General features: G+C 73.3%; 214 protein-coding genes, 2 tRNA genes and 2 pseudogenes (2 of these 218 only partly in view). 97 read left to right on the top strand and 121 right to left on the bottom strand.

Annotated features, from left to right (window positions below; genetic code table 11):
- Positions 1 to 441 carry the 5' portion of a hypothetical protein gene (locus tag ACPFP2_RS07515; protein WP_424087424.1) on the bottom strand. It extends 345 nt beyond the left edge of the window, so only the first 441 of its 786 coding nucleotides appear in the window; the start codon lies at positions 439 to 441; the stop codon falls past the left edge of the window.
- A 98-nt stretch (positions 442 to 539) separates the two neighbouring features.
- Positions 540 to 4,172, bottom strand: coding sequence for a transcription-repair coupling factor (gene mfd / locus ACPFP2_RS07510; protein WP_424087422.1), 3,633 nt, complete (start codon positions 4,170 to 4,172; stop codon positions 540 to 542).
- 219 nt (positions 4,173 to 4,391) lie between these two features.
- Between mfd and ACPFP2_RS07505 the strand changes: the two genes are divergently transcribed.
- Both ACPFP2_RS07505 and ACPFP2_RS07500 read left to right on the top strand, forming a co-directional pair.
- Positions 4,392 to 5,132 (top strand): hypothetical protein, encoded by a 741-nt coding sequence (locus ACPFP2_RS07505; protein WP_424087420.1) that lies wholly within the window; start codon positions 4,392 to 4,394, stop codon positions 5,130 to 5,132.
- A 167-nt stretch (positions 5,133 to 5,299) separates the two neighbouring features.
- Positions 5,300 to 6,220 carry a cyclase family protein gene (locus ACPFP2_RS07500; RefSeq protein WP_424087419.1) on the top strand — a complete coding sequence of 307 codons (921 nt, stop codon included), beginning with the start codon at positions 5,300 to 5,302 and terminating at the stop codon, positions 6,218 to 6,220.
- Between the two features lie 36 nt (positions 6,221 to 6,256).
- On the opposite strand, the gene ACPFP2_RS07495 is transcribed toward ACPFP2_RS07500, so the two are convergent.
- Complete coding sequence (locus ACPFP2_RS07495; protein WP_424087417.1) at positions 6,257 to 7,297, bottom strand: S66 family peptidase; 1,041 nt, start codon at positions 7,295 to 7,297, stop codon at positions 6,257 to 6,259.
- 105 nt (positions 7,298 to 7,402) lie between these two features.
- On the opposite strand from ACPFP2_RS07495, the gene ACPFP2_RS07490 reads away from it, so the two are divergent.
- A complete protein-coding gene (locus ACPFP2_RS07490) occupies positions 7,403 to 8,425 on the top strand; it encodes a hypothetical protein (RefSeq protein WP_424087415.1) in 1,023 nt (340 codons plus the stop codon).
- A 108-nt stretch (positions 8,426 to 8,533) separates the two neighbouring features.
- Positions 8,534 to 11,320: a phosphoenolpyruvate carboxylase gene (gene ppc / locus ACPFP2_RS07485; protein WP_424087413.1), complete on the top strand. Its 2,787-nt coding sequence runs from the start codon at positions 8,534 to 8,536 to the stop codon at positions 11,318 to 11,320.
- A 170-nt stretch (positions 11,321 to 11,490) separates the two neighbouring features.
- On the opposite strand, the gene ACPFP2_RS07480 is transcribed toward ppc, so the two are convergent.
- The gene (locus tag ACPFP2_RS07480) at positions 11,491 to 12,273 is read right to left on the bottom strand and encodes a hypothetical protein (protein WP_424087411.1); all 783 of its coding nucleotides are present in this window, start codon (positions 12,271 to 12,273) and stop codon (positions 11,491 to 11,493) included.
- A 54-nt stretch (positions 12,274 to 12,327) separates the two neighbouring features.
- Between ACPFP2_RS07480 and ACPFP2_RS07475 the strand changes: the two genes are divergently transcribed.
- Entirely contained in the window at positions 12,328 to 13,491 is a 1,164-nt protein-coding gene (locus tag ACPFP2_RS07475) for a DNA recombination protein RmuC (RefSeq protein ID WP_424087410.1), read from the top strand.
- A 148-nt stretch (positions 13,492 to 13,639) separates the two neighbouring features.
- Positions 13,640 to 16,942 carry a S8 family serine peptidase gene (locus tag ACPFP2_RS07470; RefSeq protein WP_424087409.1) on the top strand — a complete coding sequence of 1,101 codons (3,303 nt, stop codon included), beginning with the start codon at positions 13,640 to 13,642 and terminating at the stop codon, positions 16,940 to 16,942.
- 106 nt (positions 16,943 to 17,048) lie between these two features.
- On the opposite strand, the gene ACPFP2_RS07465 is transcribed toward ACPFP2_RS07470, so the two are convergent.
- Both ACPFP2_RS07465 and ACPFP2_RS07460 read right to left on the bottom strand, forming a co-directional pair.
- The gene (locus ACPFP2_RS07465) at positions 17,049 to 17,498 is read right to left on the bottom strand and encodes a hypothetical protein (protein ID WP_424087407.1); all 450 of its coding nucleotides are present in this window, start codon (positions 17,496 to 17,498) and stop codon (positions 17,049 to 17,051) included.
- A gap of 40 nt (positions 17,499 to 17,538) precedes the next feature.
- Positions 17,539 to 18,528 (bottom strand): 4-hydroxy-3-methylbut-2-enyl diphosphate reductase, encoded by a 990-nt coding sequence (locus ACPFP2_RS07460; protein ID WP_424087405.1) that lies wholly within the window; start codon positions 18,526 to 18,528, stop codon positions 17,539 to 17,541.
- Between the two features lie 95 nt (positions 18,529 to 18,623).
- On the opposite strand from ACPFP2_RS07460, the gene xseA reads away from it, so the two are divergent.
- Together xseA and ACPFP2_RS07450 are read left to right on the top strand one after the other, a co-directional pair.
- On the top strand, positions 18,624 to 19,850 hold the full coding sequence (gene xseA / locus ACPFP2_RS07455; RefSeq protein ID WP_424087403.1) for an exodeoxyribonuclease VII large subunit: 1,227 nt from the start codon (positions 18,624 to 18,626) through the stop codon (positions 19,848 to 19,850).
- Entirely contained in the window at positions 19,850 to 20,062 is a 213-nt protein-coding gene (locus ACPFP2_RS07450) for an exodeoxyribonuclease VII small subunit (protein ID WP_424087401.1), read from the top strand. Before xseA ends, ACPFP2_RS07450 begins: the two co-directional genes overlap by 1 nt.
- Before the next feature lie 47 nt (positions 20,063 to 20,109).
- Here ACPFP2_RS07450 and ACPFP2_RS07445 read toward each other — a convergent pair whose 3' ends face one another.
- Complete coding sequence (locus tag ACPFP2_RS07445; protein WP_424087400.1) at positions 20,110 to 20,955, bottom strand: hypothetical protein; 846 nt, start codon at positions 20,953 to 20,955, stop codon at positions 20,110 to 20,112.
- A 319-nt stretch (positions 20,956 to 21,274) separates the two neighbouring features.
- Positions 21,275 to 22,063 (bottom strand): DUF4245 family protein, encoded by a 789-nt coding sequence (locus ACPFP2_RS07440; protein ID WP_424087398.1) that lies wholly within the window; start codon positions 22,061 to 22,063, stop codon positions 21,275 to 21,277.
- 157 nt (positions 22,064 to 22,220) lie between these two features.
- Between ACPFP2_RS07440 and glpX the strand changes: the two genes are divergently transcribed.
- Together glpX and ACPFP2_RS07430 are read left to right on the top strand one after the other, a co-directional pair.
- Positions 22,221 to 23,252, top strand: coding sequence for a class II fructose-bisphosphatase (glpX, locus tag ACPFP2_RS07435; RefSeq protein WP_424087397.1), 1,032 nt, complete (start codon positions 22,221 to 22,223; stop codon positions 23,250 to 23,252).
- Complete coding sequence (locus ACPFP2_RS07430) at positions 23,249 to 24,220, top strand: DMT family transporter (protein WP_424087395.1); 972 nt, start codon at positions 23,249 to 23,251, stop codon at positions 24,218 to 24,220. The genes glpX and ACPFP2_RS07430 overlap by 4 nt, the downstream gene beginning before the upstream one ends.
- Before the next feature lie 12 nt (positions 24,221 to 24,232).
- Here the strand turns inward: ACPFP2_RS07430 and ACPFP2_RS07425 are convergent, their stop codons facing one another.
- Positions 24,233 to 25,150 (bottom strand): NAD-dependent epimerase/dehydratase family protein, encoded by a 918-nt coding sequence (locus tag ACPFP2_RS07425; RefSeq protein WP_424087393.1) that lies wholly within the window; start codon positions 25,148 to 25,150, stop codon positions 24,233 to 24,235.
- A gap of 142 nt (positions 25,151 to 25,292) precedes the next feature.
- Here ACPFP2_RS07425 and ACPFP2_RS07420 point away from each other — a divergent pair, with 142 nt between their 5' ends.
- Complete coding sequence (locus tag ACPFP2_RS07420) at positions 25,293 to 25,988, top strand: TetR/AcrR family transcriptional regulator (RefSeq protein WP_424087391.1); 696 nt, start codon at positions 25,293 to 25,295, stop codon at positions 25,986 to 25,988.
- A gap of 10 nt (positions 25,989 to 25,998) precedes the next feature.
- Here the strand turns inward: ACPFP2_RS07420 and ACPFP2_RS07415 are convergent, their stop codons facing one another.
- The 7 genes from ACPFP2_RS07415 to ACPFP2_RS07385 form a co-directional block, all read right to left on the bottom strand.
- Positions 25,999 to 27,603, bottom strand: coding sequence for a hypothetical protein (locus ACPFP2_RS07415; protein WP_424087390.1), 1,605 nt, complete (start codon positions 27,601 to 27,603; stop codon positions 25,999 to 26,001).
- Between the two features lie 59 nt (positions 27,604 to 27,662).
- Positions 27,663 to 28,631: an NAD(P)/FAD-dependent oxidoreductase gene (locus ACPFP2_RS07410; RefSeq protein ID WP_424087388.1), complete on the bottom strand. Its 969-nt coding sequence runs from the start codon at positions 28,629 to 28,631 to the stop codon at positions 27,663 to 27,665.
- A 118-nt stretch (positions 28,632 to 28,749) separates the two neighbouring features.
- Entirely contained in the window at positions 28,750 to 29,403 is a 654-nt protein-coding gene (locus ACPFP2_RS07405) for a rhomboid family intramembrane serine protease (protein WP_424087386.1), read from the bottom strand.
- A 115-nt stretch (positions 29,404 to 29,518) separates the two neighbouring features.
- The gene (locus ACPFP2_RS07400) at positions 29,519 to 30,211 is read right to left on the bottom strand and encodes a lytic transglycosylase domain-containing protein (RefSeq protein WP_424087384.1); all 693 of its coding nucleotides are present in this window, start codon (positions 30,209 to 30,211) and stop codon (positions 29,519 to 29,521) included.
- Positions 30,212 to 30,488: 277 nt separating this feature from the next.
- Positions 30,489 to 31,904: a PhoH family protein gene (locus ACPFP2_RS07395; RefSeq protein ID WP_424087382.1), complete on the bottom strand. Its 1,416-nt coding sequence runs from the start codon at positions 31,902 to 31,904 to the stop codon at positions 30,489 to 30,491.
- A 343-nt stretch (positions 31,905 to 32,247) separates the two neighbouring features.
- Positions 32,248 to 32,622 (bottom strand): hypothetical protein, encoded by a 375-nt coding sequence (locus ACPFP2_RS07390; protein WP_424087380.1) that lies wholly within the window; start codon positions 32,620 to 32,622, stop codon positions 32,248 to 32,250.
- 31 nt (positions 32,623 to 32,653) lie between these two features.
- A complete protein-coding gene (locus tag ACPFP2_RS07385; RefSeq protein ID WP_424087378.1) occupies positions 32,654 to 32,998 on the bottom strand; it encodes a hypothetical protein in 345 nt (114 codons plus the stop codon).
- Positions 32,999 to 33,262: 264 nt separating this feature from the next.
- Between ACPFP2_RS07385 and ACPFP2_RS07380 the strand changes: the two genes are divergently transcribed.
- The 3 genes from ACPFP2_RS07380 (at position 33,263) to otsB (ending at position 35,136) form a co-directional block, all read left to right on the top strand.
- Positions 33,263 to 33,703, top strand: coding sequence for a helix-turn-helix domain-containing protein (locus ACPFP2_RS07380; protein ID WP_424087377.1), 441 nt, complete (start codon positions 33,263 to 33,265; stop codon positions 33,701 to 33,703).
- A 162-nt stretch (positions 33,704 to 33,865) separates the two neighbouring features.
- A complete protein-coding gene (locus ACPFP2_RS07375) occupies positions 33,866 to 34,219 on the top strand; it encodes a hypothetical protein (protein ID WP_424087375.1) in 354 nt (117 codons plus the stop codon).
- A 92-nt stretch (positions 34,220 to 34,311) separates the two neighbouring features.
- Entirely contained in the window at positions 34,312 to 35,136 is an 825-nt protein-coding gene (gene otsB / locus ACPFP2_RS07370; RefSeq protein ID WP_424087373.1) for a trehalose-phosphatase, read from the top strand.
- 160 nt (positions 35,137 to 35,296) lie between these two features.
- Here otsB and ACPFP2_RS07365 read toward each other — a convergent pair whose 3' ends face one another.
- From ACPFP2_RS07365 to ACPFP2_RS07350, 4 genes are all read right to left on the bottom strand, one after another.
- Positions 35,297 to 36,067 (bottom strand): isoprenyl transferase, encoded by a 771-nt coding sequence (locus tag ACPFP2_RS07365; protein WP_424087371.1) that lies wholly within the window; start codon positions 36,065 to 36,067, stop codon positions 35,297 to 35,299.
- 46 nt (positions 36,068 to 36,113) lie between these two features.
- The gene (locus tag ACPFP2_RS07360; protein ID WP_424087369.1) at positions 36,114 to 37,241 is read right to left on the bottom strand and encodes a geranylgeranyl reductase family protein; all 1,128 of its coding nucleotides are present in this window, start codon (positions 37,239 to 37,241) and stop codon (positions 36,114 to 36,116) included.
- 315 nt (positions 37,242 to 37,556) lie between these two features.
- Entirely contained in the window at positions 37,557 to 38,420 is an 864-nt protein-coding gene (locus ACPFP2_RS07355) for a hypothetical protein (RefSeq protein WP_424087367.1), read from the bottom strand.
- 37 nt (positions 38,421 to 38,457) lie between these two features.
- Positions 38,458 to 40,302 (bottom strand): phosphoenolpyruvate carboxykinase (GTP), encoded by a 1,845-nt coding sequence (locus ACPFP2_RS07350; RefSeq protein ID WP_424087365.1) that lies wholly within the window; start codon positions 40,300 to 40,302, stop codon positions 38,458 to 38,460.
- 139 nt (positions 40,303 to 40,441) lie between these two features.
- Between ACPFP2_RS07350 and ACPFP2_RS07345 the strand changes: the two are divergent.
- The 3 genes and pseudogenes from ACPFP2_RS07345 to ACPFP2_RS07335 all read left to right on the top strand — a co-directional run.
- Positions 40,442 to 40,532 (top strand): annotated as a pseudogene (locus tag ACPFP2_RS07345) (GtrA family protein); the annotation flags it as partial.
- A gap of 223 nt (positions 40,533 to 40,755) precedes the next feature.
- Positions 40,756 to 41,295 (top strand): GtrA family protein, encoded by a 540-nt coding sequence (locus ACPFP2_RS07340; RefSeq protein ID WP_424087553.1) that lies wholly within the window; start codon positions 40,756 to 40,758, stop codon positions 41,293 to 41,295.
- Between the two features lie 62 nt (positions 41,296 to 41,357).
- The gene (locus ACPFP2_RS07335) at positions 41,358 to 42,068 is read left to right on the top strand and encodes a GtrA family protein (protein WP_424087363.1); all 711 of its coding nucleotides are present in this window, start codon (positions 41,358 to 41,360) and stop codon (positions 42,066 to 42,068) included.
- Between the two features lie 263 nt (positions 42,069 to 42,331).
- On the opposite strand, the gene ACPFP2_RS07330 is transcribed toward ACPFP2_RS07335, so the two are convergent.
- Positions 42,332 to 42,904: a PH domain-containing protein gene (locus ACPFP2_RS07330; protein WP_424087361.1), complete on the bottom strand. Its 573-nt coding sequence runs from the start codon at positions 42,902 to 42,904 to the stop codon at positions 42,332 to 42,334.
- Positions 42,905 to 43,092: 188 nt separating this feature from the next.
- Positions 43,093 to 43,974 carry a biotin--[acetyl-CoA-carboxylase] ligase gene (locus ACPFP2_RS07325; RefSeq protein WP_424087359.1) on the bottom strand — a complete coding sequence of 294 codons (882 nt, stop codon included), beginning with the start codon at positions 43,972 to 43,974 and terminating at the stop codon, positions 43,093 to 43,095.
- Positions 43,975 to 44,060: 86 nt separating this feature from the next.
- Here ACPFP2_RS07325 and ACPFP2_RS07320 point away from each other — a divergent pair, with 86 nt between their 5' ends.
- On the top strand, positions 44,061 to 45,644 hold the full coding sequence (locus tag ACPFP2_RS07320) for an acyl-CoA carboxylase subunit beta (protein ID WP_424087357.1): 1,584 nt from the start codon (positions 44,061 to 44,063) through the stop codon (positions 45,642 to 45,644).
- 53 nt (positions 45,645 to 45,697) lie between these two features.
- On the opposite strand, the gene ACPFP2_RS07315 is transcribed toward ACPFP2_RS07320, so the two are convergent.
- The 3 genes from ACPFP2_RS07315 to ACPFP2_RS07305 form a co-directional block, all read right to left on the bottom strand.
- The gene (locus tag ACPFP2_RS07315) at positions 45,698 to 46,591 is read right to left on the bottom strand and encodes a hypothetical protein (protein WP_424087355.1); all 894 of its coding nucleotides are present in this window, start codon (positions 46,589 to 46,591) and stop codon (positions 45,698 to 45,700) included.
- A complete protein-coding gene (locus ACPFP2_RS07310; protein ID WP_424087353.1) occupies positions 46,591 to 47,082 on the bottom strand; it encodes a SigE family RNA polymerase sigma factor in 492 nt (163 codons plus the stop codon). The genes ACPFP2_RS07315 and ACPFP2_RS07310 overlap by 1 nt, the downstream gene beginning before the upstream one ends.
- A 193-nt stretch (positions 47,083 to 47,275) precedes the next feature.
- The gene (locus ACPFP2_RS07305) at positions 47,276 to 48,019 is read right to left on the bottom strand and encodes a M50 family metallopeptidase (RefSeq protein ID WP_424087352.1); all 744 of its coding nucleotides are present in this window, start codon (positions 48,017 to 48,019) and stop codon (positions 47,276 to 47,278) included.
- 100 nt (positions 48,020 to 48,119) lie between these two features.
- On the opposite strand from ACPFP2_RS07305, the gene ACPFP2_RS07300 reads away from it, so the two are divergent.
- Together ACPFP2_RS07300 and ACPFP2_RS07295 are read left to right on the top strand one after the other, a co-directional pair.
- Complete coding sequence (locus tag ACPFP2_RS07300; RefSeq protein ID WP_424087350.1) at positions 48,120 to 48,671, top strand: Uma2 family endonuclease; 552 nt, start codon at positions 48,120 to 48,122, stop codon at positions 48,669 to 48,671.
- Between the two features lie 126 nt (positions 48,672 to 48,797).
- On the top strand, positions 48,798 to 49,550 hold the full coding sequence (locus tag ACPFP2_RS07295; RefSeq protein ID WP_424087348.1) for a GH25 family lysozyme: 753 nt from the start codon (positions 48,798 to 48,800) through the stop codon (positions 49,548 to 49,550).
- A gap of 91 nt (positions 49,551 to 49,641) precedes the next feature.
- Here ACPFP2_RS07295 and ACPFP2_RS07290 read toward each other — a convergent pair whose 3' ends face one another.
- Together ACPFP2_RS07290 and ACPFP2_RS07285 are read right to left on the bottom strand one after the other, a co-directional pair.
- On the bottom strand, positions 49,642 to 49,866 hold the full coding sequence (locus ACPFP2_RS07290) for a hypothetical protein (protein WP_424087346.1): 225 nt from the start codon (positions 49,864 to 49,866) through the stop codon (positions 49,642 to 49,644).
- Positions 49,867 to 49,955: 89 nt separating this feature from the next.
- Positions 49,956 to 51,839, bottom strand: coding sequence for a serine/threonine-protein kinase (locus ACPFP2_RS07285; protein WP_424087344.1), 1,884 nt, complete (start codon positions 51,837 to 51,839; stop codon positions 49,956 to 49,958).
- Between the two features lie 91 nt (positions 51,840 to 51,930).
- On the opposite strand from ACPFP2_RS07285, the gene ACPFP2_RS07280 reads away from it, so the two are divergent.
- Both ACPFP2_RS07280 and ACPFP2_RS07275 read left to right on the top strand, forming a co-directional pair.
- The gene (locus ACPFP2_RS07280) at positions 51,931 to 52,143 is read left to right on the top strand and encodes an acyl-CoA carboxylase subunit epsilon (RefSeq protein ID WP_424087342.1); all 213 of its coding nucleotides are present in this window, start codon (positions 51,931 to 51,933) and stop codon (positions 52,141 to 52,143) included.
- Between the two features lie 112 nt (positions 52,144 to 52,255).
- On the top strand, positions 52,256 to 52,711 hold the full coding sequence (locus ACPFP2_RS07275; protein ID WP_424087340.1) for a hypothetical protein: 456 nt from the start codon (positions 52,256 to 52,258) through the stop codon (positions 52,709 to 52,711).
- Positions 52,712 to 53,066: 355 nt separating this feature from the next.
- Here the strand turns inward: ACPFP2_RS07275 and ACPFP2_RS07270 are convergent, their stop codons facing one another.
- Positions 53,067 to 53,255, bottom strand: a complete 189-nt coding sequence (locus ACPFP2_RS07270) for a hypothetical protein (RefSeq protein WP_157745047.1) — start codon at positions 53,253 to 53,255, stop codon at positions 53,067 to 53,069.
- Positions 53,256 to 54,116: 861 nt separating this feature from the next.
- On the opposite strand from ACPFP2_RS07270, the gene mycP reads away from it, so the two are divergent.
- The 3 genes from mycP to ACPFP2_RS07255 are packed head-to-tail and all read left to right on the top strand — an operon-like array spanning position 54,117 to position 56,562.
- Entirely contained in the window at positions 54,117 to 55,232 is a 1,116-nt protein-coding gene (gene mycP, locus ACPFP2_RS07265; RefSeq protein ID WP_424087551.1) for a type VII secretion-associated serine protease mycosin, read from the top strand.
- Between the two features lie 10 nt (positions 55,233 to 55,242).
- Positions 55,243 to 55,899 carry a Maf family protein gene (locus ACPFP2_RS07260; protein ID WP_424087338.1) on the top strand — a complete coding sequence of 219 codons (657 nt, stop codon included), beginning with the start codon at positions 55,243 to 55,245 and terminating at the stop codon, positions 55,897 to 55,899.
- Between the two features lie 9 nt (positions 55,900 to 55,908).
- On the top strand, positions 55,909 to 56,562 hold the full coding sequence (locus ACPFP2_RS07255) for an O-methyltransferase (RefSeq protein ID WP_424087337.1): 654 nt from the start codon (positions 55,909 to 55,911) through the stop codon (positions 56,560 to 56,562).
- A 104-nt stretch (positions 56,563 to 56,666) separates the two neighbouring features.
- Here the strand turns inward: ACPFP2_RS07255 and ACPFP2_RS07250 are convergent, their stop codons facing one another.
- The 4 genes from ACPFP2_RS07250 to ACPFP2_RS07235 all read right to left on the bottom strand — a co-directional run bounded on the left by ACPFP2_RS07250 (position 56,667) and on the right by ACPFP2_RS07235 (position 60,479).
- Entirely contained in the window at positions 56,667 to 57,950 is a 1,284-nt protein-coding gene (locus ACPFP2_RS07250) for an MFS transporter (protein WP_424087336.1), read from the bottom strand.
- Positions 57,951 to 58,008: 58 nt separating this feature from the next.
- Positions 58,009 to 58,764 (bottom strand): ABC transporter permease, encoded by a 756-nt coding sequence (locus ACPFP2_RS07245; RefSeq protein ID WP_424087334.1) that lies wholly within the window; start codon positions 58,762 to 58,764, stop codon positions 58,009 to 58,011.
- A gap of 17 nt (positions 58,765 to 58,781) precedes the next feature.
- Complete coding sequence (locus tag ACPFP2_RS07240) at positions 58,782 to 59,741, bottom strand: ATP-binding cassette domain-containing protein (protein ID WP_424087332.1); 960 nt, start codon at positions 59,739 to 59,741, stop codon at positions 58,782 to 58,784.
- 126 nt (positions 59,742 to 59,867) lie between these two features.
- On the bottom strand, positions 59,868 to 60,479 hold the full coding sequence (locus tag ACPFP2_RS07235; protein ID WP_424087549.1) for a PadR family transcriptional regulator: 612 nt from the start codon (positions 60,477 to 60,479) through the stop codon (positions 59,868 to 59,870).
- A 148-nt stretch (positions 60,480 to 60,627) separates the two neighbouring features.
- On the opposite strand from ACPFP2_RS07235, the gene ACPFP2_RS07230 reads away from it, so the two are divergent.
- Positions 60,628 to 62,379, top strand: coding sequence for an acetyl/propionyl/methylcrotonyl-CoA carboxylase subunit alpha (locus ACPFP2_RS07230; RefSeq protein WP_424087330.1), 1,752 nt, complete (start codon positions 60,628 to 60,630; stop codon positions 62,377 to 62,379).
- Positions 62,380 to 62,574: 195 nt separating this feature from the next.
- Positions 62,575 to 64,014: a GuaB1 family IMP dehydrogenase-related protein gene (locus tag ACPFP2_RS07225; protein WP_424087328.1), complete on the top strand. Its 1,440-nt coding sequence runs from the start codon at positions 62,575 to 62,577 to the stop codon at positions 64,012 to 64,014.
- Between the two features lie 45 nt (positions 64,015 to 64,059).
- On the opposite strand, the gene ACPFP2_RS07220 is transcribed toward ACPFP2_RS07225, so the two are convergent.
- Complete coding sequence (locus tag ACPFP2_RS07220) at positions 64,060 to 65,709, bottom strand: DHA2 family efflux MFS transporter permease subunit (protein WP_424087326.1); 1,650 nt, start codon at positions 65,707 to 65,709, stop codon at positions 64,060 to 64,062.
- 56 nt (positions 65,710 to 65,765) lie between these two features.
- Between ACPFP2_RS07220 and ACPFP2_RS07215 the strand changes: the two genes are divergently transcribed.
- Positions 65,766 to 66,308: a MarR family winged helix-turn-helix transcriptional regulator gene (locus ACPFP2_RS07215; RefSeq protein ID WP_424087324.1), complete on the top strand. Its 543-nt coding sequence runs from the start codon at positions 65,766 to 65,768 to the stop codon at positions 66,306 to 66,308.
- 65 nt (positions 66,309 to 66,373) lie between these two features.
- Here the strand turns inward: ACPFP2_RS07215 and ACPFP2_RS07210 are convergent, their stop codons facing one another.
- A complete protein-coding gene (locus ACPFP2_RS07210) occupies positions 66,374 to 66,925 on the bottom strand; it encodes a TetR/AcrR family transcriptional regulator (RefSeq protein ID WP_424087322.1) in 552 nt (183 codons plus the stop codon).
- Between the two features lie 84 nt (positions 66,926 to 67,009).
- On the opposite strand from ACPFP2_RS07210, the gene ACPFP2_RS07205 reads away from it, so the two are divergent.
- The 4 genes from ACPFP2_RS07205 (at position 67,010) to ACPFP2_RS07190 (ending at position 71,769) form a co-directional block, all read left to right on the top strand.
- Positions 67,010 to 67,456: a DoxX family protein gene (locus tag ACPFP2_RS07205; RefSeq protein WP_424087320.1), complete on the top strand. Its 447-nt coding sequence runs from the start codon at positions 67,010 to 67,012 to the stop codon at positions 67,454 to 67,456.
- A gap of 25 nt (positions 67,457 to 67,481) precedes the next feature.
- The gene (locus ACPFP2_RS07200) at positions 67,482 to 68,009 is read left to right on the top strand and encodes a MarR family winged helix-turn-helix transcriptional regulator (protein WP_424087318.1); all 528 of its coding nucleotides are present in this window, start codon (positions 67,482 to 67,484) and stop codon (positions 68,007 to 68,009) included.
- Positions 68,003 to 69,736 carry an ABC transporter ATP-binding protein gene (locus ACPFP2_RS07195; protein ID WP_424087316.1) on the top strand — a complete coding sequence of 578 codons (1,734 nt, stop codon included), beginning with the start codon at positions 68,003 to 68,005 and terminating at the stop codon, positions 69,734 to 69,736. The genes ACPFP2_RS07200 and ACPFP2_RS07195 overlap by 7 nt, the downstream gene beginning before the upstream one ends.
- A 92-nt stretch (positions 69,737 to 69,828) precedes the next feature.
- Positions 69,829 to 71,769 (top strand): ABC transporter ATP-binding protein, encoded by a 1,941-nt coding sequence (locus ACPFP2_RS07190; RefSeq protein WP_424087547.1) that lies wholly within the window; start codon positions 69,829 to 69,831, stop codon positions 71,767 to 71,769.
- A 66-nt stretch (positions 71,770 to 71,835) separates the two neighbouring features.
- Here ACPFP2_RS07190 and thrS read toward each other — a convergent pair whose 3' ends face one another.
- A complete protein-coding gene (thrS, locus tag ACPFP2_RS07185; RefSeq protein ID WP_424087314.1) occupies positions 71,836 to 73,053 on the bottom strand; it encodes a threonine--tRNA ligase in 1,218 nt (405 codons plus the stop codon).
- A 645-nt stretch (positions 73,054 to 73,698) separates the two neighbouring features.
- Here thrS and ACPFP2_RS07180 point away from each other — a divergent pair.
- Both ACPFP2_RS07180 and ACPFP2_RS07175 read left to right on the top strand, forming a co-directional pair.
- Positions 73,699 to 74,304, top strand: coding sequence for a DedA family protein (locus tag ACPFP2_RS07180; protein WP_424087313.1), 606 nt, complete (start codon positions 73,699 to 73,701; stop codon positions 74,302 to 74,304).
- Positions 74,305 to 74,915: 611 nt separating this feature from the next.
- Positions 74,916 to 75,653, top strand: a complete 738-nt coding sequence (locus tag ACPFP2_RS07175; RefSeq protein WP_424087311.1) for a DUF998 domain-containing protein — start codon at positions 74,916 to 74,918, stop codon at positions 75,651 to 75,653.
- On the opposite strand, the gene ACPFP2_RS07170 is transcribed toward ACPFP2_RS07175, so the two are convergent.
- Positions 75,631 to 77,034, bottom strand: coding sequence for an NAD(P)H-quinone dehydrogenase (locus ACPFP2_RS07170; protein ID WP_424087309.1), 1,404 nt, complete (start codon positions 77,032 to 77,034; stop codon positions 75,631 to 75,633). The two genes, ACPFP2_RS07175 and ACPFP2_RS07170, sit on opposite strands and share 23 nt — an antisense overlap.
- Positions 77,035 to 77,140: 106 nt before the next feature.
- On the opposite strand from ACPFP2_RS07170, the gene ACPFP2_RS07165 reads away from it, so the two are divergent.
- On the top strand, positions 77,141 to 77,596 hold the full coding sequence (locus tag ACPFP2_RS07165; RefSeq protein WP_088977378.1) for a gamma-glutamylcyclotransferase: 456 nt from the start codon (positions 77,141 to 77,143) through the stop codon (positions 77,594 to 77,596).
- A gap of 168 nt (positions 77,597 to 77,764) precedes the next feature.
- Here the strand turns inward: ACPFP2_RS07165 and ACPFP2_RS07160 are convergent, their stop codons facing one another.
- Genes ACPFP2_RS07160 through ACPFP2_RS07145 form a run of 4 tightly spaced genes read right to left on the bottom strand, consistent with a single transcriptional unit; the run spans position 77,765 to position 81,128 of the window.
- A complete protein-coding gene (locus ACPFP2_RS07160; RefSeq protein ID WP_424087308.1) occupies positions 77,765 to 78,727 on the bottom strand; it encodes a GNAT family N-acetyltransferase in 963 nt (320 codons plus the stop codon).
- Between the two features lie 42 nt (positions 78,728 to 78,769).
- Positions 78,770 to 79,519 (bottom strand): SCO6745 family protein, encoded by a 750-nt coding sequence (locus tag ACPFP2_RS07155; RefSeq protein ID WP_424087306.1) that lies wholly within the window; start codon positions 79,517 to 79,519, stop codon positions 78,770 to 78,772.
- A gap of 31 nt (positions 79,520 to 79,550) precedes the next feature.
- Positions 79,551 to 80,492, bottom strand: coding sequence for a hypothetical protein (locus ACPFP2_RS07150; RefSeq protein ID WP_424087304.1), 942 nt, complete (start codon positions 80,490 to 80,492; stop codon positions 79,551 to 79,553).
- 3 nt (positions 80,493 to 80,495) lie between these two features.
- Positions 80,496 to 81,128, bottom strand: coding sequence for an MBL fold metallo-hydrolase (locus ACPFP2_RS07145; RefSeq protein WP_424087302.1), 633 nt, complete (start codon positions 81,126 to 81,128; stop codon positions 80,496 to 80,498).
- Between the two features lie 124 nt (positions 81,129 to 81,252).
- On the opposite strand from ACPFP2_RS07145, the gene ACPFP2_RS07140 reads away from it, so the two are divergent.
- Positions 81,253 to 82,263, top strand: coding sequence for a DUF4349 domain-containing protein (locus ACPFP2_RS07140; protein ID WP_424087301.1), 1,011 nt, complete (start codon positions 81,253 to 81,255; stop codon positions 82,261 to 82,263).
- Here the strand turns inward: ACPFP2_RS07140 and ACPFP2_RS07135 are convergent.
- Both ACPFP2_RS07135 and ACPFP2_RS07130 read right to left on the bottom strand, forming a co-directional pair.
- Entirely contained in the window at positions 82,217 to 83,479 is a 1,263-nt protein-coding gene (locus ACPFP2_RS07135) for an amidohydrolase (RefSeq protein ID WP_424087299.1), read from the bottom strand. The genes ACPFP2_RS07140 and ACPFP2_RS07135 overlap by 47 nt on opposite strands.
- A gap of 720 nt (positions 83,480 to 84,199) precedes the next feature.
- Positions 84,200 to 85,783, bottom strand: a complete 1,584-nt coding sequence (locus tag ACPFP2_RS07130; protein ID WP_424087297.1) for an acyl-CoA mutase large subunit family protein — start codon at positions 85,781 to 85,783, stop codon at positions 84,200 to 84,202.
- Positions 85,784 to 85,979: 196 nt separating this feature from the next.
- On the opposite strand from ACPFP2_RS07130, the gene ACPFP2_RS07125 reads away from it, so the two are divergent.
- Both ACPFP2_RS07125 and ACPFP2_RS07120 read left to right on the top strand, forming a co-directional pair.
- The gene (locus tag ACPFP2_RS07125) at positions 85,980 to 88,052 is read left to right on the top strand and encodes a protein kinase domain-containing protein (protein ID WP_424087295.1); all 2,073 of its coding nucleotides are present in this window, start codon (positions 85,980 to 85,982) and stop codon (positions 88,050 to 88,052) included.
- 49 nt (positions 88,053 to 88,101) lie between these two features.
- The gene (locus tag ACPFP2_RS07120) at positions 88,102 to 89,766 is read left to right on the top strand and encodes a phospho-sugar mutase (RefSeq protein ID WP_424087294.1); all 1,665 of its coding nucleotides are present in this window, start codon (positions 88,102 to 88,104) and stop codon (positions 89,764 to 89,766) included.
- 125 nt (positions 89,767 to 89,891) lie between these two features.
- Here ACPFP2_RS07120 and ACPFP2_RS07115 read toward each other — a convergent pair whose 3' ends face one another.
- Positions 89,892 to 90,569, bottom strand: a complete 678-nt coding sequence (locus ACPFP2_RS07115; protein ID WP_424087293.1) for a GOLPH3/VPS74 family protein — start codon at positions 90,567 to 90,569, stop codon at positions 89,892 to 89,894.
- An 87-nt stretch (positions 90,570 to 90,656) separates the two neighbouring features.
- On the bottom strand, positions 90,657 to 91,289 hold the full coding sequence (gene upp / locus ACPFP2_RS07110) for a uracil phosphoribosyltransferase (protein WP_424087292.1): 633 nt from the start codon (positions 91,287 to 91,289) through the stop codon (positions 90,657 to 90,659).
- A gap of 136 nt (positions 91,290 to 91,425) precedes the next feature.
- Between upp and deoC the strand changes: the two genes are divergently transcribed.
- The 10 genes and pseudogenes from deoC to ACPFP2_RS07060 all read left to right on the top strand — a co-directional run bounded on the left by deoC (position 91,426) and on the right by ACPFP2_RS07060 (position 102,840).
- A complete protein-coding gene (gene deoC / locus ACPFP2_RS07105; protein ID WP_424087291.1) occupies positions 91,426 to 92,385 on the top strand; it encodes a deoxyribose-phosphate aldolase in 960 nt (319 codons plus the stop codon).
- A 5-nt stretch (positions 92,386 to 92,390) separates the two neighbouring features.
- A complete protein-coding gene (locus ACPFP2_RS07100; protein WP_424087290.1) occupies positions 92,391 to 93,821 on the top strand; it encodes an aldehyde dehydrogenase family protein in 1,431 nt (476 codons plus the stop codon).
- Positions 93,814 to 94,638: an aldehyde dehydrogenase family protein gene (locus ACPFP2_RS07095; RefSeq protein ID WP_424087289.1), complete on the top strand. Its 825-nt coding sequence runs from the start codon at positions 93,814 to 93,816 to the stop codon at positions 94,636 to 94,638. Before ACPFP2_RS07100 ends, ACPFP2_RS07095 begins: the two co-directional genes overlap by 8 nt.
- Positions 94,639 to 94,847: 209 nt before the next feature.
- A complete protein-coding gene (locus ACPFP2_RS07090) occupies positions 94,848 to 95,279 on the top strand; it encodes a BlaI/MecI/CopY family transcriptional regulator (protein ID WP_424087288.1) in 432 nt (143 codons plus the stop codon).
- A gap of 11 nt (positions 95,280 to 95,290) precedes the next feature.
- Positions 95,291 to 96,196: a M56 family metallopeptidase gene (locus tag ACPFP2_RS07085; protein ID WP_424087287.1), complete on the top strand. Its 906-nt coding sequence runs from the start codon at positions 95,291 to 95,293 to the stop codon at positions 96,194 to 96,196.
- Between the two features lie 124 nt (positions 96,197 to 96,320).
- Positions 96,321 to 97,571, top strand: a complete 1,251-nt coding sequence (locus ACPFP2_RS07080; RefSeq protein WP_424087286.1) for a cytochrome ubiquinol oxidase subunit I — start codon at positions 96,321 to 96,323, stop codon at positions 97,569 to 97,571.
- A 10-nt stretch (positions 97,572 to 97,581) separates the two neighbouring features.
- Positions 97,582 to 98,586, top strand: a complete 1,005-nt coding sequence (locus tag ACPFP2_RS07075; protein ID WP_424087284.1) for a cytochrome d ubiquinol oxidase subunit II — start codon at positions 97,582 to 97,584, stop codon at positions 98,584 to 98,586.
- Entirely contained in the window at positions 98,583 to 100,262 is a 1,680-nt protein-coding gene (cydD, locus tag ACPFP2_RS07070) for a thiol reductant ABC exporter subunit CydD (RefSeq protein ID WP_424087279.1), read from the top strand. The genes ACPFP2_RS07075 and cydD overlap by 4 nt, the downstream gene beginning before the upstream one ends.
- A pseudogene (cydC, locus tag ACPFP2_RS07065) lies at positions 100,187 to 102,016 on the top strand (thiol reductant ABC exporter subunit CydC); the annotation flags it as partial. The gene cydD and the pseudogene cydC, both read left to right, overlap by 76 nt.
- A gap of 155 nt (positions 102,017 to 102,171) precedes the next feature.
- Positions 102,172 to 102,840: a permease prefix domain 1-containing protein gene (locus ACPFP2_RS07060; RefSeq protein ID WP_424087278.1), complete on the top strand. Its 669-nt coding sequence runs from the start codon at positions 102,172 to 102,174 to the stop codon at positions 102,838 to 102,840.
- A gap of 131 nt (positions 102,841 to 102,971) precedes the next feature.
- Here the strand turns inward: ACPFP2_RS07060 and ACPFP2_RS07055 are convergent, their stop codons facing one another.
- Positions 102,972 to 103,313, bottom strand: a complete 342-nt coding sequence (locus ACPFP2_RS07055) for a PadR family transcriptional regulator (RefSeq protein WP_424087276.1) — start codon at positions 103,311 to 103,313, stop codon at positions 102,972 to 102,974.
- A 118-nt stretch (positions 103,314 to 103,431) separates the two neighbouring features.
- Between ACPFP2_RS07055 and ACPFP2_RS07050 the strand changes: the two genes are divergently transcribed.
- The 3 genes from ACPFP2_RS07050 to ACPFP2_RS07040 all read left to right on the top strand — a co-directional run bounded on the left by ACPFP2_RS07050 (position 103,432) and on the right by ACPFP2_RS07040 (position 108,172).
- On the top strand, positions 103,432 to 104,397 hold the full coding sequence (locus ACPFP2_RS07050; RefSeq protein ID WP_424087274.1) for a DNA primase: 966 nt from the start codon (positions 103,432 to 103,434) through the stop codon (positions 104,395 to 104,397).
- A gap of 42 nt (positions 104,398 to 104,439) precedes the next feature.
- Entirely contained in the window at positions 104,440 to 106,824 is a 2,385-nt protein-coding gene (locus ACPFP2_RS07045) for a transposase (protein ID WP_424087272.1), read from the top strand.
- 121 nt (positions 106,825 to 106,945) lie between these two features.
- The gene (locus ACPFP2_RS07040) at positions 106,946 to 108,172 is read left to right on the top strand and encodes an ABC transporter substrate-binding protein (RefSeq protein ID WP_424087270.1); all 1,227 of its coding nucleotides are present in this window, start codon (positions 106,946 to 106,948) and stop codon (positions 108,170 to 108,172) included.
- Positions 108,173 to 108,321: 149 nt separating this feature from the next.
- Here ACPFP2_RS07040 and ACPFP2_RS07035 read toward each other — a convergent pair whose 3' ends face one another.
- The 4 genes from ACPFP2_RS07035 to ACPFP2_RS07020 form a co-directional block, all read right to left on the bottom strand.
- Entirely contained in the window at positions 108,322 to 108,915 is a 594-nt protein-coding gene (locus tag ACPFP2_RS07035; RefSeq protein ID WP_088977353.1) for a GTP-binding protein, read from the bottom strand.
- Between the two features lies 1 nt (position 108,916).
- Positions 108,917 to 109,294, bottom strand: coding sequence for a DUF742 domain-containing protein (locus tag ACPFP2_RS07030; RefSeq protein WP_334451903.1), 378 nt, complete (start codon positions 109,292 to 109,294; stop codon positions 108,917 to 108,919).
- Positions 109,295 to 109,396: 102 nt separating this feature from the next.
- On the bottom strand, positions 109,397 to 109,801 hold the full coding sequence (locus tag ACPFP2_RS07025; protein WP_013283992.1) for a roadblock/LC7 domain-containing protein: 405 nt from the start codon (positions 109,799 to 109,801) through the stop codon (positions 109,397 to 109,399).
- Positions 109,798 to 113,301 carry a nitrate- and nitrite sensing domain-containing protein gene (locus tag ACPFP2_RS07020; RefSeq protein ID WP_424087266.1) on the bottom strand — a complete coding sequence of 1,168 codons (3,504 nt, stop codon included), beginning with the start codon at positions 113,299 to 113,301 and terminating at the stop codon, positions 109,798 to 109,800. The genes ACPFP2_RS07025 and ACPFP2_RS07020 overlap by 4 nt, the downstream gene beginning before the upstream one ends.
- A gap of 460 nt (positions 113,302 to 113,761) precedes the next feature.
- On the opposite strand from ACPFP2_RS07020, the gene ACPFP2_RS07015 reads away from it, so the two are divergent.
- A complete protein-coding gene (locus tag ACPFP2_RS07015) occupies positions 113,762 to 114,097 on the top strand; it encodes a hypothetical protein (RefSeq protein WP_424087264.1) in 336 nt (111 codons plus the stop codon).
- On the opposite strand, the gene ACPFP2_RS07010 is transcribed toward ACPFP2_RS07015, so the two are convergent.
- Entirely contained in the window at positions 114,098 to 115,174 is a 1,077-nt protein-coding gene (locus ACPFP2_RS07010; protein ID WP_424087263.1) for an adenosine deaminase, read from the bottom strand. It abuts the gene before it with no gap.
- 194 nt (positions 115,175 to 115,368) lie between these two features.
- On the opposite strand from ACPFP2_RS07010, the gene ACPFP2_RS07005 reads away from it, so the two are divergent.
- Entirely contained in the window at positions 115,369 to 116,229 is an 861-nt protein-coding gene (locus ACPFP2_RS07005; RefSeq protein ID WP_424087544.1) for a putative RNA methyltransferase, read from the top strand.
- A gap of 1 nt (position 116,230) precedes the next feature.
- Here ACPFP2_RS07005 and ACPFP2_RS07000 read toward each other — a convergent pair whose 3' ends face one another.
- The 12 genes from ACPFP2_RS07000 to ACPFP2_RS06945 all read right to left on the bottom strand — a co-directional run bounded on the left by ACPFP2_RS07000 (position 116,231) and on the right by ACPFP2_RS06945 (position 131,466).
- Positions 116,231 to 116,920 (bottom strand): DUF4272 domain-containing protein, encoded by a 690-nt coding sequence (locus tag ACPFP2_RS07000; RefSeq protein ID WP_424087261.1) that lies wholly within the window; start codon positions 116,918 to 116,920, stop codon positions 116,231 to 116,233.
- A gap of 125 nt (positions 116,921 to 117,045) precedes the next feature.
- Complete coding sequence (locus tag ACPFP2_RS06995) at positions 117,046 to 118,326, bottom strand: thymidine phosphorylase (RefSeq protein WP_424087259.1); 1,281 nt, start codon at positions 118,324 to 118,326, stop codon at positions 117,046 to 117,048.
- 154 nt (positions 118,327 to 118,480) lie between these two features.
- Positions 118,481 to 119,188 carry a cytidine deaminase gene (locus ACPFP2_RS06990; protein WP_424087257.1) on the bottom strand — a complete coding sequence of 236 codons (708 nt, stop codon included), beginning with the start codon at positions 119,186 to 119,188 and terminating at the stop codon, positions 118,481 to 118,483.
- A 158-nt stretch (positions 119,189 to 119,346) separates the two neighbouring features.
- Positions 119,347 to 120,627 (bottom strand): ABC transporter permease, encoded by a 1,281-nt coding sequence (locus ACPFP2_RS06985; RefSeq protein WP_424087255.1) that lies wholly within the window; start codon positions 120,625 to 120,627, stop codon positions 119,347 to 119,349.
- 3 nt (positions 120,628 to 120,630) lie between these two features.
- Positions 120,631 to 121,953 (bottom strand): ABC transporter permease, encoded by a 1,323-nt coding sequence (locus ACPFP2_RS06980; RefSeq protein WP_424087253.1) that lies wholly within the window; start codon positions 121,951 to 121,953, stop codon positions 120,631 to 120,633.
- Positions 121,950 to 123,674, bottom strand: coding sequence for an ABC transporter ATP-binding protein (locus ACPFP2_RS06975; protein ID WP_424087251.1), 1,725 nt, complete (start codon positions 123,672 to 123,674; stop codon positions 121,950 to 121,952). Before ACPFP2_RS06975 ends, ACPFP2_RS06980 begins: the two co-directional genes overlap by 4 nt.
- An 83-nt stretch (positions 123,675 to 123,757) precedes the next feature.
- The gene (locus ACPFP2_RS06970; RefSeq protein ID WP_424087543.1) at positions 123,758 to 124,825 is read right to left on the bottom strand and encodes a BMP family lipoprotein; all 1,068 of its coding nucleotides are present in this window, start codon (positions 124,823 to 124,825) and stop codon (positions 123,758 to 123,760) included.
- Between the two features lie 275 nt (positions 124,826 to 125,100).
- On the bottom strand, positions 125,101 to 125,442 hold the full coding sequence (locus tag ACPFP2_RS06965) for a hypothetical protein (protein WP_424087249.1): 342 nt from the start codon (positions 125,440 to 125,442) through the stop codon (positions 125,101 to 125,103).
- 173 nt (positions 125,443 to 125,615) lie between these two features.
- Positions 125,616 to 127,427 carry a glycoside hydrolase family 13 protein gene (locus ACPFP2_RS06960; protein ID WP_424087248.1) on the bottom strand — a complete coding sequence of 604 codons (1,812 nt, stop codon included), beginning with the start codon at positions 127,425 to 127,427 and terminating at the stop codon, positions 125,616 to 125,618.
- Positions 127,428 to 127,679: 252 nt separating this feature from the next.
- Positions 127,680 to 128,579 (bottom strand): sugar ABC transporter permease, encoded by a 900-nt coding sequence (locus tag ACPFP2_RS06955; RefSeq protein WP_424087246.1) that lies wholly within the window; start codon positions 128,577 to 128,579, stop codon positions 127,680 to 127,682.
- Positions 128,576 to 130,216 carry an ABC transporter permease subunit gene (locus tag ACPFP2_RS06950; RefSeq protein ID WP_424087244.1) on the bottom strand — a complete coding sequence of 547 codons (1,641 nt, stop codon included), beginning with the start codon at positions 130,214 to 130,216 and terminating at the stop codon, positions 128,576 to 128,578. Before ACPFP2_RS06950 ends, ACPFP2_RS06955 begins: the two co-directional genes overlap by 4 nt.
- The gene (locus ACPFP2_RS06945; RefSeq protein ID WP_424087242.1) at positions 130,216 to 131,466 is read right to left on the bottom strand and encodes a sugar ABC transporter substrate-binding protein; all 1,251 of its coding nucleotides are present in this window, start codon (positions 131,464 to 131,466) and stop codon (positions 130,216 to 130,218) included. Before ACPFP2_RS06945 ends, ACPFP2_RS06950 begins: the two co-directional genes overlap by 1 nt.
- A gap of 199 nt (positions 131,467 to 131,665) precedes the next feature.
- Here ACPFP2_RS06945 and ACPFP2_RS06940 point away from each other — a divergent pair, with 199 nt between their 5' ends.
- From ACPFP2_RS06940 to ACPFP2_RS06930, 3 genes are all read left to right on the top strand, one after another.
- Complete coding sequence (locus tag ACPFP2_RS06940) at positions 131,666 to 132,754, top strand: LacI family DNA-binding transcriptional regulator (RefSeq protein WP_424087240.1); 1,089 nt, start codon at positions 131,666 to 131,668, stop codon at positions 132,752 to 132,754.
- A gap of 506 nt (positions 132,755 to 133,260) precedes the next feature.
- Positions 133,261 to 134,898 carry a glycoside hydrolase family 13 protein gene (locus ACPFP2_RS06935; protein ID WP_424087238.1) on the top strand — a complete coding sequence of 546 codons (1,638 nt, stop codon included), beginning with the start codon at positions 133,261 to 133,263 and terminating at the stop codon, positions 134,896 to 134,898.
- 377 nt (positions 134,899 to 135,275) lie between these two features.
- Positions 135,276 to 136,334, top strand: coding sequence for a hypothetical protein (locus ACPFP2_RS06930; RefSeq protein WP_424087237.1), 1,059 nt, complete (start codon positions 135,276 to 135,278; stop codon positions 136,332 to 136,334).
- An 82-nt stretch (positions 136,335 to 136,416) separates the two neighbouring features.
- Here the strand turns inward: ACPFP2_RS06930 and ACPFP2_RS06925 are convergent, their stop codons facing one another.
- From ACPFP2_RS06925 to ACPFP2_RS06895, 7 genes are all read right to left on the bottom strand, one after another.
- On the bottom strand, positions 136,417 to 136,863 hold the full coding sequence (locus ACPFP2_RS06925) for a hypothetical protein (protein ID WP_424087235.1): 447 nt from the start codon (positions 136,861 to 136,863) through the stop codon (positions 136,417 to 136,419).
- A gap of 87 nt (positions 136,864 to 136,950) precedes the next feature.
- Positions 136,951 to 137,577 (bottom strand): SRPBCC family protein, encoded by a 627-nt coding sequence (locus ACPFP2_RS06920; protein WP_424087233.1) that lies wholly within the window; start codon positions 137,575 to 137,577, stop codon positions 136,951 to 136,953.
- Positions 137,578 to 137,734: 157 nt separating this feature from the next.
- Positions 137,735 to 138,103, bottom strand: coding sequence for a GntR family transcriptional regulator (locus ACPFP2_RS06915; protein ID WP_424087231.1), 369 nt, complete (start codon positions 138,101 to 138,103; stop codon positions 137,735 to 137,737).
- A 1-nt stretch (position 138,104) separates the two neighbouring features.
- Entirely contained in the window at positions 138,105 to 139,010 is a 906-nt protein-coding gene (locus tag ACPFP2_RS06910) for a YihY/virulence factor BrkB family protein (RefSeq protein ID WP_424087541.1), read from the bottom strand.
- Between the two features lie 88 nt (positions 139,011 to 139,098).
- Entirely contained in the window at positions 139,099 to 139,677 is a 579-nt protein-coding gene (locus tag ACPFP2_RS06905) for a 2'-5' RNA ligase family protein (RefSeq protein ID WP_424087229.1), read from the bottom strand.
- A gap of 19 nt (positions 139,678 to 139,696) precedes the next feature.
- The gene (gene trpS / locus ACPFP2_RS06900; RefSeq protein ID WP_424087227.1) at positions 139,697 to 140,722 is read right to left on the bottom strand and encodes a tryptophan--tRNA ligase; all 1,026 of its coding nucleotides are present in this window, start codon (positions 140,720 to 140,722) and stop codon (positions 139,697 to 139,699) included.
- Between the two features lie 33 nt (positions 140,723 to 140,755).
- Positions 140,756 to 141,769, bottom strand: coding sequence for a hemolysin family protein (locus tag ACPFP2_RS06895; RefSeq protein WP_424087226.1), 1,014 nt, complete (start codon positions 141,767 to 141,769; stop codon positions 140,756 to 140,758).
- 230 nt (positions 141,770 to 141,999) lie between these two features.
- Here ACPFP2_RS06895 and galE point away from each other — a divergent pair, with 230 nt between their 5' ends.
- Both galE and galK read left to right on the top strand, forming a co-directional pair.
- Complete coding sequence (gene galE, locus ACPFP2_RS06890; RefSeq protein ID WP_424087539.1) at positions 142,000 to 142,929, top strand: UDP-glucose 4-epimerase GalE; 930 nt, start codon at positions 142,000 to 142,002, stop codon at positions 142,927 to 142,929.
- Entirely contained in the window at positions 142,926 to 144,083 is a 1,158-nt protein-coding gene (galK, locus tag ACPFP2_RS06885; RefSeq protein ID WP_424087224.1) for a galactokinase, read from the top strand. Before galE ends, galK begins: the two co-directional genes overlap by 4 nt.
- Before the next feature lie 192 nt (positions 144,084 to 144,275).
- Here galK and cysN read toward each other — a convergent pair whose 3' ends face one another.
- The 9 genes from cysN to ACPFP2_RS06840 form a co-directional block, all read right to left on the bottom strand.
- The gene (cysN, locus tag ACPFP2_RS06880) at positions 144,276 to 145,595 is read right to left on the bottom strand and encodes a sulfate adenylyltransferase subunit CysN (protein WP_424087222.1); all 1,320 of its coding nucleotides are present in this window, start codon (positions 145,593 to 145,595) and stop codon (positions 144,276 to 144,278) included.
- A complete protein-coding gene (gene cysD / locus ACPFP2_RS06875; RefSeq protein WP_424087220.1) occupies positions 145,595 to 146,509 on the bottom strand; it encodes a sulfate adenylyltransferase subunit CysD in 915 nt (304 codons plus the stop codon). Before cysD ends, cysN begins: the two co-directional genes overlap by 1 nt.
- 79 nt (positions 146,510 to 146,588) lie before the next feature.
- Positions 146,589 to 147,407, bottom strand: coding sequence for a 3'(2'),5'-bisphosphate nucleotidase CysQ (locus ACPFP2_RS06870; protein WP_424087218.1), 819 nt, complete (start codon positions 147,405 to 147,407; stop codon positions 146,589 to 146,591).
- Positions 147,408 to 147,526: 119 nt separating this feature from the next.
- Entirely contained in the window at positions 147,527 to 148,117 is a 591-nt protein-coding gene (pth, locus tag ACPFP2_RS06865) for an aminoacyl-tRNA hydrolase (protein WP_424087216.1), read from the bottom strand.
- A gap of 95 nt (positions 148,118 to 148,212) precedes the next feature.
- On the bottom strand, positions 148,213 to 148,920 hold the full coding sequence (locus tag ACPFP2_RS06860; protein ID WP_424087214.1) for a 50S ribosomal protein L25/general stress protein Ctc: 708 nt from the start codon (positions 148,918 to 148,920) through the stop codon (positions 148,213 to 148,215).
- A 285-nt stretch (positions 148,921 to 149,205) separates the two neighbouring features.
- Positions 149,206 to 150,186, bottom strand: a complete 981-nt coding sequence (locus ACPFP2_RS06855) for a ribose-phosphate diphosphokinase (protein ID WP_091292202.1) — start codon at positions 150,184 to 150,186, stop codon at positions 149,206 to 149,208.
- Positions 150,187 to 150,239: 53 nt separating this feature from the next.
- Entirely contained in the window at positions 150,240 to 151,763 is a 1,524-nt protein-coding gene (gene glmU / locus ACPFP2_RS06850; protein ID WP_424087211.1) for a bifunctional UDP-N-acetylglucosamine diphosphorylase/glucosamine-1-phosphate N-acetyltransferase GlmU, read from the bottom strand.
- Between the two features lie 71 nt (positions 151,764 to 151,834).
- Positions 151,835 to 151,905 (bottom strand) — tRNA-Gln (locus tag ACPFP2_RS06845).
- Between the two features lie 47 nt (positions 151,906 to 151,952).
- Positions 151,953 to 152,804 (bottom strand): helix-turn-helix domain-containing protein, encoded by an 852-nt coding sequence (locus ACPFP2_RS06840; protein WP_424087209.1) that lies wholly within the window; start codon positions 152,802 to 152,804, stop codon positions 151,953 to 151,955.
- Between the two features lie 154 nt (positions 152,805 to 152,958).
- Between ACPFP2_RS06840 and ACPFP2_RS06835 the strand changes: the two genes are divergently transcribed.
- A complete protein-coding gene (locus ACPFP2_RS06835) occupies positions 152,959 to 153,636 on the top strand; it encodes a TetR family transcriptional regulator (RefSeq protein ID WP_424087207.1) in 678 nt (225 codons plus the stop codon).
- Positions 153,637 to 153,645: 9 nt separating this feature from the next.
- Here the strand turns inward: ACPFP2_RS06835 and ACPFP2_RS06830 are convergent, their stop codons facing one another.
- The 6 genes from ACPFP2_RS06830 to ACPFP2_RS06805 form a co-directional block, all read right to left on the bottom strand.
- Positions 153,646 to 154,122: a DUF4383 domain-containing protein gene (locus tag ACPFP2_RS06830; protein ID WP_424087205.1), complete on the bottom strand. Its 477-nt coding sequence runs from the start codon at positions 154,120 to 154,122 to the stop codon at positions 153,646 to 153,648.
- A gap of 169 nt (positions 154,123 to 154,291) precedes the next feature.
- A complete protein-coding gene (locus tag ACPFP2_RS06825) occupies positions 154,292 to 154,747 on the bottom strand; it encodes a DUF4383 domain-containing protein (RefSeq protein WP_424087203.1) in 456 nt (151 codons plus the stop codon).
- A gap of 112 nt (positions 154,748 to 154,859) precedes the next feature.
- Complete coding sequence (locus ACPFP2_RS06820; protein ID WP_424087201.1) at positions 154,860 to 156,659, bottom strand: ABC-F family ATP-binding cassette domain-containing protein; 1,800 nt, start codon at positions 156,657 to 156,659, stop codon at positions 154,860 to 154,862.
- Between the two features lie 267 nt (positions 156,660 to 156,926).
- Positions 156,927 to 157,883, bottom strand: a complete 957-nt coding sequence (locus ACPFP2_RS06815; protein ID WP_424087199.1) for a 4-(cytidine 5'-diphospho)-2-C-methyl-D-erythritol kinase — start codon at positions 157,881 to 157,883, stop codon at positions 156,927 to 156,929.
- A 126-nt stretch (positions 157,884 to 158,009) separates the two neighbouring features.
- Positions 158,010 to 158,879: a 16S rRNA (adenine(1518)-N(6)/adenine(1519)-N(6))-dimethyltransferase RsmA gene (gene rsmA / locus ACPFP2_RS06810; protein WP_424087198.1), complete on the bottom strand. Its 870-nt coding sequence runs from the start codon at positions 158,877 to 158,879 to the stop codon at positions 158,010 to 158,012.
- 32 nt (positions 158,880 to 158,911) lie between these two features.
- Positions 158,912 to 159,844: a TatD family hydrolase gene (locus ACPFP2_RS06805; RefSeq protein ID WP_424087196.1), complete on the bottom strand. Its 933-nt coding sequence runs from the start codon at positions 159,842 to 159,844 to the stop codon at positions 158,912 to 158,914.
- A gap of 82 nt (positions 159,845 to 159,926) precedes the next feature.
- Here ACPFP2_RS06805 and ACPFP2_RS06800 point away from each other — a divergent pair, with 82 nt between their 5' ends.
- Together ACPFP2_RS06800 and ACPFP2_RS06795 are read left to right on the top strand one after the other, a co-directional pair.
- Positions 159,927 to 161,153, top strand: coding sequence for a hypothetical protein (locus ACPFP2_RS06800; RefSeq protein WP_424087195.1), 1,227 nt, complete (start codon positions 159,927 to 159,929; stop codon positions 161,151 to 161,153).
- Positions 161,154 to 161,208: 55 nt separating this feature from the next.
- On the top strand, positions 161,209 to 162,060 hold the full coding sequence (locus ACPFP2_RS06795) for an alpha/beta fold hydrolase (protein ID WP_424087193.1): 852 nt from the start codon (positions 161,209 to 161,211) through the stop codon (positions 162,058 to 162,060).
- A 52-nt stretch (positions 162,061 to 162,112) separates the two neighbouring features.
- Here the strand turns inward: ACPFP2_RS06795 and metG are convergent, their stop codons facing one another.
- Positions 162,113 to 163,915, bottom strand: a complete 1,803-nt coding sequence (gene metG, locus ACPFP2_RS06790; RefSeq protein WP_424087191.1) for a methionine--tRNA ligase — start codon at positions 163,913 to 163,915, stop codon at positions 162,113 to 162,115.
- 149 nt (positions 163,916 to 164,064) lie between these two features.
- Between metG and ACPFP2_RS06785 the strand changes: the two genes are divergently transcribed.
- A complete protein-coding gene (locus ACPFP2_RS06785) occupies positions 164,065 to 164,946 on the top strand; it encodes a hypothetical protein (protein ID WP_424087189.1) in 882 nt (293 codons plus the stop codon).
- 114 nt (positions 164,947 to 165,060) lie between these two features.
- On the opposite strand, the gene rsmI is transcribed toward ACPFP2_RS06785, so the two are convergent.
- Entirely contained in the window at positions 165,061 to 165,906 is an 846-nt protein-coding gene (gene rsmI, locus ACPFP2_RS06780) for a 16S rRNA (cytidine(1402)-2'-O)-methyltransferase (protein ID WP_424087538.1), read from the bottom strand.
- 92 nt (positions 165,907 to 165,998) lie between these two features.
- Here rsmI and ACPFP2_RS06775 point away from each other — a divergent pair, with 92 nt between their 5' ends.
- The 3 genes from ACPFP2_RS06775 (at position 165,999) to ACPFP2_RS06765 (ending at position 170,180) form a co-directional block, all read left to right on the top strand.
- Positions 165,999 to 167,672 carry a dolichyl-phosphate-mannose--protein mannosyltransferase gene (locus ACPFP2_RS06775; RefSeq protein WP_424087187.1) on the top strand — a complete coding sequence of 558 codons (1,674 nt, stop codon included), beginning with the start codon at positions 165,999 to 166,001 and terminating at the stop codon, positions 167,670 to 167,672.
- 442 nt (positions 167,673 to 168,114) lie between these two features.
- On the top strand, positions 168,115 to 169,401 hold the full coding sequence (locus ACPFP2_RS06770; protein WP_424087185.1) for a VWA domain-containing protein: 1,287 nt from the start codon (positions 168,115 to 168,117) through the stop codon (positions 169,399 to 169,401).
- A 2-nt stretch (positions 169,402 to 169,403) separates the two neighbouring features.
- A complete protein-coding gene (locus ACPFP2_RS06765; RefSeq protein WP_424087183.1) occupies positions 169,404 to 170,180 on the top strand; it encodes a peptidase in 777 nt (258 codons plus the stop codon).
- A gap of 111 nt (positions 170,181 to 170,291) precedes the next feature.
- Here the strand turns inward: ACPFP2_RS06765 and ACPFP2_RS06760 are convergent, their stop codons facing one another.
- Complete coding sequence (locus ACPFP2_RS06760; protein WP_424087181.1) at positions 170,292 to 170,561, bottom strand: hypothetical protein; 270 nt, start codon at positions 170,559 to 170,561, stop codon at positions 170,292 to 170,294.
- Positions 170,562 to 170,710: 149 nt separating this feature from the next.
- Here ACPFP2_RS06760 and ACPFP2_RS06755 point away from each other — a divergent pair, with 149 nt between their 5' ends.
- The 7 genes from ACPFP2_RS06755 (at position 170,711) to ACPFP2_RS06725 (ending at position 176,550) form a co-directional block, all read left to right on the top strand.
- Positions 170,711 to 171,823 (top strand): DNA glycosylase AlkZ-like family protein, encoded by a 1,113-nt coding sequence (locus tag ACPFP2_RS06755; RefSeq protein ID WP_424087179.1) that lies wholly within the window; start codon positions 170,711 to 170,713, stop codon positions 171,821 to 171,823.
- Entirely contained in the window at positions 171,816 to 172,469 is a 654-nt protein-coding gene (locus ACPFP2_RS06750; protein WP_424087177.1) for a 4'-phosphopantetheinyl transferase family protein, read from the top strand. The genes ACPFP2_RS06755 and ACPFP2_RS06750 overlap by 8 nt, the downstream gene beginning before the upstream one ends.
- Before the next feature lie 121 nt (positions 172,470 to 172,590).
- Positions 172,591 to 173,649, top strand: coding sequence for a DUF4352 domain-containing protein (locus ACPFP2_RS06745; RefSeq protein ID WP_424087176.1), 1,059 nt, complete (start codon positions 172,591 to 172,593; stop codon positions 173,647 to 173,649).
- Between the two features lie 270 nt (positions 173,650 to 173,919).
- A complete protein-coding gene (locus ACPFP2_RS06740) occupies positions 173,920 to 174,528 on the top strand; it encodes a dihydrofolate reductase family protein (RefSeq protein WP_424087174.1) in 609 nt (202 codons plus the stop codon).
- Positions 174,529 to 174,697: 169 nt separating this feature from the next.
- Complete coding sequence (locus ACPFP2_RS06735; protein ID WP_424087171.1) at positions 174,698 to 174,892, top strand: general stress protein CsbD; 195 nt, start codon at positions 174,698 to 174,700, stop codon at positions 174,890 to 174,892.
- Positions 174,893 to 174,930: 38 nt separating this feature from the next.
- A complete protein-coding gene (locus ACPFP2_RS06730; RefSeq protein WP_424087169.1) occupies positions 174,931 to 175,656 on the top strand; it encodes a GNAT family N-acetyltransferase in 726 nt (241 codons plus the stop codon).
- Between the two features lie 426 nt (positions 175,657 to 176,082).
- On the top strand, positions 176,083 to 176,550 hold the full coding sequence (locus ACPFP2_RS06725) for a hypothetical protein (RefSeq protein WP_424087168.1): 468 nt from the start codon (positions 176,083 to 176,085) through the stop codon (positions 176,548 to 176,550).
- A 232-nt stretch (positions 176,551 to 176,782) separates the two neighbouring features.
- On the opposite strand, the gene ACPFP2_RS06720 is transcribed toward ACPFP2_RS06725, so the two are convergent.
- Positions 176,783 to 176,956, bottom strand: a complete 174-nt coding sequence (locus ACPFP2_RS06720) for a hypothetical protein (protein ID WP_424087166.1) — start codon at positions 176,954 to 176,956, stop codon at positions 176,783 to 176,785.
- Positions 176,953 to 177,171 carry a flavin reductase gene (locus ACPFP2_RS06715; RefSeq protein WP_424087164.1) on the bottom strand — a complete coding sequence of 73 codons (219 nt, stop codon included), beginning with the start codon at positions 177,169 to 177,171 and terminating at the stop codon, positions 176,953 to 176,955. The genes ACPFP2_RS06720 and ACPFP2_RS06715 overlap by 4 nt, the downstream gene beginning before the upstream one ends.
- A 418-nt stretch (positions 177,172 to 177,589) precedes the next feature.
- Here ACPFP2_RS06715 and ACPFP2_RS06710 point away from each other — a divergent pair, with 418 nt between their 5' ends.
- Entirely contained in the window at positions 177,590 to 177,829 is a 240-nt protein-coding gene (locus tag ACPFP2_RS06710) for a winged helix-turn-helix domain-containing protein (RefSeq protein WP_067313483.1), read from the top strand.
- Positions 177,830 to 178,107: 278 nt separating this feature from the next.
- Here the strand turns inward: ACPFP2_RS06710 and ACPFP2_RS06705 are convergent, their stop codons facing one another.
- The 7 genes from ACPFP2_RS06705 to ACPFP2_RS06675 all read right to left on the bottom strand — a co-directional run bounded on the left by ACPFP2_RS06705 (position 178,108) and on the right by ACPFP2_RS06675 (position 185,073).
- Positions 178,108 to 178,644, bottom strand: a complete 537-nt coding sequence (locus tag ACPFP2_RS06705) for an SRPBCC family protein (RefSeq protein ID WP_424087162.1) — start codon at positions 178,642 to 178,644, stop codon at positions 178,108 to 178,110.
- Positions 178,645 to 178,756: 112 nt separating this feature from the next.
- Positions 178,757 to 178,830, bottom strand: a tRNA-Ala gene (locus ACPFP2_RS06700).
- 173 nt (positions 178,831 to 179,003) lie between these two features.
- On the bottom strand, positions 179,004 to 179,792 hold the full coding sequence (locus tag ACPFP2_RS06695) for a hypothetical protein (protein WP_424087160.1): 789 nt from the start codon (positions 179,790 to 179,792) through the stop codon (positions 179,004 to 179,006).
- 177 nt (positions 179,793 to 179,969) lie between these two features.
- Positions 179,970 to 180,578 (bottom strand): GNAT family N-acetyltransferase, encoded by a 609-nt coding sequence (locus tag ACPFP2_RS06690; protein ID WP_424087535.1) that lies wholly within the window; start codon positions 180,576 to 180,578, stop codon positions 179,970 to 179,972.
- A gap of 32 nt (positions 180,579 to 180,610) precedes the next feature.
- On the bottom strand, positions 180,611 to 181,906 hold the full coding sequence (glp, locus tag ACPFP2_RS06685; protein WP_088977302.1) for a gephyrin-like molybdotransferase Glp: 1,296 nt from the start codon (positions 181,904 to 181,906) through the stop codon (positions 180,611 to 180,613).
- On the bottom strand, positions 181,903 to 182,898 hold the full coding sequence (locus tag ACPFP2_RS06680; protein ID WP_424087157.1) for a UTP--glucose-1-phosphate uridylyltransferase: 996 nt from the start codon (positions 182,896 to 182,898) through the stop codon (positions 181,903 to 181,905). The genes glp and ACPFP2_RS06680 overlap by 4 nt, the downstream gene beginning before the upstream one ends.
- A gap of 9 nt (positions 182,899 to 182,907) precedes the next feature.
- Positions 182,908 to 185,073: a diguanylate cyclase gene (locus ACPFP2_RS06675; RefSeq protein ID WP_424087155.1), complete on the bottom strand. Its 2,166-nt coding sequence runs from the start codon at positions 185,071 to 185,073 to the stop codon at positions 182,908 to 182,910.
- An 84-nt stretch (positions 185,074 to 185,157) separates the two neighbouring features.
- Between ACPFP2_RS06675 and ACPFP2_RS06670 the strand changes: the two genes are divergently transcribed.
- The 3 genes from ACPFP2_RS06670 (at position 185,158) to ACPFP2_RS06660 (ending at position 187,115) form a co-directional block, all read left to right on the top strand.
- A complete protein-coding gene (locus ACPFP2_RS06670) occupies positions 185,158 to 185,820 on the top strand; it encodes a 5-formyltetrahydrofolate cyclo-ligase (RefSeq protein WP_424087153.1) in 663 nt (220 codons plus the stop codon).
- 43 nt (positions 185,821 to 185,863) lie between these two features.
- Positions 185,864 to 186,235 (top strand): FmdB family zinc ribbon protein, encoded by a 372-nt coding sequence (locus ACPFP2_RS06665; RefSeq protein WP_424087151.1) that lies wholly within the window; start codon positions 185,864 to 185,866, stop codon positions 186,233 to 186,235.
- A 292-nt stretch (positions 186,236 to 186,527) separates the two neighbouring features.
- Positions 186,528 to 187,115, top strand: a complete 588-nt coding sequence (locus ACPFP2_RS06660; protein WP_424087149.1) for a flagellar biosynthesis protein FlgA — start codon at positions 186,528 to 186,530, stop codon at positions 187,113 to 187,115.
- 54 nt (positions 187,116 to 187,169) lie between these two features.
- Here the strand turns inward: ACPFP2_RS06660 and ACPFP2_RS06655 are convergent, their stop codons facing one another.
- On the bottom strand, positions 187,170 to 187,340 hold the full coding sequence (locus ACPFP2_RS06655; RefSeq protein WP_424087147.1) for a hypothetical protein: 171 nt from the start codon (positions 187,338 to 187,340) through the stop codon (positions 187,170 to 187,172).
- Between the two features lie 145 nt (positions 187,341 to 187,485).
- On the opposite strand from ACPFP2_RS06655, the gene ACPFP2_RS06650 reads away from it, so the two are divergent.
- Positions 187,486 to 187,947, top strand: a complete 462-nt coding sequence (locus ACPFP2_RS06650) for a hypothetical protein (protein WP_424087145.1) — start codon at positions 187,486 to 187,488, stop codon at positions 187,945 to 187,947.
- Between the two features lie 21 nt (positions 187,948 to 187,968).
- On the opposite strand, the gene ACPFP2_RS06645 is transcribed toward ACPFP2_RS06650, so the two are convergent.
- Complete coding sequence (locus ACPFP2_RS06645; RefSeq protein ID WP_424087143.1) at positions 187,969 to 188,451, bottom strand: DUF2231 domain-containing protein; 483 nt, start codon at positions 188,449 to 188,451, stop codon at positions 187,969 to 187,971.
- A gap of 233 nt (positions 188,452 to 188,684) precedes the next feature.
- Between ACPFP2_RS06645 and ACPFP2_RS06640 the strand changes: the two genes are divergently transcribed.
- Together ACPFP2_RS06640 and ACPFP2_RS06635 are read left to right on the top strand one after the other, a co-directional pair.
- Positions 188,685 to 189,113, top strand: a complete 429-nt coding sequence (locus ACPFP2_RS06640; protein ID WP_424087142.1) for a Fur family transcriptional regulator — start codon at positions 188,685 to 188,687, stop codon at positions 189,111 to 189,113.
- Between the two features lie 123 nt (positions 189,114 to 189,236).
- Positions 189,237 to 190,094, top strand: a complete 858-nt coding sequence (locus ACPFP2_RS06635) for an oxygenase MpaB family protein (protein ID WP_424087140.1) — start codon at positions 189,237 to 189,239, stop codon at positions 190,092 to 190,094.
- Positions 190,095 to 190,156: 62 nt separating this feature from the next.
- Here ACPFP2_RS06635 and ACPFP2_RS06630 read toward each other — a convergent pair whose 3' ends face one another.
- The 11 genes from ACPFP2_RS06630 to ACPFP2_RS06580 all read right to left on the bottom strand — a co-directional run bounded on the left by ACPFP2_RS06630 (position 190,157) and on the right by ACPFP2_RS06580 (position 198,529).
- On the bottom strand, positions 190,157 to 190,993 hold the full coding sequence (locus ACPFP2_RS06630; protein WP_424087533.1) for a RecB family exonuclease: 837 nt from the start codon (positions 190,991 to 190,993) through the stop codon (positions 190,157 to 190,159).
- A gap of 100 nt (positions 190,994 to 191,093) precedes the next feature.
- Positions 191,094 to 191,708 carry a MarC family protein gene (locus ACPFP2_RS06625; RefSeq protein ID WP_424087138.1) on the bottom strand — a complete coding sequence of 205 codons (615 nt, stop codon included), beginning with the start codon at positions 191,706 to 191,708 and terminating at the stop codon, positions 191,094 to 191,096.
- A 40-nt stretch (positions 191,709 to 191,748) separates the two neighbouring features.
- Positions 191,749 to 192,609: a PHP domain-containing protein gene (locus ACPFP2_RS06620; RefSeq protein ID WP_424087136.1), complete on the bottom strand. Its 861-nt coding sequence runs from the start codon at positions 192,607 to 192,609 to the stop codon at positions 191,749 to 191,751.
- A 24-nt stretch (positions 192,610 to 192,633) separates the two neighbouring features.
- Positions 192,634 to 193,809, bottom strand: coding sequence for a hypothetical protein (locus ACPFP2_RS06615; protein ID WP_424087135.1), 1,176 nt, complete (start codon positions 193,807 to 193,809; stop codon positions 192,634 to 192,636).
- A 56-nt stretch (positions 193,810 to 193,865) separates the two neighbouring features.
- Positions 193,866 to 194,621 carry a SigE family RNA polymerase sigma factor gene (locus ACPFP2_RS06610; protein ID WP_424087133.1) on the bottom strand — a complete coding sequence of 252 codons (756 nt, stop codon included), beginning with the start codon at positions 194,619 to 194,621 and terminating at the stop codon, positions 193,866 to 193,868.
- Positions 194,622 to 194,725: 104 nt separating this feature from the next.
- Positions 194,726 to 195,592, bottom strand: coding sequence for a PH domain-containing protein (locus ACPFP2_RS06605; RefSeq protein ID WP_424087130.1), 867 nt, complete (start codon positions 195,590 to 195,592; stop codon positions 194,726 to 194,728).
- A gap of 6 nt (positions 195,593 to 195,598) precedes the next feature.
- Positions 195,599 to 195,757 (bottom strand): hypothetical protein, encoded by a 159-nt coding sequence (locus ACPFP2_RS06600; RefSeq protein ID WP_007455302.1) that lies wholly within the window; start codon positions 195,755 to 195,757, stop codon positions 195,599 to 195,601.
- A 114-nt stretch (positions 195,758 to 195,871) separates the two neighbouring features.
- On the bottom strand, positions 195,872 to 196,561 hold the full coding sequence (locus ACPFP2_RS06595; RefSeq protein WP_424087127.1) for a DUF6758 family protein: 690 nt from the start codon (positions 196,559 to 196,561) through the stop codon (positions 195,872 to 195,874).
- A gap of 188 nt (positions 196,562 to 196,749) precedes the next feature.
- Positions 196,750 to 197,373 (bottom strand): TrmH family RNA methyltransferase, encoded by a 624-nt coding sequence (locus ACPFP2_RS06590; RefSeq protein WP_424087125.1) that lies wholly within the window; start codon positions 197,371 to 197,373, stop codon positions 196,750 to 196,752.
- 50 nt (positions 197,374 to 197,423) lie between these two features.
- The gene (locus tag ACPFP2_RS06585; protein ID WP_424087123.1) at positions 197,424 to 197,912 is read right to left on the bottom strand and encodes a hypothetical protein; all 489 of its coding nucleotides are present in this window, start codon (positions 197,910 to 197,912) and stop codon (positions 197,424 to 197,426) included.
- 101 nt (positions 197,913 to 198,013) lie between these two features.
- Positions 198,014 to 198,529, bottom strand: coding sequence for a MaoC family dehydratase (locus ACPFP2_RS06580; protein ID WP_424087121.1), 516 nt, complete (start codon positions 198,527 to 198,529; stop codon positions 198,014 to 198,016).
- 547 nt (positions 198,530 to 199,076) lie between these two features.
- Here ACPFP2_RS06580 and trxA point away from each other — a divergent pair.
- The 4 genes from trxA (at position 199,077) to ACPFP2_RS06560 (ending at position 201,994) form a co-directional block, all read left to right on the top strand.
- On the top strand, positions 199,077 to 199,439 hold the full coding sequence (gene trxA, locus ACPFP2_RS06575; protein ID WP_088977286.1) for a thioredoxin: 363 nt from the start codon (positions 199,077 to 199,079) through the stop codon (positions 199,437 to 199,439).
- Positions 199,440 to 199,564: 125 nt separating this feature from the next.
- Positions 199,565 to 200,005: a hypothetical protein gene (locus ACPFP2_RS06570; RefSeq protein ID WP_424087118.1), complete on the top strand. Its 441-nt coding sequence runs from the start codon at positions 199,565 to 199,567 to the stop codon at positions 200,003 to 200,005.
- Entirely contained in the window at positions 200,002 to 200,913 is a 912-nt protein-coding gene (locus tag ACPFP2_RS06565) for an MFS transporter permease (protein WP_424087116.1), read from the top strand. Before ACPFP2_RS06570 ends, ACPFP2_RS06565 begins: the two co-directional genes overlap by 4 nt.
- 202 nt (positions 200,914 to 201,115) lie before the next feature.
- On the top strand, positions 201,116 to 201,994 hold the full coding sequence (locus ACPFP2_RS06560; protein WP_424087115.1) for a cellulose binding domain-containing protein: 879 nt from the start codon (positions 201,116 to 201,118) through the stop codon (positions 201,992 to 201,994).
- A gap of 157 nt (positions 201,995 to 202,151) precedes the next feature.
- On the opposite strand, the gene ACPFP2_RS06555 is transcribed toward ACPFP2_RS06560, so the two are convergent.
- Positions 202,152 to 202,532 (bottom strand): thiol-disulfide oxidoreductase DCC family protein, encoded by a 381-nt coding sequence (locus ACPFP2_RS06555; protein ID WP_424087113.1) that lies wholly within the window; start codon positions 202,530 to 202,532, stop codon positions 202,152 to 202,154.
- Between the two features lie 90 nt (positions 202,533 to 202,622).
- On the opposite strand from ACPFP2_RS06555, the gene ACPFP2_RS06550 reads away from it, so the two are divergent.
- Both ACPFP2_RS06550 and ACPFP2_RS06545 read left to right on the top strand, forming a co-directional pair.
- Positions 202,623 to 203,669 carry an Rv2578c family radical SAM protein gene (locus tag ACPFP2_RS06550; protein WP_424087111.1) on the top strand — a complete coding sequence of 349 codons (1,047 nt, stop codon included), beginning with the start codon at positions 202,623 to 202,625 and terminating at the stop codon, positions 203,667 to 203,669.
- Between the two features lie 71 nt (positions 203,670 to 203,740).
- Positions 203,741 to 204,148 carry a CoA-binding protein gene (locus ACPFP2_RS06545; protein ID WP_424087109.1) on the top strand — a complete coding sequence of 136 codons (408 nt, stop codon included), beginning with the start codon at positions 203,741 to 203,743 and terminating at the stop codon, positions 204,146 to 204,148.
- A 44-nt stretch (positions 204,149 to 204,192) separates the two neighbouring features.
- Here ACPFP2_RS06545 and ACPFP2_RS06540 read toward each other — a convergent pair whose 3' ends face one another.
- Positions 204,193 to 204,807, bottom strand: coding sequence for a TetR/AcrR family transcriptional regulator (locus ACPFP2_RS06540; RefSeq protein WP_424087107.1), 615 nt, complete (start codon positions 204,805 to 204,807; stop codon positions 204,193 to 204,195).
- Positions 204,808 to 204,905: 98 nt separating this feature from the next.
- Here ACPFP2_RS06540 and ACPFP2_RS06535 point away from each other — a divergent pair, with 98 nt between their 5' ends.
- A complete protein-coding gene (locus ACPFP2_RS06535; RefSeq protein WP_424087105.1) occupies positions 204,906 to 205,568 on the top strand; it encodes a hypothetical protein in 663 nt (220 codons plus the stop codon).
- 143 nt (positions 205,569 to 205,711) lie between these two features.
- Positions 205,712 to 206,488, top strand: a complete 777-nt coding sequence (locus ACPFP2_RS06530; protein ID WP_424087104.1) for a hypothetical protein — start codon at positions 205,712 to 205,714, stop codon at positions 206,486 to 206,488.
- 11 nt (positions 206,489 to 206,499) lie between these two features.
- Here ACPFP2_RS06530 and ACPFP2_RS06525 read toward each other — a convergent pair whose 3' ends face one another.
- Positions 206,500 to 207,696 (bottom strand): acyl-CoA dehydrogenase family protein, encoded by a 1,197-nt coding sequence (locus ACPFP2_RS06525; RefSeq protein WP_091292096.1) that lies wholly within the window; start codon positions 207,694 to 207,696, stop codon positions 206,500 to 206,502.
- 180 nt (positions 207,697 to 207,876) lie between these two features.
- On the opposite strand from ACPFP2_RS06525, the gene ACPFP2_RS06520 reads away from it, so the two are divergent.
- Positions 207,877 to 208,392, top strand: coding sequence for a DUF4190 domain-containing protein (locus ACPFP2_RS06520; protein WP_424087101.1), 516 nt, complete (start codon positions 207,877 to 207,879; stop codon positions 208,390 to 208,392).
- A 10-nt stretch (positions 208,393 to 208,402) separates the two neighbouring features.
- Here ACPFP2_RS06520 and ACPFP2_RS06515 read toward each other — a convergent pair whose 3' ends face one another.
- Complete coding sequence (locus ACPFP2_RS06515; protein ID WP_424087531.1) at positions 208,403 to 209,239, bottom strand: SDR family NAD(P)-dependent oxidoreductase; 837 nt, start codon at positions 209,237 to 209,239, stop codon at positions 208,403 to 208,405.
- 182 nt (positions 209,240 to 209,421) lie between these two features.
- Between ACPFP2_RS06515 and ACPFP2_RS06510 the strand changes: the two genes are divergently transcribed.
- Complete coding sequence (locus ACPFP2_RS06510; RefSeq protein ID WP_424087099.1) at positions 209,422 to 209,940, top strand: DUF4190 domain-containing protein; 519 nt, start codon at positions 209,422 to 209,424, stop codon at positions 209,938 to 209,940.
- A gap of 46 nt (positions 209,941 to 209,986) precedes the next feature.
- On the opposite strand, the gene ACPFP2_RS06505 is transcribed toward ACPFP2_RS06510, so the two are convergent.
- Positions 209,987 to 210,943: an HpcH/HpaI aldolase/citrate lyase family protein gene (locus ACPFP2_RS06505; RefSeq protein WP_424087097.1), complete on the bottom strand. Its 957-nt coding sequence runs from the start codon at positions 210,941 to 210,943 to the stop codon at positions 209,987 to 209,989.
- A gap of 127 nt (positions 210,944 to 211,070) precedes the next feature.
- On the opposite strand from ACPFP2_RS06505, the gene ACPFP2_RS06500 reads away from it, so the two are divergent.
- Together ACPFP2_RS06500 and ACPFP2_RS06495 are read left to right on the top strand one after the other, a co-directional pair.
- A complete protein-coding gene (locus tag ACPFP2_RS06500; RefSeq protein WP_424087095.1) occupies positions 211,071 to 211,895 on the top strand; it encodes an SDR family NAD(P)-dependent oxidoreductase in 825 nt (274 codons plus the stop codon).
- On the top strand, positions 211,892 to 212,173 hold the full coding sequence (locus tag ACPFP2_RS06495) for a hypothetical protein (protein WP_424087093.1): 282 nt from the start codon (positions 211,892 to 211,894) through the stop codon (positions 212,171 to 212,173). Before ACPFP2_RS06500 ends, ACPFP2_RS06495 begins: the two co-directional genes overlap by 4 nt.
- 63 nt (positions 212,174 to 212,236) lie before the next feature.
- Here the strand turns inward: ACPFP2_RS06495 and ACPFP2_RS06490 are convergent, their stop codons facing one another.
- Positions 212,237 to 213,193, bottom strand: coding sequence for a DMT family transporter (locus ACPFP2_RS06490; protein WP_424087091.1), 957 nt, complete (start codon positions 213,191 to 213,193; stop codon positions 212,237 to 212,239).
- 113 nt (positions 213,194 to 213,306) lie between these two features.
- Between ACPFP2_RS06490 and ACPFP2_RS06485 the strand changes: the two genes are divergently transcribed.
- Positions 213,307 to 214,005 carry an HAD family hydrolase gene (locus ACPFP2_RS06485; protein WP_424087089.1) on the top strand — a complete coding sequence of 233 codons (699 nt, stop codon included), beginning with the start codon at positions 213,307 to 213,309 and terminating at the stop codon, positions 214,003 to 214,005.
- A 14-nt stretch (positions 214,006 to 214,019) separates the two neighbouring features.
- Here the strand turns inward: ACPFP2_RS06485 and ACPFP2_RS06480 are convergent, their stop codons facing one another.
- Both ACPFP2_RS06480 and ACPFP2_RS06475 read right to left on the bottom strand, forming a co-directional pair.
- Positions 214,020 to 214,484: a hypothetical protein gene (locus tag ACPFP2_RS06480; protein WP_424087529.1), complete on the bottom strand. Its 465-nt coding sequence runs from the start codon at positions 214,482 to 214,484 to the stop codon at positions 214,020 to 214,022.
- Between the two features lie 648 nt (positions 214,485 to 215,132).
- Entirely contained in the window at positions 215,133 to 216,002 is an 870-nt protein-coding gene (locus ACPFP2_RS06475) for a PhzF family phenazine biosynthesis protein (protein ID WP_424087087.1), read from the bottom strand.
- Between the two features lie 33 nt (positions 216,003 to 216,035).
- Here ACPFP2_RS06475 and ACPFP2_RS06470 point away from each other — a divergent pair, with 33 nt between their 5' ends.
- From ACPFP2_RS06470 to ACPFP2_RS06460, 3 genes are all read left to right on the top strand, one after another.
- A complete protein-coding gene (locus ACPFP2_RS06470; protein WP_424087085.1) occupies positions 216,036 to 217,322 on the top strand; it encodes a magnesium transporter MgtE N-terminal domain-containing protein in 1,287 nt (428 codons plus the stop codon).
- A complete protein-coding gene (locus ACPFP2_RS06465) occupies positions 217,315 to 217,926 on the top strand; it encodes a DUF1003 domain-containing protein (protein WP_424087083.1) in 612 nt (203 codons plus the stop codon). The genes ACPFP2_RS06470 and ACPFP2_RS06465 overlap by 8 nt, the downstream gene beginning before the upstream one ends.
- Positions 217,927 to 218,028: 102 nt before the next feature.
- On the top strand, positions 218,029 to 219,177 hold the full coding sequence (locus ACPFP2_RS06460) for an Mrp/NBP35 family ATP-binding protein (protein WP_424087081.1): 1,149 nt from the start codon (positions 218,029 to 218,031) through the stop codon (positions 219,175 to 219,177).
- Between the two features lie 158 nt (positions 219,178 to 219,335).
- Here ACPFP2_RS06460 and ACPFP2_RS06455 read toward each other — a convergent pair whose 3' ends face one another.
- Both ACPFP2_RS06455 and ACPFP2_RS06450 read right to left on the bottom strand, forming a co-directional pair.
- Positions 219,336 to 219,755, bottom strand: a complete 420-nt coding sequence (locus tag ACPFP2_RS06455; RefSeq protein ID WP_424087079.1) for a preprotein translocase subunit TatB — start codon at positions 219,753 to 219,755, stop codon at positions 219,336 to 219,338.
- Between the two features lie 74 nt (positions 219,756 to 219,829).
- The gene (locus ACPFP2_RS06450; protein ID WP_424087077.1) at positions 219,830 to 221,164 is read right to left on the bottom strand and encodes a S1C family serine protease; all 1,335 of its coding nucleotides are present in this window, start codon (positions 221,162 to 221,164) and stop codon (positions 219,830 to 219,832) included.
- Positions 221,165 to 221,455: 291 nt separating this feature from the next.
- On the opposite strand from ACPFP2_RS06450, the gene ACPFP2_RS06445 reads away from it, so the two are divergent.
- Positions 221,456 to 222,028 carry an O-methyltransferase gene (locus ACPFP2_RS06445; RefSeq protein ID WP_088977263.1) on the top strand — a complete coding sequence of 191 codons (573 nt, stop codon included), beginning with the start codon at positions 221,456 to 221,458 and terminating at the stop codon, positions 222,026 to 222,028.
- Between the two features lie 48 nt (positions 222,029 to 222,076).
- Here the strand turns inward: ACPFP2_RS06445 and ACPFP2_RS06440 are convergent, their stop codons facing one another.
- Both ACPFP2_RS06440 and ACPFP2_RS06435 read right to left on the bottom strand, forming a co-directional pair.
- Positions 222,077 to 223,552, bottom strand: coding sequence for a leucyl aminopeptidase family protein (locus tag ACPFP2_RS06440; RefSeq protein ID WP_424087075.1), 1,476 nt, complete (start codon positions 223,550 to 223,552; stop codon positions 222,077 to 222,079).
- A 144-nt stretch (positions 223,553 to 223,696) separates the two neighbouring features.
- Positions 223,697 to 223,864: a DUF3117 domain-containing protein gene (locus tag ACPFP2_RS06435; RefSeq protein ID WP_007455245.1), complete on the bottom strand. Its 168-nt coding sequence runs from the start codon at positions 223,862 to 223,864 to the stop codon at positions 223,697 to 223,699.
- A 190-nt stretch (positions 223,865 to 224,054) separates the two neighbouring features.
- Here ACPFP2_RS06435 and ACPFP2_RS06430 point away from each other — a divergent pair, with 190 nt between their 5' ends.
- A protein-coding gene (locus ACPFP2_RS06430; RefSeq protein ID WP_424087071.1) for a PaaX family transcriptional regulator C-terminal domain-containing protein crosses the window boundary here: on the top strand, positions 224,055 to 224,344 show its beginning. Its footprint extends 529 nt past the window's final position; only the first 290 of its 819 coding nucleotides appear in the window; its start codon is at positions 224,055 to 224,057; its stop codon lies beyond the right edge, outside the window.

The following is a 224,344-nucleotide window of genomic DNA, read 5'->3' as shown; positions in this document are numbered from 1 at the left end:
GGCCGGGGGCAGCTTCTGGGTGAGCACGATCGAGATGTCGGCCCACTCGCCCCAGAGCTTGGCGTACTCGGCCTGCGGCGGCATCTGGAGCTGCTGGGCGAGCTGGTCCGGGGTGACCTGGTCCGGCACCGACAGACCCTGCTCGGCCACGATCCGCTTGCCCAGCTCGATGCTGACCAGCAGGTTCAGCACGTCCTGCCGGGTCACCGACGAGCGCAGCTGCTCGGCGGTGGGGGTGATGCCGGCCTGGGTCGCGCTCTGGCGCACCGCCTCCGCGAACCGCGCCTGGGCGTCGTCGTAGACCGCGTCCACCCGGTCGACCGAGTAGGTGCGGTCCCCGACGTACGCGGCCACGTCGGGCGACGTCCGGCCGCAGGCGGTCAGGGAGAGGACACCGAGAGCCGCGACGCTGGCGGCGGCGATGAGACGGCGTGCACGCATGACGGTCACTCTCTCATGCCCTCCGACCCGCTGTGACGCCGCCCACCAGGGCACGGCCGCCCGCCGGCCGGGGCCCGGCTCCGACTTGCGCCGCGGGGTCACGCCGTCGCCCCGGCCAGCGGCGCCGGCTCGCCCAGCACGTCGGAGAGGAGCTGGGCGCACCACTCCAGCAGCGCCTGGTCGCGCAGCGGCTCGCCGCCCACCCGCCGGGTGCTCGGCCGGGGCACGCTGACCTGGTCGAGCGCGGACTTGTAGACCGAGTCCGGGTGGTACCGCTTGAGCCGCAGCTGCTTCGAGTCGGGCAGCGGCAGCGGCCCGAACCGGATGTGCTTGCCCTGCATGCTCACGTCGGTGAGGCCGTACCGGCGGGCCAGCAGGCGGAACCGGGCCACCGCGACCAGGTTCTGCACCGGGGCGGGCGGCTCGCCGTACCGGTCGGTCATCTCGGCGACCACCTCGCGCAGCCGCTCGGAGTCGCGGGCCTCGGCGAGCTTGCGGTACATCTCCAGGCGCAGCCGCTCCACGCCGACGTAGTCGTGCGGCAGGTGGGCGTCGACCGGGAGATCCACCTTGACCTCGGTCTCCTCCTCGGGGCGCTCGCCCTTGAACGCGGAGACCGCCTCGCCGACCATCCGGACGTACAGGTCGAAACCGACGCCCTCGATGTGGCCGGACTGCTCACCGCCGAGCAGGTTGCCGGCGCCCCGGATCTCCAGGTCCTTCATCGCCACGTACATGCCGGCGCCCAGCTCGGTGTGCTGGGCGATGGTGGCCAGCCGCTCGTGGGCGTGCTCGGTCAGCGGCTTCTCCGGCGGGTAGAGGAAGTACGCGTACGCCCGCTCCCGGCCCCGGCCGACCCGGCCCCGGATCTGGTGCAGCTGGGCCAGGCCGAGCAGGTCGGCCCGCTCCACGATCAGGGTGTTGGCGTTCGGGATGTCGATGCCGGACTCGACGATGGTGGTGCAGACCAGGACGTCGAACTCCTTCTCCCAGAAGCCGACCATCACCTTCTCCAGCGCGTCCTCACCCAGCTGGCCGTGCGCCACCGCGACCCGGGCCTCGGGCACCAGCTCGCGGATCCGCCGCGCCGCCCGCTCGATCGACTCGACCCGGTTGTGCAGGTAGAAGACCTGCCCGTCGCGGAGCAGCTCACGGTGGATGGAGGCGGCCACCTGCCGGTCGTCGTACGCCCCGACGAAGGTGAGCACCGGGTGCCGCTCCTCCGGCGGGGTGGCGATGGTGGACATCTCCCGGATGCCGGTGATCGCCATCTCCAGCGTCCGCGGGATCGGGGTGGCCGACATGCTGAGCACGTCCACCGAGGCGCGCAGCGTCTTCAGGTGCTCCTTGTGCTCGACACCGAACCGCTGCTCCTCGTCGATGATCACCATGCCGAGCTGCTTGAACCGGGTCGCCGTCTGGAGCAGCCGGTGGGTGCCGATGACGATGTCGACGGTGCCGTCGGCGACCATCTCCAGGGTCCGCTCGGACTCCTTCGGGGTCTGGAAGCGGGAGAGCTGCCGGATGGTCACCGGGAACTGGCTCATCCGCTCGGCGAAGGTGTTGTAGTGCTGCTGGACCAGCAGCGTGGTGGGCACCAGCACCGCCACCTGCTTGCCGTCCTGCACCGCCTTGAACGCCGCCCGCACCGCGATCTCGGTCTTGCCGTAGCCGACGTCGCCGCAGATCAGCCGGTCCATCGGGACGGTCTGCTCCATGTCCCGCTTGACCTCTTCGATCGCGGCGAGCTGGTCCGGCGTCTCCTGCCACGGGAAGGCGTCCTCCAGCTCCCGCTGCCACGGCGTGTCCGGGCCGAACGGGTGCCCCTTGGACGCCTTGCGGGCGGCGTAGAGCTGGATCAACTGCGCGGCGATCTCCTTGACCGCCTTGCGGGCGCGGGCCTTGGACTTCTGCCAGTCCGAGCCGCCCATCTTGTGCAGGGTGGGCTGCTCGCCGCCGACGTAGCGGCTGAGCTGGTCGAGCTGGTCGGTGGGGACGAAGAGCCGGTCGCCGGGCTGGCCGCGCTTGCTCGGGGCGTACTCGATGACGAGGTACTCCCGGGACGCGCCGTTGACGGTGCGCTGTACCAGCTCCACGTACCGGCCGATGCCGTGCTGCTCGTGCACGACGTGGTCGCCGGCCTTCAGCTCCAGCGGGTCGATGGTGTTGCGCCGCCGGCTCGGCATCTTGCGCATGTCCCGGGTCGAGGTGCCCCGGCCGCCGGTGACGTCGTTACCGGTGAGCAGCACGAACCTCGACGCCTCGTCGACGAAGCCGGCGGTCAGGCAGCCGCAGGAGACCAGCAGCTCGCCGGGGGCGGGCGCGGCCGGTACCTGGTCGACCAGCCGGGCGCCGAGACCGGCGTCGCGCAGCACCTCGACGGCCCGCTGGGCGGGGCCGTGCCCCTCGAAGACCAGCGCGATGGACCAGCCCTCGCCGGCCCAGCGCTTGAGGTCGTCGACCACCCGGGCGGTCTCGCCGTGGTAGAGGGGTGCGGGCTGGGCGGCCAGGGTCACCGCGATCGCGTCGTCGGGGGTGACGTCGACCTCGGTCGGCGCGTCCTCCCACGGCTGCCGGGCCGGGGCGGTGGCGTCGACCAGGCCGAACGGGGCCAGGGTCCACCAGGGCTGGCGCAGCGCACGGGCGTGTGCGCGCACGTCGGCCAGGGTGCGGAAGGCGGCGGCGCCGACGTCGACCGGGGCCTGCCCACCAACGGCCGCCGCGGCCCAGCTGGCCTGGAGGAACTCGTCGGAGGTACGCACCAGGTCGTGTGCCCGGGTGCGGATCCGCTCCGGGTCGCAGAGCAGGACGTGGGCGCCGGCCGGCATGCAGTCCAGCAACAGTTCCATGGAGTCGGCGCCGATCAGCACCGGGGCCAGCGACTCCATGCCCTCGACCGGGATGCCCTCGGCGAGCTTGTCCAGGATCTCGGCCAGTTCCGGGTGTTCCTCGGCCAGCGCGGCGGCCCGCTTGCGCACGCCGGGGGTGAGCAGCAGCTCCCGGCACGGCGGGGCCCACAGCAGCGGCACGCCCTCGATGGTCCGCTGGTCGGCGACGGCGAAGGTGCGGATCTCCTCCACCTCGTCGCCCCAGAACTCGACCCGGGACGGGTGCTCGTCGGTGGGCGGGAAGACGTCCAGGATGCCGCCGCGCACGGCGAACTCGCCGCGCTTGGTCACCAGGTCGACCCGCGCGTACGCCATGTCGGTGAGCCGGCGGGCCACCTCCTCCAGGTCCGCCTCGTCGCCGGCGGCGAGCTGCACCGGCTCCAGGTCACCGAGCCCCTTGAGCTGCGGTTGCAGCAGCGAGCGGACCGGCGCGACGACGACCCGCAGCGGCCCGGTGCGCCCGTGCGCGTCGGTCGACTCCGGGTGCGCCAGGCGGCGCAGCACGGCGAGCCGCCGGCCCACCGTGTCGGAGCGCGGGGAGAGCCGCTCGTGCGGCAACGTCTCCCAGGAGGGGAAGACCGCCACCTGGTCCTGCGGGAGCAGGCTGCCCAGCGCGGCGGCCAGGTCGTCGGCCTCCCGGGTGGTCGCGGTCACGGCGAGCACGGGCCGGCCCGCCCCGCCGGCCGGTTCGTCGGCCGCGACCGCGGCGACGGCGAACGGGCGCAGGGCGGCCGGCGCGGTGAGGTCGAGGCCGTCGACCTGAGCGGCGCCGGAGCGCGCCAGGTCACGCGCCCGGGCCAGCCCGGGGTCGGCCAGGGCGGCGGAGAAGAGTCCGGCGAGCATGGGTGATCACTTCCAGGAGGTCGGCACACGACGACGGCCCCGCGTCCAGTCGGACGGGGGGTGCACCCGTCGAGACTATCTCGCTGCCCGGACATTCCGGGCTCCCGCCGCCCGCCCGTGGTGGGCCCCGGGCTCCGGGCCGGTGGATCCGGGGGCACCCGTCGTGGCCGCCGGCCCGTAGGCTGGCCCTCCTGTCCGCGCAGCAGTGGGAGCGCCCCGGTGACCACCCCGCCACCCTGGCCGCCGTCCGGCCAGCCCTCGCAGCATCCGTACGGCCCGCCCCCACAGCCGCCGTACGGCCCGCCCCCACAGCCGCCGTACGGCCAGCCCTCGCAGCATCCGTACGGCGCTCTGCCGCCGGGACACCGGCCCCCGCCCCCGCCCGCGCCGGTGACCAAGCGCATCCCGGAGGACCAGCCGTTCGTCGTCCGACCCAACGTAGCCCGGCGTGCCCTGGTCATGGGCGGGGTCGTGTCGGTGCTGCTCGTCCCGATCGTCTGTGTCCTCGGCGTCGGCGTCCTGGGCGGCACCGACGGGCAGGCCCGCGGCGGCGTCGTGGCCGGCCTGCTCGCCATGGTGGGCTGCGTGCTGGTCCTGGTCGCCGTGCCGCTGGCCGTCCAGCTCTGGCTGATCGGCTCCGGCGGCCCGGTGCTGGCGCTGGGCCCGGCGGGGCTCTGGATCCGCACCCGGCCGACCCGGGGGCAGGCGGTCTGGCTGCCCTGGGAGGCCGTCGCCCAGATCTCCCGCCGCCGGTGGAGCCTGGAGAAGATGCTGGTCGTCAAGCCCTACGACGAGCGCGCCCTGCAGAACCTCGGTACGTTCACCGCGCTGGACAGCGGGCTGCTGAGCGCCTTCTACGGCTCCGGGCTGGTCGCCACCCTGAACTTCGCGGACCGGCCGGAATCGGAGATCCTGGCGGCGGTCGCGCACTTCAGCGCCGGCCGCTGCCGGATCGTCTGACGCCGCGACCCCGGTCGTGGACGCTGCCGGCCGGCACGGGCCGGTCCCGCTACCTCGGGCACCGCGCACACCCCGCGTGATCCGCGCGGCGTCCCGAGCGCGGTGGGGTCACCGGGCGTACCGGGAAGGATCTTGACCGGGCGGGTCCGGCGTGGTCGGCTGGGCCCATGACGGGGCAGTACCGGGCGCAGTTCGACGCCGAGATCACGTTCGCCAACGGAGGCGGTCTGCGGACCGACGGATTCCGGCTCGACATCGCCGGACGGGAGATCAGCGACGACGACCTCGCCGCGTTGCTCGTCCGGCATCTCGGGCTGCTGATGGTCGGCGAGGTGCGGATCAGCAACAAGACGATCGTCGAGGAGCCGCACAAGGGCGGCCGGGGCGTCGCCGGGCCGGCCGCCGGCAGCGGGTCCGGGGCCCGACGGCTGGTCGAGCTGAGCCACGTCATCGCGGACGGGACGACCACCCTGCCCGGCTGGCCGACGCCGCGGATCACCGAGTGGTTGACCCGGGAGGCGTCCCGGGCGCACTACGCCCCGGGCACCGAGTTCCAGGTGGGCCGGATCGACATGATCGCCAACACCGGCACCTACCTGGACACCCCGGCGCACCGGTACGCCGACGGCGCGGACCTCACCGGAATCCCGCTGGACCGCCTCGCCGAGCTGCCCGGTGTCGTGGTCCGCGTACCGGCCGGGACGCGGGCGGTGGACCGGCTGCTGCTGGCGCCGTACGACGTGACCGGCCGGGCGGTGCTGCTGCACACCGGCTGGTCCGCGCACTTCGGCACCGACCGGTACGGCGCGCCGGAGGCGCCCTACCTGACCGGCGACGGGGCGCAGGCCCTGGCCGAGTCGGGCGCCACCCTGGTCGGCATCGACTCGATCAACATCGACGACATGGGCCCGGAGGCCCGGGGCGAGCGTCCGGCGCACAGCACGCTGCTGGCCGCCGGCATCCCGATCGTGGAGCACCTGACCGGCCTGGACGCCCTGCCGCCGGAGGGGTTCCGCTTCACCGCCGCCCCGCCGATGGTGGCCGGCATGGGCACCTTTCCCGTCCGCGCCTTCGCCGTGCTCGGCTGATCACCGCCGCCCGGCCCGGCCGGCGCGGCACCCCGGTCAGTACCGGACCGAGATGCGGCGCTCGACCGCGTCCACCACGATCTCCCCGCCGTACGGGATGATCAGCTGTGGGTCGGTGTGGCCGAGGTCGACGTCGAAGACCACCACCGCGTCCGGGTGGTAGGGGGCGAGCGCGCGGGTGATCGCCTCCCGCTGCGCCTCGCCCCAGGCCAGCCGCTCCGGCACGGAGAGCTGGTGATCGAAGTCCCACGCCTTCGGCCGGCCCACCACGACCGCCGGGAAGGCGGCGAGCAGCCCGCGCTCCCCCATGTTGCGCACGATCCGGAAGACCTCCTGCGCGTCGGGCAGCTCGTTGGAGGTCTCGACGACCAGCACCGACCCGGCCAGCTCCGCCGCGGTCGGGACCCGGTCGACGGCCATCAGCCAGTGCAGGATCTCCAGGCAGCCGCCCCAGGTCCGCCCCCGCACCACCCAGGCCGGCCCCTGCCAGCGCCAGCCGGTGCCCGGGAGCATCTCCGGCTCGTACGCCAGCGTCTCCGGCTCCGTCCAGGGGTTCGGCCGGTCGCCCCACTCCGGTGCGGGGGTGAGGTCGTACCAGCCGGTGTCGAAGAGGGCGGCGCGCAGCGAGTCGAAGGTCAGCGGGTGCGGCCTGCCGGGCCGGCCGAGGTGCACCAGCACCGATCCGCCGTGGTACGCCACGATGCCGAGCCGGTACAGGTGGTTGAGGACGTTGGTGTTGTCCGAGTACCCGAAGTACGGCTTCGGGTTGGCCCGCAGCACGTCGTCGTCCAGGTACGGGGTGACGGTGATCAGGTCGTCCCCGCCGACGGTGGCGAGCACGGCGGTGACCGTCGGGTCGGCGAAGGCGGCGGTGACGTCCCGGGCCCGCTCCCGTGGGTCGGCGCCCACCTGGCGGGTGGTCGGGTACTCGACCGGTTCCAGGCCGAACTCCTCGCGCAGCCGGCGCAGACCCAGCTCGTGAACGTGGGGGAAGACGCCCGGCAGGCCGGCCGAGGGTGAGACGACCGCGACCCGGTCGCCGGGCCGCGGCTTGGGGGGATAGCTCGGGAGCGTCATGCCGGGAGGCTACCGACGGCGACCGAGCCGGCCACCGGGGCCGGCCTGGCAGGCCGGGCGACCAAAACTCACATGATCCGTTATATCCGGCAATAGGCTGACGACGTGGATGAGGAGCAGCGGTACCGCGACTGGCTGCCCCGCACGGCGGTGCTGCTGGCCGGCACCCTGGCACTGGCCGTCGCCTTCATCGCGGCGTACGTGGGCGCCCTGCACAAGCCGGATCCCCGCGACGTCCCCGTCGGGGTGGTCCTCGGCGACCAGCGCGCGCAGGCGGTGCTGGCCGCGGTGCGCGGCCGCACCGACACGATCGAGCCGATCCAGTACGACACCCCGGGCGAGGCCGACGACGGCCTGACTGCCCGCGAGGTGTACGCCGTGCTCACCTCCACCCCCGACGGCGCGCTGCTCCTCAGCACCGCCAGCGCGTCCGCCCCGGCCGCCACCGGGGTCGTCGTCGACGTGCTGAACCGGGCCGCGCAGCAGGCGCAGATCCCGCTCGAGGTGACCGACCAGGTGCCCGTCTCCGCCGACGACCCGCGCGGGCTGGTGCCGTTCTACCTGGCCGTCGGCCTGGTGCTCGGCGGCTACCTGGCCTCCACCGCGCTCGGCATCTCGCTCGGCACCACCCCGCGCGACCTGCGCCGCGCCGGGCTGCGGATCGCCTCGCTGGCCGTGCACGCCGTGCTGCTCGGCGTCATCGGCGCGGTCCTGGTCGGGCCGGTGCTCGGCGTCTGGGACCACGACCTGCCGGCGGTCGCCGCGGTGGGCGTGCTCACCGTCCTCACCGCCGGGATGGTCGCCGCCGCCGTGCAGGGCTGGCTGGGGCTGCTCGGCACCGGCCTGGTCATCCTGCTGCTGGTCGTCCTCGGCAACCCCGGCTCGGGCGGCGTCTACGCGCCGGAGTTCCTGCCCGCCGTGCTGCGCGGGATGCACCGGTGGAACGTCCCCGGCCTCGCCACCGACCTGCTCAAGTCCGCGGTCTACTTCGACCTGCGGGCCGGACGCTGGCCGCTGGCGGGGCTGCTGGTCTGGACCGTCCTCGGGGTGGTCGGGCTGCTCACCGCCGCGTTGGTGCGGGGCCGGCGGGCCGGCGGACGCCCCGTCAAGGTCTCCGGCCGGCCGTGACCGTGGGGAAGGCGACATCCCGGACCCCCTCCTTGCCGGGGGGTCTGCACCGATACGATCCATGGAGTCGGACAGCGCTGTCCTTCGTACTCACGTAAGGAGCGCATGGTGACCGACCAGCACGACCACGACGGGCCCGACGCCGCTCTCCGGGCCGACATCCGCCGCCTCGGCACCCTGCTCGGCCAGACCCTGGCCCGGCAGGAGGGCCGGCCCCTGCTCGACCTGGTCGAGGAGATCCGCGCCCAGGTCCGCTCCGACGCCCCGGCCGCCGCGCAGCGCCTCGGCGGGCTGGACGTGACCACCGGCACGAAGCTGGCCCGCGCCTTCTCCACCTACTTCCACCTGGCCAACATCACCGAGCAGGTGCACCGGGCGCGGGACCTGCGCCGCCGACGGGCCATGCACGGCGGCTGGCTGGACCAGGCGGCCAAGATGATCGCCGAGCGCGGGGTGCCGGCCGAGGAGATCGCGGCGGCGGCCCGCCGGCTCGCGGTACGCCCGGTGTTCACCGCCCACCCCACCGAGGCGGCCCGCCGGTCCATCCTGTCCAAGCTGCGCGCCATCGCCGACGAACTGGACACCGAGACCAGCAACGCCATCCTCTACGGGGCCAGCGACGAGGGGCCCGCCAACCGTCGACTGGCCGAGCTGCTGGACCTGATGTGGCAGACCGACGAGCTGCGGCTGGACCGGCCCGACCCGACCGACGAGGCCCGCAACGCCATCTACTACCTGCGCGACCTGTACGCCGAGGCCGCCCCGCAGGTGCTCGACGACCTCGCCGACACGCTGCGCACCCTGGGTGTGGAGACCTCGCCGACGTCCCGCCCGCTGACCTTCGGCACCTGGATCGGCGGTGACCGCGACGGCAACCCGTTCGTCACCCCGACGGTCACCCGTGAGGTGCTGCGCATCCAGCACGAGCACGGCATCGCGGCCACCGAGAAGGCGATGGACCACCTCATCAACGAGGTCTCGGTGTCCCGTCGGCTGCGCGCGGTCTCCCTCGACCTCTCCGCCAGCCTCGCCGCCGACCTGGACGCGCTGCCCGAGGTGGCCCCCCGGTTCCGCCGGGTCAACGCCGAGGAGCCGTACCGGCTCAAGGCCCGCTGTGTGAAGGCGAAGCTGGCCAACACCCGGGAGCGGCTGCGCACCGGCACCGCGCACGTACCGGGGCGCGACTACCGCGGCTCGGCCGAGCTGATCGCCGACCTGGAGCTGCTGCGCGCCTCGCTGGCCCGCAACTCCGGGCAGCTCACCGCCGTCGGGCGGCTCGCCTCCACCATCCGTACGGTCTCCGCGTTCGGTCTGCACCTGGCGACGATGGACGTCCGGGAGCACGCCGAGAAGCACCACGAGGTGCTCGCCCAGCTCTACACGGCCGTCGGCGAGGTGTCGGACTATCCGTCGCTGACCCGGCTGGAGCGCACCAAGCTGCTCGCCGACGAGCTGACCGGCCGCCGGCCGCTCTCCACCCTGGACACCCCGCTGACCGAGAGCGCGCAGAAGACGTTCGACGTGTTCGCGACGATCCGGGAGGCGCAGGACCGGTTCGGCGCCGAGGTCATCGAGTCGTACATCATCTCGATGACCCTGGGCGTGGACGACGTGCTCGCCGCCGTGGTGCTGGCCCGCGAGGCCGGCCTGATCGACGTGCACAGCGGCCGGGCCCGGATCGGCATCGTGCCGCTGCTGGAGACCCCGGCCGAGCTGAACGCCGGCGGCGAGCTGCTGGACGAGCTGCTGTCCCTTCCCGCGTACCGGGCGCTGGTCGCGGCCCGGGGCGACGTGCAGGAGGTGATGCTGGGTTACTCCGACTCCAACAAGGAGGCCGGCATCACCACCAGCCAGTGGTCGATCCACCGGGCGCAGCGCGCGTTGCGTGACGTGGCCGCCCGGCACGGCGTACACCTGCGGCTCTTCCACGGCCGGGGCGGCACGGTGGGTCGCGGTGGCGGCCCCACCCACGAGGCGATCCTGGCCCAGCCGTACGGCACGCTGGACGGCGCGATCAAGGTGACCGAGCAGGGCGAGGTCATCTCCGACAAGTACACGCTGCCCGCCCTGGCCCGGGAGAACCTGGAGCTGACGGTGGCCGCGGTGCTCCAGGCGACGCTGCTGCACACCGCGCCGCGGCAGCCGGCCGAGATGCTGGAGCGCTGGGACGCGGCGATGGACGTGGTATCCGAGTCGGCGTACCGGTCGTACCGGTCGCTGGTGGAGGACCCGGACCTGCCTGCCTACTTCTGGGCGTCGACCCCGACGGAGCTGCTCGGCGCGCTGAACATCGGCTCCCGGCCGGCGAAGCGGCCGAACACCGGGGCCGGGCTGTCCGGCCTGCGGGCCATCCCGTGGGTGTTCGGCTGGACGCAGACCCGGCAGATCGTGCCCGGCTGGTTCGGGGTGGGCTCCGGGCTCGCGGCGGCCCGCGCGGCCGGCCTGGAGGACGTCCTCGCCGAGATGAACCGCAACTGGCACTTCTTCCGCACGTTCCTGTCGAACGTCGAGATGATGCTGACCAAGACCGACCTGGCCATCGCCCGCCGCTACGTGGAGACGCTGGTCCCGAAGAAGCTGCACCCGATCTTCGACAAGATCGAGCAGGAGTACGAGCTGACCAAGCAGGAGGTGCTGGCGGTGACCTCCGCGCCGGCCCTGCTGGAGAACTCCCCGGTGCTCCAGCGCACCCTCGCGGTGCGGGACACCTACCTGGAGCCGCTGCACCACCTCCAGGTGGCGCTGCTGCGGCAGTACCGGGACTCCGGCGCGGCCGGGCGGGCGGTGGCGACCGCGCCGGGCGGCCGGCGCGCCCCGAGCGACGGCACGGCCCTGGAGCGGGCGCTGCTCACCACGGTCAACGGCATCGCCGCCGGCATGCGCAACACCGGCTGATCCACCGGTACGACGAGGGCCCCGGTCCGTGTGACCGGGGCCCTTCGTCGCCGTGTCGGGTGGAGATCGGCGTCGCCGTGCGGGTGGGGCGGCGCGACATCGCCGTGCGGCGCGGCGCGGCGAGGCGCGGGCCGGACCAGGCGTCCCTCAGCGGGCCCGCCCGCAGCGGCTCACCAGTCGCCGCCACCGAAGTCGCCGCCGCCGAAGTCACCGCCACCGAAGTCCCCGGCGGTCCCGCCGAAGTCGGCCGCCTGGTCCCCGCCGACGTCGCCACCCTGATCGCCGGCGCCCTGGTCGGCGCCGTCGCCGAAGCCCTCCTGGTAGCCGGCCTCGGAGCCGTAGCCGGGATCGGCGAAGGCCGGGGAGAAGAGCGCGTCGGCGATCAGCATGCCGCCGATCACCCCGGCGCCGGCGCCGAGCGCCGTCTTCCACCACGGGGTGGAGTACCAGCCGGCCGGCACCGGCCGGCCCTGGAGCCGCCCGCCCGGGTAGTAGTACGGCGTGTCCCGGCCCGGCTGCGGTCCGGCCTTGAAGGTCTGCCCCTGCACCTGCACCTGGCGTTCCCTGGTCAACTCCCCGGTGCCCTGCGCGGCGGCCAGCGGCGGCAGCTCGGGACCCGGGTCCAGGCCGAGCGCCACCCGGGCCGCCCGCGCGTACGCCAGGCCCTCGAGGGCGGTCTCCCGGGCCAGCCGGTACTGGTGGACCGTCCGCGCCTGTTCCAGCTGGCTGCCGGCGGCGTTGTAGCGCTCGGCGGCGTCGACCAGCGCCTGTCGTACGGCCGGGGCGTCGCCGTGCAGGTTCATCACCTGGCCGCCGAGGCGCTCGTACCAGCGTTGGGCGTCGGCCCGGACGTCGGCGAGGCTGCGCGCCTCGCGGGCGGCCTGTTCCCGCCGCCACCAGACGAGCCCGCCGACCAGCAGGACGACGAGGATCGCCACGAGCAGAAGTTCCATGCCGCCGAACGTACCCGCCAGGCGCAGGTCGTACCCCTTTGGCATGCTCTGGGGATGGACCTGTCGACGCTGGCCGTGGTGGTCGTCTGTCTCGCCGTCGGCGGCGTCGGCGGCTGGCACCTGGCCCGGGCCCGGTCGGCGGCGGAGATCGCCCGGCTGGAGGCCACCCTGGCGGCCACCCGGGAGGGCGAGGGACGGCTGGAGCAGTCGATGCGGGCGCTCAGCTACGAGGCCACCGCCCAGTCCCAGGAGGCGGTGGCCCGCGCGGTCGCCCCGCTGCACGACACCCTCCGCCGGTACGAGCAGCGGGTGGGTGAGCTGGAGCGCGACCGGGTGGACGCCTACGCCGAGCTGCGCGAGCAGGTACGCGCCATGAGCACGGTCTCCGGCGAGCTGCGCACCGAGACCAAGCAGCTGGTGGCCGCGCTGCGTGCCCCGCAGGTGCGCGGTCGGTGGGGCGAGCACCAGCTCCGGCGGATCGTCGAGGCGGCCGGCATGTTGGAGCACTGCGACTTCAGCGAGCAGGTCACCGCCGCCACCGACCACCAGGGGGTACGCCCCGACCTGGTGGTCCGGCTGCACGGCGGCCGGACGGTGGTGGTGGACGCCAAGGCGCCCTTCGACGCGTACCTGACGGCGATGGAGGCGCGCGACGAGCGGGGGCGCGACACCCACCTGGACGCGCACGCGCGGCACCTGCGGGCACACGTGGACGCGCTGGCCGCGAAGTCGTACTGGGCCGCCTTCGACTCGACGCCGGAGTTCGTGGTGCTCTTCGTGCCCGCCGACCCGTTCCTGGACGTGGCGTTGCAGCGCGACCCGACCCTGCTGGAACACGCCTTTGCCCGCAACGTGGTGCTGGCGACCCCGGCGACCCTGGTGGCGATGCTGCGCACGGTGGCCTATTCGTGGCGGCAGGAGGCGCTGGCCCGCAACGCGGTCGCGGTGCACTCGCTGGCCCGCGAGCTGTACGGCCGACTGTCCACCCTGGGCGAGCACGTCGGCAAGTTGGGCGCGTCGCTGGGCGGGGCGGTGACCGCCTACAACCGGGCGGTCGGCTCGCTGGAGGCGCGGGTGCTGGTCAGCGCCCGCAAGCTGGCCGAGCTGGGCGTCTCCGACCAGGAGCTGACGACGCCGGCGCAGGTGGAGCTGACGCCCCGGCAGCCGCAGGCGCCCGAGCTGCTCGACGGTCCGTCCACCATGGAGCGGTCCATCTAGCAGTTCCCATGTGACAGTGCGCACCCGTGCATGTCACGATGGGGTCACAACTTACCAGTCGGTAGTGACACCGGAGCTACGCAGCACAAAGGATTCGCTCACGCGTGCCCTGTCATCTCAGGGCCCTGTTCTCTGGAGGAAAGAGAACGTGAGCAAACCCCGCAACCTGCGCCGGCGTACCTCCGCCGGCCTGTTCGCCTCGGTCGTGGCAGCCGGCGCCATGACCGGTGCGGGCGGCGCCGCCACCGCGAGCGCCGCCCCCGCGACCACCACCCCGGACGCCACCGCCAACGCCGTCGAGACGCTCGGCGCGCACGACGCCAAGCTGCTCGCCGAGGCCGAGGCGAAGCACGCCCCGACCGTCACGCTGATCGTCGCCACCGAGAAGGGTGAGGCGAAGGACGTCGCCGACGCGATGAAGAAGCTCGGCGGCTCGGTCAGCCAGCGCTTCGACTCCATCGGCTACGTCCTGGCGAAGGTCCCCACCGGCAAGGCCCTGAAGGCCGCCACGCTCCCCGGCGTCGCCGCGGTCGACCTCGACGAGACCATCCAGCTCCCCGACCCGGTCATCGAGGCCACGCCGGCCGGCGCCCGCACCGCCGCGCAGGGCGAGACCCTGGCCGGCCCGGGTGCCGGCACCGGCGCGGTCAACCCGTACATGCCGACCAACGAGACCGGTGCCGAGGCCTTCAAGGCCGCCCACCCGGAGTGGGACGGGCGCGGGGTGACCATCGGCATCATGGACTCCGGCGTGGACCTCGACCAGCCGGCGTTGCAGAAGACCACCACCGGCGAGCGCAAGATCGTCGACTGGGTCACCGCCACCGACCCGCTGGAGGACGCCACCTGGCGGGCGATGATCACCGAGGTGACCGGCCCGGCCTTCACCGTCGGCGGCGCCGCCTGGACGGCCCCCGCCGGCACCTACCGGTTCGCCACCTTCCGCGAGTCGATCACGGCCGGCAGCGACCCGGCGGGCGACGTCAACCGCGACGGCGACACCACCGACTCGTTCGGCATCCTCTACGACAGCACCACCCACGACATCCGGGTGGACGCCAACCAGAACCGTGACTTCACCGACGACGAGCCGATGCGCCCGTACAAGGAGAAGTTCCAGGTCGGCCACTTCGGCACGGACAACCCGGCAACCGCCGTCCGCGAGCAGATCCCGTTCGTGGTCGAGTACCGCGAGGACGTCGACACCGCCCCGGTGGGTGGCCCCGGCCTGGTCGACTACGTCAACATCGGCATCATCGAGTCGACCCACGGCACGCACGTCGCCGGCATCACCGCCGCCAACGACATGATGGGCAACGGCGCCTTCGACGGCGCGGCCCCCGGCGCCAAGCTGGTCTCCGCCCGCGCCTGCTCCTGGGGTGGCGGCTGCACCGCCGCCGCGCTCACCACCGGCATGGCCGACCTGGTGATCAACCGCAAGGTCGACGTGGTCAACATGTCGATCGGCGGCCTCCCGGCGCTCAACGACGGCTCCAACGCCCGCGCCCAGCTCTACAACGACCTGATCACCACGTACGGCGTGCAGATGTTCATCTCGGCCGGCAACTCCGGCCCGGGCCTGAACACGATCGGCGACCCGTCGGTGGCCTCCAACGTGGTCAGCGTCGCCGCCAGCATCAGCAAGGACACCTGGCTGGCCAACTACGGCTCGGTGGTGCGCAAGGAGAACGCGCTGTTCAACTTCTCCTCGCGCGGTCCGCGTGAGGACGGCGGCTTCAAGCCGAACATCGCCGCCCCCGGCTCGGCGATCGCCACCGCGCCGACCTGGCAGCCGGGCAACGTCCCGGTCGAGGCCGGCTACACGCTGCCGCCGGGCTACCAGATGCTCAACGGCACCTCGATGGCCTCGCCGCAGGCCGCCGGCGCCGCCGCGCTGCTGCTCTCCGCCGCCAAGGCGAACGACCAGGGCGTCACCCCGGCCGCGCTGCGCCGGGCCATCTACACCTCGGCGAAGCCGATCAAGGATGTCGCCACGTACGCCCAGGGCTACGGCATGTTCCACGTGCCGGGGGCCTGGAAGCTGCTCAGCAAGGGTGTCGAGACCCGCTCGTACACCTCGGACGCGCCGGTCTGCACCGAGCTGTCGGAGAACCTGACCCGCTACGACTCGGGCACCGGCAGGTTCGTGCCGAACCCGGACCGGGGCACCGGCGTCTACAACCGGTGCGCCTCCGGCCAGGGCGGCCAGAAGGTCAACCAGACCAAGACGTACAAGGTCAAGGTCACCCGGACCAGCGGCCCGGCCGGCAACGTCCGGCACTCGGTCGCGCTACGCGGCAACGACGGCACCTTCAGGGCGCCGAAGTCGGTGGTGCTGCCGCTGAACAAAGCCGTCACCGTCAACGTGGTCGCCAAGCCGCGTACCGCCGGCGCGCACGGCGCGCTGCTGACGATCGACGACCCGGCCACCTCGGTGATCGACTTCGAGGTCTCCACCGTGGTGGTCGCCGCCAACGACGTGAAGAAGCCGGCCTACTCCTTCTCCACCGAGGGCACGGTCGACCGGAACAGCTTCACCTCGTACTTCGTGACCGTGCCGGCCGGGGCGGGCGCGCTCCAGGTCAACCTCTCCGGCATCGCCACCGGCTCGCAGACCCGGTTCATCGCGATCAACCCGTACGGCGTCCCGGTGGAGAGCACCTCCAGCCTCGCCTGCTTCACCAACTTCTCCAACCCGGCGACCTGCAAGCCGCAGGAGCGGGACTACCAGAACCCGATCCCGGGTGTCTGGGAGATCGAGGTGGAGGCGCGGCGTACGTCCCCGTCGCTGAACAACCCGTTCCAGCTCCAGGCCCGGGTGCAGGGCGTCAAGGTCGAGCCGGCCGTCATCGAGCTGCCGTCGGTGACCGCCGGGACCCCGACCGAGGTGAGCTGGGACCTGACCAACACCTTCGGTCCGGTCGCGGTGACCGGCCAGGGCGGTCCGCTCGCCAGCGTGCACGCGGAGCGGCCGACGATCGCCGAGGGCGCGCAGCAGGAGTGGACCGTGGACGTGCCGGCCGGCGCGACCACCTTCACCGCCCGGATCGGCAACACCGCCAACCTCGGCGCCGACCTGGACCTGTCGGTCTTCCTGGGCGCCACCCGGGTGGGCATCTCGGCCGACGGTGACTCGGAGGAGGCGGTCACCCTGACCAACCCCACTCCGGGCACCTACCGGGTCGTGGTCGACGGGTACGCCGTGGACGGCCCGGGCACCAGCACCGCCTACGACTACCGGGACTCGTTCTCGGCCCCGTCGCTGGGCACGCTCTCCGCGCCGGCCACCCCGCTGGCGCTGCAGAACGGCGACACCGCCACCCTCACCGGTACGGTGACCGCCCAGTCCGCTCCGGCCGCCGGCCGGGCCCTCTACGGCGACCTGGCCGTGACCACCACCGAGGGTGCGGTCGTCGGCCGCGGCTCGGTCGCGATCGGCGCGGTGAACTGAACACCCGCTGACCGCGGTCACCCGATCGCCTCGGTTCCACCAGGAGCCCGTCCCCACCCGGGGACGGGCTCCTGCCCTTTCCCGCCGTCGTGGCGACGGGGCGGGCTCAGGACCGGCGGGCGGACTCCACGGTGAAGGGGATGCCCTGCTGGCAGGTGGTCAGCATGTCGGGCTGCGGCTTGCCGGTGACCGTCACCTTCGCGCCCGCGGTGAGCACGTCACGGGGGCCGCCGACGAGCTGGAAGCCGTCGAGCATGAGGCAGCCGGGCTCCACGCCGGCCTCGACGGTGCCGGAGATCGTGTGCGCTCCGGGGCCCGGCGGCAGGCTGGGCCCGGGGGTCGGGCGCTTCGTCGGCGGCAGCGCGGTCGCCGGGGCGCTCGGCGGCGGCGCGCTCGGACCGGTCGGGTCGGCCGGGTCGGTGCTGGGCATGCTGGTCACCGGAGATCCTTCCGAGGGGCTGGGGGAACCCGTCCCGTCGCCGGCGTCCTGGCCGCCGCAGGCGGTCAGCGCCGCGCAGGCGACCAGCGCGGCGAGGGCCATCCGAGGAGTCTTCATACCCACTCGGACGCGCCGCGCGGCCCATCCGTTCCGGATGTCAGCCCCGAACCGCCGCCGCGGCCTTCATGTCGCGCTTGAGTTCCTGCGGCAGCGAGAAGGTCAGCCGCTCGTTGGCGGTGACCACCTCGTCCACGTCGGTGAAGCCCCGCTCGGCCAGGTGCGTCAGCACCTGCTGCACCAGCTCGTCCGGCACGCTCGCGCCGGAGGTCAGGCCGACGGTGGTGGCCCCCGCCAGCCAGGCGTCGTCGATCTCGTGGGCGAAGTCCACCAGGTGGCCGGCGCGGGCGCCCGCGTCCAGGGCCACCTCGACCAGGCGCACCGAGTTGGAGGAGTTGCGCGAGCCGACGACGAGCACCACGTCGCACTCCGGGGCGATCTCCTTGACCACGTGCTGCCGGTTGGAGGTGGCATAGCAGATGTCGTCGCTGGGCGGCGACTGGAGCAGCGGCAGCCGGGACTTGAGCCGGGCCACGGTCTCCATCGTCTCGTCCACCGACAGGGTGGTCTGGGAGAGCCAGACGACCTTGTTCGGGTCGCGCACGGTGACCTTGTCGACGCCGTCCGGGCCGTCGACGAGCTGGATGTGCGCGGGAGCCTCACCGGCGGTGCCGACGACCTCCTCGTGCCCCTCGTGGCCGATGAGCAGGATGTCGTAGTCCTCCGCGGCGAACCGCTTGGCCTCCTGGTGCACCTTCGTCACCAGCGGGCAGGTGGCGTCGATCGCCTTCAGCGAGCGCGCCTTCGCCTGCTCGTAGACCTCGGGGGCGACGCCGTGCGCGGAGAAGATGACGGTGGCGCCCTCCGGCACCTCCTCGTTCTCCTCCACGAAGATCGCGCCCTGGGCCTCCAGGGTCTGCACGACGTGCTTGTTGTGCACGATCTGCTTGCGCACGTAGATCGGGGCGCCGTAGAGCTTGAGCGCCTCCTCGACGGTCTGCACCGCCCGGTCCACGCCCGCGCAGTAGCCGCGGGGCTTGGCCAGGAGCACGCGCTTGCCGGTCCGGGGAGTCGTCTCAGCCTGAGTCACCCGACCATCGTACGTGGCGGCGTCCGCGCCGGCAGAGGCCGCGACCCCGGTCGGGCCTGCCGCCGGTCGTCGGAGCCTGACCGTAGGGTGGGCGGGTGACCGACGCCCCGCGCAGCACCCCGGAGGAGCCCTGGCCGGTCCGGGTGGTCAGCCAGAAGGTCGGCGCCTGGATCGCCCGGCTCGGCTGGGTCTGGGTGGACGGGCAGGTCGCGCAGATCAGCCGCCGGCCCGGCGCCGGCACCGTCTTCCTCACCCTGCGCGACCCGTCCGCCGACCTCAGCCTCACCGTCACCACCAACCGGGACGTCCTCGACTCCGGCGCGCCGGAGCTGCGCGAGGGCGCCCGGGTGGTGCTGCACGCCAAGCCGGAGTTCTACGCCGCGCGGGGCACGCTCAGCCTGCGCGCCGACGAGATCCGCCAGGTGGGGCTCGGCGAGCTGCTGGCCCGGCTGGAGAAGCTCAAGAAGCTGCTCGCCGCCGAGGGGCTCTTCGACCGGGCGCGCAAGCGCCGGCCACCGTTCCTGCCGCAGCGGATCGGGCTGATCACCGGCCGGGCCTCGGCGGCCGAGCGGGACGTGCTCACCAATGCCCGGCGGCGCTGGCCGGCGGTCGAGTTCCGCACGGTCAACGTGGCGGTGCAGGGGCCGGGCGCGGTGCCGCAGATCGTGGACGCGCTCAAGGTGCTCGACGCCGACCCGACCATCGACGTGATCGTCATCGCCCGGGGCGGCGGCGGCATCGAGGACCTGCTGCCCTTCTCCGACGAGGCGCTCTGCCGGGCGGTCTTCGCCTGTCGTACGCCGGTGGTCAGCGCGATCGGCCACGAGACGGACACACCGCTGGTCGACTACGTCGCCGACGTGCGCGCGTCCACCCCCACCGACGCGGCCAAGCGGGTCGTCCCGGACCTCACCGAGGAGGTACGCCTCATCGGCCAGGCCCGGTCCCGGCTGGAACGCGCGGTCCGCAACCTGGTCGACCGGGAGCGGCACCGCCTCGACCTGCTGCGGTCCCGCCCGGTGCTGTCCCGCCCGCAGGTGATGGTGGACCAGCGTGCCGCCGAGGTGACCGCGCTGCGCGACCGGACGGGCCGCTGCCTGGACCACCGGCTCGGCGCCGCCGGCGAGGACCTGCGGCACACCCTGGCCCGGCTGCGCGCCCTCTCCCCCGCCGCCACCCTCGACCGCGGGTACGCGATCGTGCAGCGCGCGGACGGCCACGTGGTCCGCGCCGCGGGCGAGGTCGCCAAGGGGGATCCGCTGCGGGTACGCCTCGCCGAGGGCGAGTTGACCGCGACCGTCGACGAACCGAGGGAGCCGTGATGGCGGACGAGAAGCAGGACGAACGGCTCAGTTACGAGCAGGCCCGCGCCGAGCTGGCCCAGGTGGTCGAGAAGCTGGAGGCCGGCGGCACGTCGCTGGAGGAGTCGTTGGCGCTCTGGGAGCGCGGCGAGAAGCTGGCCGCGATCTGCCAGCGCTGGCTGGACGGGGCGCGGGCCCGGATCGACGCCGCCCGCCAGACCGCCGACTCCTGAGCACGGCGGCGGCGGGACGGCCGGGCCACCCCGCCGCCGTCGACGGATCAGTTGAACAGGTTGTAGAACTCCTGCGGCGCCTCGACCACCTGGTCGGCCGGCGGCTTCTGGGCTGCGGTGGCGTTGCCGTAGTCGGAGTAGGTGACCTTGATCTCCTGGGCGGCGTTCCGGCCGGCCGCCGGGATCTGGACGACCATCTCGCTGAGCCGGCCCTGCGGGTCGAGCTTCGCGGTGAACGGCACCGACTTCGCCTGCTGGCCGAGGGCGGTGATCACCGACTGGTCCACCGACCCGGCCTCGGCCGCCTTCGAGACGTCGAGCGTGCCGGCGTAGCTGCCCTCGCCGGTCTGCCGGACCTCGGTGATCCCCTGGGTCAGCACCTCGCTGCCGGCCGGGTCGATCTTCTCGAAGTCGAAGCCCAGCGCCTTGTTGCCCTTGATCCGGTTCTGGTCGAGGTGCTGGTACTTGCCGAGGTTGAGCTTCTGCACGCCGGGGACGCTGTTGGCGGAGCTGCCGCCGAGTTCCAGCTTGACCCAGCTGTCCGGCTTGTAGTGGATCAGGTCGAGCTTCATCATCAGGTCCGAGGACGCGTCGCCGATCATGACGCGCATCTCGGCGCTCTGGCTCGGCTCGTGCACCTGCCCCTCGGCGGTCGAGCCGGCGCCGGACATGCGGAACCGGAAGTTGCCGTTGCGGATCTCGTTCGTGGAGTTCAGCAGGGCCTGCTTGGCGTCCCCGCTCACCGCGCCGGTGGCGCCGGGCGAGGCGCTGCCGGAGACCGTGGGGGACGCGGAGGCCCCCGCCTCGCCGGTCCCGGTGCTGTTGCAGGCGGCCAGACCAGGGGTGAGGAGCGTCGCGGCGAAGACCGCCGCGCTGAATCGCCGAATGGTCACGTGAACCTCTCAAGGATCGTCCGGCCCACGCGGGCGCCGGAGGCGTGGCGTCGGGGCCCTGCTCCTGCCCCGGCGCACGAGTCCCGTCCGGCCGAGGCGAGCGGACCGGCGAGGTCGCGTACCTTCTGTTCCCTGACGCCGCGTTCGGCAATCCCTGTCCGGTGCACCGGCGGTCAGCCGGCGTCGGGGCCACCCGGGCGGCCCGGGGAAAGATGCCCGATGACCGCATCACCGCGCATGCTGGCCCCGAGCGAGGTCCCGGACGATCCGGGACCTCATGCGCGACGGCACGTGGTGGGACGACGCCGGCTGAGGGGTGTCAGCGCAGCGCCCCGGCGAGCTGACGCAGCTCGTTCTCCCGCGCGTCACCGACCACGATCACGGTGCGGTCCGGTTCGAGCAGCACCAGCGCCTGGTCGTTGCCCCGGCCGGTGTACCGCTGCCAGTTGCGCCCGCCGACGTCGGTGGGGCCCTGCGGTTGCCCCTGGGCGGTCAGCTCGTTGGGCAGCAGCTTCTCCGGCGGGACGTTGCTCTGTACGAGCTGGACCCCCCGCCCCTCCGGGGTGAGGTAGCCGACGCGCAGGTTGGCGCCGCCCTCGACGGTGCGGTAGCTGGCGCTGACCGTACGCCAGCCGGAGCCCAGTTCGACCGGCTCGCTGACCGGAAAGGCGTTCGCCGAGCGGGCCTGCTCGTAGGCGGGGGCGGTGTCGACGACGGTCGGCTGCTCGCCGCCGAGGAAGCCCCGGTAGAAGGCGAGCAGCAGGGCGATCGGCACGAGCAGCACCAGCAGCGACAGCGCCATGTCGCGGGGCGAGCGCTCGGAGCGGGGCTTCTCCCGGCCGGCCGGGCGGCCCACCGGGCGCGCGGGCGGCACGTCCGTGTCTGCCTGGTCCGGTTCGACCAGCGCCGGCTCCGAGGGGGCCGCGCCGGTCGGCGTCTCGACCAGCGCCGCCTCCGCCCCGGCCGGCTCGGCGTCCGACACCCCCGGGCCGGTCGGGGGCCGGGTCCCGGCCGCCGCATCGGTCGCCCCGGGCGGGGTCAGCGGCGGCTGGCCGTCCGGCGGGGTCGGATCGGCGGGTACGCGGTCGGCAGGCTGTGCGGGTTCCACCGGTTCATTCTCGCAGCCGTCCCGGCCGGGGAGATCCGGCCCACCTCCGCCCCGCTCCGGCAGCGGACCTGGCATCGTGTGAGGATCAGCGACACAGCCGGCAGCGGCGACGCCGACCCTGCCGGTCCACCCCGCAACGTCGCGAGGAGGAAGCCGTATGACCAACACCAGGACGCGGATCCCGCAGGATCTCGACCGCAACCTTGCCCTCGACCTGGTCCGGGTCACCGAGGCCGCGGCCATGGCCGCCGGCCGGTGGGTCGGCCGGGGTGACAAGGAGGGCGGCGACGGGGCAGCCGTCGACGCGATGCGCAAGCTGATCAACTCGATCCCGATGCGCGGGGTGGTGGTGATCGGCGAGGGCGAGAAGGACAACGCGCCGATGCTCTTCAACGGCGAAGAGGTGGGTGACGGCAGCGGTCCCGAGGTGGACGTCGCGGTGGACCCGGTCGACGGCACCACCCTGATGAGCAAGGGCATGCCGAACGCGCTGGCGGTGCTCGCCGTCTCCGAGCGGGGGGCGATGTTCGACCCGAGCGCGGTCTTCTACATGGAGAAGCTGGCCGTCGGGCCGATGTACGCCGACGTGGTAGACATCGACGCCGGGCCGGCGGAGAACATCCGCCGGATCGCCAAGGTGAAGGGCACCGACGTCTCCGAGGTCACGGTCTGCATCCTGGACCGGCCCCGCCACGACGACCTGGTGAACCAGATCCGGCGTACCGGGGCGGGGATCCGGTTCATCTCCGACGGCGACATCGCCGGCTCGATCGCCGCCGCCCGGGGCGAGTCCGACGTCGACGTGCTGATGGGCATCGGCGGCACCCCGGAGGGCATCATCTCCGCCTGCGCGCTGAAGTGCATGGGCGGGGCGATGCAGGCCAAGCTCTGGCCGCGCGACGCCGAGGAGCGGGAGAAGGCGCTGGCCGCCGGGCACGACCTGGACCGGGTGCTCGGCACCGACGACCTGGTCACCGGCGACAACTGCTTCTTCGTCGCCACCGGTGTCACCTCCGGCGACCTGCTGCGCGGCGTGCGGTACCGGGCCGGTGGGGCGTACACCCAGTCGATCGTGATGCGGTCCAAGAGCGGCACGATCCGGGTGATCGACTCGTACCACCGGCTGGAGAAGCTGGCCCTCTACTCGGCCATCGACTTCGACGGCCGGCCGCTGGCCGAACAGGAGTGACCGCGACCGGGACGGCGGTCCGTCCGACCGTCCCGGCGTCCCGGCGGATCAGCGGCGTCGGGCTGGCGACCGCGTCGGGTGTCGCCGTGGCCGTGCAGTCCCGGATCAACGGCGAGCTGGGGGTACGCCTGGCCGACGGGATCGCCGCCGCGGTGGTCTCGTTCGGGCTGGGCCTGCTGGTGCTGGTGGTGCTGGTACCCAACGTCCCGGGCGGACGGCGGGGGCTGCGCGAGCTGCGGGCGGCGCTGGGCGCGGGGTCGCTGCGCCCGTGGCAGTGCCTGGGCGGGGTGTGCGGCGCCTTCCTGGTCGCCACCCAGGGGCTCACCATCGGCACCCTGGGGGTGGCGGTCTTCACCGTGGCCGTGGTCGCGGGCCAGTCGGCCAGCAGCCTCGCCGTCGACCGGGCCGGGGTGGGCCCGGCGGGCCGCCAGCCGGTCACCACCGCCCGGCTGGCCGGCGCGGTGCTGACCGTGCTCGCCGTGCTGCTGGCGGTGGGTGACCGGCTCGGTGACCCGCGGACGCTGGCGCTGGCCGCGTTGCCGCTGCTGGCCGGGGTGGCCATCGCCTGGCAGCAGGCGGTCAACGGCCGGGTCCGGGCGGCCACCGGCAGCGCCCTGACCGCCACGCTGGTCAACTTCACCGTCGGCACGGTGGCCCTGCTCGCCACCTTCGCCGTCGAGGTGGCGGTACGCGGCCGCCCGGCCGGCGCCTTCCCGGGCGAGCCCTGGCTCTACCTGGGCGGCCCGATCGGCATCGTCTTCATCGCGATCGCGGCGGCGATCGTCCGCTTCACCGGGGTGCTGCTGCTCGGCCTGGCCACCATCGCCGGGCAGGTCGTCGGGGCCGTGCTGCTGGACCTGCTCCTGCCGACCGCGGCCTCGCGTCCGGGGCCGGCGACCCTGGCCGGCGCGGCGCTGACCCTGGTCGCGGTGCTGGTGGCGGCGCTCGGGCCGACGCCGCGCCGCTGACCCGCGCCCGGTTCAGCGGCGCAGGGCCTCGACGATCTCCTCGACCGCCCGGTCCAACGGGGTCGGCGCCACGCCGAGGGTGGTGGTGGCCGCCGTCGAGTCCATCAGGAACGGCCGGTCGAACTGGTAGGCGGTCTCGCGCAGTTCGCGCGCCATCGGGTCGACCAGGCCGCCGAGCCAGAGCACCGGGTAGGGCATCCGGGTCAGCTTCGGCGCGGGCGCGCCGACCAGGGCCGCCGCCCGGGTGGCCAGGTCGCGCATCGACACGGCGGGTGCGCTCGGCACGTGCCAGGCGCGTCCCCAGGCCCGCTCGTCGCCGGCGGCGGTGACGAGGGTACGGGCGACGTCGTCGATGTAGGTCCAGGTGTGCGGGGCGTCCCAGTTGACCGGCAGGAACACCCGCCGCCCGGCGAGGACCCGCGGCAGCACCATCATGGCCAGCGACGTGCCTCCGGCGCCGAGGTAGTCGGAGCCGCGCACCTCGGTGATCCGGGCCCGGCCGGCCCGGTGGGCGGCGAGCGCGTCGGCCCACATCCGGGTGCGGACCTGCCCCTTGGTGCCGGTGGAGGCGAGCGGGGTGGCCTCGGTCATCGGACCGTCGACCGGGCCGTACCCGTAGAGGTTGCCGACCGTGGCGAGCACCGCGCCGGTCCGCTCGGCGGCGGTGAGCAGCGACCCGGCCAGCGGCGGCCAGTCGGTGGGCCAGCGGTGGTAGGCGGGGTTCGCGCAGTTGTACAGCGCGGTCGCGCCCTCGGTGAGGGCGGTGAGCCGGCCGGGGTCGGCGGCGTCGGCGGCGACCCGCTCGACGGCCGGGTGCTCCGGCCCGGTGCCGCGCCGGGTGACGACCCGGACCTGCTCGCCCCGGCCGGCGAGGAGCCGGGCGGTGGCGGTGCCGACCGGGCCGGCTCCGACGATCACGTGCAGCGACATGGGAACACCTTCCGAAGCATGAGTACGAACCGAGAGCGGCGCTCTCGTTGTTGCCACCCCAGCATGCCCGCCGTCGACCCGTGCCGTCAAGAGCGGTGCTCTCTCTTTTGATTGCCGCTCCGATCCGTGGCAGAGTGGGCGCATGTCCGCTCCCTCCATCCGCGCCCGGGTCCGCGCCGAGATGATCGACGAGATCAAGGCGGTGGCCCGGCGTCACCTGGCCACCGACGGCGCCAACCTCTCGCTGCGCGCGGTCGCCCGGGACATGGGCATGGTCTCCTCGGCCCTCTACCGCTACTTCCCGAGCCGGGACGACCTGCTCACTGCCCTGATCCTGGAGGCGTACGACGCGCTCGGCGACGCCGTGGAGGCGGCCGACGCCGCCGTCGACCGGCGCGACCTGCGCGGCCGGTGGCACGCCGCCTGCCGCGCCGCCCGGGCCTGGGCGCTCGCCCACCCCGCCGAGTACGCCCTGCTCTACGGCAGCCCGGTCCCCGGGTACGCCGCCCCCGACGACACCGTCCTGCCGGCGCAGCGCCCCCCGACGATCCTGGTCGGCATCCTCGGTGACGGGTTCGCCGACGGCCGGCTCACCGTCGTCGACGACGACCTGCCCGAGCCGGTCCGCGCCGACCTGGCCGAGATCGCCACCGGGCTCTTCCCCGGCCTGCCGGAGTCGCTGCTGGCCCGGGGCATGGCGGGCTGGACACAGCTCTTCGGGCTGATCAGCTTCGAGCTGTTCGGCCGGCTGAACCGGGCCGTGCCGCACCGGGACGAGTACTTCGACCACCAGACGGCGCTGATGGCCGACCTCATCGGCCTGCCCCGGACGGGCTGAACCCGCCGCCTCAGCGGCCGGAGGCGGGCTCGCGCAGGAGCGGCCACGGCGGGTCCGTGGACTCGGCCCGCAGGTGCACCGGCTCCGTCAGCCGGCTCGCCCGACGGGCCAGGAGCAGGCCCGGGACCGTGGCGAGCAGAGCCAGCAACACGGTCATCCAGGTCCGGGGCGGCGCGCCGAAGAGCCAGCCGATGCCGGGCAGGCCGGCGAGGAGCACGGTGAGCAGGAACGCCCCGAACACCTCCCTCGACCACCGGTCCGGCGCCCCCCGACGCCACGCCACGACGAGCAGGCCGAAGGCGACCAGCGCGCCGAGCGGCACCACCTCCACGACCAGGACGGCCACCACCCCGAGGTCGTCGGTTCGTGGCCAGAGCAGCGCCAGCTGCAGGAAGACCAGCAGCATCGACAGGTGACCGGCCACCGCCCAGCCCACTCGGCCGGCACGCCCGCGCAGGGAGAGGTGGGCTGCCACCACGAACACCAGGAAGCCGAGGCTCAACGACAGGACGGCGGCGAGCACCGCGTCGGTCGTCCGGCTCCCCGGCGGCCCCTCGCCGAGGGCCGGTCGCCCGTCGGAGAACGGACCGTCGAAGCCGCGCTCACCGGGAAACCCGGCCCGCTCCCAGCGACCGTCGGGGTGACGCACCACGAACCCGTCCCGGCCGTTGGCGACCACGACCCCGTGACCGCCGTCGGTGAGGTGGACCGCGACCTCCCGGGACGAGAAGTGCCGCCGCACGTCGCCCGGGTCCGGGTAACGGCGGGCGAGCGGCTCGCGCCGGGTGTCGGAGACCTCCCACGCCGTCCGCCAGCTCCGGCCGCCGTCGTCACTCTCCTCGACCCGCAGGTGCCCGGTCACCACCCGGTAGCACCGGTCGGGGGAGGCGGGCACACACGCCTGCCGCCGTGGCTGGCCGGGGAGCCCACGCCACTGCCTCCGCTCCCCCTCCGACGCGGCTCGCCAGGTGGCGGCACCGTCCTCGCTGACCCACCAGTGCCCCTCCGAGGAGCCTTCCGGCCAGGTGTCCGACATGCCGGACCCGACGGAGACGGCGGGCCGCCCGTCGACGACGGCCGCGCCGAGCGCGTACGGATGGTGCACGGCACTCGTGGCGGCGACCGCGAGCGTCGCCGCCGGCAGCACCACGAGCAGCCGGACAAGGCGGGCGGCCCGGTACCGCACGGGGTGGCGGCGGGCCCGCGTCCAGCTCCACCAGGCCAAGGCCAGCGCCGGCAGGGCGAGCAGGTCGGTGACGTCGGCCCGGACCAGGGACGGGCCGGCGAGCGCGCTCCACGCGGCCGACGCCAGTTGTGCGGCGTACCCACTGGTCTTGACGATGGCGAAGCCCGCGCCGACGGTGACCAGCCCGACCACGACGGCCGCCCGGACGGGCAGTCGGGGCGCGGCCAGAGCGAGCAGCACCGCGACCAGCGGTGGGGCGAGGAGCAGTCCCGCGACGTCGCTCACCTTGCCGGTGACCGGGCCGGGGAACGCGGCCTTGAGCACGTGGTCGTTGACGACCAGGGCAGCCATGCCGAGCAGGGTGACCGGACGCGCGAGCCAGGCCAGTGCGGTGGGCGCGCCGTCGGGGGCCGAACCACTGTCGCTCATCGGCTCAGCGTGGCAGCGGCGGGTCTCGAACCGGCCACTCTCCGGTGTGGATCGAGCGGTCAGCCGGCGTCGGAGGAGTGGCCGGGGAACAGGTGGGCGGTGGGATCGATGGCGACGGCCGCGTTGTTGACCGCGGTCGCCGCCTCGCCGAAGCCGGTGGCGATGAGACGCACCTTGCCCGGGTACTCGGTGATGTCCCCGGCGGCGAAGACCCGGGGCAGGTTGGTCGCCATCGCGCTGTCGACGACGATGTGCCGGCGGTCCAACCGCAGCCCCCACTCGGCGAGCGGGCCCAGGTCGGCGGTGAAGCCGAGCGCGGCGACGACCGTGTCGACCGGCAGGGTCTCGGCGGCCCCGCCGCGTACGGTGATCTCGGCGGCGGTGACGGTGTCGTCCCCGTACAGCTTCGTCACCTCGGCGTTCACGATCACCCGGACCGGCGACGCCAGCACCCGGGAGACCGTGGCGGCGTGGGCCCGGAACCGCTCCCGGCGGTGCACCAGGGTCACCGATCGGGCCAACGGTTGCAGGGTCGCCGCCCAGTCGAAGGCCGAGTCGCCGCCGCCGACGATCAGCACGTCCCGCCCGGCCAGCACGGCCGGCTCCGGGACGAAGTAGACGATCCCGCCGCCGACGAAGCTCTCCGCCACCGGCAGCGGTCGCGGACTGAAGCTGCCCAGCCCGCCGGTGACCACCACCGCCCCGCAGCGCAGCTGCTCGCCGCCGGCCAGGCCGAGCACCGGCCGCCCGTCGACGTGGGAGAGCTTCTCGGCGCGGCAGCCGAGCAGGTACTCCGGGTGGAAGGGAGCGGCCTGGGCGACCAGGTTGGCCACCAGGTCCCGCCCCTTGACGGCGGGAAAGCCGGCGACGTCGAGGATCAGCTTCTCCGGGTACATCGCGGTGATCTGCCCGCCCGGCTCGGGCAGCGCGTCGACGACCGCCACGGACAGCCCCCGGAACCCGGCGTAGTACGCCGCGAAGAGGCCGGTCGGGCCGGCTCCGATCACCGCGACATCGACCTCGCGCATGGGCGTACCGTCGCTTTCCGCTTGGCGGATCAACGCGTGCTGATCCCGACGGTAGGCCCACCACCCCGGCCGGGCAAGCATGTCCCAGTCCCGCCGCGTGCCGGCGGGTCGGCGCGGCTCAGGGCAGGGTGAGCGGGGATTCCGGGTGGTCCGGCCCGTACGCCTGGGGCCGGCGACGCCGGAACAGGATCGCCGCGACGACCCCGCCGAGCAGCCCGAACAGGTGACCCTGCCAGGAGATGCGCTCGTCGGTGGGGAGGATGCCGAGCAGCTGCCAGCCGTAGAGCAGGCCGACCAGCAGCACCACGGCGAAGTTCCACCAGCTCCGCTCGACGATGCCCCGGGTGAGCAGGATGCCGAGGTAGCCGAAGATGACCCCGCTCGCGCCCACCACCACCGAGTTGGGCGCGCCGGTGAACCAGACCCCGAGCCCGCTGACCAGGACGATGATCAGGGTGGACCAGAGGAAGCGCCGGGTGCCGGCGGCCAGCACGAAGGTGCCGAGCAGGATCAGCGGGATGCTGTTGCTGTAGAGGTGGTCGAAGCCGTGGTGCAGGAACGGCGAGAAGAAGACCCCGTCGAGCCCCTGGATGCGCAGCGGGATGATGCCGGCCGCGACGTCGAGGCCGAAGCCGAGCCCCTGGTCGAGCGCCTCGATGAGGAAGAGGAAGGGCACCACCGCGCACATGGCGACGAAGGCCCGGCCGAGCGCGGCGTAGAACGCCTCGGTGCCGAACCGGGTCGGGTCGCCGCCCGTCGGGTGCAGGGTCACCTGAAAAGAGCTATCAGCAATCCCGGCCGACCGCCACCTGAGCGCCCCGCCGGGTCGTGGTACGACGACGGCGGGGTGTGTGGCTGCCCACACGCCCCGCCGTCACCGTTGCTCGTCAGTACCAGCCGACGCTCTGGCTGTGCGACCAGGCGCCGCACGGGTCGCCGTAGCGGCCCTTGATGTAGCCCAGGCCCCACTTGATCTGGGTGGCCGGGTTGGTGCGCCAGTCGTCCGCGACCGTGCCCATCTTGCTGCCGGGCAGCGCCTGCGGGATGCCGTACGCCCCGGACGACGGGTTCTGGGCCTTGTGGTTCCAGCCGCTCTCCTTGGTCCAGAGCTTGTCCAGGCACGGCATCTGGTCGATCTTGAAGCCGGCGTCGAGCAGCAGCGCGCAGCCGATCTCACGATTGCCGCTGAACTCGTTGCAGGAGGCGGGGATCGGGCCGGTGAACGGCTTGGTCCCGGTCTCCTTCGCCGCCTTCTCCGCCGCCTCGCGCGCCTTCTTGCGGGACGCGGCGGCAGCCTCGGCCTGGCGGGCCCGCTCGGCGGCCTCCTTGGCCGCCGCGGCGGCGCGCAGCTTCGCCTGGTACTCGGCGGCCCGCTGCTTGGCGGACTGCACCCGGTACTCGGCCTGCCGCTCGCGCTGGTAGTCGTACTCGGCCTCGTCGACCACCAGGCCAACCTGCGCGGTCAGGCCCTGTTGCTGGGTCTCCCGGTCTTCGCCCAGGTAGAAGCCGCCGGCAACGCCCACGGAGAGCAGCGCTACAGCAGCCGTACGGGCGCCGAACCGGCTCCACAGCCGACTCACGAAGTGGTCCCTTCGTCGGGGGCAAGGACGCGGCGCGGGCCGGCCCGGTACGGGCACGGTCGTTGCCGCGAGCGCCCCGACCGGAGCCGGTCGCCACCGACGCACCGACCCTCGCCGAGGCCCGTCCGGGGATGGGACGAACGATGCTCGACGATCTTGTCGGGGCATGGGCGCTCGTTGGACACCATCGCGCACAGTGAGGCTGATGGGAAACGCCCACGCCCCTTTGTTATCTGCGTCACAAAGTGAATGCGGACGAATCCCGCCATACTGTCAGTCAGTGCGGGATGTCCTCCAACAGATCCGTCACCATGGCCGCGATCGGGGACCGCTCGGAACGGCTCAGCGTGACGTGCGCGAAGAGCGGGTGCCCCTTCAACGCCTCGATCACCGCCGTCACGCCGTCGTGCCGGCCCACCCGGAGGTTGTCCCGCTGCGCGACGTCGTGGGTGAGCACCACGCGAGAGCCCTGACCGATCCGGGACAGGACGGTGAGCAGCACCCCGCGCTCCAACGACTGCGCCTCGTCGACGATGACGAAGGCGTCGTGCAGGCTGCGGCCCCGGATGTGGGTCAGCGGCAGGACCTCCAGGATGCCCCGGGAGGTGACCTCCTCCAGCACGTTCTCGTGCACCACCGCGCCGAGGGTGTCGAAGACCGCCTGCGCCCAGGGCGACATCTTCTCCGACTCCGAGCCGGGCAGGTACCCGAGTTCCTGGCCGCCGACGGCGTACAGCGGGCGGAAGACGATCACCTTCTTGTGCCGGCGCCGCTCCATCACCGCCTCCAGACCGGCGCAGAGCGCCAGCGCGGACTTGCCGGTGCCGGCCCGGCCCCCCATCGACACGATGCCGATCGACTCGTCCAGCAGCAGGTCCAGCGCGATCCGCTGCTCGGCGGAACGGCCGTGCAGCCCGAACGCCTCCCGGTCGCCACGGACCAGCCGCACGGTCTTGTCCGGCAGCACCCGGCCCAGGGCCGAGCCGTTGGCCGAGTGCAGCACCAGGCCGGTGTGGCAGGGCAGCCCGGCGGCGGCGTCCACGTCGAGCGTCTCGCCCGCGTACAGCCGGCTGATCTGGTCCTCGCCCAGCTCCAGCTCGGCCATGCCGGTCCAGGTCGGATCGCTGGCCTGGCCGTGCCGGTACTCGTCGGCCTTCAGGCCGACCGAGGCGGCCTTGACCCGCAACGGCATGTCCTTGCTGACCAGGGTGACGTCCCGCCCCTCGGCGGCGAGGTTCAAGGCCACGGAGAGGATCCGCGCGTCGTTCGACTCGTTGCGGAAGCCCGGCGGCAGCACGCCGTCGTCGGAGTGGTTCAGCTCGACCTTGAGCGTGCCGCCCACGTCGTTGGCGGGCACCGGGTGGTCCAGCCGCCCGTGCCGTACCCGCAGCTCGTCGAGCATGCGCAGGGACTGGCGGGCGAACCAGCCCAGCTCGGGGTGGTGACGCTTGCCCTCCAGCTCGGAGATGACCACGAGGGGCAGCACCACCTCGTGCTCGGCGAACCGGTGGAAGGCCGCCGGGTCGGAGAGGAGCACCGACGTGTCCAGGACGAAGACCTGGCCGGTTGGTCGGGGCTCCTCGGTGCCGGCCGGAGCGGCGGCCGTCGTCCGGCGGCTCCGGGTGGCTCGGCGGGTCGTGGCAGTCGCGGCCGGGATCTGGTCGGCACCGGCGGTCGTACGGCGAGTGGTCACAGGCCTGCTCCGACGGATGGGCACCCGCCACCCGCGTTCCGCCTCCTCCGGTGCCCGGGGACACGGGGTCGGATGCGGAACCCCGTGCGCGAGGTCGCAGTTCCGGGCGGACCGGCTGGCCCGGGAGAACCCCGTGCCATGACTAGACGCTAGCGGCGTGCAGCCCCGGCGGCTAGTGGTGCGGGTGGATCTCGCCCGTCCGGGAGATGAACGGGCGCGGCGGACCGGCCGGGATGCATGCCCCCTGCGCGCACCCCGGCCGGTGGGACCAACGCCACCGGTCTGACGTGGTCCCGACGGTGCGTGTCCGCCGCGGACGACGCACCGGCTCAGGTGGCGGCGGTCAGCCCGGCCGCCGGACGAGGGTCCCGGTCGGGTGCCGGCCGGCGACCGGGGCGGTGAAGGAGGAGCCCGTGTAGGTGGTGCCCTGGCGGACCACCGGCGCGGGGACCGTCCCGGCGCTGACGGTGGTGACCACCGGGGCGCCGCTCACCGGTACGACCGGTCCGGTGCCCACCGGCACCGCCAGGGCGGTGGCGATGGCGGCCTGGGCGTCGCGGCGGCGACGGTTCCACGCCCCCCGGTCGCCGTCGAAGTAGCCCTGCCGGTAGCCGAAGCGGTAGCCGATCCGGTAGCTGAGCTGCCCGTGCAGCCGGCCGGCCGCGTAACTGGTGGCCCCGAGGACGAGGACGAGGAAGACCGCGAGGAAGGGGCTCATCCGGCGGCTCCGATGCGCCGCGCCGGCCCGCTCACCGGTCCTCCGGCTCGATGGTGGTGGGATCGACTACCAGGAGCCGGTCGAGGTCGTCGGTGCTGATCTCCTCGACCAGTTCGACGCTGATCCGGCAGCCGTCCATGACCACCTCGGCGACCGAGGATCGGCGGATCTCGCCGCCGGCGTCGTAGACCCGGACGCTCAGCTCCGGGCAGCCGAGATGGGTACGCCAGGCGTTCCACTCGGCCCGGTCCCCGACGCTCAGTGACAGGTAACGGCATCCCCGGGCGAGGTAGAGGCGCCAGGGCGCGCTCAGTCCCGCGGCCACCCCCTCCGCGATCAGGCCGAAGGCCTGGGCACGGGTCGCGAGTTCGGTCACCGCACCCCCCTCGGGCGGGGGGCGTGACGCATGTGAGCACTGATCGTCTCATGCACGTGACACACCGTAGATTGTCCCATGAACGTGACAGTATCAGCTTTTCGTCCGGTTACCCCCGCACCTAAGGCCGCCTATTCTGCCCGGGTGACACCCCTCAAGAGCAGGTCCGGATCGTTTACCGGCGACCGGGAAACGCCGTCCCGCCCACGTGACACGAGAGTGCCCGCCCCCCGGCGTGGGAGCGATCCGCCGTACCGTCGGAACGTGAACGAGACCACCCCCGCACGGAAGATCGCCTTCGCCACCTTCGTCCGCCGCGCCCTCGACGACGCCCGCGCCATGCGCGCCTGGACCGGCACCGAGGTCTCCCGCCGCACCGGAGTCTCCCGCCAGACCATCAACCGCTGGGTACGCGGCGACTGGGCCAGCGACCCGGAGGTGGACCGGGTGGTCGCCTTCTGCGAGGGACTCGGCCTCAAGCCGACCGCCGCCTTCGCGGCACTGGGCTGGGACCGGGCCGCCACCTCCCGGGAGACCACCACGGCGCCCCCGATGGACCCCGACGTCGAGGCGCTGCTGCGCCGGCTGGTCGACCCCGACGTCTCGGACGTGGAGAAGTTCCACATCCGGGAAACCATCCGTTATCTCGCATACCGGCCGACTCTGCCAGTTGCTGACCGAAACCGACAGGAACAGGCCGGTTAGTTCCTCAGATGGCGAAAGAACGCCTGGTCAGACCCGATTGTTTCGCCCCGGGGTCGCAGCGGGCGCGCTAGCGTCCCTATTCGTACTGCTTGGGCTCGTCGTCGGCGGGGGGACGGGACAAGGCCGGACCAAGCCCTGCGGGACAGAAGGAGGGGTCTGTCCATGACCCTGAAATGGTGGGCAGTCGTGGTCGCGGCGGTGTCGGTGACATCGTGCGTGACCGCCAACGTGGTGATCGGCGCGGTCGAGGGCGAGCAGCTTCCCCTGGTCGTCAACCTCTTCGCGCTCACCACCGCCGGCACCGCGGTCGTGCTGGCCGTGGTCGCCGAGCTGCACGAGCGGCTCGACGACCGGGTCAGCGCGCTGACCGAGTTCCTGGTGGCCCGGCTCAACGAGATCGAGGCGCACACCGGCGACCGGAACACCGGTTTCGTGGAGGGTTACCTGCTCAGCCACGACCGGGAGGCGGCGGTGCTGCCGTTCGGACCACGTGGTCGGGGAGCCGCCGAACGCTGATCCGGCGGGGACAGGAGCGCGCACCGGGGCGGTGTCAAGGCGTCATCTCGCGGCCACGAATAGCCCGCCCGCCCCGGGGTACGCTGTCGCGCGTGCCGCCGTTGAATCTGGGCAACCAGCAACCGAAGACCCCGTTGGACGCCGACCACGCCTGGCGTGCCACCGCCGCACGCGCGGCCGACACCGTGCTCTTCTTCGACTTCGACGGCACACTCGCGCCGGTCGACGACGACCCCACCGCGGTGCAGCCCGCGCCGAAGGTGCTGGCCGCGCTGGAGGCCCTGGCTCCGGTGGTGCAGCGGGTGGCGATCGTCTCCGCCCGCCCGGTGGACTTCCTCCGCGACCACCTCGGTGGCCTCGTCGGCATCGACCTCTACGGCCTGTACGGCCTGGAGCACAGCCACTCCGGCGGCGAGACGGTGACCGAGCCGGCCGCCCTGCCCTGGGTGCCGACCATGGCCGAGCTGGCCGACCTGGCCCGCGCCGAGCTGCCCGCCGGCACGCTGGTGGAGTTCAAGCGGCTCAGCGTCGCGCTGCACTGGCGTACCGCGCCGCACCTCGGGGCGCAGGTCGAGCAGTGGGGCCGGGCGCAGGCCGAGCGGCTGGGGCTGAAGGTGCAGGCCGGCCGGATGGTGCTGGAGTTGAAGCCTCCCGTCGACCGGGACAAGGGCCTGGTCATCGGCGAGATCGTCCGCGACGCCGGCGGCGCCTGGTACTTCGGCGACGACGTCTCCGACATCAAGGCGTTCGCGGCGCTGCGCGCCCGGTCCGCCGCCGACCCGGACTTCCTCGGCGTCTGCGTGGCGGTGGCCAACCCGGAGACCGGTCACGAGGTCGCCGAGGCCGCCGACCTCACCATCGACTCCCCCGCCGCCCTCGGCGACTTCCTCACCGAAGCCGTCCACCACCTCACCTGACCCCCACCCCCGCCTCCCCGCCCCTGCCTCCCCGCCCCGCCTCCCCGCGTCGATCTTGCGGTTCGGGTGAGGGATATGGGCGCTCTGTGCCGGTTCGTCCCCACCGAAAGTGCAAGATCGACGCGGGCGGGTGCGGGGGGGGTGATGGACCGGGCGTGGGTCAGGCGCCGTAGCGGCGTTGGCGGGTGGCGTAGGAGCGCAGGGCGCGGAGGAAGTCGACGCGGCGGAAGTCGGGCCAGTTGAGTTCACAGAAGTAGAACTCCGAGTGCGCCGACTGCCAGAGCATGAAGCCCGACAGTCGCTGCTCGCCACTGGTCCTGATGATCAGATCCGGGTCGGGCAGGCCCTTGGTGTAGAGGTGCTCGGAGATGTGGTCGACGTCCAGCGAGCCGGCCAGTTCCTCGATCGTGCCACCCTTGGCCGCGTGCTCCAGCAGCAGCGAGCGCACCGCGTCCGCGATCTCGCGCCGGCCGCCGTACCCGACCGCGATGTTGACCTGGGCGCCGCCGTCACGGTCCCGGGTGCGCTCCTCGGCCGCCTTGAGGGCCTGGGCGTGGTGCGCCGGCAGCACGTCCAACGCGCCGACCATCCGCAGCCGCCAGGGGTTGCCCTCCTCGGCCAGCTCGGTGGTCAGGTCCTCGATGATCTGGAGCAGCGGATCCAGTTCCTCCGCGGGCCGGGAGAGGTTGTCGGTGGAGAGCAGCCAGAGCGTCACGTGGCCGACGCCCGCGGCGTCGCACCAGCGCAGCAGCTCCTTGATCCGCTCGGCGCCCATCCGGTGCCCGTCGTTCGGGTCGACGAAGCCCATCTCCCGCGCCCACCTGCGGTTGCCGTCGCACATCACGCCGACGTGCCGGGGCACCGGCCTGCCTGCGAGCTTCGCGGTCAGCCGGCGCTCGTAGACGGAGTAGAGAAGTTTCCGCAGAGTCATCACCTTGCAGGGTAGCGACCCCCACGAGCGATGGTGACCTCGGAGGTTAACTCCGGGCCGAGAGACCGGCGCCGATCATCGCGAGGGTGCGGGCGTCCAGCCGTCCGTCGCCGAGCCCCAGCTCGACGACCGTCGCGTAGACCCGGTCGTCCCGGCGGGCCGCGCGGACGGCGGCGTCGACCACGCGACGGCGGCGGGCCAGCCAGGCGGCCACCGAACTGTGCCGCAGGTGGGTGCCGAGCCGCGCCCGCAGCGCCGCCGCGTAACGGTCGGCCGCCCGGCCCGGCGAGCCGGCCGCCGCCGCGCCGGCCAGCGCGCCGGAGAGCAGGGCGTAGAAGATCCCCTCGCCGGTGAACGGGTTGATCAACGAGAGGGCGTCACCGGCCAGCACCACCCGGCCCCGACCGGGCGGCGGCCGGTGCGTGGACAGCGGCAGGTGGTGGGCCCGCAGCCCGGTGACCGTCGCCGGGTCGGTCGCCGGCAGCAGGGCCGCGAGCCGGTCCAGCAGGTGCGCACGGCTGAGCGGCTCGCCGCGCAGCACCTCCCCGTACCCGACGTTCGCCCGTCCGTCGCCGATCGGGAAGGACCAGGCGTACGCCGGCCAGCGCGGCCCCGAAGTGACGATGAGCTGTTCGGGCGGGCCGGGCAGCGCCGGGGCGTACCCCCGGATGGCCAGCGCCAGGTGGCGGTCCGGGTTGACCGGGTGGCCGAGCGCCCGGCGGACCACCGAGCCGGCGCCGTCCGCGCCGACGAGCGCCCGGGCGGACAGCGTGCGGTCGAGCACCACCCGGTCGTCACGGACCTCCACCCGGCGGACCGGGTGCCGGCGCAGCACCGCGCCGGCCCGCACCGCCGCGGCCACCAGGCGGGCGTCGAAGACCTCCCGGGGCACCGTGTACGCGGGCCGGGGCAGCGCCCGCGCCACCTCTCCGCCGCCCGGGCCGACCAGACGTAACGCCGGCAGCGGGGCGTACCCGGCCACCGCGTCGGTCACCCCCAGCTCGGTGAGGACGTCCAGCGCGTGCGCCGCGATGCCGTCTCCGCACGCCTTGTCCCGGGGGAAGTCGGCACGGTCCAGCAGCAGCACCCGGGTCCCGGCCCGGCGGGCGGCGAGCGCGGCGGCCGCGCCGGCCGGTCCCGCCCCGACCACGATCACGTCGAACTCGTCGCCCACGGAGCCCTCCCTCCGGCGCCGCCCGACCGGCAGCGCGGCGGCCCCGCGCCCATCCTGCCCCGCCCACCCCCACCAACCCCGGCTCCCACACCGCACCCACCCCAGCCTCTGCCCCCGCCGCCGCCGTCGTGGTCGTGGTCGTGGCCGTGGCCGTCGTGGCCGTCGACGGTGATCAAGAAGTTTTGGTCGGCGTCAGGGCCGAATTCGACCCAAAACTTCTTGATCACCGGAGAGCCGTGGGGCCCGAGGGGCCAGGCAGGGGTGGGTCAGTGAGGGTGGGTCCGTGGGGGTGGGTCAGGTGGGGACGGGGGCGGGTCAGGCCCGGGTGGGTGGGGGTTCGGCGCGGGCGGCGCGGCGGAGTCCGTACAGCGCCAGGACGGCGGCGGCGACCAGCGGGGCGCCGTCGCGGATCAGCCCGTCGACCCCGAGCAGCCACCAGCAGAGCGGCAGGTCGACGGTGAGCACGCCCAGGGTGACCACCACCAGCATGGTGCGGGCCCAGCGTCTGCCGCGCATCAGGAAGGCGGTGCACAGGAGCACCGCGTAGCTGGTGGCGATGCCGGCCAGGAACCAGAACAGCACCGCCGGCACGGCGGAGAGCCGGCCGTCCAGGATGGCGCCGCCGGCCACCAGCGCCGGCACGAGCATCAGCGGGCTGTACGTGAAGGCGGCGACCCGGCTGGTGAGCAGCCAGCCGGTGACCGGGGGCCGCTTCGGGGCGACCTCCCGCCAGGAGATCGTGCCGCCGGAGACGACCAGGCCCTTGCGGTGCCGGACCAGGTGCGCGCCGATCGCCTCGGAGCGGTAGAGCAGCCAGACCACGCTCACGCAGAGCCCGGTGAGCAGGGCGAAGCCGAGCAGCCCGGGCAGTGGCGGCACCCCCTGCCGGGGCACCACCAGCCGGGCGACCGCGAAGACGGTGGTGACCGCGAGGATCAGCCCGAGCGGCTTGGCGACCGTACGCCCCCGGTTGACGTGCCCGATGAGCAGGAGGAAGCCCAGCGCGCGCAGCATCGCCCAGCCGGTGCGTACGGCCAGCCCGAACTCCTGCTCCGGGGCGTACCACCAGTTGAGCAGGTCGACCACGACGGTGGCCGCGGCGGTGACGGCGAGCAGCGTGGTGAGCGCCCGGACGGCGGACGGCCGCCGGACCTCGGTGGTCGCGGCGGCCGTCCTCATGGGATCCGATGTTGCCCGGTGCGGGCAACCGTCACACCTACTTCTGCGGCTGCTCCGCGTCGAGCCGGGCGCGCAGCGCGTCCAGCTCGGCCCAGAGGACGCCCGGCAGCTTGTCGCCGAACTTCTCGAACCACTCGTTGACCAGCGGAAGCTCCCGGCGCCACTCCTCCGGGTCGACCTTCAGGGCGATCCGGACGTCCTCGGGGGTCATGTCCAGACCCTCGACGTCCAGGGCGTCCTGCGAGGGGACCATGCCGATCGGGGTCTCGACGGCGTCGGCGCGACCCTCGAGCCGCTCGATGACCCACTTGAGCACGCGCGAGTTCTCGCCGAAGCCCGGCCAGAGGAAGTTGCCCTCGGCGTCCTTGCGGAACCAGTTGACGTAGTAGATCTTGGGTAGCTTGGACTCGTCGCCGTCGACGCCCTTGCCCATCTCGATCCAGTGCCGGAAGTAGTCGCCGGCGTGGTAGCCGATGAACGGCAGCATCGCCATCGGGTCGCGGCGGACCACGCCGACCGCGCCGGAGGCGGCGGCGGTGGTCTCCGAGGAGAGCGTCGCGCCCATGTAGACGCCGTGCACCCAGTCGCGGGCCTCGGTGACCAGCGGGATGGTGTCCCGGCGGCGGCCACCGAAGAGGATGGCGTCGATCGGCACGCCGTTCGGGTCGTAGTAGTCCTCGGCGAGGATCGGGCACTGGGTGATCGGGGTGCAGAACCGGCTGTTCGCGTGCGAGGAGAGGCTGTCGCTCTCCGGCGTCCAGTCGTTGCCCTTCCAGTCGATCAGGTGCGCCGGCGGCTCACCCATGCCCTCCCACCAGATGTCACCGTCGTCGGTGAGGGCGACGTTGGTGAAGACGGAGTTGCCGCGGTCCAGCGTCCGCATGGCGTTGGCGTTGGTCTTCCAGTCGGTGCCCGGGGCGACGCCGAAGAGGCCGTACTCCGGGTTGACCGCGTAGAGGCGGCCGTCGGAGCCGAACCGCATCCAGGCGATGTCGTCGCCGATGGTCTCGACCTTCCAGCCCGGGATGGTCGGCTCCAGCATGGCCAGGTTGGTCTTGCCGCAGGCGGACGGGAACGCGCCGGCGATGTGGTAGACCTTGCCCTCCGGCGAGGTGATCTTGAGGATCAGCATGTGCTCGGCGAGCCAGCCCTCGTCGCGCCCCATCACGCTGGCGATACGCAGCGAGTAGCACTTCTTGCCGAGCAGCGAGTTGCCGCCGTACCCGGAGCCGAAGGACCAGATCTCCCGGGTCTCAGGGAAGTGCGAGATGTACTTGGTCTCGTTGCACGGCCAGGCGACGTCCTGCTGGCCGGGGGCGAGCGGCGCGCCGATGGAGTGCAGCGCGTGCACGAAGTCCGCGTCGTCGCCCATGGCCTCCAGGACCTTGGCGCCCATCCGGGTCATGATCCGCATCGAGGCGACGACGTACGGGCTGTCGGTGATCTCCACGCCGAACATCGGGTTCTCGGCCTCGACCGGGCCCATGCAGAACGGGATGACGTACATGGTGCGTCCGCGCATGCAGCCGCGGTACAGCTCGGTCATCGTCCGCTTCATCTCGGCCGGCGCCATCCAGTTGTTGGTGGGGCCGGCGTCCGCCTCGTCGACGGAGCAGATGAAGGTGCGCTCCTCGACCCGGGCGACGTCCGTCGGGTCCGTGCGCGCGTAGAACGAGTTGGGCTTCTTCTCGGGGTTCAGCCGAATCAGCGTGCCGTTCTCGACGAGTTCGTCGGTGAGGCGCCGCCACTCCTCATCGGACCCGTCGACCCAGACCACCCGGTCGGGGGTGGTCAGCTCAGCGACTTCTCTGACCCAGGCGAGCAGCTTGGGGTGGGTCGTCGGGGCCTGGTCGATACCCCGCACAACTGCCGGAGCAACCATGTCACATCTCCTTGTGGTCGACGCTGACCGATCTATGGGATGCACGAGTCACGGCGGACGCGGGCCGCGTCGCCTTCGTGGAAACCTGGGATTGCGCTCAGCGTAAACCGGGCGGACCCGCGAGTCAGTGGGACTGGTTGTGAAGAACTGCACAAGGTACGGCCCGGCTGCGGCATCACGAGCTAATACCCGCTTTCACGCGCAGTTTCACGCAAATCCTGCGGCGAACTGTCGACGGCTGCGGGACCGGACGATGAGGGACAGAGGAACCGGACTTCCGGTGAGGCCGTCGACGAATCGGTGAAGCGTGGAGCGAATGCGCCACCGGGAGTTACGCTCTGCTCACTGGAGACCACCGGTGGGCGTCCGGCCCGGCGAGCCCCTGTGGGCGGCTCGCCGTTGCTGCGCGTCCGGGGAGCGCCCAACCGGTACGCTCGGCGGGTGGCCGTGACGATGACCGGGGACCAACCACCGGGGCCCCCGCAGACCCGCCCGGGTCTGGTCCGCACACTGACGGACCGCTTCGGTCACCTCGTCCGCGAGATGAGCAAGTTCGCCACCGTGGGCGGGATCGCGTTCCTGGTCGACTTCGCGCTCTTCAACTACCTGTCCGCCGGCCGGGGCGTCCCGCCGGTCGTGGCGAAGACGATCTCCACCGTGGTGGCCGCCACCCTGGCCTTCCTCGGCAACCGGTTCTGGACGTGGCGCCACCGCGTGCGCTCGCACCCCGCCCGGGAGTACGGACTCTTCTTCTTCTTCAACACGGTGGGCCTGGGTATCGCGGTGGCCTGCCTCGTCATCAGCCGGTACGGCCTCGGGCGCATCTGGCCGGAGGTCTTCCAGACCGTGCTGGCCGACAACATCGCCAGTTTCGTCGTCGGCACCGGGCTGGGGACCCTGTTCCGGTTCTGGTCGTATCGACGGTTCGTCTTCGTGGAAGCGGGAACTCCCCCGGTTCCGGAGGCGGCGGACGACCGGCCGCCAGAGGCGTGACCTGCCGCCCATCCCGTCCGGCCGGAACCTGCCGGCCCCGCCCACTGTTTAAGGTGTTCCGCATGCGTCTTGTCCGTCTGCTGCCCGAGCGCTGGCAGAAGTTCATCCACGAGGCGCTCAAATTCGGCATCGTCGGGGGCGTCAACACCGTCATCAATTACGCGGTGTTCAACGCCCTGGCACTCACCGTTTTCGTCGACGGCCAACTGAAGGCGACCGTCATCGCCACCATCGTGGCGACAATCACGTCGTATCTGATGAATCGACACTGGACGTACCGTGATCGACCAAAAGCGGCCGTTCAGCGCGAATACGTCCTGTTTTTCCTGTTCAACGGCGCCGGGCTGCTCATCGAACTGGGTGTCCTCGCCGCCGCCAAGTACGGCCTGGGCGTGACCAGCCTGCTCGCGCTCAACGTGGCGAAGACCGGCGGTGTCCTGCTGGCCACCCTGTTCCGGTTCTGGTCCTACCGGACCTTCGTCTTCCAACCGGTCCCCAAGCACGCCGAGGAGACCTGGCACTCCATCCCGCGCGACGAGTGGGACACGATGGCCGAGATGGACCCGATCGCCGAGCTGGCCGAGTCGGTCAGCGAGCTGGAGGAGGCCCAGCAGCAGACGGGCCGACGCGAGCCGGCCACCGAGCCGGTCTTCCCACAGCCCAAGGTGCGGCCGGCACCGCTGGACGCCGGCCTGGGCAGCACGGTCGGCGCCGACCTGGACGCCGAACTCGCCGCCGAGCTGCGGGTCGGCAGCCGCCGCCCCCGCCGCTGACCCACCGCACGACGAGCGCCCCCGGGGAATCCCCCGGGGGCGTCTCCGTTCTCACTTACGGTCACCCGCACCCGCTGGGCGCGCAGCCCCCACGGCCCGCGGCGATCAAGAGGTCTGCGCACCGGGAAAGCGCTCCCCCGTCCCCAAACCCCTTGATCACCGTGCGGGGCGGATCACCGGCGCGAGCCGGATCACGTGTGCCGACCTGATCACCGGTGCGGGGCCGGGGAACCGGTGCGGGCCGGATCGCCGGTGTCGGCAGGTCAGGTGGTGGGGTCGCGGAGGGGCTTGCCGTCGCGCATGTCGGCGAGGATCTCGCGCATCTCGCCGTCGCCCAGCGAGTGCTTGTCGTGATGGGCCTCCACCAGCTCGTAGAGCTTGGTCTGGACCTTGCCCACCTGCGGCACGTCGGACAGCACGGACTGCCCGCGCTCCCCCGCCGACTCGATGGTGAGCGTCCCGCAGCCCAGCAGCCGCTCGACGAAGCGCTGACTCATCGCGTGGTCGTTGATCCGGGTCAGCGGGATGTCCCGCCGGTCCCGGGAGAGCACTCCCTGCTGGAGCAGCACCCGCTCGTCGGTGAACAGGTAGTGCGTGGTCCGCCAGACCAGGAACGGCCAGAGCGCCAACCACAGCGCCAACACCACCACCAGCCCGGCCAGGACGTACATCGCGATCGTGCCACCGTCACCCTCGGGCAGCAGGACCCAGGCCGCCACCAGCGCGGCGATGCCGAGCACCAGCACCAGGAGCGGCCGTAGCAGCGCCTTCCAGTGCGGGTGCAGATGCAGGACGACGTGCTCGTCCTCGGTGAGCACGTCTTCGGGGAACGCCACGGGAACCTCCTCGGCGGAATCAGACGCGCCGACCGTAACCGCTCCGACCGCCTCGACATATCACCCACACGACCCAGGTCGTCCCGCACGCCCTCCGGCCCCCACCCAAGGACCGTCCGATCACGGGGATCGGCTGGGCGCTCCGCCGCCGTCGGCCCGACGAGCGACGCGGCGGCGGCCGGGGTGGATCAGAGGGGGCGCAGGTGCAGGACGTCCCCGGCGGCCAGCGCCCGACGGCCGTCCGCCGTCTCGACCACCAACTGGCCGTCGGCGTCCACCCCGACGGCCCGGCCCGTCAGCTCGCCGCCGTCGGGCAGCAGCACCCGTACCTGACGGCCCACGGTGGCGCAGGAGTTCAGGTAGGCGTCGCGCAGGCCGCTGGTCACCGGGTCTCCCCCGGCTGCCCGCCAGCGGTCGTACCACTCGGCGAGGGAGCGGAGCAGCGCGCGCAGCAGCGGATCCCGGTCGGTCGCGGCGGCCCCGGCCAGTTGCAGCGAGGTGGCCGGCAGGCCGGTCGGGTTCTCCGGCAGCTCGTCGGCGCGCAACGTCACGTTGAGACCGATGCCCAGCACGATCGCGGGTGGCTGGGCCGGGGACGCCTCCGGCACCGCCTCGGCGAGGATGCCGCCGCACTTGGCGTCCCCGATCAACAGGTCGTTCGGCCACTTCAACCCGGCCTCCAGCTCGGCCAGCCGGGCCACCGCCTCGACCAGCGCGACCCCGGCGAGCAGCGGCAGCCAGCCGTACCCCGTCGCGGGAGCCGGCGGCCAGTCCCGCTCCGCGTCGGCCGCACCGGGCCGGAGCAGGACGCTGATCGCGATGCCGGCCCGGGCCGGCGACTGCCAGACCCGGCCGCGCCGGCCCCGCCCGGCGGTCTGCCGTTCGGCGACCACCACCAGGCCCTCCGGCTCGCCCGCCCGGGCCGCCTGCACCGCGTCCGCGTTGGTGGAGCCGGTCTCGGCCCGCAGGTCGATCCGGCGCCACGGCCCGTGCGGCGGGGTCAGCGCGCGGGCCAGCCGCGCCGCCGACAGCGGCGGTCGGTCCAGATCGGTGTACGGGGAGCCCGGCATCCCGCCAGCCTACGGCCGGCCGCGACGGAGGGTATTGAGGCGTACTGCACAGCGGCCCGGCCCTGAACCATCGTTATATTCCCTGGGTGACTACCGAGACCGGGATCAACATGCACAGCACCGCGGGCAAGCTGGCGGACCTGGAGCGACGGGTCGACGAGGCGGTGCACGCCGGGTCGGCGCGCGCGGTCGAGAAGCAGCACGCGAGGGGCAAGAAGACCGCCCGGGAGCGGATCGAGCTGCTGCTCGACGAGGGCTCCTTCGTCGAACTGGACGAGCTGGCCCGGCACCGGTCCACCAACTTCGGACTGGAGCGGACCCGCCCGTACGGTGACGGCGTCATCACCGGGTACGGCACCATCGACGGCCGCCAGGTCTGCGTCTTCGCCCAGGACTTCACGGTCTTCGGCGGCTCGCTCGGCGAGGTCTTCGGCGAGAAGATCGTCAAGGTGATGGACCTGGCCATGAAGATCGGCTGCCCGGTCATCGGGATCAACGACTCCGGCGGCGCGCGGATCCAGGAGGGTGTCGCCTCGCTCGGCCTCTACGGCGAGATCTTCTTCCGCAACGTGCGGGCCAGCGGCGTCATCCCGCAGATCTCGCTGATCATGGGCCCGTGCGCGGGCGGCGCGGTCTACTCCCCGGCGGTCACCGACTTCACCGTGATGGTCGACCAGACCTCGCACATGTTCATCACCGGCCCGGACGTCATCAAGACCGTCACCGGCGAGGACGTGGCGATGGAGGAGCTGGGCGGCGCGCGCACCCACAACTCGCGCAGCGGCAACGCGCACTACCTCGCCACCGACGAGTCCGACGCGATCGAGTACGTCAAGGCGCTGCTGTCGTACCTGCCGTCGAACAACCTCGACGAGCCGGTCGTGTACGACTCCCCCGCCGACCTCTCCGTGACGGATGAGGACCGGGAGCTGGACACCCTGATCCCGGACTCGGCCAACCAGCCGTACGACATGCACCGGGTGATCGAGCACGTCCTCGACGACGGCGAGTTCCTGGAGGTCCAGCCCCTCTACGCGCAGAACCTGATCGTCGGCTACGGCCGGGTCGAGGGACGCCCGGTGGGTGTGGTCGCCAACCAGCCGATGCACTTCGCCGGCACCCTGGACATCGCCGCCTCGGAGAAGGCGGCCCGGTTCGTGCGCACCTGCGACGCCTTCAACGTCCCGGTGCTGACCTTCGTGGACGTGCCCGGCTTCCTCCCCGGCACCGGCCAGGAGTGGGACGGCATCATCCGCCGCGGCGCGAAGCTCATCTACGCGTACGCCGAGGCCACCGTCCCGAAGGTCACCGTGATCACCCGCAAGGCGTACGGCGGGGCGTACGACGTGATGGGTTCCAAGCACCTCGGCGCGGACCTGAACTTCGCCTGGCCGACCGCGCAGATCGCGGTGATGGGCGCGCAGGGCGCGGTGAACATCCTCTACCGGCAGGAGCTGGCCGCCGCCGAGGACCCGGTCGCGGTGCGCGCCGAGAAGATCGCCGAGTACGAGGACACCCTGGCCAACCCGTACATCGCCGCCGAGCGCGGGTACGTCGACTCGGTGATCCCGCCGCACGAGACGCGGGCCCAGATCGTCCGGGCGCTGCGGGTGCTGCGTACCAAGCGGGAGACCCTGCCGCCGAAGAAGCACGGCAACATCCCGCTCTGACCTGACCTGATCTGGCCGGGCCGCGCGACAACGCCGTCGCGCGGCCCGTCCCGTCAGCAGCCCGGGTCGGCGGCGACGCAGAGCCGGCGGGCGGCGGTACGGCCGAGCGTCTCCAACTGGGCGTGGCTGAGGCCGGGCCCGGCACCGGTGCCGTCGCCCGTGTCCTCGGCGACGTCCGGACCGGTCGCGATCACGGTGACCAGGTCACCGACCCGCACCACCATGGTGACCTCGCCCGGCGGGGCCGTGGCGACCACCGCCCCGTCGGTCCGGCTGCGCGGCGGCAGTGACCTGTGGCGCAGCATCACGGACTCGTCACCGGCGAACCCGCTGATCGGCGCCTCCCACCGGTGCGTGCTCACGGTGGGCGCCGGCCCGCCCGCCAGCGGCATGGATTCGGTGGACTGCCACTCGGCACAGGCGTTCAACAGCACCGAGACGGTGCCGAAGAGCAACCGACCGTGTCCGGGATCGAGGCGGTAGACGTCCTGGGTGAGCACCGGCGCCGTCGGGCCGCCGGTCGCCGGGCGCATCAGGGTCTGCGACCGTGACGAGCGGGACGTGGGTCCGCTCGCCGGCACACCCCGTTGGCGGCCGCACGACTCCAGGAGCGGGTCGACCCGTACCGGTTCGGCGAGGCCGGACTCGCCGAGTCGCACACCGGTCCTCAGTGGCACGTCGCTCGGGGCGAGCAGGACCTCCGGCGGAATCTCGGCCGACACGACGGTCGACGCCGGGGTGGCCGCGACCGGAGGCGCCGGTGCCGGCGGTCGCCCGGCCGCCGCGTACGCGGTACCCGACACCACGGCGAGCACGGCGGTGGCCGCCAGCAGGGCGGTACGCCGGCTGCGTCGGCGGGCCAGGGCGCGGATCTCCCTCGGCTCGGCCCAGCGGACCGCGCCGAGGTCCCGGTGCAGCCGGTCGACGAAGTGCGAATCCTCACGCATCACGCCTCCTCCAGGTCGGTGACGGCGAGCAGCCCGGCCAGTGCGACCCGGCCCCGGGAGAGCCGGGCCTTCACCGTGCCGACCGGTGCCTCGGTCTCCCGGGCCACCTCGGCGACGGGCATGCCGAGCAGGTAGTACAGGGTCAGGGCGGTGCGCTGCTCCTCCGGCAGGCGGCGCAGCGCGGCCACCACGTCGACGGTGTCGGTGCCGGGGCCGGGGACGCTTTCCTGGACCCCGTGCCGCAGGTACGCCCGCGCCCGGCTGCGCAGGCTGCGCCAACGGCTCACCGCGATCCGGCTGGCCACCACTCGTACCCACGCCTCCGGGTCGTCGTACCCGCTCACCGTCGACCAGCGCTGCCAGGCCCGGACGTACGCCTCCTGGACGGCGTCCTGCGCCTCGGCCAGGTTGCCGGTCAGCACGTACACGAAGCCGAGCATCCGTTGTCGGCTGCTCCGGTAGAACTCGTCGAACCCGTCGACGTCCGACACCTGCTACCTCCCCGTGGCGGTCGCAGGGGACACGCACGGCGACCCGGTCGAGGTTGCCGGCTCAGCCGAGCTTTCGCGGCGATGATCGACTCTGTTTGCGGCGTGTCGCGGTATCCGAGGTCGGCGAAGGCGCGACACGCCGCAAACCGTGGGCGGGCGCGGGCCCGGCGGCGGCGACCCGCGACACCGGCCGTCAGAGGGTGAGGCCGGCGTCGGTCAGGATCGGGCCGGCGAGCAGCATCGCCCCGACCGCGAGCGCCGCCAGGTTCACCAGGCCGAACACGGCCACCCAGAACAGCGCCGGGAAGGGCGTCAGCCGGGCCAGCTGGTCGGCGTCGGACTCCGGCATCCGACCCCGGCCGCGCAGCCGTTGCAGCTCCACCACCGGGCGTACGCCGGCGAGCAGCAGGAACCAGACCGAGGTCCAGGCGAACGCGGCCTGGGTCTGCGGTGAGGCGTACCAGGAGACGACGAGCACCAGCCCGCCGGTGACCAGCAGGGAGAGCACCCCGTAGACGTTGCGGATCATCACGAGCATGGCGAGCAGCAGGGCCACCGTGAGCCAGAGCAGCAGGGTGATCCGGTTGCCGCCGAGCAGCCACGCCCCGGCGAGCCCGACCAGCGACGGGGCGACGTACCCGGCGAGCAGGGTGAGGATCATGCCGGGTCCGGTGGGGCGGCCGGCGGAGAGGGTGAGCCCGGAGGTGTCCGAGTGCAGCCGGATGCCGTGCAGCCGACGGCCGGTGAGCAGGGCCGCCAGGGCGTGCCCGCCCTCGTGGGCGATGGTCACCGCGTTGCGGGCGATCCGCCAGGGCAGCCTTGTGACGACCACCACCAGGGCGACCAGGGCGGTGACGAGCACGAGCAGGGGCGGGGGGTCGGGTTGGGCGCTGAAGAGCTTGTCCCAGAGGTCGCCCAGCCCGTCGATCGACACCATGGGCGGGGAGCCTACCGCCCGGCGCCGTGTCGTACGGCTACCCGTGACTCGTAGAGTGTGAGACTGATCAGGTGGCGAACGAAGCGGGAGGTGGACGCCGGTGAGCGCGGCTCCCCTGGAACACCACGTCGGCCTCTGGACCGAGGCCGACTACTTCGCCTTGGGCGAGACCCCGAACCGGATCGAGCTGCTCGACGGGAGCCTGATCGTGAGCCCTGCCCCGAGTCGCCGGCACCAGCGGGTGGCGCGGCGCCTGGCGAACAGCATCGAGGCAGCGGCAGAGCCGCGGGGACTCTCGGTGTTCGATGCGATCAACGTTCGCCTCGGTGTGGACCGGATCGTCATTCCGGACCTCGTGGTCACCGACGCCGACGACGAGGGAACGTTTCCCGACGCAGGCCAGGTGTTCTTCGTCGGTGAGATCGTCTCGCCGGGTAACGCCGCCGCAGACCGGTTGCTCAAGATGCAGCTCTACGCCATTGCCCGGATCCCCTGGTACCTGCTGGTGGAGCAGGACGGGGACACCCACTCGCTGCGGCTGTACCGGCTCGACGGCGCGCACTACGTCGAGGACCGGGTGGCCAAGGCGGGCGAGACGCTGACCCTGACCGAGCCGTTCCGCTGGCAGATCGACCCCGCCGCCTTGCGCTGACCGTTAGCGATCAGCCTTGCAAGGACATCGCAAGCCGTCGATGAAAATTTCCTTAAGCCCTCTTGCGCTCTTGGGCAACTAACTCCAAGGATTGTCGTCAATCGATCGGCGTCCCTGGAGGCATCCATGACCCGTACCAGATTCTCGCTGCGCCGGCTCCTCGCCGCCGGCCTCACCGTCGTCGCCACCGCGGCCGCGGCCCTGGTCGCCACCGCCGCACCGGCGGCCGCGGCCACCGTCCCCGGGATCGACGTCTCCCGCTGGCAGGGATCCATCAACTGGACCAGCGTCCGCAACTCGGGCATCCAGTTCGCCTTCATCAAGGCCACCGAGGGTACGAGCTACAAGGACCCGAACTTCAACAGCAACTACACCAACGCGTACTACGCCGGGGTGATCCGCGGGGCGTACCACTTCGCCCGGCCGAACATCTCCTCCGGCGCGACCCAGGCCAACTACCTGGCCAGCAACGGTGGCGCGTGGTCGGCCGACAGCCGGACCCTGCCCGCCGCGCTGGACGTCGAGGGCAACCCCTACAGCGGCGGCTACTGCTACGGCCTGTCCACCTCCGGCATGCGCAGCTGGATCCAGGACTTCCTCAACACCTACCGCGCCCGCACCGGCCGGTACGCGGTCATCTACACCACCACCAGCTGGTGGAACCAGTGCACCGGCAGCTGGACCGGTCCGTGGGCCAACCACCCGCTCTGGATCGCCCGCTGGTCGAGCAGCCCGGGCACGCTGCCGGCCGGCGCCCCGTTCTGGAGCTTCTGGCAGTACACCGACTCGGGCACCGTCTCCGGGATCAGCGGCAACGTCGACCGCAACTACTGGAACGGCGACCGAACCCGGCTGATCGCGCTGGCGAACAACACCTGAGCCAGCCCCGACACTCCGTCGGCGGCAGCGGGATCGATCATCACCGCACGGTCGATGACTGGTCCGGCTGCCGCCACCGTCGGGTCCGGGTTCAGGCCTCCTGCCGGGTGACCACCGGCACGGCGTCGTCACGGGTCAGGGCGGTGCGTCGGGTGAACCGCCAGGCGGCGATCGCGGCAGCGGTGACCGCCACGACGGCGAGCATCGCGACCAGCACCGACAGGCCGACACTGACCATCAGCAGGACGATGTCGCCGAGCGCGACCAGCATCCACAGTGCCAGCCGGGGCCGGGTGTCCTTGCGTCGGGAACCCATGTCGTACCTCCTTCCGTCGTCGGGGGTGGGATACCCCGTACGACGGAGAGTCATGCGAATCGAGTTCGCACCGGTACGAATCCCAGGTGTCAGTTCACCCGGTCGGGCTTGAACCCCTTGACGATCTGGTCGAAGGTGGCGAGCTGGGCCTGCCAGTCCTTCTCCGCGATCTCCCACCGGATGGCGTAGCCCCGGTTGCTGGCGGTGGCGAAGCCCCGGTTGCGGACGTGGATCCGGGTGCCGTCCCGGCTCTCCAGCCACTCCCAGTCCGCGCAGGTGCGGTACCAGTCGCACCGCTCGATGCCGAGATACTGGTAGTTGCTGACATACCGCTTGCGGCTCGGTTCCTGCGCCCGCCAGTCGGCGACCGCGTCCGGCTTGGGGTTGCTGCCCCACTGCACCAGCATCTCGCCCACTCCGTTGCGCTGGGAGAAGACGACGATGTCCCCTCCCGTACGGACGACCCGCCAGTCCGGCGGGAGCGGGACGGAGAAGGTCGGGCCCTTGTGCAGGGTCCAGCCCGCCGGCAGCGCATTCGGGTCGGTCGACGGGCTGGCCGAGGGCGTCGGGCTGGGCGGTGCAGCACTGGTCGGCGGCGGCGCGGCCGGAGCCGACGTCGGGGCGGGACCCGAAGTCGAGGTCGCGGCGCTGGACGGGCCGGCCTGCTGACCGTCGTCCTCCGGGTCGCCGCTACGGCCGAGCAGCGGGACGAGCACCGCGAGGCCGACCAGCAGCACCAGCACGACCGCACCGATCAGCAGGTTCCGCTTGCGCTGGTCGTGCTTCGTCCCGTCGTACACCGAGCCGGGAAGGCGCTCGGCGGGCGCGGCGGCCGGGCTGACCGGCGCGGGCATCACGGACGTGGGGTTGTTGCGCTTCGGCGCCTCGACCTTGGCGGTCGGCGCGGCGTCCGGCTTCGGCGGGTCGACCTTGGCGGTCGGCGCGGCGTCCGCGTTCGCGGGCACCTTGGCGGTCGCGTCGTCGGCGGCCGTCGCGCCGGCCGCCGCAGCGGCGGCCTTGGGTGGCGTGGTCGGCTTCGACGCGGCGGACTGCTCGGCCGCCCGCGGCGCCGGGACCAGCGGCGGGCGCGGCTCGCGCGGGCCGTTCGGCCCCGGCCGGCGTACGCCGTCGAGCAGCGGGATGCTCTTCGCCCGCTTGCCGCCGGCGCGGCGCAGCAGGCGCTCGGCCACCTCGGCGGTGATCCGCTCCTTCGGGTCCTTGCGGAGCAGCCCCTGCAGGACCGGCTTCAACGGGCCGGCGTTCTTCGGCGGCGGCAACGGCTCGGTGGCCAGCGCGGCCAGCGTGGCGATCGCCGACGGCCGCGCGTACGGCGACTTGCCCTCGACCGCCGCGTAGAGGGTGGCCCCCAGCGACCACAGGTCGGCCTCCGGACCGGCGGTGCCGTCCTTGGCCCGCTCCGGCGCGATGTACGCGGGCGAGCCGAGCACCATGCCGGTGCGGGTGACGTTCGGGTCGCCGGGGATGGTGGCCAGACCGAAATCGGTCAGCACCACCCGGCCGTCGGTGCCGAGCAGCACGTTGCCCGGCTTGATGTCGCGGTGCATCACGCCGGCCTTGTGCGCCGCCTTCAACGCCCCCAGCACACCGAGGCCGATCTCGACGGCGCGGGCCGGCGTCACCGGGCCGTCCTCGGCGAGGGTGTCCTGCAGCGACTTCGACGCGACGTACTCCATGACGATCCACGGATCGCCGTCGGTACGCAGCACGTCGAAGATGCGGACCACGTTGATGTGGTTCAGCCGGGCGATGGCCCGGGCCTCCCGCAACGACCGCTCCCGCATCTCGCGGCGCTCGTCGTCGGTGAGGCTGGGCGGTGGCACGAGTTCCTTGATCGCCACGTCCCGGTGCAGGACCTCGTCACGCGCCTTCCACACCCGACCCATGCCGCCCTGACCGAGCGGCGAGATGAGCCGGTACCGGTCGGCGACGAGTTGGGGAAGCGCTTCAGACATCGCTGAGACGGTACCCGGCGTCGCCGACGCTCACACCGCCGGCACGCCACTGTGCGGCGAAGGTCAAGTTCGCGACGCGTACGCTGACGGCATGTCTGCCGAAGAGCCGCTGTTCCGGGTCGTCCGGGGTGTCCCGACCGCCGAAGAACTGGCCGCGCTGGTCGGCGCGATCGTCGCCCGGTCCCGGCCGGTCGCCGCGCCCGCGCCGGTGGCCGTCTCCGCCTGGGCGCGCAGCAGCCGCCCGGCCGTCGCGACCCCCGTCGCCGGCCAGGGCGGGTGGCGCGCCTCCGGCCTGCCCCGCTGACCTGCCCCGGGTACGCGACCTGAGTCGTGCCTCCTCGTCGGGGCTGCCGAGATCGCGCGGGACCCATTAACCTCACTCAGGGGAACGGGGCCGTGACGGGTAGGGAGGATCGATGATCCCTGAGGAGGACCGCCCAGCTTCCTGGCTGCGCGACAACGACCGCATCGAAGCCGACATCCGCCAGATGCGCGAGTTCGCCGACCGGCTCCAGGCCGAGGTCGACCGCAACTACGCACCGCACCTGTCCTACATCGCGGACGACATGACCGCTGCTATTCCCGACCCGTGTGACGCGTTCATCGAACTGGTGCAGTTCCTGCGCGCCCACCACGAGACCCAGCAGGCCACCGCCAACACGGTGTGGGACCTGGGCGGGGCGACCGGCCACCTGGCGGGCGCCGCCGGAAAGATCGCCTCCGAGTACGAGGGCGTGGACGCCTTCGCCGCCGCCCGGATCGGCGACGTACGGGAGGCGCTCGCCCGCCCGTACGCCGTGATGCCGCACAGTCGAGCCACCCTCACCGATCCCACCGGCCCGGACAACCGGGGGCCGGTGGTGCTGCCGTGATCGAACGGGGCGGCGGCCGGACGTCCGGCCTCACCGACTGGCAGTTGATGGACGTGCAGAGCATGTGGGCCTGCCTCCAGGACCACGACACCAGCGGGCACTGGAAGCAGGTCGCCGGCTGGCGCAAGGTGTGCGACCTCGCGATGAACCACATGCGGCGGCTCCACGAGTACCGTCGCGGCCTGGCCGAGGCGTGGCCGCCGGAGACCAACGCCGCCGCCCGGGCGTACCTGGCCGAGCTGGACCAGCTCATCGAGAAGGTGCAGCGCACCCACGACACCGCCGCCGCCAACCACGACGCGCTCGCCGCCGCCACCCGCGCCATCGACAGCGCCCGACCCCAGGTGAAGACCCTCTACGAGCAGTACGCGACGAAGCTGGCGCAGAAACGCTCGTACGAGGAGATGATCACCGATCCGAAGGCGTTGGCCGGCAACCGTACGACGAAGCCGCCGGTGACGGACGCGGATCTGGAGCAGTTGAACTCGCAGGCCCGGGGGATCATGTTCGGGTTGAGCGGCGAACTACAGCAGGCCCAGGTCATGCTCCAAAAGCCGCCGCCGAGGCCCAGCCCAGGCAGGCAGATTGAGAACCCTGATGCCTACTCTGCCGGCCCAGTTCCACTCATCCCTCCCGTTATCCCCGTACCTCTCGCGGTGTCAACTGAGGCCCAGCCGAGTGGTGCGCGTAAAGCGACTACACCGGTTCCCATTCAAGGCGCGCCGAGCATTGGTCCCGTCCTCGGCGGAGCGAACACTGGCCTAGCCAACCCACCCACATCTGCCCAGCCGGGCAGCCCCGCAAGCTCTACGCACACTGCTGGGCCACCATCCAGCCTCGGTCTTCCGATAGGCCAAAGCGGTGGAACTAACGGCTTAAGGGGACCGGCCACCCGCTCGGGTCCAGGAAACACCAATCAGGCCTCTAACGCTGCACGCGCATTCCCCCCTCGACCGATGCATCCGGGGGGCTTGATCGGCGGCGTCCCCGGCGGGTCACTTGGACAGCCTGGCGGAAACCCCTCACCTCGCCGCGTTAACCCGGTCGGTGGGGTAATTGGCGGTGGTGGCGCCGGGACGGCACCCACAGGAGCTGCTGGATCTCGCCCAGGCGGAGGCCGCGGACAGTTCAGCGGCTTGCCCGGCCTGCATCCAATCGGAGGCAGCCCTGGAATAGGAGGCGGGGGTCAGGGAATCGGGAACACAGCGGGAAGAAAGCCGGGTCGCCACGAGCAGACAGGCGGCGAACCGCGTAGCTGGGATCCCGACAACCCTTGGGAGACAGACGAGGGAGTGAGCCCTGTAGTCCTCCCGCCAGACGAAGATGGGCCCATCGACCCAGGCCCAGCCATCGGTTTTAAGAGGTGATCACGCGTACAACTGGGCCTCTTATCGCGATTTCCGCCCTGTTGATAGCAGCCCCTCTCAGCTCCGTAGTTGCAGCGCAAGCTTCGCCACAACCCCCACCCGAGAAGCGAGTACGCAGTGACCAGTGGCACTTGCGTTTCCTTCGCGTGGCTGATGCACACCGCATCAGCCAAGGCGACGGAGTCACGGTAGCGATTCCCGACACTGGCGTGGCCCCCCACCCCGACCTGAGCAGCAATCTCCTTCCTGGAAGGGACCTAATCCCAGGCGGCAGCGGAGATGGCCGACAGGACACAGATAGCCATGGCACCTCCATGGCAGGCTTAATCGCTGCGCACGGAAGAGGGTCGGAAGCTGGCGCCCTAGGTATCGCCCCGAAGGCAAAGATCTTGCCCATACGAACCAAGCTAGTCAACAATCAAGGGGATACGGAAGATCTCGCTGCTGCTGTCGAGTGGGCGACATCGCAAGGTGCAGATGTCATAAGCATCTCGGCGGTCGCTGGAGCTAGCCCAAGACTGCAACGAGCAATACGAAGCGCACTCCAGGCAAATATAATCATTGTTGCAGCAGCTGGGAACAAACCGGAAGACCTTGGCGTGGGGTACCCAGCCTCGGAAGAAGGAGTAATCGGCGTAGGTGGGATCGACCAACTCGGGGAACACGCTGCAATATCGGTTACAGGCCCCGAAGTAGACGTCGCAGCTCCGGCGGTGAATATCTTCAGCACCAGCTATGACGTGAAATACTCCAAGGGCACAGGAACCTCTAGCGCTACTGCGATTGTTGCCGGAGCTGCCGCTCTCATACGTTCCAAGTATCCGCACCTGCCGGCCGCCGAGGTCGCGCATCGGCTCACCGCCACCGCTGTCGACAAGGGCCCACCCGGCCGTGACGACGAGTACGGTTACGGGGTCATCGACCTCGTAGCCGCCCTCACCGCTGACGTACCTCCCCTGGGCTTCGAGTCCTCCACGGTCACCCCACCACCCAATGGCGCCCCACCCACGACAGCCGCCGACGTCGACGGCGACGACGCAGCGACCGCTCGGGGTCTCGTCACCCTCGGCGTGATCGTTGCCGCCGGTGGCGGTTACCTGATCTGGCGTCGGCGTCGCCGTGCCGACGACCCGCCGCCCCGGATCAGCCGGTAGCGTCGGCGACGTGCCGAACTCCCTGCCGCTGCGTCTCGTCCTCGCATCCCAGAGTCCCGCCCGCCGCAAGCTCCTCCAGGCCGCCGGGATCGAACCCGACGTACTGGTCAGCGGGGTCGACGAGTCCCAGGTGGTCAGCGACCGGGCCGAGGATCTGTGCCTGGAGCTGGCCCGGTTGAAGGCGCTGGCGGTGCTGGACCGCCTGCGCGCCACCCCGGACGAGCGCATGCTGGTGCTGGGCTGCGACTCGGTGCTGGCGTTCGACGGGGAGATCCTGGGCAAGCCGGCGGACGCCGCCGACGCGACGGACCGCTGGCGGCGGATGCGGGGGCGCAGCGGGGTGCTGCACACCGGGCACTGTCTGGTGGACGTGACGCACGAAGCCCGAGCGGAGGCGGTGGCGTCGACGGTGGTGCACTTCGCCGACATCAGCGACGAGGAGATCGCCGCGTACGTGGCGACCGGGGAGCCGCTGGCGGTGGCGGGGGCGTTCACCATCGACGGTCTGGGCGGGGCGTTCCTGACCGGGATCGAGGGTGACCCGGGCACGGTGGTGGGGCTCTCGCTGCCGATGCTGCGCCGGCTCCTCGGTGAGCTGGAGCTCGACATCACGGACCTGTGGACGAAGGTCGCGCCAGGGGGCCAGGAGATCGCCCATCTCGGCTAGCGTCCGGGCATGACCTCCAAGCCGTTGCCGCTGACACCGGAACTGCACGCGTACCTCGTGGCCCACGGGTCGTCGCCGGACGAGATCGTCCGCGACCTGTACGAGGAGACGATCGCCGCCCTCCCCGACCAGGCGGTGATGCAGGTGGCCCCGGAGCAGGCCGCGTTCCTCACCTTCCTCACCCGGCTGCTCGGCGTACGGCAGGCGGTGGAGGTGGGCACGTTCACCGGGCTCTCCTCGCTGGCGATCGCCCGTGGCCTGCCCGAGGACGGCAGGTTGACCTGCTTCGACATCTCGGCGGAGTACACCGGCATCGCTCGGCGCTACTGGGAGCGGGCGGGTGTCGCCGACCGGATCGAGCTGCGGATCGGCCCGGCCGGGGACACGCTGCGCGAGCTGCCCGTGGAGCGTCACCTGGACTTCGCGTTCATCGACGCCGACAAGACCGGCTACCCGGTGTACTGGGACGAGTTGGTGCCCCGGATGCGTCCGGGCGGGGTGATCGCGGTGGACAACACGCTGCGCGGCGGCCGGGTGCTCGCCCCGCGCGACGCCGACGACCGGGCGATCGCTGCCTTCAACGACGAGGTGCTGGCCGATGTCCGCGTCGAGACGGTGATGCTCCCGATCGCCGACGGGGTCACCCTGGCCCGGGTGCGCTGACACCAGATCGACTCCGTGTCGCCGAAACGGTGGGGTCGCCCGCTTCCCGACCCCGCCACACCGGCGACATGGAGTCGATCATGGGGCTCGTGGGTCAAGGAGTGTCAGGCGGGAACGGGCTCGCGGTCGTCCGTCGGGGCCGCGATCCGTAGCGCGCGGGCCAGCCGCACGGTGAGCATCAGGGCTGCGGCGATGAAACCGGGCAGCAGCAGGAAGGCCAGGTGGGGTCCGACCCCGTCGGCCACCGCGCCGAGCGCCACCGGCGCGATCCCGAAGCCCACCCCCATCGAGTACGACGCCCAGCCGGCCGCCTTGTCGGCGGCGGGCCCGGCCACGGCCAGCGCGATGGAGATGGCCAGCGGGTAGTGCAGCGCGTTGCCCAATCCCAGCACGACCAGCCCGGTGACGGCGAGCCAGCCGACCGGGGCGAGCCAGAAGATCGCGAACCCGACGAACGAGACGGTCAGCGCGCCGAGCAGCAGTGGGGCGGGCGGCCAGCGCAGGGCGATCCGGCCGCCGGCCAGCCGGCCGAGGAACATGCCGCACACGATCGCGGCCACCGCGGCGGAGGCGCCGCCCGCGGACATCCCGGCGTGGGTACGCAGCACGTCGGCGGTCCAGAGCGACAGGCAGACCTCGATCGAGCCGGTGACCGACATCAACACCCAGGCGATCCAGTACGCCCGGGGCAGCCGCCCGGCACCCACCTTGCCCGTGCCGGCCGGCTCGGCGGGCAGGCGGCCCACCGACCGCGAACCGGGATCGACGGTCACCGGGGCGGCCGCCCCGGCCGGGCCGGCGGGAGCCGCGGCAGCGGGGTCGCCCTGCGGCGGGCGTACCCGCGAGAGGTGGGCGACGAGGGCGAGCGCCGCGATGAGCCCGGCCTCGACGGCCATCACCGGACGCCAGCCGAACCCGGCGCCGACGCTCACGCCGATGACCAGCGGGGCGAGGATGCCCATGCCGGCGCAGGCGGCGTTGGCCTCGGTGAGCGCGGCCGGCGCGGCGGGGCCGTGCCGGGCGGTGAGGACGACGGCGACACCGCTGATCACCATCATGCCGGCGGTGGCGATCACCGCGACGGCGGCGAGGGTGGCCGGCAGCGGGCGGAGTGTGCCGAACGCGCTGACGCCGACGGCGACCCCGGCGAGGCCGGACCAGATCGCCGCCGCGCGGCCGACGTGTCGGGCGAGCGGGGCGAAGATCGCGCCGCCGAGCATCGCGCCGACCGCGATGGCGGTGCTGTGCAGGCCGGCGACGGCGGCGCTGGTGCCCTGCTCGTCGCGGAGCAGCGGTACGACCGGGCCGAACCCGTAGAGGAAGAAGCCCCACAGGCCCAACTGGGCGTAGGTCAGCCAGGTGGTCCTGTCACGGGTGAGGCGAGGCACTGGCCTTACGCTACAAGCGCGCGGCCGGCACCCCGCCCCAGGTGAGAGTCAGGTCTCGTCAGCGGACGCTGCGGGCGAACTGCCGGGCGGCCCAGAAGACGCCGGCGGCGGCGAGCCCTGCGATGATGGTCAGCCCCTGCCAGACCTTGTCGTCGCCGAGGTCCCCGGCGAAGAGCGCCCGGGTGCCGTCGACCGCCCAGGAGAACGGGTTCCACTCGGCGACGCCCTGGAGCCAGCCCGGGGCGAAGGTGAGCGGCAGCAGGATGCCGGAGAGCAGCAGCACCGGCTGGGCGACGGTGTTCATCAGCGGGGCGAGCGCGTCCTCACTCTTGACCTTGAGCGCGACACCGTAGGAGACGGCCGAGGTCATCAGCGCGATCAGGGCGAGCATCAGGTACGCCAGCAGCAGGTCGCCGATGAAGACACGCAGGTCGAACGCCAGCGCCAGCAGGGTGATGATGACGGCCTGCACGATCAGCGAGACGACGTCGCGCAGGGAGCGGCCGAGCAGCAGGGCGAGCCGGCTGACCGGGGTGACCCGGGAGCGTTCGATCACCCCGGCGCGCAGTTCGGCGATCAGGCCGAAGCCCTGGAACAGGCCGCCGAAGATGGCCAGCAGCACCAGCAGGCCGGGGACGAAGATCTTGTACGCCGCCGCCTGGGTGGGGGCGTTCAGCGCGGGCTTGAGCAGCGGGGCGAAGAGCAGCAGGTACATCACCGGCTGGAAGACGCCGACGAAGACCCAGACCGGGTTGCGTAGCAGCAGCTGGAACTGGCGCTGGAAGATCAGCCAGGTGTCGCGGGCGAGTTTCATCGTGCGGTCTCCGGTTCTCAGGACTCGCGCAGCGAGCGGCCGGTCTTGGTGAGGAAGACGTCGTCGAGGCTGGGGCGGTGCAGCTCGATGGAGCTGAGCGCCAGCCCGGCGGAGTCGAGTCGGCGCAGGAGCTGCGGGATGGCGGTGGCGCCCTCCTCGACGTAGAGGCGTACGCCGCCCTCGTCGATGGTCTCCAGCTTGGTGACGTACTCCTCGCCGTCGAGCAGTTGGGCGGCCTGCGGGGTGGCGGCCAGGTCGAGGCCGACCAGCACCACGTCGCCGGAGATCTCCCGCTTAAGCTCGGCCGGGGTGCCCTCGGCGACCACCTCGCCGTGATCCATGATCGCGATCCGGTCGCAGAGCGCGTCGGCCTCGTCGAGGTAGTGCGTGGTGATGAAGACGGTCATGCCCTCGGTACGCAGCCGACGGATCTCGTCCCACATGTGCGCGCGGCTCTGCGGGTCCAGCCCGGTGGTGGGCTCGTCCAGGAAGACGATCTTCGGCTCGTGGATGATGCCGAGGGCGATCTCGACGCGCCGGCGCTGCCCGCCGGAGTAGGTCTTGCACTTGCGGTCGGCGTACTCGGTGAGCTGGAAGGCGTCCAGGGCGCGGGCGGCGCGGCGGTGCGCGTCGGCCTTGCCGATGCCGTACATCCGGGCGTGCAGCACCAACTCCTCGCGGGCGGTGGACTCGTCCCAGGTGCTGCCGCCCTGGGCGACGTAGCCGATCCGGCGGCGCACCTCGGCCGGGTCCTTGCGCAGGTCGGCCCCGGCGATGGTGGCCTCACCGCCGTCCGGCTCGATGAGCGTGGCGAGCATCCGCAGGGTGGTGGTCTTGCCGGCGCCGTTGGGGCCGAGGAAACCGAAGATCTCCCCCTCGGCGACCTGGAGGTTCACCCCCCGTACGGCGTCGACCGTCTTCGTCTGGCGACCGGCGCGGGAGCGGAACGACTTCCGCAACCCCCTGGTCTCGATCATGTCTGCTCCTGGTCGTCCGGCCGGCCGCACCGGCCACCCTCCCCCGGGAACGGCGCCGGGACGGCGCGTTCCCCCGTGTGTCCCGCGAGCAGGCTAACGCGATATAACGCTTTTGGTCAACGTTGATTATTCCGCGTCCTGGCCCTGTCGCGCCGCTCCGTCCGTCCACCCCGGCCAGTCCTCCGTCCCGACCAGCCCAGCAGGCAGGTACGACACTCCGGAGTCGATCCGCTCGGCGATCCGTCCACACCAGTCGATCTCCGCCTCGGCCCGGGCCAGCCACAGCTCGAACATCCAGCCCACGTGCACCGGCTTGGTGTCACGTACCCAGTCGGAGGCCAACGAGGCCCGCATCGACTCGACACCGGCGCGCAACAGGTTGGCCCGGTTGCGCAGGGCGGCCGCCGCCTCGTCGCGCGGCATCGCGGGCAGGAACGAGAAGGCGGCCACGAACGGGTCGGGCGTCTCGTGCACCTGCCACCACTGGGCGCGCAGCAGGCTCTCGAACTCGTCCTCGCCCTTGGGCGTCACCTCGTACGTGGTGCGGGCCGGACGGGCGCCCACCTGCTCGGTCGCCACCTCGCGCAGCAGCCCCTCCCCGGCGAGCTTGCGCAGTGCGTGGTAGATCGATCCGGGCTGCACGTTGGCCCACTTGTCGGCATTCCAACTGAGCAGTTCGCGGCGCACGTCGTAGCCGTGCACCGGCTGCATCCAGCGGACCAGGCCGAGAATCATCATGCGAGTCGCAGACACCGGCCAAGCGTAATAACCAAGTTTGACTAACGGCCGGCGGAACAGTGCCACATCCCACACTGAGCGATCGTTAGGGGGGTTCAGGGTGGCCGATACACTCCCGGTCAACGACCTTCCGGGAGGAGCCCTCAAGGTGCGCAAGGTACTCATCGCCAACCGTGGCGAGATCGCCGTCCGCGTCATCCGTGCCTGCCGCGACGCCGGTCTGGGCAGCGTCGCCGTCTACGCGGACTCCGACCGGGACGCCCTGCACGCCACCCTCGCCGACGAGGCGTACGCCCTCGGTGGCGACACCGCGGCCGACAGCTACCTGCGGATCGACAAGCTGATCGACGTCGCCGGGAAGTCGGGCGCGGACGCCGTCCACCCCGGCTACGGCTTCCTCTCCGAGAACGCCGACTTCGCCCAGGCCGTCATCGACGCCGGGCTCACCTGGATCGGCCCCACCCCGCAGGCGATCCGCGACCTGGGTGACAAGGTCACCGCCCGGCACATCGCCCAGCGGGCCGGCGCTCCCCTGGTCCCCGGCACCCCCGACCCGGTCGGCAACGCCGACGAGGTGATGGCCTTCGCCGTCGACCACGGCCTGCCGGTCGCCATCAAGGCGGCCTTCGGCGGCGGCGGGCGCGGGCTCAAGGTGGCCCGCACCATGGAGGAGATCCCGCACCTGTTCGAGTCGGCCACCCGCGAGGCGGTCGCCGCGTTCGGTCGGGGCGAGTGCTTCGTCGAGCGGTACCTGGACAAGCCCCGCCACGTCGAGGCGCAGGTCCTCGCCGACCAGCACGGCAACGTCATCGTCGTCGGCACCCGGGACTGCTCGTTGCAGCGCCGGCACCAGAAGCTGGTCGAGGAGGCCCCCGCGCCGTTCCTCACCGACGCCCAGCGCCGGCAGATCCACGACAGCGCCAAGGCGATCTGCCGGGAGGCCGGCTACCACGGCGCCGGCACCGTCGAGTACCTGGTCGGCGCCGACGGCACCATCTCCTTCCTGGAGGTCAACACCCGGCTCCAGGTGGAGCACCCGGTCACCGAGGAGACCGCCGGCGTCGACCTGGTCCGCGAGCAGTTCCGCATTGCCGACGGCGAGAAGCTGCGCTTCACCGAGGACCCGACCCCGCGCGGGCACGCCATCGAGTTCCGGATCAACGGCGAGGACCCGGGCCGCAACTTCCTGCCCGCCCCGGGCACCATCACCGCGCTGCGGCTGCCCACCGGCCCCGGCGTCCGGGTCGACACCGGCATCTCGGCCGGCGACGTGATCGGCGGCAACTTCGACTCGCTGCTCGCCAAGGTGATCATCACCGGCGAGACGCGTACCGAGGCGATCGAGCGGGCCCGCCGGGCGCTGGACGAGATGGTCGTCGAGGGCATGGCCACCGCGCTGCCCTTCCACCGCCTGGTCGTCCGGGACCCCGCATTCACCGCCGCGCCGTTCACCGTGCACACCCGGTGGATCGAGACCGAGTTCGACAACACCGTGCCGGCCTTCACCGCGCCCGCCGGCGCCGTCGAGGGCCCGGCCGAGCGCGAGACCGTCGTGGTAGAGGTGGGTGGCAAGCGGCTGGAGGTCAGCCTCCCCGCCGGCTTCGGCGGGGGTACGACCACCGCCTCGCCCGCCGCCCGCAAGCCGGCCCGCCGGGGCGGTGGCGCCAAGGCCGGCGCCACGGTCAGCGGCGACGCGCTCGCCTCGCCGATGCAGGGCACCATCGTCAAGATCGCTGTGGCGGAGGGGGACACCGTCGCCGAGGGTGACCTGGTCGTGGTGCTGGAGGCGATGAAGATGGAGCAGCCGCTGCACGCCCACAAGGCCGGTACGGTCAGCGGCCTCACCGCCGAGGTCGGCGCGGTGATCACCGCCGGCGCCGCCATCTGCACCATCGCCTGACCCTCCCCCTCCCCCGTCCCTCCCCCGCCCTCGACGTGCGCACTTACGGAGAAAGAGTGGCTATTCCCGGCCGGATAGCCACTCTTTCTCTGTAAGTGCGCTCTGGGCCTCGGGGGGCGGGGGGCGAGGGGGCGGGGTGGGTGGTTTGGGGCACCAGCGGGGGCGGGAGTGGGTGGGAGCAGGGATGATGGCCCGGTGCGGTTCCTTCATGGCGCGGTCCCCGCGCACGACCTGACCTACAACGACGTCTTCATGGCCCCGGCCCGCTCCGAGGTGGGCTCCCGGCTCGACGTCGACCTGGCCACCAGCGACGGGACGGGCACCACCATCCCGCTGGTGGTGTCGAACATGACCGCCGTGTCCGGCCGGCGGATGGCCGAGACCGTCGCCCGGCGCGGCGCGATCGCGGTGATCCCGCAGGACATCCCGATCGAGGTGGTCGCCAACGTGGTCGCGTGGGTGAAGCAGCGGCACCTGGTGCACGACACCCCGATCACGCTCGGCCCGACCGACACCGTCGGCGACGCGATCCACCTGCTGCCGAAGCGGTCGCACGGCGCGGTGATCGTGGTCGACGACGCGAACCGCCCGGTCGGCGTGGTCACCGAGGCGGACACCGTCGGCGTGGACCGCTTCGCCCAGTTGCGGCACGTGATGTCGACCGAGCTGCACACGGTGCCGGCGGACGCGGACCCGCGTACCGGCTTCGACCGGCTCTCCGCGGGCCGGCGCCGGTTGGCCCCGGTGGTGGACGCCGACGGCCGGCTGATCGGGGTGCTCACCCGGCAGGGCGCGCTGCGCGCCACCCTCTACCGGCCGGCCGTGGACGACCGGGGCCGGCTGCGGATCGCGGCGGCGGTGGGGATCAACGGCGACGTGACCGGCAAGGCCGAGGCGCTGCTGGCGGCCGGGGTGGACACCCTGGTCGTGGACACCGCGCACGGCCACCAGGAGCGGATGATCTCGGCGCTGCGGGCGGTCCGCCGGGTCGACCCGGCGGTCCCGGTCGCGGCCGGCAACGTGGTCACCGCCGAGGGCGTACGTGACCTGGTGGAGGCGGGCGCGGACATCGTCAAGGTCGGCGTCGGGCCGGGCGCGATGTGCACCACCCGGATGATGACCGGCGTGGGCCGGCCGCAGTTCTCCGCCGTGCTGGACTGCGCGGCGGCGGCCCGCGAACTGGGCCGGCACGTCTGGGCCGACGGCGGCGTGCGGCACCCGCGCGACGTGGCGCTGGCCCTCGCGGCCGGAGCGTCCAACGTCATGATCGGATCCTGGTTCGCCGGCACCTACGAGTCCCCCGGCGACCTCTACACCGAGCCGGACGGGCGGCGCTACAAGGAGAGCTTCGGCATGGCCTCGGCGCGGGCGGTGAGCGCGCGTACCGCCGAGGACAGCGCCTTCGACCGGGCCCGCAAGGCGATCTTCGAGGAGGGCATCTCCTCCGCGCGGATGTACCTGGACCCGACCCGTCCGGGGGTGGAGGACCTGATCGACGAGATCATCTCCGGCGTGCGCAGTGCCTTCACGTACGCGGGCGCCCGCAACCTGGACGAGTTCCACGAGCGTGCCCTGGTCGGCGTCCAGAGCACCGCCGGCTACACCGAAGGCATGCCCCTCCCCACCAGCTGGTGACCGCCCATTCCCTCCCACCCGTCCCGCGCTCCAGTGATCATGAAGTTAGCGGCGGAGTGACCGACCTCCAGTGCCGCTGACTTCATGATCATGTGGTGCGGGGCGGGGGGTTGGGGGGAGCAGGGGGTGGGGTCGGGGCAGGCGGGTGCAGGCGAGCAGGCCGACCAGGAGGAAACCGGCGGCGGCGAACGCGGCGTACCGGGTGGCGTCGGAGAACGCCTCCTTCGCCTCGTCGGCGATCGACGCCGTACGGGGGTCGGCGGCCAGCCCGGTGATGGCCGCGCCGGCACTGTCCTTGACCTCGGCGACCACCCGGTCGCGCTGCGCCGCGTCGAGTTCCGGCCGGTCGGCGAGGCGGTCGCCGAGCAGGCCGCCCAGGCTGGCGAAGAGCACCGTGCCGAGCACCGCGATGCCGAGCGCGGAGCCGACCTGCCGGGCGGTGCTCTGGATGCCCGAGCCCTGTCCGCTGCGTTGCACCGGCACGTCGGCGAGGGAGACGCCGGTGAGCTGCGCAGTCGCCAGGCCGACACCGACGCCGTACACGAAGAGAAACCCGAGCGGCGCCCACCACCGGGTGTCCGGCGCGACGACCAGGCCGATCCCGGCGACGCCGACCAGTTCGGCGGCGACGCCGAGCTGGACCATCCGGGCGGCGCCCCAGCGCCGGGTGAGCGGGGTGCCGAGCCCGCTGGCCAGGAAGCTGCCGACGGCGAGCGGCAGCAGCGCCGCGCCGGTACCGAAGGCGCTGTAGCCGAGGACGTTCTGGAACCACAGTGGCAGGGCGAAGAGCAGCCCGAACTCGCCGAGGCTGACGATGGCGGCGGCGAGGACGCCGTTGCGGAACGAGCGGATGCCGAACAGCGACAGGTCGAGCAGGGCGGGGCGGCCGGCCCGGTCACGGCGTAGCTGATGGGCCACGAAGACGACGAGGGCGGCGAGCCCGAGCAGCCCGGCGACCGGCACCGGGGAGATCGCGGCGGTCCAGTCCAGGCCGAAGAGGCGGAACGGCCGCTCCCGCTCCCACCAGCCGTAGGTACGGCCCTCGATGAGGGCGAAGACGACGCCGGTCATGCCGATCACCGAGAGCAGCGCACCGAGCAGGTCGACGCCGCGTTCGGCCCGGTCGTCGCGGGACTCGCGGACCAGGACGAGGGTGGCCGCGACGACGGCGACGCCGACCGGGACGTTGATGCCGAACGCCCACCGCCAGGAGTACTCGGTGGTGAGCCAGCCGCCGAGCAGCGGGCCGAGGGCGGCCGCGCCGCCGATGGTGGAGCCCCAGACGGCGAAGGCGACGCCCTTCTCCCGGCCGGTGAAGTTCGCGTTGAGCAGGGAGAGCGAGGTGGGCAGCATCATCGCGCCGCCGACTCCTTGCAGCACCCGGGAGGCGATCAGCGTCTCGCCGGTGCCGGCGACGGCGGCGAGCACGCTGGCCGCGACGAAGACCACCACGCCGGCGACGAACATCCGCCGCCGTCCGACCCGGTCGGCGAAGCGTCCGGCGACCAGCAACAGGGCCGCGAAGACCAGGGTGTACGCCTCTTGCACCCACTGCGCGTCGGCGGAGGTGATCCCCAGGTCCCGGATGATCTGCGGTACGGCGACGTTCACGATCGTCGCGTCCACGATGATCATCGCGACGCCGAGGCTGATGGCCAGCAGCCCCCACCAGCGGGCGCGTCCGTCGCTGCGCATCCGGGCCTCCTCGACTAGCTAGATTTTCTAGCTACCTGAGGTGCTAGCTTTTACCCGTGGAGGGGGCGGCGTCAACCGGCGAGCGTGGCACGGCCGGCGTGTCGCGCCGGGGGCCGTACAGCGAGGCGCCGACGACCAGCGACACCGCCCGCGCCCTGCGCGAGGTGCTGCGGGCCGCCGGTGACACCCGGGGCGCCCTGGCCCGCCGGCTCGGCATCGGGACCACCGACGCGGCCGCCATCGACCACCTGATCTCCTCCCCCGTGCCGCTCGGCCCGGTGGAGCTGGGCAACCGGCTCGGCATCCGCTCCGCCTCGGCCACCACCCTGGTCGACCGCCTGGTGCAGGCCGGCCACGTGGAACGGGGGCCGCACCCGAGCGACCGGCGACGCCTCTCGCTCCAGGTCACCGAGCGGGCCCACGACGAGGTGCTGGCGGCGTTGCGGCCGATGCTCGCCGGGGTCGAGCAGGCGGTCGCCCGACTCACCCCCGAACAGGCGGTCGCGACCACCACGTTCCTGCGCGAGGTCGCCGCGGTGATGCGCGAGTACGTGGCGACGGCGCCGGACGAGCCGCGCTCCGGCACGCGCCCGGACTGACCGCCCCGGCGCGGGCCGCGCGGGAGCCACGTCGAGCGGGAACACCTGCGGCCGAGGCCGGCGGGTCACTCGAAGAGGCGACGGATGACCTGGCGGGCGGTGGCCTCGGGGTCGTCCCCCGCGCCGGGCGGCAGGGCGCCGGCCAGCCAGAGGGTGGCGAAGCCGTGCACGATCGACCAGGCGGCGAGGGCGTCCCGGTCGGGGGTCGAGGCGGCCGGATGGGCGGCCACCCCGCCGTGCAGCGCCGCGCCGGACCGGGCCCGGGCGGCGACCAGGGCGGGATCGTCGGGCCGGTAGAGGTCGGGGCGGAACATCACCTCGAAGTGGGCCCGGTGCTCGACGGCGAACCGGACGTACGCCACGCCGGCCTCCAGCAGGTCGTCGCCGGCCCGACCCAGTTCCTCGGTGAGCAGGTCGTACCCCTCGACGGCGAACGCGGTGAGCAGGCCGGCCTTGTCGCCGAAGTGGTGCGCCGGCGCGGCGTGCGAGACGCCGGCCCGCCGGGCGAGGTCACGCAGGCTGAGCGCCGCCGGCCCGGACTCCCGGATCGCCTCCGCCGTCGTCGCGAGCAGGGCGCGGCGCAGGTCGCCGTGGTGGTACGGCCGGTTGCTCGTCATGCCGCGATCGTAACTTGCCATTGACAAGACCACCATGGTCAGGCATATCTTGTCGTCATCAAGATTTGCCCCTCGGAGGTTCGCATGGCCCCACTGATCGCTCTCGTCGTCGGCACCGCCCTGGCCCGACTGGCCGGCCTGGCCGGCGTCGACCCGCTCGACGGCTGGCACCCCGCGCTCCGGGTCGGCCTGGCGCTGATGTTCGCGTTGACCGGGTTCGCGCACTTCGCGGCACCCCGCCGCGCCGACCTGATCGCCATGGTCCCGCCCCGGCTCCCCCGGCCGGACCTGCTCGTCACCGTCACCGGCGCACTGGAACTGACCGGCGCCGTGGCGTTGCTGGCCCCGGCCACCGCACGGTGGGCCGCCGCCGCGCTCGCCCTGCTGATGGTGGCGATGTTCCCCGCGAACGTCTCGGCGGCCCGACGCCGGCTGACCCTGGGCGGCCGACCGGTCACCCCGCTGGCGACCCGCACCGCGCTGCAGATCCTGTTCGTCGGCGTCGCCGCGGTTATTTCGTTTGGCCCCTAACCGTCCGGGGGCTAACGTGTACGCCGTGCAGAGGGACCCACTGATCCGCTTCCCGGACGTGCTGCGCCAGGTGCCGATCGGGCGCCTGGTCTCGGTCGCCGGCCACCTCGTCGACCAGCACTGGGGGCGCTACCTGGCCGAGCACCACGGCCTCACCCCGGCCGGCGCGCGGGTGCTGTTCACCCTCGCCGGCATCCAGGACGCCACCCACCGGCAGGTCGCCGAGCAGTGCTTCGTCCGCCCGGCCACCCTCACCGGCATCGTCGACACCCTCGAACGCGACGGCTTCGTCGTCCGCCGCCGGGACACCACCGACCGCCGCTCGGTGCAGCTCGCCCTGACCGACCGGGGACGCGAACACCTGCGGCAGCTCGTCGACCTGATCCACCGCGACACCCCGCTCACCTCCGTCGACGCCGACCCGGCGAAGAAGGCGGTGATCCGGGAGTTCCTGACCGAATTGATCGTGAGCATGTCCGACGGGGAGGACAGCCGGTTGAACCCACGAATCCATGATCCCGACCAGCCGACGCCGGGGGGCCCGCCGTGCTGATCCGCCTGCTCCGCGGCCATCTGCGCCCGTACCACCGGCCACTGCTCGCGGTGGTGCTCTTCCAGTTCGTCGGCACGATGGCCTCGCTCTACCTGCCGAGCCTCAACGCCGACATCATCGACCTCGGCGTGGCCCGGGGCGACACCGACTACATCCTGCGCACCGGCGGCTGGATGCTGCTGGTCAGCCTGGTGCAGATCGTCTGCTCGGTGGCCGCCGTGTACCTGGGTGCCCGGACCGCCATGGCCTTCGGGCGGGACGTCCGCAGCGACGTCTTCGAGCAGGTGAACCGCTTCTCGGCGCGCGAGGTGGCCCGCTTCGGCGCGCCGTCGCTGATCACCCGCAACACCAACGACGTGCAACAGGTGCAGATGCTCGTGCTGATGAGCTGCACCATGCTGGTCGCCGCACCGATCATGAGTGTCGGCGGCGTGGTCATGGCGCTGCGCGAGGACGTGGGGCTCTCCTGGCTGATGCTGGTCAGCGTGCCGGTGCTGGCGGTGGCGCTCGGCCTGGTCATCCGGCGGATGGTGCCGGGCTTCCGGCTCATGCAGACCCGGATCGACACGGTCAACCGGGTGCTGCGCGAGCAGATCACCGGCATCCGGGTGGTCCGCGCGTTCGTCCGCGAGCCGTACGAGACGAACCGCTTCGCGACGGCCAACGCCGACCTCACCGACACCGCGCTGCGGGTCGGCCGGCTCCAGGCGCTGATCTTCCCGATCGTCATGCTGGTGCTCAACGTCTCCAGCGTCGCCGTGCTCTGGTTCGGCGCGCAGCGGGTCGACGCCGGTCAGATCCAGGTCGGCGCGCTCACCGCGTTCCTCCAGTACCTGATGCAGATCCTGATGGCCGTCATGATGGCGACCTTCATGCTGATGATGGTGCCCCGGGCCGCGGTCTGCGCCGAACGGATCGTCGAGGTGCTCGACACCGACTCGTCGGTGGTGCCGCCGGCCCGGCCGGTGACCCGGGTCGAGGGACGCGGTGAGCTGCAGCTGCGCGGCGTCTCCTTCCAGTACCCGGGGGCGAGCGCGCCAGTGCTGCGCGACGTCTCGTTCCGGGCCACCCCCGGACGGACCACCGCGATCATCGGCTCCACCGGGGCCGGCAAGACCACCCTGCTCACCCTGATCCCCCGCCTGGTCGACGCCACCGCCGGGGCGGTGCTGGTCGACGGGGTGGACGTGCGGGAGCTGGAGCCGGACGAGCTGTGGCGGCGGATCGGGCTGGTGCCGCAGCGGCCGTACCTGTTCACCGGCACGGTCGCCAGCAACCTGCGCTACGGCAACCCGGACGCCACCGACGAGGAGCTGTGGACGGCGCTGGAGATCGCCCAGGCCCGCGACTTCGTGGCCCAGATGCCCGGCGGGCTGGCCGCCCCGATCGCGCAGGGCGGCACGAACGTCTCCGGCGGCCAGCGGCAGCGGCTGGCCATCGCCCGTGCGCTGGTCCGCAAGCCGGAGATCTACCTCTTCGACGACTCGTTCTCCGCGCTCGACCTCGGCACCGACGCTCGACTGCGGGCGGCGCTGCGGCCGGTCACCGAGGACGCGGCGGTGGTGATCGTCGCCCAGCGGGTCTCCACGATCGTCGACGCCGACCAGATCGTCGTGCTGGAGGACGGGGGCGTCGTCGGCCTGGGACGACATGAGGACCTACTGGCCGACTGCCCGACGTACGCGGAGATCGTGGCGTCCCAGCAGACCACGGAGGTGGCGGCGTGACGACGCAGCGCGTACCCGATCAGAAGCCGGCCGCCGAGGCGGGGACGCCGAAGCGGCTGCCCCCGGGCAGGCAGGGCGGCGGGCCGCCGTGGATGGGCGCCGGGATGCCGGCGGAGAAGTCGCTGAACTTCGGGCCGTCGGCCCGGCGGCTGCTGGGCCGGCTCCGACCGCACCGGCTGCACCTCGCCTCGATCATCACCCTGGCGGTGACGAGCGTCGCGGCCAGCGTGGTCGGCCCGAAGATCCTCGGCCACGCCACCGACATCATCTTCACCGGGGTGATCGGCCGGCAGCTCCCCGCCGGCAGCAGCGCCGAACAGGCGGTGGCGGCGGCCCGGGCGGCCGGCAACGACAACTTCGCCGACATGCTGGCCCGGATGGACGTCGTCCCCGGGGTGGGCATCGACTTCGCCGCCCTGGGCCGTACCCTCGCCCTCGCCGTCGCCCTCTACCTGGGGGCCAGCCTGCTGATGTGGTGGCAGGGCTGGCTGCTCAACGGGGTGGTGCAGCGTACGGTGCTGCGGCTGCGCGCCGAGGTGGAGGAGAAGCTCAACCGGCTCCCGCTGCCCTACTTCGACCGGCAGCCCCGGGGTGAGCTGCTCAGCCGGGTCACCAACGACATCGACAACATCTCGCAGACCCTCTCGCAGACGTTGAGCCAACTGCTCACCTCGCTGCTCACCGTGGTCGGCGTGCTGGCCATGATGTTCTGGATCTCGCCGCTGCTGGCCCTGGTCGCCCTGGTGGCGGTGCCGCTGTCGGTGCTGGTCACCGGGCAGATCGCCAAGCGGTCGCAGCGCAAGTTCATCGCCCAGTGGACCCACACCGGCGAGCTGAACGGGCAGATCGAGGAGGCGTTCACCGGCCACGAGCTGGTCAAGGTCTTCGGCCGGCAGCGGGAGGTGCAGGCCGCCTTCCACGCCAAGAACGACGAGTTGTTCGCCGCCAGCTTCGGCGCCCAGTTCATCTCCGGGATCATCATGCCGGCGATGTTCTTCATCGGGAACCTCAGCTACGTCGCGATCGCCGTGGTCGGCGGGCTGCGGGTGGCGTCCGGGTCGATGAGCCTCGGCGACGTGCAGGCGTTCATCCAGTACTCGCGGCAGTTCACCCAGCCGCTGACCCAGGTGGCGTCGATGGCGAACCTGCTCCAGTCCGGGGTGGCCTCCGCGGAGCGGGTGTTCGCGGTGCTCGACGCCGAGGAGCAGAGCCCCGACCCGGAGCCGCCGGCCCGGGTCACCGATCCGCACGGCCGGGTCGAGTTCGCGCACGTCTCCTTCCGGTACGACCCGGACAAGCCGCTGATCGAGGACCTGTCCCTGGTCGCCGAGCCCGGCCACACCGTGGCGATCGTCGGCCCGACGGGCGCCGGCAAGACCACCCTGGTCAACCTGATCATGCGCTTCTACGAGCTGGACGCCGGGCGGATCACCCTCGACGGGGTGGACGTCACCACGCTGCGCCGGGACGACCTGCGCGGCCGGATCGGCATGGTGCTGCAGGACACCTGGCTCTTCGGCGGCACCATCCGCGACAACATCGCGTACGGGCGGCCGGACGCGAGCGAGGAGGAGATCCACGCTGCGGCCCGGGCCACCTTCGTGGACCGCTTCGTGCGCAGCCTCCCCGACGGGTACGACACCGTGATCGACGAGGAGGGGAGCAACGTCAGCGCCGGCGAGAAGCAGCTCATCACCATCGCCCGGGCGTTCCTGGCCGAGCCGTCGCTGCTGATCCTGGACGAGGCGACCAGCTCGGTGGACACCCGCACCGAGGTGCTGCTGCAACGGGCGATGGCGGCGCTGCGCTCGGACCGGACCAGCTTCGTGATCGCCCACCGGCTCTCCACCATCCGCGACGCCGACCTGATCCTGATGATGGAGAACGGCCGGATCGTCGAGCAGGGCACCCACGAGGAGCTGCTCGCGGCGCACGGCGCGTACCACCGGTTGTACCGGGCGCAGTTCGCCGGGGCGCTGGTGGACGACGACGAGGCCGGGGCGACCCCCGAGCCGGCGTCGGTGCGGGGCTGACCAGCCGTGTCGACACTGCCGGGGCGGTGGCCGGGGCGGGAGCGCCCCGGCCGTCGCCCCGTACCGTCAACCGGCCGGCAGCAGGTCGTGGGACCGGTCGGCGACGACCCGGCCGACCAGCCGCAGGGCGTCCGCGACCGGCACAGGGTCCAGGCCACGACCGTCGCGCAGGCGCAACGCCACCGACCCGTCGGCCGCCTCCCGGGCGCCGACCACCCCGACGTACGGGACCTTGCGGTGGGCCGCGTCGCGGACCCGGGCGCCCAGCGAACCGGCGTGGTCGACCTCGACCCGCAGCCCGGCGTCGAGCGCCCGACGGGCCAGCTCCTCCGCCGCGTCGGCCTGCCCGGCGTCGACCGGGAGCACCACCAGCTGCACCGGGGCGTACCACGCCGGGAAGGCGCCCTGGTGCACCTCGATCAGGTAGGCGAAGAGGCGTTCCATGCTGCCGACCAGGCTGCGGTGCACCATCACCGGCCGTCGCCGGGCGCCGTCGGAGTCGGTGTACGACAGGTCGAACCGCTCCGGCTTGTCGAAGTCGAGCTGGACGGTGGAGATGGTGGACTCCCGGCCGGCGGCGTCGAGGACCTGGATGTCGATCTTCGGGCCGTAGAACGCGGCCTCCCCCGGGGCCTCGGTGAACTCCACCCCGTCGAGCGCGGCGCGCAGCAGGTCCTCGGCCCGCGCCCACTGCGCGTCGTCGCCGACGTACTTCTGGCCCGGCCCGCGCAGCGACAGCCGGAACCCGGCCGGCCGGACGCCGAGCGCGGCGTGCGCCTGCCGGATCAGTCGCAGGATCTCCCGCACCTCGTCACCCACCTGTGCCGGGGCGCAGAAGTTGTGCGCGTCGTTGAGCGAGATGGCGCGCACCCGGGACAGCCCGCCGAGCACGCCGGAGCGTTCCGCCCGGTACATCCCGCCCAGCTCGGCGACGCGCAGCGGCAGTTCCCGGTAGGAGCGGCCCCGGGCCCGGTACACCAGCGCGTGGTGCGGGCAGAGCGCCGGCCGCAGCACGAACTCGTCGTCGGCGGAGAGCCGCAGCGGCGGGAACATGTCGTCGGCGAAGTAGCCGAGGTGGCCGGAGAGTGCGAAGAGTTCCCGTTTGCCCAGGGGCGGGGAGTAGATGTGCCGGTAGCCGGCCCGGCGCTCCAGTTCCCGGACGTACTCCTCGACCGCGTGCCGGGCGGCGGCGCCGGCCGGCAGCCAGATCGGCAGCCCGGCCCCGGCGAGCGGGTCGGAGACGAACAGGTCCAGTTCCCGGCCGAGCCTGCGGTGGTCGATCATGTCGCTCTCCTTGATCGGGTACGACCCGGGGGCGACCTGGTCCGGAACGCCGCGAGGCCCCGGGGCGGATCGCCCGGGGCCTCGTCGACGGGATACGTCAGTGCGGCGCGCCGGGATCTCCCGGCGTCGTGGTCACCACCGCGCTGCGCATGTGGCGACGGTACGACCGCCCCGCCTGCCGGGACCACCGGTTTTACGGACGGCCGAGGCCGGCACGGCGCCGGCGGGATCACCGGTACTCCGGGTGGCCGAGGCCGGCGCCTCGCTCGGCCGACAAGGGCCGACGAGGGCGGCCGTGCGGGCTGCGGGAACGGAGGCGGGGGCGCGGGCGGGGCGCGCAGAGGCAGGGTGGGCCGCCGGCACGGGACCTGCCGGCGGCCCGGCGCGGCCCGGTCGTCGGGAACGGGGGGCCCGACGCGCAGCGGGCCGCGTCCCGTCAACGGTACGCCGATGACCGCCGATGCGCCGTCCCGGGCCGGTACGGATTCCGGGCGACCGATCCGTCACATCGTGTCGAGCTGCGTCGTTGTATTCCGGTGGCCTGTCGTGTCCGTGGTCACCACCGACCGGGGCCGTCCGCGGTGACGCCGGGCACGCCGGCAGGCTCGGGGGACGTGATCGGCCTTGACCGGCGAGGTGGCAGTCGTGCCCGAACTTCTCACTGAGATGGCGTCGCCGCAGTGGGCGTACCTCGCGCTGCTGGGACTGCTGATCGCCGACGCCTTCGTGCCGGTCGTCCCCACCCAGGTCGTCATGATCACCGGTGGCGCGCTCACCGTCTACGGCGGGCTGAGCCTGCCGCTGACCATCGCCGTCGGCGCCCTCGGTGTCTTCACCGGTGACCTCGCCTGCTACCTGCTGGGGCGCAGCGCCCCCGGCCGCCGCGTGCCCCGACACTCCGAGCCGACCCGGGCCCGCCGGATGGCCGGACGGGTCACCCGGGGACTGCGTCGCCCCGGCCCGCTGGTCATCCTGCTCTGCCGCTTCGTGCCCGGCGGCCGGATGGCGGCCTGCTTCTCCGCCGGCCGCAGCCGCTACCCGTGGCGGCTCTTCGTCCTCTACGAGGCCCTGGCGGCGACGGGCTGGGCCGCGTACGGCGGGCTGGTCGGCCATCTCGGTGGCGCGGCGCTGACCGAGTCGGCCTGGCAGTTGGCGGTGATCGCGGTCGCGGCGGCGGTCGGGTTCGCGGCGGCGGGCTGGGCCATGACGGTGCTGGGCGACCGCGTCCGCCCCGAAGTTCCCGTCGACTGACGGCCCCGGCGCCCGCCACCGGCTCACCGCGCCCCACCGCCCGACCAGCCGAGCCGCCGCACGCCACGCGCCACCGACGATGACCGGCCACCACCGCAGCGGGCCCACCGCCTGCAGACCTTGCGCCCGGCCACGCACCGGGGCCGGTGTCCCGGACACGCTACGGACCTGATCGCACAGGTGGATCACCTGACGGGTGGCGGTCGACGCGATCCATCTGTGCGATCAGGTCCGTAGCGTCGGTCCGACCCCTCTCCCCTCAGGTCTTCTTCGGCCTTCGGCCCTGATGGCAGCGGAGGCTCCGGATGCCCACCACCGGGCTGCGAGGGACGACATGGGCAGTGCCAAGAGCGACGGCCGACCTGGGCGAGCGGGGCAACGAGGCGGAGCGACGACGTCCGACCGCGCGGGGGCAACGACGGCGGTGTCGGGCAAGGACGCCCGACCGCGTGGGGCGAGGACGCCCGGCGGTGGCGCGGGGTTTGGGGGCAGCAGCCCGTGGAGAGTCGCGCAGGGACATCGGCGCAGGATCCACCTAGGGGTGGTCTCCCGGATCGATGTCGGTGGGCGTCCCGGATCCGTTTCGGGCGGACGCGGCGACAGGCTGGGGCATGCGTGGAAACCGGGCCCACGGCCTGCTGGCCCTCGGCGGCATCGCCCTGGCGGCGCTGCTCGCCGTGATCGGTCACCTCGAGGTGAACGACGATCTGAACCCCTGGTCACTGACCGTCAGCGACTTCGCCGTCTCCGACCGGGGCGGCGTCGTCGACGCGGCCATGGTGGTGCTCGCCGTTGCGACGGCGGTGCTGATCCCGCCCCTGTGGCGCACCCGCCCCACGCCCGACCCCGGCAGGCAGCCGGCCGACGGGCACCGCGTCCGGCGGGGCGGCCGCCGAAGCGCAGCCACGGCGCTCCTGCTGGCCTGGTCCACCGGGCTGGTCATCGCCGCCGTGGTGCCCACCAACCAACCGGGGACGCCCATGGACACCACCGCGCAGCTGCACCGGTACGCCTCGGTGGTCGCCTTCCTCGCCCTGCCGGCCGCCGGCTGGTTGCTCGCCGGTCACCTGAGCGCCCGCACCGCGGGTCTGCTGCGCGCCCTGGCCATGACCAGCCTGCTGCTGGCGGGGGCGATGGTCTGGTCGGCATACCCGGGCGACCGGGTGCTGATCGGTCTCGCCGAGCGGCTGCTCATCCTCGCGGAGGTCGTGCTGCTCGCCGTGGTCGCGGCCGCCCTGGCCCGCCCGCCGGCGAGCACGCCGCCGACCTCCGCTGACCCGTGCGTCCGCCGGGCCGGACCACGCGGCCGGCCCGGCGGCGCGGCGGCTACTCCAGTTCGTGGAGCATGAGCTGGCGGGCCGCCTCGGTGATCGAGCCGGACAGCGACGGGTAGATCGTGATCGTCTGGGCCAGCTCGTTGACGGTGAGGTTGTTCTCCACCGCCATCGTGATCGGCAGGATCAGCTCGCTCGCCTTCGGCGCGACCACCACACCGCCGATCACCTGGCCGCTGGCCGGCCGGCAGAACAGCTTCACGAAGCCGTCGGCCAGGTCGTCCATCTTCGCCCGGGCGTTGCCCGACAGCGGCAGCATCACCTGGCGGGCGGGCACCTTGCCGGCGTCCACCTCGTCCTGGGAGACGCCGACCGTGGCCAACTCCGGGTCGGTGAAGACGTTCGCGGCGACGGTACGCAGCCGGAGCGGGCGGACCGCCTCGCCGAGCGCGTGCCACATGGCGATCCGGCCCTGCATGGCGGCGACACTGGCCAGCGGCAGCACCCCGGTGCAGTCGCCGGCGGCGTAGATGCCGGGGACGTTGGTGCGCGACACCCGGTCGACGGTGACGTAGCCGCCCTTGGCCAGCTCGACGCCGTACTCCGCCAGGCCCAGACCGGCGGTGTTCGGAATCGAGCCGACGGCGATCAGGGCGTGCGAGCCGTACACGACCCGGCCGTCGGAGAGCTGGACCTCGACACCGTCGTCGGTACGCCGGACCGCGTCCGCCCGGGAGTTGTTGAGGATGCTCATGCCCCGGTTGCGGAACACCCGCTCGATCGCCATCGCGGCGTCGGCGTCCTCGTGCGGCATCACCCGGTCGCGGCTGGAGACCAGGGTGACCTGGACGCCCATGGCCAGGTAGGCGCTGGCGAACTCGGCGCCGGTGACGCCGGAACCGACCACGATCAGGTGCGCGGGCAGCTCGGGCAGGTCGTACACCTGCCGCCAGGTGAGGATCCGCTCGCCGTCCGGGACGGCGGTGGGGAGCTGGCGCGGGGTGGCGCCGGTGGCGACCAGGACGGTCGAGGCGGCGATCGAGTACTCACCGCCACCGTCGGCCGGGGTGACGACCACCCGGTGGGTGTGACCGAGCGTGTCCTCACCCAGCCGGGCGGTGCCGGCGACGAAGGTGACCCCGGCCTTCACGAGCTTGGCGTGGATGTCGGCGGACTGGTGCAGCGCCAGCCGCTTCACCCGGTCGTGGACCGTACGGGCGTCGACCGTCACCGCCTCCAGCCCGTCGGAGTGCACCCCGAACTCCTCGGTGTCCCGGTAGCCGGTGACCACCTCCGAGCTGGCGATGAAGGTCTTCGACGGGACGCAGTCGGAGAGCACGCAGGCGCCGCCGGCCCCCTCGGCCTCCACCACGGTGACGTCGGCGTCCAGTTGCGCGGCGACCAGAGCCGCCTCGTAGCCGGCCGGCCCGCCGCCGATGATCACTATCCGGCTCACAGCGCTCGCCCTTCCGCAGTGCTCACAGTGACTTTCTTCTCCCGAACACGTCCGACACGCACCGTCGTATTCTCCCCCACCCGTCCGCCGGGCTATCGTCATCGCCGTGCGTCACTACGCCGCCTACGGCTCAAACCTGGACCCCGCCCGGATGCGCGCCTACTGTCCGCATTCGCCGATGGTGGGCATCGGCTGGCTGGAGGGCTGGCGGCTGACCTTCGCGGGCGAGGACGTGATCGGCTGGGAGGGCTCCGTCAGCACCGTCGTCGAGTCCCCGGGCGACCGGGTCTTCGTCGCGCTGTACGACATCCACCCGTACGACGCCGCGCAGCTCGACGAGATCGAGGGCGTGACCGCCGGCACGTACCGCAAGCTGCACGTGCGCGTCTCGACCCTGGACGGGGACGTGACCGCGTGGATCTACGTCTTCGACGGCTACGAGGGCGGCCTGCCGACCTCCTGGTACCTGTCGGAGATCGCGAACGCGGCCGAGAAGGCGGGTGCGCCGGACGACTACGTCAGCGAACTGCGGTCCCGCCCCACCGGCACCGCGTCGGCCTAGGGCGCGGGTCGGCCAGGGCGCGCAGCCGGGCCTCGGCGGCGGCGCCGACACCGTTCGGGCAGCCCCGGCACGCGCGGCTCCTCGACAGCCTCTCCGCGTGTGTCGCACGCGCCCAGTCTGCTCCCGGTGTCCCCGGCGCGTGTCGCCGACCCCGGCCGGCGTCGCGCATCACACACCGACGGCGGGGACGCTCCGCTCGTACATGTCGGCCCACCGCTCCTCGCGCAGCCCCACCGAGTGGTAGAGCGTGACCGGTGAGGTCGGGTTGGTGAGGTCCACGCCGAGGCCGGCGGCGGCCCGGCCCTTCGCCGCGTAGACGGTGAAGGCTCGCCGCAGCAGCGCCGCGCCCACCCCGCGCCGCCGGTACGCGGGCAGCACCGACAGGGTCTTCACCCAGCCCATGTCCTGATCCAGCGCCTGGTCGGAGGACTGGAGCGCGCCGGCCGGCTCGCCGTCGACCTCGGCGACGAACCACTCGTCCCAGACCTTGGTGTAGCCGGGGAGCTGGTCGCGCCAGCCGTCGAAGCCGACCGGCTCGTAGTCCGGGGTGTCCCGGAACGCGGTGTCGAAGATCCGGTGGAACAGGCGCAGGTCGGCCTCGTCGTCGGCGCGCAGCGGGCGGACGGTCACCCCGGGCGGGGACGGCGGCTCGGCGGGCAGCCCGGCCAGCGGCCGGCTCATCCGCACGTACCGCTTGACCCGGGTGAAACCGGCCTCGGCCAGCTCACCCGCCCAGCGGGTCTCCGGGGCGAAGACGGTGGTGCGGGCGGTCAGCGCCGGCAGGCCCCGCTCGGCGGCCCGCTCGGCGATCCGGTCGAGGACCCGGGCGAGCAGCGGCGCGCGTACCCCCACGCCCCGCTCGGGGTCGACGTAGACGTCGACGAACTCCCGACCCACACCGGTGGGGTTGTCGATCAGGGTGCAGCCGACGACCCGGCCCTCCGGATCGCTGATCAGCCACGAGTCGCGGGCCGGGTCGAAGAAGGGTGCGGTCAGCGCGGCCTCGACGTCCTCGGCGTCGAAGTCCGGGTGGCCGATGGTGAAGGTGTCGGCGGCGTGCACCACGGCGAGGATCGCCGGCACGTCGTCCAGGGTGGGGCGGCGGGCGGTCCAGCCGGCGGGAAGCGTCACGGCGCAGATGGTGGCAGGTACCCCGCCCCTCGCGCCGCCGAATTATCGGACGGCCCCGGTGCGCAGCCCGGCCCGGGTGGCGGTGAGCAGCGCGACCAGCTCGGTGCCCTCCCCGGGCCGGAGCACCCGGAACGCGGTCGAGGCCAGCCGGTCGGTCACCGCCTCGGCCCAGAGCCGCCGCCGCACCAGCGGCCCGACCGGCGGGTACGGCGGGGACCAGCCGCAGGCGGTCGCCCCGGCCTCCCCCTCCGGCCCGGCCAGCACCGCCTCCAGCGGGGTCATCCCGCCGGCCCGCACCGCCAGCAGGTACGCCCCGGTGAAGTGCTCGCGCAGCAGCAGCAACGCCACCGCCGCCCGGGCGCCGGCGGCGTGTTGCGGCACCGGCATCGCCCGCCAGGCGGCGAAGAGGGGCATGCCGGTGGCGTCCGCGGCGGCGACGACTCGTTCCAGCAGCACCGCCAGCCGGGGCGTGCCGGGCAGGTCGTCGAGGTGCTGGGCACCCCAGCGGCAGCACTCGGCGAGGTTCGCGGCGGCGACCTCCAGTGGCCGGACCACGCGGGCGGAGGCGTCCCAGCCGTCCGCGACCGCCTCGGGGGCGATGAAGCCGATCGCGGCGGCGACGGTCTCGGCGCGTACGTCGCCGAGCGCGCCGGCCCGCCCGGTGATGTAGAAGGCCCAGCCGGAGATGCCGAGCAGCCGGGCCCGGCGCAACGTGCCCGGGCAGCGACTGAACGCCTCCCCCAGTTCGAGTACGGCCGGTTTGCTGGCGGCCGCCACCTGCTCCGGGGTCATCGCCACCGCCTGTCGCGCGCATCCATCGCGCTCAGTCTGCCTCGCCCCCGCCGTCGGCGGCATCCTCCTCTTCGGCGTCCAACGCCTCGATCGCCGCCTCCACCTCACCCGTGCGGCGGCGGGCGGCGGTGAGCGCCCGTTCCGCGCCCCGTCGGGCCAGTTTCGACCGGCTCAGCTCCTGCTCGGCGGCGGCCCGCCGGCGTTCCAGTTCGGCCAGTTCGACCTCGATCCGGTCGAGGGCTGCGGCACCGTCCCGCTCGGCGGCCGCCGCGCCGTCCAGGTCCTTCTCGGCCCGCCGCTGTTCGCCGCGCGCCGCCGTCAGCTCCCGCTCCAGCGTCCGACGCCGGCCGGCCCGTTCGGCCCGGGCGGCCCGGGCCGCCGCCCGCTCGTCGCGGGCCCGGCGCGCGCCGTCGGAGTCGGCCTCCTTCCCGGGTACGCGGACAGCCTCCTCCCCGCCGCCGGTGACCAGGCGCAGTTGTGGCCGGGGCACCTCGCCGAAGCCGGCGTAGTGCGCCGCCTTGAGCAGCTGTCCACTGCGCACCTGCTCGGCGACCTCGGTGTCGGCGAGCGCGGCGTTGAGGGTGGACTCCACCTCGGCCAGCGGCAGGCGCGCGGCCGGGGGCGCGTCCGGGGTGCGGGCCGCGATCCGGCGTACCTCGGCGACCAGGGCGCCCACCACCGCCCGCCGCTGGGCGGAGAGTTCCCGCAGCTTCGGTCCCTTCAGGTCGCGCTGTGCGGTGCGCAGCGCCTCGGCCAGCTGCGCCAGGTCGGCGACCAGCTCGGGGCGTTCCAGGGCGAGCAGGTTGACCAGCCAGGCGGCCACGGTGGGGCGCTTGAGCCCGGCGATGCGGCGGGCGGCGGCGGCGTCACCGGCCCGGCGGGCCTCGGCGACGGCGGCGTCCCGGGCGGCGACGAACTTGTCCGGCGGCGTGCGGTAGAGCTGCTGGACCACGTCGGACGGGGGTGCGGCCACGGCTCAGACGTCGATCCGGGTGCCGGGCTCGACCCGCTGGTAGTCGGTGCGGGACAGGGCCGTGTACTGCCGGTCGAGGACGCCGAAGCCGTTGCCGTTGAGCAGCCCGTCGTGCAGGGCGTACGCGCGGCGCGGGGCGACCGCCCGGATGAAGTCGACCACCTCGGAGAACTTCGACCACGGCGCGTGGATCGGGGCGAAGAGCGTCTCCACCTCGACGCCCTCGGGGACGTGCAGCGCGTCGCCGGGGTGGTAGACGCGCCCGTCGAGCAGGTAGCCGACGTTCTCGACGACGGGGATGTCGGGGTGGATGACGGCGTGCCGGCCGCCGAGGGCGCGGACCGGGACACCGGCCGCGCTGAATTCCTCGCCGGGGGTGACCGGGGTGAACGCCTCGGCCGCGTCGCCGAGGACGGCGGCGAGCGAGGCGGGCCCGCGTACCGGGACGGGAGCCTTCTCCAGCCGGCGGGTGAGCGCTTCGACGTCCACGTGGTCCGGGTGCTCGTGGGTGATCAGCACCGCGTCCGCCCCGTCCAGCGCCGTCGCGGCGTCGCTGAACACGCCCGGGTCGACGACCAGCACCCCGCCGTCGTGCTCGACCCGGAGACAGGAGTGGGCGTACTTGGTGACCTGCATCGTGACTCCTCGATTATCGAATCGTGATGTCCTCGTCGCAGTCTGCCGGAACCGACGCGGTGTCGCGTCGCGTCCGAGCTATCGCCCAGGTGGAGAGCCGGGGACCGGAGAGGACGGAGCGGGGATGGCGGAACGAATGACGACGCGGCGCGGGGGTGTGGCCCTCACGGCGCTGGGGCTGGTGGCGATGCTGCTGGCCGGTTGCGGGGCGGCGGACCGCTCGGATTCGGCCGGAGACTCGGCGGCGCGGGCGCCGGCCGCGGAGGCCCCGGCGGGCGGCGCCGCGGAGCGTGGCGCGGCCCCGGAGCAGGGCAAGGCCGGGGCGGGTGCGCCGGACCTGCGGGTCGACCAGCGGTCGATCATCTACACCGGAACGATGCGGGTGCAGGTGGACGACGTGGAGGACGCGGCCCGCAGGGCGGTGACCGCGGTGACCACGGTCGGCGGCTTCGTCGGCGGGGACGACCGGCGCAGCGTGGCCGCCAGCGCGCAGGCACGGCTGGAGCTGCGGGTGCCGGCGGAGAAGTTCACCGCGCTCCTCGACGAGTTGGCCACGTACGGCCGGCAGCAGCGCCGGGAGGTGAAGGCCCAGGACGTCACCGAGGCGGTCGTCGACCTGGACGCCCGGATCGCGACCCAGCGGGCCCGGGTGGAGAGTGCCCGCAAGCTGCTGGCCCGGGCCACCTCGGTCTCCGAACTGGTGACGTTGGAGCGCGAGGTGGCCGAGCGGGAGGCCGACCTGGCCTCGCTGGAGGCGAAGAAGAAGCGGCTGGCCGACCTGACCGCGCTCTCCACGATCACGGTGACCTTCGTCGGCAAGGACGCCTCGACCGCCGAGGAGGAGGCCGAGACCGGTTTCATGGTGGGGCTGCGCGGCGGCTGGAAGGTCTTCGTCGCCTCGATGAGCATCCTGCTCACCGTGCTGGGGGCGGTGCTGCCCTGGCTGTTGACGTTCGGCGTACCCCTGGTGCTGGTCGTGGTGGTGTTGCGCCGGCGGCGTCGGCGGACCGCGCCACCGCCGCCGCCCACGACGCCGGTCGGTGGGCCGCACCCGCCGGCTCCCGGCGGGCCCCGCCCGCCGGCTACCGCTACTGCCGGGCCACCGCCAGTGCCTTCAGCGCGGTCTGCACCATGAGGCGTACCCCGGCGGGGATGGCCCGCTCGTCGACGTCGAACGACGCCCGGTGCAGGTCCACGTTGGGCCCGGACCGGCCGACGCCGAGACGGGCCAGCGCGCCGGGGACGTACTCCAGGTACCAGGAGAAGTCCTCACCGCCCATGCTCTGCGGCGTCTCGGCGATCCCCTCGGGGCCGAGCGCCGCGGCGGTGGCGGCGGTGAGGACCTGGATGGCCCGGGAGTCGTTGCTGACCGGCGGCCGCCCGCGCAGGTACTCCAGGTCGACGGTGGCACCGGTGGGCGCGATGACGTCCCGGACGACCTGAGCGACGATCTTGGGGGCCTGCTCCCAGGTGTCGCGGTCCATCACCCGCAGGGTGCCGGAGGCGCACGCCTCGGAGGGGATGACGTTGTACCGGGTGCCGGCCGAGGCGTGGCCGAACACCAGCAGCAGCCCGCTGTTGGCCGGCACCCGGCGGCTGACCAGGGCCGGCACCTCGGTGACCAGCCGGCCGAGCGCGTCGACCAGGTCGACGGTGAGGTGCGGGCGGGCGGTGTGCCCACCCGGGCCGGTGAGCCGGACGGTGACGTTGTCGGCCGCGGCGGTGATCGGGCCGACCCGCAGGCCGACCTTGCCCACCGGCAGGTTCGGGTCGCAGTGGACGGCGAAGATCTGGACCACGTCCTCCAGGCCGCCGGCCTCGATGACCTCCAGCGAGCCGCAGGGCAGGATCTCCTCGGCCGGCTGGAAGATCAGCCGGACCCGGCCGTCGAGCTGGCCGGCATCCTTGAGCTGTGCCAGCAGCATGCCGACGCCGAGCATCACCGTGGTGTGCACGTCGTGGCCGCAGGCGTGGCAGACGCCCTCCACGGTGGACCGGTACGTGACGTCCTTGACGTCGGTCAGCGGCAGCGCGTCGATGTCGGCGCGGAGCGCGACGACGGGCCCGTCCGGGCGGCCGTCGATGTCGCAGATGACCCCGTTGCCCTTGGGCAGCAGCCGTGGGTGCAGGCCGGCGAGGGAGAGCTCCCGGGCGACCAGCGCGGCCGTCTCGAACTCCTCCCCGGAGAGTTCCGGGTGGGAGTGGATGTGGCGCCGGGTGGCGATGAGCCCGGGCACCCGTAGGGCGAGCAGATGATCCAGATCAAAAGGCAGGGGTTGGGACCCGGACGGCGCCTCCGGCCAGGACGACGCCAGCTGGCTACCGTTCGGCAGCGTCAACGCACTCGTCACGTCGAATTCTCGATCACTAGGAATGGATGGATCATCGGGGAGGACAGCAGACAGCCTAGACCTCCGACGGTGACGCTGCGCAACCTCGTTACGGTAGTGATCGGACCGCACAGCGTCACGTAAGCCCTGGTGGGAGGGCTCGAATATTTGCGGGACAGCAGGTAGATCGCGGTCGAACGCCGTCATCTGCCCCCCACCTCCTACAACGCGTAACCGATTTGGGCGGTCGCGAAATCGGCTCCGAATCCGTGGCCGTTACCGAATTGTCGCATTAGTCGCAGCAATTCACGGCCGCTCCGACAATTAACCGACGACCCTCGGCGGTCGGGCGACTCCCGACGGTGACACGGCTGTCCCATTCACGACCGGACATGCTGTCCGTCGGAGTTCATCCGCTCGCTTTACCCCGGGATCCGCGGGGGCACACGCCCGCCCGGAGGCTCCCGCCGCCCCGTCGGCGATCCGGAGGCCACACCGTGACGTCGTCACCGAGGGTAGCTCCGCCCGTGCCGGAGCCACGACTCCACCCGTGCCCAGGTCGCGACGACGTCCCGCCCCACCGCCGTCCGCGCCGAGCCCCTCCCGGTCACCGTCCGTCGCGTCACGCCCCTCCCACCGCCGTCGGGCGCTGCCCGAACACGGCGACGGCGGCCCCACCGACGCGGTGAGCGCCGGCGGGACCGCCGTCGGGTCGTCCCGCCGGACGGCGGGGACCGTGGATCAGAAACGGTCGCTCGGGCGGTACGTCCCCCAGACCTGGCGCAGCGTCCCGCAGACCTCGCCGACGGTCGCCCTCGCCCGCAGCGCCTCCTTCATCGGGAAGAGCACGTTCGCGCTGCCCTCGGCGGCGGCGCGCAGCTCGGCCAGGGCCCGCTCGACCGCGCCGTTGTCGCGCTCCGCGCGCAGCCTGGCCAGCCGCTCGGCCTGCGCCGCCTCGATGGTCGGGTCCACCCGCAGCGGCTCGTACGGCTCGTCGGTGTCGATGGTGAAGCGGTTGAGCCCGACCACCACCCGCTCGCCCGAGTCGATCTCCTGGGCGATCCGGTACGCCGACTGCTCGATCTCCCGCTTCTGGAACCCGGCCTCGATGGCGTCCACCGCCGAGCCGTGGTCGAAGACCCGGTCCATCAGCTCGTTGGCCGCCGCCTCGATCTCGGCGGTCATCGCCTCCACCACGTACGACCCGGCGAACGGGTCGACGGTGGCGGTCAGGTCCGTCTCGTACGCCAGCACCTGCTGGGTACGCAGCGCCAGCCGGGCCGCCTTCTCGGTGGGCAGCGCGATCGCCTCGTCGAAGCTGTTGGTGTGCAGCGACTGGGTGCCGCCGAGCACCGCGCCGAGCCCCTGCACCGCCACCCGGACCAGGTTGACCTCGGGCTGCTGGGCGGTCAGCTGCACGCCCGCCGTCTGGGTGTGGAAGCGCAGCATCATCGACTTCGGGTCCTGCGCGCCGAAATCGTCACGCATCAACCGGGCCCAGATCCGCCGGGCGGCGCGGAACTTGGCGACCTCCTCCAGCAGGGTCGTCCGGGCGACGAAGAAGAACGACAGCCGGGGCGCGAAGTCGTCCACCGCCAGGCCGGCGGCGAGCGCGGCGCGGACGTACTCCACGCCGTTGGCCAGGGTGAACGCGATCTCCTGCGCGGGCGACGCGCCGGCCTCGGCCATGTGGTAGCCGGAGATGGAGATGGTGTTCCACTTCGGCACCTCCTTGCGGCAGTACGCGAAGGTGTCGGCCACCAGCCGCAGCGAGGGCTTCGGCGGGAAGATGTACGTCCCCCGGGCGATGTACTCCTTGAGGATGTCGTTCTGGATGGTGCCGTTCAGCGCGCCGCCGGCGACCCCGTTCTCCTCCGCCACGAGTTGGTAGAGCAGGAGCAGCACCGAGCCGGGCGCGTTGATCGTCATCGAGGTGGAGACCTTGTCCAGCGGGATGCCGTCGAAGAGCAGCCGCATGTCCTCGATGGAGTCGATCGCCACGCCGACCTTGCCGACCTCGCCGTGCGCGATCGGGTCGTCGGAGTCGTAGCCCATCTGGGTGGGCAGGTCGAACGCGACGGAGAGGCCCATCGTGCCGGCCCGCAACAACTGGTGGTAGCGCGCGTTGGACTCGGTGGCGGTGCCGAAGCCGGCGTACTGCCGCATGGTCCACGGGCGGGAGGTGTACATCGTCGGGTAGACGCCACGGGTGTACGGGTACTCGCCCGGGCCACCCAGCCGGGTCTCCAGGTCCCCGGGCAGGTCGGCCGCCGTGTAGACGCCCTTGATGGGGAAACCGGACTCGCTGGACCGCCGTTCGCTCATCACCGGATGGTAGGACGGCGGGACGTGCCGTTGGGTGAGGGATTGCGCACACCTGTCCGGTGGACGGGAGGTGAGGCCACGGGCACGTACCGTCCGGTAGGCAAACGACCGCCGCGTCGGGTTTCGCATCGGGCGTCGGAACCAGCAAGATAGAGAAGTTGTGTCCCAGCCCCCTCGACCTCCCGGTGGCTTTTCTGTGACTCAGATCCCGACGTGGAGCGGCGGACCAGTGAGTCCCCCCAACGGACGCGCGGCGCCCGGCGCCACCATCGGTGGCCGCTACTCGCTGCGTTCGGCGGTGGGCAACGGCGGCATGGGCACGGTCTGGCGCGCCACAGACACGCTGCTGAGGCGGGACGTGGCGGTCAAGGAGGTCGTCCTCCCGCCGGGGCTGGCCCCCAGCGACCGCGACGCGATGTACGAGCGCACCCTGCGCGAGGCCCGGGCCGCCGCGGCCATCCAGCACCCCGCCGTGGTCCAGGTGTACGACGTGGTCACCGAGGGTGGCCGGCCGTGGATCGTGATGGAGCTGCTGGACGCGCGCAGCCTCGCCGACATGGTCATCGAGGACGGGCCGGTCGCGCCCCGGGCGGTCGCCAAGATCGGCATCGCGCTGCTCGGCGCGCTGGAGGTGGCGCACGCCAACGGCGTGCTGCACCGCGACGTCAAGCCGGCCAACGTGCTGATCTGCACCGACGGTCGCTGCGTGCTGACCGACTTCGGGGTGGCCCGGATGCCCACCGACGTCCAGCTCACCACCCCCGGCATGGTGCTCGGCTCGCCGCACTTCATCTCCCCCGAGCGGGCCATGGGGCAGGACTTCGGCCCACCGAGCGACCTGTTCTCCCTCGGCGTGACGCTCTACACCGCGGTGGAGGGGCGACCCCCGTTCGACAAGGGCGACCCGATCGAGACCATGCACGCCGTGGTCGAGGACCCGCCGGCCACGCCGCAGCGCAGCGGGCCGCTGACCCGGGTGCTGATGGGCCTGCTGGAGAAGGACCCGGCCCGCCGACTCGACGTGCACACCGCCCGCGGCATGCTCCGCGAACTTCTCGCCGGGCCGCTGACCAGCACCGCGACCGCGGTCAACTCGGTCACCGACCCGTACGCGGTGGTGCCGGTGCAGCGCCCGTCGTCCCCGCCCCCGACGGCCCGGCCGGAGCCGAAGCCGAGCGGACAGATCGGCGGCCGGGCCATGCTCGGCCCGGGCGAGTCGCTGACCGACCGGCTGGCCGCGCTGCGCCGGGGCCAGCGCCCGGAGCCGGCGGCCGCCCCGGCGGCCGGGCTCGACGACACCAGCGCGGACGCGCTGGCCGGCCCGCTGCACACGCCGACCGGTGCGATGCCCGCGCCGGCCCGCCCGGCCGGCGCCACGTACGGCGGCGCCCCGGAGGCCACCCAGCACCTCGGCGCCCGGCAGTCGGACGCGACCCAGCGCATCGGCGGGCACCCCGACGCGACCCAGCGCCTGGGCACCGCCCACCCGGACGCCACCCAGCGGGTGTACGGCGGCGGCACGCCCGACGCCACCCAGCCGGTCTACGGCGGCGGCCAGTGGTCGGTGCCCGGCACCGGCCAGCCCTGGACCGCCGCGCCGGCGGACCCGGCGCCCGGCTCCGGTGGCGGCGCGTTCGACAAGGTCAAGGGCACCGGCGGGCAGCTGGTCACCACGGTCAAGGGCTGGCCCCGCAAGCTGCAGCTCGCGGCAGCCGGTGGGCTGGCCGTGGTGCTGCTGGTCGGCGTCATCGCGCTCTCCGGCGGTGACGACCCGGCGCCGCCCGCCCCGCAGCAGGCCCAGCCGACCGCGCCGGCCGGCGGCGCGGCGCCGGAGATGCAGGAGCACAGCGGCAAGGGCGTCCGGTTGATGGTGCCCAAGGGCTGGCAGCGCAAGAGCGCGGGCGACTGGGTGGACTACGTCGACCCGGCGGACGAGAGCCGCAAGGTCCGCATCCTGGTCGAGAAGGGCGGACGCACGTCCATGGGCTGGGCGGAGGTGGCCGAACAGAACCTCCAGAAGTTCAAGTCCTGCGCCAAGCCCTACAACCGGGTCGACCTGACCGAGCAGAAGCTGGCCGGCAAGGACGCCGCCGAGCTGGAGTACACCTGCGGCGACGGTGACACGATGCGGCACGGCGTGTGGCGCGGCCTGGTCGACGGCGGTCGGATCTACTCGTTCTACCTGACCTCCACCGACGCGAAGTTCGGCGAGAGCAGGCCGATCTTCGACGAGATGGTGCAGTCGTTCCAGCTCACGGCGGCCGGCTGAGTCGAGGCCACCGGGGCGTGGTGATCCGCCGCCGTGCTATCCATAGGCAATGGCGGCGGAAACCACTGACCTAGACGACCTTCGCGACCAGGCCCGGCGCTGGCTCGACGACGACCCCGATCCGGCCAGCCGGGACGAGCTGCGGGCGGTGCTCGACCGGCTGCCGGGCAGCGCGCCGGAGCTGGCCGACCGGTTCGCCGGGCCACTGACCTTCGGTACCGCCGGGCTGCGCGGCCCGCTGCGCGCCGGCCCCAACGGCATGAACCTCGCCGTGGTGACCCGGGCCGCCGCCGGCCTGGTCGCCTGGCTCGCCGCGGAGGGCGGCGAGGGCCCGCTGGTGATCGGGTACGACGCCCGGCACGGCTCGCGCGCGTTCGCCGAACGCACCGCCCAGGTGGCCACCGGGGCGGGCCGGCCCGCGCTGCTGCTCCCCCGACCGCTGCCCACCCCGGTGCTGGCGTACGCGGTGCGGCACCTCGGCGCGGTCGCCGGGGTGATGGTGACCGCCAGCCACAACCCGCCGCAGGACAACGGCTACAAGGTCTACCTGGGCGCCCAGGTCGGCGGGGTGCTCGGCGCGGGCGCGCAGATCGTGCCGCCGGCCGACGCGGGGATCGAGGCGGCCATTCGGGCGGTCGGCCCGCTGGCGCGGGTTCCCCTCGGCCCGGCCGGCCAGCTGCTCGGTGACGATCTGGTGGCCGCGTACGTGGAGCGGGCAGTCGCGGTGATCGACCCGGACGGCCCCCGCGACCTGAAGGTGGCGTACACGCCGCTGCACGGGGTGGGCGCGGCGGTGCTGACCGCCGCCTTCGCCCGGGCCGGCTTCCCGGTGCCGGGCGTGGTGCCGGACCAGGCCGAGCCGGACCCGGCCTTTCCGACGGTGAGCTTCCCGAATCCGGAGGAGCCGGGCGCGGTCGACCGGCTGGTGGCGCTCGCCGACGCGACGGGGGCCGACGTCGCCATCGCCAACGACCCGGACGCGGACCGTTGCGCGGTGGCCGTCCGCGAGGCGGGATCCTGGCGGATGCTGCGCGGGGACGAGGTGGGCGCGCTACTCGCCGACCATCTGATGCGGCGCGGGGTGAGCGGCCTGTACGCCACCACGATCGTGTCGTCGTCCCTGCTGCGGGCGATGTGCGCCGCCCGGGGCCTGCCGTACGACGAGACGCTGACCGGGTTCAAGTGGATCGTGCGGGCCGGTGGCGGAGCGCAGCCGCTGGTCTTCGGGTACGAGGAGGCGCTGGGCTACTGCGTCGCCCCGGAGCACGTCCGCGACAAGGACGGCATCACCGCAGCGTTGACCGTCGCGGAGCTGGCCGCCGGGCTGAAGGCGCAGGGCCGCACGCTCACCGACCGGCTGGACGAGCTGGCGGCCGAGTTCGGCGTGCACCACACCGACCAGCTCTCGGTCCGGGTGGACGACCTGCGGGTGATCGCCGACGCGATGGCCCGGATCCGGGCGGCCAGGCCGACCGCGCTGCTCGGGCAGCCGGTGACCGAGGCGCAGGACCTGCTCCCCGCCTCCGACGTGGTGATCCTGCGGACCGCCGCTGCCCGGGTGGTGATCCGGCCCTCCGGCACCGAGCCGAAGCTCAAGGCGTACCTGGAGGTGGTGGAGCCGGTCGCGGACGGCGACGTCCCCGCGGCCCGCACCCGTGCGCAGACCGCGGTCGCGGCCCTGCGCACCGAGATCGCCACCGCCCTCGCCCTCTAACCCACCCCCACCCCCACCCTCCCCTCCCTCCCTTGATCATGAAGTTATTGCCTCGGTAAGCGCTCTCCAGTGGCAATAACTTCATGATCAACGCGGGAGGGGTGGGGGTGGGGGGATTGGGTGGGTCAGGGGCGTTTGCCGAGGGCCTGGTCTACGGCTTGGGCGAGGGCGGCGACGACCAGGCCGATGGAGGGGCGGACGACGGAGTCGTCGAGGCTGACGTTGCCGGAGAAGCCGGCGCCGCCGGCGATCTCCTCCAGCCGGCGGCGGGCGTCGACGGCGTCGCCGCCGGTCAGGCCGAGCGCCGGTTCCATCCGCAGCACCGCCACCAGGGTGGCCAGCGCGGCGGTCCGCTCGTCGGGCAGGTGCCCGTCGGCGAGGGCCGCGCCGAGCCGCAGGCGGGTGTCCTCCTCCACCGAGGGATCCGCCGCCGGGTAGCGGTGCACGACGATGAAGTCCAGCTCGGTCTCCTCGACGTCGCGGACCACGCCCCGGTCCACCAGGTCGGCGAGGATCCGGTCGCGCAGGCCGTGCCGCAGCCGCTGCACCCAGGAGGACGGGCTGTGCGGGGTGTCCGCCGCGATCCGGCCCAGCACCCCGTCCAGGATCGGCTCGCCCAGCGGCGTCGGGTCGGTCGCCACCAGGGACCCGTCGGCGTACGCGATCCGGCCGGCCAGGGCCAGCTCCACCAGGACGGCCGCGGCCATCCCCAGGTCGAGGCTGATCCGGGGCATGGTCGCCCGGCCGGTCTCGTCGTCGTACGCCAGCAGCAGCAGCTCTTCGGCGAGCGCAACACCAGTCATGGCCCGAGACGGTAGCGGTTGCGCGCACCTCCCGCGCCACAACGCGCCCGGGCCCGCCGGGCGGGAGCCGGCGGACGGGCGCGTCGGTCAGAACCGGGGCATGCCGCCGAACTGCCGGTCACCGGCGTCGCCGAGACCCGGGACGATGAACATGTCGTCGTTCAGCCCCTCGTCGATCGCGGCGGTGACCAGGCGCAACGGCAGGCCGGACTGGGCCAGCCGCTCGATGCCGACCGGCGCGGCCAGCACGCAGAGCACGGTGATGTCGGTGCAGCCCCGGTCCGCGAGCAGCCGGCAGCAGTGCTCCAGCGAGCCGCCGGTGGCCAGCATCGGGTCGAGCACCAGCACCGGCAAACCGGTCAGGTCGCGGGGCAGCGACTCCATGTACGCGCGCGGCTCGTACGTCTGCTCGTCGCGGGCGAGCCCGACGAAGCCCATCGACGACTCCGGCAGCAGGCCGAGGGCGGCGTCGGCCATGCCCAGCCCGGCCCGCAGCACCGGCACCAGCAGCGGCGGGTTGGCCAGCCGGGTGCCCTCGGTCCCGGTGACCGGGGTCTGCACCGGGTACTTCTCCACCGGGAAGGAGCGCGCGGCCTCGTACACCAGCATGGTGGTGAGTTCGTGCAGCGCCGCCCGGAACGACGAGGAGTCCGAGCGGGCGTCGCGCATGGCGGTCAGCCGCGACTGGGCGAGCGGGTGGTCAATGACGTGTACGTCCACGATCGCTCAACCTACCGGTCCGCCCGGTCCGGCACTGCGGGTGCGGCCCCACCAGCGACGCCGCTCACGTGTGGCGCCGCCGGCGGAGTCGCCGTGACCAAGATCACTCGGCTCGCGGATGCGTAGTATTCGGGGCATGACGGCGACGACGACGTCGGCCCGGTCGGACCTCTCCGAGCTGGGACGATCCGAGACCGCTCTGCGGACCTTCCTGCACGGCCTGCCGGGCGTGGACCAGGTCGGCGCGGAGCAGCGGGCGGCACAACTCGGCACCCGCTCCATCAAGACCACGGCCAAGGCCCAGGCGATCGACCTGGCCATCCGGATGGTCGACCTGACCACCCTGGAAGGGGCCGACACCCCCGGCAAGGTGCGGGCGCTCGCGGCCAAGGCGCTGCGCCCCGACCCGGCCGACCCGTCCTGCCCGCACGTCGGCGCGGTCTGCGTCTACCCGGCGATGGTCCCGTACGTGGCCGAGGTGCTGCGGGGCTCCGGCGTGCACCTGGCCAGCGTGGCGACCGCCTTCCCGTCCGGCCAGGCGCCACTGGAGATCAAGCTGGCCGACACCCGGGCGGCCGTCGAGGCCGGCGCCGACGAGATCGACATGGTGATCAACCGGGGCGCGTTCCTGGCCGGCCGATACAAGGAGGTCTACGACGAGATCGTGGCCACCAAGTCCGCCTGCGGGGACGCCCACCTGAAGGTGATCCTGGAGACCGGCGAGCTGGCCACCTACGACAACGTGCGGCGGGCCTCCTGGCTGGCCATGCTGGCCGGCGGCGACTTCATCAAGACCTCCACCGGCAAGGTCCCGGTCGCCGCGACGCTGCCGGTGACCCTGGTGATGCTGGAGGCGGTCCGCGACTTCCGCGCCGCCACCGGGCGGCAGGTCGGCGTGAAGCCGGCCGGCGGCATCAAGACCACCAAGGACGCGATCAAGTACCTGGTGATGGTCAACGAGACCGTCGGCGCGGACTGGCTGGACCCGGACTGGTTCCGCTTCGGCGCGTCCAGCCTCCTGAACGACCTGCTGATGCAGCGCACCAAGCTGACGACCGGCGTCTACTCCGGTCCCGACTACTTCACCCTGGACTGAGAGTGATGTTCGAATACGCGCCCGCCCCCGAGTCGCGCTCGGTGGTGGACCTCAAGCCCTCCTACGGGCTGTTCATCGACGGACGGTTCGTCGACCCGGCCGACGGCGGCAGCTTCAAGTCGATCAACCCGGCCTCCGAGGAGGTGCTGGCCGAGATCGCCGAGGGCGGCAGCCAGGACGTCGAGCGCGCCGTCCGCGCCGCCCGCACGGCGTACGAGAAGGTCTGGGGCCCGATGCCGGGCCGGGACCGGGCCAAGTACCTGTTCCGGATCGCCCGGATCATCCAGGAGCGCTCCCGCGAGCTGGCCGTGCTGGAGTCGCTGGACAACGGCAAGCCGATCAAGGAGTCCCGCGACGTCGACCTGCCGCTGGTCGCCGCGCACTTCTTCTACTACGCCGGCTGGGCCGACAAGCTGGAGCACGCCGGGTTCGGCGCGAACCCCCGGCCGCTCGGCGTGGCCGCGCAGGTCATCCCGTGGAACTTCCCGCTGCTCATGCTGGCCTGGAAGATCGCCCCGGCGCTCGCGGCGGGCAACACGGTGGTGCTGAAGCCGGCCGAGACCACCCCGCTGACCGCGCTGCTCTTCGCCGAGATCTGCCAGCAGGCCGACCTGCCGGCCGGCGTGGTCAACATCGTCACCGGCGCCGGCGACACCGGCCGGGCGCTGGTCGAGCACCCGGGCGTGGACAAGGTCGCCTTCACCGGCTCCACCGAGGTCGGCCGGGCCATCGCCCGCGCGGTCGCCGGCACCCGCAAGAAGCTCACCCTGGAGCTGGGCGGCAAGGCCGCCAACATCGTCTTCGACGACGCCCCGGTCGACCAGGCCGTCGAGGGCATCGTCAACGGCATCTTCTTCAATCAGGGCCACGTCTGCTGCGCCGGCTCCCGGCTGCTCGTACAGGAGTCGGTCGCCGACCGGGTGCTGGAGTCGCTCAAGCGCCGGATGGCCCAGCTGCGCGTCGGCGACCCGCTGGACAAGAACACCGACATCGGCGCGATCAACTCGGCCGCCCAGCTGGCCCGGATCCGGGAGCTGTCCGACGCCGGTTCCGCCGAGGGCGCCGAGCGCTGGTCACCCGCGTGCGAGCTGCCCGAGCGGGGCTTCTGGTTCGCGCCGACCATCTTCACCGGGGTCACCCAGGCGCACCGGATCGCCCGCGAGGAGATCTTCGGCCCGGTGCTGTCCGTGCTGACCTTCCGGACCCCGGCCGAGGCCGTCGAGAAGGCCAACAACACGCCGTTCGGGCTGTCGGCGGGGATCTGGACCGACAAGGGCTCCCGGATCCTCTGGACGGCCGACCGGCTGCGTGCCGGCGTGGTCTGGGCCAACACGTTCAACAAGTTCGACCCCACCTCGCCGTTCGGCGGCTACAAGGAGTCGGGCTACGGTCGCGAGGGCGGCCGGCACGGGCTGGAGGGCTACCTCAATGTCTGAGCGGGTCGCGGTACGCAAGACGTACAAGCTCTTCATCGGCGGGAAGTTCCCGCGCAGCGAGTCGGGACGGTCGTATCTCGTGCAGGACGCGAACGTGTCATTGGCGTCGCGGAAGGACGCCCGGGACGCGGTGCTCGCCGCCCGCGCCGCCGTGAAGGGGTGGGCCGGGGCGACCGCGTACAACCGGGGTCAGATCCTCTACCGGGTCGCCGAGATGCTGGAGGGCCGGCGCGAGCAGTTCGTCGCCCTGGGCGTCCCGGCCGACGAGGTGGACGCGGCGATCGACCGGTGGGTCTGGTACGCCGGCTGGTCCGACAAGCTCCCCCAGGTGTACGGCGGCGCCAACCCGGTCGCCGGGCCGTACTTCAACCTGTCGGCGCCCGAGCCGACCGGCGTGGTGGCCGTGGTGGCCCCGGAGCAGCCGGCGCTGCTGGGCCTGGTCAGCGTGATCGCCCCGGCCATCGTCACCGGCAACACGGTCGTGGTGGCGGCCTCGCCGTCGGCGCCACTGGCGGCGGTCACCCTGGCCGAGGTGCTGGCCACCTCCGACCTGCCCGGCGGCGTGGTGAACATCCTCACCGGCCGGATCGCGGAGACCGCCCCGACCCTGGCGAGCCACATGGACGTCAACGCGATCGACCTGACCGGCGTCACCGACGCCGCGCTGGCGGCCGACCTGGAGGTCAGCGCGGCGCAGAACCTCAAGCGGGTGCTCCGGCCGGCCCCCGCCGACCACGACTGGAGCGGCGACCCGGGCATCACCCGGATGACCACCCTGCTGGAGACGAAGACGGTCTGGCACCCGAAGGGGGTGTGATCGCTGGTCACCGTTGGGGGTTTCCGGGGGAGCCCGCCCACTCCGGGCGGTCAGGCTTGATCCCTGCGTGGGCGGGCTCCCCCGGAAACCCTCTGGTGCAGCGTCCGCCCGCGGGGTTGGGCTCTGGTGGCTGATGCCCAGCGTGGGGTCCTCGATCAGCGGGGTGCCGGGCGTGCCGCCCGGTCTACTACGCGGGGTAGGATTGGCGGGTGACTCGGCTGGGCGATCTTGAGCGTGCGGTGATGGACGTGTTGTGGGACTCGGTCCCCGCCACGTCGGACGGAGTGACCGTGCGGGAGGTCGCCGACGCCCTCGACGGACGCGAGCTGGCCTACACGACGGTGATGACCGTGCTGGACCGGCTGGCCGGCAAGGGCATGGTGCAGCGCGAGCGGGAGGGGCGAGCCTGGCGCTACCGGGCCGCCGCCAGCCGGGAGGCGCACATCGCCCAGCTCATGCTCGACGCGCTCGACCTCGGCGGCAGCCGGGACGCGGCGCTGGTCCGCTTCGCCCGCTCGGTCACCGGCACCGAGGCCGACGTGCTCCGCGCGGCGCTCGGCGGGCAGGCGGGGCTGACCGACCGGATCGACGACCCGCGCGCCGGCCGGAGCAGGGCCGCCGACGAGGCGACGGACCGGTAGGGACGAGCGCCGTGGCCTTCGCCGTGCACTTCGCCGCGTCGATGCTGGCCTGCTACCTGACCGCGCAGGTCCTGGCCGCGTCCACCTGGACGTGGCGGGCCCCCCGGGTCGCGATCGTCTGCTGGCAGGCGGTCGGACTGGCGGTCGGCCTCTCCGCGATGGGCCTGCCGATGGCGCTCGGCCTGGCCGCGTACGACCTGCCGACCGGCAGCGCCCTGCTCGCCCTCGCCACCGACCTGAGCCACGGCACCCTCCCGGTCGGCGTGGGGGCCGTGCACCTCGGCCTGGTCGGGGTCGGCTTCGGCATCGGCGCGGTGCTGCTCACCACGACCGTGCGCAGCGTCCAGGCGACCGTACGCGCCCAGCGCCGGCACCGGGACCTGCTGACCCTGGTCGCCCGCCGGGACCCCACGGTGCCGGGCGCGCTGGTGCTGGACCACCCGAGCGCCGCGGCGTACTGCCTGCCCGGGGTGCGGCCCCGGGTGGTGGTCAGCGCCGGCACGCTCGACCTGCTGGACCGGGCCGAGTTGGCGGCGGTGCTCACCCACGAGCGGGCGCACGCGCAGGAGCGGCACGATCTGGTGCTGCTGCCGTTCACCGCGCTCCGCCGCGCGCTGCCCTGGTTCCGCTGGGTACGCGACGCGCACGAGCGGGTCGCCCTGCTGGTCGAGATGCGGGCCGACGACAAGGCCCGGGAGCTGCACGCCGAGGCCCCGCTGGCGGGGGCGCTGCGCCGCTTCGCGGCCTGCGACGACCGGATCACCCCGGCGGGCACGCTCGGCATGGGCGACCGCGACCTGGACGTGCGGGTGCAGCGGCTGATGGTCGCCGACCGGCCGCCCCGGGTCATCGGGGCCACCGCGCTGGCCGTCGCGGCCACCCTGGTCGCCCTGCCGGTCTCCCTCTTCCTGAGCTGACCGACCCGCTCGGGCGGGCCGCAGCGGAATTCGGGGTCACCCCTAGGGATCTTCGCCGAGGAATACGTAGCATCGCTACTTGTAGGCTCGCTACGACAAGAGAGCCAACTCCTGGAGAGCGGCCATGGACACCCTGCTCCTCGCGCGCCTGCAGTTCGCCACCACCACCTCGATCCACTTCCTCTTCGTGGTGGTCACCCTCGGCCTGGTGACCCTGCTGGTCGGCATGCAGACCGCCGGGTTCCTCACCGGCAACCCGAAGTGGGAGCGGCTCACCCGTTTCTGGGGGCAGCTCTACGTGATCAACTACGTGCTCGGCATCGCGACCGGCATCGTCATGGAGTTCCAGTTCGGGCTGAACTGGAGCGGGCTGTCGCGCTACGTCGGCAACGTCTTCGGCGCACCCCTGGCCATCGAGACGCTGGTGGCGTTCTTCCTGGAATCGACGTTCCTCGGCATGTGGATCTTCGGCTGGCACCGGCTGCGCCGGGGCGTGCACCTCGCGCTGCTCTGGGGCGTCGCGCTCACCGCGTACGCCTCGGCCTTCTGGATCATGGTGGCCAACGCCTGGCTGCAGAACCCGGTCGGGTACGAGGTGCGCGACGGGATCGCCCACCTCACCGACTTCGGCGCGCTGCTCACCAACCCCACCTTTGGCATGGCGTTCGGGCACGTCGTCGCCGCTGCGCTGCTCACCGGCGGGATCCTGATGGCCGCCGTCAGCGCCTGGCACCTGATCCGGCGTACCCCCGACTTCCTGCTGTTCCGCACCTCGCTGCGGATCGGGCTGGTCACCGCGGCCGGCGCGGTCACCCTGGTGCAGGGCTTCGGCTTCGCCCAGTTCGGCCCGATCGGGCAGGTGCAGCCCACCAAGTTCGGCGGCAGCCCGGCCGCGGACGCGCTGGTCGCCGACTGGACCACCCGGTTCGGCCCCGGCGACTACACCCCGCCGGTGCTCTCCAACGTCGGGCTCGGCTTCATGATCCTGATCGGCTTCACCCTCGGGGCCGTCTGGCTGCTGCTGCCGCTGCTCTGGCGGGACCGGATCATCCGGCTGCGCTTCCCGCTCTGGCTGGTCCTGCTCGCCGTGCCGCTGCCCTTCGTCGCGGTGATCCTCGGCTGGATCGCCCGCGAGGTCGGCCGCCAGCCCTGGGTGGCGTACGGGCTGCTCCCCACCGAACGGGCCGTCTCCACGGTCGACCCCGGGATCGTGCTCGCCTCGCTGATCGGGTTCAGCCTCCTGCTCGGCGCGCTCGCGGTCACCAACTGGGTGCTGCTCGCCCGGCACGCCGCCCGGGGCGCCGCCGACCCCGCGCTCGGCCGGCCGCCCGGCACACCCGACGACGAGCCCCGCCCCGCACCCGCCTTCGCCTGAGGGAGACCCCGTGGAACTCGCCTGGTACGCCCTGCTCGGCCTCTTCTTCGCCAGCTACCTCGTCCTCGGCGGCTACGACTACGGCGTCGGGCTGCTGCTCGCCCGGGGCGGCCCGGCCACCCGCCGCGCCGGCCTCACCGCGCTCGGCCCCTTCTTCCTCGGCAACGAGGTCTGGCTGGTGGCCTTCGTCGGCATCCTCTTCGGCGCCTTCCCCACCCTCGAAGGGGAACTGCTCTCCGGCTTCTACCCCGTCGTGGTCGGGGCGCTGGTCGGGGTGATCCTGGTGACCGTCGGCGTGCAGTTGCGCAGCCGGCCGAGCGGGCAGGCGGCCCGCACCGGGTGGGACCGGGTGGTGGTGGTCGGCAGCGCGCTCGCCGCGTTCGGCTGGGGCGCGCTGCTCGGCGGGCTGCTGCAGGGCGTACCCCTGCACGCCGACGGCCACATCGCCGGGGTGACCCACCTGGCCACCCCGTTCGTCGCCGCCACCGGGCTCGCGATGCTCGCCCTGGTCGCGGCGCACGGTGCGACGTTCCTCACGCTGCGACTGCCGGCCGCCGAGGCCGCCGCCGTCGGCCGACTCGCCGGACGGCTCATCCCGGTGGCGGTCGCCGCGATCGTCGCCGCCACCGCCCTGGGCCTGCTCTCCGACCGGGTACGCGCCACGGCGCAGCAGCCGCCGGCCGCCGTACTGCTGCCGTTGTCGCTGGTCACGGCGCTGCTGGTGGCGCGCGCGGCGCTCGCCCGGCGGCGGCCCGGGATGGCCTTCGCCGCCACCGGGGCGGCACTGGCGCTGCCCGTGGCGCTGGTCGGGGCGGTGCTCTGGCCCGCCGTGCTGGTCTCCACGGTCGACCCGTCGGCCACGCTGACCGTGGCCGAGGCGGCGGCGAGCGGACCGACGCTGCGGCTGCTGGGCTGGCTCACGATTCCGCTCCTGCCGGCCCTACTAGGCTTTCAGGCGATGTGCTGGTGGGTTTTCCGGGGACGGACCGACGGCAGGGCACCGGTGTACTGGTGAACCGCCGTCCCTTCGACCCGCGTCTGCTGCGCCGGGTCCCCGCGGCCCGGCGCGACCTCGCCGTGCTCGCGGTCCTCGGCGGGCTCACGGCGCTGCTGGTCGTGGGGCAGGCGACCGCCCTGGCCGCGGTGCTGGCCACCGCGATCGACGGCCGGCTCGACACCGTCGCGCTGGCCGGTTTCGTCGCCGCCGTCGGCGCCCGCGCGCTGGTCACCTGGGGACAGGGCACCGTGGCGGCACGGGCCGCGGCCACCGTGAAGGCGACCCTGCGGGCGGACCTGCTCGCCGCCGTCGGCCGGCACGGACCCGGCTGGGTCGCCGGCCAGCGGGCCGGGCAACTCGCCACCCTCACCGGGCGTGGCCTGGACGCGCTCGACGCCTACTTCACCGGCTACCTCCCCCAGCTCGTGCTGAGCGTGACCGTGCCGCTGGCCGTGCTGGCCCGGCTGGTCTTCGCCGACTGGGGCTCGGCGCTGATCGTCGCGCTGACCATCCCGCTGATCCCCGTCTTCGGCGCGCTGCTCGGCTGGCAGGCGCAGGCCGCCACCGAACGGCAGTGGCGGCGGCTGTCGCTGCTCGGCGGGCACTTCCTCGACATGGTCGCCGGGCTGCCCACGCTGCGCGCCTTCGGCCGGGCCCGGGCACAGACCGACGTGGTGCGCCGGATGGCCGACGGCCACCGGGTCGCCACCATGAAGACGCTGCGCATCGCCTTCCTCTCCGCGCTGGTGCTGGAACTGGTCGCCACCCTCTCGGTGGCGCTGGTCGCGGTGCCGGTCGGCATCCGGCTGCTCGGCGGCGGGATCACCCTCTCCACCGCGCTGCTGGTGCTGCTGCTCACGCCGGAGGCGTACCTGCCGCTGCGGGCGGCCGGCAGCCGGTTCCACGCCAGCATGGAGGGGCTGACCGCGCTGGACGAGGCGCTCACCGTCACCGCAGCCCCGGCCGACGCCGCCCCGGCCGACACGCCCGTCGTGGCCCCGAGCGGACACGGCGAGATCCGCTTCGAGAACGTCACCGTCGAGTACGAGCGGACGACCGCGCTGCGGGACGTCACGCTGACCGTCCGACCCGGCGAGCGGATCGCCGTGGTCGGCCCCAGCGGCGCCGGCAAGTCCACCCTGCTCAACCTGCTGCTCGGCTTCGTCCGCCCCACCGCCGGCCGGGTCACCGTGGACGGCGTCGACCTGGCCGACGTCGATCCCGACTCCTGGCGGCGGCAGGTCGCCTGGGTGCCGCAGCGGGCCCACCTCTTCGCCGCCTCCCTCGCCGACAACATCCGCCTCGGCGCCCCCGACACCCCCGCCACGGCGCTCGCCACGGCAGTCGCCGACGCGGCGCTGGACGACGTCGTCGCGGCCCTGCCCGACGCACTGGCCACCACGCTGGGCGAGCGCGGGCACGGACTGTCCAGCGGGCAGCGGCAGCGGGTCGCGCTGGCCCGGGCCTTCCTCCGCGACGCCCCGCTGGTGCTCCTCGACGAGCCCACCGCCCGGCTCGACACGGCCAGCGAGACGGTGGTCCTCGCGGCGACCCGGCGACTGGTCGCGGGGCGTACCGCGCTGCTGGTCGCGCACCGGCCCGCGCTGCTGGACGACGCCGACCGGATCCTGCGCGTGCAGGACGGGCGGGTCACCGAACTGACCCGGGTACCGGCCGGGGAGGCGACCCGATGAGCAGCGGTTCCCCCGAACGGACCGTCCTGCGGCTGGCCCGCCCGTACCTGGGCCGGCTGGTCGGCGCCGGACTGCTCGCCGCGGCCACCGAACTCGCCGGGCTGGCCCTGATGGCCACCGCCACCTGGCTGCTGATGAGCGCCGCCGGCCGGCCCCCGCTGGACCGGCTGACCGTCGCCATCGTCGCCGTCCGGGCCCTGGCGATCAGCCGGGGCGTGTTCCGCTACACCGAACGCCTCGCCGGTCACGACGCCGTGCTCCGCATGATCACCGACGTACGGGCCCGGGTCTTCGCCACCCTCGCCGCCCGCCGGGGGCCCGCCGGGCAGCGCACCGGGGACGCGCTGAGCCGGCTCGTCTCCGACGTCGAGGCCGTCCAGGACCTGCTGCTGCGGGTCCTCGTGCCGGGTGCCGCGGCCGCCCTGGTCGGCCTGCTGGCCGTCGGTGGGGCCGCACTGGTCTCGCCGCCCGCCGCCGGGGTGCTCGCGCTGGGCCTGCTCGTCGCCGGGGTGGCGCTGCCGGCGCTGGCCACCGCGCTGACCCGACACGCCGCCGACGAGGTGGCGCCGCTGCGCGGGGCGCTCGCCACCGACGCGGTGGACCTCACCCACGGCGCCGCCGACCTGGCCGCCTTCGGCGCCACCGGGCAGGCGCTGCGCGCCGCCACCGACCGGGCAGACCGGCTGGCCCGGCTGGAACGCCGGCTCGCCGCGACCGGCTTCGCGATCGACGCGGCCGGGGTCCTCGTCGCCGGGCTGACCGCCGCCGGGGTGGTGCTCGTCGCGCTGCGCGCCGAGGTGGGCGGGGTGCTGGTCGGCGTGCTGGCCGTCGGCGCCCTCGCCGCCGTGGAGATCGCGCTGGCCCTGGTCGGCGCGGCCCGGCAACGGACCCAGCTGCGGGCCGGCCTGGCCCGGGTGGCCGACCTGCTCGCCGCACCGGTCGAGCCCGGCCCGCCGGCCGCCGGCCGGTCCGTCGACCCCGCCGAGTCGCACCACGTCCGCTTCGAGGGGGTACGCGTCCGCTACCGCGACGGCGCCGCGCCCGCCCTGGACGGGCTCGACCTGGACCTGCCGGCCGGCCACCGGATCGCCGTGGTCGGGCCGAGCGGCGCCGGCAAGAGCACCCTCGCCGCCGTGCTCACCGGCGCGGTACGCCCCGACGCCGGCCGGGTCACCCTGGACGGCGAGGACCTGTCGGCGTACCTGGCCGAGGAGCTGCCCCGCGCGATCGGCGGGCTGTTCGCCGAGGCGTACGTCTTCCACGCCACGGTGCGGGAGAACCTGCTGCTCGGCTGCCCCGGCGCGGACGAGGAGGAGCTGAGCGCCGCGACCCGCGCCGCCGGCCTGCTCGACTGGGTACGCGACCAGCCCGACGGCTGGGACACCGTGGTCGGCGAGGAGGGTGGGCAGCTCTCCGGCGGGCAGCGGCAACGGCTCGCCCTGGCCCGGGCGCTGCTCGCCGCCCCGCCGGTGCTGGTGCTCGACGAGCCGACCGAGGGGCTGGACCCGTCCGCCGCCGACGCGGTGCTCGCCTCGGCGCTGGCCGCCACCCCGGCGGGGCACTCGGTGCTGCTGATCAGCCACCGGCTCAGCGGCCTCGACGGGCTGGACGAGGTCGTGGTGCTGGACGCGGGGCGGATCGTCCAACGCGGCCGGCACGCCGAGCTGGTGGCCGCCCCCGGCTGGTACCGGGACCAGTGGCGGCTCCAGGAGGCCGCCGAGCGGGGCTACCTGGCCCTGGGGCCTGTTTCCTAGGTGCCGGCCGGCCCGCGTCGGGCCCGGCGGCGTTGTCGGTCGGGGGCTGGACGCCGGCTCGGCGCGACGACACGTGGGAACGGCCCTGGCCACCGAGGCCGGTTCCGGGAATCTCCCCGACGCGCCAACCCGGCGAGGGTGGCAGGCTGGGGCGCATGCGGGGGTGCGACGGCGTCGTGGAGGAACAACTGCGCGAGCTGGCCGACCGGCTGCGCGGGCCGGCCCGGCTCAAGGCCGAACTGATCGTCGAGCTGCGGCACGCGCTGAGCGACGCCGCCGAGGCGTACCGGGAGGGCGGGCTGCCGGCGACGGAGGCGCAGCGCCGGGCGGTGGCCGAGTTCGGCACCCCGGCGCAGCTCGCGCCGGCCTACCAGGCGGAGCTGGCGGCGGGGGCGCTGCGCGGGCTGGCGGCGCGGGCGCTCGCGGTGGCCGTGGTCCTGGTCGCCGCGGGCGACCTCACCTGGCGGGGGTCGAGTTGGAGCGCCGGCCCACCGCCGCCCGAGGGCTACCTGCTCCTCTCCGCGTCGTTGAACGGGATCTGGCTGGCCGTCGCCGGTCTCGCCCTGGCCGGGTTGGTGCTCGGGACGCGGCGGGCCCGCCGGGGCCGGGCCGGTGTCCCCGCGTCGGGCCGGCTGCTCGGGCTGGGGCTCACCGGCGCGCTCACGCTCGGCTCGCTCGCCGGGGTCGCCCTGTTCGCCTGGTCGCTGGGGCTCTGGGAGGCCGCGCTGACCTGGCCGCCGATGATCGTCGGCGCGGTGCTGGTCGGCGGCGCCTACGTCTCGCTGGGCCGGGCCGCCCGCAGCTGGCTGGTCGCCGCCCGCTGACCCGTCCGCCCACCTGACCGTCGGGCCCTACCCGCAAGATCGACGCGGGATGCGGCGTGTCGCGGTATCCACGCGTCCGGACACCACGACACGCCGCATCCCGCGTCGGGGCACGGTGGCCGGCGGGCGGGTCAGGCGGGGGTGGCCGGCGGGGCGTCGGGGCCGAGGAAACGCCCGACGGTGGCGCTGAACTCGTGCCAGCCCTGCCGTTCCCCCGCCAACGCCCGGCGACCCGAGTCTGTGAGCTCGTACGTGCGCCGCTCCCGGCCGTTCACCGTGCTCCAGGAACTGGCCACGTGACCGGCCCGCTCCAGCCGCCGCAGGGCCGGGTAGATCGTGCCGGTGGGGAGGTCCAGGCTGCCGTCGCTGCGGGCGCGCAGCGCCTCGATGATGGCGTAACCGTGCAGCGCGCCCCGCTCCAGCACCGCCAACAGCAGCGCGTCGAGGTGTCCGTGCAGCGACTGGGCCTTCATACGTAGCTAGGCTACTTGTCGGCCGTACGGACCGCCAGCGGGGTGCGGGGTCGGCACCCGGCGGACGGACCACTAGGGTATGTGCCCAGAGTCACTGGCCGGCGCGAGACGCCGGCGAGTGCGCAACCCGACGCACACGGAGGTCAGCGTGGCCCGCCAGTCGCCCCAACGGCCCGACGCCGACGAGCCCGAGCTCGACGCCACCGACGGTCCGGTCGAGTCCGCGCCGGAGCGCGGCACGGTCGACCGCTCCCTCTGGGACGAGGTGCGCATCGACCCGGTGGAGATCGCGCTGCCCGCCGGCACCGGCTTCACGCTGCGGGCGTACCGGCCGGCACGGGAGCTGACCCTGACCGACGTCGCCGAGCGCGACTCCGACGACCCCTTCCTGGCCCGCCGTCAGGTCGTCGAGACCGAGGACGAGGACGAGGAGGTGGTGATCCTCGACGAGGAGTTCGCCGCGCTCACCGCCGAGGAGGACGAGGACGAGAAGAAGGCCGCGCGGCGCAAGCGCGCCGGCGACGCCACCGACTCGACCGACGACGAGGACGCCGAGGACGCCGACGAGGACGCCGACGAGCAGGACGAGGCGGGCGACGAGGAGGTGCCGCTCTTCCTGACCCACAAGGGCCGGCTGCTGCTCTTCAAGTCACCCGAGGCGCTGGTCAGTTTCGTCCGGTCCGGCGCGCCCCACGACATGTCCCAACTGGACAGCTGGAATGAACTGTCCGAACGGGTGGAACCGGCCGACGTCGTGCCCCTCGACGAGGACACGTACGAACTGGATCTGGTCGTGGAGAACCTGCGCGGCGGGCACGACACCTGGGACCCGGCGCTGCTGATCGAGGCCGGCGAGGTCGCCCGTGACGTGGCGTACGCGCTGCGGCTACCGGCGGTGCTGGACATGCTCTCCGCCGGGTCCAGCCTGGACGATCTGGACGAGGCGCTGCGCGCTTCTGTCAATGGTGGGATCGGTGGATTCTTCGGTCGGCGGCGGCTGAAGAAAATCGGGGCACAAACCGCGAGTTTGGGTTGGCGCACCATTGTCGGCAAGATCTCTGCCGTCGTGGACTGGCGCGACTGACCCCGAGCGGGGAGCATCAGTCTCTGGCAGATAACAAGCCCTGTGTCCCGGGAGGAGGACGACGCCGTGGCGCTCGTGCGCGTGTACTGCGGTCTGGCCTCGGCGGATCCGGCCGACCGACCGGCATCGACCGGTTCGGCGCTGACGTCCGCTGTGGTCGACGACGCAGGCCGTCTGCTGCATGTCTGCGAGATCGGTGACGACCCGGCGGGCTACGCCCGGCTGGTCGCGCTGCTCGTGGAGCGGTCGGGCGGGCCGAGCGGCGCGGCGATCGCGGCCGACAGCGACGACCACACGATCACCTCGCTGCTGAGCGCCGCCGGGCGTCCACTCGCGATCGCGGACGACGACTCGGTCGACGACTTCGCCGAGCGCTTCGCCGACGACGACTCCCTGGAGGAGATGCAGTCCCCGCCGGCCGAGCGACGGGCGGTGGGCCTGGCCCGCGCCCTCCAGGCCGGCGCGCTCTCCGCCGTCACCCTCCCCGCCCCCCGCGACCTGGCCGGCTACAAGCAGGTCCTGGCGGCGCACGCCGCCCTGTCCAGCGGTCGACACTCGGCCGCCGTGGCACTGCGCGAGGTGCTGCGCGAGCTCTACCCGGCCGCCCTGCGGGCGTACCCGGACCCGGCCGAGCCGGTGTCGCTGGCCGTCCTGGACGCCCTGCCGGAGCCCGGCATGCTGACCGGCACGACGGCCCAGGGCCGGGAGGTCTCCGTCGCCGCCGACGCGGTGGCGGCCCACCTGGCCGCCGACGGCGTGGCGGAGGCCGCGGAGATCGACGCCGCGGTGACCGCGCTGCGGGTGGCCATCTCCGAGACGCCCCGCCGCGCCACCGTCAACCGGGCGCTCACCTCGGCCGTCGCCGAGACCGTCCGGCAGGCCGTCGCCGCCGTGCGTGCCTGCGACGCCGGCTGTGAGGCCCTGGTCGGCGCGCTCGGCGCCCGGGTCACCCCCGCCCCGGCGCCCGGCCGCCGGGCCGCCGCCCGTCGCGGCGAGACGGTGGGCGAGCTGCCCACCGGCGGCAGCCCGTCCGGGCTGCGCCCCGTCCGGCCCGCCGAGCCCGCGCCACCCGTGCCCACCGGGCGGCGCAGCCGCCCCGAGCCGGTCTCCGGCGGCGCCATGCCGGCGTCGCCCCGGCCGCTGGGCCCGCCGCCGGTCGCCCCCAGCCCTGTCGCGCCGCCGCCGGTCGCCCCGCAGCCGGTCGCCCCGGCCGCGTCCGCGCGGCCCGCCTCCGCCCCGCCCGCGCGGACCGAGCCCGCCATGCCGGTGGTGCGCCGCGGCGTGGACGCCCCCACGAACCGTCCGGTCTCCGCGCCGCCCCCGCCGCCGCCCGGCATCACGCCGATCGCGCCCGCGCAGCGCGGCACCGTGCCACCCGCCGAGGCCGGTGAGCCGTTCCGACCGACCCTGACGACGGCGGCGATCAACAGCGCCCGCGCCGAGCGGCAGCGCACCGTGATCCCGCCCCGCCCGAAGACCAGCGGCGCGCTCTCGGCGCCCACCGGTGGCTTCAGCGCGACCGACCTGAACGTGCCGGTGCCGACCCCGCGCCCCGAGCCGGAGACCGCGCCGCCGGGCTCCCGGGCCAACTGGCCGCTGGTCAACAACCCGGACGAGCCGGCCGACGGTCCCGCCGACAAGCCGGCGCCCCCGTACGGCGAACGCGCCGGCCGCCCGGCGGACGCCCCGGCCGAGCCCGCCGCCCAGCGCCGGGTCACCCCGCCCTGGCTCGCCGACGACCTGCCGCAGGAGCCGCCGATGCTGCGGCTCGTGGAGCCGCCACCGCTGGCCGACCGGGCGCTGCGCAGCGGCGCCAACCCGCCCACCGATCCGGGCCTGGAGACTCCTCCGCTGCGCCTGGTCGACCGCGAGGAGGCGGGCCGGGGCGGCCGTGCCCCCCGCGCCGACCGGCCGGCGCCCGAGCGTCGTCCGGACCCGGTCGAGCGCCGGCCCGCGCCGATGGAGCACCGACCCCCGCCGATCTCGGACGAGGGCGACGGCGACCTGCTGATCTTCGCCCAGGCCCGGTCCGCCTGGTTCGTCGGGCACGGCGAAGAGGTGGAGTCGGAGCTGGACTGGTCGACCACCGCGGACACCGGCTGGCAGGCCGCCGAGCAGGCGGCCCGCCCGGCCGTCGGCGCGGAGACCACCGCCGGCCTGCCCAAGCGGGTCCCGCAGGCCAACCTGGTGCCCGGCTCACCGCTGCGCGACGAGCGTCCGCTGCGGATCGTCCGCGACGCGGCGAGCCTCGCCGAGAACACCACCGGCTACTTCCGCGGCTGGCGTCGCGGTCAGGAGATCGGCGGGTTCGCGGTGGGCGGCCGCCCGGGCCGGGAGTCGGCCGGCGGCTGGGACTTCAGCCGCGACCCGGCAGAGCGCGACGACGACCGGGAGTACGAGTTCCGCTCCGCCGGTTACCGCTCCTGAGCGCCTTCCACCTGCGTGTTCCTGCCCACACCCGGGTAATTTGACGCCGGGTCACGGCGGCCGGGAGCATACCGGCGGAACCGTCGGCGGCAGGTGACGCCGGGGTGGGAAGGCGACTCCAATGGCGACACCGATGACCGACTCCACCGTGCTCACCCGCCGGGGGGTGCTCGGCGCGGGGGCCGGGGCCCTGCTGCTCGGCGGCTGCGGGCGGACCACCGCGCAGGACGACACGGAGCCGGACGGCACCGCCTCCCCGGGCGGCCCCGAGCTGTTGATCGGGGTCAGCCTGGAGTTGACCGGCCGTGGCGCCGCCCTGGGCGTGCCCCAGGAACGGGCCCTGCAGATCAGCCTGGAGGACATCAACGTCGAGCGGGTCCAGGTGGGCAACCTGCGCCGCCGCGTACGGCTGCTGGTGCGGGACAACCGGGGTGACGCCCGGCTCGCCGCCCGGCAGGCCACCGACCTGATCCGCGACGACCACGTGCACGCCCTGCTCGGTACCACGCTGCCCGAGACCGCGATGGCAGTGGCGGGGGTGGCGCAGCGGCTGCGCACCCCGTTCGTCTCGCTCGCCCACGGCGACGGGATCGTGCTGCCGCTGGCCCAGCGGACCTTCATCTACAAGCTCACCCCCGACGCCGTCGACGTGGCCCGGCGGTTGGCCCAGCTCGCCCGGTCGCAGGGCCTGGAGCGGGTGGCGTTGCTGGCCGCCGACGGGCTGCACGGCGACTCCGGGGTCCGGGCCGTGCCGGCCGCCCTACGGGCCGTGGGGGTCGAACTGGACCGGACCGTACGGCTCCCCCGCGGCGGCGCCGACTTCGCCGACGCGGCCGAGGAGACGGTGGCCGACGAGCCGGACGGCGTGATCCTCTGGTCCGCGGCCCCGGACGCCGGCGGCGCTTCCCGGGCACTGCGCCGGGCCGGCTGGCGCGGGCCGCTGTTCCTCGACGCCGCAGCGGTGGCCGAGGAGACCCTCGGGGGCAGCAACGCCACCGCCGTGGAGGGCGCGTACGCGGTGCATCCGGCCTGCCTGGGCGGCTCCACCCTCACCAACACCACCACGGCGGCGCTGGCCCGGCGGGACTTCGTGTTCCGCTACATCCAGGAGCACGGCGGGTTCAGCGGCTTCGCCCCGTACGCCTCGGACGGCCTCCAGTTCATCGCGGACGCCGCCCGACTGTCCACCAGCGTCGACCGTGGCCGGATCCGGGCGTTCCTGCAGACGCTGGTCACCGACGGCATGGTGGGCCCGTACGCCTTCACGCCCATCCGGCACAGCGGGCTGGAGCGCGACTCGTTGGGCGTCTACACGGTGTCCCGGGGAAGCTGGGTCCGGATCTCCTGAGCGACACCGCCGGGCGGGTGGCCGGCGGCACCCCACTCCGACCTGGACCCGTGCCGGACGGGGGACGGCGGCCGCCCCCGGCGCCCGGCCGAGGACGCGAAGACGCGCCCGGTGACGGCCGGAGCCGCCAACGGGCGCGTCGGGAGCCGTCAGGCCGGCGCGACCGCGCGCGAGCGACGCATGGTCAGCACGTACTCGACCAGCGAGATCAGCACGTGCTTGGTCGACTCCCGGTTACGGGCGTCGCAGGCCACCACCGGCACGTCGTGCGAGATCGCCAGCGCGTCCCGGACGTCCTGCGGGTCGTGGTACTGCATCCCGTCGAAGCAGTTGATGGCCACCAGGTACGGCAGCCGCCGGTGCTCGAAGAAGTCGATCGCCGCGAAGCAGTCGGCCAACCGGCGGGTGTCGACCAGGACCACGGCGCCGATCGCGCCGCGCACCAGTTCGTCCCACATGAACCAGAACCGCGTCTGGCCAGGCGTACCGAACAGGTACAGGATCAGGTCCCGGTCGATCGAGATACGACCGAAGTCCATCGCCACGGTGGTCGTCGTCTTGCCCGGCACCTGCCGGGTGTCGTCGACGCCCACGCCGGCGGAGGTCATGATCGCCTCGGTGGTCAGCGGCGTGATCTCCGAGACCGAACCGACCAGCGTCGTCTTGCCGACGCCGAAACCACCGGCGATAACGATCTTCGCCGACGTCACGCGCCCGCTCGGGGCCGGCGGCCGGTGCGACATGTCAGAGCCTGCGAAGTCCACTCAGCACCCTCTCCAGCAGTTCAGTGCCCACCGCGTCGTCCGAGTCGTCCAAGATGGTCGGCTCGTGGACCGCGACCAGGCCATCCGTCGCCATGTCGGCGATGAGCACCCGGGCCACACCCAGTGGGAGCTGCATCCGCGCCGCGATCTCGGCCAGCGACTGCACGCGTCCGTCACACAGCGCGGCGATGTACTGGTGCTCACGGCCCTGGCCGCCGTTGCCACTGGCAGCGGCGCGACCGCGCACCGTCGTCTCGACGAGCGCCTCCATGGCGATGTCGAGCCGGGGACGGGTACGACCACGGGTCACGGCGTATGGACGGACCAACGCTCCGGTCGGTTCGTCACGATCGACCATGTCGCCGCTCACCTCCTTCGTACCCGGCACCGGCTCTCGCCCGGTGGCACCCGTCGTTGTTGTCGTGTCGTTGCCGCCGTGCCGACCACCTGGTCAGCTCGGTCAGCCCATCATCCCGACAGCCGTACGCGGCTGCGGCGTCAGCGCGTCGCCCACCCGGTCGACGAGGAGCGCCATCTCGTAGCCGACCTGGCCGACGTCGCAGCTACGGGCGGCCAGCACGGCGAACGAGGAGCCGTCCGAGATGGACATCAGGAACAGGAAGCCGTTGTCCATCTCGACCACGGTCTGCAGCACCGCGCCGCCCTCGAAGCAGCGGGCCGCGCCCTGGGTCAGGCTGACCAGACCGGAGGCGATGGCGGCCAACTGGTCGGCCCGGTCCCGCGGCAGGTCCCGTGACGACGCGAGGAGCAGGCCGTCCGCGGAGACGGCGACCGCGTGCGCGACACCGGGCACCCGGTCGGCGAAGTTGGCGAGCAGCCAACCGAGATCCTGCGTAGTTGTCATCCTTCTTGCTCCTTCTGCCCGCTCCCGGCCGCCGGGCCGGAGCCAGGCTGCGAGGAATGCTGCCCTCCCGGAGTCGCCTCCGGGTTGGTGGGGTTGCTGTCCGAGGGGTTGCTGCGGCCGCGCTGCACGCCTCGATGGTAGGCGGAGAGCAGGCCGCGCACGGCCTCCGGCGAACGCCGCTGCACCGACGTGGTCGGCTTCTCCACCGCACCGGGGACGAGCTGCGCCATCGGCGTCCGCTTCGGCAGGCCGGTCTGGGTGGTCGCCTCCACCGGCACCTCGGAGGCGGCCACGGCGGCACGCCAGCCGTCGTCGGCCGCGGTCTGCCAGCCCGGGGACTGCTGCGGGGCGGGCCGGCGGTTGGGCAGGCCGTCGGTGTGCCCGGGGCGGGCGCCCCCGTTCGCCGCCGAGCCGTTGTCGAACGGCGTCCCTCCGGCGGTCGGAGTGTTTGCCATCGGTGCGACACCTGCCGTCCGTGGTGCGGTGTTCTGGACGGGTCGACCGGCGGCGTCGACGGCGGGCATCTGCTGGGTCGCGGTGCCGTTGGACGCCTTCGCGCCGGCCGCCTCCTCGGGGCCCGGCTTGCGGGTGCGGAACCAGGCCGACTCCAGCTCCCGGAAGATCGGCAGCTCCATCGTCTCGTCCGCGTACCGCTGCCGGTTGGCCGTCTCCTGCGGGGTCGGCGGCCGGTTGACCGGCGCGGTCTGGCCGGCACGCGGCTGCGGCACCGCGGGCTGCGCGGTGGGCTGCCGCATCGCCGGGGCGGCCGGGGCCGGCGTCACCGGCGGGGCGGCCGGCGTCGACGGCTCGGGGCGGGCCACCCGGGGCAGCTCCGTGGTCATGTCGAGCGCGGCGGCGAGCCGCTCGGGCACCGGCGGGGCGGCCGCGTCCCGCTCGGGGTGGGCCACCGGCGGCCAGGCCGGCGGCGCTCCCGCGCCGGGCGGGGTCTGCCGGGGCGGCACGGAGACCGGCGCGGCCGACACCGGCTGACCGGAGACCGGCTGGCCGGAGACCGGGACGCCGGAGACCGGCGGCAGCGGCGGGGCGGAGACCGGCGGGACCACCGGGGGCGCGGAGACCGGCGGGAACGGCGGCGCGCTGTACGGGCGCGCCTCGGGGCTGCTCGGCAGCTGCCGCGGGATCACCGGCTGCTGGCCGGTGACCGCCGGGTCGCCGTCGGAGGAGCGCCGCTGCGGCAGCGGATCGATCGGCTGCCCGTTGGCGGTCCGCGGGGCGAAGCTGTCGTTGCCGTTGATCCCGCTGGCGCCGGTCAGGTCCGACCAGGCCGGCATGGCACGCCCACCGCCGGCGTTGGCCGGAGCGCCGTTGCGCTGCGTCGGGTCGAACGGCCGGCCGCCGAGGGTGACCTGGTTGCCGGACTCACCGGGGCGCGGGGCCTGCGGCGTCGGGCCGTTGCCGAGCGCGGGCAGCGCGCCGAAGACCGGCGTCGGCCCGGGCTGCTGCGGGGCGGGCGGGCCGGCGGGCAGCGCGGCGGCCTGCGGGCCCCGGCCGGAGAGCGCCCGGGGCACCAGCACGGAGGTGGGCAGGGTGACCTCGGCGACCGTGCCCCGGTCGGTGCCCGGACGCAGTTCGACCTTGACGCCGTGCCGGGAACCCAGCCGGGCGACCACGACCAGACCCATCATCCGGGAGACGGCGACGTCGACCTGGGGCGGCGTGGCCAGCCGCTCGTTGAGGTCGGCCAGCTGCTCGGCGCTGATGCCGATGCCGTGGTCCTCGACGTAGAGGGTGGCCCGGTCCCCGATCCGGCGCGCCTCGACCATGACCTGCGAGTCCGGCGGCGAGAAGGCGGTCGCGTTGTCGAAGAGCTCGGCGACCAGGTGCACCATGTCGTTGACCGCGTGGGCCGCGACCTCGATGTCCCGGTCGATGATCCCGAACTCGATGCGGGTGTAGTGCTCGACCTCGGACTGCGCGGCGCGCAGCACGTCGATCAGGGCAGCCGGCTCGCGCTGGACGCGGGTGGAGTCGGCGCCGGCGAGGACCAGGAGGTTCTCGTCGTTGCGGCGCATCCGGGTGGCCAGGTGGTCGAGCTGGAACAGCTCGGCGAGGCGGTCCGGGTCCTCCTCGCCGCGCTCCAGCCGGTCGAGGTGGCCGATCAGCCGGTCGACCAGGATCTGCGAGCGGCGGGCGAGGTTGACGAACATCGTCGCGACGGAGGAGCGCAGCGCGGCCTGCTCGGCGGCGGTGCGGACCGCTTCCAGGTGGACCGCGTTGAACGCCTCGGTCACCTGGCCGAACTCGTCCTTGCTGCGCACCGGCAGCGGCTCGGCGATCTGGTTGGCGAGCTGGACCGGGGAGAGCTGCCCGGTGACCTGCGGGTCGCGCAGCCGGGCCACCGCCTGGGGCAGTCCGTACTGGGCGATGGAGAGGGCGCCCTGGCGCAGGTCGCGCAGCGAACGCGCCATCGACCGGGCGACCAGGTACGCGAAGAGGATGGCCAGCAGCAGCATGCTCAGCAGCAGGCCGGTCTGCAGGAAGACGGTGCGCTGCACGTCGGAGCGCAGCTCGTCGGCCTGGCGGACCACGTTGCCGTCGAGCTTGACCTCCACGGTGCGGATCAGCGCGGCGTTGGAGACCATGGCCGCGTCCCACTGGTCCGGACCGAAGGGCACCCCGGCGATGCTCTCGGTGGAGCGGCTGTCCATCCATCCGCTGTAGTTGTCGGCCTGACGCCGGTCGGCGCCGGTGACGGTCTGTTCGAGGAACTCCCGCTCGGCCCGGGTCGCCACCGACTGGAAGGTCTGCAGGGCCAGGCCCTCACCGGCCTGGCTGGCGATGTAGTCCCGGCGCAGCGGCGAGATGTACGCCTTCTGGATGAGCACCTGGTGCACCGCGACGCGGCGCAGCGACAGGAACTCCTTGGAGCGGGCGACGGCGGTGGCGGCCCGCATCCGGTCGCTCAGGTCGTTGTCGCCGGCGAGCTGGGTGACCGAGTCCCGGATGCTGATGAGCTGGTCGATCAGCCCCTGGTACGACCCGACGGCGTTGCTGATGGTCAGCTTGCCGTTGTAGACCTGGCTGCGGGTGCCGGGCAGGTCGGTCAGCTCCTGGTCGATCCGGTCGAGCAGGGTCTCCAGGCTGCCCGGGAGGTCCTCCAGCTGGGCCCGCTGCTGCAGGTACGGCAGCTTGGCCTGGTCGACCCGGGAGTTGACCCGGTTGTACGCCTCCTGGTACTGCTCCCGCGCCTGCCCCTTCGGCGAGCCGAGCAGCAGGACCGCGGAGGTGCGTTCGTCCTGGAGGCTGTTGACCAGGTCACCGGAGCGCCCGACGAGGCTCGCCAGGTCACCGGCCCGGTTGGCGTTGTTGAGCGTCTGCAGGTTGTCGACCAGGCCACTGGTGCCCACCACGACCGTGGCGATGGTCGGCACGATCATGATGAGACCGAGCTTGGACCAGATCGGCATGTCGCGGAGTCGGCCGGCCGGCCGACGCAGACGCGACAGGAAGGAGCCCGCCGTCTTTGGCCGTTTGCTCACGTCACCGCCCTCGCGATTGCAGCGTCCCCGCGTTGCCCCGGGCAACGCCCAGCGACCGACCCGGCGGGTCGGACCCCCGAGATTCCATCACGCCGCCTCAGAAAGAGAAAGCCCAGGTTGGCGGTCGCTGAGGGTGTGATGAGATGTTGATGCAATTTGATAGCAATCCGTCTGGCCGGAGTTACCGAACGTAATGGAATACCGTCACCGCGTTGTCCTCCTCGCCGGCCCTTCCGGCTCCGGAAAGTCGTACATAGCGCAGCGAACCGGACTTCCGGTGCTGTGTCTGGACGACTTCTACAAGGACGGCGATGACCCTACGTTGCCGCGCCGCGACGGGCTGGTGGACTGGGACTCGCCGGAGTCCTGGGATGCCGGAACAGCCGTGGAAACAATTGCCCGACTGGCCCATGCGGGCAAGGCCGAAGTGCCGGTTTATGCGATCGGTGCCGACCGACGCGTGGCCACCCGGCCCTTCGAGGTGACCGGATCGCCACTCTTCATCGCCGAAGGGATCTTTGCCGCCGAGATCGTCGAGGAGTGCCGCCGCCGCGGGCTGCTGGCCGGGGCGTACGCGCTGCGCCGGCCGCGCGGGACCACCTTCGTCCGACGGCTGGCCCGGGACCTGGCGGAGCAGCGCAAGGCGCCGAAGGTGCTGATCCGGCGCGGGGTGGCGCTGCTGCGGGCGGAACCGGCCGTGCTGCGCCGGCAGACCGGCCTGGGTGCCGAGGCCGCCCGGGCCGGCGAGATCCTGTCCCGGGTGGCCGGCATGGTCGCCGGCCACCCACGACAGTGATCAGCCCAACAGCTTCGCGTACGCCGGCTTGATCACCTCGTCGATGATCTCCAGCCGCTCGTCGAACGGGATGAAGGCGCTCTTCATGGCGTTGATGGTGAACCACTGGAGCTCCTTCCAGCCGTAGCCGAAGGCATCCACCAGCAGCGCCATCTCCCGCGACATCGAGGTGCCGCTCATCAGCCGGTTGTCGGTGTTCACCGTCACCCGGAACCGCAGGTCACGCAGCAGGCCGATCGGGTGGTCGGAGATCGACGCGGCCGCGCCGGTCTGCACGTTCGACGACGGGCAGAGCTCCAGCGGGATGCGCTTGTCCCGGACGTACGCGGCCAGCCGCCCGAGCACCGGCCGCTGGCCGCGGGTGATGTCGTCCACGATCCGTACCCCGTGGCCCAGCCGGTCGGCGCCGCACCACTGGATGGCCTGCCAGATCGAGGGCAGCCCGAACGCCTCGCCGGCGTGGATGGTGAAGTGGAAGTTCTCCCGCTGGAGGTACTCGAAGGCGTCCAGGTGCCGGGTGGGCGGGAAGCCCGCCTCCGCGCCGGCGATGTCGAAGCCCACCACTCCGGCGTCCCGGTGCCGGACGGCCAGCTCGGCGATCTCCTGCGAGCGGGCGGCGTGCCGCATCGCGGTCAGCAGGGTGCCGATCCGGATCGGCGTGCCGGCCGCGGCGGCCTCGGCGGCGCCCTCGGTGAAGCCGGCCACCACCGCCTCCACCACCTCGTCCAGGGTGAGGTTCTGTTCGAGATGCTGCTCCGGGGCGAACCGGACCTCGGCGTAGACCACCCCGTCGGCGGCCAGGTCCAGCGCGCACTCGCGAGCCACCCGGCGCAGCGCCGGCGCGGTCTGCATGACGGCGACGGTGTGCGCGAACGTCTCCAGGTAGCGCTCCAGCGAGCCCGAGTTGGCGGCCTCGACGAACCAACGGCCGAGCGCCTCCGGATCGGTGGTGGGCAGCTCGTGGCCGACCTCGGCGGCGAGTTCGACGACCGTCGCCGGCCGCAGGCCGCCGTCGAGATGATCGTGCAGCAGCGCCTTCGGGACCTTGACGATGTCCTCGTATCGGATTGCGACCATGCTCAGACCCTAGTCAGCCCACGACCCGGCCCGGGACGCGACCGGCCGGGAGACGCGGCCCGGCCCTCGACGCCTCGCCGCCGGGCGCGTCCGGCCGGGTGGCAGGGACGAGGACCTACCCGGACGGCTGACCCGACCCGGGCACGTACGCTTCCCGGGTGACCGCGCCGCACCCGTCCGAGGAGCCGGTGGCCGTGACGCACCCGCAGGTCCTCGCGCGGCTGCGCTGCCCGGTCTGCGCCGAGCCACTGGCCGAGGCCGCCACCGGCGGCGCCGGCAGCCTGCGCTGCCCGCGCCGGCACAGCTTCGACGTGGCCCGCCAGGGGTACGTCAACCTGCTCACCGGCCGCGCCCCGCACGTCGGGGACACCGCGCAGATGGTCGCCGCCCGGGCCGACTTCCTGGCCGCCGGGCACTACGACGTCGTCTCTGCCGCCCTGGCCGAGGCGGCGCGGCCGGTGGCCGGGCGGGTCGCCGGGGCGTACCCGCTGGTGGTCGACGCCGGGGCGGGCACCGGCCGGCACCTCGCGGCGGTGCTGGCGGCGCTGCCCGACGCCGTCGGCCTGGCCCTGGACGTCTCCAAGCCGGCGCTGCGCCGCGCGGCCCGCGCCCACCCCCGGGCCGCCGCCGCGCTCGCCGACACCTGGCAGCGGCTGCCGCTGGCGGACGCCTCGACGGCCGTGCTGCTCGACGTCTTCGCCCCGCGCAACGGCGCGGAGTTCCACCGGGTGCTCGACCCCGCCGGGGCACTGCTGGTGGTCACCCCGACCGGGGCGCACCTCGCCGAGCTGGTGGACGCGCTCGACCTGCTCCGGGTCGACCCGGCCAAGGCCGACCGGGTCGCGGACAGCCTCGCCGGGCACTTCACCCCGGAGCGCGACGAGACGCACGCCGCCCGGCTCACGCTCACCGGCGACGAGGTGGCGACGCTGGTCGGGATGGGACCGAGCGCCTGGCACACCGACCCGCAGCGGCTGGCCGCCCGGATCGCGGCGCTCCCCCGGCCGGTCGAGGTCACCGCCGAGGTACGGCTCACCGTCTGGCGGCCCCGCTGACTCAGGTGGAGAGGTCGACCTCTTCCCAGCCCGGCGGCTCGTCGTGGTACGGCCCGCGCAGCACCACCGCCCACTCCAGCGCCCAGCGCCGCTGCCCGATGGCGTTGGCGTCGACCAGGCCCGGCAGCCGCCGACCGGCCCGCTCCGTCTCCAGGTACGCCCAGTCCAGGCAGTAGTGCAGGTCGAGCAGGGCGGCGGCGTCCGCCGGGTGCTGCGGCGCGGCGAGGATGCGGGCCCGCCACTGGCCGAACAGCTCACCGCCGGCGATGTGCGGCATCCGCTCCACCAGCCGCTCGTCCACCGGGATCGTCGGGTCGAGCTGCTTGCTCAGGCCGAGCACCCAGGCCAGCGAGAAGAGCGCGTCGTGGTGCAGCACGAAGGAGCGGTGGTCGCCCTTGCCGCCCATCACGAACTCCCACTCCGGCGGCGTGACCATGTCCACCAGGTGCGAGGCGAGCAGCCACTCCATCGCCGCTCGCGGCGGCATCCCGAAGCAGCGGGCCAGGATCAGGTGCAGGACGGCGATCCGCGCCTCGATCTCGCCGGTGGGGCGCAACTCGATCTCGTCACCCGGCTCCCATACCAGCGGGAACTGCTCGGGCGGCAACGGCAGGCGCAGCCGGGACAGCTCGTCCAGGCTCGCCTCACGGACTTCCCGGGGATCGGGGGCGGGTACGCGCACAGCTTGCATCCCTGTCTGCTCACATCCGGCGTGACGCCGGTCCATCCCCCCTGGCCAGGGAGGATAGCCGTCCGGGCGGGCCGACACCATGGCCCGGCAGGGCCGTCGGCCGACCGGCCCCGGGGGCCGACCGTTCAGCTGATCCGCTCGATGACCAGCGGCGACGCGATGGACGGGGCCGGCGCGATGCGGACCGCCCGCTCGGCCTCGGCCCGGGCCGCCGGGATCCGGGTGGCCTGGTCGGCGCGGAGTTCGTAGAGCGGGTCGCCGGCCCGCACCGGGTCACCGGGACGCCTGTGCAGCACCACGCCGGCGGCGGCGCTGACCGGGTCCTCCTTGCGGGCCCGCCCGGCGCCGAGCCGCCAGGCGGCCACCCCGATCGCGTACGCGTCGACCGACTCGACGAAGCCGTCGGCCTCGGCGCGGACCACCTCGACCTCGTTGGCGGTCGGCATCGGGGCGTCCGGGTCGCCGCCCTGGGCGCGGATCATCGTGCGCCAGGAGTCCATTGCCCGCCCGTCGCGCAGCGCGGCGGCCGGATCGGCGTCCGGCAGGCCGGCCGCGTCCAGCATCTCCCGGGCCAGCGCCAGGGTCAGCTCCACCACGTCGGCGGGCCCACCCCCGGCCAGCACCTCCACCGACTCGGTCACCTCGACCGCGTTGCCGACGGTCAGGCCGAGCGGGGTGGACATGTCGGTGAGCAGGGCGACCGTCCGTACGCCGTGCGCGCCGCCCAGCTCGACCATGGTGCGGGCCAGCTCGCGGGCGTCGTCGACGGACTTCATGAACGCGCCGGAGCCGACCTTCACGTCGAGCACCAGCGCGCCGGTCCCCTCGGCGATCTTCTTGCTCATGATCGAGCTGGCGATCAGCGGGATCGCCTCGACGGTGCCGGTGACGTCGCGCAGCGCGTACAGCTTGCGGTCGGCCGGGGCGAGCCCCTCGCCGGCCGCGCAGATCACCGCGCCGACGTCGCGCAGCTGGGCGATGAACTCGTCGTTGCTCAGCGCCGCCCGCCAGCCGGGGATCGACTCCAGCTTGTCCAGGGTGCCACCGGTGTGCCCCAGGCCGCGCCCGGACAGCTGCGGCACCGCGCCGCCGCAGGCGGCGACGAGCGGGGTGAGCGGCAGCGTGATCTTGTCACCGACACCACCGGTGGAGTGCTTGTCCACGGTCGGCCGGGCCACCGGCGAGAGGTCGAGTCGCTCGCCGCTGGCGATCATCGCGGCGGTCCACCGGGCGATCTCCGGCGCGGACATGCCGCGCAGCAGGATCGCCATGGCCAGCGCCGACATCTGCTCGTCGGCGACCAGCCCCTTGGTGTACGCGTCGACCACCCAGTCGATCTGGGCGTCGCTCAGCGCACCCCCGTCCCGCTTGGTCCGGATGACGTCAACCGCCGTGAACGCACTCACCTTTGAGTCCCATCAGATAGATCGAAAGTCGCGTCGGGCATCCGGCCGCACCGCCGCACGAGCCGGAACCACCGGGGATCGGGCCGACGGTGACCGGCGGAGGGATCAAGCCTGACCGCCCGGAGCCGGTCGCCGTCGGCCCGATCCCCCGAGCTCAAGAAGCAGACCAGCGGAGCGGAACCTCCATCGGCGGCTCCCCCTCACCGGCCCAGAAGATGGTGCCCGACGCGTCCACCACCACGACCCGGGGCGTACGGGCCAGCCCCCAGGTGATCGCCTCGGCCGAGTCGTCCCAGCTCGGCCCCTCCTCCAACACGCCGGTCTCGGCGCCCTCGTCACCTGCGGACCGCTCCCAGTAGGCCGTCCAGACCTGCTGACCGGCGGACAGGTCGGGGTGCACGAAGACGGTGCCCCGGCCCCGCCAGGCGGCCAGCCGGTCGGGCACCACCGGTACGGGGTGTTCCCCGGTGACCGCCTCGATGTCGGCCACGTCGAAGGCGTGCGGCAGCAGCTCGGCCATCCGCAGCGGCCGGTCCTTCGTCTCCACCAGGCACTCCGGGCCGCCGTTCTCCCAGAGCAGTTGCCGGCACCGGCCGCAGGGCATCAGCGGTTCGCCGGTGGCGTCGACGCAGGACATGGCGACCAGCCGGCCGCCGCCCGTGGCGTGCAGGGACGACACGACGCCGCACTCGGCGCAGAGGGTGACCCCGTACCCGGCGTTCTCCACGTTGCAGCCGACCACGATCCGCCCGTCGTCGACCAGGGCGGCCGCGCCGACCGGAAACTTGGAGTACGGCACGTACGCGTGCCGCATCACCTCGGTGGCGGCGGCCCGCAGCCGCTCCCAGTCGATGTCGGTCATCCCACCATTCTGCCGAAGTCACCCTGGTCGGACACGGGAAGGGTCCCCTCCGGTGGGCGTCGACACCCGGCCTGCGGCGGGCCTGGGCAGGTACGGGGCGGCCGGAAACGACCGTGCCCGGCGGGGAACTCCCCACCGGGCACGGACCACCAACGCGCTCAGCCCTTGATGTACGGCTTGCCGTCCGCCGCGGGCGCCCGGACCCGGCCGACCAGGCCGGCCACGGCCAGGATCGTCGCCAGGTAGGGCAGCATCGCCAGGAACTGGCTGGGGATGCTGCTGCCGATCGCGCCGAGGTAGGTGGCGAGCTGGTCGGCGAAGCCGAAGAAGAGCGCCGCGAGCAGCGCGCCGGTCGGGCTCCACCGGCCGAAGATCAGCGCGGCGAGGGCGATGAAGCCCTTACCGCCGATCATGTTCTTGGTGAAGCTGTACAGCGCCAGCGTGTACGAGGCGCCACCGATGCCGGCGACGACCCCGGCGAGCAGCACGTTGCGGTAGCGCAGCCCCAGCACCTTGACGCCGAGGGTGTCCGCCGCGGTCGGGTGCTCGCCCACCGAGCGGGTCCGCAGGCCCCACCGGGTGCGGAACAGCGCGAGGTGGATGACCAGCACCAGCAGCAGGCCGAGGTAGAGGAAGAGGTTGCCGCGGAACAGCGCCGGCCCGAGCACCGGGATGTCCCTCAGCAGCGGGATCTCCCAGTTGGTGAAGCGGGGCGCGCTGTTGTACTTCTCCGCGTTGGTCTGCATCAGCCGCTCGTAGAGGAAGCCGGTGATGCCGACCGCCAGCAGGTTGAGCACGACGCCCATGACCACCTGATCGACCAGGTAACGGATCGCGAAGACGGCCAGCAGCAGCGAGATGAACGCGCCACCGATCGCCGCGGCGACCAGACCCACCCACACGCTGTTGAACAGGCTGCCGAAGAGCGCGCCGCTGAAGGCGCCCATCAGCAACTGGCCCTCGATCGCCACGTTCACCACGCCGGAGCGCTCGCAGAGCACGCCGGCCAGCGCACCGAAGATCAGTGGCAGGGCCAGGACGAACGTGCCCCGCACGATGTTGACCATCGGCATGAAGTTGCGGCCCTCGGGGGCGGCGGAGACCTGCCAGCAGAGGAAGCTCAGCACGAAGGCGACCAGCCCGACGCCGAGCACCAGGGTGAACCAGCGCTTCGGCACCCCGGCCAACAGCGCGCCGCCGGCCGCGGCGGCGATCACGCCGAACAGGATCGCGCCGATCGTGCCGTTGATCTCCAGCGCCGCGCCGCCCTCGGTCTCGCTGAGGGTGAAGCGGGCCTGTTGGTCGGTGGCGAGCGCCCCGAAGAGCACCGCGGCCAGCACGCCCAGCGCCAGCAGGGCCGCGCCCACCTTGCGGTTGCGCGTCCAGAAGCCCTCGTCGACCGTGGCGGTGGCGACGTCGGGAACAGCCATGGTGGACATGCCTCACCAGCCCTTCGCGAGGCTCGTCTGCAGCCGGGCCGCGCGGGCGGCCCGGAGCTGGAAGATCGCCTTCACCAGGGCCGGCGCGGCGATGAAGATGACGATCAGCGCCTGGAGGACGGTGACCAGCTCCAGCGAGATCCCGGAGTACGACTGCATCCGGTTGCCGCCGGCCTGGAGCGCGCCGAAGAGCAGCGCCGCCAGCAGCACGCCCCACGGCTTCACCCGGCCGAGCAGCGCCACCAGGATGCCGTCGAAGCCGATCTGCGCGACGACCAGCGGGGTCAGGGCGTTCGCGGTCGAACCGAGCACCATCTGGCTGCCGCCGAGGCCGGCGAGCAGGCCGGCGACCGCCATCACCAGCACGTACGTCTTGGTGACGCTGATGCCGGCGGTCCGGGCGGCGTCCGGGTTGGCGCCGACCGCGCGCAGCTCGAAGCCGAGCGTCGAGCGGTTGAGCAACCACGCGACGAACCAGGTGGCCAGCACCGCGAGCAGGATGCCGGCGTGCACCCGCAGGTCGTCGCCGAGCAGCCGGGGCAGCTGGGCGGAGGAGTCGACCGGCTTGCTGATCGCGTCGGACCGCTCCGGGTTCTGCACGCCGTTCTGGATGATGACCCAGGAGAGGAAGTAGACCGCGACGTAGTTGAGCATGATCGTGTTGATCACCTCGTGCGCGCCGGTCCGCGCCTTGAGGATGCCCGGGATGAAGCCCCAGACGGCGCCACCGATCGCGCCGGCGATCAGCGCGACGATCAGGTGCACCACCGGCGGCAGCGGCAGCGCGAAGCCGGCGACGGCGGCCAGGATGACGCCCATCGTCGCCTGCCCCTGGGCGCCGATGTTGAACAGGCCGCCGCGGAAGGCGAGCGCGACCGACAGGCCGGTGAAGACCAGCGGGGCGGTGTAGGTGAGCGTCTCGGAGATCGGACCCATCGCCGCGGAGAAACCGCTGGCGTCCGGGTCGAAGACCGCGCCCTTGAACAGGTTCGCGTACGCCTCGCTGACCACCGTCCAGCTGGCGTTGAGCGCGTCACCCGGACGGGCGGTGATGTAGCCGTAGGTGGCCAGCACCTCCGGGTCCGACACGATGATCAGGACCGCGCCGAACAGCATCGCCAGCAGCAGCGCGAGCACGGTCACGGTGACCGTGTTGGCGGCCCAGAGGTTCTCCAGGAAGAGCCGGCCCAGCGAGGGGCGGGGCTCGTCGGGTCGCTTCGGGGCGGTCATGGTCGCGGCGCGGTTCGCGCCGGCGGCCTCGGCCTGCGCCGCCTCGGTCGCCGGCTCCTTGTCCGGGGAGCCCGAGACCGGGTTGGAGTTGGTCATGCCTTGTCCTCGTTGCCAGGGCTCTCGGGGGTCGGGGCCGGGGTGGCGTCGTCCGTCCCGCCGGGAGCGCCGCCGGGCGGGGTCGGGCCGGCGGTGTCCGGGGTGATGCCGGCCATCAGCAGGCCGATCTCCTCGCGGGGGGTGTTCGGGCCGACGAGGCCGATGATCCGGCCGCGGTACATCACCGCGATCCGGTCGGCCAGCCCGATCACCTCGTCCAGCTCGCTGGAGACGACCATGACGGCCGTGCCGGCGTCCCGCTCGCGGATCACCCGGCTGTGGATGAACTCGATGGAGCCGACGTCGACGCCCCGGGTCGGCTGGGCGGCGATGAAGAGCTTCAGCGGCCGGGACAGCTCCCGGGCCACGATCACCTTCTGCTGGTTGCCGCCGGAGAGGGTGCCCACGGCGGCGTCGGCCGACGGGGTACGGACGTCGAACTGCTCGATCCGCTCCTTCGCCGACTTGGCGATGGCGTCCGGCTTGAGGGCCAGGCCCCTGCCGAAAGGCGGCCGGTCGTACATGTCGAGGACCAGGTTCTCCGCCACGGAGAACTCCTTGACCAACCCGTCGACGCTGCGGTCCTCGGGGACGTAGCCGACCCCGGCGTGCAGGACCTTCTTGGTGGACCAGCCGTGGATCGGCTGGCCGTCGAGGGTGACCGAGCCGGCGAGCGTCGGGCGCAGCCCCATGATCGCCTCGATCAGCTCGGTCTGGCCGTTGCCCTGTACGCCCGCGACACCCAGCACCTCACCGGCGTGCACGGTCAGGTCGACGCCGTCGACCGCGCGCACCCGCCGGTCGTCGTCCACGACCAGGCCGTTGACCTCCAGGATCGGCTTGCCCGGGGTGGCCGGTTGCTTCTCCACGGTGAGCTTGACGCTGCGGCCGACCATCAGCGCGGCCAACTCGTCCCGGCTCGCCTGCGGGGAGGCGGTGCCGACGGTCTTGCCGCGCCGGATCACGGTGATCCGGTCGGCGATGGCCTTGACCTCGCCCAGCTTGTGGGTGATGAAGACGATCGACTTGCCGGCGGCCTTGAGCGACCGCATGACCGCGAGCAGTTCCTCGGTCTCCTGCGGGGTGAGCACGGCGGTCGGCTCGTCGAGGATGAGCAGGTCGACGTCGCGGGTGAGCGCCTTGACGATCTCCACCCGCTGCTGGATGCCGACCGGCAGGTCCTCGATCACCGCGTCCGGGTCGACGCGCAGGTTGTACCGCTCGGAGACCTCGGCGACCTCGCGCCGGGCCCGCCGCCGGTCGAGGAAGCCGACGATGCCGCCTCTGACCTGCTCGGCGCCGAGCATGATGTTCTCCGCGACGGTGAAGACCGGCACGAGCATGAAGTGCTGGTGCACCATGCCGATCCCGGCCGCGATCGCGTCCGACGGGCCCCTCAGCTTCAGCGGCTCGCCATCGACCAGGATCTCGCCCTCGTCGGGCTGGTAGAGCCCGTACAGGACGTTCATCAGGGTCGACTTGCCGGCGCCGTTCTCACCGAGCAGGGCGTGGATCTCTCCAGGCTCCACCGTCAGGTCGATGTGGTCGTTGGCGACCAGATCACCGAACCGTTTGGTGATGCCGCGCAGTTCGAGTCTCAGCGCAACCTCCTGGAGTGCGAGCGATGGTGCAGCGTAGCTGCCGGTCGGCCGGCCGACCGACGGGGTCGGCCGGCCGGTGGAGCGGATCGGCCGCCCCGGCGTCCGTGGGGTCTTCCCCACGTGGGCCGAGGCGGCCGATCGTCATGCCTGGTGCCCGCCGGCCTCCGCTGCCGATGATCCCATCGCGGCGGCCGGGGAGGCGGTCACTTGGTCGGCTGGGCCTTCGAGGTGACCGTGATGGTGCCGGCGGCGATGTCCGCCTTGATCTTCTCGACCTCGGCCTTCAGCTCGGCCGGGACCTTGCTGTCGAACTCGTGGTACGGGGCGATCGAGACGCCGTTGTTCGCCAGGTTGCCGACGAAGCCCGGGGTCGCCTGGAGCTTCTCGCCACCGGCGGCCTTGAGCACGGCCTCCTTGACGGCGTCCGGGATGTTCTTCACGACGGTGGTCAGCAGCACCGCGCAGTCCGGGGTGCTCTCGCAGCCGTCGACGTCGACCCAGATGACCGAGTACTTGCCACCGGAGGCCTTGGCCGCGGAGGTGGTGCCGAGGCCGGCGCCGCCGGCGACCGGCATGATGATGTCCGCGCCCTGGGCGACCAGCGCGTCGGAGACCTTCTTGCCCTCGTCCTGCTTCTGGAAGTCGTTGGTGAAGGAACCCTTCTGGGCCGCCTTGTCCCAACCGAGGACCTGGACGTTCTTGCCCTTGGCCTTGTTGTAGTACGCCACACCGTCGGCGAAGCCGTCCATGAAGATGGTCACCGGCGGGATCGGCAGGCCACCGTAGGTGCCGACCTTGCCGGACTTGCTCATCCCGGCGGCCAGGTAGCCGGCCTGGAAGGCGGCCTGGGCGGTGTCGAACTGCATCGGGTAGATGTTGCCGACGCCCGGGTTCGAGTCGACGATGCCGAACTGCTGGTTCGGGTTCGCCTCCGCGATCTTCTTGGTGGCGTCCGTCATCAGGCCACCGACGGCCAGGATGAAGTCGCACTTCTGGTTGACGTACCCGGTCAGGTTGACCTCGTAGTCCGCCTCGGCCTTGGACGCGACGTACTTGATGTCGATGTTGTCGTTCTCCTTCTTCGCCTCCTGAAGGCCCTTCCAGGCGGAGGTGTTGAAGGACTTGTCGTCGATGCCACCGACGTCGGTCACCATGCAGGCGCTGTACTTCTTGCCGCCGGTGCCGGCGTTGTTGTCGTCCTCGGGAGCCTCACCACACGCAGCGGCGCCCAGCACGAGCCCACCCGCCACGAAGGCGGAGGCGATCCGCATCCCACGCACAGAGCGCAAGACGTCTCCTTCCATTGCTCACCGCGGTTGATGCGGTGGCAGCCTTTGACCGACGAGCGCTGTGCTGCCGGCATCCCACGTTACGGACGGGAGCGTACGCCCGCGCCCGACCACCGGCCGCCAATCGTGCACGACTGTTGAGCGCCTGTTATCCGGGTGTGACCGTGGCGTGGGGCAGATCACTCACCGTACTGGCGAGTGACCCTCCGGGTGTCCCGTACGTCCCATTCCCGCGACCCTCGGACAGCTCCGGCGGACTACCGCCAGAAGACCGCCACGGCGGCGGTGACCAGGGTCAATCCGATGATCGCGAGGAAGTGGCCGCGGGCCACCTGCTCCCGCTTACGGGAGAAGAAGACCATGACAAAGATCAGCAGTGCCAGCACCAACTTGGTAACAAGTTTGGCGGGGGCCGGCTCGTCACCGTCGCGCAGCGGCGCGGAGAGGCCGATGCCGGTGAGCAGCTGGATCACCGCGCCCCAGAGCATGGCCGTGTTGACCAGCAGCCGGCCGCTGAGGTACTGGACGGCGGCGCCGCCGAGCAGCAGCGCGAACCCGATCAGATGGACGTAGAGGAGTACGAGTCGAAGAGCTTCCACGCCGGCCATCCTCCCCCATCAACGACAATTCGTAGTAGCGCCCCCGCCCCGCTGACCTCAATCCGTGACCTCCACCCGCCCCACCCCGGCGATCTTGCACTTTGGGTCTCCACAGATCAGAACAAACGCCCCAGATCTCCGGCCAAAACTGCAAGATCGCGCGGTGGGGACAGTCAGGACAGGCGCCAGACCTGGAAGGTGGGGCCGTCAGCCGGGAGGGTGACCGTGCCGTCGGTGTCCGGGCGCAGCGCCGGAGCGCCGCCGTAGGCGTTCTCCCCGGCCGACAGGCCGGCCAACCGGACCGGTGCGCCGGCGGCGCGGCGGGCCAGCACCAGCACCGAGCCGGTGGGAGCCTCGCGGAGGAAGACCAGCGTGTCGGCGTCGGCGTGCACCCAGCGCAGGCCGCCGTGGCGCAGCGCCGGCTCGTCGCGGCGCAGCGCCAGCAGCCCCCGGTACGCGGCGAAGGTCGCCTGGTCCCAGCTCTGCGGCCGGTGCCACGGCATCGGGGTACGCGAGCCCTCGCCGTTGGTGCCGGTCAGCCCCAGCTCGTCACCGGCGAAGATCACCGGGGTGCCCGGCATGGTGGCGAGCAGGCCGGCGGCCACCTCCTGCCGGGCCGCGTCGCCGACCACGGTGCGGATCCGGGCCGAGTCGTGCGAGCCGAGCAGCTGCCAGGAGTGCGTGTACGACCGCCAGGAGATCAGCGACCGGTAGGTGTTCATGGTGGCCAGCACCGCGTCGGCGTCCCGCCGGCGCACCCCGCCGGGGGTGCCGAGGAAGTTCGGCACCGGGTCTTCGCCGTGGCGCAGCCAGGACCAGACGGGGTCGGTGAAGCCGACGTAGTTCATCGTGCCGTGCCAGCCGTTCCGGTCCAGGTCACCGGTGTGGTCGTGGCCGTGCTCGGCGAGCAGCAGCCCGTCGGGGCGGGTGTCGGCCACCACCTCGCGCAGCAGCCGGGCCACCTCGTGGGTGTACGCGTCCGCGCCGCGCCGGCCGGTCATGTTCGCCACGTCGACCCGCCAGCCGTCGAGGCCGTACGGCGGGCGCAGCCAGCGGCGCAGCAGCGAGTCCTCGGCGGTGGCGAAGCGGCGGCGCAGCTCGGCGCTGCCCCAGTTCAGCTTCGGCAGCGACTTGACCCCGTTCCAGGACTCGTAGTCACCGCCGGCCAGGTCGAAGTAGTACAGCTCCCGCTCGGGGGCGTCGACGTCGGAGACGGCCGCGGTGAACCACTCGTGCGCGTCGCCGGTGTGGTTGCTGGTGATGTCGCCGAGCAGCCGCCAGCCCCGGGCGCGCACCGCGTCGGCGAGGCGGGCCAGCGCGGCGTCGCCGCCGAGCAACGGGTCGACGGTGTCGAAGCTGGCGGCGTCGTACCGGTGGTTGGAGCGGGCCGGGAAGATCGGGGTGAGGTAGAGGGTGTTGACGCCGAGCCGGTCGAGGTGGTCCAGGTGCTCGGTGATGCCGTCCAGGTCACCGCCGTAGAACTGCCGCGGCGTCTCCGGTCCGCGGCCGATCACCGGGGTGTCCCAGTCACACGGGATCGCCCAGTCCGGTGAGGTACGGGAGTCGGCGGCGGCGGAGCGGGCGAACCGGTCGGGGAAGATCTGGTAGATCACCGCGTCGCGCGCCCAGGCCGGCGGCGGGGCGTAGCTGACCAGCTTGAAGTCACCGTTGTCGGGCACGTCGTGGGCGACCGGGCCGGCGGCGTTGAGCCAGCGGTTCCCCTCCGCGCCGGAGAGCATGAAGCGGTAGTTGCTGACCGGATTGCGGACCTCGACGTCGGCCCGCCACCAGACGTCACCGCCGTCGGTGCGGTCGACGACGGCCTCGGCGAAGCGGGGCTCGCCGTCCCCGGTGGTCCGGACGTGCACCTGGCGGACGTCGGCGCCGGCCGGGACGCGGACGAAGACCGGCACGGTCTGCCCGAGCGCGGGCTCCTGCTCGGGCACGTAGGTGGCGGATCCGTCGTGGTGCGGCTGCAGGGACATGGCAGAACCTTTCGGGTACGAGGTACGAGGAGGAGAGGGGACGACCTCCCGGTCGCCCCGGAACTGCTCCGGTGTACGTCGTCGACGCCGACGCCCTTGCCGCAGCGTTGCTCGTCGGGGTGGGGGCCGGGCCCGCACGGACCCGGCCCACTGGACGGCGGCCCATTCGGACCCGACCCGCTGGTCAGCGGCCCGGTCGAACCCGGACCGCTGACCTCGCCCTCCGCGGAGAGCGACCACCCCTCCGATTCATCAGCCCTTGACCGCTCCGGCGGTGAGGCCGGAGACGATGTAGCGCTGGAGGAGCTGGAACACCAGCACCGTCGGGATGGCGGTGAGCAGGGTGCCCGCCGCGAAGATCCCGAAGTTGTTGTTGCGCTCACCGGCCACCAGGCCGAACATGCCGACCGCGAGGGTCTTCGAGTTGGTGTTGGTGAGGAACACGTTGGCGATCAGGAACTCGTTGATCGAGCCGATGAAGGCGAGCAGGCCCGTCACCGCCAGGATCGGCGCCACCAGCGGCAGCATGATCCGGAAGAAGACCTGGGCGTGCGAGGCGCCGTCCATGGTGGCGGATTCGTCCAGTTCCTTCGGCAGGGTGTCGAAGAAGCCCTTCATCAGCCAGGTGTTCGCCCCGAGGGCGGCGCCCATGTAGAGCAGGAACAGGCCCCACGGGGTGTTGAAGCCGATCGACGGCCACAGGTCGGTGACCGTGGTGAAGATCAGGAAGATCGCCACGATCGCCAGGAACTGCGGGAACATCTGGATCAGCAGCAGCGAGAGCAGCCCGACCCGGCGCCCGGCGAAGCGCATCCGGGAGAAGGCGTACGCCGCCAGCGCCGACAGGAAGATCGACGCGAAGCTGGCCACCCCGGCGAGCAGCAGCGAGTTGAGGAACCAGTGCCCGAAGGCCGTCCGCTCGAACAGGTTGGTGAAGTTCTCCAACGAGGCGCCGGTCGGCACCAGCTCGGTGGAGGAGAGGGTACCGAGCGGGTTGAGCGCCGCCGAGAGGACGAACAGGATCGGGAAGAGGCTGAACGCCACCGCCAGCACCCCGACCAGGTGCCGCCACCCCACCTGGCTGAACCAGCGGTTCTTGGACCTGCCCTTGCCGTTGCGGTTGGCCACCGGGGCGTCCGCGTACGTGCTCACGAGTACACCTCCTCCTGCTTGCGGGTGCGCGAGAAGCTGATCGCCGACACCGTCGCCACGATCGTGAAGATGAAGATCGAGACGGCGGCGGCCAGGCCGTACTCGGCGCCCTGTGCGCCGAAGGCCAGCCGGTAGGTGTACGTGATCAGCAGGTCGGTGGCGCCGGCCGTCGGGTTGTCCGCCGGGAAGGGCCCACCCTCGGTGGTCAGGTAGATCGCGTTGAAGTTGTTGAAGTTGTACGCGAACGACGCGATCAGCAGCGGCGAGATCGCCACCAGCAGCAGCGGCAGGGTGACCGCCTTGAACGACTGGAAGGGCGACGCCCCGTCGACCGAGGTGGCCTCGGTCAGCTCCTTCGGGATGGCCTGGAGCGCACCGGTGGCCACCAGGAACATGTACGGGTAGCCGAGCCAGAGCTGGACCAGCAGCACCGCGATCCGGGCCGACCAGGTCTCGCCGAACCAGTCCACCCCGAGCCCGAACAGGTTGTTGATCAGGCCGAAGTCGGTGTTGAACATGTCCCGCCAGACCAGCAGCATCGCGAACGACGGCATGGCGTACGGCAGGATCAGCAGCACCCGGTAGAAGTTGGTGCCGCGCATCCGGGGCGAGTGCAGCGCCAGCGCGATGCCCATGCCGAGCAGGAACGTGAAGCCGGTCGAGCCGATCGCGAAGGCGAAGTTCCACAGCAGGGTGCCGAAGAACGGGCCGGAGATGGCCGGGTCGGTGATCACCCGGGAGAAGTTCTCGAGCCCGACGTTGACCCGCCAGCCCTGGGCCAGCGCCTCGCCGTCGGCGGAGACGAAGGAGCCGACCGACTCGTCGGCGCTCCAGATCTTGCCGCTCTCGCTGTCCTTGATGCAGTCGCAGCCCGCGTCGTACGCCCGGACCGCCTTGCCCTCGTACGCCCGGGACAGGCCGGAGGAACGCAGCGCACCGCCGGAGGTCGGCACCACCAGGTCGGTGATGTCCTGGCTGCGAGCGCTAGCCTGGCCGAAGTTGAGGATGGTGTAGCCGTCGGCGGCGGTGACCTTGCCGCCCGGCGCGACGGTGACGTCGGCGGCGTCGAGTTGGCGCAGTCCCTCGGTGTCGCCGACGGAGACGGTGTCGGTCTTCGGGTCGGTGACCAGGAAGACCAGTGCGCCGGTGGCCGGGTCGCCCTTGGTGGCGACGGTCAGCGGGAACTGGGTGGACCCCGGGACCTGCTTCACCGAGCCGCTCTGGATGGCGACGATCGCCTCGTCCTTGCTGCCGCGGTGGCCGTCGCCGAAGTTCGTGAAGGCGGTACTCGCGGTGTAGAGCACCGGGAAGACCTGGAACGCCACCAGGAAGAGCGTGCCCGGGATCAGGTACTTGCCCGGGATGTGCCGGGGCGTCAGGTAGAGGTAGAACAGGCCGGCGGTGGTCGCCAGCAGGACGGCCAGGCCGGCCCAGAGCTTCGCCTCGATGAGCGGGAAGGCCGCCCAGATCGCGATCCCGGCCACCAGGCCGAGCAGGACCACCTTGACGACGAGGCCGGTCAGGGTGATCGGCGCGTGGTTCCGCGCGGTACGGGACTTGCGCGGGGACCCGGAGCGGACGGGCCCCCGGCCCGGGGTCTGCTGGGCAGACCCCGGGCCGGACAGCGACGTGCTCATTACTTGATCTGACCGGCGATCGTGTTACCGGCCGAGGTGATCGTCTTGGCCGGGTCGGCGCCGCCGATGATGGCGGCCTCCGCCTTGCCGAACGGGTCCCAGATCGCGGCCATGGCAGGGATCGCCGGGAGCACCTGGCCGTTCTTGCCGGCCTCCTGGAACTTGGCCAGGTCCGGGTCGCTGCCCTTGACCTGGTCCAGGGCGGCGGTCAGCGCCGGCGGACGCGGCTCGGCGTTGTACAGGGCGACGGCCAGCTCGGGGGTGGTCACGTAGTTCGCGACGAACTCCTGGGCCAGGGCCTTGTTCTTGCCCTTCGAGGCGACGTAGAACGACTGGACGCCCACGAACGGCTGGGCCTCCTTGCCACCGGCGAAGCCGGGGACCGGGGAGATGTCGTACTTGATGCCGGCCTTCTTGGCGTCGGCGATCGCCCACGGGCCGGAGACCAGGTAGGCGCACTTCTTGCCGGTGAAGGTGGCGATCGAGTTCTCGCCGGTGATGGAGCGCTTCAGCGCGCCGTCGCCCTTCTCACCCAGCTTGGCGATCTTCTTGAACGCCTCGATCGACTCCGGCTTGCCGACGCCGAGGTCCTTCGGGTCGTAGTCGCCGTTGGCGGCGGTCCCGAAGAGGTAGCCGCCGCCCGAGGTGTACAGCGGGTAGATGTGGTACGCGTCGCCGTTCTGGCCGGACTGGAGGCAGAGGATCTCGCTGGCCTTCTTCTCCGCCTTGAGCTTCTTACCGGCGGCGACCAGGTCCTCGATCGTCTTCGGGGCCTCGGGGGCCAGCTCGGTGTTGCGGATCAGCGCCACGTTCTCCATGGCGTAGGGGACGCCGTACAGCTGGCCGTTGAAGGTCACGGCCTTGAGGGCGGTCTCGTTGAAGCCGCTCTTCTGCTCGGCGGCGAGCTGCACCGGGTCGATGGCGCCGTTCTGGACCAGGTTGCCGATCCAGTCGTGCGCGCCGACCACGACGTCCGGGCCGCTGCCCTGCTGGGAGGCGGTGACGAAGTTGGTCTGCAGGTCCTTGGAGACGGCCTGGACCTCGACGGTGACGCCGTTCTCCTGGCCGAACTTGTCGCCGAACGGCTTGAGGGCGGCGGCCCGCTTGTCGTCGGCCCAGATCACGAGCTTGCCGCTCGCGGCCTTGGGGGATTCCTTCGCGGCCGGCTCGTCCTTGCTGTTGTCGCCGCAGCCGGACGCAGCGAGCGCCAGACCGAGAACGGCGACCACACCCGCGGTACGGATGCGCATCGGTACTCCTGTCGTTGTGGCGTACCGCCGGGGGAAGGGCGGCCCGCCAGTGGAAACCTCTGTAAGTTCTTGCCTAACCGGCGCCGGGGTGCTGCGCCGCTGCTCTCGCGTGTTGCGGGGACGTTAGCAAGAGGTTGCAGAGAATGGAAGGGCTTGCAGAAGTGTACGCAAGAACTTGCCCGTGAGCTAAAGTGCCGCCATGCGCGCTCGACTGTCCGACATCGCCCAGCAGGCCGAAGTCAGCGAGGCCACGGTGTCGCGGGTGCTCAACGACCGCCCCGGAGTGGCCCCCGAGACCCGGCAGGCCGTCCTGACCGCCCTCGATGTGCTCGGTTACGAGCGCCCCGCCCGGCTGCGCAAGCGCAGCGCCGGGCTCGTCGGGCTGGTCGTACCGGAGCTGGACAACCCGATCTTCCCCGCGTTCGCCCAGGTCATCGAGTCGACCCTGGCGCAGAGCGGGTTCACCCCGGTGCTCTGCACCCAGACCCCCGGCGGGGTCACCGAGGACGAGTACGTCGAGATGCTGCTGGACCGGCAGGTCTCCGGGATCGTCTTCGTCTCCGGCCTGCACGCCGACACGGCCGCCAACCACGACCGCTACCGGGCGCTGATCGCCCGCCCGCTGCCGATCGTGATGATCAACGGGTACGCGCCGGGCATTGCCGCCCCCTTCGTCTCCTGCGACGACGGGGAGGCCACCGAACTGGCCGTCGCCCACCTCGTCGCACTCGGCCACCGCCGGATCGGCCTGATCACCGGCCCGGACCGGTTCGTGCCGGTACAGCGCCGGGTGGCCGGTTTCCGGGCCGCGATGATGCGACTGGCCGGAGCCACCGAGGCGGACCTGACCGAGCTGGCCGAACTCTCGCTCTTCGGCGTCGAGGGCGGCGAGGCCGCCGCCGGACGGCTGATCGAGCGCGGGGTCACCGGCATCGTCTGCGGCTCCGACCTGATGGCCCTCGGCGCGATCCGGGCGGCCCGGCAGCGCGGCATGTCGGTCCCCGGCGACCTCTCGGTGGTCGGGTACGACGACTCACCGCTGATGGCCTTCACCGACCCGCCGCTGACCACCATGCGGCAGCCGGTGGCGGCGATGGCGGTCGCCGCGGTCCGCGCCCTGGTCGACGAGATCAACGGGCACGCCGCCCCGCACTCGGAGTACCTGTTCCGCCCCGAACTGGTGGTGCGCGGCTCCACCGCCGTGGTCCGTCAGGCCGGCGCCACCCAGGCGCCCGGGGGCCCGAAGCGGCAGCGGCCGGTGCCGCCCGCGCTCGCCGTCCCCGCCTGACGGCCCACCCCCGCCCCGCCCCGCCCCGGCCCGGCCCCGCCGGCGCTCCGGCTGGTGCCGTCTCGCCATGTCGGCGAGGTGGCGGCATCCGGGCCCCCGTGACCCCGCCACCTCGCCGACATGGAGTCGATCTCGCCACCGCGGCGCGGGTCGAGCGAGGCCGCGGGCCGCGTCACGACACCGTCGGCAATCCCGCGCCCGCAGCCCGCGGCACGCCGCCAGGGGCGATCCGTGCTCGATCAGGGCGGCGGTCGGAGACCGCCTCGTGGACGCGCTCCCACCGAGCGACCGTCCGCGCGTCCCGCCCCGGCCCGACGCGTCCCACTTCTTGGGACATGCCGGAAGGTGACGTTACCCTGGCCGGAGGGTGACGGCCGTCATTTCTTGCGCAAGGAATGCTTGACTCTTGCAGCGCTGGGCCGGCATTCTGCTCTGACACCCGCGCCCATCACCCACCCCCGCGCGGGCTCACGCCGTCCCGCGCCACAGAACGGGGATCGTCACCGATGACCGACGCCACCAACCCGGCCCCGCTGACCGCCGACGACGACTGGTGGCGTTCCGCGGTCGTCTACCAGGTCTACGTCCGCAGCTTCGCCGACGCCAACGGCGACGGCGTGGGTGACCTCCAGGGCATCCGCGAGCGCCTGCCGTACCTGCGCGACCTCGGGGTCGACGCGCTCTGGCTCACCCCCTTCTACACCTCGCCGCAGATCGACGCCGGCTACGACGTCGCCGACTACCGCGACGTCGACCCGCTGTTCGGCTCGCTCACCGACTTCGACGCGATGATCACCGACGCGCACGCCCTCGGCCTGCGGATCATCGTCGACCTGGTCCCGAACCACACCTCCAGCCAGCACCCCTGGTTCCAGGCCGCGCTCGCCGCCGCCCCCGGCTCCCCGGAGCGGGAGTTCTACCTCTTCGCCGACGGCAAGGGCGAGAACGGCGAGCTGCCACCGAACGACTGGGAGAGCATCTTCGGCGGCCCGGCCTGGACCCGGGTGCCGGACGGCCAGTGGTACCTGCACCTGTTCGACCCGGCCCAGCCCGACCTGAACTGGCGGCACCCGCAGGTCCGCGCCGAGTTCGAGGACGTGCTCCGCTTCTGGCTGGACCGCGGCGTCGACGGGTTCCGCATCGACGTGGCGCACGGAATGATCAAGGCCGAGGGGCTGCCGGACGTCGGCTTCAACTCGATGACCACCGGCCAGCGCCAGTCCGAACTGCTCGGCAAGGGCCGCCTGCCCTACTTCGACCAGGACGAGGTGCACGACATCTACCGCGCCTGGCGACCGATCCTGGACAGCTACCCGGGCGGCCGGATGGCGGTGGCCGAGGCGTGGGCGGAGACCCCGCAGCGGCTGGCCCGCTACATCGGGCCGGACGAGCTGCACCAGGCGTTCAGCTTCGACTTCCTCGACGCCACCTGGTCGGCCGACTCGTTCCGCAAGGTCATCGACACCGCGCTGGCCGAGTCGACCATCGTCGGCGCCCCGACCACCTGGGTGCTCTCCAACCACGACCGCCAGCGGCACGTCACCCGGTACGGCGACGGCGAGGTCGGCCTGCGCCGCGCCCGCGCCGCCGCCCTGCTGATGCTGGCCCTGCCCGGCTGCGCCTACGTCTACCAGGGCGAGGAGCTGGGCCTGCCCGAGGTGCTGGACATCCCCGACGAGCTGCGCCAGGACCCGGCGTTCCTGCGCACCGGGGAGAGCCGGGACGGCTGCCGGGTGCCGATCCCGTGGAGCGGCGAGCTGGCCCCGTACGGCTTCGGCCCGCAGGGTTGCGAGCTGAGCTGGCTGCCGGCCCCGGCGACCTGGCGTGCCCTCTCGGTGGCCGCCCAGGCGGGCGTGCCCGGCTCGACGCTGGAGCTCTACCGCGCGGCGCTGCGGATCCGGCGCGAGCACCCGGCCCTGGCCGGCACGACCGGCGGCGTGACCTGGCTGGAGACCGAACCGGGCGTGCTGGCCTTCCACCGCACCGACGGTGCCATCACCCTGACCTGCGTGGTCAACATCAGCGGCGCCGCGGTCGTGGTCGAGGGGTACGGCCGGCCGATCGTCGCCAGCGAGGAACTCACCGAGCAGGGACCGGGTCACGTCCTGCCGGTCGACGCAGCTGCGTGGTTCGAACGGCGCTGAGCCGGGTAACCCGCCATCGACCTGGTCGTCCGTTGTGCTCCGCGCCGACGGGCGACTGGGCAGCCGACCCCTTGTGGTGGGGGGTGAGGTGATGCCGGCGCTCCGGGGAGTCCGCTCCCCGGAGCGCCGGTGTCCGTTTCGGACCGTCCACTTCCGCGGCCCTGCCCGCGACCGCCCGGCTTCGGCGTGTAACACCCTCGGTCCCGAGGGCGCTTCGCAAGAAGCGTGATCGCCGGTTCCGGGTGGCAGGGGAAGGCTTCATGACGGACGAGAACCCCCAGCAAGAGCCACGGGTCGGCGGCCTGCCGCCCGACCGGCCGACGAGGGAGACGCGGACCGCCCGGGATGTCACCCGCAGCACGGATCCGGATTTCCCCGTGGTGAATCCCCGGCAGCTCCGCGCGATCGTGGACGGGGCCGCCACGGTCGACCGCTCCGGGTCGCGCGGCGGCGGCGCGACCGTGGACCGGGGCACAATCCCGGCCGGCGAGAGGCCGCGGACGCTCCCGGCCGGCGAGAGGCCACCGGCGCTCCCGGCGGCGCGTCGACCCGCCCCGATCGGGGGGAGCCCCGGCTCCGGGCGGCTGATCGGCTCCCGCCCCCGCCGGCACCGGGTGGTCTCGGCGCTGACCGTCCTGGCCTGCCTGATGGGCCTGGGGGCGTACCTCGGAACGGGCCGCACCGCCGACGACCCCCGACCCGGCCGCGCACCCCACCCGGTCGGTCTGCCCACCACCGACTTCACCAGCGTGCCCGCCGACCCGCGGACCGACAGGCCGTCACCCGGATTCCGGCAGCGGGAGCGGTCCCCGGTCGCACGGCCGGCGGCGACCACGACCGCCCGGCCGGCGGCGTCGCCGTCCACGACGGTGGCGAAGCCACCACCCGCGTCGCCGTACCTCACCGTGACGCGGCACGACGTACCGGACGTGGTGGACCTGACCTCGGGCGGCAGCCGCGACTGGGCGCACTGGGGCCTGCGTGGTGGGGACTCCGTGGTGCGCAAGCGCAACGGCACGGGCGAGATCGTCGACCAGGGTGGACCGGGTGTCCGGGGCAGCTACGACAGCAATCCGGAGTCGTTCAGCTGGTCCGACGGCGCACCGGTCGCGTCGGCCCACGCGACCCCCACCGGCGTGTACACCTGCGGCAGGGGCAACGGCTTCGCGCTCGCCGTCGCCGGCTCGGGTGAGCTGCGTACGGTGCAGCTCTACGCCGGCCTGTGGATCGCCCGTGGCCGGCTGGACGTCCGCCTCTCCAACGGCGGCCCGACCACCACGCTGCGGATGGAGGACCGGAGCACCAACCGTACCGCCCGGTTCGAGATCCGGTTCCGGGCAGCCCGGGACGCGCACCTCGCGATCACCTGGACCACCGAGATCGACTACCACGGCGGGTGCGGCAACGTGGACCTGCAGGCCATGACGGTGAGCTGACCGCCGCTCGTCCGGCCGTGGTGGTTCCCTCGGCCCACAGCGCCCGGGCCGCTGCCCCGCCGCCCGACAGGCCGGGGCCCGGTCAACGCCCCTTGCGTCGCAGCTGCTCGGCGATCCGCTCGAAGCCGGCGCGCAGCTCCGCCTCGGTCGGCGCGGGCAACGGCTCCGGCGGGTGCTCCTCCTGCGCGGCCGCCCGCTCCAACTCCTCGTCGAGGACGTCGGAGAAGTCGCCGTAGAGGTCGGACTCCTCGATCCGGGACTCGTCGTCGCGCGCGGCGATCTGCGCGGCGGCGATCTCGCCCCGGACCTCGTCGGCCGAGAGCGCCGGCACCAGCGGCTCGACCACCGCCATCAACTGCTCCTCGGCCACCACCGCCTCGGCCAGGGCGAGCGCGTGCGGTCGCTCGTACGGGCCGCAGACCACCGGCTCCCACTCCGCCGGGTCGCCGAGCGGGCCGAACGTGATGATCCACGGCAGGCCGAGCATCGGCGAGTCGTCCGGCAGGTCCAACGTCACGAGTGCGCCCACCGGCTCATCATGGTCGGTCGGCTCACCGGGCCGTGCGGCATTTGCCCTATTCATCTTTCCTTCGACTGTCGGTGTCCCGCCTGCGGTTCACTCCACCACCGGATCGTCGCCCACGGTGGCCCGCCAGCGCTCGACCCAGCCGGCCCGCACTTCGGCGAGGTCCCGACCGTACCCGCTGACCACGAGGGCGGCCGGGGCCGGCCCCTCGTCGGTCAGCGGCCGCTCGGCGGTCGCCGCGACGAGCAGCCCGTCGGCGTCCACCACCATGTGCAGGTACCGGCTACGGTGCCAGTCCTCCTTCACCCCGGCCGAGTCGAGGGCGGCGAGCAGTCGGGAGCCGCCGGTGACACCGCTGAGGCGCACCGTGCGCCGGTCCCCGGCGGGAGCCTGCTCCAGCCGGAACCTCAGCTGGGCGAAGAAGAGCCGCCAGCCCTCCGCCAGCGCGTCGTACGCCTCGTCGCTCTCCCCCGGCATGACCACCCGGACGACCGTGCGCCCGCCGTCGTCCACGACCTGGATCTCCTGGCCGCCGGCGAGCGCGATCCGGTCCGGCGGGACCGCCTGGGCGTGGTCGACGAAGATGTACCGGATCTCCTCGTCCAGGCCGGGATGGTCCCAGCCGAACCACTGCCGGACCTCCGCCGGCTCCGTCAACGCCGACCAGACCCGCTCGCGTGGCGCCGCCACGACCGTCCGCACCTCGAACCCCGTCATCGCCCCACCCTCCCGGCCCCACCGCACCGGGTCAAGCACCCACGGTGAGCCGACGACGACGCGGCCCGGTACGGCGACGGGCCGGGCATCCGTTCCGTCGGTGGCGCGGGCGCGGCGGTGGTGAGCGGGAGCGCCGGTGGCGCGGGCGCGGCGGTGGTCAGCCGGGCGTGGCGGCGTCGAGGGCCGCGCGCACCAGCGCCAGCGCCGTCTCCGGCGGCACGCCGAGCCGGGCCGCCTCCTCGGCGTAGCGCAGCGCCGAGCGCTGCAACCGGTCGGTCGCGTCGTCCCGCCCCGGCGCGACGTACGTGCCGTGCCGGCCCCGGGTCTCCACCAGCCCGGCGCCCTCCAGCTCCCGGTACGCCCGGGCCACGGTGTTCACCGCCAGTCCCAGCTCCCCGGCGAACTGCCGGACCGGGGGCAGCCGGGTGCCGACCGGCAGCCGCCCGTCGCCGATCATGGCGGCCAACTGCCCGCGCACCTGCTCGTACGGCGGCGCCGTCGCGCCCGGGTCGATCTCGATCAGCATGTCAGCCCGCCCCTCCCGGCGTACCCGGATCGGTGTCCGCGTCCACCTCGACGTCGAGGTCCGCCGGGGCGGGCCCCTCGGCCAGGTCGACCACCCGGCCGTGCCGGCTGGTCGCGGCCAGCGCGGCGCCGAAGAGCACCAGCTGGTTGAGCACGTAGAGGTAGAGCAGCACGGCCACCGCGCCGGCCACCACCGTGTACGCCGGGTTCCGCTCGGTCCGCACGATGTAGTAGCGCCCGACGGTGTTCAACAGCGTGATCCCCACCGCGACGAACAGCACCACGGGCCGCAGCCGGCGCCGGCTCATCCGCAGCCGGGGCACCGCCACCAGCAGCGCCGCCGCGAGCACCGCGTTGATCACGACGCTGAGCACCGCGCTGATCGTGGTGAGGCCGACCGAGCCGGTGGCCCGGAGCAGGAAGCGCAGCAGCGACTCCAGGGCGTCCACGGCCGCCACCGAGAGCCCGAGCATGACGAAGACCAGCACCAGCACGCCCAGGTCGACCAGGCGGCGCACCACCAGGTTGCCGGGCTGCTGGTTGAACCCGTACATCAGCCGCTGCGACGAGCGGATCGCCTCCACCCAGCCGATCCCGGTGAAGACCAGGATGACCAGGCCGACCACGCCGACGGTGTTGCTGCTCTGCGCGATCTGCTGCGGGTCGAGGAAGGGCAGGTTCTGCCGCAGGAAGTCGGCCGCCGCGTCGCTGACCTCGTCGTTGTCCTCCAGGATCGCCCCGAAGATCGAGTACGCGACCAATGCGAGCGCGAAGACGGCGAAGAACCCGTAGTAGGCGATGGCCGCCGCGAGCCGGCCGCCGAGCACGTTGCCGTACAGGTCGACCGCCCGCCACAGGTGGTCGAACCGGGGCCACCTCCGCCGGGCCGTGGTGAACCGGCGGTCCATGCCGGTCGTCAGCCGACCCCACGCGTCCACCACGTCATCCTCGCCGATCTCCCGCCGGCCGGGGCGGGCAAGTGCTCACCGGGCCCGGTCAGCCACCGAGCCGGAAGTCCCGGCGCGGCTGCCACCGGGTTTCGCCGCTGTGCGAGAAGAGGGTGAACGAGTCGACCTCGAACATCGCCGAGAAGTCGGCCAGGTCCTCGTACGCCCGGTCCAGCGCCTCCGGCGCGACGTCCTGCGCGACGGTGACGTGCGGGTGGTACGGGAAGCGGGCCTCCCGGTGCAGCTCGGGCGCGGCGTTGATGGCGGCGGCGAGCAGTTCGCACTCGCTGATCCCGGCCGCCACCGCCACGAAGACCACCTGGGTCACCGGCCGGAAGGTGCCGGTGCCGCGCAGGTGCAGGGTGAAGGGCAGGTGCACGGCGGCGACCCGGACCAGGTGCTCCTCGACCGCCGGCAGCGCGGCCACCGGGATCTCGGTCGGCCCGAGCAGGGTCACGTGCGCCGGCACCACCTGCGGGTCGCCCGCCTCGACCCGACGCCGGGTGAGCATGCCGCCCCACGGCTCCGGGATGTCCACCGCGATCCCGATCTGGATGGTGTCACCGGCCCTCGGCGCCCCGTCCCTGCGATCCACGCTCCGCGCCACCCCTCCGGCCACCGACTCCACCCCTGACGACCCGGGGCCGCTACTCGAAGCGGACCGGCGGGAAGAAGCCGACCCGGTCGTACGCCGTGCGCAACGTCGCCGAGGCCACCGCGCGCGCCTTCTCCGCACCGGCGGCGAGGAGCTTGTCGAGCTGGGCGGGGTCGTCCAGATAACCGCGGGTGCGCTCCTGGATCGGGGTGACGAACTCCCGGACCACCTCGCCGAGGTCCTTCTTCAGGTCGCCGTAGCCCTTGCCGTCGTACGCGGCGACCAGGTCGTCGATGCCCCGGCCGGAGAGCGCCGAGTAGATCGTCAGCAGGTTGGAGATGCCCGGCTTGGTCTCGGTGTCGAAGACGATCTCACGCCCGGTGTCGGTGACCGCCGAACGGATCTTCTTGGCCGAGCGGGCCGGGTCCTCCAGCAGGTCGATGATGCCGGCCGGCGAGGAGGACGACTTCGACATCTTCGCCGTCGGGTCCTGCAGGTCGGTGATCTTCGCGGTGTCCTTGACGATGTGCGGCGCGGGCACCGTGAAGGTCTGCCCGAACAGCGAGTTGAACCGCTGCGCCAGGTCGCGGGAGAGCTCCAGGTGCTGGCGCTGGTCCTCGCCGACCGGCACCGCGTTCGCCTGGTAGAGCAGGATGTCGGCGGCCTGCAGGATCGGGTACGTGAACAGCCCGACGCTGGCCCGCTCGCTGCCCTGCTTCTGCGACTTGTCCTTGAACTGGGTCATCCGGCTGGCCTCGCCGAAGCCGGTGATGCAGCCGAGCACCCAGGCCAGCTGCGAGTGCTCGGGCACCTGCGACTGGACGAAGAGGGTGCTGCGCTCCGGGTCGAGCCCGACCGCGAAGAGCTGGGCGGCGGCCACCCGGCTGCGCTGCCTGAGCACCTTCGGGTCGTGCCCGGCGGTGATCGCGTGCAGGTCGACCACGCAGTAGAACGCGTCGTGGCTCTCCTGCAGCGCCACCCAGTGTCGTACCGCGCCCAGGTAGTTGCCGAGGTGGAACGAGTCGGCCGTCGGCTGGATGCCGGAGAAGACGCGCGGGCGGGCGGGTACGTCGGACATGCCGGCAATTCTGTCAGCAACCCCCGGCGTACGTCATGACGGGCCGGCGGGTCGACTCACCGCCGGCCCGCCCGGGGCCGTGACCTCGCGTCGCTGCTCGGGCAGGCGCGCGGCGGAGACCGCTATGCGGGACACCCGGCGTCCCTCCAGGGCCAGCACCCGCACCAGCCAGCCGCCGCCCGGCGTCTCCGGGTCGTCGGCGTCGGGCGGGACCACCGGCACCTCGTCGCCGGCGACCGGCAGCCGTCCCAGCGCGGCCATCACGAACCCGCCGACCGTCTCGTACGGCCCGGTCGGCAGCGCGACGCCGGTCCGCTCGGCGAAGTCGGCGAGGTTGAGCCGGCCGTCGACCACGGCGGGCAGCCCGGCGTGGGGCGGCTCGGGCGCGCCGTCGTACTCGTCGTGGATCTCCCCGACCAGCTCCTCGATCAGGTCTTCGAGGGTGACGATGCCGGCGGTCCCGCCGTACTCGTCGATCACCACCGCCAGGTGGTGGCCCTCCCGGCGCATCTCGGTCAGCGCGGCGAGCACCCGCTTGCTGCCGGGCAGCTGCTTCACCTCGCGGACCAGCTCGCCGATCGTGGCGTGCGGGTCGAGGTCGGGGCGGAGCAGCACGTCACGCAGGTGCACGAAGCCGACGACGTCGTCGTGGGTGCCGTTGACCACCGGGTAGCGGGTGTGCGTGTCGGCCCGGACCACCCGGCCGGCCTCGGCGAGGCTCATCCCGGCGGAGAGGAAGACCACCTCGGTGCGGGGCATCATCACCTCGCGCACCAGGCTCGCCCCGGCGACCAGCACCTCGTCGATGATCCGGCGCTCGTCGGGGTCGAGCACCGTGTTGGCGGCGACCAGGTCGCGCAGCTCGTCCTCGCTGATCCGTTCCCGCCCGGCGGCCGGGCTCGCGCCGAGCAGGGCGGTGACGAGCCGGGTGGCGCCGTCGGCGGCCCGGACGACGAGCCGGGCCACGCTGCGCGCCACCGGCCCGGGTGCCCGCCGTGGTCGTCCGGTTGCGCGCCTCCGGGACCCGGGACCTGCCACTTCCCGCATGCAGGTGATGGTAGGGCCGTCCGTGTCGCCCGACGCCCCGTGTTCGTATCTGTTCATTCCTGAAGGTTTATGATGGAATGACGGCCCAGGTCGACGCCGGGCGCGGGCCCCCCGTACGGCCGTAGGGTGATCACGAACGGCCGTGGCGGGACACGGCCAGGCAGGGAGGACCCCACGTGAAACTGCTCGTCACCGGCGGCGCCGGCTTCATCGGCAGCGTGGTGACCCGGATGCTGCTGGACAACGGCCACGACGTGACGGTCCTGGACGACCTGCGCACCGGGCACCGCGCGGCGCTCGCCCCCGACGCCACCCACGTCGACCTGCCGGTCCACGAGGCGGCCCGGGTGCTCACCCCCGAGGCCGGCTTCGACGGGGTGCTGCACTTCGCCGCGCTGATCGCCGCCGGCGAGTCGATGGTGAAGCCGGAGCTGTACTGGCACGCCAACACGGTCAGCTCGATCGCCCTGATCGACGCGGTCCGCGCGGCCGGCGTGCCCCGGCTGGTCTTCTCCTCCACCGCAGCCGTCTACGGCAACCCGGCCGAACTGCCCATCCCCGAGACCGCGGTCAAGGCCCCCACCAACACGTACGGGGCCACCAAGCTCGCCGTCGACATGGCGCTCACCTCCGAGGCGGTCGCGCACGACCTGGCCGCCGTCTCGCTGCGCTACTTCAACGTCGCCGGGGCGTACCTGCGCGGCGACCTCGCGATCGGCGAACGGCACGACCCGGAGACGCACCTGATCCCGATCGCGCTGGAGGTCGCCGCCGGCCGGCGGGAGAAGCTCCAACTCTTCGGCGACGACTACCCGACCGTCGACGGCACCTGCGTGCGCGACTACATCCACGTCGAGGACCTGGCCCGCGCCCACCTGCTGGCGCTGACCGCCGCCGTCGCCGGCCGGCACCGGATCTACAACCTCGGCAACGGCAACGGCTTCACCAACCGGCAGGTGGTGGACGTGGTCCGCGAGGTCACCGGCCGGCCGCTGCCGGTCGAGATGGCGCCGCGCCGCGAGGGCGACCCCGCCGAACTGGTCGCCTCCTCCGCGCTGGCCCGCGAGGAGCTGGGCTGGACGCCGGAGAAGCCGACCCTGCAAGACATGGTCGGCGACGCCTGGGCCTTCTACCGCACCCACATCCTGGAGCAGCGATGACCGACGTCGCGGCCCGCGCCACCGCCGGCTTCCGGTCCGCGTACGGGCAGCAGCCGGCGGGCCGCTGGGCGGCTCCCGGCCGGGCCAACCTGATCGGCGAGCACACCGACTACAACGACGGCTTCGTGCTCCCGTTCGCCCTGTCGCTGCGGACCGTCGTCGCCGCGTCCGGGCAGCCGGGTGAGCGCTGGACGGTCTGGTCGGAGACGACGGACCAGCCGGTCGAGTTCGGCGCGGCCGAGGCCGACGAGCCCGGTCGGGTCACCGGCTGGGGCGGGTACGTCGCCGGGGTCGTCTGGGCGCTGCGCGAGGCCGGGTACGCCGTGCCCGGCGCACGCCTGGCGATCGCCTCGGACGTGCCGCTCGGCTCCGGGCTCTCCTCGTCGGCCGCGCTGGAGGCGGCGGTGCTCGCCGCCCTGGTCGACCTCGGCGGGCTGGACCTGCCCGCCGAGCGCCGGCCCCGGCTGGCCCAGCGCGCCGAGAACTCCTACGTCGGCGCGCCGACCGGGATCATGGACCAGTCCGCGGTGATCCGCTGCCGGGAGGGGCACGCCCTCTTCCTGGACTGCCGCACCGAGGCCGTCGAGCACATCCCCTTCGACCTGGACGCCGCCGGCCTGGCCGTGCTGGTCGTGGACAGCCGGGCCCCGCACCGGCACGCCGACGGCGAGTACGCCTCCCGCCGCAGGTCCTGCGAGGCGGCGGCGTCCGCGCTGGGCGTGCCGGCGCTGCGCGACGTGGCCGTCGCCGACCTGGACACGGCGCTCGGCCGGCTGTCCGACGACGAGACGCGCCGTCGGGTCCGGCACGTGGTCACCGAGGACCAGCGGGTCCTCGACACCGTCGAGCTGCTGCGCGCCGGTCGGGTACGCGAGATCGGCCCGCTGCTCACCGCCTCGCACGCGTCGATGCGGGACGACTTCGAGATCACCGTGCCGGAGATCGACACCGCTGTCGAGGCGGCGCTGGCGGCCGGGGCGCTCGGCGCCCGGATGACCGGCGGCGGCTTCGGCGGCTGCGTCCTCGCCCTGGTCGAGGCGGCCTCCGCCGGGGCGGTCGCCGACGCCGTCACCCACGCGTACGCCGAGCGCGGCTTCGCCGCCCCCCACCACGTCACCGTCCTCCCCGCCCCCGGCGCCACCCGCCTCCCCTGACACCACCCGCCCCGACCGCCGCCGTGGCCCACGCCACCGCGCCGGCCACGCCGCCCGCCAGCCCGTGAGGCCGCCAGCCCGCCGGGCGCAAATACAGAGAAAGAGTGGCTATTCCTCGGCGGATAGCCACTCTTTCTCTGTATTTGCGTCTCCGGCCCCGGCGGGGCGCGGTGGAGGGCGGGTGGGGGTAGGTCAGGTGGCGTCGACGATCATGGCGGCGCCGACGGTGCGGTTGGTGGTCTCGTCGATGATGACGAAACCGCCCGTGGTGCGGTTGCGGCGGTACTCGTCGGCCAGCAGCGGCACCGTGGTGCGCAGCCGGACCCGGCCGATCTCGTTGAGCTTCAGCTCGCCGGCCGCCTCGTCCCGGTGCAGCGTGTTGATGTCCAGCCGGTAGTGCAGCGCCCGCACGATCGCCCGCGCGGACCGGGTGGTGTGCTTGATCGCGTACTTGCCGCCGATCTGGAGCGGACGGGTCTCGTCCATCCAGCAGACCATCGCCTCGATGTCCTGCGACACCGCCGGGGCGTTGTTCGGCCGGCAGATCAGGTCGCCGCGCGAGATGTCGATCTCGTCTTCCAGCCGTACGGTCACCGACATCGGCGGGAACGCCTCGGCCACCGGGCCGTCCGCCGTCTCCACCGAGGAGATCCGGCTGGTGAAGCCGGACGGCAGCACCATCACCTCGTCGCCGGGCTTGAGCACGCCCGAGGCGACCTGACCGGCGTAGCCCCGGTAGTCGGTGACGGTGGTGGACTGTGGGCGGATCACGTACTGCACCGGGAAGCGGACGTCGACCAGGTTGCGGTCGCTGGCGATGTGCACCCGCTCCAGGTGGTGCAGCAGCGACGGCCCCTCGTACCAGGGCATGCTCTCCGACCGGGAGACGATGTTGTCGCCCTTGAGCGCGGAGATCGGCACCACGGTCAGGTCCGGCACGTCCAGCTTCGCGGCGAACGCGGTGAACTCGTCGGCGATCCGCTCGAAGACCTCCTGCGAGTAGTCGACCAGGTCCATCTTGTTGACGCAGAGGACCAGGTGCGGCACCCGAAGCAGCGAGCAGAGGAAGGCGTGCCGGCGGGACTGCTCCACCAGGCCCTTGCGGGCGTCCACCAGGATCAGCGCCAGGTCGGCGGTGGAGGCGCCGGTGACCATGTTCCGGGTGTACTGGATGTGCCCCGGGGTGTCGGCGATGATGAACTTCCGCCGCGGCGTGGCGAAGTAGCGGTACGCCACGTCGATGGTGATGCCCTGCTCCCGCTCGGCGCGCAGGCCGTCGGTGAGCAGCGCCAGGTTGGTGTACTCGTCGCCGCGGGCCGCGCTGACCGCCTCCACGGCGGCGAGCTGGTCGGTGAAGAGCGACTTGGTGTCGTACAGCAGCCGGCCGATCAGGGTCGACTTGCCGTCGTCCACGCTGCCGGCGGTGGCGAAGCGGAGCAGGTCCATCGGCCGGGCCTCCGGCCCTGCAGCGCGGCTCTCCGCCGCGCCCGCGGCGATCGTCTCGGCGCTCATCAGAAGTAGCCCTCCCGCTTGCGGTCCTCCATGGCGGCCTCGCTGACCCGGTCGTCGCCACGGGTCGCGCCGCGCTCGGTGATCCGCGTGGCGGCCACCTCCTCGATCACCTTCTCCACCGTGTCGGCGTCCGAGCGGACGGCCGCCGTGCAGGAGGCGTCGCCCACGGTGCGGTACCGCACCCGGGCCTTGAACCGCTCCTCGCCCGCTCGGGGGCGGAAGAACTCGTTGACCGCGTAGAGCATGTCGTCCCGCTCGACGACCTCGCGCTCGTGCGCGTAGTAGATCGACGGCAGCGGGATGCGCTCCCGGGCGATGTAGTGCCAGACGTCCAGCTCGGTCCAGTTGGACAGCGGGAAGACCCGGATCGACTCGCCCGGGTGGTGCCGGCCGTTGTAGAGCGACCACAGCTCCGGCCGCTGGTTCTTCGGGTCCCACTGGCCGAACTCGTCGCGGAAGCTGAACACCCGCTCCTTGGCCCGGGCCTTCTCCTCGTCGCGCCGGGCGCCGCCGAAGAGCGCGTCGAAGCGGTGCTTCTCCACCGCGTCCAGCAGCACCGGGGTCTGGATCCGGTTGCGCGTCCCGTCGGCCGGCTCGCGCACCGTCCCGCCGGCCAGGGCCTCGGGCACGCTCGCCACGATCAGCTGCAGGCCCAGCTCGGCGACCCGCTGGTCGCGGTACTCCAGCACCTCGGGGAAGTTGTGCCCGGTGTCCACGTGCATGACGGGGAACGGGATGTTGGCCGGCGCGAACGCCTTCTGGGCCAACCGGAGCATGACGATGGAGTCCTTGCCGCCGGAGAAGAGCAGCACGGGGCGCTCCATCTCCGCGACCACCTCGCGCATCACGAAGATGCTCTCCGCCTCGAGCGCGTCGAGGTGGGACACCTGGTAGAAGCGGGCGGGGGCGGTCATGACTCGGTCTCGCTCGGCGTGGATCCGCTCATCGGTTCCAGACCTTTCCGGTCGGATATATCAAGAACAGGCGCTCAGGCTACCCGGAATGTCTCTGCAGCGCTGCAAGCAACCGAGTGGCGAGATCCTTGCGACAGACCAGCAGGTCCGGCAGACGCGGATCCGCCTCGTTGTATTTCAGCGCAGAACCGTCGATCCGGGAAGCGTGCAGCCCGGTGGCCGTCGCCACAGCCACCGGCGCGGCCGAGTCCCACTCGTACTGGCCGCCCGCGTGGATGTAGGCGTCCACCTCACCGGTGACCACCGCGGCGATCTTCGCGCCGGCCGAACCCATCGGCACCAGGTGCGCGCCCACGTCCTCGGCCAGATCGGTCAGGAAGACCGGCGGCCGGCTCCGACTCGCCGCCAGCCGCAGCGTCCGCCCACCACCCGCCGTCGCCGCCTCCACCGTCAACGGCGGGTACGCCGGCGGCTGGTCCGTGCCCAGCACCCGGTGCTGCGCCGGCAGCCCCACCGCGCCGGCCACCAGACCGTGCGCCGTCGGCGCGTTGCGTGCCCAGAGCGCCACGTGCACCGCCCAGTCCGAGCGCCCCTGTTCGGAGAACTCCCGGGTGCCGTCCAGCGGGTCGACGATCCACACCCGGTCCGCGCCCAGCCGGGACACCGCCCCGGCGCTCACCTGCGCCGCCCAGGCCAGCCGCGAACCCTCGTCCTCCTCGGAGAGCACCGCGTCACCCGGCCGCCACCTCGCCAACTCGGTGCGGATCAGGTCGTGCGAGACCTTGTCCCCCGCCGACTTCAACGCGCCCGGATCCTCGAACCCCATCTCGGAGCGCAACGCCAGCAGCGCCTGCCCGGCCCGCGCCGCCAACCACCGGGCGAACGCACCGTCGATCATCGGAGGACTGCCCACACCACGCTCCCGTCGCCTCGCGCGGCCCACGTCGCCGGTCGCGCCACGTCAGAAGGCGCAGACTACCGGCCCCGCACGCGCCCCTGTCGAGTACGCCCCGCGCGTCACACCCCGTGGTACGCGTTCTGGGTCGGCTCCACACCCTTGCTGACCACCGACTCCACCACGTCGGCCGCCCGGTCCACCAGGAACTCCAGCTCCTTGCGCTCCGCGGCGCCGAAATCCGACAGCACGTAGTCCGCCGGGTCCTGCCGTCCCGGGGGCCGGCCGATGCCGAACCGGACCCGGACGTAGTCCTTCGTCCCCAGCGACTTCGACATCGAGCGCAGGCCGTTGTGCCCGCCCTCCCCGCCGCCCAGCTTGATCCGCAGCTGGCCGTACGGGATGTCCAGCTCGTCGTGCACGGCGATCACCCGGTCGGCGGGGATCTTGTGGAACTGGGCCAGCGCCACCACCGGCCCACCGGAGAGGTTCATGTACGTCAACGGCTTGACCAGCACCAGCTTCGGCCCGCCGAACCCCAGCCGCCCCTCGGCGACCTCCGCCACCGCCCGCTTGTGCCGGCCGAACCTCGCGCCCACCCGACCCGCCAGCAGGTCGGCCACCATGAAACCGACGTTGTGCCGGTTGCCGGCGTACTCCCGACCGGGGTTGCCCAGGCCGACCACCAGCCACGGCCCCGCCTCGTCCGTCACGTCCCGTCCCTCCCGGGGTCAAACGTCCGTGTCCCGATACGCCGACAGGCGCCCCCGACGGTGCGGGGACGCCTGTCGCAACGATGCGGGACCGATCAGGCCTCGGTCTTCGCCTCGGCGGTCTCCTCGCCACCCGCGGCGGCCGGCTCGCCGGCCTCGGCGCCCTCGGACGACTCGGCGGTCTCCTCACCGACGCCGGCCTCGACCTCCTCGTCGGCGGTCTCGACCTCGGGCAGGGTCGCCTCGAGCTGCTCGGCGGTCGGCGCGGCGGTCACCGAGGCGACCGTCTGCTCCGCGTCGGCGGCCAGCTCGACGCCGGCCGGCAGCTCCACGTCGGCGGCGGTGACCTGGGTGCCGGCCTCCAGGCCCTCGATCGAGGCCTCCAGGTGGTCCGGAACCTTGGTGGCGTCCGCGGTCACCGACAGGGTGTCGTGGTCGTGCACGATCAGGGTGTCCTTGGCGGCCTCGCCGGTCAGCTGGACCGGGACCTCGACGGTGACCTTCTCGCCCCGGCGGACCAGCAGCAGGTCGACGTGCTCGAAGGTGTCCCGGATCGGGTCACGCTGGATCGCCTTCGGCAGCGCCAGCACCTGGGTGCCGTCGCTGACCTCGATCGCGAAGAGCTGGTTGGCCCCGCCCTTGCGGATCGCGGCGGCGAACTCACGGGCCGGAAGCGCGATGTGCTTCGGCTTCTCGCCGTGGCCGTACAGCACGGCGGGCACCTTGCCGGCCCGGCGGGTACGACGGGCACCACCCTTGCCGAACTCGGTACGGGGCTCGGCGCTGATCTTTACCTCGGACACGGGGAAACTCCTGATGCTTTCGCTGCGGCGGCTTGTCGACTGGCGGTGCTGGGCGAGGGGCTCGCTGGGGCTCGTGCGTCATGACTGCCCGGAGCACCGCGTCGATGACGGTGCCTCCGGACGGTGCCGCTCAGCGGCCCGCCGGGCACCCTCGCCGTGGCAACCGTGCCAGTCTACCCGAGCCGATTCCGAGGGTGCCGGCAGTCCCCACTATCACCCTCCGGCCCCGCGCGCAGCGCGAAAACGCCAACGGCCGGGGCGCCCGCGGCGCCCCGGCCGGCGGGGTCAGCTCAGGCCACCGAAGAGGGTGGTCACCGAACCGTCGTCGAAGACCTCCCGGATCGCCCGCGCCAGCAGCGGCGCGATCGACAGCACGGTGATCTTGTCGAGCTGCTTCTCCGGCGGCAGCGGCAGCGTGTTGGTCACCACGACCTCGCTGATCGGGCTGTTCTTCAGCCGCTCGGTCGCCGGGTCGGACAACAGGGCGTGGGTGGAGGCCACCACGATCTCCGCCGCGCCCGACTGCTTGAGGATGTCGGCGGCCTTGCTGATCGTCCCACCGGTGTCGATCATGTCGTCGACGATCAGGCAGACCCGGCCCTCGACCTCACCGACCACCCGGTTCGCCACCACCTGGTTCGGCTTGAGCGGGTCCCGGGTCTTGTGGATGAACGCCAGCGGGCAGCCGCCCAGCCGGTCCGTCCACCGCTCGGCCACCCGTACCCGGCCCGAGTCCGGGGCCACCACCGTCATCGGCCGGCCGTCGAACTTGTGCTGCACGTACTCGGCCAGCACGTCCATCGCGAAGAGGTGGTCCACCGGGCCGTCGAAGAAGCCCTGGATCTGCGCGGTGTGCAGGTCGACCGTGAGGATCCGGTTCGCGCCCGCCGTCTTCAGCAGGTCCGCGATCAGCCGGGCCGAGATCGGCTCCCGGCCGCGGTGCTTCTTGTCCTGCCGCGAGTACGGGTAGAACGGCAGCACCACGGTGATCCGCTTGGCCGAACCGCGCTTCAACGCGTCGATCATGATCAGGGTCTCCATGACCCAGGTGTTGACGCCGTGCGTGACGGACTGCACCACGAAGGCGTCCGACCCACGCACCGAGTCCTTGAACCGTACGAAGATCTCACCGTTGGCGAACTCGTAGGCGTCGGAAGGCGTCGGCGCGACGCCGAGCACCTCACCGATCTCCTTCGCCAGCTCCGGAAAGCCACGTCCGGAGAAGAGCATCAGGCTCTTGCGGTTTTCGGCGACGATGCTGCCCATGGGCCCGTCTGCTCCCGTTGGTCGGTGGTGCCCGGCGGCGGTGTGGCCGGGGACTATTCGGTTGCAGTATCCCCCGCCGACGACGGCCCACCCACGGTCTCCGCGCCCTCGTGGATTGCCTCACCTTCCCTTGCGGCCGGCGTGTCCGCCGACGCACTCTGCGCCCGCTCTGCTGCGGCCGCCGAGGCCGTGCCGGGCCGCTTGCGCGCCACCCAGCCCTCGATGCTGCGCTGCGGCGCCCGGGTCACCCCGAGCGCACCCGCCGGCACGTCCTGCGAGATCGCGCTGCCCGCCGCCACGTACGCCCCCGGACCCACCTCGACCGGGGCGATCAGGCTGGTGTCGCAGCCGATGAAGGCCGCCTCACCGACCGTCGTGCGGTGCTTGTTCACCCCGTCGTAGTTCACGAAGATCGTCGCCGCGCCGATGTTCGCCTTCGCGCCGATCGTCGCGTCACCCACGTACGACAGGTGCGGCACCTTCGCGCCCGCGCCCACCTCGGAGTTCTTCACCTCGACGAACGTGCCGATCTTTGCCTTCTCGGCCAACTTCGCCGCCGGCCGCAGGTACGCGTACGGCCCGACGCTCGCGCCCGGCCCCACCTCGGCGCCGACCGCGTGGCTGCGCAGCACCGTCGCCGCCGCGCCCACCACCGTGTCCACCAGCGTCACGTCCGGCCCGACGACCGCCTCCGCGCCGACCACCGTCGTCCCGCGCAGCTGCGTGTTCTGGTCGATCACCGCGTCCCGCTCGACGGTGGCGGTGACGTCGATCCAGGTGGTCTCCGGGTCCAGGATGCTCACGCCGGTCCGCATCCACGCCTCGTTGACCCGGTCGCGCAGCAGCCGGCGCAGGCCCGCCAGCTCCACCCGGTCGTTGCAGCCCAGCGTCTCGACGTGGTCCGCCGCGACGTGCACCCCCACCGGCTCACCCGCCGAGACGAGCAGCCCGAAGACGTCGGTGAGGTACTCCTCGCCCTGGTCGTTGTCCGTGGAGAGCTTGCCCAACGCGTCGCGCAGCCGGGCCACGTCGAAGGCGTAGATGCCGGCGTTGATCTCCCGCAGCGCGCGCTGGGCGGGGCCGGCGTCGCGCTCCTCGACGATCTGCTCCAACCGGCCGTCGGCGTCCCGCACGATCCGGCCCAGGCCGGTCGGGTCGGGCACCTCGGCCGCGAGCACGGTCGCCGCCGCGCCCTCGCCCTCGTGCGCCTCGACCAGCGCCGCGACCGTCTCGGGGCGCAGCAGCGGGACGTCCCCGTTGATCACGACCACCGTGCCGGAGACCTCGGGCACCGCGTCCAGCGCGATCCGCACCGCGTGACCGGTGCCGAGCTGCTCGGCCTGGAGGACCGCGGTGGCGTCCGGGGCGATCTCGCCCAGGTGCGCCCGGACCTGCTCGGCGCCGTGTCCGACCACGACCACCGTGCGGTCCGCGGCCAGCGGCGCCGCCGCGGCCAGCACGTGGCCGAGCAGGGTACGGCCGAGCAGCGGGTGCAGCACCTTGGGCAGCGCCGACTTCATCCGCTTGCCCTCACCGGCGGCGAGCACGACGACGGTACGGAGGTGGGGCTGGGGCACGACGTGGCTCCCGTCGAAGGCGACAGTCTCGCGGCCATGCTAACCAGACATCACCTGGCGATCAGCAGAAGCTCCCGGGAGAGGACTCGAACCCCTACAATCAGGACCAAAACCTGACGTCCTGCCATTAGACGACCCGGGACGGTCTAAAACGCTCGAAACACTGTCGCGCCTGGACTCCACTACACCTTAGCGCCCCGCCCAGCCCGCGCCATCACTCATTCCCTTCATGATCCCTTCGATGGTCCAGTACATCCGGCGGGAGTCGGGCACCGAGACGACCAGGCAGCCGTGGTAGTCATCGCCGATGTTGTGCCGGACCGTGGCGGGCCGGTGTCTCTTGAGGGAGGTGCGCTGGAACGCCTCCACGGCGACGCCGACCTGCCGAGCCCACCAGCGAACCGCCGCGTCCGCGTCGGCCGTCTCGTGGATGCACACCCGGAACCGCAGACCCTCGCGCGGCACGCCCAACTCCTCGACGAAGCGTACGAAGAGGTCGATGAGCGCCGGATCGCTGTTGGTGAACCGGACCCGGCAGTCGTGGGGTCGCCAGGGCTTCGCCTTGACCCCTTCGGCCCAGTAGAGGGCGGCCCCGACCAGGAGCAATTCCCGACCGTCCAGCCGGGACACCCAGGCGGCGCCGAACTCGGCCAGCTCCGCCCGCGCGGCGTCCCGGGTCTCGCGGTGTGCGGCCCACTGCGCGTCCGTCATCACCTTCGAGTGCGCGCGGCGCCGCTCCCGTTCGGCCGCACCGTCGCGATCCAGCGGCAGGTGCCGCACCCACAGGTAGGCGGTCGACTTCGCCACGCCGAGCCGGTCGGCGATCGTACCCACCGACAGCCCCTCGCCGCGCAGCGCCACCGCCGCCACCCGCAACTCGTCCTTGGCCCTCGGACGCCGCGTCCACGCGGGCGGGGGCACCCCGCGCAGCAGTTCCTGCACCCGGTTGCGCCCCAGCCCCGTCCGAGCCCGGATCTGGGCCACGGAGAGCCTCTCCTCCACGCGCAGCCGCCGCACCTCACCCGCCGTGGCGTCCTCCATGACCGAACGTTAGAACGGAGGTACGACACCGGCGGGAAACCCGACGGTGGATTCGCAGCGGGCCTGGCAGGATGGCCGGGTGACCGAGGAAGACGGGCACGGCGGCAGGAACTTCCCACGACAGGGCGTCACCGAGCGCCGGCGAGGTGACGACATGACGGACGGGACCACGGGCGGGCGGCGGCGAGCGGTGCCGGCGGCGGGCGCGAAGCCGGCGTCCCGGGTGCGGATGTCCGCGGCCCAGCGGCGCGAGCAGTTGATCTCGATCGGCCGGCAGGTCTTCGCCGAGAAGGGTTTCGACGCCACCTCGATCGAGGAGGTGGCGTCCCGGGCCAAGGTCTCCAAGCCGGTGGTCTACGAGCACTTCGGCGGCAAGGAAGGGCTGTACGCGGTGGTGGTGGACCGCGAGGTGCGGGCCCTGCTGGACCGGATCACCACCGCGCTGACCGCCGGGCACCCGCACGAGTTGCTGGAGCAGGCGGCGTTGGCGCTGCTGACGTACATCGAGGAGGAGACGCCCGGGTTCCGGGTGCTGGTCCGCGAGTCGCCGCTGATGTCGGCGACGGGGAACTTCAGCAGCGTGATGAACGACGTCGGGCACCAGGTGGAGCACATCCTGGGCGCGGAGTTCTCCAGCCGGGGGTACGACCCGAAGCTGGCCGAGCTCTACTCGCAGGCGCTGGTGGGGATGGTGGCGTTGACCGGCCGCTGGTGGCTGGAGGTGCGCAAGCCGCGCAAGGAGACGGTGGCCGCGCATCTGGTCAACCTGGCCTGGAACGGGCTGTCGCACCTGGAGGCGAAGCCGGGCCTGATCACCCGCAAGCGGGCCTGACCGGCCCGGTCAGCGGGCGCCGGCCTCGGAGACGGGATGGTGCCGCTTGCGCCGCTCCTCCTCGGCGTGCTCGTCGGTGCCGACCTTGTCGTAGAGGCCGGTGCCGAGCAGGAGCAGGCCGAAGAGCATCGACACGATGACGGTCGACATCGAGAAGTTGAGGAAGTTCACCGAGGTCTGCAGCACCGCCATCATCAGGATGCTGGTGACCAGGAAGATCGCCCCGGCGGTCAGGTTCATGTAGTGGCCGAGGTTGCCGCGTCGGGACGCGCCGACGATCAGCACGATTCCGAAGGCCACGGAGGCCAACGAGAACGCCAGGTTGGTGCGGAGCCCGAGGACCCAGTTGCCGCCCCGGTCGAAGAGGGGGTCGCCCCAGGTCTGGAAGACACCCCAGACCCCGAAGACGAGGATGTAGAGGCCCACGAGCCCGGCGAGGACCCGGTAGAGCGGGCGCGCCGGATGGTTCACCGGAAAGTGCACCATGACTCCTTCTGCATCCAGGTATGACCGGTCCAGGAGGATTGTCCCTCGTCCGGGGGCCGCTGTCCGCCGAACCGCCGCCCCCGTCGGACGCGAAATCCCGCCCCGCCGGGCAGCAGGTGCCACGGGCGGAGCGGGATCACGACGGTCGTCGCCGGAACGCGACCGGAGATCAGAGGACCAGGCGGGCCTTCTGCCAGGCTTCCTTCTCCTCGTCGCTGCCGACCTTGCTGTACATGCCGACCATCAGCAGGACGAGGCTGAGGGTCAGCACCACGATGTCGGTGAGGATGGTGAAGTTGAGGATGTTGGCGTCGGTCTGGAGGAACGCCAGCTCCGCCAGGCCGAGCACCATCAGGGCGTACGCCAGGAACTGGTTGATCGCCACGTCGAGGTTGCGGCCGATCGCGGTGCCGGCCAGGACGGCGATGCCGATCACGATGCTGAGCAGCGAGAACCCGAGGTTCGTGCCCTGCCCGAGGACCTTGGTGTCGTCCTGGGCGAAGATGTCGTTGCCGGCGCTCGCGATGAGGCCGAGCACACCGAAGACCACGAAGTACAGACCAACGAGCCCGCCGATCGCCCGGTAGATCGGCCGCGCGGGGTGGTTGACGGGGGTATGGGCCATGTCTGAGTCTCCAACGCGTTCGGATGAGAGGTCGCCGACGATTGTCCCGCACGCCGGAATGTGACGCCGCACACGGCCCCCGCCTGTCGCGGGCGGGGGCGTGCAGCAGGGGTCAGACCGGCGGGATCTCGTCGGCCAGGGTGAGCCAGGTCTCCTCGGTCCGTTCCCGCTCGGCGCGTACCTCCTTGAGCTGCGCGTCGAGTTCGGCGACCTTGCCGTAGTCGGTGGCGTGGGCGGCGAGCTGGTCGAGCAGCGTCGCCTCCTTCTGCTCCAGCTTGCCGATCTGCCGTTCCAGCCGGGTCAGCTCCTTGCGGGCCTGCCGGGCCTCGGCGGCGGACATCCCGGTGGTGGCCGCCGGGGCCGGGGCCGGCCCGGTGTCGGCCTTCGGCGGGGGGTTCGCGCCGTCGGCCCGGGCGAGGTACTCGTCGATGCCGCCGGGCAGGTGCACCAGCCGGCCGTCGCCGAACATCCCGTACGCGACGTCGGTGACCCGTTCGATCAGGTAGCGGTCGTGGCTGGCGACGACGATGGTGCCGGGCCAGGAGTCGAGCAGGTCCTCCAGCGAGGCGAGGGTGTCCGTGTCCAGGTCGTTGGTGGGCTCGTCGAAGAGGAGCACGTTGGGCTCGCCGGCGAGCAGCCGCAGCATCTGCAGGCGGCGGCGTTCACCGCCGGAGAGGTCGCTGACCGGGGTCCAGAGCCGTCGGTCGTCGAAGCCGAAGACCTCGGCGAGCTGGGCTGCGGAGATCTCCCGGTCCCCGAGCTGCACCCGGCGGGCGACCTCCTCGACGGCTTCGAGGACCCGCAGGTGGCCGGGGAGTTCGGCCAGTTCCTGGGAGAGGAACGCGGGCCGGACGGTCGAGCCGGTGCGCAGGCTCCCGCCGTCGGGGCGGGTGATCCCGGCCAGCATGCGCAGCAGGGTGGTCTTGCCGGCGCCGTTGCGGCCGAGGATCGCGATCCGGTCGCCGGGGCCGACCTGCCAGGTGACGTCGTGCAGGATCTCCTTGGGGCCGGCGTGCAGGGTGACCTGCTCCAGGTCGTACACCTGCTTGCCGAGCCGGGCGGTGGCCATCCGTTGCAGCGACATGGTGTCGCGCGGCGGCGGGACGTCGGCGATGAGCGCGTTGGCCGCGTCGATCCGGAACCGCGGCTTGGAGGTGCGGGCGGGCGGGCCGCGGCGCAGCCAGGCGATCTCCTTGCGGAGCAGGTTCTGCCGGCGGGCCTCGGTGGCGGCGGCGACCCGTTCCCGCTCGACGCGGGCCAGGGTCCAGGCGGCGAAGCCGCCCTCGTAGGCCCGGACGGTCTGGTCGGCGACCTCCCAGGTGGTGGTGCAGACGGCGTCGAGGAACCACCGGTCGTGGGTGACCACGACCAGGGCGCCCTTGCGGCCGACCAGGTGCCTGGCCAGCCAGTCGACGCCGCCGACGTCGAGGTGGTTGGTGGGCTCGTCGAGGATCAGCAGGTCGGCCTCGCGGACCAGCAGCGCGGCCAGCGCGACACGGCGGCGCTCGCCACCGGACATCGGGCCGACCGGCTGGTCGAGGCCGAGGTGGGGCATGCCGAGGCCGTCGAGGATGGCCCGCACGCCTGCGTCGCCGGCCCACTCGTGCTCGGCGCCCATGCTCTGGCCGAGCCACGCGGTGCCGAGGACGACGTCGCGGACGGTGGCCTCGGGGGCGAGTTGGAGGGACTGCGGCAGCCAGGCGACGCGCAGGTCGCGGCGGTGGGTGACCCGGCCGTCGTCCGGCTCCTCCTGCTTGGTGAGCAGCCGCAGCAGGGTGGACTTGCCGGCGCCGTTGAGGCCGACCACGCCGATCCGGTCGGCGTCGTCGAGGCCGAGCGAGACGTCGGTGAGCAGCGGCCCGGCGGCGCCGTACCCCTTGGACACCCGGTCCAGGTTGACGATGTTGGCCACGACCTCACCTCCCATGATCAAGGCGTCCCGGTGCCGGCTGGCACCTCGGGACGCCTGGCCTCCCAGGGTACGCGGGCACGCCCGGCGGTCGCGCGGCACGCTCACCGACGCCCCCGCCCCGTCTTGATCGACTCCGTTTGCGGCGTGTTGCGGTATCCCTGGCGGGCGAAGGCGCGACACACCGCAAACCGAGTCGATCTCGCATCCGGTCCTCGGGGGTGGACCGGGTCGGCGGCGGGTCGGCGGCGGGTCGGGGGGTGCGGCGGGTCAGACGACGCGGGCCCCGGCCACCGGGCCGTGGGCCACCCGCGCCTCCCGGCACACCCCGGCCGCCTCCACCTCACGGGCGATCCGCTCCGCGTCGGCGACGCCGGCGGCGAGGAAGACGCAGGTCGGGCCGGAGCCGGAGACGATGCCGGCGAGCGCGCCGGCCGCCTCGCCGGCCTTGAGGGTGTCGGCGAGCGACGGGCGCATGGCCAGCGCGGCGTCCTGGAGGTCGTTGCCGAGGGCGGCGGCGAGCACCCGGGGGTCGCGCTGGCGCAGCGCCGCGAGCAGCCCGTCGGTGCTGCCGAGCGGCTCACCGGCGGTGCCGGCGTCCCGCAGCCGGTCCAGCTCCCGGTAGGCGGCGGGGGTGGACAGGCCGCCGTCGGCGACGGCCACCACCCAGTGCCAGGAGGTGGGACGGGCCAGCACCGGGCTGACCGCCTCGCCCCGGCCGGTGCCGAGCGCGGTGCCGCCGTGGATCAGGAAGGGCACGTCGGAGCCGAGGTCGGCGGCGATGCCGGCCAGCTCGTCCCGGGACAGCCCGGTGCCCCAGAGGGCGTCGCAGGCGACCAGGGCGGCGGCCGCGTCGGCGCTGCCGCCGGCCAGCCCGCCGGCCAGCGGGATCTGCTTGCGCAGGTGCAGCCGGGCGTGCGGCATGACCCCGGCGTACCCGGCGAGGGCGTGGGCCGCCCGGATGACCAGGTTGGAGTCGTCCAGGGCCAGCTCGCCGGTGCCCTCGCCCTCCATGGTCAGGGTGAGCGTGTCACCCCGCCGGGCGGTCAGCTCGTCGTGGATGGAGATCGCGTGGTAGACGGTGTTCAGCTCGTGGTAGCCGTCGCGGCGCAGCGGCCCCACCCCGAGGTGCAGGTTGACCTTGGCGGGCACCCGGACCTTGACCGGGCCGGTGGCCCCGCGCCGCCGCTGCTCGTCCTCGTCGTCCGGTCGCCAGGCCTCGGTCACGGAGCGACGTCCCGCAGGCGGATGTCGAACGGCTTGCTCACGATCAGCTCCTCGGCAGGGTCGGCGTCGTCGTCGACCGGGTCGTAGGCGTACAACGGTGGGCCCTGCGCGGGCAACGGCGCCAGCCTAACCGGCGGTGGGGGCGGCGGTCGGGGCCGACGCGGCGATGGCGGCGAACTGCTCCACGGTGAGTGACTCCCCGCGTGCGCCGGGGTCCACACCGGCGGCGGTGAGCGCGGCGGCGGCCCGGTCCGGGCCGCCGGCCCAGCCCGCCAGGGCGGCGCGCAAGGTCTTGCGACGCTGGGCGAACGCGGCGTCCACCACGGCGAAGACGGCCTGCCGGGCGACGTCGTCGCGGGGCGGCTCACGCCGGGTGAAGGCGACCAGGCCGGAGTCGACGTTCGGCACCGGCCAGAACACGTTCGGTGGCACCCGGCCGGCGGCGCGGGCCCGGGAGTACCAGGCGAGCTTGACCGACGGGATGCCGTACACCTTGGAGCCGGGACCGGCGACGAGCCGGTCGGCGACCTCCTTCTGCACCATCACCAGGCCGTGGCGCAGCGTGGGCAGCTCGGCGAGCAGGTGCAGCACCACCGGCACCGCGACGTTGTACGGCAGGTTCGCCACCAGCGCGGTCGGCGCGGGACCGGCCAGCTCGGCGGCGGTGACCCGCAGCGCGTCGGCGTGGTGCACGGTGAGCCGGGCGGCGTCCGCGCCGGCATGCCGGGCGGCGGTCTCCGGCAGCGCCCCGGCCAGCGTCGGGTCGATCTCCACGGCGTGCACGTGCGCGGCCACCGGAAGCAGGGCCAGGGTGAGCGAGCCGAGGCCGGGGCCGACCTCCAGCGCCACGTCGTCGGGGGCCAGCCCGGCGGCGGTGACGATCCGGCGGACCGTGTTCGGGTCGTGCACGAAGTTCTGGCCGAGCTTCTTGGTGGGGGCGACGCCCAGGCGGGCGGCGAGTTCCCGGATCTCCGCCGGGCCGAGGAGACCGGTCACGCCCCGTAGCGTAGCGGCGGGCTCCGGCCCGCTCACCACGGGCCGAAGACCCGGTCGCCGGTGGCGGAGACGGCCGCGCAGAGTTCGTCCACGTCGGCCCCGGTGGTCGCGGCCAGGGACCGGACCGTCAGCGGGATCAGGTACGACGCGTTAGGCCGTCCCCGGTGCGGCATCGGGGTCAGGTACGGCGCGTCGGTCTCCACCAGGAGCTGGTCGATCGGGGTGAGCGCGGCGGCCTCCCGCAGCGCGCCGGCGCTGCCGAAGGTGACCGTGCCGGCGAAGCTGAGCAGGTAGCCGCGGCGCACGCACTCGGCGGCGAACTCGGCGTCGCCGGAGAAGCAGTGCAGCACCACGGTGTCCGGCGCGCCCTCGTCGTCGAGGATCCGCAGCACGTCGGCGTGCGCGTCGCGGTCGTGGATCACCAGCGCCTTGCCGTACCGCTTGGCGATGGCGACGTGCGCGCGGAAGCTCTCCTCCTGCGCGGCCCGCCCCTCGTCCCCGGTACGGAAGAAGTCCATCCCGGTCTCGCCGACGCCGCGTACCCGGTCGTGGGCGGCGAGCGTCTCGATCTCGCGCAGCGCCTCGTCCAGGTCGGCCAGGCGGGGCGCCTCGTTCGGGTGCAGCGCGACGGTGGCCAGCACGGCCGGGTACCGCTCGGCGACCTCGGCGCCCCAGCGCGACGACTCGACGTCGACGCCGACCTGCACCAGCCGGTCCACACCGACGGCGGCGGCCACCTCGATCGCGGCGGCGACCGGGTCGGCGACGGCGCCGCCCGAGCCGTCTTCCGCCGGCGACTGCGGGGCTCGCAGGGGCACCCCGTATTCGCTGACCGTGATGTCCAGGTGGGTGTGGCTGTCGAGCACGGGACGGGGCAGCGGCTCCGGGGCGGGCGGGAACTCCCCGGCCCGCCGGGCGGCGCGCTGCTTGCGGGTTTCGGTGCGCTCACTCATCGCGGCCAGCATCACACACCGACACGCCGTCGCGTCTCCGGGACGCCATCGACTGTTCACCGGTCCGGCATCAGCCGCGCTTACCGTCTGCAGGATGACCGTCACCCCTCAGGCAAGCGGCACCGGACTGCGCGTGACGTACGAGGGCACGGCGTACCCGGCGGAGGAGATCGCCCGCGGTGCGGCGTACGAGTTGCTCAGCGCCGAGGAGGCGGCCGGCTTCGAGTGGGCGCCCCGCCCCGGGTCGGCGTTGCCCTGGCGCAGGTTCGTGCACGTGACCGAGGTGGACGCGGTGCACGGGACGAGCGAGCCGGCCGAGGAGCCGGAGGCGCCGCTGCTGGTGCCGCTGCACCGGGAGCGGGGCTGGTCGTACGTGCAGCAGCTCAGCCAGCAGCCGGCGGCGGCCGGGGATCCGACGCTGCGCACGGTGCGCGCCTCGGCGGTGGTGCGGCGGGGCACCCGGATGGTGAAGGTGCTCTCCGCCGAGCAGCTCGCCGGGGTGGTGCGGGGTCGGCTGCCGCACGGGTTCTGCTTCCGCGAGCACGACGTGGCGCACCTGCGTACCCCGGCCGGGCTGGCGGTGCTGGGCGGCGACGGCGGCGCGGCGGGCGACGTGGCGTACGCGCTGCGCTGGCGGGCCGCCGACCCGGGCGACTACGACGTGCCGGTCGGCCCGGCGCACCGCGGGTTGCTGGCGATGCCGCCGCGCGACCGGCTCGGCCCGCCGGTGCTGGGCACCGGTTTCGTGCCGAGCAGCGGGCAGCTGATCCCCGAGTTCGTCACCCGGGACTTCGCCGACCTGCCGCTGCCGGCGAACGCGACCCTGCTGGCGTACACCGCCGAGGGGGTGGAGGTGGTGCTCTACAGCTACCAGGCGGAGCAGCGGGGCTGGTTGCGCATGGCCGGCCCGCAGTGGCGGCACCTGCTGGCCGCCGTGCCGGAGCTCTCCCCCGACCAGGAGTACGTGCCCACCGGGGACGCGCCCCGCTCCACGCAGCTGGTCGGCGGCTACGCCGGCAGCGAGTACGAAGCGGTGGCGGACCTGCCCGGCGGGTTCCGGGTGCTGGCGATGACCCGGGCGGCCCGGTACCCGGTGGAGTCGGTGGGCCGCCGGCTGCGCTTCGCCCACTGGCGGGGCGCCCCCTGCCAGGTGCTGCGGGAGGAGCCGGGCTGGCTGCGGCTGCGGCTGTGCCGGCCGGACCCGGACGCGGTGCTCGCGACCGGGGCGCAGTGCCAGGAACGGGGCGTGTACGAGGTGTGGGCGCCGGGGGCGGAGGTCACCGACGACCGGGTGGTGGATGTGCCGTATCCGCTGGCATAAGCACCGGCGGGTCGGGAAAGCGCGCTCGTCCGAGACGCGACGACCGGGAGACCCGATGCCCTTCATCACTGTCGGCGCGGAGAACTCCGCGCCCATCGACCTGTACTACGAGGACCACGGCTCCGGGCAGCCGGTGGTGCTCATCCACGGCTTCCCGTTCAACGGGGCGACCTGGGAGAAGCAGTCCGGCCCGCTGCTGGCGGCCGGCTACCGGGTGATCACGTACGACCGGCGGGGCTTCGGCGCGTCCAGCCAGCCGGCCACGGGGTACGACTACGACACCTTCACCGCCGACCTCGACGTGATCATGACCGAGCTGGACCTGCGCAACGCGATCCTGATCGGGCACTCGATGGGCACCGGTGAGGTGACCCGCTACCTGGGCACCTACGGGTCGAACCGGGTGGACCGGGCAGTGCTGCTCGCCCCGCTGGCGCCGTTCCTGCTGAAGACGGCGGACAATCCCGAAGGCGTGGAGCAGAGCCTCTTCGACGGGTTCAAGCAGGCCATCCGGGACGACCGGTTCGCCTACCTCACCCAGTTCTGCCAGAACTTCTTCAACTTCGACGCCAACAAGGGCAAGCTGGTCAGCGAGGAAGCCTTCCGGGCGCACTGGAACATCGGCGCGCAGGCGTCGGCGAAGGGGACGCTGGACTGCGTGGACGCCTGGCTGACGGACTTCCGCGGCGACCTGCCCCGGATCGACGTGCCGGTGCTGATCGTGCAGGGCGACCAGGACATGGTGCTGCCGTACCCGGTGACCGGTCAGCGGTTGCAGCCGATGCTGCCGACGGCGACGTTGGTGACGTTGCAGGGCGCGCCGCACGGCATTCCGTGGACCAACGCGGCCGAGGTGAACCAGGCGATCATGGATTTCGTCAGCGCCCCGGCGATGGCTCGGCGCTGAGACGCGCGACGGGGACGGGCGCGTCGACGCCCGTCCCCGTCGTACTGCCGGGTCAGCCCGCCAGGCGGGCCAGTTCCTCGTCGACGATCGACGGGTCGAGCTTGCGGAAGACCGGCTTCGGCGCGGCGAGCGGCCGGCCCGCCTGCACCGGTACGGACTCCCAGCGCGCCCCGACCGTGTAGTCACCGGTCAGCACCGGGTACGCCGGCCCGCCGTCGAGGTCCTCGACCTCCTCGATCACCGGCATCGGCGCGTGCACGCCGGTGCCGCCGAGCAGCTCGTGCACCTGCTGCGCGGAGTGCGGCAGGAAGGGCGTGAGCAGCGTGTTGGCGTCGCTGACCACCTGAAGGGCGACGTGCAGGATGGTGCCCATCCGGGGCTTGTCGTCCTCACCCTTGAGCTTCCACGGGGCCTGCTCGGACAGGTACCGGTTGGCCTCGGCGACGACCTTCATCGCCTCGCCGATGGCCTGCTTCTGCCGGTGCTTGGCGATCAGGTCGCCGACGGTGGTGAAGCCGGCGCGGGCCACCGCGAGCAGCGCCTCGTCGGCCTCGGTGAGCCCGGCCGGGTCGACCGGGGGGATCGCGCCGAAGTTCTTCGCCGCCATCGAGACGGAGCGGTTGACCAGGTTGCCCCAGCCGGCGACCAGCTCGTCGTTGTTGCGGCGCAGGAACTCGGCCCAGGTGAAGTCGGTGTCGTTGCTCTCCGGGCCGGCGACGGCGATGAAGTAGCGCAGCGCGTCGGCGTCGTAGCGCTCCAGGAAGTCGCGGACGTAGATGACGACCTTGCGGGAGGAGGAGAACTTGCGTCCCTCCATGGTCAGGTACTCGCTGGAGACGACCTCGGTGGGGAGGTTCAGCCGGCCCAGCTCGCCCGGCTGGCCGTCGCGCGCGCCCTCGCCGGAGTAGCCGCCGAGCAGCGCCGGCCAGATCACCGAGTGGAAGACGATGTTGTCCTTGCCCATGAAGTAGTAGCCCCGGGCGTCCTTGCCCTCGCCGTCGGCGGACCACCACTTGCGCCAGGCCTCCGGGTCGCCGGTGCGGCGGGCCCATTCGATGGACGCGGACAGGTAGCCGATGACCGCGTCGAACCAGACGTAGATCCGCTTGTCGGGGCGGTCCTGCCAGCCGTCGAGCGGGATCGGCACGCCCCACTCCAGGTCCCGGGTGATGGCCCGGGGCTGGAGGTCGTCGAGCAGGTTGCGGGAGAACCGCAGCACGTTGGGGCGCCACCCCTCCCGGTTGTCCAGCCACTGGCGCAGCGCGTCGGCGAGGGCCGGCAGGTCGAGGAAGAAGTGCTCGGTCTCGACGAACTCCGGCGTCTCGCCGTTGATCTTGGACTTCGGGTTGATCAGGTCGATCGGGTCGAGCTGGTTGCCGCAGTTGTCGCACTGGTCGCCGCGGGCGCTGTCGTAGCCGCAGATCGGGCAGGTGCCCTCGATGTAGCGGTCGGGCAGGGTCCGGCCGGTGGACGGGGAGATCGCGCCGGTGGTGACCTTCGGGACGATGTACCCGTTGCGGTGCAGCCCCTGGAAGAGCTCCTGCACCACGGCGTAGTGGTTGCGGGTGGTGGTGCGGGTGAACAGGTCGTAGGAGAGGCCCAGCGCCTTGAGGTCCTCGGCGATCACCCGGTTGTACCGGTCGGCCAGCTCGCGCGGCGTGACCCCCTCGGCGTCGGCCTGCACCTGGATCGGGGTGCCGTGCTCGTCGGTGCCGGAGACCATGAGCACGTCGTGGCCGGCCATCCGCATGTACCGGGCGAAGACGTCGGAGGGAACCCCGAATCCGGATACGTGGCCGATGTGGCGCGGGCCGTTGGCGTAGGGCCAGGCGACCGCGGCGAGAACGTGACTCATGACCAGCAAGCCTAGTGACCGGCTCCCGGTGCCCGCGAACCAATAGGGCACCCGCCACGCGCAGCGGCCCGCGACGCCCCCGGCGTTGGTCCGATTTGTCGCCGACACGCGGCCTGAGCTGCCCTGCCGTCGCGCCTCTGCGGTGTCCAATGAACGCCGTGACGGCGAGACGAGCGGGACACGACGAACCCTCCCCCGGCGCCCGGAGCGCACCGGCGCCCGGCCGGCCCGCGCCGTCGCGCGGCGGCGCGGTCGCCCCCCAGCCCCGGGTGGTGCCCGGCCCGGACGACTCGCCCGTCGAGGTCGAGCCGACCACCGGCGCCCCGGTCGACGCCGTGCCGAGCCGGGTCCCGGTCCGCCAGCCGCGCGGCCTGCGCGCGGGGCCCGACCCCGATGCGGGTACGGCGGAGGAAGGCGAGCTCTTCTGGCCCCCGATCGAGCAGGTGCACTGGGACGGCACGCCGCTGCGTGAGGAGCAGAAGCGTGCCGAGCGGGCTTCCGCCGCGCCGGCCCGGACCCGCGCGCCTCGCGCCGCCCACCCGCCGGACCCGGTGCGGGGCCTGGCGGCACTGCTGGCGTTGAGCCTGCTCGCCGCCTTCTTCGCCTGGGTCAGCGCCGGCCCGTTCTGGCTGGCCGTCGGCCACGCCAGCGCCGGGACGGTGGTGATCACGGACTGCGCCGGGGGCGGGTTGACCCAGCGCTGTCGGGGCATCTTCACCGCCGACGGGGGCCGGTTCCTCGCCCACGGCGTCCGGGTCAGCGGGGTGCCGGGCGAGCGCAGCGCCCCCGGTACGGCGTTGCCGGCCCGGATGACCGGGGCGGGCGACGACACCGCGTACGTCGACACCGGGGTGGGCGGGCACCTGCGCTGGCTGCTCGGCCTGCTGGTGGTGGCCGGCTGCGGCGCCGGGATCGCCCGGTGGACCGGCGCCACCCGGCTGACCGACCCCCGGCACCGCCGCTGGGCCACCCTCGCCGCCCACGCCGGCCCCACCCTGATCACCCTCGGCTTTCTGACCGCCGCCTGGTGAGCCCGCCCGCCTCGGCCCGCCGATCATGAAGTTGTTGTCACGACACGCCGTCGCGGCGCGCAACAACTTCATGATCGGCACTGACGGGCGGGCGGGCGGGGCGGGGCGGGCGGGTCAGGGCTGGGTGTGGACGACGGTGTAGACGTCGCGGCGGCGGAGGGCGTACTCCGTCGCGACCTCGGTGATGGCGTCGCGGCGGGAGAGACCGGCGGCCTCCCGCCCGGCGACGGCGGCGCGCAGGGTGTCGTCGTCGGGACGTTCCGCCGGCCGCTGCGGCGCGCCGGCCACCACGAGGGTGATCTCGCCGCGCGGTTCGCCCTCGGCCGCCCAGTCGGCCAGCTCGCCCAGGGGCCGGCGGACAACCTCCTCGTACGTCTTGGTCAGTTCCCGGCAGAGCGCGGCCGGGCGGTCGGCGCCGAACGTTGCGGCCAGGTCGGCCAGCGCGCCGGCGATCCGGTGCGGGGCCTCGAAGAGGACCAGGGTCCGCTCCTCGGCGGCGAGGGCCCGCAGCCGGGACCGGCGCGCGCCGGGCGTGCGGGGCAGGAACCCCTCGAAGCAGAACCGGTCGCAGGGCAGGCCGGACAGGGCCAGCGCGGTGGTGACCGCGCTCGGGCCGGGCGCGGCGGTGACCGGCACCCCGGCGTCCAGCGCGCCCCGGACCAGGCGGTACCCGGGGTCGGAGACGCTGGGCATGCCGCCGTCGGTGACCAGGGCGACCGTGTACCCGGCGGTCAGCACCTCGACCAGTTCGGGGGTACGCCGCTCCTCGTTGCCCTCGAAGTAGGAGACGATCCGGCCCGGGATGGCGACGTCGAGGTCCCGGGCCAGCCGGGTGAGGCGGCGGGTGTCCTCGGCGGCGACCACGTCGGCGGTGGCGAGCACCTCGCGGAACCGGGCCGAGGCGTCGGCCGGGTTGCCCAACGGCGCGCCGAGCAGGACCAGGCGTCCGAGCTCGGACATTTCACCCACGAGTAGCGCTCCTTCATCGACGAGCGTGCCAGTATCGGGGACGATGGGCGCCACCGGGCACCTTCAGAGCCTACGATCGCCGGGTGACGAGTGCGTCGACAGCGCAGAGCGCGAACGAAGCCGGTTCCGAGCAGGGGAGTTCCCCCACCGGCGGCGGTGGCGGCATCCCGGCCGTCGTACGCCGCCGGCTCGCCACCGTCGAGGCCCGGCTGGACGTGAACTCGTGGCTGGCCACCGCCGTGGTGGTGGTCATCGCGGCGGTCCTGCGCCTGCTCGACCTCAGCCGCCCGGCGGGCAAGATCTTCGACGAGATCTACTACGCCCGCGACGGCTACGGGCTGATCGACAAGGGCGTCGAGTGGAACTACAAGGACAACGGCCCGTCGTACGTGGTGCACCCGCCGCTGGGCAAGTGGCTCATCGGGCTCGGTGAGTGGGCCTTCGGCTACGCCGACGCCGAGCACAACATCACGGTGCCGGGTCACCTGATGACCACCGCCCCGGAGTTCGGCTGGCGGATCTCGGCGGCGGTCGCCGGCATCCTGTCGGTGCTGATGCTGACCCGGATCGCGCGCCGGATGTTCCGCTCCACCACGCTCGGCTGCGCGGCCGGCCTGCTGCTGGCCCTGGACGGCTTCCACCTGGTGCTCTCCCGCACCGCGCTGCTCGACATCTTCCTGCTGCTGTTCGTGCTGGCCGCCTTCGGCGCGCTGGTGCTGGACCGGGACTCCCGGCGGCGGCGCTGGGCCCGGGCGCTGGAGGACGGGCTGGACCCGACCGCCGCCGGCCCGGCCGGGCGTCCGGCCGGCGGCTGGCGCACCTGGCCCTGGTGGCGGCTCGCCGTCGGGGTGCTGCTCGGCTGCGCCGTCGCGGTGAAGTGGAGCGCCCTGTACTTCGTGCCGGCGTTCGGCCTGCTGGCGCTGCTGTGGGAGGTCGGCGTCCGCCGCTCGGCCGGGGTACGCCGCCCGTGGCGGGACGCACTGCTGGACGAACTGCCCTGGCTGGTGCTGGCAGGGGTGATCATGGTGGTGACGTACGTGGCGACGTGGTCGGGCTGGCTGCTCGGCGACGACGGCTACTACCGGCTGGCCGAGCGGTACCCGAACACGCCCGGCCTGAGCGACACCCCGGTCGTCGGGGCGCTGAACAACCTGTTCCAGTACCACAAGGCGGCCTTCGACTTCCACACCGGCCTGGAAACGCCGCACAAGTACCAGTCCTGGCCCTGGCAGTGGCTGCTGCTCGGGCGGCCGGTGGCGTTCTACTGGTCGAACGCGGCCGGGTGCGGGGCGGCGAGCTGCGCCTCGGAGATCCTGCTGCTCGGCACGCCGCTGCTCTGGTGGTCGTTCCTGCCCGCGCTGGCGGCGCTGGCCTGGCTCGGCATCGCCCGGCGGGACTGGCGGGCCGGGGCGATCCTGCTGAGCCTCGCCGCCGGCCTGCTGCCCTGGTTCTGGTTCGCCCTCGACGGCCGGACGATGTTCTCCTTCTACGCCGCCCCGGCGCTGCCGTTCCTGGTGCTGGCGGTGGTCTACGTGCTGGGCGCGATCGCCACGCCGAGCACCCCGGAGGGCACGCCGGAGGCCCCGGCCGATCCCGGGCGCAGCGCCGACCGGCGGCTGGTGGGTGGAGTCATCGTCGGCGCGTACGTGCTGCTGGTGGCGCTCTGCTTCGCGTACTTTTACCCGATCTTCGTGGGCAACTCGCTGCCGTACGAGGACTGGTCGGGCCGGATGTGGCTGGACGGCCGCTGGATCTGATCCCACCGGGCGGCGAAGGGACGCCGCCGGACGTCATCGTGGTCGCGCCCGGTTTCCGGACATCTCCCGGACCGGGCGCGATCGCGTGGGCAACCGGGGCGGAGTTCGGATCGGCCGGGCCGGTCGGGCGGGATCGCCACGCACCGGGGCCTGGGCAGACATAGAGCGCGCCCCGATCGCCTGCCACGGGGGAAGCGGGCGATTGGGGCGCGCAACACAGAGCTTAACCACCCTTGGGCACCGGCACAACGGGTCGACTTCAGTCAGATTTCTGACGGATGCATGGTCGAGCAAAAGGTTTACATCGGGCATCTAACGGACCGTCATCGGGCATCCACGGTCCGCCCGGTCCGCGCGGCCTCCGAGGACCCCACCGACGCGATCCCCCGCCGACGGGTCACCCAAATGTCCATCCGATGTGGACGCCACTACACTCCGCCCGGTGATCAACAAGAGACGATCGACGGCCGTCCTGATCGGGCTGCTGGCGGCGACCGCGCTGACCGGTCCGGCGCCGGCCCTGGCCGACGAGGAGGAGACACCCGCCGAGCCGCCGAAGGTCGAGCTGGTGCTCGACGTCAGCGGCTCGATGCGGGCCCGGGACATCGACGGGCGCAGCCGGATAGCCGTCGCCCAGCAGGCGTTCAACGAGGTCGTCGACGCGCTGCCCGAGGAGACCCAGCTCGGCATCCGGGTGCTCGGCGCGACCTACCGGGGCAAGGACAAGAAACAGGGCTGCCTGGACACCCAGCAGATCGTCCCGGTCGGGCCGGTGGACCGGGTCCAGGCCAAGGCCGCCGTGGCCACGCTGCGGCCGACCGGCTTCACCCCGGTCGGGCTGGCCCTGCGGGAGGCCGCCCGGGACCTGGGCACCGGCGCCACCGCCCGGCGGATCGTACTGATCACCGACGGCGAGGACACCTGCGCCCCGCCGGACCCGTGCGAGGTGGCCCGGGAGCTGGCCGCCCAGGGTACGAAGCTGGTGGTGGACACCCTCGGCCTGGCCCCCGACGAGAAGGTCCGCAAGCAGTTGCTCTGCATCGCCGGGGCGACCGGCGGCACGTACACCGCGGCGCAGAGCGCCGAGGAGCTCACCGGCCGGATCAAGCAACTCGTCGACCGGGCCCGGGACACCTACACCGCCACGCCCACCATGGTCGGCGGCTCGGCGGAGTGCGCCGACGCGCCGCTGCTCGCGCCCGGCGTCTACAGCGACCGGGAAGCGGTCTCCGAGCACCGCTGGTACCGGGTGCCGGTACGCCCCGGGCAGGAGCTGCGCGCCTCGGTCAGCGTGGCGCTGGACCGCCCGGTGAACCCCGACCACGGCGTCCTGCTGCGCGCCACCGCCACCGACGGCCGGGAACTGGTCCGCGGGGTGGACGCCGGCAGCGGCCGTACCGACGTGGTCTCCGCCGGCCTGCGCTGGGCGGCCACCGAGGATCCCGCCGACGGCGCGAGCCCGACGCCGGAGGCGACCGCCACCGTCCCGGCCACCACGGTCTGCCTGGTGGTGAGCAACTCGTTCGCGCTGCGCCCGGGTACGCGGGCCACGCCCGGCATGCCGGTCGAGCTGATGATCGACGTGGTCGCCTCCTCCCCCGCGCCGGCCGCGCCCGACCTCGGCCGGGGCTGGGTGCTGCTGGTGCTGCTGACCCTGGCCGGCCTGCTCACCGGTCTGGTCGCCGGCCTGCTCACCCGCTGGTGGGTGGCCACGTGGAGGGAGAACTGAGCATGCGTACCCCGATGATCCGCACCGGCGCGGCGCTGGCCGCCGCCGGCCTGGCTCTGCTGGCCGCACCCGCGCCGGCCCGAGCCGCGCCCACCCCCTCGCCCGGCGCCACCCCGGTCACCCGGGCCGGGACGTCCTTCCTGACCGCCACCGCCGTCGCCGCCGGCCAGCCGGTCCGGGTGGACGCCTCCATCGGCGACCACCTCTACTGGTCGTTCCCCGCCTCGGCCGGGGAACGGCACGAGATCACCGCGACGGTGTCGTTCCCGAAGGCCCGCACCGGCGCCTCCACCTGGACGGTGGAGGTCTTCGACGGGCTCCGACGGCGGCAGTCCTGCACGGCCGGGGCGCAGGCCCCGACCGTCGACGCCACCGCCGGCAGCGTGGCCCTGGGCTGCACGCTGCGCCAGGTGCGGTCCTGGGCGGAACCCTGGTCGGCGGACCCGCTGCCCGGCACCTACCACGTCCGGCTGTCGGTGCCCAGGCTGGCGGAGGCCGACCTCGGGCTGCCGGTCGACGTGGACCTGCTGGTCGGCGCCGACAGCGCGGGCTCCCGGGACGACGGGGAGCTGAAGGCGCCGCTGGTGCCGAACACGAAGGCCGGCACGGTGCTGAACGCCGAACCGACGGCGGCTCCGGCCGAGGAGGAGTCGACCGGGTTCGCCGGTTGGCTGCCCGACCCGGGTTCGCGCTGGATCTGGAGCACGATGGGCGGCGTCCTCGCCGCCGTGGCCGGCGTGATCGGGTTCGCCCTCACCCGCCGACCCCGCCGCCCCTGACCACCGCCACGGTGGCCGCGCCGGCACCGGCGGCGCGGCCACCGTGGCCGGCGGCGACCGCCAGGTCGGCTGCGACGGTGGCCGCGCCCTCCGGATGCGGCCACCGCAGGATCAGGACGTGACCGGTCCCCGGGGCAGCCAGCCGATGAACCGCTCGCGCAGTGGCCGTACCGGGGTCGCGGTGAGGTCGGCGGTCGCCACGGCCAGGCACGATCCCAGGTAGACGCTGAGCGACGCGCGGTCCACCTGGTACTCCGAGAGCAGCAGGTCCCGCTTGGCCGCGCAGGGCCACTCGTCGCCGCACGTGCCGCAGGTCCACGCGGGGGTCACCGGGACGTGCTCGTCGGGCAGGCATCCCGACGCAGCCGTGGCACCGGTCATCGGTCACTTCCTCTCACGTACGTCGACGTCGGCCGTGCCGCCGGTCACCACCCGTCGGCACGGAGAGAGACCGGTCGACTCCCCCCGTGTCGCCCCAACAGCGCTCCGGAACCCTCCGGCGTTACGCGGTTGCGGTACGTTGACCATCCATGGCCGCCACGAACCTTCCTGTCGAGCGGGTGCTGGCCTGGCGGGCCCACCGTCAGCTGCTGCACCGGCCGTCGGGCCTCGACGCGGTCGCCGTGGTCGGCCGGCTGGCCGGCGTGCAGGCACAGGTGGCCTCCGCCGCCGAGCAGGCCGTCGCCGCGCGACAGCCGGCCCCCCGTCCGGGTACGGCGGCTGCCGCGCTCGCCGCCGGCGACCTGGTGAAGACCTGGGCGATGCGCGGCACCCTGCACCTGCTGCCCACCGCCGAGGCGTCGGCCTGCCTGGCGCTGCTGGCCGCCGGCCGGTTCTGGGAGAAGGGCTCCTGGCAGCGCAGCTTCGTCACGGTCGGGCAGCTCGACGCGCTCGCCGAGGCGACCTGGTCCGCACTGGACGGCCGGGTGCTCAGCCGGGAGGCGCTGACCGCCGAGATCGTCGAGCGCACCGGCGACGCCTCGCTCGCCGCGCACCTCGGCTCCGGCTGGGGCGCGGTGCTCAAGCCGCTGGCCTGGCAGGGGCTGCTGGTGCACGGGCCGGCCGACGGCAACCGGGTCACCTTCACCCGTCCCGACACGTACCTGCCGGGCTGGTCGGGGCTGCCCGAGCCGGAGGAGGCCGCCGCGCGGGTGGTGCCGGCGTACCTCGGGGCGTACGGGCCGGCGGATCCGGAGACCTTCGACCAGTGGCTCAGCCGGGGCGGCTCGAAGCGACCGATGCTGCGCGGCTGGTTCCGGGCGCTGGTCGAGGCGGGTGAACTGGTCCCGGTGACGGTCGACGGGCGGCCCGGGTACGCCCGGGCGGGCGACGTGCCGGAGATCGTCGCCGCCGAGCCCACCGACGACGTACGCCTGCTGCCCGCCTTCGACCAGTGGGTGCTCGGGCCGGGCACCAGGGACACCACGGTGGTGCCGGCGGCACGCCGGGCGGACGTGAGCCGGGCGGCCGGCTGGATCGCCCCGGTCGTGGTGCACCGGGGCCGGGTGGTCGGCACCTGGGAGGCCCGCCACGGCGAGCCCGAGGTGACCCTCTGGCCCGAGTCGCCGCCGGTGCCGGCCGACCGGCTCGACGAGGAGCGGTCGCGACTGCGGTCGTACCTGAAAGGGGTGGAGGATGCGTGACCTGCTGCCACCGGCCGTGTCGGTCGTGGTGGCCGGGCCGGCGGACTGGGCGGGCGAGCTGCTCCCCGCCGAGCGGACCGGCCTGGGCGAACGCGCGGTGGAGAGCCGGCGGCGGGACTTCACCGCCGGGCGGGTCTGCGCCCGGCGGGCGATGACCGACCTGGGGCTGCCGCCGGTCCCGGTGCTCGCGGCGGCCGACCGCTCCCCGGTCTGGCCGCCGGGCGTGGTCGGCACCATCACCCACACCCGCGACTACTGCGCCGCCGCGGTCGCCCGCGCCGACGACGTGCGCTCCGTCGGCATGGACGCCGAGCGGCAGCGCGAACTCAACCCGGGGGTACGCCGGCTGATCTGCCGCCCCGAGGAGGAGGACCGCTGCGCCCGGCTGCCCGCCGGCACCGCGTGGCCGGTGGTGCTGTTCAGCGCCAAGGAGACCGTCTACAAGATCTGGCATCCGGTCGTCGGGTCCTGGTTGGACTTCCAGGACGCCACCGTCGAGCTGGACCCGGACGCGGGGACGTTCACCGCGCGGATCGACCCGGTGCGGGTGGCGGCGGCGACGGCGGTCGATCCGCCCACGGTGGTCCACGGCCGCTTCGCGGTCGAGGACGACCTGGTCCGCACGGCCGCCGTGCTGCTGCGCTGACCGTTCGGCCCCTGCCCGGCGAGCCGAACGGCGGGGCCGGACCCGAGACAATTCCGGATTGACCGCACCGACTAGCGTCGAGGAGTTTCATCAGACCTGATTCGAAGCGCCGAGGAGTACGGTGAGCCAGCCCCAGCCCCCCTACGGGCCGCAGGACCCCAACCAGCCGCCCGTGGACCCGTTCCCCACGGCGCCGGTGCCCCACTACCCCGCCGACCCGACCGCCGCCCCGCCGCCGGTCTCCGGCCCGCCGCAGAACCCGTACGCGCCGGTCGACCCGACCACCCCGCAGCCGCCGGTCTCCGGCTCGCCGTACGCCCCGCCGCCGGTCTCCGGCTCGCCGTACGCCCAGCCGCCGGTGTCGGGTTCGCCGTACCCGGCCTACGACCCGAACGCGTCGATGCCGCCGGTGTCCGGTGCTCCGTACCCGCCGGTCTCCGGGGGCGGCTACCCGCCGGTGTCCGGGGGCGGCTACCCGCCGGTGTCCGGGGGCGGCTACCCGCCGGTGTCCGGTCCCGGCTACCCGCCGGCGCCGGGCCAGCCGCTCGGGCCGCCGGTCACCTCCGGCTCGAAGAAGAAGCCCTGGCTCATCATCGGCATCGTGGTCGCGGTGCTGCTCGTGCTCTGCTGCGGTGGCGGCATCGTGGCGCTGGCCGTCGGGGGCAAGAAGGCCGCCGACAAGGCGGAGGAGATCGAGCGCTCGCTGCCGACGCCGGGCACGACCTCGCTGCCGGACCTCCCCGGCACCAAGCCGTCGGCGTCCAGCAAGGACGACGGTGAGACCTTCAACATGAAGGCCGGCGACACCCTGGTCATCGAGGACGACGAGGGCACCCTCGAAATCACCGTCCGGAAGTTCTCCACCTCCACCAAGGGCTGCCGCTCGTTCGCCCCGGCGCCGTCCAAGGGCATGTACCTGATCGCCGACGTGACCGCGACGGTGACCAAGGGCAAGGCGTCGATCAACCCGTTCTACTTCCAGTGGGTGGCCGAGGACGGCACCACCAGCAACGGGCTGGCCGCCGCCCTCTCCGGCTGCGGCGGCGACATGCTGGACTCCGGCAGCGGCATCCGGGCCGGCAGCAAGCGCTCCGGCGCGGTGGTCTTCGACGTCAAGGACAAGAACGGCGTCGTCGAGTACGAGCACCGGTTCGAGGCCGCCGGCTCCTGGAAGCCGTGACCTCCGCGCTCGTGTGACGGGCCGGCCCCCTGTTCGGGGGCCGGCCCGTTCCCGTCGGTCGACCCGTCCACCGTCACCGGGTTCCACTGTGGAGAGCACAATGGCGGGTCGTCGTGGACCGCCGATCGTCGGCTCGGTCGCCTAGCCTGGGATCGCCACGGAGGCCGCCGCCCGACGCACCGGGAGCCGGCGCTCCCGCACGGATCCACCGCACCGGCCCGTCTCCCGTCCCGGCCCCCGTGAGGACGGGACCGACCGAGAGGACCCGCCATGAGAAAGCTGATCGTGCAGAGCTACCTGACCCTCGACGGGGTCATGCAGGCCCCCGGGACCCCGCGGGAGGACACCGACGGTGGCTTCGCGTACGGCGGCTGGTCGGTGAACTACTGGGACGACCGGATGGGCGAGGTCATGGGACAGGCGTTGAGCCGGCCCTTCGACCTCGTCCTCGGCCGCCGCACGTACGACCTCTTCGCCGCCCACTGGCCCCGGGTCACGGACGAGAGCGCCAAGCCGTTGAACGACGCGACGAAGTACGTCGCCTCGCGCGGCCGTCCCAGCCTCCCGTGGCACAGGTCCGTGCTCATCGAGGGCGACGCCGCCGGGGGCGTCGCGGCGCTCAAGCAGGGCGACGGCCCGGACCTGCAGGTGCACGGCAGCGCCGACCTGGCCCAGACCCTGATGCGGGCCGGCCTCGTCGACGAGTACCGGCTGTGGTTCTTCCCGCTCGTCGTCGGGTCGGGCAAACGGCTGTTCGCCGACGGCACCGTCCCGGCCGGGCTGAAACTGGTCGACAGCCACGTCTTCGGCACCGGAGTGGTGATGGGCACCTACGTACCCGCCGGGGAGATCCCCCTCGGCTCGCTCGCGCTGGAGTGACCGTACGTAGCCGGAGCCGGTGCCCATCCGGGCCGGCCCGGCGACTCGGTCCGGTCACTCCCGTCCGGCGAGGCCCGCGACCAGGGCAGGTTTCCTCCGTACGGGGACGGGGACGCGGGCAGCAGAGGCGGGCCGCCGTGCTGCCCGCCCGAACCGGCAGGGAGGCGACATGAGCTCCATCGAACGGCCGAGCGAACAGGTCGAACAGGTTGCCGGGCCCGCCCGCGCCCGGATGGGCGACCTGACCCGGGACGAGCGGGCGGAGGCGGAACAGGTGATGCGGCGGGACGAGATCCGGGGCAAGCAGCCCGGGGAGCACGTCCAGGAGGACGCGCGGGACGCGAGGGACGACTTCACGAGCTGACTCCGGGTGACGGCATGCGATTCCCGAACAGGAGGACCATGAGCGGACCCGACGCCGGTGTCGCCGCGTCGTCGCCGAGCCCGGATCCGGGCGGCCCCGTCCTGCGGGCGGCGACGCACGCGGACCTTCCCGTCATGTCCCGCGCCCACGTCGATCTCCTACCGGTGGGGCTGTTCCCGTCCCTGGGCGCACGCTTCGTCCGCCGCTGGCACCGCACGTACCTCGACTCGCCCCACGGCCTCGGCTACGTCGTCGTCGACCCCGCCACACCGGGAGAGATCGTCGGCTTCCTGGTGGGCACCACCGACCATGCCGCCCACACCACGGCACTGGCGGCGGACCGGCGCACGATGGCGTCCCTCGCCGTCACCGGGTTCACCGCCCTGTGCGTCCGGCCCCGGGTCGCCGCCCGCCTGCTGCGCTCGCGGCTGGGGCCGTGGACCCGCCGACTGTCCTCGCAGCGGCAGCGAGCCGTCTCACCCCGCCCGGCGGCACCGGAGGCCGCTCCCTCGCAGGTGGCCGTCATGAGCGCGCTGGCAGTGCATCCGGACTGGCGTGGGAGCGGGATCGGGGTACGGCTGGCCAGGCGCTTCGTCGAGCACGCCCGGGACGCCGGCGCGACGCGGGCGGAGTTGCAGACCTCCACCGGCCCGCTGGGGGCGGCCGGGTTCTACGAACGGTTGGGCTGGGAGGCCGGACCTCAGCAGCGCTCGCCGGACGGGGAGGACGCGCTGCGCACGTACCACCTGGCCCTGCGCGACTAGCGGTACGCCGATCCGGCGATGGCGCCGTCGTCACCGAGCAGGTCGACCACCACGTGGTCCAGGAATTGTCGGTGTCGCCGCTCGTCCGACATCCCTACCTGCCGTTCTCGCTGACCTGGGGCGCGCAGGGTCAACCTCGACAGTGCTGGCTCGCGCGGGTGCAGTTGTCGCACCGCAGTGGACGGTGCTCCCCGCCACTCCTATCGCGAAACTCGCGAATTGTCCCGTTTTAGCCACTTCGACAGCCCGAAAGTGGTGTGGTGGTCGGCAGGCCGTTTTGCGCCATATATAACGCTTCGGGCGGGACGCGACTTACGGACGCGTCCTGCGAGCAGTACCCACGGAGGATGTTCTGTAAAAGTAAAACCCATTCATCGCCTTCGGCGGGCAGCCCTGCCGGCGCTCGCGGCTGCCGCGGCTGCCGCCGTGACCGCCACCCTGCTGGCGCTCAACGCGACCGCCGCCCACGCCCAGGAAGCGCCGGTCGGCCTGGGAACGGCCGGCAACTTCTCCGTACTCGCCGGAGCCGAGCCCACCAACACCGGCCCGAGCTTCCTGGGCCAGAGCCTCGGACGGTACCCGGGGAACACTGCGTCGGGCTTCGAGACGGCAACCATCGGCGGCGAGGTCCACCTCGGCGACGCGGTGGCTCTCCAGGCCCAGAGCGACCTGACCACGGCCTTCAACGACGCCGCCGGCCGGACCCCGTTCATTGGCGACCTGCCTGGCGTCGACCCTCCCTCTGGGAGCGGCTACCGCCCGGCCCGCCACGTCAATCGGACCTTGACACAGGTTCGGACGTCGGCGGGTCGGGCGGTGGCCTGCGGGCTTGCTCGGTCGATGGCAGGCGGGACGGCCGATCTCAACCACCCGCGGACCGCCACCGGCCGGTAAGTGGCCGCCCTGGAGTCCACTACTGCAAGAAATCGAAAAGGCCGTCTCCCACCACGGGAGACGGCCTTTCAGTGGGTGGAGTTGAGGGGATTCGAACCCCTGACCCCCTCGATGCGAACTGGCTGCATCGTGGTCGGGTCGGGCTGCTCCCAAGGTCACGGGCTCTGCTGACGCTCGGCACGGCGTCGTTCGGCTGGCACGGTTGCTGTACTTCGCTGCTGTACTGCTGGCGTCAGACGAGGCACTGGATGCGGACCTTCGGGCGCTCGTTTCTCAGGTGGCCCTGCTTGTGCTGGCGGACCTGCTCGTCCCAGACCTTCTGGTCGTAATCGGGGTCCGGCGGGATCCACTTGTGGGAGCCGTCGCTGTAGTGGAACTTCTCGTCGCCGGGTCGCAGGATGCTCATCGGGTCCAGCCGAGAAATCGGTGGTGCAGGTGGCCGGCGGGGACGTGAGCCAGGTCCTGGGCGGCGTCGACGAGCTGCGCGGCCAGGTAGAGGGCCAGTGACACCGGGGCCGGGTCGTACTCCGCTCGCAGCTCCTGCCGCCGGGTCCGGCAGGGCCAGTCCCCCGCACAGTCGCCGCACGTCCAGGCCGGCTTGATCGGGCGATGAGTGGTCATCGCCGGCCGTCTTTGCTGGGCCAACGGCCGCGGTTGATCGGGATTCGGTGACGGTTTCTGCACGGCAGGTTCGCGCCACAGCGGCAGATGCGCCGCCAGTGTCGCCACGACCAGACGGACCGGTGGCGACGGGCGAGGGTGAGCGCTGCCGCCAGGACGTACTCGTCGTACGAAACCTGTCTCATTGGTTCGCCACAGCCGCCGGGGCGACGTACACCCGGGTAAGCGAATTGGAAGGGATCACTACCGCCTCCTGGTGCCGCAGGTGTCCGGAGGCGTGGATGCCCGATCGCGGAGGATGCGCCGGACATCCACGCCGGCGAGGACGACCCACAGCGCCAACCGGGGGAATCGACCTCCTCGGCAACCTCCCATAGGTACCATTGGGTAGTTAAGGGCTGACGTAGGTGGTCTACTCGTGTTGCCAACCGAGGGGAACACCGTGCCACCGCGTTACCGCTATGAGCAGATCGCCGATGACCTTGCCGAACGCATCGCGACCGGCGAGTTCCCGCCGGGCTCCAAGCTGCCCAGCCGCCGAGAGTTGATCGAGCACTACGGCGTTACAGAGCCCGTGATCGACCGAGCGATGCAGGTGCTACGGATCAAGGGAATGACCGAGACCCTGCCAGGCGTGGGCGTCTTCGTCGCCGAGTAGACCCCTCCCTACAGTCAGACAACGCGGCTTGGACCCCTCGCTTGCAAGTTCTGGGCGCTCCGTCCGGGAGGGTCCGTGCAGGGCGTGGTCATCCGGAGCCACCACGCCTTGGGCGAGGACAGCCGAATTCAACCAAGCGGCGTGCTCGGATGGCGACGCTCAACTCAGACGTTGAAGCGGAACTCAGAGCCGCTGCCTTGCCACCAGCAGGAACGGCGCTTGACGCCTGCTCACACGGCGTCTTGGGTTGCCATCGCTGATGGCTACTTCACGACGTTTCACGCTTTGTTGTGCCCCATCTGTGCCCCACCGTCACCGGGCATTTTTGTTGCCCCATCCTCATGGGCTGAGCGAGGAAGCCTTGCCAGGGTGGCAGCAAGATAGGCGTTGCGGCGCGCGATGAGCCGTTGCAGGTACGGCCGCAGGATGAGGCTGGCCACGAGGCCACCAACGGGTCCCATCGGCGCAGTGAAGTCGATGACATCGCGCATGAGCGTTGCCGAGGGGTCAGCCGGGTTCGGCGTGAAGCTGTGCTCATGGCGCCATCGACCGAATGGGCCGCGGATCTGCTCGTCCGTGAAGCCGTACGGCTGCCGGTAGTCAGTGATCCGAACGGTCATCCGCCAGGGAAGGCCGAAGTGCCTGGCCTCCCACGTAACCGCATCGCCGGACTTCAACCGGCCGGTCGTTACGCCGCCGACCGCCCGTTCGGCGCTACCTTCCATGGACTCGGCGTGCATATCAACATCGAGGCAGGCGTCGAAGACGGTCTCCGGGGCTGCCTGAACATCCGTAGTCAACTCGATGCGCGGCACACAACCACCGTAGGCCCCTGGTCGCGCCGCGAGCAGAGGCTCCCGGGGCTCACTGCTGCACAAGATCGAAAAAGGCCGTCTCCGACTGGCGGAAACGGCCTTTGACCTTGGGTGGAGTTGAGGGGATTCGAACCCCTGACCCCCTCGATGCGAACGAGGTGCGCTACCGGACTGCGCCACAACCCCTCCGCCGGCGAACCGGCTTCGGTCCCCCTGGCTTGCACCAGGCGGGCCGGCGACAAGGCTAACAGGTCCACCGCCCGCCCGGCGAATCACCCCCCGGCGCGGTGCGATCTTGGCAGGCGGCGGCCCCTGAAGTGGGGCCGCGCGACGATCACACCGCCGACACCCGGCCGGGATCAGCGCGGGCGGCCGGAGGAGTAGGGACGGCCGCGCAGGCCGCCGGAGCGCCGGTACATCACCGAGCCGCCGCCGCTGGCCGCCGCCGGCAGGTCGCCGGAGCGGTCCAGGCCCATGGCGGTCCGTCGTACCGCCTCGCGCTGGGCCGCCAGGCGGCGCTGCGCCTCCCGGCGGGCCGCCGCCCGGCGGGCCTGCTCCCGCCGCACCTCGGCCTGCCGGGCGGCCAGCCAGGCGGCCTCCCGGGCCCGCAGCCGCCGTCGGCGGCGCTCGGCCACCGCCCGCGCCCGCAGGTGTACGACGTACGCCACGAGCAGCATGCCGGTGACCGAGACGCTGATCCAGAAGCCGGGGCCGACCACGATCACGCCGACCAGTTCGACGACGTTGAGCAGCACCAGCGCGGCGAGCACCCGGCGTCGCCGGTAGACGGCGGGGGTGTGGTGCCGGCGGGGCGGCGGCCGGCGGCGGGCCCGCTTCGGCGGGGGCGGCACGGCGCGCAGCCGCCCCCTGCGGCGGCCCGGGGCGGGCGGCGCGGAGACCGGCGCGGTCAGGCCGCCCGTATTCGCATCTTCACTGAGAGTGACGACGAGGGCGCGGGACGGGTTGACCGGTCGCCGCCCGGGGACAGTACGACGCCGCCGGCGGCGCTGGAGCACCCGCGCCGTCGACTGCGCCCGCTCCGCCACCAGCCGCTCCGTGGCGTCGTACCGGCGAACCAGCGCCGGCGCGAGGGCGAGCAGGCCGGCGGCGGCGAGGACGGCGAGGAGCACCGAGGTCGGCACCCTCACCCCTCCCGTCACCGAATTCGGGGCAACCACCGGGCCACCGCAGGATCTTCCAAGGATGGTCGTCCACGGCGCAGATCGTACGGGCGGGCAGTGCTTGCCACAGCTTGCAGTTACTTGAGGTTACGGGCTGTCAACGGTCCTGCCGGCGCGCCGCGCCGATCCCGGCCGTGGGACGGCTCACCCCGCGGTGGCGCGGATCCGGTGCCACCGCGCCAACAGTCCACCTTCGGCGGCCACTTCCTCACTGGTCATCGCGTATCCGATGTGGTCGCGCCACGCACCGTCGATGTGCATGTAGCGCACGTGGTACGCCTCCTCGCGGAAGCCGAGCTTCTCCACCACCCGCCGGGAGGGCCTGTTCTCCGGCCGGATGTTCACCTCGACCCGGTGCAGCCCACCGGGGCCGAAGGCGTGGTCCACCGCGAGCGCCATCGCGGTGGGGATGATCCCGCGACCGGCCACCCGGGCGTCCACCCAGTATCCGACGTACCCGGAGCAGAACGCGCGCCGCACGATGTTGCCCACGTTGAGGTGCCCGACCAGTCGGTCCCGGCCGTCCTCGCGCAGGCAGACCGCGAACGGCATCCCCTCGCCGGTACGGGCCGACCGCCGCTGGTCGGCGTGGACGTAGCGGAACGCGGCCGGCGAGTTGGTCTCGTCCCAGCCGCCGGGCAGGTGCGACTCCCAGGGCGCCAGCCAGGCCCGGTTGGCGCGGCGCATCTCGGACCAGGCCGCGGCGTCCGAGCGCCGGTACGGCCGCAGCACCACCGGCCCGTCGACCAGCACCGCGGGCCAGCCGGGCGCCCGTGCGAACCAGTTCACCGGCGCCGGTCCAGCAGGAGCACGTCCACGGTGGAGCCGGCCGCCGCGCTGGTGACCCGCTCGCCGAGCACCATCAGCCCGTTCGCCTCGGCCAGGCCGGAGAGGGTGAACGGCCCGCCCGGCAGCGGCTGGACGGTGTAGCCGCCGCCGCGCCGCTCGGCGACGTGCGCGGGGCGGAACTCGCGCAGCCCGCCGGGCGAGGTGATCGTCTCCAGCAGGTGCGCCCGGACACTCGGCCGGAACACCGGCTCCGCCCCGGCCAGCAGGTTGATCGCCGGACGGGCCAGCACCTCGAAGCCGATCAGCGCCGCGCCGGGCTCACCGGGCAGACAGACCACCGGCACCTCCTCGGCGCCGACCGTACCGAATCCGAGGGCGGTGCCGGGATAGAGCGCCACCTCGGTGAAGGTGACCGGCCCGGCACGGCCACCCTCCCTCCTGGACAGGATCCGGCGGACCATGTCGCCCGGGCCGGTGCCGGTGCCGCCGGTGGTGATGATCAGGTCGGCCCGCAGGGTCTGGTCCTCCAGCAGGCCGCGCAGCCCCTCCGGGTCGTCGTCGCAGATGCCCACCCGGTACGCCAGCGCGCCCACCTCCGCCGCGGCGGCGGTCAACGCGTGCGAGTTGGCGTCCACCACCTGACCGGGCTGGCTGCCCCGGCCGACGTCCACCAGCTCGTCGCCGGTGGCCACGATGACCACCCGAGGGCTGGGCCGGACCACCACGTGCCCGATCCCCGTGGCGGCGAGGACGGCGACCAGCGCCGGTGAGACGTACGTGCCGGCGCGGGCGAGCAGGGTGCCGGCGGGCAGCTCCTCACCGGCGCGGCGGACGCCGTACCCCCGCTTGGGGGTGCGGAAGATCTCCACCGCCGCCATGCCCTGGTCGGTCCACTCCACCGGGACGACCACGTCCGCGGCGACGGGCAGCGGAGCCCCGGCGGCCACGGAGAAGCACGAGCCCGGGGTGAGCCGGACCGGCCGCCAGCTCGCCGCTCCCAGGTCGCCGACCACGTTCAACCGCACGGTACGGCCGCCCGGCCCCCCGGAGGGGACCGGGCCGTAGCCGACGAGGTCCTCCCAGCGTGCCGCGTACCCGTCCACCGCCGCCTGGTCGAAGGCGGGGAAGGAGTGCGGCGCCACGACGTCCTCGGCGAGGACGTTGCCGTACGCCTGGGTGAGGTCGAGGTCGAGCGGAGGCAGCGCGCGTAACCTGCGCAGCACGCTGCCCAGGTAGTCGGCGAGCGGCGTCAACTCGTTCGCGGCCGCCTCGGCGTCGGCCGTCGCGGTCATGTACTAGGACCGCCCGACGCGTCGCGCATCCCGTTGAGGATCGCCGCGGTGACTGTCTCGTCGCCCTTGTTGACGAACTCCGCCAGCCACTTGCGGAACTCGGCGCCGAGGTCCTCGCGCTCGGCGGCGATCTGCACGACCGTCTGGAGGTAGCCCAGCGGCATGCCGGTGTCGTAGCGGGTGCCCCGGTAGACGATCGCGTGCACCGGCACCCCCTCGTGGCGCAGCAGTTCCATGGCGTCGGTCAGCTGGATCTCGCCGCCGCTGCCCGGCTCGGTACGCCGGATCGCGTCGAAGATCCGCCCCGGCAGCACGTACCGGCCGAGCACGGCGAGGTTGCTCGGCGCCGCCTCCGGATCGGGCTTCTCCACCATGCCGGTGACCTTGACGACCTCGCCGATGTCGGTCAGCTCGGACTCGGCGGGCTCGACGGAGGCGATGCCGTACCGGCTGGTCTCGGCCGGGTCGACCTCGAAGAAGGCCAGCACCACGCCGCCGGTGCGGGCCTGCAGCTCCAGCATGGCCGGCAGCAGCGGCTCGGACGGCTTGACGAACTCGTCGCCGAGCAGCACCGCGAAGGGCGCGTCGCCGACGTGCGACTCGGCGTACCCGACGGCGTGGCCGAGACCGAGCTGCTCCGGCTGGCGGCAGGTGTGGATCGCGGCCAGTTCCTCGGTCCGCTTGACGGCGGCCAGCAGTTCGGGCTTCTTCGCGAGCCGCTCCTCCAGGTCGGGACGGCGGTCGAAGTGGTCCACCATGGCTGTCTTGCCGCGCCCGGTGATCAGCAGCACGTCGGTGATCCCGGCCTGGGTGGCCTCCTCGACGATGTACTGGAGCACCGGCCGGTCGACGACCGGTAGCAGCTCCTTGGGGACCGCCTTCGTGGCCGGCAGGAACCGGGTGGCCAGGCCGGCGGCCGGGATGACGGCCTTGGCGGCGCGGGGACGACCGGTTGCGGCGGCCGCTGAGGGGTTCGCTGAGTGCTCCGACATGTCGCGAGACTATCGGCCACGGCTCTGTCTCGGCGGTTGAGGACCGGAAGACGCGCCGCCCGTAGCCGGCTGCGTCACACCCTGGGCGGGCCGGGGCGTACCGGCGGCGTGCCGGCCGCCGGCCTCCACCGGGGCCGCGCCGGGCCCGGCGCGGGGCAGCCCGTCCTCCGGGCTGACCGCCCCGGCCGGGACGGTGATCTCCTCCGTCGGCGCGTCGGCGCGCTGCCCGGTGACCCGGTAGCCGTCGCGCCCGGCGGCCTTGGCCGCGTAGAGCGCCTCGTCGGCGGCGTCGAGCACCTCCTGGCCGGTGCTGGCGTGGTCCGGGTAGACGGCGATGCCGATGGAGACGGTCACCGGGATGGAGAGGTGCTCGTCCACGGTCATCGGGATGTCCCGGACGGCCGAGCCGAGCCGCTCGGCGACGATCGCCGCGCCCCGGGCGTCGGTCTCGGGCAGCAGCAGCACGAACTCCTCGCCGCCCTGCCGGAACGCCAGGTCGACCTCGCGGATCTCGCCGCGTACCCGCCGGGCGAACTCGGCCAGCACGGCGTCGCCGGCCGCGTGGCCGTACGTGTCGTTGACCCGCTTGAACCGGTCCAGGTCGAGGGCGAGGATGCTCAGCATCCGGCCGAACCGGTTGGCGCGTTCCACCTCTCGACGCAGCGACTCCCGCAGGTAGCGGTAGTTCCACAACCCGGTCAGCGGGTCGGTGAGGGAGAGCCGTTGCGCCTCCTCGTGCACCCGGACGTTCTCCACCGCCACCGCCGCGTGCCCGGCGAAGGTGCGCAGGGTGGCAAGGTCGTCGTCGTCGAACTCCGCGCCGCCGAGGCGGTCGTAGAGGGCCAGCACCCCGACCGCCGGGTCGCGGCCGGTCGCATCACCGGCGGCGGGCGCGGCGAAGGGCACCGCCACGTACGTCTCGCAGTGCGGCTCCCCCACCGGCGCGGTCGCCGGTTCCACCCGTCCCCGCCGCGCCTCCCCGGTGGCCGCCACCGACCCGATCACCCCGGCCCCGACCGGCACCCGCAGCTGCCCGTCCGGCAGCCGGCCCTCCAGCCCCTCGGCGCACCGCCCCACCAGCACGTCGCCGCCGTCGAGCAGCAGCACCGCGCCGGCCCGCGCCCCGGTGGCCGCGACGGCGCTGTGCAGGATCACCCGCAGGATGCGTTGCAGGTCGTGGGTGCTGGCCAGGGTGTCACCGAGCACCGCCAGGTGCCCGCGCAGCTGGTCACGACTGCTGGTGAGGGCGGTCACGTAGCCGGCGGTCTCGCGGGTCATCCGGTTGAACGCGCCGGCCAGCCGCCCGATCTCGTCCCGGCTGCGCACCGGCACCCGGGCGGTCAGGTCGCCGTGGGCGACCCGGTCCACCGCGCCGGCCAGTTCCACCAGCGGCCGGGTGGTCACCCGGGCCAGCCGCCAGGCTGCCAGCACCGCCAGCACCACGGCGAGCAGCACCGCGCCGAGCAGCACGGCGGGCAGCCCGGCCGGCTGCTCGCCGGAGACGGAGAGCACCAGCGGCAGCGGCTGCCCGGGGGACGGGCCGAGCCGCCGCGCGTACCGGCCGTCGGGGGTTTCGGTGACCTGCTCGCCGGTGGCGGCGAGCACCGTCTCGCGTACCCCGTCGGTCTCGGTGGTGAAGGTGACCCGGTCGGCGTCGCCGTCGAGCAGGGTGACCGCGACGCCGGTCGCGGCGGCCAGCCGGGCCACGAACGCCGGGTCGACGACCTGGGCGGCGGCGACCGTGCCGAGCGCCGCGCCGGCCGGGTCGCGCAGGTCCACCCGGGCGCTGAGCGCCCGCACCGGACCGGGCACGGCCCGGCTGCCGGAGCAGTCCTGCCAGGGCGTCGGGGGCGCGCCCGGAGTGACGTAGGTGGTGGTGCCGGCGACGTCGGTGACCAGTACGGCGGCGGCGAGTCCCCGGCTGACCACCTGCCCGGCGGCCCCGGCCCGGGCGGCCGGGTCGACGCGCAGCGCCACCGCGTCGGCGGCGGCGCGCAACTGCTGGCAGAGGGCGTCGACCGAGGCGCGGACGGTGGACGCGGCGAGCCCGAGGCGGTCGGCGGAGCGGCTGCGGTCGACGGCCGTCAGGGTGGTGCCGACGAAGACCGCGCCGACCAGCACCGGGCCGAGCACCACCGCGAGGAAGGCCGCCGTCAACCGCCCGCGTAGCGTCAACGCTTCCCCCCGGATGTCCCCGGCCCGTTCCTGCGATGCTGACACAGAGCGACCGGTGGACAAGCGTTGCGTCAGGAGTGTTGCGTGACGGATTTTTCTGATGAGGCGGATTCGGCACACGAGGCGAAGCGGACGACCCGCGTCGCGCTGCTCGCCGCCCGCCGGGCGCTCACCGCCGACCAGCGCGCCGGGGCTGCGGCGTCCGTCCTGGCCGAGCTGGTCGATCTGGTACGCCGGCTACGGCCGCGCCGGATGACCGGGTACGTGCCGGTGGGCTCCGAGCCGGGTGGGCCGGACCTGCCGGAGGCGCTGCGCGGCGCGCTGCCCGCCGGGGGTGAGCTGCTGCTGCCGGTGCTCCGCGACGACCTGGACCTGGACTGGGCCGGGTACGCCGGGCCGGGCTCGCTGGTGGCCGCCGGACGCGGCATGCGCGAGCCCGACGGCCCCCGGCTGGGGCGTACGGCGGTCGGCGGGGCGGAGCTGGTGGTGGTGCCGGCGCTGGCGGTGGACCGGCGGGGCCTGCGGCTGGGCCGGGGCGGCGGCTCGTACGACCGGGCGCTGGCCCGGGTGCCGGCCTCGACCCTGACGGTGGCGCTGCTGCACGACGGGGAGCTTCTCGACGTGCTGCCCGCCCAGCCCCACGACCGTCCGGTCCGCGCCGTGATCACCCCGTCGGGCGGCCTGCGTACGCTGGGTGACGCGCCCGGTGTCGATCGCCACACGTCCGCTGGACGAACCTGGGTGTGATGACGCACCATTGGCACTCGAAGACGTCGAGTGCCAACCGGCCGTGCCAGATCCGGAGGAGAACGTGCCCACGTACCAGTACGCCTGCACCGCGTGCGGCCACCAGCTCGAGGCGGTGCAGTCCTTCTCTGACGAGCCGCTGACCGAGTGCCCCACGTGCGAGGGGCGGCTGCGCAAGCTCTTCAACTCGGTCGGCATCGTGTTCAAGGGCTCCGGCTTCTACCGCACCGACTCCCGCTCCTCCGGCTCGGAGACCACGAGCGGCAGCACCGCCACCAAGCCGGCGAAGACCGAGGGCAGCACCTCGTCGGACTCCTCGACGTCGTCGTCGAGCACGTCGTCGACCAGCGCCTCGGGCTCCTCGAACGGCGGGGCGGCCAAGGCCCCGGCCGCCAGCGCCGCCAGCTCCTCCTGACCGTCGCTCCGCCGAAAAGCCCCTGCCGCCCTCGGGCCGCAGGGGCTTTTCGGCGTACCCCGCCGGGCCCCGGTCCCCGGTCCCGGCACGGTGCGCCGAACCGGACAGTGTGTAGCACATCTCCCGCGCCGAGAGGCGTCGTCCACAGGCCCGCCGGTTGTCCACAGGCCCGGTGTCCGGGTGTCCGCCGACCCCCGCCGTCCGCCTAACGTCCGGGACGGACATCCGTGGACGGCGACGGCCGGCACGGTCGCAGTGGGCGTCGCCGACGGGCGGGGGCGGAGGTGGGGCCGTGGCCGGCAGTGCGACGGGCGGCTCGCTCGGGCCGGTGCGCCGGCCGCGCCTGCCCACCGGCGGGACACTGCTGCGGACCGGGCTGGTCGCCGCCCTGCTCGGGCTCGCCGTGCTCGTGCTGGACAGCGGGGAGAGCTGCCCCGGTCCGGGGCCGGCCGCGCCCGGCACGTCGGCCACCGCTCCCGTGCGACCGTCGGGTGTCACGGTGACGGAGGCGGGCGAGCGGACGGCCGGCGGAGCACCCACGGCAGGCCCGGCGGCCGGAGGTGGCACCGGGGTCGGTGGTGGCCGGCCGGGTGCCCTGCCGCTGCCGAGCGGGGCGGTGGGCGTACCGGTGCGGTTGGCGGAACCGGCGGCGCTCGCCGTGCTCCGGCCGGGCGCGCGGGTCGACCTGCTGGTCGTACCGGCCGGCCCGACGGGGGTCGAGGCGGTGCCGCTGGCGTCGGGGGCGCTGGTGCTGGACGTGGTCGGCGGCGACAGCGGGGACGGCTCGTCGGCGCTCTACCTGGCCCTCGGGCCGGACCAGGCGCGGCGCACGGTGGGCCAGCCGGAGGGGAGCCGCTTCACGGTCGTCGTCCGGGGCTGAGCCGTCGGGGCCGCGCACTCGACAGTCGCGCCGCCCGGTCATCAGCCGGGCAGGTCAGTCCCAGTGCGGGGGGCGCTCGGCGAGCAGCCACTCGTCGTTGCCGCCGCCTCGCTCACCCCAGCCGTGGTCGGTGTCGTCGACCGTCTGCTCGGGCAGCACCACGAAGTCCTCACTGAGGTCGACGGGGCGGTCGTCGTCGCGTACGCCCGGTTCCTGGGTGCTCACGAGCGGCAAGACTAGCTCAGCCGGGGCCCGGACCGGCGTACACCGGCAGACGCGGAACGCCGGTAACCCGGTCGCGTCAGGGGCGGGAAGGCCGTGGCGCGCGTCGGGGGGTGGGATCGCGGTGGCGTTGGTAGCGTCGGACGGCGTGACGACGCCCAGCGGTGCCAGCCACGAGGACGACTACTGGCGACGGCCGCCCGAGCACGTCCGGCCGACGTCCCCCACCCCCGCGCCGACCCCGTCGCCGGGACCCGGTGCCCCGGCTGCGTCCACGGACGGTCCCGGGCTCGGTGCGCCACCGGCCACACCCACCTCGCCCTCGCCCTGGGCGGCCCCGACGGACGTACCGGCGTCGGCGCCGGCCCCGCCCGTCCCGCCGTCCGGGGGCGGCTACGCCGGGCCGCCGCCGACCACCCCGCCGCCGCCCGGCTGGCGGCCACCGGTGCACCTGCAGGCCAACCCGCCCCGGACCCTGCCGCCCCAGGACATGGAGGCGATGGACGCGGCGGAGCAGCAGGCCCAGCGGCTCACCTACGTCGTCGGCGCGGTGGCCGGCGCGGTGCTGCTGGTCCTGCTCTGTCTGCTGTGCTCCCGGGCGCTGTTCTGAGCCACGCCCGGGAGCCGGATCTCAGAGCGTGTTGCCCCAGACCGACGCGGCACCCGTGTCACCGGTCAGGTAGACGTAGACCAGCGCGAAACCGGCCAGCACCACGATCACCCCGGTGAGCAGCCAGTTGACCCAGGACGGCAGACGCGGCGCGCGGAGCCGGCCACTGGTCGACGCCAGCAGCAGGAGCGCCGCCACGGCCAGCCCCACGGTGAGCCAGAGAGTCGTCTCGCCGTACCCGGAGTGCTCCTCGATCTTGGCGAGCAGCTCCGGCGGGTAGCCCTTGCCCTCCAGGAACTCCTCGAACGCCTCGCCCGACTCGGTCGCCACCCAGGTGATCACCGGGGTCACCACGGCGAGGATCGCCACCGCCCAGCCCAGCCGGGGCCGCCAGCGCGGCACCACCCCGTACGCGGCGGCGAGCAGCGCCAGCAGCGGGACGAACACCACCGCCGCATGGATCACCAGGATGTGCCCGGGCAGACCGTTGATCTCCTTGAACACCGACACCTCCGACGATCGACGCGGATCCGCCGCAGAAGCGTACGACCATCCATGCCTCCACGGCGCTATCGATCGGGTACACGCGACGGGCGGCGCGGCGGTTCAGCCCGGCGGGCGGCCCGAGGTTCAGCGCGGCGGTTCAGCGCGGATCGCGCCTCCACCTGCGCTGTGTCCGGGGCCACGCGCCACCGGGTTCGCTTGTCGCCCCGTAGCCGGCGTGCTGTCATTGCTGCATGTCCAGTGGCGAGCAACTGCTCCGGTCGAGGGGCCTGCGGGTCACCCGGCCGCGGCTCGCCGTGCTGGACGTGCTGGCCGCCGGTGGGCACCTGGAGGTCGACGAGATCACCCGCCGGGTTCGTGAGCGTCTCGACTCCGTCTCCACCCAGGCCGTGTACGACGTCCTCGGCGCGCTGTCCCGCGCCGACCTGGCCCGTCGGATCGAGCCGGCGGGCAGCCCCGCCCGCTACGAGGCCCGGACCGGCGACAACCACCACCACGTGGTGTGCCGGGGCTGCGGCCACATCGCCGACGTCGACTGCGCCGTCGGCGGCGCCCCCTGCCTCGATCCGAACACGGCACACGGCTTCGAGGTCGACGAGGCGGAAGTGACCTTCTGGGGCCTCTGCCCCACCTGCCAGGCCCAGCGCTCCGCCGACGTCTGACCCGCCGACACCGGCCCGGCGCAGTCCGACCCCGACGACACCGGGCCCCGTCGACACCGGGCCTTGCCGCGTCCGGCATCGCAGTCCCCGGTCGACGGGCGACCCGCGTGGCACTCTTGGGCGGTGGACTCCGACGACATCGGCCTCTTCGGTCCCGGATCGGTCACGTGGAAGGTGCACGACGAACCGGTCCTGATCGTCGCCGGCCTGCGCTCGCTCTACCTCCAGGCGCTGCATCCCCGGGCGATGGCCGGGGTGGCGCAGAACAGCAACTACCGCGCGGACGCCTGGGGCCGGCTCGTCCGTACCGCCACGTACGTCGGCACCGTCATCTACGGCACCACGGGCGAGGCGGAGGCGGCCGGGCGGCGGCTGCGCGCCCTGCACGCCCGGATGCGCGCCACCGACCCGGCCACCGGTGCGGAGTTCCGCATCGACGAACCGGACCTGCTGCGCTGGGTGCACGTCACCGAGGTGGAGTCGTTCGTCAGCACCGCCCGTCGGGCCGGGCTGTCGCTGACCGACGCCGAGGTGGACGGCTACTACGACGAGCAGCGGCGGGCCGCCGCGCTGGTGGGTCTCGACCCCGCCGACGTGCCGGGCAGCGCCGCCGAGGTGGCCGACTACTACCGGGCCGTCCGGCCGGAGCTGCGGATGACGAAGGAGGCGGCCGAGACCGCGCTGTTCCTGACCGCGCCGCCGATCCCGTGGAAGCTGAGCCTGCCGGCCCGGCTCGGGGTGAGCCTCGGGCCGCCACGGTGGGCGTACCTCGGTGTCGCCGGCACCGCGCTCGGGCTGCTGCCGCCCTGGGCGCTGCGGTTGTACGGCGGCCTGGGACTGCCCACCACCGCGCTCTCCGCCGACCTGAGCGTCCGCGCGCTGCGGCTGGTGCTGGCCGCGCTGCCGCGCGACTGGCGGGAGGGGCCGATGCAGCAGGCGGCCAAGGAACGGGCCGCCCGGCTCACCGCCACGGCCGCCTGACCGCACGCCGCCGGCTTCGGTCACGCCCCGACGCGGGGTCCGGCCCGGGCTGACCGCCGGGGTCAGTCGCCGGTCGGCGCGGCCGGGCGGTCCATGGCCGCCCACGGTTCCCGGGCCGGGGTCTGCGCGCCCGTCGGGCACACCCGACGGTAGTCGCACCAGCCGCAGCGCGGGCCGGCGACGGTCGGGAACGCCTCGTCGGGGTCGCTGCCGTCGGCGACCGCGCGTTCGGCGGCCATGATGTCGCGGGCGGTGTCCTCGGCGCGGGTGAGCTGCCGGGCCAGGGAGTCGGCGGTGTGCTCGTGTGCGGCGATCGTCCCGGTGGGCAGATGGTGCAGCTCCACCCGGCGGCACGGCCGGCGGAACGTCCGCTCGGCGGCGTACGCGTAGAGCGCCAGCGCCTGCGAGCCGCGTGCGTCGTCGCCGTCGAGCCCGCTGCGCCCGGTCTTGTAGTCGACGATGACCAACTCCGGCCCGTCCGGGCCGGGGCGGGAGTCGATCCGGTCGGCGCGGCCGTTGAAGGCCAGCACCGCCGTCTTCACCGCGACCACCCGCTCGACGCCGAGCGGGTCGACGCCCGGCTCCAGCGTCTCGACGTACGCCTCCAGCCAGCCGAGCGCCCGCCGGTACGCCTCGCGCTCCTGCTCGTCGTCCCGGTAGCCCTCGCGCACCCACGTCCCCTTCAGCAGACCGGCGAGGGCTTCCGGCCGGCGCCGGTCGGGGGTGAGCGCGTACCAGTTCTTCAGTGCGGTGTGGACGCTGGCGCCGAGCGAGTTGTGCGCCCACGGCGGCCCCTTCGGCGGGGCGGGGCGGTCGACGTAGGAGTAGCGGTAGCGGCGGGGGCAGTCCTCGTACGCCCCGAGTTTGCTGGGGGTGCAGACGAAGAGCCGCTCCGGCATGCCCTCGAAGCCGAGCTGCTCGGGTTGGCCGGACCGGGGACGGGGCGTTCGCACGGGACCGATCCTGCCACCCGCGTACGACAGCCCCGCACCGGCACGGCTAACCCATGTTGGCGTACTGGGTGACGAAGGCGGCGACCGCGTCGGCGATGAGCTGCACGGCGATGGCGGCCAGCAGCAGGCCGGCGATCCGGGTCAGCACCTCGATGCCGCCGGGGCGCAGGATCTTGACGATCCCGCCGGAGAAGCGCAGCACGATCCAGACCGCGAGCATCACCGCGACGATCGCGGCGGCGATGGCGGAGAACTGCCCCGCGCCGTCGGCCTGCTGCACGAAGAGCATGGTCGCCACGATCGCGCCGGGCCCGGCCAGCAGCGGGGTGCCCAGCGGCACCAGGGCGATGTTCGAGGTGACCTGCTGGCTGGGGTCGTCCGCCTTGCCGGTGAGCAGCTCCAACGCGACCAGCACCAGCAGCAGGCCGCCGGCCGCCTGCAACGCCGGCAGGTCCACGTGCAGGTAGTCGAGGAGCGTCTGGCCCGCCACCGCGAAGATCACGATGACGCCCAGCGCCAGCGCCACGGCCTGCCAGGCGGCCCGGTGGCGGTCACGGGCCGTCAGCGGGCCGGTCAGGGCGAGGAAGATCGGCATCATGCCCGGCGGGTCGACGATGACCAGCAGGGTCACGAAGACCTCGCCGAAGAGCTTGAGATCCACCGGGTAACGGTAGCCGCGCCGCCGGAGGCGGAAACGCGGATCAGCCGGAAGCGACGGGGGTCACCCCGCGCGCCTGCGCGACGATCCGCTTGTACGCCTCGACGGCGGTGGTGTGCGCGCCGAGCCGGACGCTCTTGTGCGTGCCGTGGAAGTCGGACGAGCCGGTGACCAGCAGGCCCAGTTCGGCGGCGAGGGCCCGTACGTGCGCGGCCTCGGCCGGGGAGTGGTCCTCGTGGTCGGCCTCCAGGCCGGCCAGCCCGGCGGCGGCCAGCGCGACGATCAGCTCGTCCGGCACGATCCGTCCACGCCGGGTCGCCCGGGGATGGGCGAAGACCGGTACGCCGCCGGCGGCCCGGACCAGCTCGACCGCCCGGAAGACGTCGATGTCGTCCTTCGGCAGCCGGTACCGCTCGCCCAGCCAGTCCGGCCCGAACGCCTCGGTGGTGCTGGCGACCAGGCCGGCCCGGATCAGCGCCGCCGCGATGTGCGGACGGCCGACCGTGCCACCGCCGGCGGCGGTGATGATCTCCGACCAGCTGATGTCGATCCCGTCGGCCTGGAGCAGCCGGACGATCCGCTCGCCGCGCACCTCCCGGGCGGCCCGGACCCGGGCCAGTTCGTCGACCAGCTCCGGGTGGCCGGGGTCGAAGAGGTACGCCAGCAGGTGCAGCGGCACCGCCGGCTCGACCCCGTGCCACCGGCAGGAGATCTCCGCGCCGCGGACCAGGGTGAGGCCGGGCGGGAGGGCGCGCACGGCGGCGTCCCAGCCGCCGGTGGTGTCGTGGTCGGTGATCGCGACGACGTCCAGGCCGGCGTCGGCGGCGGCTCGCACCAGCTCGACCGGGGTCAGGGTGCCGTCGCTGGCGGTGGAGTGGGCGTGCAGGTCGATCACCGGGGTCACGCTCCGACGCTACCGTCCGACCGCTCAGGATCCGCCGGTGACCACGACGGGCCGGTCCCCGGCGGTGACACCGCTCAGCAGGGTCGAGGAGGCGCGTTCCCCGGCCACCGTGCGCTCGGGGCGGACCCGGGCCAACACCCCGCCCCGGTCGACGTAGGTGGCGACGGTCGAGCCGGTCCACGCCACCGCGCCGCTGACGGCCGGACCGGCGGCCCGGGCGGTGAGGCCCGGGCTGGCCAGGTCGACCAGCAGGGCGCCGCCCGTGCCGCCGAGGCCGTTGACCAGCAGCCAGCGGCCGTCGGCGGAGACCGCGCCGAGGCCGTCGCCGGTCAGGGCGGGCCCGCAGCCGGTGCGGCCCGGCTCCAGCGTCGCCGGGTCGAGCAGGGCCAGGCAGGACCGGCGGGAGTCGTCGGCGGGCACCCGGGCGGCGAGCCGGCCGTCGGGCAGCACGCCGTAGACGTCGAGGACGCCCCGGTCACCGGCGGGCAGCGGCCCCGGGCCCGGCTGCCAGATCAGGTGCCCCCCGTCGCGGGCGCGCACCAGCAGGCGGTCGCCGACGAAGCGGACCGGCGCCGCGCCGGCCGCGTTGGGGGTGCCGGTGGCGGCGACGAGCTGCCGCCCGACGAGGCCGGCCACGAAGAGCCCGTCGCCGTCGCGCCAGCCCACCCGCCGCCCGTCGGGGGTCAGGGCGATCTCCTCCGCGCCGGCCAGCAGCACCTGCGGCGACTCGCCCGGGGGTACGACCCACAGGGTGCGGCCGCCCGGTGTCCGCGCGGAGACCACCAGCCAGCCGCCGCGCTCGGGCAGCCGCTGGGCCCGCTCGACCGGGCCGAGTCCCAGGTCGTGCCGTTTACCGTCGGCGGTGAGCAGGGCGCCGCCGACGATGAGTTCGGCCTGGCCGTCGGCCGGTGGGGAGTCGGGCGCGGGGGCGACCGGCCAGGAGGCGGAGACGGTCGGACCGCCGAGCACCACGACGGGGGTGCTGACCCGGCCGGGGTGCTCACCGAGCTGGGCCATCCCGGCGGTGAGCGCCGAGGTGGCGACCACGGCGAGGCTGATGCCGGTCAGCGTGCGCCGGCGTCGGATGCGCCGGGCCTGCCGGATCGCCAGCCCGGCCGGGTCGACGGCCAGCGGCGGGGGCGCGGCGACCCGGCGGGAGAGGGTCTCCCGCAGCGCACCTTCCAGGTCGTCGCGTGTCACAGCTGTGGAACGCTCCGGGCCGCCGGTCTGGTTGTCCGCCCGTGCGGAGGTGGGCGTCATCGTGACTTCCCGCCGACCGCCGCGGTGCGGGTCCGGCCGGCTCCGACCGGCGGCGCGCCGACGGGCCGCCCGCCGTGGGCCGGGACCGGCGCGGGCGTACCGCGCCCGTCCTGGTTGGCCGGGTCGGGGGTGGCCGGGCGGCCCTGCCGCGGCGGCTGCGGGGGTACGACCGGGGCGCTGGACCGCGCCCGGGCGCGTTGCGGGGCCGGGGTCGGCGCGGGGGTGCTGGCCCGCCGCTCGTCCGGCAGTTCCAGGGCCGCCTCCTCGCCGAGCCGGCGGCGCAGCGTGGCCAGGGCCCGGGAGGTCTGGCTCTTCACCGTGCCCGGCGAGATCTCCAGCAGGGCGGCGGTCTGCGCCTCGGACATGTCCTCGTAGTAGCGGAGCACCAGCACCGCCCGTTGCCGGGAGGGCAGCGCGCTCAGGTGCCGCCAGAGGACGTCCCGGTCGAGTTGCTGCGCGATCTCGTCGACGCCGGCCCGCTCGGGCAGCACCTCGGTGGGGCGTTCACCGTGCCAGCGCCGCCGCCACCAACTGGTGGAGGTGTTGACCATGACCCGGCGGGCGTACGGCTCGACGGCCTCGATCCCGCCGAGCCGCTTCCAGGCCAGGTACGTCTTGGTGAGCGCGGTCTGGAGCAGGTCCTCGGCGGTGGCCCAGTCCCCGGCCAGCAGGTACGCGGTGCGCAGCAGGGCGCCGGAGCGAGCCGCGACGAACTCGCGGAACTCCTCCTCCAGCGGGTCCCGCTCGCCCACCGCTCACCTCCGTGCCCCTGTCGTCCCTGGCAGGGTGCCATGAACCCGGCGGCGGGGTCGACGGCGAATGGTTCGCAGTTCCTCCGACGGACGGACGAAAACCTTCAGGCGCCGTCGTCGGCCTTCGCCTCGTCGGCCTCCTTGCCCAGCCGCGCCTCGACCGCCTGCGGCTCGTACATCTCCTCGACGACGCGCAGGTACAGCTCGTTCGGGTTGGGCAGGTTCTTGATCTCGCGCAGCGCCTGCTCCTGACCGGCGGACTCCAGCACGAAGGTGCCGTAGTTGAGCGCGCGGCCGGTCGGGGACTGCTCGTACTTCATGTCGGTGACCCGGGTCAGCGGCATCATGGCCACCTTTCGGGTGATGATGCCGTTGACCACCATGACCCGCTTGTTGGTCAGGATGAAGCGGTCGTACCACCAGTCGGCGACCTTCCAGGCCACCCAGCCCATCACCGCGAACCAGAGCAGCACCGCGATGGTGGTGAGGGCGCCGACGTCCTGACCGGCGAGGAAGCCGGAGAGGTAGCCGAGCACGAAGGTCGCGGCGATGCCCACGATGATCGGCGTGGTGAGGTGGATCCAGTGCCGCTTCCACTCGCCCCGGTAGCGCTCCGTGGGGAAGAGGTAACGGGCGACCAGCGAACTGGGCTCGTCCTCCAGCGGCAGCACCCGGCGGGGGGCCATGCCCTGCGCGTCGGCGCGCAGGCCGGCCAGCTCCTCTTCGGAGATGGTCGGGGGCTGGTCGGGGTCACCCACCCAGGCCCGCCCGGAGCGGCCCTCGCCCGGATAGCCGGGGCCGGGGCCGTAACCGACGTCGTCGGAGAGGAACGGACCGTCCGACATGCCCGGACCGGGTCCGGGGTTCGGCGCGTCGTCGGGCCGGTACCTCGGGATCGGTTCGGTGTCCCGCTCCCGACGCTCCCGGTCCGGGTCGTCGGGGTCGAAGGGGGGTCCGGAGGGGCTGCCCATCGACGGTTAGGCGACCAGGCTGGTGAAGAAGTCGCCGAAGCCCTGGGCGATGTCCATGATGCCGCCGCCGAGCGACTTGAAGACGTCCGCGGCGGAGTTGGGCCGGTACGCGACAAAGAAGATCAAGAACGCGATGCCGGCCCAGGTGAGGACCTTCTTGACCATAGCGGGCCATCCTCTCGCGCGGCGCCGGGTCCGATTACCGCAGCGGCACCCAGAGTATCAGTCTGGTGTCGTACAGTGAATATCTGCGTCCGTTCCCCGACAAGCCCGGCAGGCTCACGCCTTGCCGTGCAGATACGGGGACGGTGCGCCGTACACGAGCTCGGGCGGAGTCCACTCGGTGAGGTCGTGCAGGACGACATCTTCCGCGAGGAGGTGACCCGCGCTCGCCGGCCAGGCTATCGCATGGAGCCACATTCCCCGAGCCTCGCCGGCGTACGCGCTTCGATCCGTGGCCGAATCCACGAGCCACAGTGGAGTCGGATGTCCGGCCACCTTGATCCGGGCGGGCTCGACGTGCTCCGGGTGGCCGAGACCCGGCCCCGGCCCGGTCAGCGCCTCGGCGAGTTCCGGCCCCGGGTCCGGTCCGGACACTCCGGCGAAGCGGGTGCCCAGCCCGACGCCCGGCTCCTCGGCCACCAGGACCAGGTCGGCGGGTCCACCGCCGAGCGGCGCCGGCCCGGCGCAGGCGACCGCGGTGGCCCGCACCCCGGTGGCGTCGTCGCCGGCCCAGGCGACCCCGGTGACCGTCCAACCCGGCGGCAGCGGCCACGGGCACCACAGCGGCACGCCGGGCCGCTCCGCCGCCCCGTCGGCGGCGACCCGGTCGACCACGCTCGCCACGATCTGGCCGTCGATGTGCTCGGGCACGTGCAGCGGCGCGACCGGCCCGCACCGCACGCAGCGGGACTCGGCGTGCATCAGGTCCGGAGTCCGCACCGGCCCACCGCATCTGGGACAACTCACCACGACACTCACCACCCCACCGTCACCCCACCACCGGGCGTCGTCAAGCGGAGCGGCCGTTTCCACCGCTCACGGGACCACCCACGGCCGAGGGGACGGCCGACCCGGCACGGAAGGTGACGATCATCACGCGGACCGTGACGCCGGCCGACCGGGCGCTCCGGGCAGGCGGAGCCGGTGGGTGGTCGTCAGGCCGGCGGTGGGCCGGCGTGGGCACGGATCCAGGCGTGCATGGCGATGCCGCTGGCCACCCCGGCGTTGATCGACCGGGTCGAGCCGTACTGGGCGATCGAGAAGAGCTGGTCGCAGGCGGCACGGGCCGGGTCGGAGAGGCCGGGCCCCTCCTGGCCGAACAGCAGCACGCACCGCCGGGGCAGGGTGGTGGTCTCCAACGGCCGGGAGCCCGGGAGGTTGTCGATGCCCACCACGAACAGGCCCGCCCCGGCCGCCCAACCGACGAACTCCTCGATCGTCGGGTGGTGCCGGACGTGCTGGTAGCGGTCGGTCACCATGGCGCCCCGCCGGTTCCAGCGGCGCAGCCCCACGATGTGCACCTCGGCGGCGAGGAAGGCGTTGGCGTTGCGGACCACGGTGCCGATGTTGAAGTCGTGCTGCCAGTTCTCGATCGCCACGTGGAAGTCGTGCCGGCGCTCGTCGAGGTCCGCGACGACGGCCTCCCGCCGCCAGTACCGGTAGCGGTCGACCACGTTGCGCCGGTCGCCGTGGGCGAGCAGCTCCGGGTCGTACCGGGGGTCGTCCGGCAGGTCGCCGGGCCAGGGGCCGACCCCCACGTCGAGCTGATCCTCGGTCACGGTCACAAGAGGGTACGCAGCGTCGGACGAGGGCCCGACGCCACCTGCGGTCACCGCAGTTCCAGGGCACCGCCGAGCCGCGCCAGGAAGCGGCGGTCGGCGGGGCCGGTGAGGTCACCGGCATGGCACACCCGGGCGGCCACCGACTCCAGCCACTGCCGGTACGCGGCCGAGTCGGCCGGGTCGGCGCGCCGGCGCAGCACCCGTACCGCCGCCCGGCAGGCGGCCAGCAGGTCCACCAGGTCGGCGAGGCGATCGGCCGGGGCCGGCGCGCCGTCGTGCCGGGCGTAGATCGCCGCGACGACGGCGCGGACGAGATCACTGTCGAAGGCCCGGCCGGCGGCGACCGCGTCGAGTCCGGCGAGTCCGGCGGCCACACCACGGGGCGGACGCCCCGGGGCGGGCGAGGCGGCGGCCACGAGCACCCGGCCGGGCAGGGTGGTCAGCAGGTCCCACTCGGCGGCGGAGTAGACGGCGGTGGTCAGCGGTGCGGCACGGCGTCCGGCAGAGGGCGGCTCTCCGGCGAGGGAGTGGCTCATCTGAAGACCTCCGGCGTCAGCATAAGCCGCCGGGAGCAGCACGGGCCCCGTCCCCGCCGGTTCCGGCGGGGACGGGGCCCGTGGTGACGCGGGGACCGCGCTCAGCGGGGCTCGGGGAAGCTGGGCCGCTCCGGGTCGACACCGTCGGGCGCCGCCGCGGCGGCGTACTCCTTCTTGGGGACCATGACCTTGCGGCGGAAGACGCAGACCATGGTGCCGTCCTGGTTGTAGCCGCGGGTCTCCACCGACACGACGCCCCGGTCCGGCTTCGAGCCGGACTCGCGCTTGTCGAGCACGGTGGTCTCGCCGTAGATGGTGTCGCCGTGGAAGGTCGGTGCCACGTGCCGCAGCGACTCGACCTCCAGGTTGGCGATCGCCTTGCCGCTGACGTCCGGCACGGACATGCCCAGGAGCAGCGAGTAGATGTAGTTGCCGACCACGACGTTGCGCTTGAAGTGGGTCGCCGACTCGGCGTAGTGGGCGTCCATGTGCAACGGGTGGTGGTTCATGGTGAGCAGGCAGAAGAGGTGGTCGTCGTACTCGGTGACGGTCTTGCCCGGCCAGTGCCGGTAGACCGCGCCGACCTCGAACTCCTCGTAGTAGCGGCCGAACTGCATCCTGGTCCCCTTCGACGGGCGGCGACGAGTTCGCCACAGCATGCCTTACCGCTTGTTAAGGAGACACCGGGGGCGCTGGCCGGGCGGAAATGTCACACCGGGCGCCGCCTGGGGGGAGACGCAATGAGCGGCGGGGCCCTCCCCGGCACCCGCCGCCCACGCTCTGATGCCCAAGATTCTGCCGTACGACCACGACGTACCGACAGAGATGGACATCACATTTATCTTTTTGTTACATCACTCTGAGTGATGACCACACTGGACAAAAGCGATCTACGCAGGCCGGATCCCCGCTTGTCAACCCCCAAGTTACTGATTCGTAGCCTTCCATCGTGCGGATCTCCTTGGAAACGCTCCCATCACGTCACGTTACGCAAGTGCGTGATGCATTTGCGTTCCGCACTACGGGACCGACAGATGTGTCTCGATGGAGCCGCAGGCCCGGACCACGGGCGTCGTCCGGTTTCGGCCCTCCCGGGTCGGGAATTGAACCGGGACGGCCCTGGTTCTACGGGACGGAAACAATCCGCGCTGATCGGAGAGTGCAATGGCAACGGTTGAGCTGACCACGGCCAACTTCGACGAGGTGACCGAGAGCGACGGCATCGTGCTCGTCGACTTCTGGGCCGAGTGGTGCGGCCCGTGCAAGCGGTTCGCCCCGGTCTACGAGCGCTCCTCGCAGAAGCACCCGGACATCGTCTTCGGCAAGGTCGACACCGAGGCGCAGCAGGAGCTGGGCGCCAAGTTCGACATCCGCTCGATCCCGACGATCATGGCGATCCGGGACGGCGTGATCGTCTTCGCCCAGCCGGGCGCGCTGCCCGAGTCGGCCCTGGAGAATCTGATCGAGCAGGTCCGGGCGCTGGACATGGACGACGTGCGCAAGCAGCTGTCCGAACACAAGCACTGAGCACACCGACCCCGGCCGGGCCCGCCGCACCGCGGGCCCGGCCGTCGTCGTGCCCGCCGACACGCGGATCGGTAACGGTTCACGCGAGCACGCCCGGGCACCCCGATCCCGTATCGTCACGATCCGTGGAGACGCTGACCTCGCACGGTCACACGGCCCGGCTGGGGGCCACCGCGCTCGGCCTCGCGCTGCTGCTCGCGGGCACGGTCGGGGGCGTCGACGACCACTTCCCGTTCGGGCCCTTCCGGATGTACTCCACCTCGGAGCCGGCGGACGCCCCGGCCCCCGACACCCGCGTCGAGGGCATGGACCGCACCGGCGCCGTGGTCGCGCTCGGCCAGGACGCCACCGGCATCCGCCGGGCCGAGATCGAGGGCCAGCAGGACCGCTACGCCGCCCACCCGGGCCGACTGCGCCAGGTCGCCGAGGCGTACGCCGAACGCCACCCCGGCGCCCCCGAACTGGTCGAGGTGCGGATCGTGATCCGCTGGTACGGCATCCGCCAGGGCCGCCCGACCGGCACCTGGACCGACGAGACCGCCGTACGCTGGCAGGCGTCCCGATGATCCGGTGGCTGACCGAGCCGGTCCCCCGCGGCCGGGTCGCCGCCTTCCGCACCCTGGTCTACCTCTTCGTCGCCGCCGATCTGGTGATCTTCACACCCTGGGTACGCACCCGGGTCGACGTCCCCGGCGAGCTCTACCAGCCGCTGCTGATCGGCCGGCTGCTGCCGCTGCCGACCCCGACGCCGGGGCTGGTCGCGGCGGTCTTCTGGGCCCTGCTCGCGTTCGCCCTGCTCGCCGCCACCGGCCGCGCTCCCCGGCTGCTCGGCTGGACGGTGTTCGCGCTCTACTTCGAGTGGATGATCGTCGCGATGAGCTACGGGAAGGTCGACCACGACCGTTTCGCGCTCCTCGTCGCGCTGGCCGCCCTGCCCACCGCCGGCCGGGCCCGACACGGGGACCCGACCCGCTCCGAGGCCGGCGGGTGGGCGCTGCGGGTCACCCAGATCGCGGTGATCTGCACGTACTTCCTGGCCGCCTGGGCCAAGCTGCGCTTCGGCGGGCCGGACTGGGCGACCGGGTCGGTGCTCGCCCGGGCGATCATCCGGCGCGGCACCGACCTGGCCGACCTGATCGCCCAGGTGCCGTACCTGCTGATCGTGGCCCAGTTCGGCATCCTCGCCTTCGAGCTGCTCAGCCCACTGGTGTTCCTGCTCCCGGAACGCTGGCGGCACGCCACGATCGGCTTCTTCTACTCGTTCCACCTGGTCACCATCGCGACGATCACCATCTCGTTCGCCCCGCACCTGGTGGCGATGACCAGCTTCCTGCCGCTGGAGAAGCTCCGCCCGCTCGACCGGCTGCGCCGGCTCCGTCGGCGGCATCCGGAGGGCCCGGTCGACCAGCCGGACGGGCAGCCCCTCACCACCGCGACCGACGACCGGCGCGCCACGCCGCTGCCCCAGCCCTAGCGTCGGACCCGCCGCGCGGTCCCGATGCTCCCCGCCCGGCGCACCGGGATCGACCTGCACCGATCCGGCGGCGGAACGCGCCAACGGGTCCGGAGCCGCCGTGTCGCCTCCCGGCCACGGAGACCGCCGCCGATCCACGCCCGCCCCCGGGGACCCGTCCGGGGGGCCGCTGGCCGTACTGTCGCGGGCGGGACCGATCGATGTGCCGCAGCCGCCGACGCACGCCGACGCGTCCCGGGAACTGCTCCAGACGCTGCTCACCGTGCTGCGGGCACGGTGGGCGTCCGGCCCGGCCGGACCGAGGCACCCGACGGGAGAGCCTGTGCAGACGACGTCGCTCCGACCACGGCGTACCAAGGCGGTCGTCGTGCTGGACCTCGCCGCCACGGTGCCCACGGCGATCCGGCGGGCCCTCACCGGCCGGGGCGACGGCTCACGCCTGCTCGGCTGGTCGGTGCTCGCCGTGCTGGCCTTGGTGGTCGCGGCGGTGCTGCTGGTGGCCTCGGTGCTGCGGGACCCGGAGCGGCTGGCGCCGGCGGCCCAGGACCCGGCCCCGCCCGGCGGGGCGGTGATCGTGCCGGAGCCGGTCGGGACGCGGGGCACCGCGGAGCCCACCACCTCCACGCCGTCGGCCTCCCCCCGCCCGTCCGTCGGGCCGCGACGGACGGCCACCGCGAGCCCGTCGCCCGTCACGACGCCGGGCGGTACGCCGGACGGCACGGCGCCGTCGCGCCCGTCGAGGCCCGCACCGGCGGCGCTCGGCGCCGACTTCGTGATCGAGAGCCCTCAACTGCTCAGCTACGGCGCCGCCGTGACGATCAGCAACCCGGGGTCCGTCCCGGTGACCGGTTGGACGCTGGTCGTGACGCTGCCCCGGGACTCCCTCGACGTCACCCACGTCGACGGCGCGTCCGCCACCCGCAACGGTGCGACCTGGACGTTCGCCCCGGACGGCACGACCGGCCAGGTGGCCGGGCAGGCTCAGGTCCGGGTGACCTTCCGGGTGACCGGGCCACCGCAGACCTCCGCGCCGACGGCCTGCGCCGTCGACGGGGCCCCCTGCGGCGGCGTCACCGGCTGACGGCCGTTCCGCGGTCGGTCACGGCGGCTGACGGCGGTTTCGCCGTCGGTCACGGCCGACGCACGACCTTGTCGCGGTCGGTCGTCCGCCGCGTCGGCCGTTCTGGGCACGCCGCGCCGGCCGGCTGCAGCGCGCGGGGCGGCCGGCCGGCGCGCGGTCAGTCGCGGCGGGCCGACGGAACGGCGCAGGCGGCCGTGCCGCCGGGCAGTCGGTGCCGGTTGCGGGCCACCCAGCGGTACGCGGGCCAGGCGGCGAGGCGGACCGGCGGGATGCGCAGGCCGGCCCCGGTGACCCGCCAGAGCGCGCCGCTGTCGCCGAGGAGCCGGGCGATCGCGTCCGGCCCGGCGGCCCGGGAGCCGTCGGACCCGACCCACTGCACCGCCTCCTCGCACTCGGCCTCGGTCAGCCCGAGCGCGTCGAGGTCGGCGAACTGCCAGGGCACCACCCGGGCGGTGGTCGGGATCCGCCGCTCGATGAACTCGGCGCACCGGGTGCAGAACGCGCAGTCCCCGTCGTAGACGAAGGTCGACCTCTCCATGGGGCCATCCTCCACCCGGCGGCCGGCCGGCGGGGACCGGTGTCCGGCGGGTCACTTGCGGATCGTTCGTACGCGTGTTCGAATGAGTCCATGCGCTGGGAGAACCTCTCCGCTCCCCCGGACGAGGGGCATCCCGACGGGCCGGCGCCGGCGACTCCACCCCTGCCGCTGGCGCTGCCCGGCGCGGTGGCCCGCACCTTCGACACCCCCGGCTTCGCCGGGATGACGTTCTACGAGGTGCGGGCCAAGTCGATCATCAACCGGGTCCCGGGCACGTCGCAGGTCCCGTTCGAGTGGACGATCAACCCGTACCGCGGATGCAGTCATGCATGTAAATACTGCTTCGCCCGCAACACGCACACCTATCTCGACCTCGACGCGGGGGCGGACTTCGACCGGAAGGTGATCGTCAAGGTCAACGCCGGTGAGCTGGTCCGCCGTGAGCTGGCCGCGCCGCGCTGGCGGGGCGCGCACGTCGCGATGGGCACCAACGTGGACTGCTACCAACGGGCCGAGGGGCGTTACCGGCTGATGCCACCGATCATCGAGGCGTTGCGGGACTTCGCCAACCCGTTCTCCATCCTCACCAAGGGCACGTTGATCCTGCGGGACCTGCCGCTGCTGCGACAGGCCGCGGCGGTGACCCGGGTCGGCGTCTCGTTCTCGGTGGGCTTCGTCGACGAGGCGCTGTGGCGGACGGTCGAACCCGGCACGCCGAGCCCTCGGCGGCGGCTCGACGCAGTGCGCCAACTGGCCGACGCCGGCTTCGAGGTCGGGGTGCTGATGGCACCGATCCTGCCCGGCCTCAGCGACAGCGACGAGTCGATCGAGGCGACGGTCTCGGCGATCGCCGCCGCCGGCGCCACCAGCGTCACACCGCTCGCGCTGCACCTGCGCCCCGGGGCCCGCGAGTGGTACGCGCACTGGCTGGCCCGCGAGCACCCGCACCTGGTCCCCCGCTACCGCCAGCTCTACCGGGCCGGGGCGTACGCGCCGCAGGCGTACCAGCGGGAGCTGACCGCGCGGGTGCGGATGGCGGCGCGCCGGCACGGGCTGCACCGGGCCGAGGGAGGCGACCAGCGCCGGCCGCCGCCGGCATCGCCACCGCCGGCCGCCGAGCAGCTGTCGCTGCTGTAGCCGGCCCGGCCGCGCGGGCGGTGCCGGTCGTCCGAGGGTCGGGCCCCGGGTCACCGGGCTAGAGTCGGCGGATGCGTAGCGCTCAGCAGATCCTCGCCGACTCGGCCGTGATCGCCGTCGTGGGCGCGTCCCGCGATCCCCGCAAGGCCGCGCACAGCGTGCCGTTGCAGATGCAGCGGTACGGCTGGCGGATCATCCCGGTCAACCCGACGGTGGACGAACTCTTCGGTGAGAAGGCGTACCCGTCGCTGGCCGACATCCCGCACCCGGTGGACCTGGTGGACGTGTTCCGGCCGGCGCAGGACGCCGTGCAGGTGGTCCGGGACGCGGCGACGATCGGCGCGCCGGCGGTCTGGCTCCAGTTGGGCATCGTCTCGGCCGAAGCGCGGCGGATCGCCGAGGAGGCGGGGATGGACTACGTCGAGGACCGCTGCCTGATCGTCGAGCGCGCCGCCGCCGGCCTGACCCGGCTCGGCTGAGCCCCCCGCCCCGCCCCAGCGACGCGACGCGCGGGAGCGGTGGGTCAGGATGCCGGTGGGTCGGCGTCGAAGATCAGGTCCAGGTGGGCGTCGAGCGCGGTGAGCGCGGTCTCCGGCGCGATGTGCCCGCCGAGCAGGTAGACGCCGAGTCCTTCCATGAGGGCCAGCAGGGCGGTCGCGGCGGCGTCCGGGTCCACTTCCCGACGGGCCGCGCCGGCCGCCTGCGCCGATCGGATCTGACCGGCGATGAAGGCCAGCATCTCGGCGGTGTCCTGGTGCAGCCCGGCGGCGACGGCTGGGCGTACGGCGGTGTAGGCCAGGAACGCCAGGGCGACCCGGCCGTCGGCGCGTCGGGCCTCGTCGAGGGGGAGCAGCTCGCCGAGCATGGTCCGCAGCAGCGTACGCGGGGACGGGGTGGCCCCGAGCGCCGTGAGCGCGGCGGTCACCCGGGCCTCGCCGTGCTCGCGTACCACGGAGAGCGCGAAGGCCATCATCTCGTCCTTGGTACGGAAGTAGTGCTGCACCATTCCGGACGAGACGCCGGCCTCGGCCGCGACGTGCCGGAGGCTGACGGCCTCCAGTCCGTGTTCCGCAGCCACCCGCATCAGGGCGTCGGCGATGAGTGTGCGCCGCTCCCGGTGGTCCACCCGCTTCGGCATGGCCCCATGATTTCACAGTGCGACTGCATTGACACGCACCCGGACACCTTTTACATTGCAACTGCAATGTAAAAGACCCCCGGAAGGGCGGGCCGACCATGCGGGAGCATCACCGACCGGCCGTCGCGCCGCTGCTGCGGCGTGCGGTCGCCTACGAGATCGGCATGTGGCGCAGCCTCTACCACTGGATCATGCGGCGCCCCCTCGCGCTGCCGCCGGAGACCGAGGCGTTCGGCTACGCGGGCGTCGTGAAGCCGATCCTGGGCGTGTTCATCGCCCTCTCCGCGATCGAGATCCCCATCTTCGACCTGATCATCCGGCGCACCGTGCCGTGGGAGTGGGTGCGGCACGTCGTCCTCGCACTCGGCGTGTGGGGCCTGCTCTGGATGATCGGTCTCCTCGCCGGCCTGCGCCTCCACCCGCACCTCGTGGGCCCGGACGGGCTGCGGATCCGCAACGGCACGACCGTCGACATCGCGCTGCCCTGGGCGGCCGTCGCCGGCATCGCCGCCAACTACCGTTCACTGCCGTCCAGCCGGACGATCCAGGTCGAGCAGGGCGACGACGGGGCGATCCTGAACGTCGCGACCGGCAGCCAGACCAGCGTCGACGTGGTGCTCCGCGAGCCGGTCGCCGTACCGCTGCCGAAGGGCCCGAGCGCGCCGGTCACCGAGATCCGGATCTACGCCGACGACCCGCACGCGCTGGTCGCCCGGGCCCGCGAGCACCTGGCAGCCACCCTCCCCGGCCCACGGCGCTGAGCGGGCCCACGCCACTGAACCGGCCCACGCCACTGAAACCGGCACATGACACTGAGCCGGCACCCGGCGTCGGGCCGAAGACACCACCGAATCCGGCACGCGGGCGCTGAGCCGACTGGCGGGCCGGACCTACCCTGCCGGGCATGCCCTCCCGGCGGCCACTACGCGCACCGTCCCTCGACGACGGGCTCTGGTCGCGCCGGCTGCTCTCGCTGACGGTGGCCGTGGGAGTAGCGGCGGCGGTGGCCGTGCCGCTGCTGCGGGTGCCCCGGTTCGACGTCGACGGTGCGGCCTGCGGATTCTGGCTGATGATCGGCGCGCAGCAGTTGGCGCGGCGCTGGTGGCCCCGGCGGGACGCCCGGCTGACCTGGCGGCTGCGGGTGGCCGGCCGGGACGCCGTGGAGTCCGGGCTGGTGGCCCGCCGGTCGCCGGCCGGCTGGGTCGACCGCGTCGCCGACCTGCTGTGGATCACGCCGATGTGGCTGACGGGGCTGTCCCTGCTGCCTGAAGCCCAGTGGGCCGAGGTCACCCGGGTGGCGCTGATCTGCGGGTTCGCGGCGTGGCTGGGCCGGGCCGGCTACGAGGAGGCCCGGTTCACCGGCCGGCTGGCGCTCACCGCGAGCGGCATCCGGTACGGCCGCCGGGTGTACGACTGGACGAACATCGACCGGGTCGGTCCGCACCGGCGGGACGGCCGGATCGACGGCGTACGGCTGCGGCCGGTGATCTGGCACTCGCTGGAGCCGGCGCCGGTGGTGGGCGGCCGGGACACGGCGGTGCCCGAGGAGCGGCTGATCGCCGCGATCGAGCACTACCGGTCCCGGCCGGAGGTACTGGGGATGGGGCTGCCGGTCACCGCCCCGGAGCCGGCTCCCGCCGCCGGGCCGGAGCCGACCGCCGGGTCGACCACCGGCCGGTGACCGGCCGGTGGTCAGAGCTTGTACTCCTTGAGCAGGCCCCGGGAGATGATCGTCTTCTGGATCTCCGAGGTGCCCTCGCCGATCAGCAGGAACGGGGCCTCGCGCATCAGCCGCTCGATCTCGTACTCCTTGGAGTAGCCGTAGCCGCCGTGGATGCGGAACGCCTCCTGCACGACCTCGGCGCAGTACTCGGAGGCGAGCAGCTTGGCCATACCGGCCTCGACGTCGTTGCGCTGGCCGGCGTCCTTGAGCCGGGCCGCGTTGACCATGAGGGCGTGCGCCGCCTCGATCTTCGTACCCATCTCGGCGAGCTTGAAGGCGACGGCCTGGTGCCCGGCCAGCGGCTTGCCGAAGGTGCGGCGCTGCTGGGCGTACGCGACGGCCAGTTCGAAGGCGCGGATGGAGATGCCGCAGGCACGGGCGGCGACGTTGACCCGGCCGACCTCGATGCCGTCCATCATCTGGTAGAAGCCGCGACCGACCTTGTCCGCCCCGCCGAGCACCGCGCTCTCCGGGACGGTCACGCCGTCGAGCACCATCTCGGTGGTCTCGACGCCCTTGTAGCCCATCTTGTCGATCTTGCCGGGGATGGTCAGGCCGGGCGCGGTCTCGCCGAAGCCGGGCTCCTTCTCCAGCAGGAAGGTGCTCATGTTGCCGTAGACGGAGTCGGCGCCGGTGTCGGTCTTGACCAGGGTCGCCACCACCGAGGAGTACGCCCCGTTGGTCAGCCACATCTTCTGGCCGTTGAGCACGAAGTTGTCGCCGTCGCGGACGGCCTTCGACTTGATCGCCGAGACGTCGGAGCCGCACTCCGGCTCGGACATCGAGAACGCGCCGCGCACCTCGCCGGTGGCCATCCGCGGCAGCAGCCGGGCCTTCTGCTCCGGCGAGCCGTGCTGGGAGATCAGGTACGCCACGATGAAGTGGGTGTTGACGATGCCGGAGATCGACATCCAGCCGCGCGACAACTCCTCGACGACCAGGGCGTAGGTCAGCAGGGACTCACCGAGCCCGCCGAACTCCTCGTCGATGGTGAGGCCGAAGAGGCCCATCTCGCGCATCCCGTCGAGGATGTCGGTGGGGTACTCGTCGGCGTGCTCCAGCCGCTGCGCGTGCGGGATGATCTCCTTGTCGGCGAACTCCCGGACGGTTTCCAGGATCGACCGCTGCACGTCGGTCAGGCCGGGCGTCTGGGCGAGTCGGGCCATCTCAGCCTCCGGGGGATCGGCGCATTACTCATGGGTAACTGAACGCTCGGTCAGTATCGGCCCCCGGGCCTGCCGCGCCAAGGTGACCAGTCCACACAACCGCTGTGAAAAGGTTCACCGCTACGGGTAGCGTCCGCAAGGGAAAGGCGCTTCGACCTGCGGCGGAAGGGGTGAACGGCGATGAGTCAGCCACCGTCCGACGAGCCGGGGCAACCGCGGTGGGAGCAACCCGGCCAGCGCTGGGGCGAGACGCAGCCGGAGCAGCCGCCGTCGCCGTACGAGCCGCCCGGCGGGACCGGCGAGCAGCAGCAGTGGAGCCGGCCACCCTCCGGGCAGCCGTGGGGACCGCCGGAGCACCCGTGGGGTCAGCAATCCGGCCAGCACCAGCAGTGGGGTCAGCAGCCGCCGTACCCGCCGCAGGGGCCGTACGGGCAGTACGGCCCGCCGCAGGGTGGCGGCGGCCCGAACACCCTGGCGATCCTGTCGCTGGTCCTGGCCTTCGTCTTCGCCCCGGCCGGGATCGTCCTGGGCCACCTCGCCAAGCGGCAGATCAAGCGGACCGGCGAGGAGGGCGACCAGCTCGCCACCTGGGGGCTGGTGCTCAGCTACGCCTTCACCGTGATCGGGCTGCTGGCCTGCTGCGGCTGGCTGATCTTCGCCATCTGGGCCGGCTCCGGCGACGGCACCACCTACTGATCCCGCCCGATCAGCGGAACTGCGCCTCACGGACGCTGTTGCCGCCGTCCACCACCAGCATCTGCCCGGTGATGTACGAGGCGGCCGGCGAGCAGAGGAAGGCGATCGCCGCGGCCACCTCGTCCGGCGTGCCGGGGCGGCCGACCGGCGTGCCCATCCCCTGCTTGATCTCGGCGACGGTGGAGGCCGCGGTGTAGATGGTGCCCGGGGCCACCGCGTTCACGGTCACCCCGTCGGCGATCATCTCCATCGCCAGCGCCCGGGTCAGCCCCACCACGCCCGCCTTCGCCGCCGCGTACGCCGCCTCGGTGGGCAGCGCGTTCACCGGCCCGGCGGTCGCCGACAGGTTCACGATCCGCCCCCAGCCGCGCTCGGCCATCCCGCCGATGAAGGCGCGGCTGCACAGGAAGGCGGTGGTCAGGTTCCGGTCGATCTCGCCGCGCCACTCGTCGTAGCTGAGCTGCGCCACCGGGCGCAGCACCTCGGGGCTGGCCCGGCTCGCCAGGCCGGCGTTGTTGACCAGCACCTCGACGTCACCGAGCTGCTCGGCCACCGCGTCGGCGAGCGCGCCCACCTCCGACTCGTCGGTGAGGTCGGCGACGAAACCGGTCACCCCCAGCTCGCCGGCCCGCTCGTGGATCCGGCGGGTGGTGGAGACGATCGCCACCCGGGCACCCAGGTCGGCCAGCCGGCGGGCGGTCGCGTACCCGATGCCGTCGGGGCTGCCCGCCCCGGTGACCAGGGCCACCCGGCCGTCCAGGCGCATGGTCACCGGCTCGGACAACGGGGCCGGCTCGTCCTGGCCGGGAACCGTCGCGGCGGGCACGGCACGGGAGCGCCGGGCCAGGCCCGGACGGCTCACGTCCCGCCTCGGTCGACTGCCGGACCGGTCGGCGCCACGCGCGTCGATAACCATGCCGCGATCCTGCCCCCTCGGGGCGGCCCGGGCAACGCGGCACCACGGGGGCCGCAGGTTTGCGCCGTGCTGACTACCCTGACGGCGCACCTACACGCGACGGAGAAGACCTGATGACATATCCCCCACCTCCCGGCGGCGGCTGGAGCAGCCCGTCCGGCGACCCGACCATGCCGGTCAGCGGCCAACCGATCCCGGTGCAGCCGACGGGCAAGGACCCGTACGCCCCGGCGGACCCGTACGCCGCCGTGCCACCGCAGGCGGCGCCGGTCGACCCGTACGCGCCGCACGGCTACCCGCCGCCGACCGGCTACCCGGGGTACGGCTACCCGCCCGCCCCGCAGACCAACGGGCTGGCCATCGCCGCGATGGTCGTCTCGATCCTCGGCGCGCTCGGCCTCTGCGGCTACGGACTCGGCGGTTGGATCGGGCTCATCGGCGCGATCCTCGGCCACGTCTCCCGCAAGCAGATCCGGGAGAAGGGTGAGGGCGGCGAGGGCTTCGCCACCGCCGGCATCATCGTGGGCTGGATCTCCACCGTGATCGCGTTCCTGGCCACCATCGCCATCGTGGTGCTCGTCGTCTGGGCGGCCAACCAGGACTCGTCGACCTACGACAGCACCACCTACTGACCGGAGCGCCGCCGCCCCGGGGGCGACCGGGGCGGCGGCGTACGGCTCACTCCGAGGGCGGGGTGAAGGTCGAGGTGCGGGTCATCCCGGCGGCCCGGCCCTTGGCGGCGATCACCAGGGCCATCTTGCGGGACGCCTCGTCGATCATCTCGTCGCCGAGCATCACCGCGCCGAGCTTCCCGCCGGCCTCCGAGGTGTACCAGTCGTACGCGTCGAGGATCAGCTCGGCGTGGTCGTAGTCGGCCTGGGCCGGCGAGTAGACCTCGTTGGCGGCGTCGATCTGACCCGGGTGCAGCACCCACTTGCCGTCGAAGCCCAGCGCCGCCGAGCGCTTGGCCACCTCGCGGAACGCGTCGACGTCGCGGATCTGCAGGAACGGGCCGTCGATGGCCTGCTTGTCGTGCATCCGGGCGGCCATCAGGATCCGCATCAGGATGTAGTGGTACGGGTCACCCGGGTAGTCCGGGATCAGCGCGCCGACCACCAGCGACTTCATGTTGATCGAGGCCATGAAGTCGGCCGGGCCGAAGATGATGGTCTCCACCCGGGGCGAGGCGGCGGCGATGGCGTCGACGTTCACCAGACCGGCGGCGTTCTCGATCTGCGCCTCGATGCCGATCCGCCCGACCTCCAGGCCGAGGGTCTTCTCGATCTGGGTCAGCGTCATGTCCAGCCAGTGCACCTGGGCGGCGTTCTGCACCTTGGGCAGCATGATGCAGTCGAGGTTCGCGCCGGCGCCCTCGACCACCTCGATGACGTCCCGGTAGGTCCACGGCGTGGTCAGGTCGTTCACCCGGACCACCCGGGTCTTGCCGGACCAGTCGCCCTCGTTGAGCGCGGCGACGATGTTCTTCCGGGCGTCCGGCTTGGCGAGCGGGGCGACCGCGTCCTCCAGGTCGAGGAAGACCTGGTCAGCCGGGAGGCCCTGGGCCTTGCCGAGCATCTTGACGCTGGAGCCCGGCACGGCGAGGCAGGACCGGCGGGGGCGACCGACAGCGGCCATGGATGCGCTCCTTCCAGCGTCCGGCGGGCACGCCGACGCCATGAATGTGAAATCCGAGAACTTAACGATCCCAAAGGGCGTTGTGACGCCACGGTAACCTCGTGCCGTGACCGGGGTGAATGGACCTGTGGAAGATCTCACTGGGCGCCGGATCGTGGTGGTGACCGGGGCCAGCTCCGGCATCGGCCTGGCCGCCGCCGTGGCGCTGGCCTGCCGGGGTGACCAGGTCGTGCTGGTCGGGCGGGACCCGGCCCGGCTCCAGGCCGCCGGCGACCGGGTACGCGAGGCCAGCGGCGAGCGACCCGAGCTGTTCCGCGCCGACTTCGCCGTCCTGGACGACGTACGCGGCCTCGCCGAGCGGCTGCGCGCGGCGTACGACCGGATCGACGTGCTCGCCAACAACGCCGGGGCGATCGTGCTGGAGCCGCTCACGACGGTGGACGGGTTCGAGCTGTCGATCCAGGCCAACCACCTGGCCCCGTTCCTGCTCAGCAACCTGCTGCGCGACCGGATCGGCCGGATGGTGGTCACCGCCTCCGGGGCGCACCGCAGCGGGGTGCTCGACCCGGACGACCTGAACGCCCCGCTGCGCCGCTACCGGCCGATCCAGGCGTACGGCACCAGCAAGCAGGCGAATATCCTGTTCACCGCCGAGGCGGCCCGGCGCTGGCCGGACGTTCCGTCGCACTGCTTCCACCCGGGCGTGGTACGGACCCGGTTCGGCGCGGACAGCCGGATCGTCGCCCTCGGCATGCGGTTCATGCCGTTCCGCAGCCCGGAGAAGGGCGCCGAGACGCTGGTCTGGCTCGCCCACCAGGACCCGTCCCGGCTGGTCGACGGCGCCTACTACGCCGACCGGCGGCTACGCCGTCCCTGGCCCAAGGCGGCCGACCCGCAGCTCGCCGCCCGGCTCTGGACGGCGAGCGCCAAGGCCGTCGGCGTCGACGCATGAGCGGCCTGCTGCTGGTGGCCCTCGTCGAGTTCCCCCTCGACGACCCCGAGGCCGCCCGCCGGTACGAGGACGCGGCGCTGGCCCTGCTCGAAGGACACGGCGGGCGGGTGGAACGCCGGCTGCGCAGCATCGACGGATGGACCGAGGTGCACCTGCTGCGGTTCGACTCGCGGGCCGGCTGGGAGGCGTTCCAGGCCGACCCGCGGCGGCGGGCCCTGCGGGCCGCACTCGGTGACGCGGCCCCGGTCGCCCGGGTGATCGAGATGCGGGAGGTCTGACCCGCCGGGCCGCCGAACGGCGTCGCCGGGCAGACCGGCGGGGAGCACGGCGGCGGCTGCCGGTCAGCCGGTGGGTGGGGCGGCGTCGGCGGGGACCGGCGCGGGTTCTGGGCGGCGGCCGGCACGGGCGCCGCCGAGCACCACCACGGCCACCCCGGCGAGCAGCAGGGCCAGCCCGGGCAGGGCGAGCGGGCGGGGCAGCTGGCCCAGCCACGCCCAGGCGATCAGGGCGGCCCCGGGGGCCTCCAGCAGGACCAGCACGCTGACCGTGGTGGCGGAGATCCGGCGCAGGGCGTAGTTGAACATCGAGTGCCCGAGCAGCTGCGCGCCGGCGACCAGGCCGAGGATCGCCAGCCAGGTGCCGGAGTCGTAACCGTGCAGCCGTACCCCGCCGACCAGGCAGACCACCAGCAGGATCGCCGCGCAGACCCCGTAGCAGATGGTGGTGTAGGTGGTGGTGCTGATGGTGGTCCGGGCCCGCTCGCCGAACGCGGTGTAGACGGCGGCGAACATCCCGCCGGTCACCGCCAGCAGGTCACCGGCGAAGGCCCGCCCGGAGACGGCGAAGTCCGCGCCGGTCGCCAGCACCGCGCCGGTCACCGCCACCGCGATGCCGGCCCAGACGGCGTACGGCAGGCGCCGGCCCTGCCAGCGGGCGATGAGCCCCTGCCAGACCGGCTGGGTGGCGCCCAGCGCGGTGGCCGCCGCCACCGAGGTGAGCTGAGCGCTCGGCATCCAGGTGGCGAAGTGGGCGGCGAGTGCCACCCCGGAGAGCACGCAGTACCAGCCCTCCCGCCGGCCCTCCCCCACGGTCAGCGCCCGGAACTCGGCCCGGCGGCGGGCCAGCGAGAACGGGCCGAGCACGGCGACGGCGAGCAGGTTGCGCCAGAACGCGACGGCCAGCGCGGGGGCCGCCGCGAAGGCGATCAGCGGGGCGGAGGAGGAGACCGCGGCGACGGCGAGCACGAGGACGCCGACGGTCAGCGGGTCCACCGGTGGGCGGTGCGGGGTGGAGGACACGGAGAGCAATCCTCACACAGTGTCGGACGCGACGGTGAGTCATCGGTCCGTTACGATCATGCGGGTCCGCGCCGGCGACTTCCCTCCCCCTCGACGTCCGGAGGCGCTCCCCCATGCCCAGGTTCCACGCGGTGCTGTTCGACTTCTTCGGCACCCTCACCCGCTGCGTGCACCGCAGCTCGGCCCACCGGACGACCGCCGAACTGCTCGGCTGCCCGGAGGACACCCTCACCGCCGTCCTCGACCGGACCTTCTACCAGCGGGCCAGCGGCCGCCACGGCACCGCCGAGGCGACCCTGCGCTGGGTCTGCGCGCAGGCCGGCGTACACCCCTCGGACGCGGCGGTACGCGCGGCGGTGGCGGCCCGGCACCGGGCGGTCCGCGCCGACACCCGGCTGCGCGAGGACGCGGTCCCCGCCCTCGCCGAGCTGCGCCGACGGGGCGTACGCACCGGGGTGATCAGCGACTGCACCCACGAGCTGCCCGCGTTCCTGCCGCAGTTGGCGGTCGCCCCGCTGCTCGACGTGCGGGTCTACTCCGTCCAGCTCGGTCGCTGCAAGCCCGACCCGGCGCTCTACCTGGCCGCCTGCCACCGCCTCGACGTACGCCCGCAGGACTGCCTCTACGTCGGTGACGGCGGCAGCCGGGAACTCAGCGGCGCGCAACGGGCCGGGATGACAGCGGTCCGGCTCGCCGCTCCCGATCTGGCCGATCATCTGGTCTTCGACGCCGAGCGGGACTGGGACGGGCCGGCCGTCGGATCACTCAGCGAGGTGGTCGAGCTGGTCGACGCCGTGCCGGCGTCCTGCTGAACCGGCGGCGCGGGTCAGCGGCGGCGGACCCGGTGCAGGCGGAACGGCTTGCGGGTGGCCCGGACGACGGTGGCTCCGCGTGGCTCCTCGGCGAGCGAGGCGTCCGGCAGCGCGTCGCCGGCGTCCGGTGTGCCGGCCGGGACGAGGCGGTTCAGCGCGCAGCCGTCGGCCGCCCAGCGGGCGACCAGGTCGGCCGTCGGCCCCGGCGCGTTGAGCCGCTTGGCCGCCACCAGCGGGGCGGAGGTCTCCCACTCCTCGGTGCCCGGGACCAGTCGGGCCACCCGGGCCGGCCAGGTCACGATCCGCCCGCCGTGGTCGCCGCGCAGCGTCACCCGGGCCTCGGCGGCGTCGGCCAGCCCCGGCGCGGACTGCTCGCCCGGCCCGCTGACCACGAAGAGCGATCCCTCCAGCGGTACGCACCACAACGCCACCGCCGGGCCGTCGCCGACGTTCACCCAGCAGACGGCGGCCTTCTTCATCGCCTCGTCGACCAGCGGCGTCGACACGGGGGCGTCCACCTCGTCCGTCACACCGGCATCCTCTCGTACGTCGCCCGCACCCGGCCGGCGAAGCCGTACCGCCCAGCGGCACGCTACCGTCCGCTGCCGCTGCCCGGGTGCGCTGCCCGGGTGCGCTGCCCGATCCGCCACCCGATCCCGCCACCCGGGGTCCCGCCACCCGGGGTTCCGCCGTGCGTTGTCGGCCGGTGCCGGGCAGGCCGTCACCGACCGACGTCGTCGACCCGGCCCGTGGCAGCGGGTCCCGCCGGCGGCCCGGATCCCGCCGGCGGCTGCCTCCCGGAGGTGGTGTCGGGCCGCTACCGACCTGAACTCATACATGGATCAGGTGGCGAGCAGCGATGCGTGACGGGAGCACCGGCGATCCATCTGTGCCGTCAAGTCGGTAGCGGCGCCGAAGGCCGGGTCGGCGGCGGGGCACCGGGACCGGTGACGCCGGGACCACCCAGCCGGCCGGCCACGGTGCCGCTGCCAGGCCCGCATGTCGGAGCCGCCAGGCGCACGACCGCACAGCGGAACCGCCAGGCGCACGACCGCCCAGCGAACCGCCGGGCACGGCCGCACAGCGGAACCACCGGGCGCGCGACCGTCCGGCTCGAACAGGCCGGCTCAGCCGATGAAGGGCGGAATGATGATCTCGCCCTTGGCCACCGGCATCACCCGACCCGAGACGGTGGCGCCGACCGCCGCGCCCCCGGCCGCGGTCACCGTGCAGGCCAACGCCGAGGGGCGGCGCATCTCGATGCCCTGCCGGACCGCGTACGCGGAGCGTCCCTCACCGGGGAGCAGCCCGCTGGCGACCAGCCAGACACCGAGCCCGAGGGCCGCCGAGCCGGTCGCCGGATCCTCCGGCACGCCCAGTCCGGGCACGAAGACCCGGGCGTGCGCGGTTTGCGACGCGGCGTCCCAGGAGAAGACGCTGACATGCTCCACCCCGTACTTCGCCGCCGCGACCGCGTTCACCCGGGCGCGCGCCACCGCGTCCGGACGTACCGGGAGGTAGGGGAACTCCAGGCCGCAGCCGGCGACCCGGGGCGCCGGGCCGACGTGGTCCTCGGGGCGCAGACCGGCCATCTCCAGCAGCGGCTCCGGGTCGAGCTCCGGGCCGAGGGTGGGGGTGCCGCCGGTCAGCGTGGCCCCGGTCGCGGTCACCTCGATCGGGAGCACCCCGGCGCCGCACTCCTGGGTGACCTGGCCCACGTCGAACATCCCGCGCCGGCTCGCGGTGACCGCCGCGCCGACGCTGGGGTGCCCGGCGAACGGCAGCTCCTCGGCCGGGGTGAAGATCCGGGCCCGGTAGGTGGCGCCGACCTGTGTCGGGGGCAGCACGAACACCGTCTCCGAGAGGTTGAACTCCAGCGCGAGCGCCTGCATCTGTTCGGTGGCCAGCCCTTCGGCGCCGAACACCACCGCCAGCGGGTTGCCGGCGAACGGGCGGTCGGTGAAGACGTCCACGATCTCGTAGGCCAAGGTCGACATGTTGATAAACACTAGGCGCTTAGGCTGGTGCCCGTGAGCACGCCGAACCGGGTCTACATCGCTCGACTCGCCGGAGTCGCCGTCTTCGACCCCAACGGCGACCAGGTGGGGCGGGTCCGCGACGCGGTGGCCCGGCTCCGGCCGACGCAGCGCCCGCCCGAGGTGGTGGGGCTGGTCGCCGAGATGCCGATGCGCCGACGGATCTTCCTCTCCATCAACCGGATCACCTCCATCGACGCGGACGCGGTCGTCCTCGGCAGCGGCACCCTCAACCTGCGCCGTTTCGAGAAGCGCCCGAACGAGCTGCTCGTGCTCCAGGAACTGCTGGACCGGCGGGTGCAGCTCGAACCGGGCGGCCAGCCGGGCGCGGTGGTCGACGTCGCGATGGAGTGCAGCCGGGGCGGCGAGTGGTCGCTGTCCCGGGTCGCCGTCCGCGAGCAGAGCAGCCGGCTCACCCGCCGCGGCCACCTCCACCAGGTCGAGTGGGACCGGGTGCGCGGCCTCAGCGGCATCGCCGACAACCGGGGTACGGCCAACCTGCTCTCCGTGCTGGAGGACATGCGCCCCGCCGACCTGGCCAACGCCCTGCAGGACCTGCCCGACGCCCGGCGCAACGAGGTCGCCGCCGCGCTGGACGACGAGCGCCTCGCCGACGTCCTCAGCGAGCTGCCCGAGCACGACCAGGTGGAGATCCTCGCCGCGCTGGACCGGGAGCGGGCCGCCGACGTGCTGGAGGAGATGGACCCGGACGACGCCGCCGACCTGCTCAACGAACTGCCCCCGCCGGAGCAGGACGTGCTGCTGGACCTGATGGAGCCGAACGAGGCCGACCCCGTACGCCAGTTGCTCCGGTACGCCTCCGGCACCGCCGGCAGCGTGATGACCTCCGAGCCGGTGATCCTGCCCCCGGACGCCACCGTCGCCGAGGCGCTGGCCCGCATCCGGGAGGAGCAGCTCTCCCCCGCCGTGGCCGCGCAGGTCTTCGTCGCCCGCGCCCCGATGACCACCCCGACCGGCCGCTACCTGGGCATGGTGCACTTCCAGCGGCTGCTCCGGGAGCCGCCGGCCGACCTGCTCGGCGGGGTGGTGGTCAACGACATCGACCCGCTGCGCCCGACCACCCCGCTGCCGGAGATCACCCGCCGGATGGCCACGTACGACCTGGTGGCGATGCCGGTGGTGGACCGGAACAACCGGCTGGTGGGCGCGGTGACCGTGGACGACGTGCTGGACCACTCGTTGCCCCGCGACTGGCGGGACCGGGACGCCGTGCCGGCCCCGGGCCCCGCCGGGGAGACGCTGGACGGCGCCGATGGCTGAGCAACGACGGGCCGAGCGGCTGGACCAGCCGCGCGAGCCCCGGGGCGTCAAGCTGCCCCGCTTCGATCCGGAGGCGTTCGGCCGCTGGTCCGAGGGGATCGCCCGGGGCATGGGCACCGCGGTCTTCATCGTCTACATGACGGTGGTGATCGCCGCCTGGTTCGCCTGGAACACCCTGGCCCCCGCGAACCTGCGCTTCGACCCGTACACCTTCACCTTCCTCACCCTGGTGCTGTCGCTCCAGGCGTCGTACGCGGCCCCGCTGATCCTGCTCGCGCAGAACCGGCAGGCCGACCGGGACCGGGTGGCGCTGGAGGAGGACCGGCGTCGGGCGACCATGCAGAAAGCGGACACCGAGTACCTGGCCCGGGAGATCGCCGCGTTGCGGATCGCGATGGGCGAGGTGGCCACCCGGGACTTCCTCCGCACGGAGTTGTCCCGGTTGGCCGAGGAACTGGACGAGGCGGCTCAGCGCCGGCAGAAGCTGGAACGCCGGCAGCAGGAGCGGGCGGCCCAGCGCCCCGGCGGCGGGGAGCCGCCGCTCGACGAGCCCCGCGACGACCTGGACGGCGACTTCGCCCGCGACGGCCGTCCGGAGGGCTGAGCCGTCCCGCCGTCGCCGGGGCGTCAGCAGCGACGATCGATTCCCTCACACCCGGCCGCGCTGGCGGCGGGGACGGATCCCCGCCGACGTAGCATTGCCGGCATGTCAGCACCCGTCAGCACCGTCTCCGACGCGATCCAGGCCGCCCTGGCCACCGTCAACGACCCGGAGATCCGCCGCCCGATCACGGATCTCGGCATGGTCCGCTCCGCCGTGGTCGGCGACGACGGCGTCGTCCGCGTCGAGCTGCTGCTCACCGTGGCCGGCTGCCCGCTGAAGGACAAGTTGCGCAGCGACATCACCGCCGCGGTGGGCGCGGTGCCCGGTGTGACGGGTGTCGAGATCGAGTTCGGTGTGATGAGCCCCGAGCAGCGCCAGGAGCTGCAGACGAAGCTGCGCGGCGGTGCCGCTTCCCAGGAACCGGTCATCCCGTTCGCCCAGCCCGGCTCCCGCACCCGCGTCTACGCGGTCGCCAGCGGCAAGGGCGGCGTCGGCAAGTCCAGCGTCACGGTCAACCTGGCCGCCGCGCTGGCCGCCCGCGGCCTGTCCGTCGGCGTGGTCGACGCGGACATCTACGGCCACTCGGTGCCCCGGATGCTCGGCGCGGACGGCAAGCCCACCCGGGTCGAAGACATGATCATGCCGCCGCAGGCGCACGGCGTGAAGGTCATCTCGATCGGCATGTTCACCCCGGGCAACGCGGCCGTGGTGTGGCGCGGCCCGATGCTGCACCGGGCGCTTCAGCAGTTCCTCGGCGACGTCTACTGGGGCGACCTGGACGTCCTCCTGCTCGACCTGCCTCCGGGCACCGGCGACATCGCCATCTCGGTGGCCCAGCTGCTGCCCAACGCCGAGATCCTGGTGGTGACCACCCCGCAGGCCGCAGCCGCCGAGGTGGCCGAGCGGGCCGGCGCGATCGCCCTGCAGACCCACCAGCGGGTGGTCGGCGTGATCGAGAACATGGCCTGGCTGGAGCTGCCCGACGGCTCGCGGATGGAGGTCTTCGGCTCCGGCGGCGGCCAGACGGTCGCCGACTCGCTGAGCCGGACGATCGGCGCGCAGGTCCCGCTGCTGGGTCAGATCCCCCTCGACACCCGGGTCCGGGAGGGTGGCGACGCCGGTCACCCGATCGTGCTGGCCGAGCCGGACGCCCCGGCCTCGAAGGCGCTGGGCCAGGTCGCGGACCGGCTCGCGGTGCGCCGCGAGTCCCTGCTCGGCAAGCCGCTCGGCCTCAAGCCCGCCGGCCGCTGACCCCGGCAGCCCCTTCGACCACTCGGCCCGTAGGGGCTACGCAACTTCAGAGAAAGAGTGGCCTCCCTCGTCGGGGAGGCCACTCTTTCCGTGAAAGTGCGGTTTCCCGAAGGGCCGGTGGGCGCGCGGGGCCGGGCGGCGGGGGACGGCGGGGTGGGTCAGGTGGCGTCGTCGTAGCTGGGGCGCGGGGCGGGGGCGGGGGCCGCGCCGGTCGCGGTGCTCCGGCGACCGTCGGAGCGCAGGTCGGCGGCGTTGGCGACGTCCTTGAGCTCGTCGTGCACCCCGGTGACGTCGGCGCGCAGGTTGTCGTAGACGCCCTGCAACGGCTTACGGATCGCCGCCTCGTCCTCCTCGCTGAGCAGGTGCTTGCGGATGAACGCCTTCGGGTGCAGGTCCTCCAGCTGGATGTCGGTGCCCAGCTCACGGCTCAGGTCGCCGGTCGCGTTGCGGGCCATGTTGCGCAGGTTGCGCACCATCCGCAGGCCGTCGTTGATGACGGCGGGCAGCCGGTCACCGAAGATCAGCAGCGCCAGGAGCAGCAGCGCACCGATCTCCCACCAGTTCAGGTTGTCGAGCACTGCTGGGCCTCCTCGTCGGCGTCAGGCCAAGACTACGCACGTCGGACGCCCACCCGGGAGGGGGTGACCGGTCCTCACTTGGCGTCTGCGGCGAGCGTCACCGAGGTGTTCTGCCGGGTCGAGCCGCGTCGGTACTCCACGGTCACCACCGAGCCCGGGGCGAACTTGCGGACCAGCGCGATCAGGTCGGTCGGCTCGGTCATCGGCCGGCCGTTCAACCGCAGGATCACGTCTCCGGACCGCAGGCCCGCACCGGCCGCCGGCCCGGACGGCTCCACCGTCGCCAGCCGTACGCCGGCGCCGCCGGTCGCCGAGCCGGTGCCGCCCACCTGGGCGCCGATCACCGTACGCCGGGCCTTGCCGGTGCCGATGATCTCCTGGGTGATCCGCTTGGCCTGGTTGATCGGGATGGCGAAGGCGAGCCCGATGTTCCCCGCCTCCTGCCCCTCGGCGACCAGCGACTTGATCGTGGAGTTCACCCCGATCACCCGGCCGGCCGAGTCGACCAACGGCCCGCCGGAGTTGCCGTGGTTGACCGCCGCGTCGGTCTGGATCGCCGCGTAGTAGCGCACCGGGCCGCCCGGCTCCCCGGCCTGCATGGTGCGGTCCAGGGCGCTGACGATGCCGGCGGTGACCGTGTTGGCCAGCGAGAGCGGCGAGCCGATGGCGAGCACCGGGTCGCCGACGGCGAGCGCGTCGGAGTCGCCGAACTCGATCGGCCGCAGCCCCGTCCGGTTCACCTTGATCACGGCGATGTCCGACTCCGGGTCCTGCCCGACCACGGTGGCCGGGGCGGTGCTGCCGTCGTTGAGGACCACGGTGGCCTTGCCGGTGCCGCCGGAGACCACGTGGTCGTTGGTGATCACGTGCCCGTCGGCGCTGACGATGAAGCCGGAGCCCTCGCTCACTCCGCCCAGACCGGCCACCCGCACGGTCACCACGCTGGGCAGGACCTTCTCGGCGACCCCGGCCAGCGAGTCGGGGCGACGCTGGGCCAGCCCGGGGGCCTCGGCGGGACGGGCGCCGAGCGTCACGCCGCCGCCCGCGCCGCCACGCACCGCGAAGGCGTACCCGAGGGCGCCGCCGAGCGACCCCGCGAGCAGCGCGGTGATCAGCGGGATCAGCAGCAACTGGCGCAGCTTCGGCCGGCCCGGGGCGTCGGGGTCGGTGACCGGCTCCGGCCCGGCCCCGGCGGGCGCGGTCGGGATCACCACGGCGGCCGGCGCGTACGGGTCCCGCCACGGATCGGCGAGCGCGTCGGACCACCAGGGGGATGTCGTCCCTGCCCCGGCGCCGTGCGGCGCCGTCGGCGGCCCCACCGGCGGCGCCCCGGCCGGCGGTCCCGCCGGCGTCGGATCGCTGCCGGGCCGGCGCCAGTCCCAGCCGTCGGTCACGTCGGTGCCTCCCACTCCGTCCCCCGGTCCCCGTCCGGCACGGCACGACGGCCGGGGCGGAACGCGGGACACCGCTTCCAGGATTGCACGAATGGCCGGGTACCGAGTCGGCTCTCGGCGGGCGTGATCGTCATCGGTGGACGGCGCGGCTGCGCGGCGCGAGCCTCGCCTCTAGGCTCACAGTGCCAACCCGCCCCTCGCACCACTCCCGCCGCCCGGAGGTGTCCCATCGCCACGGTCGCCAATTCCGGCACTCCGACGGCGCAGACGCTGCAGTTCGCCGAGTCGTACGTCGGGGAGGACCTCGTGCTGCGCACCGCCCGCAGCCTCGCCCGGGAAGTGGGCCTCGACGCGGTCACCCCGGGCGCCGGGGCCGCGCTGCGCCTGCTCGCCGCCGCCGGCAACGCCCGCGCGGTGGTGGAGATCGGCACCGGCACCGGGGTCAGCGGCGTCTGGCTGCTGCGCGGGATGCGCGCCGACGGCGTGCTGACCACCATCGACCTGGAGGTCGAGCACCAGCGGATCGCCCGGCGCATCTTCGTCGAGGCCGGCTTCCCCTCCGGGCGTACCCGGATCATCACCGGCCGGGCGCTGGACGTGCTGCCCCGGCTCGCCGACGGCGCGTACGACCTGGTCTTCGTCGACGCCGAGGCGACCGGTTTCGCCGCCTACGTCGACGCCGCGCTGCGGCTGCTGCGCCCCGGCGGGATGGTCGCCCTCAACGGCATCCTGGCCAACGGGCGGATCGGCGATCCGACCGCCCGGGACGCCGAGACGGTGACCGTCCGGGAGACGGTCAAGGCGATCCGGGAGTCCGAGCACTGGACGACCGCGCTGCTGCCGGTCGGGCACGGCCTGCTCGTCGCGGTGAAGTGCTGACCGGTCGCTGACCGGCCCGCCCGGCACCCGCCGGGCGGGACCGACCGCTCAGCCCAGGGTCGCCAGCCAGCGCAGCAGCCCGCGTACGCCCCAGCCGGTCGCGCCCCGGGTCAGCTCGGCGTCGTCGCCGTCGGCCCAGGAGGGCGCGGACATGTCGATGTGCAGCCACTGGTCGCGCAGGTCGCCGGTGAACTCGCGGAGGAAGAGCGCGGCGGTGACCGAACCCGCGCCGGCGTCCGGCGAGCTGTGCAGGTCGGCGAGGTCGCTGCCGAGGTGCTCGACGTAGTCGGCGGGCAACGGCATCCGCCAGGCGGCCTCGCCCGCGGCGTCGACGGCGGCCAGCACGTCGGCGGCGAGCTGGTCGTTCTCGCTGTAGAGGGCGCCGTGGCGCTTGCCGAGCGCGACCGCGTTGGCACCGGTGAGGGTGGCCAGGTCGATCAGCAGGTCGGGCTGGAGCTCCCGCACCGCGTACGCCATGGCGTCGGCGAGCACGAGCCGTCCCTCGGCGTCGGAGTTGGTGGTCTCGCTGGTGAGGCCGCCGTAGTGGCGGACGATGTCACCGGGGCGGAACGCCGAGCCGCTGACCATGTTCTCGGCCAGCGGGGCGAGGGTGGTCACCCGGACGGGCAGGCGAAGCGCGGCGGCGCCCAGGGTCGCCGCGACCACGGCGGCGGCGCCGGCCATGTCCTTGCGCATCAGCTTCATCGCCGGCACCGGCTTGATCGAGATGCCGCCGGTGTCGAAGGTGATCCCCTTGCCGACCAGCACCACGTGAATGCGGGCGTCGGCGGGCCGCCAGTCCAGCTCGACCAGGCGGGGGCCGCTGGCCGAGCCGCGGCCGACGGCGAGGATGCCGCCGAAGCCCTCGGCGGCCAGTTCCTCCGGGCCGCGTACCCGCAGGTGCAGGTCGGCCAGGTCGGCAGCGGCGGCCTCGACCTGGGCGACGAACCACTGGGGGTTCTTCACCGACGACGGGGTGTTGGTGAGGTCCCGGGCGAACCGGGTCATCCGGGCGGTGGTCTCCGCGGCGGCGAGCGCCTCGCGGTGCGCCTGCGGGTCGGCGACCAGTAGTTCGACCTCGGTGAGCGCGGGCGTCTCGCCCGCCTCGGTCATCCGGAACCGGTACGCGGCGAGTTGCAGCCCCTCCACGAGGGCGCGGACCGCACCGGCCTCGACGTCGACGGGCAGCGCGAGTGTGACACGCGTCTCATCCTTCGCTGCGCGGGCGAGCGCCGCCCCGGCGGTCCGCCAGGCCTTGTCGGCGCCGTCGCCGACCCCGAGCAGCAGCAGCCGGCCCGGCGTGCGGGCGGGTCGCAGGTGAACGAAGGTCTCACCGGCCCGGCCGGTCAGCCGGGTGGCGGGTAGCAGGGCGTTCGCCTCCGCCGCCACCTCGTCGGGCAGGGCCGTGACGGTCGGGGCCAACGTCGCCGGGGTCTCGCCCCCGTCGGTCGCGGCACCGGCCCGGACGGGCAGGACGAGGGTGTCCAGCCGGTCGGGACCGGCTGTCAGACGGATGGCGAGCACGCTGGACCGTACCTCCGGGAATGATCGTGGCGCGGGGCGTGGACGCCCCGCGTACGTGTTCTGAAGACCCTGAGCCACCGGCGGCGCCGGTGGCTCAGGGACACGACGAACCGTCCGCGCACCGTCGCGCGGATTGTCGTTCGATCAGCCGGCGGCCGCCTTCAGCGCGTCACCGAGCGCGTTGGCCTCGTCGGGAGTCATCTCGACGACGAGCCGGCCACCGCCCTCCAGCGGGACTCGCATGACGATGCCCCGGCCCTCCTTGGTGACTTCCAGCGGACCGTCGCCCGTCCGCGGCTTCATCGCCGCCATGTTGTCTCCCCTCAGACCTACACCAGGGTCGGTGGGTTGCCCCACAGCCACTTCGTCATGACCACCCGCAACGTACGCGGGGGTGTCGACCAACGATTTTCCCTGATGAACACCGCCGGACCCAAACCGAAGCAGCATTGATGTAACAGCACCTAGCTTATCTTGGATAGGCCTGTCACAATGTGCGGTCATGCAGGCACGGTCGGCACTCTTCGACCTGTACGGCGACTACCTCCGGCCGAGGGGTGGCCGTGCACCGGTCGCCGCCCTGGTCAAGCTGCTCGCGCCGCTGGGGATCGCGCCCCCGGCCGTGCGCACCGCGGTCTCCCGGATGGTCCGCCAGGGTTGGCTCGATCCGCTCCGCCTGGCCTCCGGGCCGGGATATTCGATCACACCGAAGGCCGCCCGACGACTCGACGAGGCGGCCGCCCGGATCTACCGCACCGGCCGGGTCACCTGGGACGGCCGGTTCGACCTGCT

Origin of the sequence: Micromonospora citrea (assembly GCF_049629545.1) — a bacterium.
Lineage (GTDB): Bacteria > Actinomycetota > Actinomycetes > Mycobacteriales > Micromonosporaceae > Micromonospora > Micromonospora citrea_A.
The sequence above is the reverse complement of the archived record's forward strand: the minus strand, read 5'-3'. Positions and strand labels throughout refer to the sequence as shown.

Excerpts from the sequence above, each read along its gene's own strand:
- ACPFP2_RS06600 (WP_007455302.1), bottom strand. The coding sequence starts at position 195,757 with ATGGTCAAGAAGGTCCTCACCTGGGCCGGCATCGCGTTCTTGATCTTC.
- ACPFP2_RS07025 (WP_013283992.1), bottom strand. The coding sequence starts at position 109,801 with ATGACAACTACGCAGGATCTCGGTTGGCTGCTCGCCAACTTCGCCGAC.
- galK (WP_424087224.1), top strand. The coding sequence starts at position 142,926 with ATGACCGACGTCGCGGCCCGCGCCACCGCCGGCTTCCGGTCCGCGTAC.
- ACPFP2_RS07315 (WP_424087355.1), bottom strand. The coding sequence starts at position 46,591 with ATGCGTGAGGATTCGCACTTCGTCGACCGGCTGCACCGGGACCTCGGC.
- ACPFP2_RS06730 (WP_424087169.1), top strand. The coding sequence starts at position 174,931 with ATGAGCGGACCCGACGCCGGTGTCGCCGCGTCGTCGCCGAGCCCGGAT.
- ACPFP2_RS06830 (WP_424087205.1), bottom strand. The coding sequence starts at position 154,122 with ATGGTGCACTTTCCGGTGAACCATCCGGCGCGCCCGCTCTACCGGGTC.
- metG (WP_424087191.1), bottom strand. The coding sequence starts at position 163,915 with ATGAGTCACGTTCTCGCCGCGGTCGCCTGGCCCTACGCCAACGGCCCG.
- ACPFP2_RS06870 (WP_424087218.1), bottom strand. The coding sequence starts at position 147,407 with ATGATCGACGGTGCGTTCGCCCGGTGGTTGGCGGCGCGGGCCGGGCAG.
- ACPFP2_RS07010 (WP_424087263.1), bottom strand. The coding sequence starts at position 115,174 with ATGGTCGCAATCCGATACGAGGACATCGTCAAGGTCCCGAAGGCGCTG.
- ACPFP2_RS07040 (WP_424087270.1), top strand. The coding sequence starts at position 106,946 with ATGGCGACACCGATGACCGACTCCACCGTGCTCACCCGCCGGGGGGTG.
- ACPFP2_RS07145 (WP_424087302.1), bottom strand. The coding sequence starts at position 81,128 with ATGCAGGTCACCAAGTACGCCCACTCCTGTCTCCGGGTCGAGCACGAC.
- ACPFP2_RS06945 (WP_424087242.1), bottom strand. The coding sequence starts at position 131,466 with ATGCGCATCCGTACCGCGGGTGTGGTCGCCGTTCTCGGTCTGGCGCTC.
- ACPFP2_RS07035 (WP_088977353.1), bottom strand. The coding sequence starts at position 108,915 with ATGTCGCACCGGCCGCCGGCCCCGAGCGGGCGCGTGACGTCGGCGAAG.
- ACPFP2_RS07155 (WP_424087306.1), bottom strand. The coding sequence starts at position 79,519 with ATGACCCCGGAGCAGGTGGCGGCCGCCAGCAAACCGGCCGTACTCGAA.
- ACPFP2_RS07415 (WP_424087390.1), bottom strand. The coding sequence starts at position 27,603 with ATGAGCGACAGTGGTTCGGCCCCCGACGGCGCGCCCACCGCACTGGCC.
- trpS (WP_424087227.1), bottom strand. The coding sequence starts at position 140,722 with ATGTCCGACGTACCCGCCCGCCCGCGCGTCTTCTCCGGCATCCAGCCG.
- ACPFP2_RS07290 (WP_424087346.1), bottom strand. The coding sequence starts at position 49,866 with ATGGGTTCCCGACGCAAGGACACCCGGCCCCGGCTGGCACTGTGGATG.
- ACPFP2_RS07115 (WP_424087293.1), bottom strand. The coding sequence starts at position 90,569 with ATGACTGGTGTTGCGCTCGCCGAAGAGCTGCTGCTGCTGGCGTACGAC.
- ACPFP2_RS07255 (WP_424087337.1), top strand. The coding sequence starts at position 55,909 with ATGACCTCCAAGCCGTTGCCGCTGACACCGGAACTGCACGCGTACCTC.
- ACPFP2_RS07030 (WP_334451903.1), bottom strand. The coding sequence starts at position 109,294 with ATGGTCGATCGTGACGAACCGACCGGAGCGTTGGTCCGTCCATACGCC.
- ACPFP2_RS07350 (WP_424087365.1), bottom strand. The coding sequence starts at position 40,302 with ATGGTTGCTCCGGCAGTTGTGCGGGGTATCGACCAGGCCCCGACGACC.
- ACPFP2_RS07305 (WP_424087352.1), bottom strand. The coding sequence starts at position 48,019 with ATGGTGTCGATCGACGGGCTGGGCGACCTCTGGGACAAGCTCTTCAGC.
- ACPFP2_RS06545 (WP_424087109.1), top strand. The coding sequence starts at position 203,741 with ATGCGTAGCGCTCAGCAGATCCTCGCCGACTCGGCCGTGATCGCCGTC.
- cysD (WP_424087220.1), bottom strand. The coding sequence starts at position 146,509 with ATGACCGCCCCCGCCCGCTTCTACCAGGTGTCCCACCTCGACGCGCTC.
- ACPFP2_RS07450 (WP_424087401.1), top strand. The coding sequence starts at position 19,850 with ATGGCGGACGAGAAGCAGGACGAACGGCTCAGTTACGAGCAGGCCCGC.
- ACPFP2_RS06960 (WP_424087248.1), bottom strand. The coding sequence starts at position 127,427 with ATGTCCCTGCAGCCGCACCACGACGGATCCGCCACCTACGTGCCCGAG.
- ACPFP2_RS06910 (WP_424087541.1), bottom strand. The coding sequence starts at position 139,010 with ATGGACCGCCGGTTCACCACGGCCCGGCGGAGGTGGCCCCGGTTCGAC.
- ACPFP2_RS06640 (WP_424087142.1), top strand. The coding sequence starts at position 188,685 with ATGTCCAGTGGCGAGCAACTGCTCCGGTCGAGGGGCCTGCGGGTCACC.
- ACPFP2_RS06825 (WP_424087203.1), bottom strand. The coding sequence starts at position 154,747 with ATGGCCCATACCCCCGTCAACCACCCCGCGCGGCCGATCTACCGGGCG.
- ACPFP2_RS06750 (WP_424087177.1), top strand. The coding sequence starts at position 171,816 with ATGCGTGACCTGCTGCCACCGGCCGTGTCGGTCGTGGTGGCCGGGCCG.
- ACPFP2_RS06495 (WP_424087093.1), top strand. The coding sequence starts at position 211,892 with ATGAGCGGCCTGCTGCTGGTGGCCCTCGTCGAGTTCCCCCTCGACGAC.
- deoC (WP_424087291.1), top strand. The coding sequence starts at position 91,426 with ATGACGGCGACGACGACGTCGGCCCGGTCGGACCTCTCCGAGCTGGGA.
- ACPFP2_RS06855 (WP_091292202.1), bottom strand. The coding sequence starts at position 150,186 with ATGGGCAGCATCGTCGCCGAAAACCGCAAGAGCCTGATGCTCTTCTCC.
- ACPFP2_RS06580 (WP_424087121.1), bottom strand. The coding sequence starts at position 198,529 with ATGCAGTTCGGCCGCTACTACGAGGAGTTCGAGGTCGGCGCGGTCTAC.
- ACPFP2_RS07390 (WP_424087380.1), bottom strand. The coding sequence starts at position 32,622 with ATGAGCCCCTTCCTCGCGGTCTTCCTCGTCCTCGTCCTCGGGGCCACC.
- ACPFP2_RS07410 (WP_424087388.1), bottom strand. The coding sequence starts at position 28,631 with ATGCGCGAGGTCGATGTCGCGGTGATCGGAGCCGGCCCGACCGGCCTC.
- ACPFP2_RS06800 (WP_424087195.1), top strand. The coding sequence starts at position 159,927 with ATGACCGTCACCCCTCAGGCAAGCGGCACCGGACTGCGCGTGACGTAC.
- ACPFP2_RS07130 (WP_424087297.1), bottom strand. The coding sequence starts at position 85,783 with ATGAGCGAACGGCGGTCCAGCGAGTCCGGTTTCCCCATCAAGGGCGTC.
- ACPFP2_RS06735 (WP_424087171.1), top strand. The coding sequence starts at position 174,698 with ATGAGCTCCATCGAACGGCCGAGCGAACAGGTCGAACAGGTTGCCGGG.
- ACPFP2_RS06990 (WP_424087257.1), bottom strand. The coding sequence starts at position 119,188 with ATGACCGACATCGACTGGGAGCGGCTGCGGGCCGCCGCCACCGAGGTG.
- ACPFP2_RS07235 (WP_424087549.1), bottom strand. The coding sequence starts at position 60,479 with ATGATGATTCTCGGCCTGGTCCGCTGGATGCAGCCGGTGCACGGCTAC.
- ACPFP2_RS06805 (WP_424087196.1), bottom strand. The coding sequence starts at position 159,844 with ATGCTGGCCGCGATGAGTGAGCGCACCGAAACCCGCAAGCAGCGCGCC.
- ACPFP2_RS06680 (WP_424087157.1), bottom strand. The coding sequence starts at position 182,898 with ATGTCGGAGCACTCAGCGAACCCCTCAGCGGCCGCCGCAACCGGTCGT.
- mfd (WP_424087422.1), bottom strand. The coding sequence starts at position 4,172 with ATGCTCGCCGGACTCTTCTCCGCCGCCCTGGCCGACCCCGGGCTGGCC.
- ACPFP2_RS07340 (WP_424087553.1), top strand. The coding sequence starts at position 40,756 with ATGACCGGGGACCAACCACCGGGGCCCCCGCAGACCCGCCCGGGTCTG.
- ACPFP2_RS06535 (WP_424087105.1), top strand. The coding sequence starts at position 204,906 with ATGCGGGAGCATCACCGACCGGCCGTCGCGCCGCTGCTGCGGCGTGCG.
- ACPFP2_RS06720 (WP_424087166.1), bottom strand. The coding sequence starts at position 176,956 with ATGAGCATCCTGCGACCCGGCGACGAGAAGTTCCACTACAGCGACGGC.
- ACPFP2_RS06765 (WP_424087183.1), top strand. The coding sequence starts at position 169,404 with ATGCGTACCCCGATGATCCGCACCGGCGCGGCGCTGGCCGCCGCCGGC.
- ACPFP2_RS06740 (WP_424087174.1), top strand. The coding sequence starts at position 173,920 with ATGAGAAAGCTGATCGTGCAGAGCTACCTGACCCTCGACGGGGTCATG.
- ACPFP2_RS07420 (WP_424087391.1), top strand. The coding sequence starts at position 25,293 with ATGTCCGCTCCCTCCATCCGCGCCCGGGTCCGCGCCGAGATGATCGAC.
- ACPFP2_RS06550 (WP_424087111.1), top strand. The coding sequence starts at position 202,623 with ATGCGCTGGGAGAACCTCTCCGCTCCCCCGGACGAGGGGCATCCCGAC.
- ACPFP2_RS07205 (WP_424087320.1), top strand. The coding sequence starts at position 67,010 with ATGGCCCCACTGATCGCTCTCGTCGTCGGCACCGCCCTGGCCCGACTG.
- ACPFP2_RS07355 (WP_424087367.1), bottom strand. The coding sequence starts at position 38,420 with ATGAGGACGGCCGCCGCGACCACCGAGGTCCGGCGGCCGTCCGCCGTC.
- ACPFP2_RS07275 (WP_424087340.1), top strand. The coding sequence starts at position 52,256 with ATGATCCCTGAGGAGGACCGCCCAGCTTCCTGGCTGCGCGACAACGAC.
- ACPFP2_RS07285 (WP_424087344.1), bottom strand. The coding sequence starts at position 51,839 with ATGTCTGAAGCGCTTCCCCAACTCGTCGCCGACCGGTACCGGCTCATC.
- ACPFP2_RS07365 (WP_424087371.1), bottom strand. The coding sequence starts at position 36,067 with ATGACTCTGCGGAAACTTCTCTACTCCGTCTACGAGCGCCGGCTGACC.
- ACPFP2_RS06540 (WP_424087107.1), bottom strand. The coding sequence starts at position 204,807 with ATGCCGAAGCGGGTGGACCACCGGGAGCGGCGCACACTCATCGCCGAC.
- ACPFP2_RS06895 (WP_424087226.1), bottom strand. The coding sequence starts at position 141,769 with ATGCGGGAAGTGGCAGGTCCCGGGTCCCGGAGGCGCGCAACCGGACGA.
- ACPFP2_RS07140 (WP_424087301.1), top strand. The coding sequence starts at position 81,253 with ATGGCGGAACGAATGACGACGCGGCGCGGGGGTGTGGCCCTCACGGCG.
- ACPFP2_RS06915 (WP_424087231.1), bottom strand. The coding sequence starts at position 138,103 with ATGCTGATCGAGATCGACCCGGGCGCGACGGCGCCGCCGTACGAGCAG.
- ACPFP2_RS07465 (WP_424087407.1), bottom strand. The coding sequence starts at position 17,498 with ATGAAGACTCCTCGGATGGCCCTCGCCGCGCTGGTCGCCTGCGCGGCG.
- ACPFP2_RS06715 (WP_424087164.1), bottom strand. The coding sequence starts at position 177,171 with ATGACCACTCATCGCCCGATCAAGCCGGCCTGGACGTGCGGCGACTGT.
- thrS (WP_424087314.1), bottom strand. The coding sequence starts at position 73,053 with ATGATCGACCACCGCAGGCTCGGCCGGGAACTGGACCTGTTCGTCTCC.
- glp (WP_088977302.1), bottom strand. The coding sequence starts at position 181,906 with ATGACCGCGACGGCCGACGCCGAGGCGGCCGCGAACGAGTTGACGCCG.
- ACPFP2_RS07100 (WP_424087290.1), top strand. The coding sequence starts at position 92,391 with ATGTTCGAATACGCGCCCGCCCCCGAGTCGCGCTCGGTGGTGGACCTC.
- ACPFP2_RS07240 (WP_424087332.1), bottom strand. The coding sequence starts at position 59,741 with ATGATCGAGACCAGGGGGTTGCGGAAGTCGTTCCGCTCCCGCGCCGGT.
- ACPFP2_RS07335 (WP_424087363.1), top strand. The coding sequence starts at position 41,358 with ATGCGTCTTGTCCGTCTGCTGCCCGAGCGCTGGCAGAAGTTCATCCAC.
- ACPFP2_RS06510 (WP_424087099.1), top strand. The coding sequence starts at position 209,422 with ATGACATATCCCCCACCTCCCGGCGGCGGCTGGAGCAGCCCGTCCGGC.
- ACPFP2_RS06630 (WP_424087533.1), bottom strand. The coding sequence starts at position 190,993 with ATGCCGGAGCGGCTCTTCGTCTGCACCCCCAGCAAACTCGGGGCGTAC.
- ACPFP2_RS07475 (WP_424087410.1), top strand. The coding sequence starts at position 12,328 with ATGGACCTGTCGACGCTGGCCGTGGTGGTCGTCTGTCTCGCCGTCGGC.
- ACPFP2_RS07220 (WP_424087326.1), bottom strand. The coding sequence starts at position 65,709 with ATGCGCAGCGACGGACGCGCCCGCTGGTGGGGGCTGCTGGCCATCAGC.
- galE (WP_424087539.1), top strand. The coding sequence starts at position 142,000 with ATGCTGCTGGACAACGGCCACGACGTGACGGTCCTGGACGACCTGCGC.
- trxA (WP_088977286.1), top strand. The coding sequence starts at position 199,077 with ATGGCAACGGTTGAGCTGACCACGGCCAACTTCGACGAGGTGACCGAG.
- ACPFP2_RS07500 (WP_424087419.1), top strand. The coding sequence starts at position 5,300 with ATGACGGGGCAGTACCGGGCGCAGTTCGACGCCGAGATCACGTTCGCC.
- ACPFP2_RS06940 (WP_424087240.1), top strand. The coding sequence starts at position 131,666 with ATGCGCGCTCGACTGTCCGACATCGCCCAGCAGGCCGAAGTCAGCGAG.
- ACPFP2_RS06970 (WP_424087543.1), bottom strand. The coding sequence starts at position 124,825 with ATGCGGATCGCCTCCGCCTTCGTGGCGGGTGGGCTCGTGCTGGGCGCC.
- ACPFP2_RS06555 (WP_424087113.1), bottom strand. The coding sequence starts at position 202,532 with ATGGAGAGGTCGACCTTCGTCTACGACGGGGACTGCGCGTTCTGCACC.
- ACPFP2_RS06835 (WP_424087207.1), top strand. The coding sequence starts at position 152,959 with ATGACGGACGGGACCACGGGCGGGCGGCGGCGAGCGGTGCCGGCGGCG.
- ACPFP2_RS06785 (WP_424087189.1), top strand. The coding sequence starts at position 164,065 with ATGAACGCCGTGACGGCGAGACGAGCGGGACACGACGAACCCTCCCCC.
- ACPFP2_RS06525 (WP_091292096.1), bottom strand. The coding sequence starts at position 207,696 with ATGGCCCGACTCGCCCAGACGCCCGGCCTGACCGACGTGCAGCGGTCG.
- ACPFP2_RS07120 (WP_424087294.1), top strand. The coding sequence starts at position 88,102 with ATGGCGGCGGAAACCACTGACCTAGACGACCTTCGCGACCAGGCCCGG.
- ACPFP2_RS07375 (WP_424087375.1), top strand. The coding sequence starts at position 33,866 with ATGACCCTGAAATGGTGGGCAGTCGTGGTCGCGGCGGTGTCGGTGACA.
- ACPFP2_RS07000 (WP_424087261.1), bottom strand. The coding sequence starts at position 116,920 with ATGCAAGCTGTGCGCGTACCCGCCCCCGATCCCCGGGAAGTCCGTGAG.
- ACPFP2_RS07095 (WP_424087289.1), top strand. The coding sequence starts at position 93,814 with ATGTCTGAGCGGGTCGCGGTACGCAAGACGTACAAGCTCTTCATCGGC.
- ACPFP2_RS06460 (WP_424087081.1), top strand. The coding sequence starts at position 218,029 with ATGTCAGCACCCGTCAGCACCGTCTCCGACGCGATCCAGGCCGCCCTG.
- ACPFP2_RS06435 (WP_007455245.1), bottom strand. The coding sequence starts at position 223,864 with ATGGCGGCGATGAAGCCGCGGACGGGCGACGGTCCGCTGGAAGTCACC.
- ACPFP2_RS06585 (WP_424087123.1), bottom strand. The coding sequence starts at position 197,912 with ATGAGCCACTCCCTCGCCGGAGAGCCGCCCTCTGCCGGACGCCGTGCC.
- ACPFP2_RS07190 (WP_424087547.1), top strand. The coding sequence starts at position 69,829 with ATGGGCGCCGGGATGCCGGCGGAGAAGTCGCTGAACTTCGGGCCGTCG.
- ACPFP2_RS06520 (WP_424087101.1), top strand. The coding sequence starts at position 207,877 with ATGAGTCAGCCACCGTCCGACGAGCCGGGGCAACCGCGGTGGGAGCAA.
- ACPFP2_RS07295 (WP_424087348.1), top strand. The coding sequence starts at position 48,798 with ATGACCCGTACCAGATTCTCGCTGCGCCGGCTCCTCGCCGCCGGCCTC.
- ACPFP2_RS07060 (WP_424087278.1), top strand. The coding sequence starts at position 102,172 with ATGCGGGGGTGCGACGGCGTCGTGGAGGAACAACTGCGCGAGCTGGCC.
- ACPFP2_RS07175 (WP_424087311.1), top strand. The coding sequence starts at position 74,916 with ATGCGTGGAAACCGGGCCCACGGCCTGCTGGCCCTCGGCGGCATCGCC.
- ACPFP2_RS06985 (WP_424087255.1), bottom strand. The coding sequence starts at position 120,627 with ATGTCCACCATGGCTGTTCCCGACGTCGCCACCGCCACGGTCGACGAG.
- ACPFP2_RS06935 (WP_424087238.1), top strand. The coding sequence starts at position 133,261 with ATGACCGACGCCACCAACCCGGCCCCGCTGACCGCCGACGACGACTGG.
- ACPFP2_RS07055 (WP_424087276.1), bottom strand. The coding sequence starts at position 103,313 with ATGAAGGCCCAGTCGCTGCACGGACACCTCGACGCGCTGCTGTTGGCG.
- glpX (WP_424087397.1), top strand. The coding sequence starts at position 22,221 with ATGACCAACACCAGGACGCGGATCCCGCAGGATCTCGACCGCAACCTT.
- ACPFP2_RS06605 (WP_424087130.1), bottom strand. The coding sequence starts at position 195,592 with ATGGGCAGCCCCTCCGGACCCCCCTTCGACCCCGACGACCCGGACCGG.
- ACPFP2_RS06475 (WP_424087087.1), bottom strand. The coding sequence starts at position 216,002 with ATGTCGACCTTGGCCTACGAGATCGTGGACGTCTTCACCGACCGCCCG.
- ACPFP2_RS07270 (WP_157745047.1), bottom strand. The coding sequence starts at position 53,255 with ATGACCTGGGCCTGCTGTAGTTCGCCGCTCAACCCGAACATGATCCCC.
- ACPFP2_RS06485 (WP_424087089.1), top strand. The coding sequence starts at position 213,307 with ATGCCCAGGTTCCACGCGGTGCTGTTCGACTTCTTCGGCACCCTCACC.
- ACPFP2_RS07325 (WP_424087359.1), bottom strand. The coding sequence starts at position 43,974 with ATGCCGGGCTCCCCGTACACCGATCTGGACCGACCGCCGCTGTCGGCG.
- ACPFP2_RS06795 (WP_424087193.1), top strand. The coding sequence starts at position 161,209 with ATGCCCTTCATCACTGTCGGCGCGGAGAACTCCGCGCCCATCGACCTG.
- ACPFP2_RS07210 (WP_424087322.1), bottom strand. The coding sequence starts at position 66,925 with ATGACGAGCAACCGGCCGTACCACCACGGCGACCTGCGCCGCGCCCTG.
- ACPFP2_RS07280 (WP_424087342.1), top strand. The coding sequence starts at position 51,931 with ATGTCTGCCGAAGAGCCGCTGTTCCGGGTCGTCCGGGGTGTCCCGACC.
- ACPFP2_RS07480 (WP_424087411.1), bottom strand. The coding sequence starts at position 12,273 with ATGGAACTTCTGCTCGTGGCGATCCTCGTCGTCCTGCTGGTCGGCGGG.
- ACPFP2_RS06755 (WP_424087179.1), top strand. The coding sequence starts at position 170,711 with ATGGCCGCCACGAACCTTCCTGTCGAGCGGGTGCTGGCCTGGCGGGCC.
- ACPFP2_RS07080 (WP_424087286.1), top strand. The coding sequence starts at position 96,321 with ATGGACACCCTGCTCCTCGCGCGCCTGCAGTTCGCCACCACCACCTCG.
- cysN (WP_424087222.1), bottom strand. The coding sequence starts at position 145,595 with ATGAGCGCCGAGACGATCGCCGCGGGCGCGGCGGAGAGCCGCGCTGCA.
- ACPFP2_RS06950 (WP_424087244.1), bottom strand. The coding sequence starts at position 130,216 with ATGAGCACGTCGCTGTCCGGCCCGGGGTCTGCCCAGCAGACCCCGGGC.
- ACPFP2_RS06760 (WP_424087181.1), bottom strand. The coding sequence starts at position 170,561 with ATGACCGGTGCCACGGCTGCGTCGGGATGCCTGCCCGACGAGCACGTC.
- rsmI (WP_424087538.1), bottom strand. The coding sequence starts at position 165,906 with ATGTCCGAGCTCGGACGCCTGGTCCTGCTCGGCGCGCCGTTGGGCAAC.
- ACPFP2_RS07495 (WP_424087417.1), bottom strand. The coding sequence starts at position 7,297 with ATGACGCTCCCGAGCTATCCCCCCAAGCCGCGGCCCGGCGACCGGGTC.
- ACPFP2_RS06530 (WP_424087104.1), top strand. The coding sequence starts at position 205,712 with ATGCCCTCCCGGCGGCCACTACGCGCACCGTCCCTCGACGACGGGCTC.
- ACPFP2_RS07425 (WP_424087393.1), bottom strand. The coding sequence starts at position 25,150 with ATGTCGCTGCACGTGATCGTCGGAGCCGGCCCGGTCGGCACCGCCACC.
- ACPFP2_RS06920 (WP_424087233.1), bottom strand. The coding sequence starts at position 137,577 with ATGACGGGGTTCGAGGTGCGGACGGTCGTGGCGGCGCCACGCGAGCGG.
- ACPFP2_RS07245 (WP_424087334.1), bottom strand. The coding sequence starts at position 58,764 with ATGAAACTCGCCCGCGACACCTGGCTGATCTTCCAGCGCCAGTTCCAG.
- ACPFP2_RS06565 (WP_424087116.1), top strand. The coding sequence starts at position 200,002 with ATGATCCGGTGGCTGACCGAGCCGGTCCCCCGCGGCCGGGTCGCCGCC.
- ACPFP2_RS06480 (WP_424087529.1), bottom strand. The coding sequence starts at position 214,484 with ATGAAGAAGGCCGCCGTCTGCTGGGTGAACGTCGGCGACGGCCCGGCG.
- ACPFP2_RS06465 (WP_424087083.1), top strand. The coding sequence starts at position 217,315 with ATGGCTGAGCAACGACGGGCCGAGCGGCTGGACCAGCCGCGCGAGCCC.
- ACPFP2_RS06840 (WP_424087209.1), bottom strand. The coding sequence starts at position 152,804 with ATGGAGGACGCCACGGCGGGTGAGGTGCGGCGGCTGCGCGTGGAGGAG.
- ACPFP2_RS06980 (WP_424087253.1), bottom strand. The coding sequence starts at position 121,953 with ATGACCAACTCCAACCCGGTCTCGGGCTCCCCGGACAAGGAGCCGGCG.
- ACPFP2_RS06505 (WP_424087097.1), bottom strand. The coding sequence starts at position 210,943 with ATGGCCGCTGTCGGTCGCCCCCGCCGGTCCTGCCTCGCCGTGCCGGGC.